The following is a 230,686-nucleotide window of genomic DNA, read 5'->3' as shown; positions in this document are numbered from 1 at the left end:
CTGGCATCGTGAATTTCCTGGGCCGCGCCGACGAGACCGGGCACGTCATCACCGGTCCGGTGTGGGAGTACTTCGCCGATCACGAGCGGATGTTCCGCCCGACCCTGCGCGCCACGCCGTTCGAGGAACACGACGAGGTGCGGTTCCGCCAGCAGCTGGTCAGCCGGGACCTGGACGGTCTGCTCCGGGAGATCGCCCTCGACCGCGCCAACGGCATCCAGGGCAAGACGGTCATCCACCCGACGCACGTCGCGGCCGTGCACGCGCTGTCCGCGGTGACGCACGAGGAGTACCACGACGCGCTCGACATTCTCGGCGCCGAGGGCGTCGGCGGCGTCCAGGCGTCGGGGTACCGCAACAAGATGAACGAAATGCGCCCGCACCGCAGCTGGGCCGAGAAGACACTCGTCCGGGCGAAGGTGTTCGGCGTGACCAACGAAGGAATCACGTTCGTGGATCTACTGACCGCACTGGCCGTCCGATGAGTTCACCCACCGCCGTCCGCGCGGTGCCCTGGGCCACGGAGCATCTGGGGTTGACGCTCGCCCACGTGGATTCGAGTTCGGGGCTGACAATCCCCGAACTCGTCGAGCCGGGTCTGCGGCGCAACCCTCGACGTGCCCACCTGCTCGTCTCGACGGTCCTCGGCAAGCACGTGCCCACCGACCCGACTGCGGTAATCGGCGCCGGCGACCGCCTCGGTGATCTGGTCGCCGATGTCCTCGGACCGGATGCGGACCCCGTCGTGCTCGGGTTCGCGGAGACCGCAACAGGTCTGGGCCATTGCGTCGCCGCGCGGCTGCGCGCCCGGTGCTACCTGCACTCCACGCGCCGGGACGTCCCCGAGATCGGGACGTCCGCCGGGTTCGAGGAGGGGCACTCGCACGCGACCAGCCATCAGCTGCAGCCGACGTCCGTCGAGTTGTTCGCGGGCGATCGTCCGCTCGTCCTCGTGGACGACGAGATCTCCACGGGCGCCACCGCGGTCGACGCGATCCGCGCGCTGCACCGGCAGAACCCGCGCAGCCGGTACGTCGTGGCGTCGCTCGTCGACATGCGCGACCAGGGCCACCGGGACGCCGTCGATGCCGCCGCCGCCGAACTCGGGGTGCAGATCGACAGCGTGAGTCTGGCGCTGGGGCGCACCGAGCTTCCCGACGGGCTGACCGACAGTGTTGGTGCGCTTCCGGATCCCGTGCTCAACCCTGTCGGCGCGCGGACCGGGACCGTGGAGCGGGCCGACATTCCCTGGCCCGCGGCAGTTCCGGAGGGCGGGCGTCACGGCTTCCTGCGGGAAGACACCGAGGGGTTCGATGCGGCCGTCGCGTCGGCGGCCGCCGCGCTCGGTGATCGGCTCGACCCGCAGCGTCCGGTGATCGTCGTCGGACACGAAGAGCTGATGTACCTTCCGCTGCGTCTCGCGGACACGCTCGCCGCATCCGGGTTCCGGGTTCGATTCCAGACGACGTCCCGGTCGCCCGCCTACGTGCTCGACCAGCCGGGATACCCGCTGCGCCGCGGATTCCGCTTCACCGCCCCCGAGGACGGGGAAGAACAGCCGCGGTTCGTCTACAACGCGCAGTGGCCGGACGAGGACGCCGTCGTGGTCGCGGTGATCGACGCCGCCGCCGACACCGACCGGCTCACCGCGCGCGGCGGACTCCTCGACGTCCTCACCGCGGCGGGAACCGATGTGCTGCTGGCCGTCGTGTCCGGCGCCGACCCGCGGTCGCTGCGGGCCGCACGCGCGGGAGCCTCGTCGTGACGGCACCGCTGACCGGCCCGGCGTTCGGTTCGTACGCCGCCGACGAGGTGGGCTGGCTGCTCACAGACCTGTCGCACGTCGACCTCGAGGCCGACGTCGCCGAGCGGGAGCGCCGCATCCAGTCGGGTGCAGCCCACTACGCGGAGACGCTGCCCATCGAATACCAGCCCGACGCGGAGTACCGCGAGCTGTTCGAGAAGGTGCTGCAGGACAGCTCCATCCGGCTGGCGCGGGCCGTGGGGACGGTCACCGACCTCGTGCTGGCCGAGCGCGGCCACGACGTCACCCTCGTGTCCCTGGCACGTGCGGGAACCCCGGTGGGTGTGCTCATGCGCCGCTGGGCGCGGGACGTCCACGGGTTGACGCTGCCGCACTACGCCGTCTCCATTGTCCGGGACCGGGGGATCGACGCCGTCGCGCTCGACTACCTTGCGCGTCATCACGACTCGAAAAACGTGGTGTTCGTCGACGGCTGGACGGGCAAGGGCGCCATCGCCCGCGAGTTGTCGCAGGCACTCGCCGACTACCGCGATGCCGGTGGCGCCGAGTTCGACGACGACCTCGCCGTCCTCGCGGATCCCGGGCACTGCGTCCGCACGTTCGGCACCCGCGACGACTTCCTGATCGCGTCGGCGTGCCTGAACTCCACCGTGTCGGGTCTGGTGTCGCGCACCGTCCTCAACGACACGCTGATCGGCCCCGGCGACTTCCACGGCGCCAAGTTCTACGCGCACCTCGCGGGCGAGGACGTGTCCAATCACCTCCTCGACTCCGTCAGCGCGTCCTTCGCGGACGTGCGCGAGCACGTACCCGGCGACGTCGAGGAACTGCTGCGGTCGGACCGGACACCCACCTGGGACGGCTGGAAGTCCGTCGAGGCGGTCCGGGAGCAGTACGGAATCTCGACTGTGAACTTCGTGAAGCCCGGCGTCGGCGAAACCACGCGGGTGCTGCTGCGCCGGGTGCCGTGGCGGGTGCTCGTCCGCGACCTCGACGCCCCCGAGCACGCACACATCCGGCTACTCGCCGCCGCGCGCTCTGTTCCCGTCGAAGAGGTTCCCGGCCTGGCGTATTCGTGCATGGGCCTGATCAAGGATGTGACATGACCGCGCTGATCGCGACCGACCTCGACCGCACCATGATCTACTCGCGCGCGGCGATGGAACTCGCCGTCACCGAGAGCGACGTGGCCGAGCGGCCCGGCGACGAGAACCTTCTGTGCGTCGAGGTGTACGACGGCAAACCGCTGTCCTACGTCACGTCGGCCGCCGAGGCCATGTTGCGCACGCTCACCGCGTCCGCGGTGGTCGTGCCCACCACCACGCGCACCGTCGCGCAGTTCGAGCGCATCGACCTGCCGGGGGCGCCGTGGCGGTACGCGATCACCACCAACGGCGGGAACATCCTCGTCGACGGCGTCCCCGATGCGGGCTGGCGGTCGGGCGTCGACATCGCGATCGCCGACGGTGGAGCCTCTCTCGTGGAGGTCGGCGCCGAGCTGAGTCGTCGCATCGACGACAGCTGGGTGCGGTCGTCCCGGGTGGCCGACGAGTTGTTCTCCTACCTGGTCGTGGACCTCGACGCGATGCCGGCCGGCTTCGTGGAGGAGTGGAACGACTGGTGCGTCGACCGGGGCTGGGGAGCGTCCCGCCAGGGCCGCAAGATCTACACGATGCCCGACGCGGTGTGCAAGAGCCGTGCGGTGGCGGAGGTCCGGTCGAGGCTCGTCGACGACGGAGTTCTCGAGCCGGAAGCGCCCGTGCTCGCGGCGGGGGACGGGGCGCTCGACGCCAACATGCTCAGTGCCGCCGACGCCGCCATCCGCCCCCGGCACGGCGAACTCGAAACGCTCGGCTGGCAGCATCCGACCCTGTCCGTGACCGGAAGCAGCGGGATCGCCGCCGGTGAGGAGATCCTGCGCTGGTTCGCGGACCGCGTCGGGCGGGGTGCGGGGACGACGGCCACCGGCGCTCTTTTGTAGGTTGTAGGCAAACAGGCCAAACGGGACAAACCCGACGCTCCCACAGTGAAGGAACCACCGCAGTGTCCACTCCGCTAGCCAAGGGCCAGAACGGCCCACTGAGCGTCGACGACGTCATCGTCTCCCTGGAGCTGACGGCCGCCGCCGACCTGTCCGCGCTGCTCGTCACGGACTCGGGGAAGGTCCGCTCGGACGCCGACTTCGTCTTCTTCAACCAGCCGTCCGGTCCCGGTGTGCAACTCGTGCCCGGGGCCCCCGGACAGGCGGCGTCGCTGAAGGTGTCCCTCGGCGCGGTGCCCGCCGACATCGCCCAGGTGCGCGCGGTCATCACCCTCGACGACGCCACCAGCAACTTCGGCCGCTCCGCGCCGCCGACGGCCCGGGTCGTCGACGGCGCCGGAAACGCGCTGTACGAGTACCGGATCGACGGACTGAACTCCGAGTCGATCGTCATCGCGCTCGAGCTGTACCGACGCCAGGGCGCCTGGAAGGTGCGGGCCGTCGGGCAGGGTTACGCCGGCGGGTTCGCCGCACTCGTCACCGATCACGGCGTGTCCGTCGACGACGCACCCGCACCCGCGGCCGCCCCGGTCCAGCAGCCGCCGGCACCGCAGGCCGCCCCCGCTGCTGCCTACCCGCCGCCGGCCGCCGCACCGGTGGCACCGCCTGCACCCCCGGCTCCTGCTGCCCCCGCCGCTCCGGCCGAGGTCAGTCTCACCAAGTCGCGGCCGGTCAGCCTGAGCAAGGGCCAGAAGGTCACGCTCCGCAAGGACGGTGGCGTCGCGCTGACGTACATCCAGATGGGACTCGGCTGGGATCCGATCGAGAAGCGCGGCATGTTCGGAAACCGTTCCGCCAACGTCGACCTCGACGCGTCGGCGGTCCTGTTCGCGGACAACAACATGGTCGACGTCGCCTACTACGGTCAGCTGACGTCGAAGGACGGGTCGATCCGGCACCAGGGCGACAACCTCACCGGCGAGGGCGCGGGCGACGACGAGGTGATCCTCGTGGATCTCACCCGCATTCCGCCGCACGTCTCGACCATCGTGTTCATCGTGACGTCGTACCGGGGGCACACGTTCGAGCAGGTGAAGAACGCGTTCTGCCGCCTGGTGGACACCACGTCGAACGCCGAACTCGCCCGGTTCACGCTGCAGGGCGGGATGCCGTTCACGGGAATGGTGATGGCCAAGGTGTACCGGGTGGGCGGCGAATGGAAGCTGCAGGCCATCGGTGAGGGCATCCAGGCCAAGCATGCCGGTGAGGCCGCGCCTCAACTCGCCCGGTTCCTCGGCGTCTAGGGGCGGTTGGTGACGGTCTACCTCGTTCCGGGGCAGAACGCCCCGCTGCCGTCGCGCGTACTGCGTTTCCGCGCGGTCGGCGCGACACCGGTCGATGTCTCGGCGTTGATCGTCGACGGCGATCTCCGCGCGCTGTCCTCGGACTATTTCGTGTTCTACAACCAGCGGCGCGCCGCCGGCGTGGAACTCGACGCGGATGGAACGGTCCGGCTGCACATGGACGAGGTGGACGCCGCCGCGGCGGGCGTGCTCTGCGTGGTCAGTGTCGATCCGGCATCCCCGACCGGTCCGGCGACGCTGGCCCGCGAGGGCCTGTCGGCCACGCTCACCGATGAAAGCGGCCTTACCGTGGTCGTTTTCGACGTCCCTCTGGTCGGCTCCGAGGCTGCCGCGATCTGCCTGGAGATCTACCGCCGCGGCACCGACTGGAAGGTCCGTGCCGTCGGGCAGGGATACGACGGCGGCCTCGCCGAACTCGTCACCAGGCACGGCGTCGACGTGGACGAACCCGCGAATGCTGTCGCCGAGGAGGTTCCGGCGACGGCCGGCCCGGCGGGCATCCCGCTCGACCCGGCCCACTCGTTCGAGAGAGCGTGGATGATCTTCGAGGACGCCGCCCGGTCGGCGGCCTCGTTCCGGTCCTCCCGCGACTACGCGCAGGCGCGGCTGGACGACGAACTGTCCGCGTCGGTGGCCGACCCGTCCACCCGCAACAGTCCGGCGGTCGCGCAGTCGCAGGCCAGGGCGCAGGAGCGGTCCGACGCCCTCGTCGCCGAGGCACAACGCAAATTCGACGGCGAGACTTCGCAACTGGCCGAGGAACTCCGCGTCATCGACCCGCTGCTGCCGCGGTCGCTGGCGACGTTCGAATCCGCCGCGTGGACGAACCCGGTCACGAGCAGCGCCGTGCCGGACGGCCTGAGGCTCGGTGAGTTGTCCGCACCCGACCTCGGCGAACTGCGGGTTCCGTTCTGCGTCCACTACCCGCTGGGGCGTCCTCTGTGGATCGTCGGCGAACCGGCCGAGGCCGCACCGGTGGTCGCGGCGCTGGCCGCGCGCATGCTGGTGGCATCGCCCGCGGCGGCGGGGCGGCTGGAGGTTGTCGACCTCAGCGGCTCGCTGCGCACGTTCACCGACCCCCTCGGGGCGCTCCTGGCCTCGCCCGTCGTGTCCGCGGCCTCCGACATCACCGCCCGGCTCACCGCGCTGTCCGAGAGTGTCGACCTCGCAGAGATGGCGGCCCGCAGCGGAATCCGGGGCACCCTGCCGGAACCGCGGCTGGTGATCCTCGGCGACTTCCCGCACGGGTACGGCGCCGAGGACGCCGCCCGCATCGTGCACCTCGCCGACCACGGTCCCGCGGTCGGAACGTCGCTGATCATCGTCGGTGACAGCGCCGGCGCCGCTTCGGATCCGGGAGTCGCGGTGCTCGAACGCATCGCCCAGCAGGTTCCGACGTCGGGGGTCCTCACCGTCTCCGACCCGTGGACCGGCAACGACTGGATCCTGACCCCCGACCGGCTCCCGGACCACCCCCTCCACCGGGCGTCGGTGCTGGATTCGCTGACCGGCCACGAAAGGTGAGTGCACCGTGACACGTCTTGCGCGCGGCGAGAACGTCGAGATCGTCTGTTCGCCGACGAGTGTCGCGGTCGCCGGTGCCCGCCGAGGCGAGGTCGCCCTGATGGTCTTCCAACTCGGCGCGAACGGACGGGTGCGGTCCGACGGGGATTTCGTCTTCTTCAACAACCCCAGTTCACCCGAGGGGGCCGTGCGGTTGGCAGCGGCAGACGGCGTCGACCTCGATCTCGCGGCGGTGCCCGCCGACATCGACAAGCTCAGTATCGCCGTCGCCCTCGACGACTCGGTGCCCGGCAGTCTCGCCGATCGCGTCGGGTTGGGCGTTGTGATCGAGAACTCCGGAGTGTCGCTGGGGGCGGACGCGTCCGGGCTGAGCACCGAGCGCGCCGCCGTACTCGTCGAGGTGTATCGGCGTGGTTCCGGATGGAAGGTGCGCAACGTCTCGGCCGGGTGGGACGGCGGGCTCGCTGTCCTCGTCACCGAGCACGGCGTCGACGTGACGGATTCCGACTCCGCCGACGATGTTGCCGTGCGAACGGTGCCGGACGAGCTGGGTCTGATGTTCGAGAAGCGGCAGAAGCTCGACATGCGCAAGCGTGAAGTCGCGAAGGTGTTGCTGCACAAGGGTGCAGGTGAGACGCGCGCCCGGGTCGTTCTGGTGATCGACAAGTCGGGCAGCATGCGGCGTCAGTATTCGACCCGGGCGATCAACCGGGTGGTCGAGCGGATGGTGCCGGTGGCCACGCAGATCGACGACGACGGTCGCCTCGAACCGTATCTCTACGCCAAGAACTTCGCGCGCCTGCCCGACATCGCCGTCCACGAGGTCGACAGTTGGTGCGACACGTTCCTGCATCTCGGCGGCGTCCACGGCGGAATCGACTACAAGGCGATCGGCGGCTACAACGACGAACTGCCGATCATGACCGACATCGTCTCCAGTCTGCCGCCGCGGGGCGGGACCCCCACCCTCGTGCTGTTCTTCACCGACGGCGGATTCCAGCAGCGCGCCAAGATCAGCGAACTCATGCGCCGGGCGTCGAGTCTGCCCGCGTTCTGGCAGTTCGTCGGAATCGGCCGCGCCGACTACGGACTGCTCGAGAAACTCGACACCCTCGACGGGCGGACCCTCGACAACGCCGGGTTTTTCGCCGTCGACGACCTCGACAGGATCGACGACGCCGAACTGTACCGCCGCCTGCTCAGCGAGTTCCCCGACTGGCTGCGCGCCGCGAAGTCGGCGGGTGTAGTCGGGTGACGCAACGACACGAGTCACTCGTCGGGTAGTTCCACTCCGAGTTCGCGGGCCTTCGCGGCGACGGCGTCCGGGAAGACGTTGCGGAACAGGAACAAGTCCTGTCCGATAACCCAGCCGGGCGCGAGTTCGGTGGCGTAGCGCTCGAAGTAGCCGAGTTGCTTCCCGAACAGGACGAGTTCCTCCGGGCTGGCGACGTCCCATTTCTTGCCGATGCCGATCAGCGCCATGATGAGTTCGCTGAGCCGCAGCTCGCCGAGGTCCCGGCCCAGCAGGGGGGCGAGGGCGGCGGCCACCTGGAGGCCGATCTCGTCGTCGGTGGCGTCGTTGTCCTGCGCGTAGCCGAGGCTGCGGATTCCGCGGGCCATCCGGGAGAAGTCGCCGTCGATCAGGGTCGCGTAGAACATGTCGCGCAGGATCTGCCGCCACGATTCGGGTAGCTCACCGACGATGCCGAAGTCGAGCATCGCGATGCGCCCGTCGTCGAGGACCCACAGGTTCCCGGCGTGCACGTCGCCGTGGAACGGGCCGTGCAGGATGACCGACTCGATCCACACCTTGACACCGCGGCGGATCAGCATGCGGGTGTCCATGTGGACGAGGTCGGGGAACCGGTCGAGCGGCAGCCCGTACATGCGTTCCATGCAGATGACGTGGGGACCGCAGTAGTCCCAGTACACCTCCGGGGTGGTGACGCCCTTGTTGTCGCCGAAGGCCCCGATGTTCGTCCTGAACCGGGCCTGCCGGTCGGCTTCCACCGCGCTGTTGAGTTCGGTCATCGTGGCCGCGTGGAGATCGCGGATGATGGCGGTGGCGTTGGCGATGCGGAAGAACTCGAAGAGTTTCTCGAGGATCCGCGCACCCCAGTACGCGGTGCGCAGGTCCACCACCATGCGACGGAAGATGTCGGGGCGCTGCACCTTGATGACGGCTTCCCGGCCGTCGGGGAGCACGCAGCCGTGCACCTGTGCGACGGAGGCGGCGGCGAGGGGGACGTCGTCGAACGACGCGAACAGCGCGTCGACGGGATGTCCCAGGTCTGCCTCGATCACCCGGCGGGCTTCCTGCGCGGACACCGGCGGCACGTCGTCGAGACATCGCAGGCAGGCGTTGGCCAGCGGGGCGGGGAACACGCCGGAGGACGACGCCATCAGCTGCCCGACCTTGACGAACGTCGGGCCGAGCACCTCGAATCCGTTGACCAGGCCTTCCGACGCCGCGTCCGCGAGGGTGCGGCCGCGACGCCGGACGGGCCAGGTGACGAGCGCGAGCAGTGTGTAGGCGACGACGACCACGCCGATGACCAGCGCCCGCCACAACTCCGCCGCGCGGAACCGGTCGAGAGTCGCCGAATGCACGGTCAGGGCTGCAGGTGGCGGCCCCGAAGCGTATGGGCCGACCGGACGTGGCGTTGGCTCGTGCACAGTTCCTACCTTGCGTTCAGTCCTGCCTGCCGTTCAGAAGGGGACCATACCCCGACCGTTTCGGCGAACGCTTTTCAGTATGCGGTACCCGCCATCACACTATTTCGTTAGCAGAACTCAGAGTCCCAGCGCGCCCGCGAGTTCCCGCAGCGCAGGGATGGGATCGTCACCGGCGGGCAGCACCTGGATCGCGACGTGATCGGCGCCCGCGTCCAGATGTTCGCGGAGGCGGCCGGCGATATAGGGGGCGTCGCCGTGGGCGGCGAGGGCGTCGATCAGCTCGTCGCTGCCGCCATTCGCGATCTGCTCGTCGGTGTACCCGAGCCGCTTCAGGTTGTTGACGTAATTGCGCAGGTGCAGGTACGGATTCTCGACCGCCGCACGTCCGACGGGGCGCGCCCGTTCCGAATCGGTGTCCAGCACGACCTTCTGCTCCGGTGCGATCACCGCACCGGGGCCGAGCAGCTCACGCGCTTCCCGGGTGTGCTGCGGAGTGGTCAGGTACGGGTGGGCGCCTGCGGCGCGGGCCGCCGACAGCTCGAGCACCTTCGGGCCGAGCGCGGCGAGCACGCGTCGCCCCGCCGGAACCCCGGCGGCGTCCAGGACGTCGAGATACTCCACGAGCGCGGCGTACGGCTTGCTGTAGTTCAGGCCGGGTTGTTCGGGATGGCCGACGCCGATGCCGAGGAGGAAGCGCCCCGGATGACGGGCCTCGAGCCGGTGGAAGGAGGTCGCGATCTCGTCGGCGGGTGCGGTCCAGATGTTCACGATGCCGGTCGCGACGGTGATGGTGGACGTCGCGTCGAGCAGGCGTTCGGCGACGTCGAGGTCGGCCGGCGGCGAGCCGCCGATCCAGATCGCGCCGTAACCTGCCGATTCGATCGCGACACCCACTTCGGGTGCCAATCCGCCGGCGTGACGCCAGACGCCGAACTGTCCGAGCTGCGGGGTTTCTCCTGAGGTATCCGTCATGTGGCGTGCAACCTTCGCTCGCGGACATTCATTCCGGCATCTCGGATCTGGTGGAGCCACGACCGGAACAGCAGCGCGCTCGGCGCGAACAGGACACGGCGAACGGAGTCGGTGGTGAACGGGTTCACCGTGGTCGAGTAGGTCTGGTCGGCAGACGTGGCTCGACGGTATCGGCCGACTCCGCGGCCGCACATCATCCTGCAGAACGATATTCGCCGCCGCAGGCGGTGAGGTCGATCAGCTGCCGGGCGCCCGGTATTGGGCGTCGCGGCGCACCGCGTCGTCCACCTGCTCCGGTGTCAACAGCACCACCGATTCCGACCGTGCCGCCCCGGAGGCGGTGGTGCGGATGCCGAGCGCGGCGGCGGCCACGTCGTCGGGCACGTCACCGATCACGAACAGATCCCGGCCACCCAGTGCGAAGTAGCAGGATTCGACTGTGCCCCCGACGCTTTCGACCATCTGGGTGATCGCGTCGCGTCGTGCAGTGCCGCCTTCGGTGAGCAGTCCTTTCGCGCCTTCGGGTGAGTACGTGACCTGCCAGAGGTATCTCGGCATCGGTGCCTCCTCGATTGTGGGGTCTTCTCATGGTTCTCCCGGGACGGGCCACATGCAATAGGTTCCGGCGCTAGGGTCGGGAGATGGCGCAGGCCCGCGTAGGTATTTCCGGCTGGACGTATCCCGGGTGGCGCGGCGACTTCTACCCGGAAGGCCTCGCGCATCGCAGGGAGTTGGCCTACGCCGCGGGGCGTTTGACGTCCATCGAGATCAACGGTTCCTTCTATGCGTTGCAACGGCCGACGAGTTATGCGAAATGGCGTGACGAGACGCCGGACGATTTCGTGTTCGCCGTCAAGGGCGGGCGCTACATCACGCACATGAAGCGGCTGGTCGGTGTCGAGGCGGCGCTGGCGAACTTCCTCGCCTCCGGGGTGCTCGCGCTGGGCCCCAAGCTCGGACCGCTGCTGTGGCAACTGCCCCCGACGCTCGCGTTCGACGCGGCGAGCCTCGCAGCGTTCCTGGACCAGTTGCCGCGGACGACCGCGGAGGCCGCGACAGTCGCCGCGCGGCACGACGACAAACTCGCCGAAGACCGGACGTGGACCGAAACCGACGCCGACCGCGCCGTCCGTCATGCGCTCGAGGTTCGCCACCACAGCTTCGAGGCGGAGGAGGCGAAGGAGTTGCTCCGCGCGCACGACGTCGCGTTCGTCGTCGCCGACACGGCGGGCCGGTACCCGTTCATGGAGGCGGTCACGAGTGATTTCGTCTACCTGCGGTTGCACGGTGACAAGGAACTGTATGCGAGCGGATACACCGACGAGGCCCTCGACGAGTGGGCGCGGAAGATCGAGCGGTGGCGCGGGCAGGGGCTCGACTGTTTCGCCTACTTCGACAACGACATGAAGGGGTACGCCCCGTTCGACGCGCTCCGGCTGATCGAGCGGCTGCGCTGACTGTCGGTGCCTCGTGGCACAGTGAGTGCCTGATCGACGGATACGAGAAGAGGATCTACCGGATGTGGCCCACTCACTGGCCCGCTGTCGCGCGTGACATCGCCGAAGCGCTGGATGCCGCCATCGTCGCGGCGCGTGCGTCGGATGCAGCGGCGCTGACCGAGGCGACGGAGGAATTGGCGGCCCTGCCTGCGGAGCAGGTCGGTGCGGTGCTGGCGGGGGTGGTCCGGGAACTCCTCGAGACGTTGCACCCGGACGGTCTGACGGGGGAGGACGTGCAGGACGTGCTCACCCGCTGCGCGCGGGCGGCGGCACTCTGGTTTCCGGCCGTCGACGTCGACTCGCTGGTCACCGTGCTGACCGGCGCCCTCGGTGTGGCCGATGTCGAGGAGAACCCGCGCAGACCGGAGCGTGCGGTGGAGGCCGCGATCCTGGTGATCGCCGATCTGCTGAGTGCGGCGGAGGTGCCCGCCGACGGTTACGTCCGCCGGGCGCTCGACGAGATCGCGCGCGCCGAGACCGTGGAGATGCCCTGAGGCGTCAGAGTTCGGTGCGGATGTGGTCGGCGAGCCGACTGATCCGGTCCTCGTTGCGGCGGTAGTGGGTCCACTGGCCGATCCGATGGCTGGTGACCAGTCCGGCGCTCTGTAGGGCGGCCATGTACTGCGAGGCCGTCGACTGGGAGACCTCGGCCCTCGCCTGAATGTGCTTCAGGCATACGCCCACCTCTTCCGCGGGTTCGAGTTGTGGGGGAAAGCTGTCGGGCTCCTTCAACCACTGCAGGATGCGCACGCGGGTCGGGTTCGACAGCGCTTTGAAGACCAGGGCCAGGTCGGTCGGGTCCGGAAGTTCGCTCACAGGCCCATCGTACCGTCATATCGCGATTTTTCGATATATGTGCTTGACTCGGTATATCGCAACTTCGCGATATACCGATAGGAGTCGAGTGATGTCGAAGCGCAGAGTGGCAGTGGTCGTCGGTGCGCGCGGGGTGATCGGCGGCAATCTGATCGAGCACCTCGAGGCGACCGGAGACTGGGAGATCGTCGGACTGTCGCGCCGAGGCGGACCCGACACCGACCGGGTGCGGCACATCGCGGTCGATCTGCTCGACGAGCGTGACGCCGCCGAGAAGCTGGCCGAACTCCGCGACGCGACCCACATCTTCTACGCCGCCTACCAGGACCGTTCGTCGTGGGCTGAGCTCGTCGCGCCCAACGTCGCGATGCTCGTCAACACGGTGAACGCGCTCGAACCCGTGGCCGCCGGGCTCGAGCACATCAGTCTGATGCAGGGCTACAAGGTCTACGGCGCCCATCTCGGGCCGTTCAAGACGCCGGCGCGCGAGAGCGATCCGCCGCACATGCCGCCCGAGTTCAACGTCGATCAGCAGCAGTTCCTCGAGGACCGTCAGCGCGGCAAGAGCTGGACGTGGTCCGCGATCCGACCCTCGGTCGTGTGCGGATTCGCGCTCGGGAACCCGATGAACCTCGCGCTCGTGATCGCCGTCTACGCCACGATGTCGAAGGAACTCGGAGTGCCGCTGCGCTTTCCGGGCAGGCCCGGCGCGTACACGAGTCTGATCGAGATGACCGATGCCGGACTGCTGGCAGAGGCGACCGTCTGGGCCGCGACCACGCCCGAGTGCGCGAATCAGGCTTTCAACATCAACAATGGCGATCTGTTCCGCTGGGACGAGATGCTGCCGAAGATCGCCGACTTCTTCGAACTGGACGTCGCGCCGCCGCTGCCGATGTCGATGGACGTCGTCATGGCCGACAAGGAACGGGTGTGGAACGACCTGGTCGCGAAGCACGGACTGGCGCCGACGCCGTACTCGGACGTGTCGTCGTGGGCGTTCGGCGACTTCGTCTTCGGCTGGGACTACGACGTCATCGCGGACGGGTCGAAGGCGCGCAGGTTCGGTTTCCACCGTCACGTCGAGACCGAGCAGATGTTCCTCGACATCTTCCGCGACCTGCGGGCGCGGAAGATCATTCCCTGACACGGACTACGGGCGCAGTCCGGATTCGACGTTGGCGGCGATCCGCCGGAGCAGACCCGCCAGCACCGCGCATTCGTCCTCGTCCAGTCCCTCGAGGAATTGCCGGTCGCGTTCGACGCGCTGCGGGAATTCGGTGTCGACGAGGGCGCGTCCGGCCTCGGTCAGATGGAGCAGCACGACCCGGCCGTCCCGTTCGAAGGGCAGCCGTTCCACCAACCCCAGCCTGCCCAGGCGGTCGACGTGCTTGGTGGTGGAGGCGCCGCTGAGCATGGTCACGGCGGTGACCTCGCTGGCCCGCAGGGGTCGATCGCTCCGGGCGAGCACGCACAGGACGTCGAACTCGGCCCTCGAGACCCCGCTCGCGTCGAGGGCACGGTCGAGTTGCTGCAGGGCCTGGGATCCGATCCGGGTGATGCGACCCATCACCTCGATCGGTGACGTGTCCACGTCGGGATGGGTCTCCGCCCATTCGCGTCGTACGCGATCGGTGAAATCCTCATCCGGACGTGGGGCAGGGCTCATGAAAACCATCGTAGCGATCAACTTCACACTATTTCACAACTATTTTACTAGTGAAGTATACGGTACGCTGAGGTCATGCAGGCTTCTCCTCGATACGCACCCGACCTCAGCCGGCTCCATCACTCCCGTGGGGCGCTGGCCCACTCGGTGGCGCCGTCGACGTGGCGCCGGGCGTTCGAGGTCCGGACCGCGGACGCCACCATCGCTCCCGCCCTGCGGGTGGGTGCGGCGACGGCTCTGGTGCTGGTGATCGGCGGCCTGCTTGGGCACGGCAACCTCGCCGGCTTCGCGGCGCTGGGTGCGCTGACCGCCGCATTCGGCCGATACGAGCCGTACCCGCGGCTCGCCCGCAAGACGGGTCTCGTCGGTGTCGCACTCGTCGTCTTCGTCGCCGGGGGAGCACTCCTCGGTGCGGCCGGACTGTCCCTCTGGCTGCAGATAGCGCTCATGGCCGTGGCGTCGGGGATCGCCGCATGGCTGCTGGCGGCGTTCCGGATCGCCGGCCCCGGTCCCGTCATCCTGATCTTCGCGGCCACCGCGGCGGCCGGGTACTCGACGCGGCTCGCCGATCTCGGGCCGGCAGTCGTGGCCGTGGCGACCGGTGTCGTCGTGGGCTGGATCGCCGCCATGACCCCCTGCCTGTTCGTTCCCCTCGGTCCCGCGCGACTGGCGGCGGCGCGGGCGCTCGCCGCCGTCGCAAAGCTGGAACGTGCGCACGACGTCTCCGCGATCGCGGCCGCCCGCAAGGCCATCGACAACGCGCGAGACGTGATCGCGCACAGCGGCCGGGGCCGGGACGGTCACTCCCACCAGTTGTTCGCGCTCCTCGCCGAGGCGGACACAGTGGTCGACCGGTGGGCGCACGAGCGTGACCACGACACCCTGCGTGTGCTCGTCGACCACGAGTCGGAGCTTCGTAAGGTGAAGCGCCGCAGCGACCTTCCGTCTTTCGCTGCGGAGGCCGCGGCGCTGCCGAAGCCGGTCGGCTTCCTCGCGGAAGGTGTCCGGGGGCTGCGGTCGCGTGAGGGGATCGTCAATGCCGCCCGCATCGCCGCCGCTGCCGCGCTGGCCGGATGGATCTGTGTGGCAGTGGGATTGGAACATCCGCTGTGGGCGTCGATGGGTGCGATGGCCGCGATGCAGGGGTTCAACTTCAGTCAGACGGTGCAGCGGGGAATTCAACGTCTCGTCGGCAACGTGGCGGGCGCCGTCCTCGCCGCCGGGCTGATCGCCGCGGCGATGGGGTACTGGCAGACCGTCGTGGTGATCGTGGTGCTGCAGACCGTGACCGAACTGGTGGTCATCAAGAACTACGCGTTCGCGTCCGTCGCCATCACTCCCATGGCGTTGCTGCTGACGGGTCTCGGCTCGGCGGTGGCGCCGGACATCGCGGTGAGCCGCGTCGTCGACACGCTCGTCGGTGTGGTGGTCGGTGTGATCGTCTCGGCCGTCGCGATCAGCCGGACGGACCACCATCACGTGGCCTGAGGGCGCTCAGATTCCGGTCGCGGAAACGTAACCGGCGAATCCGATCGCGCACGCGCCCGCGCAGAGGAGGAGGGTCCCGCACGCCACCGGCCACGCGAGCGTGCGGCGCGCGATGCGGGCGATCGTGACCGCGCCGCCCATCACGGTCACCAGTGCCGCGACCGCGAGTGCGACGCACACCGCGATCCACGCGTTCTCGGCGCTGCAGGATTCGGGCGGGCAGTAGTCCGGGAACAGCAGCCAGAAGAACGCCGCGACCGCGGAGATGCTGGCGACCGCGACCGCGACGACGATCGCTGCCGCCGACACCGCCACGTCCCAGCCGTTCAGTGACGGGCGCTGTTCGTCACCGGTGCGTGGATGATTCCATGGTTGTGGCAGAGGCCCCCCTTGCTGCATGTTCGTCACAGTACATCCGCGGCCGGGGGGATCGGCGGCGGCAGCGGTGACCCGTCCGGGCGCAACCCCGCGAGGAACACCGTGATCAGCCGCGGAACGAGATTGGCCGTCGTGTCCTCGAACATCAGCACGTGCGGCCGGGTGAGCATCGCGATCCCCATGATGATCTCGAGCGGCACGACGTCCTCGCGGATGAGCCCGAACTCCTGGAGCCGGTGAATGAGCTCGGTGACCGACGCCTTCGTCTGCTCCCGCGTGTCGCGCACGTCGGGCGGTAGTTCGTCGAGGCTGTTGACCAGCGCGGGCACCAACGCTCCCATCCGCAGATCGACCACCGCGTCGACGAATCGTCGCCATGCCGCCTCGGGTTCGTCGGCGCACTCGTCCAGCGCCCGGGCTGCGAGTTCGCGGACCTCGGTGAGCGTCGTGCGGGCGACGGCGTGGGCGAGGTCGTCCCGGCTCGGAAAATTCCGGTAGAGGGTGGCGATTCCGACGCCGGCGTGCGCGGCGATGGCGTCGAGCGGCGCGTCGTGCCCGCGGTCGGCGAACACCGCCCGGGCTGCCTTGATCAGGGTGTTGCGGCGTTCCATCGCGTCGGCTCGCATCGGGGGCACCTCTCTCGTTTGACAACCCAGCATAACCGGAGGAATATTCTCCACAAGTAATGGAGGAATTTCCTCCACTTAGTTGAAGGGGAGTCCGATGAGCGTTGCGGATACCGGGACACTCGACCCGCGCATCGAACCCGCCGGGCAGGCGAGCAACGGCCCGTCCGATCCGGTGAAAATGATCGCCGTCGTGCTGGGACTCACCGCCGTGATCGCCGTGATGCTGCTGGCGTTCGCGCTGCCCGCCGTCCACAGCGGCCCGCACGACCTGCGGCTGGGCGTCGCCGGGCCCGACGCGGCCGTCACCCGGATCGATGCCGCACTCGACGCGGGCCGCCCGGGGGTCTTCGCCACCGAGCGGTTCGCGGACGCCGAGGCGGTCCGGACGGCGATCGAGCACCGGGAGGTGGTCGGCGGAATCGTCGCGACACCGGAGGGCATGAAGGTCCTGTCCGCCGGCGCAGGCGGGGCGCCCATCGCGCAGACGATGAACGGTCTCGCGGCGGGCATGAGCGCGACTGCGGGACAGCCTGTTCCGGTCGAGGACGTCGTTCCGTTGACGGCTGACGACCCTGCCGGGGCCGGCCTCGGCGGCATGGCGCTTCCGCTGGTCTTCGGCGGCATGATCCCCGCGATCGTGCTGGTGCGACTGTTTCCGCACAGCGTCACGAGCAGGGTGGCGGGGGCGGTGCTCTTCGCCGTGAGCGCCGGACTGGCGCTGACCGCAATTCTGCAGTTCGGTCTCGGAAGCGTCGACGGCGACTACTGGACGACGTCCGGTGCCGTCATCGTCGGGATCGCCGCCATTTCCCTGACCGTCCTCGGACTCGATTCCGTTCTGGGCATCGCGGGGTTCGCGCTCGGAGCGGTGACGATGATGTTCCTCGCCAACCCGCTGTCGGGACTGGCGACCTCCCCGGCGTGGCTGCCCTCGGGGTGGGGCGCGTTCGGTCAGCTCCTGCCGCCCGGAGCGGCGGGAACCGTGGTGCGGTCGACGGCGTTCTTCGACGGACACGGAGCCGGCGCGGGCCTGCTCGTGCTGACCTGCTGGATCCTGTTCGGGCTCGGCCTGTGCCTGGTATCCGGACTGCGTGAGCGGCGCGCCCCGCAAGAGCCGGCCGTCGCCTGACCCTGTGGTTTGATGGCGGCATGGGGGAACGACGGATCGTCCGCCGACTGGTCGGCATCGGAGCGGGCCTCGGCGCGCTCGCGGTCCTCGTCGTCGCGGTCTCGACGGTGTGGATCTCGCGCGAGGCCGAGGGGCACGTCTACGATGTCGAGGGCGCACCCGAAGCCCCGGTGGTCATCGTTCTCGGTGCGCAGGTACGCGACGGCAAACCCCGGGAGTATCTGGCCGGGCGCCTCGACGTCGCCGTCCGCCTCGTGCAGGACGGGCGGGCGCGGGCGGTGCTCGTCTCGGGCGACGGCGCGGGCAGGTCCGGCGACGAGATCGCGGCGATGACGGAATACCTGGTCGAGAAGGGCATCGACCGCAGCCGGATCGTCGGCGACCGGTACGGGCTCGACACCTACGACACGTGCGCTCGGGCCGTCCAGACATACGGAGTGACCAAGGCGCTGATCGTCACTCAGGGTTTCCACGTCCCCCGCGCGGTCGCGCTGTGCCGCGGCGCCGGGATCGATGTCGCCGGCGTCAACGCCGGGTGCGAATGCCGCCCGATCACGATGGCCAGGAACACCGTGCGCGAATCGCTGGCCCGGCCCAAGGCCGTCCTCGACCTGCTGTCCCGGCGCGATCCGGTGGTGGTCTCCGAACCCGAGGACTCGCTCGGCAAGGCCCTCGCCGCCGGGGACTGACCTCGAACCGCCGCGGTGCGGTAGTCGCGTCGGTAGGCTTCGACGCGTCGACGATCGGGAGGCTCACGATGGTTGCGGGTGCACGACCGGATCCCGGTCCGCGCGAGGTCCGGAAGTGGCGTCGCTACCTCGCCGACGAACGTGCCGAGGCGGCCGTCTACCGCGATCTCGCGAAACGCCGCACCGGTGAGGAACGCGAGATTCTGCTGGCGCTCGCCGACGCCGAGGGACGGCACGAGGCGCACTGGCGTGCACTGCTCGGCGAGCACGTCGGCAAACCCGTTCGCGGTGACGTCCGCACGCGCATCCTCGGAGTGCTGGCCCGGCGGTTCGGATCGGTGTTCGTGCTCGCCCTCGCGCAACGCGCGGAGACCCGGTCGCCATACCTGACCGACGTCGACGCCACCGTCGCCATGGGCGCGGACGAGCGCATCCACGAAGAAGTGGTGCGGGCGCTGGCGGCCCGTGGGCGAAATCGTCTGTCCGGCACGTTTCGTGCTGCCGTGTTCGGTGCCAACGACGGCCTGGTCAGCAATCTCGCCCTGGTGCTCGGTATCAGCGGCAGCGGCGTCGACAATCACATCGTGCTGCTGACCGGGCTCGCCGGTCTGCTCGCGGGCGCGTTGTCGATGGGTGCGGGCGAGTACGTGTCCGTGCGGTCGCAGCGTGAACTGCTCGAGGCGTCGGCGCCGGGGGAGGGGGCTCGCGCGGCAGTGCCGCTCCTCGACGTCGACGCGAATGAACTCGCACTCGTGTACCGGGCGCGGGGCATGCCCGCCGAAGACGCCGAGAAACGCGCCGCCGACGTGTTGAAGAGAGCTGTTCAGCCCGAGGCTGTTTCGGGTTCGGAGGCCGTCGACCAGCACGAGGCCATCGGCACCGGACTCGGTGCGGCGGCGGCGAGTTTCTGCTTCTTCGCGTCCGGTGCGGTGATCCCCGTGCTGCCGTATCTCTTCGGGATGGAAGGGACTGCCGCGCTCGTGGTCGCCGCCGCGCTCGTCGGCGTCGCGCTGCTCGGAACCGGCCTGGTGGTGGGGTTGCTGTCGGGTGGACCCCCGGTCAAACGGGCGCTACGCCAGCTGGCAATCGGGTACGGCGCAGCCGCCGCCACCTACGTGCTGGGCATGCTGTTCGGAACCGGCGCCTGAGAACGTCATCATCACCACGGGTGTGGAATCCGCTCAGGCGGGTGCGGTCGCCACGGCGTCGAGGAGCCCCGGGAAGCGGGCGTCGATGTCGGATCTGCGCAGCTGTGCCATCCGGGAATTGCCGCGGTCGACCTGCTTGATCAGCCCCGCCTCGCGCAGGACCTTGAAGTGGTGGCTGCGGGTCGACTTGGACACGGGCAGCCCGAACGACGTGCAGTGACGTTCCGCGCCTTCGGCCTCGACCAGGAGCTTCTGCACGACCTCCAGTCGCAGGGGGTCGGCGAGTGCGGCGAGCACGGAGACCAGTTCGATCTCGTCGACTGCGGGATGTCCCTCGGCGTCGGGCACTGCGCACCTCCAGGTTCGGGTCTTCGACCACCAGAGTGAAGGTTCGCCTTGCGTCGAACCTCACTCTGGTGCATGGTTCGTATTGTATCGAACCTCTGGTGCACGGGGGGCAACGCACACTTCAGGAAGGATCGACATGACCTCGGAGCTGACCACGTCGGACGCCACGACGCCGACGTCACCACCCGACACGACACCGGCCGACCCGCGACGCGGAAATCTCACCCTCGCCGCGGTCCTCCTGGCTGTGCTCATCGTCCCGATGTCGATCTCCGGGACCGCGGTGGCGCTGCCCGCGATCTCCGCAGACATCGGCGGCGGCGCATCGGGCCAGCAGTGGGTGGTGAACGCGTTCAACCTGGCGTTCGCCTGCTTCACCCTGGTCTGGGGGTCGCTGTCGGACCGCTTCGGCCGGGGCCGCCTGTTCGCCGCCGGGGCCGCCACATTCGCGGCCGGGAGCATCGCCAGTGCGCTGGCCCCGAACATCGTGGTCCTCGACGTCGCCCGCGGCGTCGCCGGTCTCGGTGGCGCCGCCATCTTCTCGTGCGGCGCGGCGATCCTGTCGTCCGCGTTCGACGGGCCCGCCCGTTTGCGCGCGTTCGCCCTGTTCGGGACGACCGCCGGCATCGGTGTGGCGCTCGGACCGACACTGTCCGGGCTTCTCGTCGACACGGCGGGCTGGCGGCCCATCTTCGTGATCCAGGCCGCCGTGCTGCTCGTGGTGCTGACTGCGACCCCGGTGATCGGCCTGGACCGGCCGGCCGGCGACGCCCCCGCGACGTTCGATCTCCTCGGCACCGTCCTCCTGGTCCTGGGTCTGCTCGCCGCGATGGTGGGCATCGTCCAGGGCGGGCCCTGGGGCTGGGGCAGCCCGGAAGTCGTGGCGTCGTTCGTACTCGCCGTCGCGCTGCTTACCGGGTTCGCCCGCGTAGAATCGCGAGGCCCGGCCCCGCTGCTGGATCTCGAATTGCTCACCCACCCGCGGTTCATGGCACTGTGCCTCGTTCCGGTGGCAGCGTCGTTCGGCTTCGTCACGCTGCTCACCTACTTCCCGACCTTCCTCCAGTACGTGGCCGGACAGTCTTCGGCGAAGGCGGGCCTCGTGACCGTGCTCCTCACGATTCCGGTCGTGGTGGGCCCGCTCGCGGCGGGCCGCGCCGTCGGCGCCGGGGTGAACCCGCTCGTCGTGATCTGGATCAGCCTGGGAGCGTTGATCGCCGGCGACCTGGGGCTGCTGCTGGCGGGCCCCGACACGGTGGTCGCGGTCATCGCGGTGCCGCTGCTGCTCGCGGGATCCGGCATGGGACTGTCCGCCGGTCTCGTCGACGGTCAGGCACTCGCACTCGTCCCCGAGGAAAAGGCGGGTATGGCTGCGGGGGTGGTGAACACGATGCGGCTGGGCAGCGAGGCCCTCGCGGTGGCCGTGTACGCGGCGCTGCTCACCGGCCTCGCCACCCGCCGCGTCGACGAAGGGCTGACCGCGGTCGACGCCTACGACAGCGCGTTCCACACGACGCTCGTCGTGCTGGCCGTCGTCGTCGCCGGGTTGTCGGGTCTCATCGTGGTGCTGCTGCGACCCGGGGCGAGCGCGATCAGATCGCGGAGCCGCCGTTCGGGCTGATGGCCTGCCCGACGAGGTAGTGCTCGTCGCTCGCGAGATGCAGCACCGTGGAGGCGTATTCGTCGACCGACCCGAAGCGCCCCGCCGGGCAACTCTGCCAGAGCCGGTTGCGGCCGGTCTCGCCGATCTGCTCGAGGTAGCCGTTGAAGGCGGGCGTCGCGACGCCGCCGGGCGCCATCGCGTTGACGAAGATGTTCGCGCCTGCCACCTCCAACGCCACGGAGCGGGTGAACGCGACCACCGCGCCCTTGGTGGCGCTGTAGTGCGGACTGTGCGCACTGCGCGCCGAGATGCCTGCGATCGACGCGATGTTGACGATGCGCCCGTACCGCTGCGGTTCCATCAGTCGCAGCGCCTCACGGGTGCAGTAGAACACGCCGTGCACGTTGACGTCCCAGTACCGCAACCATTCTTCGTCGGTGATCTCGCTGGTGAACCGGAGCGAGTCGCGTTCCACCGGGGTCTGCAGGTAGGCGTAGAGCGTGTTGCGACGCTCGGTGTCGATCGGCCGGTTGGGCGTCAGCGCGGCATTGTTGACGAGCGCGTGCACGGTGCCGAACTGCTCGACCGCGGCCGCGAACAGGTCGTGGACCTCCGCACTCGACGACACGTCGCAGCGCACGGCGAGGCAGGTGCCACCGGCTTCCTCGATCTCGCGACGGGCCTCGTCCAACGATGCGTCGCTGACATCGCAGATGACGACCTTCGCGCCCTCGTGGGCCAGGGTGACGGCGATCGCCTTGCCCAGGCCCGGTCCGGCGCCGGTCACCACGGCCACTTTGTCCTTCATCCGCATGTTCTTCTCCTCGTGGGTCAGGAGCGCGAGAACGTCTCGCGCAGCTCTCGTTTCAGTACCTTGTGACTCGGTCCCGTCGGCAGCACGTCCACGACGTGCACCTGTCGCGGGTACTTGTGCATCGCGAGACGGGATCTGCTCCATTCGATCAACGTCGTCGGATCGATTCCGGCGGTCGGATCCGCCGGGACGACCACCGCGCAGACCTCTTCGCCGCGGGTGGCGTCGGGCAGGCCGATCACCGCGACCTGCGACACGGCGGGATGTGCCGAGAGAACATCCTCGACCTCGCGGGGGTAGACGTTGAATCCGCCGCGGATGATCACGTCCTTCTTGCGGTCGACGACGGTGACGAAGCCCTCGGCGTCCTTCGTCCCGAGATCGCCGGTGCGGAACCAGCCGTCGACGACGGCCTCGGCGGTCGCGTCCGGGCGGTTCAGGTATCCGGCGAAGATGTTGTGCCCGCGGATGACGATTTCCCCGACCTCGCCGTCGGGAAGCAGTTCGACGGTGAGTTCCCGTTCGGGGTCGGCGATCTCGACGTCCACACCCCACACCGGCCTGCCGACTGTTCCCGGCCGGGTGCCGAACGCGGCCTGGTTCGCGCACGCCACCGGCGCCGTCTCCGACAGACCGTACCCCTCGTACACGGTCGTCGCGAACGTGGCGGCGAACTCGTCGAGCACGTTCACGGGCAGCGACGCGCCACCCGAGATGCAGGTGCGCAGCGACGGGAGGGCGCAGTCCGCGGCCCGAGCGGCGTCGAGCAGTGCGATGTACATCGTCGGCACCCCGTGGAAGACGTCGACGCCTTTCCGGACCATCATCTCGATCGCGGTGTCGCCGGAGAAGCGGGGCAGCAGGACGATCGTCGCCCCCATCCGAAAGGCGGCGTTCATGGTGGCCGTCTGGCCGAACGCGTGGAACAGCGGAAGGCAGCCGAGCACGATGTCCGACTTGCGGACGTCGTTCGCGTCGAGTGCCGACACCGTGGCGTTCAGGACCATGTTGAGGTGGGTGAGGACCGCGCCCTTCGGCGCGCCCGTCGTGCCGCTGGTGTAGAAGACGACGGCGGCATCCTCGGGCGATCGAGACTCGTAACCGACTGTGGCCGTGCCTCCTTCGGAGAGCGCACCACCCGCCGCGACCGCCACGCCGGCCTCGTCGGCGGCGAGGATGGCCACCTCGGTGGTCGGGCCGTGGCAGACGATCAGCTTCGCTTCGCTGTCGCGCAGCACGTACGCCACCTCGGTGGCGGTGAGGAGGAGGTGGACGGGGACGACCACCGCTCCCGCAGCGAGGATTCCGAAGTACACGACCGGGAACTCGGCGACGTTGCCGATCATCAGCGCGACCCGGTCACCCGGCCGCACCCCCTGCTCGTGCAGGGCGGCGGCCACCCGGCGGGCACGGTCCCACAGGTCCCGGTACGTCAGCCGGGTATCGCCGTCGACGACGGCTACGTCGTGCGGGTACTTCCGGGCGGACTCGGCGACGATCGCCGCCAGCGAGAGAGTGGCATGGGGCGCCGAGACAGGCATGGAAATCGGACCTTTCACAGTTCGGAAGGGGCGGCGGAGCGGTGCTCCTGCAGGACGGTGACAGGGATTCCCTTCACCATGACGACGGCGGCGACCATCAGCAGGGCCGCGATGACGAGCAGGGCGTCGTAGAGGTTCCCCGTCGCCGTGGTGATCTGCCCGATGACGTTGGGGGTGACGAAAGCGGCCACACCGCCGATGCTGCTGATGAGCGCGATCCCGCCGGCCGCGGTGGCCGCGGACAGGTACGACGGCGGCACCGTCCAGAACACCGGCAGGGTGCCGAAGCACATCATGGCGGCCACCGTGAGGAGAGCCATCGACCACAGGACACTCGTCTGGGTCAGTGGCAGGGCCGCGAAGCAGAATCCGGCGACCACCAGGGGCACCGCGACGTGGAACCGGCGTTCCAGGCGGCGGTCGGAACTCCGGCCGTTGACGATCATTCCGATCACGGCACCCGCGGCGGGCAGCGTGCTCAGGGTGCCGATCGTCGTGAGGTCGGTGACACCGAGCCCCTCGAGGATGGTGGGAGTCCAGTACGAGAACACGCTGAACCCCGCGTACATGGCGAAGAACACGAAGCCCGCGATGTACACCCGTCGGTCCCTCAGGAGCCGGCGCAGAACGCTACCGGCTGGCTCGCCGGCGTGCCGGGCGGTGTTCTCGGTAACGAGTTCGCTTGCCGTGACGTCTCGTTCACGCGGGGTGAGCCATTTGGCGTCGGCGGGCCCGTCGGGCAGGAGGAACCAGGCGAGGACGCCGAGCAGGACAGCCGGGATGCCCTCGTAGACGAACAGCACCTGCCAGCCGTGCAGGCCGTGCGCACCGTCGAACGTGTTCATGATCCAGGTGGCGAGGGGTCCGCTGAGGATCCCGGCGGCGGGGACGGCGAGGACGAACATCGACGTGATCCGGCCCCGTCGCGCTGCCGGGAACCAATACGTCAGGTACAGGATGATGCAGGGGAAGAAGCCGGCCTCGGCCGCACCGAGCAGGAATCGGAGAATGTACAGCTGGGTGGGGGCGGTGACGAAACCGGTGGCCACCGTGATCAGGCCCCACAGGATCATGATGCGCATGACGGTCGCCCGGGCGCCGATGCGCTGCATGTAGAGGTTGCTCGGCACCTCGAACAGGACGTATCCGACGAAGAACAGCGACGCGCCCAGTCCGTAGGTGGCGGTGCTGAGCCCGAGGTCGTCCATCATGCGGAGTTTGGCGAACGAGATATTCACCCTGTCGATCGAATTGACGATGTAGGCGACGAAGAGGAAGGGCAGGAGGCGGAATGCGATCTTGCGGTACAGCCGGTCGAGTTCGGCCTTCGTCGCCGGTGGGCCGTCACCCCTGCCCGGGGCGCACGACTCCGTGCTCGCGGCGGCACCGCCGCGGGTTCGTGTGATTCTCATGGTGTCTCTTTCACTGGCACGGAATCGTGCGCGTCGGGAGGGGACGGCGGTGGGCGTGTCAGACGCCAACGGCCTGGTTGCGCAGTTCCTGCTCCAGGATCGGCAGGGCGAATTCGTAGGACTCCTGGCCCTGCTCGGCGACGATCCGCAGGACCTCGTCGATTTGTGCGCGGTCGGCGCCGAGCGCGAGCGCGGTCGCGATGTGCCTGCGTGTGCCCGGGGAGTACATGTGGGTCAGCGCGGCATCGCCGGCGATGCAGAGCAATTCGATCCACAGTGGGGGAAGGATGTTGTCGCGCCAGATGCCGGCGCCCATCGCGAGGAACTTCTCGAGCCAGACCCGGTCCCAGTTGTAGAGGGTTTCCCACAGCGGATTGAACTGGTTCTGTGCCCGCAGCCCGTCGCAGACGGGTGTCGGGTGCGTCGATTCCGGGGGAGCCGACTGGCGACCGGCGTGGACGAGTTCCTGGGCCAGGATCGGCACACCGGTTGCGCAGGAGTGGATCCCGATCACCGCCGACAGCTTGATCACCTCGAGCAGTTCCTCGCGGGTGGCGCCGAGTTCGATCGCGGTCTTGATGTGCCTGCGGACGCCGGGCGCGTACAGGTGCGTGGCCGACACGTCGATCTTCAGTCGGACGAAGGCGGCAAGCTTCGGGTCGAGCGTGGAATGATCCATTGCTGCCTACCGATTCAGGCGACGCCGGGGACGGTGAAGCCCCGCTGGCCGACGCGCCGGTTCGGGGCCATGCCCAGCTTCGCGATCGTCTCGTCGGTGCTGCCGTAGGTCTCGCCGATCTTGTAGATCCTGCGGGCCTCCGTGCCGTCGGCGATGTCACGACCGAGTTCGCGGGCGAGGCGCACGGTCTGCTCGATCTGCTCCACCGACGTGATGCGTTCGCCCTTGCGGCCCCACAGGTTGTCCTCGATGCCGACCCGGACGTGCAGCCCCATCGCGATGGCCATCGCGTTCATCGGCAGCACCGCACGCATCGCGCTCTCCACCGTGAGCACGGCTCCGTCGGGGGTGCGGCGGACGAACTCCATGAGGTCGGCCGGGTTGAACCCGGCCGCGCCGCCGCCGATCGCCACGTAGTTGAGGATCAGCGGGCCCTGGTACAGACCCTTCCGGATGAGCCGTTCCACCGACTCGAGCTGGTGGACGTGGCCGAGCATGAAGTGGGGCTGGATCCCCGACTTGGCCAGCCGTTCGAGGTGTTCGATGTAGAAGGAGGGGCGCGCGTCCGACACCATCTCGGTGTACGCCTGGACGTACTGAGGGTTCTCCAGGATCGTGCCCTGGACGTCGTCCTCGGTGAGCAGTTCGACGATGTTCATCTGGCTGGTGTTGACGGCGACGGTCACCTGGTCGGGCGCCGGGTCCAGCTCGGCCAGCATGTGGCGGGTGTCGTAGTCGAGCCACGTGGCGGCCTGGCCCTCGTTCTCGGGTGCGAAGGAGATTGATCCGCCCACCTGGAGGACCATCTCCGGGACCGCCTCGCGGAGCAGGCCCAGCATCTCGTTGAACTTGGACAGCTTCTTGGAGCCCTTGCCGTCTTCCTCGCGGACGTGGACGTGCAGCACGGAGGCGCCGGCATTGAAACAGTCGACGGCCTTCTGGATCTGGGCGTCCATGGTGACCGCGATGTCGTCGGAGTCGGTCGGCAGCCACTGCGGACCGTACGGCGCGACCTGGATGACCAGCTTCTCCTGGTTTTCGGGGTACAGGCTGTCGTCGAGAAAGTGCATGTTCATCCCTCGGGTTCAGGGGCAGATCTCCTGCTCGTCTGCCCTGTCGAGAACTCAAGGTAATGCGCATCACACCTGACTATTTATCTCTACGTAACTACTATTTACCTATGCGTTGCAGCTGGCGAACGGGCAGTCATGGCCGGTGAGAACACGGGCCTGCGGGCCCGGTCGATTCCCGTGGGCGCGCTCGCCAACCTGCCGAAGGTGATGGGCAGTTTCGGCGCGGACGCGTGGCCCCTGCTCGAGTCGTACGGCGTCACCGCGGAACTCCTGACCGGGCAACCCCTGCGGTCGCTGCCGATCGAGACACACGGCCGGATCCTGCACGCCGCGGCGATCGAGACGGGCTGTGACCACCTCGGGCTGCTGCTGGGGCAGTTCGCGTCGCTCGAGAACACCGGGCCGCTGCGATTCCTCGTCACGAATGCCGACACTGTCGGGCAGGCCCTCGACGCGGTGGCCCGGTTCAGCCCCATCTGGTACCGGGGGATCACCGTGGCGCTGACCGTCGAGCGCGGCTACGCCGGCCTGTCGCTCACTCTCGACGGCCTGTTCCCGGGGCGCGAGCAATTGCTGACGGCGTATCTCGCGGCCTACGTGAAGATCCTCGAAATCCTTCTCGCACGGCCGTGGCGGCCGACGTTGGTCCGCATCTCGTACCGTGAGCCGGCGTCGTCCGACGTCTACCGCCGATTCTTCGGTGCACCAATCCATTTCGACGAACCGCGGCACGAGGTGCTGTTTCCGGAAGAAGTGCTGCAGCAGCCGGTCTCGGGAACCGATCCCACCCTGCAGCGCTTCTTCCACGGGCATCTGCAGCAGTTGCAGACCGGGACGGGGAAGGACGTTGTGGGCCAGGTTCGCCGGGCCGTCGAGGAATCGCTGCACGCCGGAGACTGCAGCGTCGACCAGGTGGCGCAGCTGTTCTCCGTCCACCGCATCACCCTGTATCGGCACCTCGCCCGCGCGGGAACGACGTTCGAGGCGGTGGTCGATCAGACCCGCCGCGACCTCGCGGAACAGTTCCTGTCCCAGACGGACCTGCCGCTCGTCGAAGTGAGCCGGCTGCTCGGGTACCGGAACCAGAGTGCGTTCAGCCGCGCGTTCCGGCGTTGGCACGACATCCCGCCGCTGCAATGGCGCCGCGGTCGTCGGGACGACGGGTCACCCGCGGGCGGGCAGTGATGTCGGACACCGGAGGAGAACTCCCGAAGCCTCTGAACCGCAGTGGCTTCGGGCGGATCGCGGCGCGGTGAACGTGCGCCCGGGGATGGAGTCACAGCGGTTTTCCGGATCGGGACGCAAATGTTACCGCCAGGTATGGCGTGTGGTAACCGGCGAGCGTAGAAGGGCGATGTTATGTTCCCCTCGCCGGGTGTGGCCGGAGTTGACGGAGGGGTCGGGGAATGTCGAAGAGGTGGGTCGCGTCGGTCGCGGCTGTGGCGATCGGTTCAGGCATGATCGCCTACTCCAACCAGAACGCCGCCGTCGCGGAACCCGAGCGGGTATCCAACGGTCTTCCGGGCAGCGGACCCTGCGCGAGCGAGGTGTCGAACGAGACGCACTCGCTCATCCCGGACAAGCTCGAGATCCCGATCCCGTACCCGAAGATCACGACGGTGCCCTATCCCGCCCCGGTCACGGACCCCGTCCGCGTCTCGCAGGCGTTGCCCGCCGACACGTGCACCGATCCGTGCCCCGATCTCACCGACGAGACCGACCATGCCCCGGGAAACCTGTCGAGCGAGCTGAACATCCCGGACGTCAGCGTGAAGTTCACGCCCTTCCACTTCGGCATTCCCGTGCCGGGCGCCGACATCCAATTGCCCCCGCCGCCGCCCCTCGTCCACCCCGCGACCGAGGAGGCACCGCGCCGCGCGGCCCCGGCCACCCCGAAGATCGGCGACGTGACCCGCGTGGCGAAGGTGACCGGCGCCGGCTCGGTCAGCCGCACCGACAAGCGCTACCAGGTCAACGGCACCGACCTCGGCATCATCTGGGAGAGCGCCCCCGACCAGGTCGCCGTCGCGTTCGGTGACACCGTCGGCAAGGGATTCCAGCCGCCCGGCGGCCAGGGCGACGACTGGCGCAGCAACGTCCTCGGTTTCAGCTCCGACCGCAACCTGTCCGATGGCATGAGCCTCGACAGCATGGTCCAGGACAGCCGGTGCCACGCGGCGGAACTGCTCGACAGCCGCAAACTCGACAACATCGAGATCACCACCATCCCGACGTCCGGTTTCGCCGTCGGGAACCGGCAGTACATGAGCTACATGTCGATCCGCACCTGGAACAGCATCCCCGCCACGTGGTGGACGAACTACGGCGGCATCGCTTACTCCGACGACGGCGGATCGACGTGGACCAAGGACCCGTACGCGAAGTGGGACAACATCTTCGGGGTCACCAAGTTCCAGGTCGCGTCGATGGTCCCCGCCGGCGACTTCGTGTACATGTTCGGCACCCCCAACACGAGGCTCGGCGCCATCGGTCTGGCGCGCGTCCCGGCCGCCGACGTGCTCAACACGTCCGCGTACCAGTACTGGCAGAACGGTAATTGGACGCCGGTCGGTGGCTACACGGAGGCGACGCCGATCGTGGACGCCCCCGCCGCCGAACTGTCCGTGCGCTACGAGGAAGCCACCGGCAAGTGGCAGATGACCTACCTCGACACGTCCAAGGCGGCCATCGTGCTCCGTGAGTCCGACTCGCCGCAGGGCGCCTGGTCCGGCGGGGCGCCGATGGTCAGCGCCGCCGAATACCCGGAACTGTACGGCGGCTTCATCCACCCGTGGTCCAGCGGCGACGAACTGTACTTCACGATGTCGACGTGGTCGGACTACAACGTGTTCCTGATGAAGGCGGATCTAGGCGCGTAGCACCCGTGCGCCTTTTTGGTAGCTCCCGCAACCAGAAAGGCGCACGGGCGGCGGAGCCGCCTACAGCAGGCCGTGCCGGGGCGGGACGGTGCCCGACAGCGTCCACCGGCCGATGTGCTGGATCTTCCACCGCGTGGGGTCGTGCAGTGTGTGGGTGCGGGCGTCGCGCCAGTACCGCGACAGGTTGGACGTGTCCGACACACTGCGGGTGCCGCCCAGGTCGAACAGCACGCTCGACGCCTCGAGGGACGCGCGTGCGGCAGCGACCTTGGCCGCGGCGGCGTCGATCGACGCGACGGCGGCGGTCTGCTCGGTCAAATTGCGCCGCGCCGCGTCGATGCTGCGGGCACCCTCCCGGAGCAGTGCCGTCGCGGACCGGACGCCGACCGCGGCCTCTCCGGCCAGTTGGATCAGCAGGGGATCGTCGACGGCGTCGGTGACGCCCGCCTCGAAGTAGGGCCTCGCCCGGCGGGCGGCGCGCACGCCCTCGTTCAACGCGGCCGCGGCGATCCCGGCGTCGATGGCGGCGTGCAGGATCTGCGCCTGCGAGCCGTAGGTGGTCGGTGCGTCGAAGATGGGGGAGAACGGCACGACGTGGAACGCGGGCACCCGGACGGCGTCGAGGGTGACGGTTCCGCTCGCGGTGGTCTTCTGCCCCATGCCGTCCCAGTCGTCGACGATCGACAGTCCGGCGGCGGTCCGCGGCAGGTAGGCGACGGCCTTGGCGGGTTTCCCCGCCGGCGTCGTCTTCCCGGGGACCGTGGCCCGCACCGCGATCCAGTCGGCGAACAGCGCGCCCGTGCTGTAGTACTTGCGACCGTCGACGACGAAGTCCCCGTCCTGTTCGGTGAGGGTCGTGGCGTCGACGTCGATGGTCTTCGTTCCGCGCTCGCTCTGGGCGTTGGCGAACTGGCGCCCCGCAAGCACCTCGGAGTAGAAGAACTCCTGCTGCGCCGGTGTGCCCTGATGCCGCAGCACCTCGAGGAACGTGTAGTGGCTGTGCGGGATCTGGGCGATGCTCGGATCGCCCTCGGCGAGAAGCCGGAACACCTCGGCGAGGGTTTCGGTCCGCGCGTCGATGCCGCCGTGCTCGCGGGGAACGCCGAGCGCGAGCAGTCCGGACGCGGCGAGCGCCCGCACCTGTTCGTGCGGCAGCTGTCGCCCGGAATCGCGCGCTGCCGCCTCCTCGGCGAAGTGTGCGGCGAGATCGGCGGCGACGGTGAGGGCTTCGGCCTCGTCGCTGATGCGGTGGGCGTTCTGGACGGCGGTCATGGTTCTCCGTGGCTCGGTGGTGCGGACGCGCCGAATCCGGCCACCGTCGACGGGTGGCCGGACTCGGGGTTCGGAATCGTTATGTGTACCAGGTGGGTTCGGGAAGTTCGCCGGTCAGCAGGTGGCCGCCCACCTCGCGCCGCTTGTACGCGACGGGATCGTGCAGGGTGTGCGTCCGCACGTTCCGCCAGAAGATGTCGAGACCCACCGTGTTGGACGTGGCACGCGCACCGGTCAGTTCGAACACCTTGGTGCCGATCTCGAGGGCGACGTCGGCGGCGCGGATCTTGGCGGCGGCGATACGGACGGCGAGATCCCCGCGCGCCTGTTCGGTGAGGTTCTCCCGCGCGTCGTGCAGTACCGCGTTCGCCTCGCGGTTCACCTGATCGACGAACGCCTCCGCCGCCCACAGCTTCGACTGCAGGTCGCCGTAGCCCTCGCGCAGGTACCACTCGTCGGTCGCCAGTTCCTTGTCGTCGCCGCCGTACGGCCACGGACGGGTCCGGGTCCGGGTGTAGTCGGCCGCGGTGTCGAGTGCGCCGCGGGCGATGCCGACATAGAAGTTGGCGAACACAATCTCGAGCGCGGGGAAGTTCAGCGTGTTGTAGACGAGGGGCTGGAACTCCTTGTCCACGAACCCGGCCGCCCCGGACCAGTCCACCTCGACGTCGTTGATCTCGACCGTGCCGGAGTCGGTGAGGCGTTGCCCGAGATTGTCCCAGTCACCCCGGAACACGATGCCGTCCTGCGCCGTCGGCACGATCGCGAACACGTGTGTGGCCGTGCCCTCGATGATGCCCTCGAGCACGGTGAGGTCGGTGGCGCGGCCGCCCGTCGAGAACGACTTCTCCCCGTTGTAGACGAGCGTATCCCCGCGGTCGACGATCGTGAGGTCGGTGTCGCGCGGGTTGACCGCCCCACCGAACAGGAAGCGGTTGCTCGTGTACAACTCCTCGACGGCCCCGATCTGCGGTGCGGTGCCCACGAGTCGCACGGCCCACGCCCACAGGTAGTGGTAGCCGAGCAACTGTCCGAGGGAGCCGTCGCCGCGCGCGATCTCGCGGACCACCTGGTAGGCGGTCTCCCACGGCTGTCCGGCGCCACCGAATTCGGTGGGCCCGAGCAGGGTGACGAGCCCGCTGTCCTTGAGGAGCCGGACTTCGTCGAACGGTGCACCGCCGGCGCGGTCGCGTTCGACGGCGTCGCGCGCGAGGATCGCGCTCACCTCACGCGCACGCGCGATCCAGCCGTCGGCGGTGGCCGGGGCGTCCGACCAGATCTTCTGTTCGGTGATGACGGTCATGCCTTGTCTCCCTCTGCGCTCGGTGCGGTGCCGATGGCCCACACGTAGACGGGTTCGGTTCCGTTGATCTCGTAGTCGCCGACCACCTTGGCCTTGAACACCACGGGGTTGTGGCTGGCGACGGTGCGTGCATTCCGCCAGAAGCGGTCGAGGTCCCAGTCGCGGCTGACCCCGGACGCGCCGAGTGCGTCGAAGATCGTGGCGGTGGCGGGGACGACGAGCGCGGTGGCGGAGATCTGGCCCTGGGCCGACGCGATCTCGGCGGCGATGTTGGCTGACTTCTCCTCGTCCGGGCTGCCGGTGAACGCGGCCTCGTACGCCCACTGGGCGGGTTCCGCCGCGTGCAGTGCGATCGCCTCGGCGGCATGCGCCGCGGCCGACACCTCGCCCACCACCTGCTGGATCTGCGCGTCCTGCGCATAGGTGGGGGCGTTGCCGTGGCTGAACGTGCGGGTGCGGGCCGCCACCCGGCGGGCGATCACGTCCGTCGCCGCCCGCGCGATGCCCGCGAGCGTGGCGAGGTGGAACAACTGGTAGAACGCGGTCTGATACTTGAACCGGGTGGAGAAGTCGAAGATGTTCTCCGGCTGGACGATCGCGTTCTCGTACGTCGACGTGCCCGAACCGGTGGTCTGCTGGCCGAAACCGTTCCAGTCGTCGCTGTGCGTGACGGCAGGCTGACGCGCCTCGACCGCGGCGATCACGAACGCGCCGGTGTCGGTGCGCTGCGAGTACAGGTCGATCCAGTCGGCGAAGATCGAACCGGTGCTGTAGTACTTCGTCCCGTTCGCGAAGAAGTGGGCCTCACCGGGGACGGGGGACACCTTGGTGTTCGCCTCGCCGAGCGGAACGTCGCCGATCTCGGTCCACGCGTTGCCGACCAGCTGACCGTCCGCGAATCGCCGAAGCCACGTGTCGCGGTCGGGACCGTCGGCGGCGACGAGGCGGTCCTCGACGAACGCGAAATGTCCGCGCAGGGCCTGCGTGACGTTGGAATCCGCCGCGGACAGTTCGACGAGCAGCCGGAACAGCTGGGGGATGCTCGCGCCCGACCCGCCGTGGGATGTCGGCACGCGCACCGCCCCGAAACCGGCCTTCTTCAGGGCGTCGATCTGCTCGTAGGGGAGGACGTGGTCGCGTTCGCGTTCCACCACACCTTCGGCGATGTCGGCGAAGAGGGGGCGGAACCGGGCGGCGAGCGTGCCGTAGTCGGTCTCGCTCGCGATGGGCTGTGCAGCTCTTCGTTCCTGTACGGCTGTCATGCCGTCGAACCTCACACGGTCCCGCGAGCCCGGTGAAGGGTTGGACGCGCGCTGATTGGAAGGGTGGGCGTCTGCCGGGCCGGCGGGTTCCATGCTGGGTATGTCAACCGAACACATCGCTGAGCAGATCAAGTTCGCCTACTGGGTGCCCAACGTCAGTGGCGGGCTGGTCACGTCCGACATCGAACAGCGCACCAGCTGGGACTACGAGTACAACAAGAAACTCGCCCAGACCGCCGAGAACAACGGGTTCGAGTACGCGCTCAGCCAGGTCCGGTACGAGGCCAGCTACGGGGCCGAATTCCAGCACGAGTCGACGAGCTTCAGCCTCGCGCTCCTGCTCGCCACCGAGCGACTGAAGGTGATCGCCGCAGTCCACCCCGGTCTGTGGCAGCCCGCCGTGCTGGCGAAATTGGGAGCCACCGCCGACCACCTGTCGAACGGCCGGTTCGCCGTCAACGTCGTGAGCGGCTGGTTCAAGGACGAGTTCACCCACCTCGGGGAGCCGTGGCTCGAGCACGACGAGCGGTACCGGCGCAGCGCCGAGTTCCTGCAGGTGCTCCGCAAGATCTGGACCGAGGACGACGTCGACTTCCGCGGCGACTTCTACCGCATCCACGACTTCACCCTGAAGCCGAAACCGCTGAACACGCCCGACCGCCCGAACCCCGAACTGTTCCAGGGCGGAAACTCCGCCGCCGCGAGACAGAACGCGGGCCGGTACTCCGACTGGTACTTCAGCAACGGCAAGGACTACGACGGCATCACCGAACAGATCGACGACGTACGACGGGTGGCGCGCGAACACGACCGGGAAGTGAAGTTCGGGCTCAACGGGTTCATCATCGCCCGCGACACCGAGAAGGAAGCCCGCGACACCCTCCGCGAAATCATCGAGAAGGCCAACAAACCGGCGGTCGAGGGCTTCCGGTCCGCCGTCCAGCAGGCGGGCGCGTCCACCGCCGACAAGTCGGGAATGTGGGCCGACTCCACGTTCGAGGATCTCGTCCAGTACAACGACGGCTTCCGCACACAGCTGATCGGCACGCCGGAGCAGGTCGCCGAGCGCATCGTCGAATACCGCCGTCGCGGAGTCGACCTCATCCTGGGCGGTTTCCTGCACTTCCAGGAGGAGATCGAATACTTCGGGGCCAACGTCCTGCCGCTGGTCCGCGAACTGGAGGCGTCCGAGAGGCTTGCGCCCGTGAGTGGTTAAGGAGTTCAGGGACTCGTTACGCACGCACGGGCGGCGGAGCAGCCTACAGCCGGCGGGCCAGCGCGCGACCTGCGGCCCGGCCGGAGAAGATGCAGCCACCGAGGAAGGTGCCCTCGAGTGCGCTGTACCCGTGGACGCCGCCACCACCGAATCCGGCGACCTCACCAGCGGCGTAGAGACCCTCGAACGGGGTGCCGTCGGGCCGGATCACCTGCGAGTCGAGGTTGGTCTCGAGGCCGCCGAGGGTCTTGCGGGTGAGCAGGTGCAGCCGGACCGCGATGAGGGGACCGTTCTTGGGGTCGAGCAACTCGTGCGGGCTCACGACGCGGGTGATCTTGTCGGCCAGCAGGTTCCGGGCGTTGCGGATCGCCATGACCTGGAAGTCCTTGGTGTAGGAGTTCTTCACCTCCCGGTCGCGGGCCACGATTTCGCGTTCGAGGTCCTCGTACTTCAGCGGTGCGTCGGGGGTGAGGGCGTTCATGCCGTCGACGAGGTCGCGGAGGTTGTCGCGGACGACGAAGTCGGCGCCGTGCTGCTTGAACGCCTCGACGGGGCCGGGGGCGCCCTTCTTGAGTCGTTCGGCGAGGAGTTTGAAATCGCGGCCGGTGATGTCGGGGTTCTGCTCGGACCCCGACAGCGCGAATTCCTTCTCGATGATCTTCTGGTCGAGGACGAACCAGGTGTGGTGGTGGCCGCTGTTCATGATGTGCTCGAGGGTGCCCATGGTGTCGAAACCGGGGAAGTTGGGGCTGGGCAGGCGGTTGCCGTTGCCGTCGAACCACATCGACGACGGGCCGGGGATGATGCGGATGCCGTGGTTGGGCCAGATCGGGTCCCAGTTCTGGATGCCCTCGGTGTAGTGCCACATGCGGTCGCGGTTGACGATGTTGCCGCCGGCGTTCTCGGTGATCTCGAGCATGCGGCCGTCGACGTGCGCGGGGACACCGGCGAGCATGTTCTCGGGGGCCTTGCCGAGTCGTGCGGGCCAATTCTTCTTGACCAGTTCGGGGTTCCCGCCGATGCCGCCGGACGTGACGACCACGGCCTGCGCGGAGAATTCGAACTCCCCGACCGCGGTTCGCGAACTCTTCACACCGCGTGCCTCGGTGGACGGTTCGAGGACGGTGCCGCGCACACCGGTGGCGGCGCCGTCGGTGACGACGATCTCGTCGACCTGGTGACGGTGCTTGAACGTGACGAGTCCCCGCTTCGACGCGGCGACGACGCGGGTGAGGAAGACCTCGACGACACCCGGGCCGGTACCCCAGGTGATGTGGAAACGCGGAACGGAATTGCCCTGCCCGAGAGCGGATCCGCGTCCGCGTTCGGCCCACCCGACGTTCGGCATCAGGCGCAGTCCGAGGTCGTGGAGGTACTGCCGCTTCTCGCCGGCCGCGAATTCGACGTACGCCTGCGCCCACAGCCGCGGCCACTGGTCTTCGCGCTCGCGGTCGAAGGCGGCGGTGCCCATCCAGTCCTGGATCGCCAGTTCGTACGAGTCCTTGATGCCGAGGCGCCGCTGTTCGGGGCTGTCGACGAGGAACAGGCCGCCGAGCGACCAGAAGGCCTGGCCGCCGAGGTTCGCCGAACTCTCCTGGTCGACGACGAGGACTTTCCGGCCGGACTTGACCATCTCGTAGGTGGCGACGAGTCCGGCCAGTCCGGCGCCGACGACGATCACATCAGCCTGTTCGGTCACGAGGACCCCTCTTTCCGGTGTGTGTGGGTGTGGGTGGTGTCGGGTTCGGTGTAGGCGGTTACGACTCGGGTGAACAGTTCGAGGCGCAGTTCCCGGGCGGCGGCGTTCTCGTCCTCGATCAGGCACTGGACGCTGGTGCCGTCGTGCAGCGCCACGAGCGCGCGGCCGAGCACCCGGGGATCGCCGGCGATGCGGCGCCCGAGTCTGTGCAGAGCTTTCTCGAGGATGGGCACGATGGTGTCGAGAATCGTGTCTTCGCGGGCTGCGAGTGCCTTCTTCAGCGACGGGTTGCGCAGGGCGTGGGCGGTGAATTCCGCGTTGATCCGGTACCACTGGTCGTCGACGGGGACGACGCCGAGCACCAGTTCGGTGCCGGCGCGCAGTTTTTCGGCAGGCGTGAGCCCGGAGAGGTCGATGCTCGACGAGTCGGCGGCCAGCCGGATCTGCGCGAGCATCGCGCTGGAGCGCTGTTCCCACATGGCGAAGAACATCTCGTCCAGCGACGCGAAGTTGGAGTAGAAGGCGCCGCGGGTATAGCCGCCGCGTTCGCAGATCTGCTCGACCGTCGACCGTCCGAACCCGTTTTCGGCGAACACCTCGACGGCGGCGTCGAGCAGTCGCCGCCGAGTCTGGCCGCGCCGTTTCGTCACCTTCCGGGGTGTGCTGGTGGCAGGCTCGGAGGAGTGCGCCGGTGACGTCGGCATGGCCTCTCCTCCGATCGGGTCGACAGCAACCGTCGATACACTAGCGTATCGGATACACTGGTGTATCGAACATGGCCGTCAGAGCCCGTTCGGAAAGTTGGGCGGTCTCAGAGGTAGAGGTCCTGCTTTCGGATCAGGGCGGTCGCCACGACGCTGACGACCGAGGTGGCGGCGAGGTAGCCGCAGGCCAGCCAGGGGGTTCCGCCCCCGACCGCGATGAGGGCGGTGAGGATCATCGGCGTGACGCCCGACGCGTAGATCCCGGAGAACTGATACACGACGGACAGTCCGGTGTAGCGGATCTCGGTGGGGTAAAGGCTCGCGTACAGCGTGCCCTGCGCGCCGTAGAAGAGGGCATGGATGACGCCGAACACCAGCACCATCGCGACGCCGAACAGGACGAGGTTCTCCGTCCCGAACAGGGCGAACGCGGGGAAGACCGCGAGTCCGTAGGCCCCGATCCCGATGAGGTAGATCCGTTTGGCCCCGTACCGGTCGACCAGCAGGCCGGAGAAGGGCAGGAGCACCGCCATGACCGTCGCGGCGACGGTGACGACGAGGAGGACGGGAATCTTGGCGAATTCCAGGTTCTTGGTGGCGTAGGTGATCGCGAAGACGCCCCAGGTGTTGAACGCGGCGCCCTCGCCCCAACGCGAGAGCAGGCCGAGGACGGTGCCCCGGCGCACCCGGCCGCGGAACACATCCTTCAGCGGAGCGGAGGAGCGCTTCGAGAGGTCGTGAACCTCCTGGAACGCGGGAGTCTCCTCGACCTTCAGGCGGACCACGAATCCGACGAAGACGAGGATCAGGCTCAGCAGGAAGGCAATTCGCCATCCGTAGGTGAGGAACTGGCCGTCGTCGAAGATCACCTGCAGTGCGGCGAAGACGCCGGTGCCCAGGGCCAGGCCCAGCGCCAGGCCGATCTGGGGGATGCTGCCGAAGATGCCGCGCTTCTTCGCGGGGCTGTGTTCGACGGCGAGGAGCACGGCGCCCGCCCATTCGCCGCCCAGTGCGAATCCCTGCAGGATGCGCAGCAGGAGCAGCAGGATCGGCGCGATCACCCCGACCTGTGCGGCCGTCGGCAGCACACCCATCAGGGCGGTGGCGACGCCCATGATGAACATGGTGAGTGCGAGCGTCTTCTTCCGTCCGATGCGGTCGCCGATGTGGCCGAAGACGACTCCGCCGATCGGCCGGACCACGAAACCGACCGCGAACGTGGCGAACGCCAGCATGGTGCCGACGAACGAACTCTGATCGGGGAAGAACAGCTGGTTGAAGACCAGGCTGGCGGCCGTCGCGTAGAGGAAGAAGTCGTACCATTCGACAGTCGTCCCCAGCAGGCTGGCGGCGACGACGGTGCGGAGCCGCTTGCGCCGTTCGAGGTCGGATTCGTTCGAGGATGTGTACGGGGCGTCGGACAGCGTAGTCATAGCGCGGCGACCGTAACCTTGCCGGCTGCGGTCGAGCACTACTCTGAATCACGGTGATCGAAACCCTCGCGGCCCGGCTCCGTCGTTGATGAACTGGCCTGCGCTGCCCATCTGTCGTCGACAAGAGGATCGCGCGTGTCTCTGCATTTCCACTGGTTCCTTCCCACCTACGGTGATTCCCGCAACCTGATGGCGGGTGGTCACGGGAGTTCCATGGCAGGAGACCGTCCCGCGACGCTGCGATACCTCAATCAGATCGGCGCAGCGGCGGAGTCGAACGGTTTCGAATCGGTCCTGACGCCCACCGGTGCGTGGTGCGAGGACGCCTGGCTCACCACGGCCATGATGCTGGAGACCACCGAGACGCTGAAGTTCCTGGTCGCGCTGCGCCCCGGACTGCTCAGCCCCACCCTGGCAGCGCAGATGGCGGCGACGTTCCAGTGGCAGTCGCAGGGGCGGCTGTTGCTCAACGTCGTCACCGGCGGTGAGGACCACGAGCAGCGCACCTACGGGGACTACCTCGACAAGAACCAGCGCTACGCCCGCTGCGGCGAGTTCCTCGACGTCATCCGAAAGCTGTGGGAGGGAACCGGACCGGTCGACTACGCGGGCGAGTACATCCGGGTGGAGAACGCCCAGTTGCAGCGCATCCCCGACCCGGTGCCGCCGATCTTCTTCGGCGGGTCGTCGCCGGCGGCGGGCACCGTCGCGTCCCAGTTCGCCGACACCTACCTCACCTGGGGCGAGCCGCCGAGTGCCGTCGCCGGGAAGATCGCCTGGATCCGCGACCTCGCCGACGTCCAGGGCCGCACCCTCGACTACGGCATCCGGCTGCACGTGATCAGCCGCGACACGTCCGAGGAGGCGTGGGCCGAGGCCGACCGCCTGCTGTCCGCTCTCGACCCGGCAACCGTCGAGCAGGCGCAGCAGAGCCTGGCCCGCTCGGGTTCCGAGGGCCAGCGGCGCATGCGCGAACTGCACGGCGGCGGTGCCGCCTATTTGCGCAGCGGTGGGAGCGCCTACTCGAAGGACGCCGGCGCACGCGCCCTCGAGGTGGCCCCGAACCTGTGGTCCGGGGTCGGCCTGGTCCGCGGCGGCGCGGGCACCGCGCTGGTCGGCTCCCACGAGGAGGTCGCCGACCGCATCGCCGAGTACGCGGCGCTCGGACTCGACCACTTCGTCCTCTCCGGCTACCCGCACCTCGAAGAGGCCTTCAACTTCGGCGAAGGGGTGCGGCCGATCCTCGAACGCCGCGGGGTGGTGCAGTCCCGCACCCACCGTCCCGGCGATCTGTCGGGGTCGACGGCGTTCCTGTCCTCGAGTCGGTAGTCGAGAAGCGGGAGTACACGGGGAGGATTTCGCACACGAGTCAGCGCGCCCGGTGACGTCGTACGGCGTCCCGGTTCGCGCACTTGGGTGAGCAGTACCGTTGACGGCCGTTGCGCGAGGTGTCGGCGTAGATGGCGGTGCACTCCTCGAGCGCGCAGCGGCCGAGACGATGCATGCCGCGGCCGACGAGGTGCAGCGCGGTGCCGACGGAGAACAGTGCCTCGAGGACGCCGGCGAGGGACTGCTGGTCGTCGCGGTAGTGGAGGTGCCAGCCGTCGCCGGCGTGGTTGGTCAGCCGCGGGTAGGCGGACGCCTTCGTGAGCAGGAGGTTGACCTGTTCGGCCCGGGTTTCGTCGCTCGTGGCGTCGGCGATCGCCGACCACCGATCGAGCATGGCGAGCACGTCGGCGAGGTCGGCGTCGGTGACGGGGAAGTCGACGACGATGCCGGCGTCGACGCATCGGCCGACGAGTTCGCCGGTCGAGGCGGGCGGGTGATTCGCGAGGTCGGCGGCGAGCGTGACCGCATACTCCCCGTAAGGGTTGAGATGCACAATGCCATTACATCACGCTGGGTGCATGAGCGAACATCACGAACACGACTGGCAGGAAGTATCCCGGCATCGAACGAGCACGGGCGTGGTCACCTACCTCGGCTGCGCGTGCGGCCGGTGGCAGTTGTCGCTGGTCGAGGCATCGCTAGGGGAATCTAGCCGTATCTACGTTCGATCGCAGATCTGAATAGATTTGCATACGGTCCGCGGGTTTCCGGGTCGAGGGTCTGGCATTTTCGGCACGAGGCGCACATAATCACCCCGTGAGCCAAGTTACTGTTACTCCGAGTTCACTCATTCTCGCCCAGTCGGGCGGAGAGGGTGGCGGTGCGGCATTCGACCAGATCATCGGAATCACGGTGGCGACGGCGATCATCACCGTGGGTCTGCTGTGGATCGCGTACCTGCATCGCACACGCAAGATCACGTGGCTGCAGACGACCGCCGACGCGGCGTCGCGCGCACTCGACCGGCCCCCGTGGGTGGCCCTGCCCCTGGTGACGTTCGTCGGGACCATCCTGACGGCGTTCTTCGGTTTCATCTGGGACGTCAGCCTGCACATCGGGCGGGGCCGCGACGACGGGCCGCTCGCGAACCCCGCGCACTACTTCATCCTCGTCGGGCTGTTCCTGCTGTTCATCACCGGAATGCTGGCGATGATCCTGCCGCGCGACGAGAAACCCGGTCCGGCGGCGATCAAGATCACCCGCACCTGGTACGTCCCGGTCGGCGGCGTCCTCGTGGCCGGAGCGGGTCTGTATGCCCTCATAGGGTTCCCGCTCGACGACGTCTGGCACCGGATCTTCGGTCAGGACGTCACGCTGTGGGGACCGACGCACCTGATGCTGATCGGCGGTGCGGGACTGTCGCTGATCGGCGTCCTGCTCCTGGACTACGAGGGCCGGATGGCGACCCCCGGGGAGGTCAAGCCGGACAGCAGGCTCATCTGGTTCCTGCGGTGCGGCACGTTCGGCGGCCTGCTCATCGGCCTGTCCGTCTTCCAGATCGAATACGACTTCGGCGTCGAGCAGTTCCGGCTCGTCCTGCAACCGATGATGATCGCCGGAGCGGCCGCCTTCACCCTGGTGGCGGCGCGCATCGTTCTCGGACCGTTCGCGGCGATCGTGGCCGTGGCGGTGGCAGGCGTCGTGCGCGCCATCACGGCGCTGATCGTCGGACCGGTTCTCGGTGCCCCCACCAACGTGTTCGAACTGTGCCTCGGCGCCGCGGTGGTGATCGAATTGCTCGCGCTGACACCGCTGATCAAGAATCGGGTGGCGTTCGGTGCCATCGGCGGACTGCTCGTCGCGACGGTCGGGCTGTGGCTCGAGTCGCTGTGGATCGACGCCGTGTACATCTACCCCTGGCCCACCAGCATGTGGCCGGAGGCCCTGGCCATGGCCGTGCCCGTCGCCATCGCGGCCGGAGCCTGCGGCGCCCTGCTCGGGCGGGTGCTCCGATCCGAGGGGCTTCCGCGCCCGGCGATCAGCCGCACCATCGTCGTCGCCACCGTCGTGGTGATCGCCGGCGCCACGGCCAACGGCCTCGTCGCCACGGTCCCGGACAACGCCACCGCGGCGATCGCTCTCACGGAGGCCACCCCGGACGGCGGCCGCATGGTCGACGCGGAGGTGCGCATCGACCCACCCGATCTCGCGAGCGACGATCCGGCGTGGGTGTCCATCCTGTCCTGGCAGGGCGGCCCCGGACTGGGCAACGGTTTCACGGTCGACCGGCTCGAACGCACCGGTCCCGGCACCTACCGGACGCACGAGCCGGTCCCGGTTCACGGAACATGGAAGACGTTGCTGCGCGTGCAGGACGGGCGCACGATGACGGCCGTCCCGATCTACCTGCCCAGCGACCCGGGCATCGGCGCGGAGGAACTGCCCGCAGTCGCGTCCTCGACCCGCGACTTCGTCCCGGAGATCACCATCCTGCAGCGGGAGCGGAACTTCGACCACCCGTCCTGGCTGTTCGGCGCAGCATCGCTGGTGGTGCTCGTGTGCACCCTGGCGCTGATCACCGCGCTGGCGTGGGGAGCGGGCCGGATCAGCAAGTACACGCAGGGGCAGGCGGCCACCGGCACCCGCGAGGACGTGACGGTGACATGAACCCGGTGCACGATCCGGACGTCGTCTACCTCGCCGATCATTCGGTGCTGCTGGCGATTCCGGCGTTCGTCCCGGCGTTCCTGGTGGCCGGACTGGTCATCTACCTGGCGGTCCGGGACCGCAAGGCGGAAGCCGCCGAGAATGCCGAGAACGCGAAGCACGCACCGAGCGAGAACGAAGAGGAGAACTAGGTGATCAGGCGGTGGGCCGGAATTGTGGTGATACCCGCTGTCGTCGTCGCCCTGGTGTCGGGCTGCGGAGGCGACGACGACACACCGGCCACGGAGGACGGCGTCGTGATCGACGTCGTGATCGAGAACGGCACGGTCACACCGGGCAACGAACGTATCGAGGCCACGGTGGGGGAGAACATCACGGTGCGGATCGACAGCGACGCCGACGACGAGTTGCACGTGCACGCCGTTCCGGAGCACTCGTTCGAGATTCACCCCGGAACGCAGGAAACCCAGTTCTCCGTTGATGTTCCGGGTCAGGTGGCGATGGAATTGCACGACACGGGTAAGACGGTGGCCACCCTGCTCGTGCGTCCATGACCGCTGTTCTCGCGCACGGGCTCGGCGGATCCGCCGACCTTCCCATCCCGTTCACGTATGCGCTGGTCGGGGCGAGTTGGGCGCTCACCGTCTCCTTCGTTGTGCTGGCGTTCGCGTGGCGCACCCCGAAGCTGGATCCGGACAACCCGGGGCGCGAGCTGCCCCGCTGGGTGACCCGGTTCGCCGACGCGCCGGTCACGCGGAACGTGCTGGCCGCGGCCGGTGTGGTGTTCGCGGTGTGGGTGGCCCTCGCCGCCTTCTTCGGACCGTCGGCGTCGTCGGAGAACGCACTGCCGGGCGTGTTCTACGTGCTGCTCTGGGTGGGGCTGGTCGCGGCGTCGCTGGCGTTCGGGCCGGTCTGGCGGGTGCTGTCCCCGGTCCGCACCGTGCACCGGTCGGTGTGCGCGGCGATCGGCCGCTCACCGGCGGAAAATGATGCGCGGTACCGCAACTCGTGGGGTTACCGGCCCGCGGTCGCGGGACTGTTCGCCTTCGTCTGGCTCGAACTCGCCTCCGGCGACCCGGGTTCCGTGGCCGCGGTGCGCACGTGGCTGCTCGTGTACGTCGTGGTCACGACGGCCGGGGCGTTTCTGTGCGGCGAGCGCTGGTGCGAGCGGGGCGATCCGTTCGAGGTGTACAGCACGCTGGCGTCGCGGCTGTCTCCGCTGAGCCGGGACCGGCCGAGCGGACGGATCGTGCTGCGCAACCCGCTGGACCACCTGGGGTCGATGCCCGTCCGGGCCGGCTCGGTCGCATTGATGGCAACCCTGCTGGGGTCCACTGCCTTCGACAGTTTCTCCGCGTTCCTCTGGTGGTCGCGTCTGGTGGACGGGATCGGTTCCCCGATCGGCGCCACCCTCGTGCGCACGGCCGGGCTCCTGGTCTTCGTCGGCTTCGTCGGGGTGTCGTTCTGGGTGGCCTCGCGGGCCACCGGGGGACTGCGGCCCGAGCAGCGCGCCGCTCTCCCGGGGCAGCTGTCGCATTCGCTGATCCCGATCGTCATCGGCTACGTCTTCGCGCACTATCTGACGTATCTGGTGGAGAAGGGGCAGGCGACGGTGATCCTGCTGGCCGACCCGATGGGGCGGGGCTGGAACCTGCTGGGACTCGGCGACGCCGAGGTCTGGTACGTGCTGTCCGAGCACCCCGCCGCCTCGGCGTCGATCAAGGTGCTGTTCGTCCTCGCCGGGCACGTGCTGGGAGTGATTGCGGCGCACGACAAATCCATGAGGCTTCTGCCGCGGGGCCATCAGCTGACCGGGCAGCTGGCACTGCTGCTCACCATGGTCACCTACACGTTCGGTGGGCTGTACCTGCTGTTCGGTGGCTGACGGCCCCCAGTGTGCGTCAGCGTGCGAGGACGACTGCCGCCTCCGCGGTGAGCGAGGCGAACGTGAACGTCTCCTCGAGGTAGAGCGTGACTTCGTCGGCGGTGTGGCTGTCGTAGCCGATCGACAGGTCCGTGCCGAGGGTCAGCTGGTTGTCGCCACCACGCGTGGACAGCACGTATCCACCGCTGATCGCGGGTGCCCAGATGATGTCCCCGGTGACCAGGTCGCGCAGGTGGTGGAACACCGGATGTCCCTCGTCGCGGGTCTCGCTGACCGCGGTGTACGCGTCGGCGTCGAGCACCACCGAGTACGGTCCCTCGACTCCGGCGAGTCGCAGCGCCGACAGCGCGGAGGCGACGGCGTCGGGGATCAGCAGCGGATCCTCCGGCAGGCTGAGAACCGGGTTGTCGCTGGACGGTCCGAGTCCGCGGATGCCCGCCTCGTCGAATCCCTGGAAGATCGACTGGTCTTCCGCGAACGCGACCGCCTTCGCGGCGTCCTTGACGGGCTGCCAGTCGGAGTCGAGGGAACCGCGGGCGACGTCGTCGACCTCGGCGCGGCTCAGGGTGAACGGGAACCGGAGTTCGACGAGCGGGTCGACCTGCCGCTGCTGGGCGCGGATCCTGCTGTCGGAAGTGTTGATCGGGTTGACCCGGCCGAGGTTGTGGGCCGAATAGGAGTATCCGAACGGTCCCGCGACGTCGACCACGCGCCGGCCCGCGACGTGGCGCTTGAACGTGCGGGTGGCCTCTTCGCCGATCTGCTGCCAGGCCGCCTCGGTGACGGGTGCCAGGTTGCGGTGCAGATTGCTCGAATCACTCATTGCGATACTCCTTTGAGACCACCGATTTTCAGGGACAGGTCGTACGGGTCGGCCGCGGCGGGCTCGACCGGGTCTTCGGGCGCCGACTCCGCGACGGCCGGTGCGTCGCCGAGCGATTCGAGCACGTCCCGGCTCGGCACGAAGAACAACGTGCCGGTGGCCGCCGTCGAGAAGTCGAGGATGCGGTCGTAGTTTCCGGGCGGCTCACCGAGAAACATTCTTCGCAGCATCAACTCGGTGACGGCGGGGTCCTTCGCGTACCCGATGAAGTAGGTCCCGTACTCGGCCTCGCCGAGGCTGCCGAATGCCATGTTGTCCCGCAGGATCTCGTGCTCGACGCCGTCTTCGTCGACGATGCTGTTGAGGGTGACGTGCGAATTGCTCGGCTGGACGTCGTCGTCGAGTTCGATGTTGTCGAGCTTGGTGCGCCCGATGACCCGTTCCTGTTCCTCGGTGCTCAGCGTGCTCCACCCACCCATGTCGTGCAGGTACTTCTGCACGATCACGTAACTGCCGCCCCGGAAGTCGGGGTCCTCGTCGCCGATCAGCGCAGCGTCGGATGCGTCGTCTTCGGTGGGATTCTCGGTGCCGTCGACGAATCCGAGGAGATCGCGGGAATCGAAGTAGCGGAAGCCGTGCACCTCGTCGACGACGGTGGCGGCGGACCCCAGCGCGGAGACGATCTGGCGGCCCAGTTCGAAGCACAGGTCCTTGCGCGAGGCTTTGATGTGGAACAGCACGTCACCGGGTGTGGAGGGCGCGCTGTGGGCCGGTCCGGACAGTGTGACGAACGGGTGCAGGTGGGCAGGCTTCGACGACGCGCTCACGCGGTCCCAGAACTCCGCGCCGACACCGACCACGCAGGACAGGGAGCCGGCGAGTTCGCGGAATCCCACGGCCTTGAGCGGTCCGTCGATGCCGGAGATCACGTCGCACACCGTCGCGCGGTCTTCGTCGGAGGGGCCGGCGAGGAGCACCAGGAACAGGGCGGCAGGGCTGGGCGGAGTGAGGACTGCTTGGGGTGCCAATCTCGCGACTGGGCCTGGCATCTGTGTCTCCGTTCACTCCGACGTACGACGCTGCACTGTCCGGAACCTCAGGTCCCATCTAACCGTTTCGGACCGCCAGGTTCCATTCGATCGGCCCGCGCGCCGCCGCGGACCTCCGGAATCTGTCGGCGGTGACTCCGAGTGCTACCTCGCGCCGGAGAAGGTCGACGCCTCCCACCTGAACGCGAGGCCGGTTCCGGCCCGCGACCGGAAATGAAAGCGGTATCTACCCGCATGTAGCCGGGAAACATCGGTCATATTGCTGTGAACTGTGTGAACGGGAATTGCGCCGCCGGAGCTGAGAAAGCGTTTACAAACTCGGTGACGTGAGTCATAGTAGTCGGGTTCCGGCAGTTCCTTTCCACAGTCAGGAGTTCTCGATGGGCATGACCGAACTCGGCACCGAGCGGTCGACCGCGGTGCCGCACGGGTCGGCGGGACAGCAACGCCGCCGGGTGATCAAGGCGAGCGCGGCGGGAACCGTGATCGAGTGGTATGACTTCACGCTCTACGGTCTCGCGGCCGCCCTCGTCTTCGGGCCCCTCTACTTCCCCGGGGCGGGATCCCTCGCCGGCACGATGGCCGCCTTCGGGACGTTCGCCGTCGGCCTCGGCGCCCGCCCGATCGGTGGGCTGGTCTTCGCGCACTTCGGTGACCGGATCGGCCGCAAGCCGATGCTCCTCATGACCCTGCTCGTGATGGGCGCCTCGACGACGCTGATCGGGGCACTGCCCACCGCGGACGCGATCGGCATCTGGGCGCCGATTCTCCTGATCGTCCTCCGCCTGTTCCAGGGCGCAGGCGCGGGCGCCGAGTTCGCCGGGGCGATCACGATGGTCACCGAATCCACCGACAGTTCCCGGCGAGCCCTCTCCAGTGCGTATCCAGGCGCCGCGATCTACGTCGGAACCGGCGGCGCCACCGCGATCTTCGCGTTGCTCACGCTGATGCCCGACGACCTCTTCCTGTCCTGGGGCTGGCGTATTCCGTTCCTGGCCAGTGCCGTCATCGTTCTCGTCGCCGGCTACCTGCGACTGAAGGTGAACGAGACGGCGGTGTTCGAGGAGGCCGCCCAGCACGGTGAGGTCGACCGTGCACCGCTGGTCGAGGCGGTCCGCAACCACTGGCGGCAGATCCTGTGCGGACTCGCCCTGTTCAGCTTCGTGATTCCGTGGGCCTACGTCATGCAGGTCTTCGCGCTGTCGTTCGTGACCAAGACCCTGGGGGTCGATTCCACCCAGGCCCTGATCGGATTGATCGTCGCCGAGTTCTGTGCCATCCCCGTCATCCTCGGCTTCGGCCGCCTGGCCGACCGGATCGGCCGCAAGCCGGTCCTGTTGTCCGGCGCGGTCTTCGGCATCGTCTTCCCGTTCCCGATGTTCATGATGCTGGACACCCGGTCGCCGTGGATGGTCGGGCTGGCGCTGATCCTCGGTATCTGCCTCGTCCAGGGCACGACGTCGGGCCCGGGCGGCGCGCTGCTCTCCGAACTGTTCCCCACCAAGATCCGCTGGAGCGGTATCGCGATCTCCCGGGAGATCCCCGCCGCGGTGGTCGGCGGCACGATCCCGCTGGTCGCCACGGCCCTCGTCGCCGTCGCGGGCGGAACACCCTGGCTCGTCGCGAGCTACCTCATGGGCCTGAGCGTGGTGGGTCTGATCGGCATCGCCCTGCTCCCCGAGACTCTCGGCCGGAGCGTGGGTGCGCGCACCCACGTCGAGGCGGCATCGTGACCCGTCGTGTCGTGGTGGTCGGCGCCGGTCTCGCGAGCGCCGCGCACCTCACGGCCCTGCGGGCGGTCGGCGCCGACGTGGTCGGTGTGGTGACGCGCGACGAGACGAGGGCGGCCGCCGCCCACCGGCTGGCACCGGAGGCGCGGATCCTCCCGAGTCTCGACGCGGCAGCGGCCCTGGACGCCGACACGGCGGTGGTGGTCACGCCGCCCTCGAGTCACCTCGCGGTCGCGTCGGCGCTGGCCGAACGCGGTCTGGACCTGGTGATCGACAAACCGTTGGCGGCCTCGCTGCCTGATGCGCAGGCGATCGTGGACGTCGCGGAGCGGGCCGGTGTCCGGGCCGCGGTCACGCTGCAACACCGCTACAAGGAGGCGGCCGTCCGCGCACGGCAACTGCTCGCCGACGGCGCGATCGGCACGCTCCGCTCGGCGACCGTCACCGTCCCGCTGTGGCGGCCGGACTCCTACTATGCCGAGGCCGGGCGCGGCACCTGGGACCGCGACGGCGGCGGAGCGCTGATCACCCAGGCCATCCACACCCTCGACCTCTACCTGTCGCTGACCGGACCGGCGCGCAGTGTCGTGGCCGCGTCCTCGACCAGCCGTGGGCGGCTCGAGGCCGAGGACACGATCCACCTGCTGATCGACCAGGGCACACATGCGGCGTCGGTGACGGCGAGCACGGCGGCCTGGCCGGGCGGGGCCGAGACGATCCACCTCTTCGGCGACGCGGGACAGCTTCGGCTGGTGGGCGATTCGCTCGTCCGGATCGGCGACGGTGCCCGCACCCTCGTCGACGGGACCGTCGACGCGTCCGGACCCGACCCGCTGTCGATGTCGGCGTGGTTCCGGTCGTTGTACGAGGACGTCTTCACCAGTTGGGCGGCAGGGGCAGCGCCGCTGTCCGACGCCCGGTCCGGGTTGCGCGTGCAGTCGGTGATCGACGCCGCCTACCGGTCCGCCGCTGCCGGCACGACACCGGAAATCGTCTCCGAGGAAAGGGAAAGTGCATGTCAGTCTTGAGTATTCGGGTCGACGGTCCGAACTCCTATCGTCTCGACCGCGGTGACGTCGCGGAACCCGGTGAGGGGGAGGTGCTCGTCGCTCTCGACTCGGCCGGGATCTGCGGCGGCGACCTGTCGCATCTGCGTGGCCGGAACGCCGTCGCCGCGTACCCCACGGTGCTGGGCCACGAATGCGCCGGACGCGTGTCGCGGGTGGGCCCGGGAACGAGTCTCACGGTCGGGCAGCCGGTGATGGTCTACCCGACGACGGGATGCGGCCGATGCCGCGCCTGCCGCGACGGCAGGATCAACAACTGCCCGAGTATCCGGGTGTTCGGGCTGTCCGATCCGCGCGGGTGTTTCAGTGAGGAATTCGTCGTCCCCGAGACGCAGTGCGTGCCCGTCAGCGACGCGGTGCTGGTCCGTTTCGGGGCCCTCGTCGAACCGCTCGCGGTCGGCGTTCACGTCGTCCGCCGCGCCGCCGTGTCGGCGGGGGACACCGCGCTGGTCGTCGGGACCGGGGCGATCGGTCTCGCGACCACGCTGGTGGCCCGGAGCCGGGGCGTCCGGGTGCTCGGCGTCGATCGCTACGCCGAACGGGAGCGGCCCGCCCTGGCATGCGGGATGAGCGATTTCACGACGGAGTCGGGCGACGCGCTCGAGGGCTGGCTCCGAGACCGGACGGAATCGGTCGACCTCGTCTACGACACGGTGTGCTCCCAGGAATCCGCTCGGCTGGCGCTGCGGGTCCTCGCTCCGGGCGGCCGGTACGTGGCGATCGCGTCCGCGAAACCCGGGCACGAACTGACGCTCGACTACAGCGCGCTCTACGCCCGCGAACTGTCCGTCGTGGCCTGCCGGAACTATGTGCGGCAGGACTTCGTCGACGCGGCCGAACTGCTCGAGTCGGGGCAGGTGGACGCGTCGCCGCTGCACACCGCGACGTTCGCGCTGGACGAGTTCGGCCGCGCGGTCGAGGAGCTCGAATCGAACGGCAGCAGGCACGTCAAGGTGCTGCTGACGTCGCGGAAACTGCTCGGAACGCGCGCGTTGTTGCACGGGGAGTGAGCGTCCGCGTGATCCGGGGCCGCCTTCGCGCTACGCTGTAAGCGTTTCCACCCTTCACTGGGTGGACGAGGCAATGGCGACGAGAGATGCAGAGGCAACGATGGCGGATCAGACCCGAGTGCCCGCGAGCCGTCGCGTCACGATCAACACCGTAGCGAAGGCCGCCGGCGTCTCGATCGCGACCGTCTCCCGCGTCATGAGCGGCAGCTCGTCGGTGACCCCGGACCTCGCGGCCCGGGTGCACAAGGTCGCCGACGAGCTGTCCTACCGGCCCAGCAGCGCCGCCCGCGGACTCGTCCTCGGGTCGCTGAGAAACATGGGCGTGATCCTGCCCGACCTGGCCAACGCGTACTTCTTCGACGTCGTCAAACAGATGCACCACGGCGCCACCGCCGACGGATACCGCATGCTCGTCGCCGACTACTCCGGTGACGCGGCCGACGAACTCGCCACCGCGCTCGACCTGCTCGGCCAGGTCGACGGTCTCGTGCTGCTCTCGTCGAGGATTCCGACGAGCGGGCTGAAGGAACTCGCCAGGCAGTCGACGCCCGTCCTGCTCGTCAACCGGGTGGAGCTGGGGGTCGATCTCCCCATGGTCGCGGTCGACAACTTCACCCCGATGATGGAGCTGTGCGGGCACCTCGCGAAGCTCGGCCACCGCCGGATCGTCTACGTCAAGGGTTCGGACCTGGCCTGGCAGAACCGCGAGCGGTGGCGGGCCATCGAAATGGCGAAGGTGCTCGGGATCGAGGCGACGGCGGTGCCGTCGGACGGGACCATCGAGGGTGGCTACGACGTGGTGGAGGAAGCGCTCACGCACGAGCCGACCGCCCTCGTGTGCTTCAACGACCTGACGGCGCTCGGCGTCATCTCGAAACTGCGGGAGCGGGGACTCCGTGTCCCCGAGGACATTTCGGTCACCGGTTTCGATGACATCGACATGGCACGCCACCTGGCGCCGCGCCTGACCACGGTCGTGAGCCCCAAGATCGATCTGGGCGACCAGGCGTGGTCGCTGATGCGCGCCGCCCTGAACAACGAGACCACCACGTCTCCGCCGCTGATCTCCGCGGACGTCGTCATTCGCGAGTCGACGGGCCCCGTCCCGAGCTGACCCCGGCGTTTTCGCTCGGACGATAGAGGCGGGGTCGGCGACAGAGCCGTCGATCATCCAGGTCACCCCGGCGCACAGTGCTGCGCCGGTGCGGTGAAGCAGCCCGACGCGGCAGTCGTCGGCGAATCGTGTTCTTCCGATAGCCGGATCAGTCTCGGGAAAATTCTGTAACCGCTTTCTTGATGTTGTTCAGCTCACAATATAGTGTGTCAATAACCGAGGTACATGGCGTTCATGGACCGATTGGCCAAATGTAAGCATTTACAGGAGCGGATATGACACATCCCGGACCGGGTGCCGCGGCGAGGCGCTGGACACCGACCACCGCGACACGAGCCGTGAGCGGCATCGCACCAGGATCGACGATCGCCCTCACCGGTTCGGGCGGCGGAATCCTCGAACCGGACACTGTGCTGAAGGCGCTGGAGGAGTGCTTTCTCGCGACCGGATCGCCCAGGGACCTCACGATCGTGCACGCTCTGGGCATCGGTGACCGGGTGCGCCGCGGAACCAACCACCTCGCGCACAAGGGCATGATCAAGCGGGTCATCGGCGGGCACTGGACGTGGTCGCCGACGATGATCGAACTCGTCCGCAACGACGAGATCGAGGCGTACGCATGGCCCGGCGGCGCGATCAGTCAGCTGCTGCGGGAGATCGGCGCGCGCCGTCCCGGCCTCGTCACCGCCACCGGTCTCGACACGTTCGTCGACCCGCGGCACGGTGGCGGCAAGTTCACGCCGTCCGCCACCGAGGACCTCGTCGAACTCCTCGCGCTGGACGGTCGTGAGTATCTGCGCTACAAGCCGTTTCCCGTCGACGTGGCCATCGTCCGCGGCGATTCCATCGACCCGTCCGGCAACGTCACGTGCTCGGGGGAGGCCGCGCAGCTCGACGCGCTGGCCGTCGCTCAGGCGGCGAAGGCCTGCGGTGGCCGGGTCATCGTCCAGGTGAAGAATCTGCTGGACCGGCCGATCGATCCACGGCTCGTGCACATCCCGGCGGTCCTGGTCGACGACGTGGTCCACGCGCCAGCCCAATGGCAGACGTACGCAGGCGAATTCGACCCGGAACTGTCCGGCGACGCGGCGAACGCCGGCTTCGACGCGACGGACCACGACCCGATCCGCATGCTGATCGCCCGGCGGGCCGCCGCCGAGGTTCGGGACGGCGACGTCCTGAACGTCGGCTTCGGGGTGTCCGCGCTGGTCGTGGACGCGCTCGCCGAACAGGACCGCCTGGACGACGTCACCCTCGCCATCGAGCAGGGGCTGATCGACGGCATCCCCGTCTCCGGCGACCTGTTCGGGGCCGCACGAGGACCGAAGGTCGTGCACTCGTCGACCACCCAGTTCGACCTGTTCTCGGGCGGATTGCTCGACGTCAGCTGCCTGGGCATGGCCGAGGTCGACGTCACCGGCGCCGTCAACGTCAGCAAGATCGGCGGCGGCATCGTCGGACCGGGCGGGTTCATCGACATCTCCCAGAACTCGCCGCGCGCCGTGTTCTGCGGAACCTTCACCGCGCGCGGACTGGACATCGAGATCGTCGGGGGAGAACTGGTGATCCGGCGGGAAGGGTCGGTGCCGAAGTTCGTCGACCGCGTCGACCAGGTCACCTACTCCGGCGCTCTCGCCGTCCGTGAGGGACGCGAGGCGGTGTACGTCACCGAACGCGCCGTCTTCGTGCTCACCCGGGACGGCCTCGAACTCACCGAGGTCGCTCCCGGAATCGACATCGATCGGGACATTCTTCCGCACATGGGATTCCGTCCGATCATCAAGAACCCACGCCTGATGGACGCGGGGCTGTTCGCCCCCGTCGCCGTACACATCTGAGGAGAGAACCACATGCCAACCGGAAACAGTGTCATTCCGTCGTCCGTGCTCGGAACCGACGAACGCAAGCTCGTCGCGGAGTTCGTCGACGAACGGATCCGGCCGGTCGCCGGCGAACTGGACGAGACCGAACGATTCCCCGAAGAGATCTACGCCGAGATGGGCAAGATCGGGCTCTTCGGCATCACCGTGCCCGAGAAGTTCGGCGGATTCGGCGGCACCGCCCTCGACTACCTGTTCGTCATGGAGTCGCTGTCCTACGGTTATGCGTCGGTGGCCGACCAGTGCGGGCTCGTCGAGATCCTCGGCAGCCTGCTCGGCAACTACGGCACCCCCGAGCAGCAGGAGCAGTACCTGCGCCCGATGCTCTCCGCCGAGAAGCGCTGCGCCTACGCGCTCACCGAGCCGGGTTCCGGTTCCGACCTCGGGTCGATCACCACGCGGGCGGTGCGCAGCGGCGACGGCTGGGTGCTCAGCGGCGAGAAGATCTACATCCACAACGCCCCGGTCGCGGACTTCGCGGTCGTGCTCGCCGTCACCGACCCCGAACTGGGGAAGCGCGGTGGCATCTCGGTGTTCCTGGTGGATGTCGACCAGCCCGGCGTCAGCCGCGCCTACCACGAACACAAGATGGGGCAGCGGGCGTCCCAGGTCGGCGGTCTGGTGTTCGACTCCGTCCGGCTGTCGTCCGACGCGCTCCTCGGTGAGGAGGGCAAGGCGTTCGGTTACATGATGAAGGTGCTTGCCAAGGGCCGTCTCGGGATCTCGGGACTGAGCCTCGGCATCAGCCGCGCCGCACTGGACGCCGCCACCCGGCAGTCCCTCGACCGCAGCCAGTTCGGCAAGCCGATCTCCGCCAACCAGGGCATCTCGTTCTCCCTCGCCACCGTGGCCACCGAACTGCGGGCCGGCACCGCGCTGTCGGTCGAGGCGGCGCGGGCCCTCGACACCGGCGCGGCGGACGCCGAGACACTCTGCTCGATGGCCAAGCTGTACGCGTCCGAGGGATGCGTGCGCCACGCCGACGCCGCCGTGCAGGTGTTCGGCGGCAACGGCTTCATCCGCGGGTACGAGGTGGAGCGCCTCTACCGCGACGCCCGCATCACGAAGATCTACGAAGGCACCAGCGAAATGCAGCGGCTCATCATCAGCCGGGCCGTGCTGAAGGGTGCCGCGGGCACCGGCTCGGACGAACGATGACACCGGCGAACCGATCGGTCAGGGCGGCGGCCCGGGCCGTCGGCGTTGCCGCGGCCATCTCCGTCATGGCGAGTTCCGCCGTCGCCTGCTCGACGGGATCGGAACGGACCGAGCGGGAAGGCGCCACCGTCGACCGCGGCGACATGGTGATGGTCTCCGAGGTCCGGTCGCTGACCAACCCGTACGAGGCCGCGTGGGTCCAGGGCAGCCGCGCGTACGCCGAATCGCTGGGGATCGAACTGAAGGTGATCGTCTACGGCGGCGATTCGCAGAACGCGCTGTCGCAGTTGCAGTCTGTGCTCGCCGCGGGAAAGACCGTCCTGCTCAACATCAATCCGAACACGAGCGCCGACACCCCGGCGATCGTGCGTGCCGTGCAGAACAGCGGCGGGTGCGCGGTCACCCAGTGGAGCAAGCCCTCGGACCTGCACCCCTGGGACGTCGGCAACGGGTGGGCGTCCTACGTCGCCTACGACGGGGTCCAGCAGGGCGCCGACACCGGGAAGGCGCTCGTCGATTCGCTCGGCGGCACCGGCGGCGTGATCGCGCTGCAGGGGTTGCTCGCCAACGAGATCAGCCAGACCAGGTTCCAGGGCCTCCAGCAGGCCATGGACGGACAGTCCGGCGTCACCCTGCTCGACGACCAGCCCGCCGACTTCGACCGCAACAAGGCGTACACCACCACGCAGACCCTGCTCAACAAATACGGCGACCAGGTGAACGGCATTTGGGCCGCAACCGATTCCATGGCCCTGGGTGCGCTGCAGGCGGTGCGTGAAGCGGGCCGGGCGGGCGAGATCAAGATCGCCAGCGCCGCGGACGCCACCCCGGAAGGGCTGGGCGCCATCGCCGACGGCGAACTGCTCTCCACCTACACGACCGACCCCTATTTCAACGGAGCGATGGGCCTCGCCATCTGCTACCAGGCCATGACCGGGGAGATCGACGTCGCGTCGCTGCCCCGCGAGAACCGCGAATTCTACGTCGAGCAGTCGCTGATCACCGCGAGCAACGTCGACCGATTCCGCACCGTGCCGAGTGACGAGGAGATCGTGCGGTCCGTGCAGGATCCCTTCTCCCGCATCACCGGCCCGGTCGCCCGGTAACCCCTCACCATTCACGAACCACACAATCTTCCGAAGGAGTGACGATGTCGACGACCGAAATGACGGGGGAGGTGACGACTCCCGCCGAAACTCGCCCGCCCACGCGCACCACCAGACCCCGCGTGCGACGGTTACTGTCCACCGCAGGCCCGCTCACCGCCCTGCTCGGACTGTGCGCCGTGTTCGCCGCACTGGCTCCCGGGTTCGCGACGGCGAGCAACGCGATGGCGATCGTGGAGCAGGCCGCCATTCCCGTGGTCCTCGCGATGGGCGCCACGCTGGTGGTCCTGGTGGGCGGCGTGGACCTGTCGATCGAGGGCGTGATGGCGGCCAGCGGGCTGACGTTCGTCCTGCTCGCCGCGAACAGCGTCAACGGCAACGACCTCGGACTCCTCGCGGTCCTGATCGCGCTGGGCGTCGGTCTGCTCTTCGGGGTGGCCAACGGGGTGCTGCACGTCGTCGCGCGGGTGCCGTCCTTCCTCGTCACCCTGGGAACCTGGTTCGTCGGGCTCGGTGTCGCCACCGTGCTCTTCGGCACCGCCACCCCCCAACTCGCCGACCCGTCGCTCGCCGCCTGGGCGGGTGGCCACTGGCTCGGACTTCCCGTCGTCGTGGTGTTCGCGCTCGCCGCCGTGGCCGTGACAGTGGTGCTGTGCAAGGGAACCCGGCTGGGCATGCACACCTACGCGATCGGCGGCGACGAGTCGACAAGCCGCCTGGCGGGCGTCCCGGTCGGGCGCACCAAGGTCATCCTGTTCGCGGTGGCCGGACTGCTGTCCGCGCTCGGGGGAGTGCTGGCCACCATCCGGCTGGGTGTCGGCGACGTGAGCGTCGGATCGGGAAGCCTGTTCCTCACCCTGTCCGCGGTGGTCGTCGGCGGCACCCTGCTGTCCGGTGGTCGCGGTGGGCCCCTGCACTCCCTGGTGGGTGTGCTGCTCCTCGTGGTCCTCGGCAACGGGCTTCTCCTCTCGGGCGCCAGCCCGTACATCCAGCAGGGCGCGCAGGGACTCATCATCGTGGTCGCGGTGATCGCGACCGGGTGGCCCGCCCGCAGTCGATTGAGGGTCGTGAAATGACATCTCTCCTGGAACTCCGCAACGTCACGAAGAAGTTCGGGCCCAACACCGTCCTCGACGACGTGAGCCTGTCCATCGCTCCGAACGAGGTGGTGGGACTGATCGGCGAGAACGGCGCCGGCAAGTCGACACTGCTCAAGATCCTCGCGGGAGTGCACCGCCAGGACGGCGGCCGGATGGTGCTCGGGGGGCGCGAGGTGAGCTTTTCGAGCCCGGCCGACGCCGCCGGCCACGGGATCGGGGTCGTGCATCAGGAGCAGTCGCTGCTGCCGAACCTCACCGTCGGCCAGAACCTGATCCTCGGGCACGAGGGCGACACCGCCCGTGCCGGATTCCTCCGCCGGCGCCGGATCCGCGCCCGCGCCCAGGACATGTTGTCCGTGGTGGAGTCGACGGTCGACCCCGGTGCGCTCACCGAAACGCTCGGTTTCGCGCAGCGACAGATGGTGGAGGTGGCGCGCGCCGTCGCGTCCAGGCAGTCCGAACACCCGCCGCTCCTCATCCTCGACGAGCCGACATCGGTGCTCGAACCCGAGGATGTCGAGGTGCTCCACCGCCGGGTCACCGCTCTCAAGGAGCGTGGTTCCGTCATCTTCGTCTCGCACCGTCTCGACGAAGTCCTCCGCTTCTCCGACCGCGTGTACGTGCTGCGCGACGGCAAGGTCGTCGGCGAGCGGATCGCCGCGGCGGCAACCGAATCCGAGCTGTACCAGCTGATGATCGGCAAGGGTGCGGCCGAGGAGATCTACTCGTCGGAGCGCAAGCGCGCCGTCTCCCGGACCGGCACGCCTACGCTCTCGGTCCGCGACCTCACGTGTGGCGGCAAGGCGACGGGCGTCTCGCTCGACGTCCACGCCGGCGAGATCGTGTCGGTGGTGGGGGTGGTCGACTCCGGCCGCGAGGAGGTGGCCCGCGCCGTGTTCGGCGCCGTCCCCATTGATTCCGGAACCGTCGAGATCGACGGGCAGCGTTCGGCGCCCCGATCACCGGCGGACGCCGTGCTGTCCGGTGTCGCGTACGTTCCCGCCGAGCGTCGCGTCGAGGGCATGATCGCCGGGGCGACCGTCGCGCAGAACATCGCGACGGTGCATCCGGTGAAGGCGGGCGGCGGCCGCATCTCCTCCGGCGCCCGAGTGCAGGAGACGGCGCGCACCTGGATCGACACACTCGGCATCCGGCCCGCCGACCCCGACGCCGACATCGCGCGACTGTCGGGCGGCAACCAGCAGAAGGCCGTGGTCGCCAAGTGGATCCTGGGCGACGGCCTGAAGGTGCTGGTGCTCGACCACCCCACCCGCGGGCTCGACATCGGCGCGAAGGAAGACCTGTACGCACTGTTCCGCGATCTGTCCGAGCGGGGAGTGGCGATTCTGGTGCTCGCCGACACCCTGGACGAGGCGATCGGCCTCGGCCACCGCGTGATCGTGATGCGCGACGGTGAGATCACCGCCGAGTTCGACTCGCCGCCCGGAAACCCACCCAGCAAACTCCAACTCCTCGAGAAGATGATGTGATCGCCGTGGCAACAGAAACTTTCACCGAGAGGACTTCCGCCGAGACGCGCGCACCCGGGGGTGCGGCGGCCGCGGTGTCCCGGACGACGCGGGACCGGCTGCGCCTGGCGGGACCGTCGGTCGTGCTGGTCGCGCTCGTCCTCCTCGTCGCGCTCGCCGAACCGAACTTCCTGTCCGTGAACGCCCTCGCCGTGGTCTCGGCGCAGGCGGTCCCGATCCTGCTGCTGGGGCTGGGGCAGATGTTCGTCATCCTCACCGGCGGCATCGACCTGTCGGTAGCGGCGCTCGCGTCGCTCGCCACGGTGATCCTGGCGACGGCGATCGGGTCGCTCGGCCCGCTCGCGGTCGTCGTCACCCTCGTGGCGCTCACCCTGATCGGTGCGCTGACCGGTCTGCTGATCGTGTTCGGGCAGGTCCCGTCGTTCGTCGTCTCGCTCGGTGCGCTGGGATTCTGGGGTGCGGTCGCGCTCGTCGCCTCGGGATCGACCACCATCTACATCAGCGAAGGCTACGACGCGATCTTCTGGCTCAGTTCGTGGACGGTGCTCGGACTGCCGATGGCGGTGTGGGCGGGCGTGGCCGCGGTCGCCGCGGTGTTCTGCGCGATGCGGTTCTCGCCGCGGGGCAACGTCTTCCACCTCGTCGGGCTGGGGGAGATCGCGGCGATGATGAGCGGCGTCCGGACCCGGGTCGTCCGGGTCGGAGCCTTCGCCCTGTCCGGCTTCTTCGCGGGAGCCGCGGGTATCGTGTTGTCGGCCCAGCAGCAGAGCGCCGCACCGCAACTCGCGGATTCGCTGCTGCTTCCCGCGATCGCGGCCGTGCTGGTCGGCGGTTGCGCCATCACCGGTGGAATCGGTGGCGCGTGGCGGGTGCTCGTCGGCGCCCTGGTGGTCACCGTCCTCCGGGTGGGCGGTTCGGTGGCCGGCATCGATCCCAGCTTTCAGCAGATCGTGTACGGCGTGGTCGTCATCGTCGCGGTCGCCGTCACGCTCGACCGCAGCCGGCTCTCGATCATCAAATAGGACTCTGTGTGAGTGTGAGATTCGAAGGAGAACGATGAGTACGACGGCACGCGGTGCGGTGATTCACGAAGTGGGCGGCAAGTGGGAGGTCGACGATCTCGTCCTCGCCGAGCCCGGTCCCGGAGAGGTGCGGATCAAGGTGATGGCGTCCGGGCTGTGCCACTCCGACGATCACCTCGTCACCGGCGACATCCCCAACACGCTGCCGCTGGTCGGCGGTCACGAGGGTGCCGGGGTGATCGACGCGGTCGGTCCCGGGGTGACCCGGCTCGCCGTCGGTGATCACGTCGCCACCGCTTACCTCCCCGCCTGCGGAACTTGCGCCTGGTGCGCGCAGGGGATGCAATATATCTGCGATACGGGGGCCGGTATGGAGGCTGGTTTCATGCTCGACGGAACGGCGCGGTTCGCCACACAGTCGGGGCGGCCGATCGGCGCCATGCAGCGCCTCGGCACGTTCGCGAACTACCTCGTCACCTCCCAGGCCCAGGCCGTGAAGATCGACGCGGACATCCCGTTCGACGTGGCCTGTCTCGTCTCGTGCGGGGTTGCGACCGGCTGGGGCTCCACCGTGAACGGCGCGGGCGTCCGTCCCCGGGACACGACGCTGGTCGTCGGGGTCGGCGGTGTGGGGATCAACGCGGTGCAGGGTGCCCACCACGCGGGGGCCGCGCACGTCGTCGCCGTCGACCCGGTGGCGTTCAAACGCGAACGTGCCCTCGAACTCGGCGCCACCCACGCGTACGCGTCGATCGACGAGGCCATGCCGTTCGTCCGCTCGGTCACCAACGGCCAGGGCGCCGACAACGCCGTCGTCACCGTCGGCGTGGTGGACGGTCAGCTGATCGCCGACGCGTTCGGCGCCGTCCGCAAGGAGGGCACCGTCGCGGTCGTCTCGATCGGCCAGAACGCACCGGGGATCCCGATCAGCCCGCTCGAACTGGTGGTCTACGCCAAGCACCTGCGCGGGGTCCTGTTCGGCAACTGCAACCCCACCCGGGACATCCCGGCGCTCCTCGACTACTACAAGTCGGGACGATTGAAGCTCGACGAACTGATCACCAGGCGATACGCCCTGGACCAGGTGAACGACGCCTACGCGGACCTGCACGCAGGGCTCAACCTGCGCGGCGTCCTCATCCACGAACACTGACAAGGAACGGCTCCAGATGTCGACAGTCGAAGCAACACACCTCCGCACCTACGGGCACTTCATCGGTGGCCGGGCGGTGCCCCAGTCGGACACCACGTTCGAGCGGATCAGCCCGGCCGACGGCCGCGTACTCGCGACGTACACCGCGGGCACGCGCGCCGACGCGCTCGACGCCGTCGCCGTCGCCCGCACGGCGTTCGACGAGGGTGAATGGCCGCACTGGACCGCGATGGACCGCGGCCGCGCGCTCCTGCGCTGCGCTGGGCTGATGCGCGAACACGAGGAACACCTCGCCCGCATCGACGCCGAGGAGACCGGCAAGCCGATCACCCTCGCCCGCGGTGACGTCGCGGCGAGCATCGAGTTGTTCGAATACGCGGCGGCCCTGGCCATGACGATGCACGGTGAGGCACACACGGCGCTGGGCGACGACTGCACCGCCATGGTGGTCCGCGAGCCGGCCGGTGTGGTCGGCATGATCATTCCCTGGAACTTCCCACTGCTCCTGCTCGCGCAGAAGCTGCCGTTCGCGCTCGGCGCCGGCTGCACCGCGGTGATCAAGCCCGCGGAGTTCACGTCCGGCACCGCACTCGAACTGGCCCGGTTGCTCACCGAGGCCGGCGTCCCCGACGGCGTGGTGAACGTGGTCACCGGTGCCGGTTCGGTGGTCGGCGCACCCCTCGCGGAGAGCCCGTTCGTCGACATCCTGTCGTTCACCGGGAGCACCGAGACGGGCAAGCGCATCGTGGAGGCGTCCGCGGGCAGCGTCAAGAGGCTGTCGATGGAACTGGGCGGCAAGGCCGCCAGCGTCGTGTTCGCCGACGCAGACCTCGACGACGCCCTCGACGGGGTGCTGTTCGGGGTGTTCTTCAACCAGGGCGAATGCTGCGTGTCGGGCGCCCGGCTCCTGATCCAGGATTCGATCGCGGACGCTTTCCTGAGCCGCCTCGTCGAGGCCGCCGGCCGCATCACGGTGGGCGGTCCGCTCGACGAGGCGAGCGAACTGGGTCCGATGATCGACGCGGGCCACCTCGCGAACGTGCTCGGCCACATCGACGCGGCGCGGCGCGACGGTGCAACCGTCCTGACCGGTGGTGGACGGCTCGACGGCGAGAACTGGGGACGAGGGCATTTCGTCGCTCCCACGATCCTCGACGGCGTCGGCGAAGAATCCGCCGCCTTCCAGGAGGAGATCTTCGGCCCCGTCCTCACCGTCACCCGGTTCAGCGACGTCGACCACGCCATCCGGCTCGCGAACGCCACGGAGTACGGACTGGCCGGGTCGATCTGGACCAAGAACATCGACAAGGCACTGCGGGTGGCCCGCGAGATGCGCAGCGGCCGGGTGTGGGTGAACACCACCATCGACGGCGCCCCGCAACTGCCTGCCGGCGGCATGAAGCAGAGCGGGTTCGGCCGCGAGATGGGCCAGGCCGGCTTCGACGAGTTCACCGACGTCAAGACCATTCAGATCCGCACCGGACCACGCACCCGCGTGTTCCCGAACTGGACCGGAGGCAACCGATGAGTGCAGGCACCTACGACTACGTCATCGCGGGCGGTGGCACGGCGGGCTGTGTGCTCGCCGGGCGGCTGACCGAGGATCCGACGGTTCGGGTTCTCCTGCTCGAGGCCGGCGGCAACGACCGGCATCCGTTCATCCACGTGCCCGCGGGATTCGCGAAACTGACCGCGAGCAAATACGACTGGGGATTCTCGAGTGTCCCCCAGGAGCATTGCAACGGGCGCGTCATCCCGCTCGCTCAGGGCAAGGTCATCGGCGGGGGCGGCTCGATCAACGCCCAGGTGTTCACCCGCGGCGCGCACGAGGACTACGACGAGTGGGCGCTGAAATACGGTTGCGCCGGATGGTCGTTCGACGAGATCCAGAAGTACTTCCTCCGGTCCGAGGACAACGAACGACTGTCGGCGCCGTACCACGGGACCGACGGGCCGCTCGGAGTGTCCGACCCGATCAACCCGCACCCGCTGTCGAAGTCGTTCGTCCAGGCGGGGCAGGAATTCGGCCTGCCGTTCAACGGCGACTTCAACGGCGATCACCAGCACGGTGTCGGCCTCTACCAGACGACCACGAAGAACGCCCGCCGGTGCAGCGCCGCGGTCGGGTACCTCGCACCCGCCAGGAAGCGTCCCAACCTGACGGTGCGGGAGAACGTCGCCGTGTCGCGGGTTCTGCTCGACGGCGGACGCGCCACCGGGATCGAGGTGCTCACCCCGCACGGTGTGGAGACGTTCCGCGCGTCGCGCGAGGTGCTCGTCGCCGCCGGCGCGTTCGGATCGCCGAAGATCCTGCAGCTGTCCGGGATCGGGCACCCGGACGATCTGCGGGACGCGAATGTCGAGGTGGCCCATTCCCTTCCGGGGGTCGGCCGGAACCTGCACGATCACTGCGATCTCGACGTCATCTACGAACTCCGCGAGTACCAGAGTCTCGACCGCCTGAACCTGATCCGTCCGGCCACGGCCAAGGCGGGACTCGAGTACGCCGCCTTCCGGCGGGGCCCGCTGGCGTCGACGGTCGTCGAGGCCGGTGGGTTCAGCTTCGGGCACGCGCAGGAGTCGATCCCGGACCTGCAGTTCCACTTCCTGCCCGCCGCCGGCGTCGAGGCAGGCGTCGCGGCGGTCCGCCCGGGGTACGGCTGCACCCTGAACTCGTACGCGCTGCGGCCGGAGAGCCGCGGTACCGTGAAGATCAGGTCGAACGATCCCACCGCCCAGCCGCTGATCGACCCGAACTTCCTCGCCACCGACTTCGACCTCGAGTCGAGCATCGAGGGGCTGCGGCAGAGCCGGGAGATCATGGCGCAGTCGTCGATGGCCCGGCACATCAAGGCGGAGCACCTGGCAGGCGGCCTGTCGGTGAACACCAAGGACGACTACGTGAAGTTCGTTCGCGCGTACGGCCGCACCTCGTACCACCCGGTCGGCACGTGCGCGATGGGCGTCGGCGACGACGCCGTGGTCTCACCGGAACTGAAGGTGAGGGGCATCGAGGGTCTGCGGGTGGTCGACTCGTCCGTCATGCCGCGGATCGTCAGCTCCAACACGCAGGCTCCCACCGTGATGATCGCCGAGAAGGCCGTCGATCTGATCCGTGGGGAAGGATGACCGGATGACCACATTTTCCGGACTGACCGCAGACGTCGCCCGTGAGGCCGTCGAACTCGCCCTCCCGTCGATCGAGAACCTGTCCCACGGAAGCCCGGGGCACCTCGTCGTGCTCCGGCCGGGCGTCGCCCCGTCCGCCGATGCGGAGTTGCCCGTCATCTACCGCCGCAGCTGGGGTGAGAAGAAGGACTGGCGAGGGCCGTACGACGCGATCGCCGAGTCGAAGGCGCGGATCAGCTGGACCACCGGACTGCCCTCGCACGCCGTGCAGCAGCTGCACCCGTACCTCTACCAGCAGGGGTGGACCAAATGGGGTGGCAGCGCCGTGGGCGAGGGCGGGCTCGTCGTGGCGTACAGCGGCGACAAGTGGTTCCACGACCAGTTCTACTCGGAGCTCGTCGTTTCGGCGATCAAGGTGGTGTGCCTCCGCGAGATGGACGCCGTGCTGCGCGACCCGGGCACCCTGTTCCTCGGCAACGGAAGTGAGAATCCATGAAGGTGAACGACACTCGGAGATTCGGGCGCGCCGGCTTCGGCGTCACCCTCCTCGGCTACGGCGGTGCGCCCATCGGCAACATCTTCCGGCCGATCCCCGAGGTGGACGCCCAGGCGCAGATCGCCGAGACGTGGAACATGGGTGTGCGGTCGTTCGACACCGCACCCATGTACGGGCACGGACTGTCCGAGCACCGATTGGGCCACGCACTGCTGACGGAGGACCGCGAAGGCTACGTGTTGTCCACGAAGGTCGGGCGCACGCTGACACCCGCGGCGCGTGGGTCGTTCGACACCGGGATCTGGGTGGACACCCCGCCGTTCCGGGCCGACTTCGACTACTCGTACGACGCGGTCCTGCGGCAGGTGGAGGACAGTCTGCAGCGCATGTGCCAGGACCGGTTCGACATCCTCTACGTGCACGACGTCGACCGGTACACGCACGGCGACGCCCAGCCCGCGCGGTTCGCGGAGGCGCTCGCGGGTGCGTTTCCCGCACTGATCCGGTTGCGGGACGAGGGTGTGGTCCGGGCGATCGGTATCGGGGTCAACGAGGCCGACGTCTGCGTCGACGCCCTCGAACGCGTCGACCTCGACTGCGTCCTCCTCGCGGGAAGATACACACTGCTCGAGCAGGATCCGGTGAAGGGCCTGCTGCCCCTCGCCGCGGAACGCGACGTCGCGATCGTGCTCGGCGGTGTGTTCAACTCGGGTGTCCTGGCCACCGGCGCGGTGCCCGGCGCCAAGTTCAACTACCAGCCGGCGCCGGAAGAGGTGCTCGGCCGGGTACGCGACTTCGAGAAGTTCTGCGCGCGCCACGGGGTTCCGTTGGCGGCCGCGTCGATTCAGTTCGCGGCCGCGCATCCCGCGGTGCGGGAACTCCTGCTGGGCGCCAGGAGCTGCGACCAGTTGCGGCAGAACGCGGCCTGGCTCGAACACCCGATCCCGGCCGAATTCTGGCAAGACCTGCGCGCTGCGGGGCTGATCCGGGAGGAGGCGCCCACCCCGACCTGACCGCCGGTCACATCGTGTACGGAGACGTCGAGTTCTGCAGTTCCTCCAGGAAGTCGGAGGGGACCGTCGGCCGGTCCGGGGGCCAGTCGCCGGCCAGTTGATCGGCCCGCAGATCCGCGACCAGTGCGACGACGAAGGGCCCGCCGTCGGGAAGTACCCGGTGGAGTCCGCGCGCCGCGCAGATCGAGGCGATGGACGCGAGTGCCTGCTTCGCCTCGTCTTCGCGGCCCGCCGCGGCGAGGCACGCCACCCGGAGGCGTTCGGCCAGCAGGTGGCCGCGGTTGCGGCCGGTGCCTGCCAGCCGGTCGGTCCACTCCTGCGTCCACTCGCACGCCGTCTCGATGTTCTCGCGGGCCCCGGTGGCGAGCAGCATCCGGACCGCGGTGGCCTCCTCCACCTGCGCGACGATCTCGTCGATGCCCGCGACCGGGCGCCGCCGGTTCTCGTAGCGGACCGGGTCCGGTGCGCCGAGGGTCGGATGCGGGGCGATCCCGAGTCGCCGGCGTTCGTTCTCGACGCGGGCCCGCAGGCGGGCGAGGGAGAAGGTCCCGGCCACCTCGAGTCCGGCGTGGAGGCGTTTCGTCGCTTCCTCCCGGTCGCCGCGCAGCGCCTTGACGTGCGCTCCGGAGACGAAGCGGGCGACCTTGAAGTCCACCCCGCCGGTCTCGATAGCCAGGGTGTATCCGTCGTCGAGGAGACGCTCCGCCTCCTCGACGTCCCCGCGTTCGTAGAGCACCTCACCGAGCAGCGACCCCGCGAGCCGGGCGGACGGTGCGCGCGGCCCGCCCAGTTTCCGGCCTGCGCGGCGGGCGCGCCGGAAACGGTCGACGGCATCGTCGATGTCGAGTTGCTCGTACGATGCGACACCCAGATAGCTCTGGCCGTGAACGACGTTGTGCGGTCCCTTGTTCCGCTCGTAGAAGGGCCGCGCGACCTCCTGGATCCTGCGCACTTCCGCGAAGTCGAAGCGGTACACGGCGGCGAACGTGGTGACGTTGAACGCGGCGCACACCACCCACGGGTGCAGCGACTCCGGCCGGGCGAGGCAGTCGCCGACGAGTTCGTCGATCCGTTCGGTGCGGTCGTTGCGCAGTTCCGCCACGGCACGCACGACGCCCGCCTCCGCCCGCAGATCCGCCGTGTCGCCCGCGCTCGCGTCGCCGTGGGCGAGCGCCCGTTCGGCTCGTTCGAGTGCCCGTTCGGCGGCCGTGGTCCGGTTCGCCATCGCGTTCGCCCACGCCGTCGTGACCTGCAGCCGGGCGCTCGCGGCGACGAGACCCGGCGGCAGCATGTCGACCACCGCGGACAACGTCGCCGACTGCGACTGCTCGAGCAGCAACAACCCGTCGGCCTCGACGAGTTCCACGGCACGTTGCTCTTCGCCGCCGGCGAGGGCGTGCTCGACGGCTTCGCGGAGCAGGCTGTGGTCGCAGAACCAGCGGGACGCGGCGCGGTGCAGTTCCCGGATGCGGTCGGGCTGGTCGCGTTCGAGCCTGCGGCGCAGGAACTCGGCGAACAGGGTGTGGTAGCGGAACCACGTTCGCTCGTCGTCGATGTGGCGCAGGAACAGGTCCCGGTCCTCGGCCGCCTCGAGCAACGCCTGCCCACGGGCGGTGCCTGCGAGCGTGCCCGCGAGACTGCCGCACGTGCGTTCGGTGATCGAGGTGGCCAGCAGGAAGTCGAGCATCTCGGGTTCGAGGGTATCGAGGACGTTCTCGGCGAGGAATTCGCCGATCGCGTGGTGGCGCCCGGACAGTCCGGCGATCAGCTCCGACGGATCGGCCCGCCCGCGCAGCGACAGCGACGCCAGTTGCAGCGCCGCCACCCAGCCGTCCGTGGAGTCGCGGAGTTCGGTGACGTCCTCGCTGTCGAGGGGCAGGCCGCCGAGGTCGACGAGGAACGACTGTGCCTCGGAATCGTCGAAACGCAGTTCCGAATAATCGATTTCGACGAGTTCGTCCTTGACCCGCATCCGGCTCATCGGCAACCCGGCCCGGGTCCGGCTCGTCACCACGACCTGAAGGTGGTGGCATCCGTTGTCGAGGAGGAACTCCAGGGCGGCGATCGTCGCGGGTTCCGACACCCGCTGCCAGTCGTCGATGATCAGGGCGATCCGTTCGCCGCTCTCGTGGATCTGGTTGACGAGCGAGGTGAGCACGTACCGTTCGGCCTCGTCGTCGTGCTCCTCGAGGACTTGGCCGAGTTCCTTCGCCAGGTTGGGGCGCACGCGGCGGATCGCCTCGATGAGGTGCGCGACGAACCACACCACGTTGTCGTCGTCGCTGTCGACGGTCAGCCACGCGACCGCGACCCCCTCGTCGGCGAGGACGTTCCGCCACTGGGCGGCGAGGGTGCTCTTGCCGAATCCGGTGGGACCGTGGATCACGGTCAGCAGGCGACGGCGGCCGGCCCGCAGCAGGTCGATCAGCCGGCCGCGCTCCACGAGTTGCCGGGTCGCGGCGGGCGGCCGGAACCGGGTGGCAGGTGCGGGCGGCGGCGTCGACGTATATTTCGCCCTTCCGGTCGTGGAGGTCCGGAACGGACCGGAGACGGTCGAGACCGTGCCGTGCGAGGGGTCCTCGCCGTGATGGACACCGGGGTCGACGGGCATCGCCATCTCGTCCACGGCCAGACCGTGGTGGCGCTCGACCTCCCGCAGTTCGTCTCCGAAGGCGGCGGCGGACGCGGGGCGATCTTCCGGTTTCCCGGCCATCGCCCGCTGGATCACGGCGCTGAGGTCCTCGGGGAATCCCTCGCTGCGCAGGTCCGGGACGGGCTGGGTGGTGATGCGCAGGAACTGCGCGATCACCTCCTCGCCGTTGTGCCGTTCGAACGCGGCGTGCCCGGTGATCGCGCTGAACAGGGTCGCGCCGAGGCTGTACACGTCGGACGCGGCGGTCGGGGTCCGCCCCGACAGCACCTCCGGCGCGGTGAACGCGGGGGACCCGGTGACGGTGCCCGCCGTCGTCTCGAACGCCCCCGACATCCGGGCGATCCCGAAATCGGTGAGTTGGGGTTCGCCGTACTCCGTGAGCAGGATGTTTCCCGGTTTGACGTCCCGGTGGAGAATGCCGACCCGGTGCGCCGTTTCGAGGGCGCCGGCGAGTTTCACCCCGATGCGCACGGCGTCGCTCCAGGGGATGGGACCGCGCCGCCGGATCTGCGCGTCCAGCGAATCGTGGGGGTGGTACTGCATCACGATGTACGGCCTGCCGGTGTCGGTGGTCCCGACCTGCATGATGTTGACGATGTGCGGGTGGCCGCTCAGCCTGCCCATGGCGCGCTGCTCCCGCAGGAAGCGCTCGAGGTTCTCGGCGTCGAGCGCGGAGGTGAGAACCTTCACCGCCACCGTGCGGTCGAGTTCCGGTTGCGCGCACCGATATACCACCCCGAACCCACCGTGCCCGATCTCCTTGGCGTCCTCCAGCCCGACCGCGGACAGCTCGGCCGTGAAGGTCGCAGACACCGACTCACGCTGGGTGGCGAGCGGGTCGAAATCGGTCATGCCACCACCTCTTCGCTCGCCATCGAGCATATCGCGGCAGGGGTGACGCCGAGGCCGGACAATCGAGCGATGCCACACGTGCGGAAAGTCGTGGATCTGTCCCACACCATCGGGCCCGGGATGCAGGTGTATCCCGGCGACCCGGTGCCGACCCTGATCCGGCACTGCACCCTCGAGCGCGACGGCTACAACGTCCTGGACGTCCGGATCGGTTCGCAGTCCGGGACGCACGTCGACGCCCCGGCGCATCTGAAGGCGGGGGCGGCGACCATCGACCTGCTGGCGCCGGAGTTGTTCGTCGGCCGCGGCGTCGTGTTCGACGTGCGCGGGGTCGGTGCGCGGCAGCGGATCACCCCGGACCTGATCGGGTCCCGGACGGACGACGTGCGGCCGGGCGACATCGCCGTGTTCCATACCGGGTGGTCTCGCCTTTACGGCACGGATGCCTATTACACGCATCCGTTCCTGGACCCCGCGCTGTGCGCACTGCTGCTCGACCGGGGAGTGCGGACGTTCTGCCTCGACGCCCCGAGCGTCGACGAGACACCGGACGATGAGCACACCGATGCCGGATATCCGGTTCACCATCTGATCGCCGACGCAGGCGGCGTGATCGGCGAGAACCTGTGCCGGCTCGACCGGATCGACTTCCCCGACCCGCTCGTCAGCCTCCTACCGATCGCGCTGGAGGCCGGCGACGGAGCCCCCACCCGGGCCGTGGCGATGCACCTGGCCGACTAACGTGCTCAACCACCGGCGACGGACTGCAGAATCTGCAGTTCCTGCCCGGGGGTCACCGCGGTGCCGACGCCGCCGAGGAGCCGGACGTCCTCGCCGTCCACGTAGACGTTGACGTACCGCCGCAGGGCGCCGGTCTCGTCCCGAATCCGGCGGCCGAGAATCGGGAACTCTCCCGCCAGGACGTCGAGCACCTGGGAGACCGTCGAAGCGGAGTCGAGGGGCACGTGCACGGAGCGCTCCCCGCCGACGATCGACGCCAGCGCCCGCGGAACCCGAACGGTGACACCCTCGCTCATGATTCGATCACCGCGGCCCGCACGCACAGCACGTCGGGCAGGTGCGCCGCCACCGTGCGGAAGGTTGCGCCCTCGTCGGCGCTCCCGTAGACCTCGCCGCCGCGCGTGCCGAAATACACGCCGACCGGGTCGGCGGTGTCCACGGCGGCGGCGTCGCGGAGCACCACGTTGTAGTCGCGGTCCGGCAGCCCGCTGTCGAGGCGCGTCCAGCTGTTCCCGGCGTCGTCGCTCCGGTAGACGGCCGGCCGGCCGTCGGGCGGGATGCGTTCACCGTCCGCCTCGATCGGAACCACCCACACCGTTCCCTCGCGGCGGGGATGGGTGAGCATCACGAACCCGAAGTCCGTCGGCAGTCCGTCCGCGATCGACTTCCACGTGTCGCCGCTGTCGTCGGAGCGGTAGACCCCGTGATGGTTCTGGGCGTACAACCGGTCGGGGACGACGCCGTCGCGGGCGATCTTGTGGACGCACTGGCCGAACTCCGGGTTCGGGTCCGGGAGGAAGTAGGCGGTGATCCCGGTGTTGCGCGGCTCCCAGGACACACCCCCGTCCGTGGTGCGGTACACGCCTCCGGTGCTCATCGCGACGTGCACGGTGTTCTCGTCCTGCGGATGCGGGACGACGGAATGCGCTGCGGCGCCGCCGTATCCGGCCCCCCACTCGGGCCGGTGCGGATGGTCCCACAGTCCGCGTTCGAGGTCGAAATGCTCGCCGCCGTCGACCGACCGCCACACCGAGATGGGCTCACACCCCGCCCACACGACACCGGGACGGTTGTCCGTGTCGGGCCGGATCTGCCACACCCGCTCGAGTGCGGCGCCGTCGCCGTCGCCGAAGTGGATGGCGCCGTGGTCCGGTTCGGTCCAGGTGGCGCCCAGATCGTCGGAATGTGCGACGGTCGGACCCCAGTGTTCGGACCGGACCCCGACCAGGATGCGGGTGCGTCCACTCCGTGTGTCGATCCCGATGCTCGGAATCTCGTTCATCAGGAAATGCGGGCCTGACAGCGACCAGGTGTCGCGGTCGCAGCTGGTGGCGAGCCACAGGCCCTTCTTCGTTCCGATCGCGAGCAGGACGGTGTCGGCTGCGCTCATGAATCCATCGGACCACTCGGTCCGCCGGATGGCAACGACCGGGCGGGAACCTCTCAGCGCGAGGGTCCGTGCCCGATCCGCGCCCGCAGGTGGCTCAGTGCCCGGTGCTGCGCGACGCGGACGGCGCCCGGTGTGGTGTCCAGGACTCGCGCGGTCTGTTCGGCCGACATTCCCACGATGACGCGCATGAAGAGGATCTGCTGGTGCCGGACCGGGAGGGTCTCGACGAGCAGTCCCATCTCGCCGCGCAGTTCGTCGCGCAGGACGTGATGCTCGGGGCTGTCCTCGACGTCCACCACGTGATGCGCCGCGGCGGCGCGCGCGGTCGGCGGTACGGACATCCGGGTGGCGCGTCGCCGCGCGTCGGACACCTTGTGTGCGGCGATGCCGAAGATGAACGACAGCAACGACTTTCCCTGGTTCTGATACGTCCGCAGGGCGCTCATCAACGCGAGGCACACGTCCTGGGTGACGTCGTCGGCGGTCGTGTGCGGGTGATCCACCGATTCGAGCCGGGTGGTGCAGTAGCGGTGCACGAGCGGGTGCGCAATGCGGAGAACCTCTTCGACGGCGTCTTCGTCGCCCGTCGCTGCGTACGGCGCGAGTCGTTCCAACTCGGCTCTGGCGTCCAATTCGATCATGGTGTTCTCCCTGTTCCTGCGGCTGTATCCAGCCTCGGGGGAACACGCGATCGTCGATAGGCACCGCAGGGTGCGGAAGTCACCACCCCGGCTACGACTTCATAGCGGGATCTAGGACACGCGCTAGATGAGCGCAGATTCGGCAACAGAGGTTGTTACCTTCGTGGTCATGGACCCTGTCCGTAACCCCTATGCACCCGGCGCGGGGCAACGCCCGCCGGAGCTCGCGGGACGAACCAGGCAGCTCGACGCGTTCGACGTGGTGCTCGAGCGGATCGCGCGCGCTCGACCGGAACGCAGTGTGATGCTGACGGGTCTGCGCGGGGTCGGGAAGACGGTCCTGCTGAACCACCTGCGGTCGGCCGCCATCTCTCGGCGGTGGGGAACCGGGAAGATCGAGGCCCGCCCCGATCAGGATCTGCGGCGGCCGTTGTCTTCGGCGTTGCACATGGCGATTCGGGAGATCGCGGGCTCGCACCGCGACCCCGACCGGGTGGAGGAGTTCCTCGGCGTCCTGAAGTCGTTCGCCCTGCGTGCGACAGCCGACAAGGGCATGCGGGAGCGGTGGCAACCGGGGATCGACGCGCCCGCGGTGAAGGGTCGCGCCGATTCCGGGGACATCGAGATCGATCTGGTGGAATTGCTGCTCGACGCGTCGTCCCTGGCCCGCGACGTCGGGGTCGGGATCGCACTGTTCATCGACGAGATGCAGGACCTCGGCGCCGCGGACGTCTCCGCGGTGTGCGGGGCCTGCCACGAACTCAGCCAGGACGCGGCCCCGCTGATCGTGGTCGGCGCCGGACTGCCGCACCTGCCCGCGGTGCTGTCGGCGTCCAAGAGCTATTCGGAGCGGTTGTTCAGCTACCACCGCATCGACCGGCTGGACCGGGTGTCCGCGGACCGGGCGCTGATCGCGCCCGCCGAGCGCGAGGACGTGAAGTTCACCGACGAGGCGCTCGACGCGTTGTACGCGGCGGCCGACGGCTACCCCTACTTCGTCCAGGCGTATGGCAAGGCGACGTGGGACGTGGCCGCGGCGACGCCGATCACGGAGGAGGACGTGCGGGTGGCCGAGCCGACCGCGGAGGAAGAACTGGCGGTCGGGTTCTTCGGTTCGCGGTACGAGCGCGCGACGCCGGCCGAGCGGGAGTACATGCGTGCGATGGCCGATCTCTCCGGGGACGACGGCCCGGTCGCGACGGCGGCGATCGCGTCCGAACTAGGCCGCAAACCCGCGTCGCTGTCACCGGCGCGGGACGGGCTGATCAAGAAGGGCCTGATCTATTCGGCCGAGCGCGGGTCGATCGGATTCACCGTGCCGCACTTCGGCAGATATCTGCGTGCGCAGAACGACTAGCAGAATCTAGCTCTCTCTACGGATTTCAGTAGAGAATCGAAGATTGTCCTGTCGAGTCCCGGACGTGTGGTTCGGGCGCTGGCCCTCGCCGTGGCTCCGGCGCATGCTGGAGGTACGACGAAGGGATCAGCGATGTCGGACACTGTCGCCCGCAAGGTCATCGGTGCACACCTCCTCGACGGCCGGATGGAACCGGGAGAGGAGATCTCGATTCGGATCGATCAGACCCTCACCCAGGACGCCACCGGAACCCTGGTGATGCAGGAACTCGAGGCGCTCCACCTCGATCGCATCAAGACCGAGTTGAGCGCGCAGTACGTCGACCACAATCTGCTGCAGGCCGACGAGAAGAACGCCGAGGACCACGAGTTCCTCCGCACCGCCGCCCTGCGGTACGGGCTGTGGTTCTCGAAGCCGGGCAACGGGGTCTCTCATCCCACCCACATGCAGCGCTTCGGTGTTCCCGGCAAGACGATGATCGGTTCCGACTCGCACACCCCGGCAGCCGGATCGCTGGGCATGCTCGCGATCGGCGTCGGTGGGCTCGAGGTCGCCATGGCGATCGCGGGTCAGCCCCTGCACCTGCGGATGCCTCAGATCTGGGGTGTGGAGTTGACCGGCAGGCTCCCCGACTGGAGTTCGGCGAAAGACGTCATCCTCGAGATGCTCCGCCGCCATGGGGTGAAGGGTGGGCTGAACAGGATCATCGAATACCACGGGGAGGGGCTTGCGACGTTGACGGCGATGGATCGTCACGTCATCGCGAACATGGGCGCCGAACTGGGCGCCACGACGTCTATCTTTCCCGCAGACGACGCCGTCCGCGATTTCCTGCGCTCCGAGAGCAGGGAGGACGACTTCGTGGAACTGCTCGCCGATGCAGGCGCGGAGTACGACGTACACGAGTACCTCGACCTGTCGACGATCGTGCCGCTGATCGCGAAACCGTCTTCGCCGGGAAACGTGGTGCCCGTCCGGGAGGTCGCCGGTGAGGACGTCAGCCAGGTGGTGATCGGGTCGTCCGCCAATCCCGGACTGCGCGACTTCGCGATCGCTGCGGCCATGGTGTCGGGTAGGCAGACCGATCCGAGCGTGAGCTTCGACGTCAATCCGAGTTCGCGGGAGATCCTGGCCGATCTGACCAAGATGGGCGCCACGCTCGAACTCGTCGTAGCAGGCGCGCGAATTCACCAATCCGGGTGCATGGGCTGTATCGGCATGGGCCAGGCGCCGGCGACCGGGCGGAATTCTCTCCGGACGATGCCCCGCAATTTCCCGGGGCGTTCGGGCACCCGCGAGGATTCCGTGTGGCTGTGTTCACCGGAGACGGCGGCCGCGTCGGCTCTGACCGGGGTGATCACCGACCCGCGGGACTGGGCGGAGAAAGAGGGGATGCCGTACCCGGAGATCACACTTCCGGACCACGCGACGGTCAACACGGCCATGCTGGTGGCTCCGCTGCCGGAGGAAGAGGCTCGGCACGTCGAACTCGTGAAGGGACCCAACATCTCGTCCCTGCCCGAGTTTCCACCCCTGCCCGAGCGCATCGAGGCTCCGGTACTCCTGAAGGTCGGTGACAACATCTCCACCGACGAGATCTCTCCGGCCGGGGCACGGGCCCTGCCGTTCCGCTCCAACATTCCCAAGCTGTCCCGGTTCACGTTCACCCAGGTCGACGAGACCTATCCGGCGCGCGCGGAGGAGACGGCGAAGACCACCGGGCATTTCATCGTCGGCGGCGACAACTACGGGCAGGGGTCCTCGCGCGAGCACGCCGCGATCACCCCGCGCTACCTCGGATTGCATGCGGTGATCGCCACCTCGTTCGCCCGTATCCACTGGCAGAACCTCGCCAACTTCGGTGTGCTTGCGCTCGAATTCGAGAACCCGGACGATTACGACACGATCCGGCAGGACGACGTGCTGGTCCTCGACGGAGTGCGGGAGGCCATTCGTTCCGGCCCCCATCTGACCCTGTTCGACTCGACCCGTGACGTGGAGATCCCGGTGCGTCATCGGCTGTCCCCACGTCAGGTCGACGACGTGCTCGCGGGCGGATTAATTCCCCAGCTGGCACGCAGGGAGTGATCAGCCGGTCGCCGTACACTCGGCGCCGATGAATGGACTTCACTCGTTGTGGGAGCGCATGAGCGCCGTCAGCCCCGCGCCGGCTCCCTGGATCGTTCAGGTCACGGCGGTGGTGGCCGTGATACTCGTCCTCGAACCACACGCCTGGCGAATCACCCGCAATGTGGTGACCATCGTGCACGAGGGTGCGCACCTGGTGGTCGCCCTGCTGTTCGGTCGCACGTTGAAGGGGGTGCGGCTGCACTCGGACACGTCGGGTGTGGCCATCTCGTCCGGTAAACCGACCGGGATCGGCGTGGTCCTCATGACGTTCGCCGGCTACGTGGGTCCCGCCGTTCTGGGTCTCGGCGCGGCCTGGGTGCTGGGCACCCAGCACGCGGTCGCTGTGCTGTGGATCGGTGTCGTGGCTCTCGCGGCCATGCTGGTCCTCGTCCGGAACCTGTACGGATTGTTCTCCCTCACGGTGGTCGGGGCGCTGCTGTTCGGGCTCGTGTGGTTCGGCACGCAGGACCAGCAGGTGGCCGCGGCCTATCTGATCACGCTGTTCATGCTCGTCGCCGCCCCGAGACCGGTCCTGGAACTGCAGCGTCAACGGGCCCGCGGCGCGGCCCCGGAGTCGGACGCGGATCAACTGGCGCGGCTCACCCACGTTCCCGGCATCGTGTGGGTGGGATTGTCCCTACTCGTCACGCTGAGCTGTCTCGCGCTGGGTGGCTGGTGGATTCTCCGTCCCGTCGGCGGCTGAGATGCAGTCGAGGTAGCCGGCCAGGATCGGTCCGATGACGGCCAGCGCCTCCGGGTCGGTCATCTGCGCGTGCGGGCGGTCGACGGTGTGGGCGATCACGTCCCCGCCGATCCACGGGCGCCACGTCGCGCACGCGGCCGTGGGCCGGGAGCCGTCGCCGGCCGCGCCGAAGAACAGCAGGCTGCCGTCGAAGTGCCCGGGCACGAAGTCGGCGGCGGCGTCGATAACGTCGACGTAGTCCTCGTACAACCGGGCCAACTGTTCCGGACCCAGCTGTTCCGATGCGCCGCCCCCGAATTCCGCGAGCAGTTCCGGCAGTGTCGGTACCGGGACGTCCCGCTCCGCCGACGCGTAGCTGTCGATCATCGCGAGCACGCCGACGTCCTCGCCGCACGAGCGCAACTCGACCGCCATCGCGTGCGCGATCACGCCGCCCACGGAGTACCCGAGCAGGTGGTACGGCCCCCGCGGCTGCACGCGGCGGATCTCCCGCACGTAGCGGGCGGCGCGAGCCGTGATCGTCGTCAACCGGTCGCCGCCTTCGGTCACGGCGGGGGATTGCACACCCCAGACCGCGCGGTCGGGGCGCAGATGCGCGGTCAATCCCGAATAGCACCAGGCCAACCCGACGGCCGGATGGATGCAGAACAGCGGCTCCCGTTCGCCGTCCGCTCGCAGCGGCAGCAGCACCTCGAGCGCCGCGGAGGCGTCGGAGGCCGCGGCGAAACTCGACGAGATCCGCGCGGCGATGCTCTCCGCGGTCGCGTCGGTGAAGAACCAGTCGAGGCGGACCTCGACGTGCGTCGATGTGTGCAGCCGCGACGCCGCCCTGGTCGCGGACAACGAGTTGCCGCCCAGCTCGAAGAAATTGTCGTCCAGCCCCACCAGACCGGTGCCCAGCACGTCCGCGAACACCGCGGTGACCAGTTTCTCGGTGCGGGTCGTCGGGGGACGGAACCGCTGCGCCCGTGGCACACCCGGATCGGGGAGCGCCCGCCGATCCAGTTTGCCGTGGGGTGTCGACGGCAGTGCCTCCAGCACCACGATCTGGTTGGGCACCATGTACCGGGGCAGTCGCTGTGCCAGTTCCGCCGACACGGCACGGGTGTCCACGTCCGCGCCCGGACGCGGCACGACGTAGCCGACCAGCCGGGACCCCGTGGCCGGGGATTCGTAGACGGCCGCCGCGGACTGCGCGACGGCGGTGTTGCGGCGCAGCGCCGTCTCGATCTCCTCGAGTTCGACGCGCTGACCTCGGATCTTCACCTGGAGATCCCGCCGGCCGAGGTAGTCGATCGTGCCGTCGCGCCGGCGACTGACCACGTCGCCGGTCCGGTACATCCGCTGACCGGGCGGTCCCCACGGATTGGCCGGGAATCGGGAGGCCGTCGTCCCCGGCTGTCCGAGATACCCACGGGCCAACTGGGCGCCCGACAGGTAGAGCTCACCCGGGACGCCGGCAGGCACCGGATGCAGCCGCGAATCCAGCACGAGTGCACCGACACCGTTCTGCGGCACACCGATCGGGACGGTCGTATCGACAGGACCGACGACCGTGCGGGTCACGGCGACGGCCGTCTCGGTCGGGCCGTACTCGTTGTAGAGCACCGTGTCCGGGCACCGGGCGTGGAAACTGTGGGCGGTGTCCGGCGGCAGAACCTCGCCGCCGCAGGACACCTGCCGCAGTGACGTGAGATCCGCGTCGGGGATCGCGAGGATCTCGGCCAGCATCAGCGGAAGGAAGTATCCGGCGGTCACCCGGTGCCGACCGATCAGCTCGGCGAGATGCCGGGGGTCGCGGTGGCCGTCCGGGCGGGCGATCACCAGCCGCGCACCGGCGATCAGCGGCCACCAGAATTCGCGGACCGAGGCGTCGAACGTGTACTGCAACTTGAGCATCACCGTGTCGCCGGCGCCGAGCGGGTCGGTTTCCTGTCGCCAGGTCAGGAAGCTCACGACGGCCGCATGGGTCACGACGACCCCCTTGGGGGTGCCCGTCGATCCCGACGTGTGGATCACGTACGCGGGGTTCTGCGCCCTCAGGGGAGCGGTCCGGTCGACGTCGGAGACCGGCGACGGATCGACCCCGGACAGGTCCACCCGGTCGACGACGACGAGCCGTGTGTCCGCGGGCAGGACGTCGGCGAGGTCGAACCGATCGCGTTCGGTGGTGAGGACGACCCGCGCGTCCGAGGCGCGGATGATCTGGGCGTTGCGCTGCGCGGGCTGGTCGGGGTCGATCGGCACGTACGCCGCGCCCGTTTTCGCGACGGCATACATTGCGACGAGGAGGTCGGCGGAGCGGCGAATCGCCAATCCCACCAGAGACTCCGGGCCTGCACCTGCGTGGATCAGGTGGCGGGCGAGCCGATTGATCTGACGGTCGAGTTCACTGTAGGTGAGCACGCGGTCGCCGGCGACGACGGCGTCCGCGTCCGGCGACGTGGCGACGTGGCGTTCGAACAGATCGACGAGGGTATCACCGGGGGACGGCGCCGCGGCGGGGACATCCGGGTCCGGACCGACGAGGGCGAGGTCGCCGACAGCCCGATGCGGGTGCGCGACAGCCTCGCTCAACGTCCGGAGGAAACGTTCCCCCAGGTCCACGACCGTGTGATGGTCGAACAGATCGGTGGCGTAGGTGAACACGGCCGTGCGCCGGGTGCGTTCCGTCGACGGGCCGGGATCGGCGGTCACGGTGAGTTGCAGGTCGAATCGGGCCGACCGGGTGGGGGGAGTCGTCGCCGACACCCGTAGTCCGGGCAGGGTGAGCGGGGTGTGGTCGAGGTTCTGAAACGCGAGGGCCACCTGGAACAGGGGATTGCGGGCGCGTGACCGGGTGGGGTCGAGCGCCTCGACCACGGTTTCGAACGGGACGGTGGAGTGCGCGAACGCGTCGAGGTCGTCCTCCCGCACCCGGCCGAGCAGGTCCGCGAAGCTTTCCGCGGGACTCACCTCGGTGCGCAGAACCAGGTTGTTGACGAACATGCCGACCAGTTCGTCGAGCGCCTGATCTCCGCGTCCGGCGACGGGGGTACCGATCACGATGTCCGTGGACCCGCTCAGCTTCGCGAGCAGCACGGCGAACACGGCGTGCACCACCATGAACGGGGTGACGGCGCACGTCGACGCGGTGTGCTCGACGGCGCGGTAGAGCGCGTCGTCGAGCGCGAATTCGACGGTGCCGCCGCGGTGCGACGCGATGGCCGGATGCGGCCGGTCGGTGGGTAGCGACAACTGTTCCGGCGCACCGGACAACGTGTCCTTCCAGTACGACAGTTCCCGCGCCGCGACGGACCGCGGATCGTCGCTCTCGCCCAGCAGTTCGTGCTGCCACAGGGTGTAGTCCGTGTACTGGACGGGCAGTGGGGCCCACCGCGGCGCCTCGCCCGCGACCCGGGCCTTGTAGGCGGTCATCAGATCGTGGACGAGCAGCGCCACCGAGAACCCGTCCGCGCTGATGTGATGGACCATGACGGCGAGCACCCACTCGTCGGTGGCGAGAGCGAACAGCCGGGCGCGGATCGGCGGTTCGGCGCCCAGGGTGAAACCCTGCGACGCGAACGTCGCGACCCGCGCGGCGACGTCGCCCCTGGCCACGGATATCGGCCGGAGGGACGGGGTGGCCCGAGCAACCGGGACCACCTGCTGGTACGCGACGCCGTCACTGTCGGGATACAGGGTGCGCAGCGGTTCGTGCCTGCCGACCACATCCGCCACGGCCGCGGTGAGGGCGGCGACGTCGAGTGTTCCGTCGAGCCGCAGCGCCATCGGGATGTTGTATTCGGGGGAGCCGGGTGCGAGGCGGGCGAGGAACCACAGTCGTTGCTGCGCAGGCGACAGCGGCACGCGGGGCGGGCGCGGACGCACGGTCAGGGGCAGGTGCGCCGCGCCGTCGGTCTGCTCGGTGACGGCCGCCGCGAGTGCGGAGACGGTCGGGGTGTCGAAGACTGCGCGCACCGGCACCGACGTCTCCAGCGCGGCACCGATCCGGGAAACGGCGCGTGTCGCGGACAGCGATGTGCCACCGAGGGCGAAGAAGTTCTCGTCGCGTCCCACGAGGTCGAGCCCGAGGACCTCGGCGAACGCTGTCGCCACCACCCGCTCGGCGGGTGTGTGCGGGGCCTCGAAGTCGGTTGCGGCCGGAACGGGGTCGGGCAGCGCCGAGCGGTCCAGTTTCCCGTTGACGGTGAGCGGCACGGCGTCCACGACGACCACGATCGCGGGTACCAGTAGTGCGGGCAGGCGCGTCGACGCAAAGCGGATCAGCTGCTCCGGATCGACCGTCTCGCCCCGCTCCGGGAGCACGTACGAGACGAGTGCGTCGACACCGTCGCGCAGTTCGCGCACATCCGTCGCCGCGAACCGCACGCCCGGGTGGGTGAGGAGGGTCGCGTCGATCTCGCCGAGTTCGATTCGCACACCCCGCAGTTCGATCTGGGCGTCGTTGCGGTACAGGTACTCGATCGACCCGTCGCGGCGCCACCGGCCCACGTCGCCCGTCCGGTACATCCGGTCCCCGGCGCTGCCGAACGGGCAGGCGACGAACCGTGCGGCGGTGAGCGCGGGCCTGCGATGGTAGCCGCGCGCGACGCCGGGACCGCAGATGTAGAGTTCGCCGGCCACCCCCGTCGGAACCGGGTGCAGGCGCGCATCCAGCAGGACTATCGCGGCGCCGCGGACCGGGTGGCCGATGGTGACCGGCTGATCGGCCACCAACGGGTCGCTGATCGTCGTCATCACCGTCGTCTCGGTCGGGCCGTATCCGTTGAACAACGACATGTGTCTCAGCGGCGCCCACACTTTCACGAGGTCCGGCGGGCAGGGTTCGCCGCCCACCACGACCACCTGCAGGTCGTGCAGGCCGCGGGGGTCGACCGTCGCCAGCACCGTCGGCGTGGTGAACACGTGGCTGACCCGCTCCCCGGCCAGCACGTCCGTGAGCGGATCGTCGCCCTGCACCGTCGGAGGTGTGAGCACCATGCAGGCGCCCGCACCGAGAGCGAGCAGAATCTCCAGCACCGCGCCGTCGAAGCCGGGGGACGACGCATGCAGTGTCCGCGAGGCCGCCGTCACCGCATAGCGCTCCCGCTGTTCCACCGTGAAATCGGCGAGACCGGTGTGGGTCACCGCCACGCCCTTGGGTTTTCCCGTCGAACCGGACGTGTAGATCACGTACGCGGGGTGGCGCACCTCCAGCGGCCGCGAACGTTCGGAGTCCGCGATCGCGGCCGAAGAGTAACCGCGACATTCGGTTCGGAAGTCCGGGGAGTCGAGCAGCAGCCAGTCCGTCCCGTCCGGCGGGGCCGCGCGCTCCGCGACGGTGGTCAGCCCGAGTGCGGCGCCGGAGTCGCCCAGCAGGTACTCGATCCGCGCGGCGGGGTAGCGCGGGTCCACGGGCACGAACGCGGCCCCCGTCTTCGCGACGGCCCACACCGAGACGACGGACAGCGCCGAGCGCGGCAGCGCGAGAGCGACGATCGTCTCGGGTCCGGCCCCGCGCCGCATCAGCGCCCGGGCGAGACGATTCGACGCGGCATCCAGTTCGCGATACGTCATGGTCCGGCCGTCCGCCGTCAGCGCCGGACCCGCCGGATTCCGTTCGGCGGCCGCCGACATCAGGTCGGGCAGCGTCCGCGGCGGCAACGACGGCGCACCGGCGTGGCGTGTCGCCTTCTCCTCGCCGCCCCGGACGTCGATGTCACCGATCACCACGCGCGGATGGGCGAGTGCGGTGTGGAGCACCCGCCGGAAGCGGTCCGCGAACCCGGAAACGGTGGCCTCGTCGAACAGGTCGGTGGCGTAGGTGAAGACGCAGGAGAGGGGTCCGGGGCCGCCGTCGCCGTCGAGCGATTCGGAGACGGTGAGCTGGAGGTCGAATTTCGCCGTGTGCGTGTCGATCTCGACGACAGCGGCGGTGACCTCCGGCAGATCGACCACGACCGGTGCCGTGTTGTGATAGGCGAGCGCCAGCTGGAAGAGCGGATTGCGACCACGCGACCGCTCCGGCGCGACCGCCTCCACGATCTCCTCGAACGAGACGTCCGAGTGGGAGTAGGCGGCGAGGTCGACGTCCCGCACGCAGGCGAGGGTGCCGGCGAACGAGTCGTGGAGTGCGAGGTTCGTCCGCAACACCAGGGTGTTGACGAACATCCCGACGAGGTCGTCGAGTGCGCGCGGCCCGCGCCCCGCGATCGGAGTGCCGATCACGACGTCCGCGGTACCGCCGAGCCTGGCCGCGAGAACGGCCAGCGCCGCGTGCACGACCATGAACGGAGTGGCGTCGTGGGTGCGCGCGAGGGCACGAATCTGCCGGTGTGTCTCCGCGTCGAGGGTGAACGCGACGTCGGCGCCGCGGTGCGTCGCGACCGGCGGGCGGGGACGGTCGAACGGCAGGGTGAGCAGTTCGGGCATCCCGGACAGGGTCTGTCTCCAGTACGCCAGACCCGGTTGCCGGTCCCGCAGTTCACGCTGCCAGAGGGCGTAGTCGGCGTAACGGACCGGCAGTGGCGTCCACACCGGTGTGCCACCCTGCACCCGCGCGCGGTACGCCGTCATCACGTCCCGGGCGAGCGGTCCCAGCGAGAACCCGTCGGCACTGATGTGATGGACGACCAGGGCGAGCACCCACTCGCCGGCACCGACCGTGAGAAGTTCGGCGCGTACCGGGGGTTCGGCGGTGAGGTCGAATCCCGCCGACAGCAGTTCCCGCACCCGGCCGGCCGGGTTCGGCGTCTTCCACACCGTGCACGGCGGAACGGCGGTCGCGGGGAGAACGTGCTGGCACGGTATCCCGTCGTGCTCGGGATAGACGGTGCGCAGGGGTTCGTGGCGGTCGATCACGTCACGCACGGCCGCACACAACGCCGTTTCGTCCACGGTGCCGGTGAGGCGGAGCACGACGGGAATGCTGTCGGTGGCCGAGAGTCCGTCGAGCCGGTTCAGGAACCACAGACGTTGCTGGGCGAGGGACAGCGGCACGTGGGCGGCCGGGGCGCGGGCGACCAGCGGAGCCTGCGCGGTCTCGTGTGCGCGATCCGCGAGATACGCCGACAGTTCCGCGACCGTCGGGTGGTCGAACAGTGCACGGAGGTCGACGGTGGTTCCCAGCGCCGCTCCGACGCGGGCGGCGGCCTGCGCCGCGGTCAGCGAGTTTCCTCCGGCGGCGAAGAAGTTGTCGCACCGTCCCACGGACGCGGTGCCGGTCACCTCCGCGAACACGAACGCGATCACGTCCTCGGTGGGTGTGGCCGGCGGATCGGACGCAGGCCTCGCGGGCGAGGGTTCCGGCAGGGCGGCGCGATCCAGCTTTCCGCTGGACGTGACGGGCAGTTCGGGAAGCGGGACGAAGGCGGACGGAATCATGTAGGCCGGGAGCAGTCCGGCGAGACGGCCGGCGATCCGCCGCTCGTCCGGCGGTGCACCGTCCGCGGCCACGATGTACGCGATCAGCCGGTCTCCGGCGTCCCGGTCGCGGTGCACGGTGACCGCCGCTCGGGTCACCGCCGGGTCGGACGTCAACGCGGTTTCGATCTCGCCGGGTTCGATGCGCTGGCCGCGAAGTTTGACCTGGAAGTCGCTGCGCCCGAGGTACTCGAGCCTGCCCGCCCCGTTCCACCGCACCACGTCGCCGGTGCGATACATCCGCCCGCCCGTTCCGCCGAACGGTTCGGCGACGAAGCGTTCGGCCGTCAGGTCGGGGCGTCCGGCGTAACCGCGCGCCAGGTACGCACCGGCAAGATACAACTCGCCGCTCGTCCCGACCGGCACCGGTCGCAGCCGGCGGTCGAGCACATACGTACGTACGTTGTGGACGGGACCGCCGAGGGAGACCACCGCGCCGATCTCGTTGCCGTCGATCGACTCCGACGTCGCCACCGCGACCTCGCACGGGCCGTACCAGTTGTACAGCGCAGCCGCACTGCGTTCCGCGAATCGTGCTGCCGTCGCCGCGGACAGCGACTCGCCCGCCGAATACACGCGACGCACAGTCGAGGGCACCTGCGGCCCGCACTGCGCCAGGAAGGCGTCGAGCATCGACGGAACGACGTGGAGCGTCGTGATCGACTGCTGCGCGACGGTCCGCGCCAGATAGGCGGGGTCCTGGTGTCCGCCGGGTTCGGTGACCACCACCCGTGCGCCGGTGTGTAAGGGCCAGAGCAGTTCCCACGCGGAGATGTCGAACGTGAGCGGGGTCTTGTGCAGCACCGCATCGGTGCCGTCGAGCGGCGTCAGCGTCTGCGCCCACCGAAACTGGTTGACCATCATCTCGTGCGTCACCGTCACGCCCTTGGGCCGTCCCGTGGAACCGGACGTAAAGATGACGTACGCGGCGTTCGCCGGGCGCAACGGTGCACGTCTCTCGGAATCGGTGATCGGTCGTGGGTCGTACCCGGCGACGTCCAGCCGGTCGAGGTCCACGACAGCGACTCCGTCCGGGACCGTGCCGTTCCCGGCACCGGACGTGAGGACCAGTGCTGTCGAGTCGAGTACGAGGGCGGTCCGTCCGGGCGGGTGCCCGGGATCCACGGGTAGATAGGCGCCGCCGGCCTTCAGCACCGCGTGCAGCGCGACGAGAAGCCGAATCGAACGGGGAACCGCCACCCCGACGACGCTTTCCGGTCCGACGCCCCTCGCCACGAGATACCGGGCCAGCCGGTTCACCCGTGCGTCGAACTCCGCGTACGTCAACCGATCCGCGCCGAACTCCACCGCCACGGCACCGGGCGAACGCTGGACCTGCGCGTCGACCAGATCCACCAGGGTGGTCGAGGGCACCGGTGCGTCCGTCGCGTTCCAGGTGCGCAGCACCCGCTCCCGCTCCGCCGCACCGAGAAGGTCGAGGCTGCCGAGGGCGACGTGCGGATCCCTGCCCATGCAGTCGAGCACGCGGCCGACCCGTGCGAGCAGGGCCGCGCCGTCGTAGCGCGGTGACCGGCATTTCGCCGTCAGCCGCAGGGTCGGGGCCGCCGTCACCGCGAGCGTCACGGCGTAGTGCGAGGCGTCGTGTGCGTGAACGCCGTCCAAGGTCAGTCCGTCCGTGGGTTCCGGCAGCGCGGTGCGGTCCACAGGGTACGACTCGAACGCGACCAGTGTGTCGAACAGGGGCGCGACCCCGACCGCCCGCTGAATGTCTGCGAGGCCCAGCCAGTGGTGTTCGAGCAGGTGAACGTGCTCGGCCTGCAGGCGGGTGAGCAGCGCGGCGACGTCGATGCCGGGATCGAGGGGGATCCGCACGGGGACGGTGTTGACGAACAATCCCACCGCGCTCTCCACGCCGGCGAGTTCCGGGGGCCTGCCGGAGACGGCCTCGCCGATCACGACGTCGTCGCGTCCGGTCGCCCGCCCGAGGACGATTCCCCAGGCCGCCTGGACGATGGTGCTCAGCGTGACTCCGAGTTCGCTCGCGCGGGCCGTCAGCCTGCGGGTGTCCTGCTCACTCAGTTCCAGCACCGACTCGGACGTGGTGGGGGTGTCGTCCGCCGGCGCGGCCGGCTCGGTGATGCCGTCGAGCGCCGCGACCCACGCCCGCGCCGAGGCGTCGGTGTCCCGCGCCGCGAGCCACTCCAGGAAGTCGCGATAGGGGCTCGAATCCGGCCGCTCGGTGCGGGAGTCACCGCCTCGATAGGCGGTGAGGAGTTCACGCACCAACAGCGGCATGGACCAGCCGTCCAGCACGATGTGGTGGGCGGTGATCGCCAGTTCGGCACGGTCCGGACCCCGCGACAGCAGTGTGAACCGAATCAGCGGTGGGGCCGACAGGTCGAAGCGCGCGGCGCGGTCGTCGAGCAGGATCTGCTCGGCACCGGTATCGGTGACGTCGACGTGCCGCCACCGCGGCGGCACGTCGCCGAGTACGAGTTGCACCGGGACGCCGCGACCGTCGCGCACGAAGGCGGTGCGCAGATTCGCGTGCCCCGCGAGGACGGCGCCGCACGCGCTTCGGAGCCGGTCCCGGTCGAGGTGCCCGGACAGGGTCAGGACCACCTGCATCGCGTAGGGATCGCCCTCCGCGCCTGCGAGCGCCGCGTGGAACAGCAGCCCCGACTGCAACGGTGTCAGCGGCCACACGTCGAGCAGACCCGGACGGTCGCGTTCCCATTCCTCGATGTCCTCGCGGTCCACGGCGACCAGCGACAGGTCGGACGGCGTGAGCCCACTCGTGTGTGGGGAACGCGCCACCGCGGCGAGGGCTGTCAGCGCCTGCTCCCACAGATCGGCCAGAGCCCGTACGTCTTCTGCCGCAATCGCACCCGTCGGAAAGGCGAACGTGGCGTCGAGGGCGCCGTGGGTGGTGAACGCGGTGATGTCGATCAGCGCGGTGACCGGCATCGACGGTTCGGCGGAGGAGAACACGGCGGGGCCGTCCCGCACCGGCCGCCAATCACGCTCGGAATCAGTGTTGTCGAGCCGTCCGAGGTAATTGAACGCGATCTGGCCGGTCTCGTCCCCCGGACGACGCAGCAGGCCGTAACCGATGCCCTTGTCGGGCACCGCCCGTAACTGTTCCTTGACCACCGTGATGGCGGTGCCGGCGTCGTCCAGGTCGAGGTCCCCCAGGTCGAGGCGGATCGGAAAAATACTGGTGAACCACCCGACGGTGCGGGACAGATCGGCGCCGGGCAGCACCGCCTCCTCGCGGCCGTGGCCCTCGAGCCGGATCACCGGCACCGTGGCCGGTCGTCCGCGGCGGCGTTGCCACTGCGCGAGGGCGAGGGCGAGGGCGGTGAGCAGTGCGTCGTTGACCTCGCAGCGGAAGGCGGCCGGAACGTCGGTGAGCAGCGCGTGCGTTGCCGATGTTCTCGTGTGGATCCGGTCCACCGTCGAATTCATGTCACGTCGTGGGTCGAGTGGCCGGGTGCCGAGCGGCGGATCCTCGACCGACGTCGTGGCGCGCCAGAACGACAGTTCGGACCTGCGGCCGGGGCGCTGCGCCTCCTCGGCCAGTCCGTGTGACCACCGGCGCAGGGACGTGCCGACAGGAGAAAGGCTGGGCGACGCTCCGGCTTCGAGTTGCGCCCACGCCGCGGCGAGGTCGCCGATCAGGATCCGCCACGAGACCCCGTCGACCACCAGGTGATGCGCGACGAAGAGCAGCCGTCCACGACGCACGGTCTCTTCCGGTCCGGGATCGAGCCAGACGCACTGCATCATCACGCCCGCAACCGGATTCAACCGTCGAACCGCCGCCTCGTGCTGGTCCCGCGTCCGCTGCGCGGGGTCCGCGTCGGCGGGCAGCGTGACCCGCGTGATCGTGCCGTCCGGCAGCGGTGCGCCGGCCGGGCTCACCGTGAGGAACGCGGTCCCGTCGGAGTGGCGTCCGAGGCGCGCCCGCAGCGCGTCGTGCCGATCGACGACGGCGCCGATCACCGTGTGCAGTTTCTGCGCGTCCACACCCCGCGGCAATTCCACCACCACAGCCTGTGCGTACCGGTCGACGACCCCGACGCGGTCGAAGAGGAACCGGGCCGCCGGGGGGAGTGGCATCTCGCCGATCCCACCGCCGGGGAGTTCCTCGAGGGTCGGTCCACTCGGGTCGTCGCCGGCGACGACGCCGAGTCGGGACACTGTCCGCTGCTCGAACACGTCGCGCGGGGTGAACGACATTCCGGCGCTCCGCGCCCGGGCGGCCAGTTGAATCGCCATGATGCTGTCGCCGCCGAGCGCGAAGAACGACTCGTCCACACCGAAATCGGACGTCCCGAGGATGTCGGCGTAGAGGGCGTGGAGCGTCCGTTCCCGGGCGCCCTCGGGAGCGACCCTGATCGACGGCCGGGCGTGCGGCTCGGGAAGGGCAGCGCGATCCAGCTTGCCGGACGGGGTCAGCGGAAGGTGGGGGAGCACGACGACGTCGGCAGGCACGAGATGCGGGGGCAGTTCGGCGGTGAGGAACGACAGCAACTCCCGCTCCGCCACGGCGTCGGCGCCCACGTACGACACGAGCTGATCACCGGTGGCCTGCGAGCGAATCACGGTGACGGCGAACCGAACCGCCGGATGTCGGCGGAGCGTGGCGTCGATCTCTCCGGGTTCGACGCGCAGGCCCCGCAGGTTCACCTGCGCGTCACTGCGGCCGAGGTACTCGAGTTCGTGGTCGCGGGTCCAGCGGACCGTGTCGCCGGTGCGGTACATGCGGGTACCCGGTGGTCCGTACGGATCGGCGACGAACCGTTCCGACGTCTGCCGGGCCCTGCGGTGATACCCGCGGGCGAGGGCCGGTCCCGCGACGTACAGTTCGCCGGCCACGCCGACGGGAACCGGGCGCAGCCGGTGATCGAGGACCACTACCCTCGTGCCGTCGATCGGCCGGCCGACGGTGACCAGTGCGGAGCCGCGGAGGGGACCACTGACGGTCGCCATCACGGTGGTCTCCGCCGGGCCGTAGGCGTCGATCATCCGGCACCGGGACGCCCACCGCGACACCAGTTCCGGTGGGCACGCCTCCCCGGCGACGACCAGGGTGCGCAGACCTTCGACCTCGGCGGGCTCCATCGACGCCAGCACCGACGGGGTGAGGACCGCGTGGGTGACTGTTTCGGCGGTCATCAGCCGCGCCAGCGGGGATCCGCCGTATGCCGCGGGCGGGGCGACGACCAGTGCGGCACTGGAACCGAAGGCCATCAGCATCTCGAAGACCGAGGCGTCGAAACTCGGCGACGCGACGTGCAGAACTCTCGCCGACCGGTCGAGGTCCAGTCGGGTGCGCTGCGCGGAGACCAGATTCGCGATCCCACGGTGCGTGACCACCACCCCCTTGGGGGCGCCGGTCGACCCGGAGGTGTAGATGAGATACGCGGCGTCGTCGAGTCGTGTTGCCGGCGTGCCGAAACTGGGGCTTCCGGAGCGGGCGGCCTCGTCGAGCAGCAGCCATTCGGTGCCGTCCGGCAACGTGGAGACGAACTCCGCGGAGGTCAGCCCGATCGCCGCGCGGGAGTCGTCGAGCATGTGCCGAACACGCGGCGCCGGGTACGTCGGGTCCACCGGCAGGAATGCGGCACCCGTCTTCGCGACGGCCCAGACCGCGCAGAGATAGTCGAAGGACCGTGGGAACGCCAGCGCCACCACGTCGCCGGACCCGACGCCGAACCGTGCCAGCGTCGATCCGATCCGATCCGACCACTCGTCGAGTTCCCGGTAGGTGACCTCCCGGCCGGCGTCGACGACGGCCGTCGCGTCCGGGTCCCGGGCGGCAGCAGCGCGGAACACGTCGGCGAGAGTGACCGGCACACTGCCCGGCGGTCCGGGGCAGGGGACCAGCGCCGCGGTTTCGTTTTCCATGAGGACGGGGAGATCACCGATCGGGTGCGCGGTCTCGGCGTCTAGGAAGCGCTCGAAATACCGCAGGAATCTGGTGTGGTGACCGTCCAGCTCGTCCTGCGAATACAGTCGCGGATTCGCCTTGAAGTCGAGATGCACGCGTCCGTGGGGACCGGAGCGGTACAGGTTCACCAGCAGGTCCTCGATCGGACCCGAAGACAGCACGTGCAATTGACTCCGCAGGGAACCGAGTTCGAGTTCCTCCGGGAACAGCATGATGTTGACGGCGGGGCCGAACAGCCGCGGCCCGGACAGAGCGTCTCCCACATCGGCGCGGATGTCCTCGTGCCGGTACCGCTGATGCCGCAGGGCACCCGACATCACGAGACGCGTGCGGGCCACCAGATCACCGACGGTCGCCGTCCCCGCACCCGGGATCCGCAGCGGCACAATATTGGACACCATCCCGCCGGACCGGCGCAGCGCCGCCGTCGTGCGAGCCGACACCGGCAGGCTGAGCGTGACGTCGTCCTGGCCGGTCGTGCGCGCCAGAAAGCCGGCGACCGCGCAGACCGTGAGTGTCGCAGGATTGACCCCGTGCGCCGCCGCGCATTTCTCGAGCCGATCGACCAGTTCGGTGGACAATATTCCGCTGACGTCCCGGGAACCGGCGGCCGCAGGCGCGGGGCCGCGCGCGAGGGTGCTTGGGTGGGTGACGCCACGCATGGTGTCGGTCCAGTACTCCCGGTCGGCGTCGCGGCGCGCCGAGTCGCGGTAGTCGATCTCGAGGTCGTGAATGCGTCGCAGGCCGAGGGTCCTGCTCGCGGGCGGCGGCAGTCCGTGCACCGCGGCCGTGTAGAGCGCGGCGATCCGGTAGACCAGCGTGATGGACCCGAAACCGTCCATCGCGACGTGGTGGGCGCGCGAATACCAGAAGTAGTGATCGTGCCCGACGTGGAGAACGTACGAGACGGTCAGGCGGTCGCGCCGGACGTCGATCGGTTCGGCGGACTCGGCGCGCATCCACGCGTGCGCCGACGTCTCGGGGTCCGGGACGTCGCGGAAGTCGACGTAGCCGACGGTCGCGTCGAGGTTCGGGTCCACCCATTGCCGCGGCTGACCGCCGACCTCGGTGATCTGCAGGAAGAACGACTCGAACTCGGCGGCAGCGCGAGCACACGCCGACGCGAGAGCGCTACGGTTCAGCGCGCCGCGGATGTCGACGTACTGGGCGACCGACACGGGAACGGCAGGGTCGACGCGCTGCGCGAGCCACATCCCCATCTGTGCGGGCGACAGCGGATAGGCGCGCGCCGGCGAGTCTCCGGGACCAATCGGGGTCGGTGAACTCATCGCTGACTTCTCTCACGCATCCGTCCCCGCACGACGCTGCTCGCTGGGGTGCCTCCCTTCAGGAGTCTGCCCCAGTTTTCTAGGAGATTGCTTAGAAACGTCTAGATAGTGCTACTTCCGGTTGCAGTTGTGCGATCACGCCACCTCGTCCTCACTGCCGGCAGCGACTTTCCGCAGGCCACGGTAGGCGCCTTCCGGCGTCTGCCGTCCGGCGACGACCGCCTCGACCTCCGCGGCGATGGGCATGTCCACGTTGTAGTCGCGGGCCAACTCCATCACGGTGGGGGCGGTCTTGACGCCCTCGGCCACCTGCCCCAGCTTGGCGACAGCCTCCTCGACGGTCATGCCGCGGGCAATGAACTCGCCCACCCGCCGGTTGCGGGAACTCGGGCTCATACACGTGGCGATGAGGTCTCCGACCCCGGTGAGCCCGGCGAACGTCCGCGGGTTCGCGCCCATCGCCTCACCCAGCCGGGTCATCTCGGCCAGCCCGCGTGCGAGGACCATCGCGCGCGTGTTGTCGCCGACATCCAGCCCATCGGCCATCCCCGACGCGATGGCCACGATGTTCTTCAGCACACCGCCGAGTTCGCAGCCCAGCACATCGGTGTTCCGGTACACGCGGAACACCGCCGACGCGAACAACGGCTGCAACGCGGTCGCCACCCGCACGTCCTGGGTGGCGACGACCGACGCCGCCGCAAGTCCGTCGACGATCTCCCGCGCAATATTGGGACCGGCGAGAAGCCCGACCGGATGCCCCGGCAGGCACTCGGCGATCACCTCGGTGGGCCGCAACCGTGTTCCCGGCTCCAGCCCCTTCGCCAGCGACAAGACCGGCACCCACGCCCGCACCTCGTTGGCGATCTGAGTAAGCGTGCTGCGGACCGCGTGCGACGGCACCCCGACCACGAGAACGTCGGCTTCCTGCGCCGCTTCCACCAGGTCGGCCGTCGAGCGCATTGAGTCGGGGAGTGCCCGCTCGCCGAGGTAGCGGGAGTTGCGATGCGCGGTATTGATCTCGTCCGCGGTATCCGAATTCCGCGCCCACAGCAGGGTCGGTGTGTTGTGGGCGGCGAGACCGGCCACCGTCGTTCCCCACGAACCGGCGCCGAGCACGACGACGCGCACCGGCCGGGCCATTACCGATCACTCATCGACTTGATGCTGTCCATGGTCTCAAGCGTGGCACTTGTGAAGCGTTCACGAAGCTGATTCGGCAAGTCCCGGCGGTCGGTGTCGTCCAGGCGTGATCGCGCTGTCACGACGCACGCACGTGTGCGATGAGCACCGCCTCGACCTCGGATTGCCGCGCGGCGGCCGGGAGTGGTGGTGCCGCAGATCGGTAGTGGTGCCCGGTCGGGGTGCCCAGGTCGACGAGGTGGGTGCGGCCGGGTCTGTGGACGGGGCGGGCCGTCCAACCGTCGCCTTCCTTCGCGTAGTTGCACGCCTCGCAGAGGCCGGATCCGTTGTCCGCCGTCGTGGCACCCCGCCGCCGCCGTGAGCGGATGTGGTCGTGGTGTCGGATCGGCGCGTCACACCACGGGGTGCGGCACGTCTGATCCCGCAGATCGATCAGTTTTCGCAGACCTTTCGGGAACGTACGGGACTGCGATTCCATCGCCGTCAACGACCCCGACTGCGGGCACGAATACACGCGCTGCAACGACGTCTCGGTGTCATCATCGAGGGCGTCGGCCACCAGCTGTCGCGCGATCCCGGCCGGCACCGGCCCGAACCCCTGAAGCTGCGCCGCCTCGTGGCCGCCTGCCAGCAGCGTCTCGTCCGAGAGCACCAGGTTCACCGTCACCGGCACACCCGACGCCACCGACGCTCCGGTGCCGCGTTCGAACAACAAGTCCACCATCAGCTGATTTCGGCTGAGACCCCGCCCCTTTCCGGTCGCGATGAGACTGTCCGCATCCCGACCCAGCGTGGCCTGCAGGCACACCGCTTGCTCCACCGGCATCAGCGCACTCAGATAGGCCATCGAATCCGGGGCCGGACGGGTCGTGACCCGACGCTCGGACACGGCCTTGCGATGCCGCCGGACGACCGAGGCGGCGTCGAGTTCGACCGCCAGGGCCTTGGCCCGCGCGATCAGACCGCGGTCGCCGACGCCGTCGAGTGTTGCTGGGTCCGAACATAACTGACGATCGACGATAGCCCGATCGGTCGCGGACAGGCAGGCTGTCTCCCGGACCAACAGAGTGGCTCGCCATTCGTTCAGCCGACCGGTCTGCAGCATGGCCAACGTATGGGGCATTTCGTGCACCAGCGCCTGCGCGAACCCCAGATGCCGGCCGCCCCGGTTCGGGGATTCTCTGCGCGCCAGCGCAATCTGCGACGCGATACCCCGACCCCACTCGGATCGTGGACGTTTCCGAGCCCTGCGGTCCGCACGGATGCTCGTCGCGACATCGTCGGTGATCACCGCCTGTACCGCGCACCCGACCGATTTCAACGTCTCGATCGCATCGAGCAGGTCGATGCCCAACCCCGGATCCCCACTCGCCGCCTCGGCGCATTGCAGTCGCGCCGTGAATGTGCGCAATTCCTCGAGAAGCATTGCCCCCACAACCAACCTCCCCCAAGGTCATTCGAATATACGTTCGATTGTAGCTGGAGACGCGAGGCAGGGCAATACCCGAATCGCAGGCGCTGCCCCCGCGGAGGGGCAGGCGCTGACCGTCGGCCCACGCGGATGCCCTTGTCGGCGAGGAATTGGCGGGCTCTACCCGGAACACCGAAGAGGGCGGTCATCCGGGTCAAGAGCCGGGTCATGGTCCGCAACGGTGCCGACGAGGGATGCGAGAACAAGGGCTTCGACATGTACTGCAACCAATTTCGGATTCCACTTCGACCACATCGACTCCGTCCACATCGACTGGATCTGACTACTAGTCGATTCGGCCACCGGTCGCCGGCGCAGGCCGCCGCCCGGCCCTGTGTGTCGCGGCGTTGACGTCTTCGGTCAGGGGGTGTTCGGCCTGGGCAGGGCGTAGCCGAGTTTGTGTAGGGCCCTGCGGAACTTCGGTTCGTGTTCGACGGGGACCGCGAGGTGGCGGTCGCCGATCGGACGGCACAGTGTGCGGAGTGCGCGGTCGCGGGTGATGAGCGCAGCGAGTGCGGCATCGGTGCATTCGATCACCCGGGCGTGGCCGTGGTCGGTGAGCTGGGTGGCTCGGCGGGTGACGTCGTCGATGACGGTCCGCAGCGTGCCGGGCAGCTCATGGTCGGTGCGCGCGGCGAGGAAGGTAGTGAGGTCCTCGAGGTGGTGGCCACCGTCGATCGCGGCCAGCAGGCTCGCGGCGGAGAGGGTCCAGACCCGGTCCGCGGTGTGCTCGGCGTAGCCGGACAGCAGTAGCTGATCGCCGGGGGACAGGGTTCCAGTGGCGACGATGTCGAGGTTGGGCAGGACCTTCAGAACCCGGGGTGGAGGTAGTCGAGGTCGAGCAGGCCCAGCGTGCCGGCGTACTCGAACAGCACCGCCATCGTGTAGCGGCCCTCGAGGATCTCCCACCGGTGGTAACCGTCGTAGCCGAGACTGCCGTACTGCGGGTCGACGAGATAGAGCTTCCACAGTGCGCGCTCGCTGCGTGCGACGTTGGGGCTCATGCCTTTCCGTCGCATTGCCGTGAACAGTGAATCCATGCCGATCCACTCTCCGGGTGGGCAGCCGGCCAAAGCTGCAGCGACGGTCTGCCGGCGGGTCCGGGCCGAGGTGAGGACGTTGTGTGCGCGCTGACCCTTGATCTGTTCGATTCGGCTGAACTCGTCGATCACCGCGTGGGTGAGCCAGCGCCGCCACAGTTGGGAGATGGCCTCGGCCGCCGGCCGACGCAGGGCGGTACGGCCCTTCGGGGTCAGCCGCAGGCGCCCGCTCTCGATCGTGGCGAGCCCACCGGCCTGGATGATCAGCGGCCACGCGAACGACGCGATCGGGTCGTCGAGGTAGAAGTCGCCGTGCGCGAGCTGTGAGCCCACGGCAGCGACCGTCGCCGCGGAGGGGCGGTGGGTCTTCTCGCTGCACCGCAATTCACCGGCCGCGCAGAGGTGCAGCACCGTGTGCAGATTCGATATGGCCTCCTGTTCGGTCATTCGTATCCGGTGCTCCCCGGTCGCGCTCGGGGGTGCGGTGTCGCCGGTGTTCATGCTCGTGTCCTCACCTATCTCAGCCAGTGGCGGTATGCCTCGATCCACTCGGCACCGTCGGGTGGCGGTGCCGGCAACGGCAGGTCGAGAATTCGAAGGCGTTGTCGTGACCGGCCGCGGGTGCAGATCACAACGATGTGGTCGTCGATCAGGTCGATGCCGGACACGGTGACCTGGGCACCGAGCACACGGGTGTGGAACGGCAGGTCGAGGTTCTCGTGGAGCATGGTGTAAAAGCCGGTGACGCATTCGCTGTCGTTGTAGCAGTCGATCGTCGCCTCCGCGACCATGGCCTCCAGTGCGTCGCGGTTGGGTGATCTCACGGCGACGAGGATAGCCCGAAGCAACCCGGAGTCGGACTCGCGTTCCCGCTGCTGCCGGGTTCGCGGCGCGCGCTGGGGGTGTTCGCGTTGCCCGATGACCTGCGGATCCTCGACCTGGATGATCCGGTGGAGTTGGTGCCTCCAGCGCTTCGTGATGTAACCGGTCACGGGTGCGCGGTCCGGTGTTTCGCCAGCTGGTGGTCCAGGGCGCGGGACCGGCCAGTGCATCGTCGAGGTGTATGACATTCGGCAAGTCCCGGCGGCGGCTGCCACCGGGACTTGCCGAGTTGATGTGGTCCGGCGAGACCTAGACCTTCGCCGCGGCGGCGGCGCTCTGCGCCGCGAGCTTCGCGAGCCCGGCCGGGTACATCCGCTTGCCGAGGAACAGGGCCACGATCGCCAGCACGTACACCAGCGGTGCCAGCTGCAGTGCGCCGAGCAGGCCGAGGCGGTCGGCGAGGATGCCGATGACGAAGGGTCCGGTGGCCAGGCCGAGGACGTTGTTGGTCACGGTCAGGCTGCCGAGGGCCGAGGCCCGCACCGACTGGTGGGTCAAACCCGCGACCATGGCGGCGGTGGGGCCGGACGAGCCGGCAGCGAAGAAGGCGCCGATACCCAGCAGAATCAGCTGGGATGCACCGGTTTCCAGCTGGAGTGCGATTCCGAGCGAGACCAGCGAGATCGTGCAGTAGGTGATCGCGCTGGTCCACTTCGCGGCCGCGTTGTTGCGTCCGACCCGGTCTGTGATCATGCCGCAGACGATCATGCCGATGGCGATCAGCAACACGAACCCCGACGCGACGGCACCGGCCTTGTCCGGGGCCATGCCGTAGTAGCGGTTGAAGTAGCTCGGGGCCCAGGCGAGCAGCACGGCCGCGTTGAACATCTGCAGTCCGCCGCCGAGGTACGCGCACCACACGGTCGGGTTGGTGAACAGTGTCGACACCGGGACGCGGATCGCGGGTTCGTCGGGGCGGGCGGATTCGGAGGTGTCGTCGGTCGCGGCGTGCTCGGCCAGGCGGCGTTCGGTGACAATCGTGCGGAATGCCAGGACCAGGATGAGTCCGAGGACCGCCATTGCGGCGAACGACCAGCGCCAGCTCAGGTGTACGGCGATGACCGCGCCGAGCGAGACGCCGACGACCGAGCCGAAGGAACCGCCGGCCATGAACGCGCCGCTGAGTGTGGAGTGGACCCGTGGCGCGAAGACGCTGAGAACCACGGCGATTCCGACACTTCCGTACGCGGCCTCGCCGACACCGACGAGGAAGCGCGCGGCGAGCATCTGCTCGTAGCTGGAGGCGATCGCGCACAGCAGGGTCGCGACACTCCACAGCGTGGCCATAAGCACCAGGGACTTCACGCGCCCCCATCGGTCGGCCAGCAGGGACAGCGGGAGGGTGAGCAGCCCGACCATCAGCGCGACGATGCTGGTGAGGGATGCGAGCTGGGAATCCGTCAGTGCCCAGTCGGCCTTCAGGAACGGGAAGACCGCACTGAGAACCTGGCGGGACATGTAGTCGGAGAGCAGCAACGCGAACGCGAGGGCGAAAACGAGCCAGGGGTAGAACGAGGAGCGTCGGGTGCGGCGGTCGGCGGTCGGCACGGAACTCGACGGGGCGGCGACTGCGATCTCGAGTTCGGACGTGGTGGGATTCGGTCCCATGGATGCTCCTGAGGGTGCGGGTGGAGAGGGAGAGAGTGTGGGAGCGGCGTTCAGTGTGCCGGGCGCCGGGACTCGTACGCGTCGAGTTCCTCCGCGAGGATCGGCACGCCGAGGTTGCAGGCGTGGATCCCGAGGACGCTCACCATCTCGAGGACGGTGAGGATCTCCTCCTTGGACACACCGAGTTCGAGTGCGGCCCGGATGTGCCTGCGCACTCCCGGCGCGTACATGTGGGTGGCGGCGGCATCGATGGCAATGCTGAGCAGTTCGACGAACTCGGGCGTGAACACCCCACGCTGCACGGGAGTGGCGTTCATGGCCATGAACTGCTCGGTCCACTCCGGATCCCACTGGGACAAGGTGTCCCACAGAGGATTCCAGCTTCCCGCACTCTTCATTCGGTCGAGTGTCGGGGTGGGTATCGGCTCAGCGGTCATGGCGGCTCGTTTCACGGAGAACGAATCGGGTGTGATGCGGGCTACGGCCCGACCCGATAGTGGCCTGCATCACGCTACGTGGCCGGTGAGGTGATTAGTTGCCCCTACGGGACGGAATTCTTTGCATTTCGGGACATCGGTCGCACGGCCACCTATCCCGTGGTTTGTTTGCGCCACTCGCGAGGACTCATGCCGAACTGCTGATGGAACCACCGGGAGAAACTGCTCGGCGTCGAGAAGGCGAGCATCTCGGAGATTTCCGTCAACGAGTAGCGCCGCCCGGTGACCATGCGTTTCGCGAGTTCGGCGCGGGTGGAGTCGAGGACCGAGGTGAAGGTCTCTCCCGATTTCGCGAGGTGCCGATGCACCGTCCGGCGGTCGACGCCGAGGCTGCGGGCGACCTGCTCGATCGAGCAGCGCCCGCTCGGCAGCAGCAGTTCGACGAGTTCGCGCACGCGATTGGTGAGGGTGGGTTCCTCTGGCGTGGTGAGCGTGTCGAGGATCTGTTGCGCATAGGACCGCAGCAGCGGGTCGGACAATCTGTTCGGCTCGTCCAGATCGCCTGTGTAGACCAGGATTCCGGAGTACTCGCCGTCGAAGTGGAGTGGCGCGCCGAAAACCTGCCGGTGCGTCGAGTCGTCGGCCGGTCGTCCGTGTTCGAAGCTGACGGACACCGGATGCCACCGCTCGCCCAGCAGCTGCCGCAACAGCTGGTGGGTCACCGCGACCGCCAGTTCGACGGACTGCCGCACCGGCACGGGTTCGCCGGGGTCGAAGCGGATTCGTATCGTCGCGACGCCGTCGCGCTCGGAGAGCCGGATGTGCAGCGCTTCGTTGTACGTGTGCTGGAAGCGGATCAGCATCCGGAGTGCGCTTCGCGCGTCGGGCTCGTCCCGGATGCCGACGCTCAGTGGGCCGAGGGTGGACAGGCGCCGCCGCTCGGCCAGCTTCAGGGCGAAGTCCTGGCGACCCGACGTCGCCGCGGACAACTCCAGCAGACGGGCGACCGACGACGCGGGCACCCAGCGGTCCTGCAGGTCCAGCCCGGCCGGGTCGAGTCCGACGCTCGTCAGCAGCTTCACCGGGTCGAGTGAGAGTGTGCGGCCCAGTTCGACGAAGCCGGTCAGCGCGGCATACCGGGCGAGGGGCTTGGCCATTCGCGTCACCTTCCGTCGCAGGCGTCCCACTCGGCCGGGGTGTCCCGAACAGGAAACAAATATGTCCCGTCAGGGTAAGTCTGGATGGCATCCCGTGGCTACCGTTATGTCAGCTGAGTCACAGTCCCGCCGTCCGCAATCTTTTCGAACGGAGAACACCCATGCATTTCCACGACGACGCCCTCTTCCCCGAGAACCAGGAGAAGTTGGTCATCACGTGTGCCCCGTACGGTCCGGAGTGGGAGCCGGACGACTTCCGCGAGGACCTGCCGCTGACGATGGACGAGCACGTGCAGAAGGCGGTGGACTGCTACGAGGCCGGCGCCACCGTGCTGCACATCCACGTCCGTGAACTCGACGGCAAGGGCTCCAAGCGGCTGTCGAAGTTCAACGAACTGCTCGCCGGACTGCGGCAGGCGGTGCCGGAGATGATCCTGCAGGTCGGCGGTTCCATCTCGTTCGCCCCCGAGGGTGAGGGTGCGGACGCGAAGTGGCTCTCCGACGACACCCGGCACATGCTCGCCGACCTCGATCCGGCACCGGATCAGGTGACGATCGCGATCAACACCTCGCAGATGAACATCATGGAGTTGATGACCGCCGACGACATCGCGGGCACCTCGATGCAGCGGCCCGAGCTGGCCGAGGCGTACCGGGAGATGACGGTCCCGGCCGGTCCGGCGTGGGTGGAGGAGCATCTGCGTCGTCTGCAGGCGGCCGGGATCCAGCCGCATTTCCAGCTGTCGAGCATTCCGCAGCTCGAGACGGTGGAGCGGTTGATCCGGCGTGGGGTGTACACCGGTCCGCTGAATTTGACCTGGGTCGGTATCGGTGGCGGCTTCGACGGCCCGAATCCGTACAACATCATGAATTTCGTGCAGCGGGTGCCGGACGGTGCGTGCCTGACCCTCGAGACGTTGATGCGCAGTGTGCTGCCGGTCAACGCGATGGCGATCGCGATGGGTCTGCATCCGCGGTGCGGGAACGAGGACACGATCTGGGGTCGCAAGGGCGAGAAGATGACGTCGGTCGCGCAGGTCGAGCAGTTGGTCCGGGTGGCCGGGGAGCTGGGCCGGGAGGTGGCCACCGGTAAGGAGGCCCGCGACATCTACCGGATCGGTCAGACCTACGCCGATGCCGACGAGACCCTCGCCAAGCTCGGTTACGCCCCGAACCGCCGTCCCGGCCAGGTCGGCTTCACCCAGCACGCCTGACCGGCGCGTGGTTGCTCGCTACCACTTCCGCGCGGTGAGCAGGAGGTACTCCCAGTTCATCACGGTGCTGCCGGTGCCGTGGTCGAAACGCCGTGCAAGGTCGGCGAGTTCGTGGTCCAGCTCGGCCACCCGGGCGGGGTCGTCGGCGATGTACCGGTACACCGCGATGGTCGGACCGTAGCGGGTCTTGAAGTAGTCGCGGAAGTCTTCGGGTGTCCGGAACTGATCGATGCGGACGGTGTGCCGCGTTGCCACGACGTCGGTCACCCGATGGCCGAACAACGCCCGGACGTGGTCCTCGCGACCCCACAGCGGCGGCGGCTGCGCGCCGGGAGGGGGCGGGGGTGCGTACGGTTTCATCGTCGCGAACATCTGACCGATGAACCCCTCGGGGGTCCAGCTGAGCAGTCCGATCGTCCCGCCCGGCCGGCAGACACGGACGAGTTCGTCCGCGCTCTCCTGATGGTGCGGGGCGAACATGACGCCGACACAGGACATCACGGTGTCGAATTCGTTGTCGGCGAACGGCATGGCCTCGGCGTCCGCTTCGCGCCACTCGACCTCGGCGCCGAGTTCGGCGGCCCGGCGGCGTCCGGCGTCGAACAGTTCCGGGGTGAGGTCACCGGCGACGACGCTCGCACCGGACAGCGCCGCGGGGATGGCGGCGTTGCCGGAACCGGCCGCGACGTCGAGGACACGGTCGCCGGGCCTGACCCGGCTCGCCCGGACCAGGGCGGGGCCGAGGCCGGCGATGATGTCGGTGGCCAGGGCGGGGTAGTCGCCGAGGGCCCACATGGCGCGGTGTTTGGTCTTCAGGTCGCGGTCGGCTCGTACTGCGTCGATCGTGTCATCCATCTCGGTACTCCGGTGGGTCGGCTTCATCGGTCGAGATCCAGCCTGGCCGGTCGGCGGTGCCCGGGACAGGCACCCTCGGGGTGGGTTCCCGCCACCCGGGACGTCAGTCCTGGTCGCGGAACTGCGCCGCGAGTTCGCTGCGTGAGCGGATGCCGAGCTTCGCGTAGACGCGGGTCAGGTGGTACTGCACGGTCTTGACGGACAGGAACAGCTCGCCTGCGGCCTCCTTGTTGCTGGCTCCGCCGGCGACGAGTTCGGTCACCGCCCGTTCCTGCGGGGTCAGTTCCTCGAGCGTGAACCTGCTGCGCTTGACGTTGAGGCCGCCGGCCTTCAGTTCGCGGTCGCACCGCTGCACGTAGGAGGCGGCGCCGAGCGCGGAATACCCTTCCCGTGCGGCCTGCATGACGGCGTCGGCTTCGCGTCGTTTGCCTGCCCGGCGCAGGGTCTGGCCGTACGCGAAGTTCACCCGGGCGCGGTCGTAGGGGAGGGGCAGGGTGTCGAGTTGGGTCAGCGCGTTCTCGAACACGTCCCTGGCGGTGTCGATGTCGCCGCGCGCACCGGCGATGCGACCGCGGGCGTAGCCGAGACGCGCCATCGCGGACCGGTGCCCGCGTTCCGCGGCCCGCTCCTCGTGCGGGGTGAGGAAGGCGTCCGCGTCGTCGACGTGCCCGGCCATCACGAGCGCGTTCGCGTAGACGTCGGGCCACTGCCAGAACCCGGGCTCGTCGACGCCCTCGCGGGGTTCCAGGCGGGTGAGGGGCTCCAGCGCCCTGATGACGGCGGCGTAGTCGGCCTCCACTTCGGCGCACTGGGCGCGCGCCAGTGAGGACGGGATGAACATCATCGGGTAGTCGTGCGAACTCGCGGCGGCGAGCCGGAGATGCTCGTGCGCCGCGGGCCAGTTCCCGCGCAGCGCGTGCGTCTGCGCGCCGGTCCAATGGACGAGGGGCCGGAGGAGGTCGAGCGTGGCGTCCTCGAGTTGGTGCGCGGCACGGTCGACGGTGGCGATGGCGCCGTTCCAATCGCCGAGCGCGAATTGTGTTCGCGCCAGCCAGGCTTGCGCCCACAGCGAGATGCGGGTGGAGCCCATCCGGAAGGCCGTCGGCACGGCACTCTCGAGTTCCTGGCGTGCCGATTCGGGATCGTCCAGCGCCAGGTCGAGCCAGCCCCGGGCCATGTCGAAACGCTGGGACTGGGCGCCGAGGGCGATCTTCGCGGACAGTGTGTCGTAGTGTGCCCGCGCCTCCGCGATCCGGCCGGTGGCGGCGAGTCCGAGCCCCATGATCGCCGCTGATTCGACGGCCGACGGATCAGCCGAATCGACGAGAGCGACTGCCCGGGAACCCCATTCGACGAGGTCTGGTCCGTGCCAGCGGGCCAGCGAGTCGAGGACGCGCCGCTGGCAGATCAAGGCGGCGGTGGCCGGATCGGTCTCCGAGTCGCAAGCGGTCCAGGACTGGGTGAGCAGTGCATCGGCCTCCGCGCGACGGCCGCGTTGGATCGCGAGGTAGCCGAGCACGGCGTCGCGCAACGGGCTCTCCGGGAAACTCTCGATCTCCGGAGCGAAAGCCACTGCCTGGGACAGATTTCCGGTGCCGAGGAGGGCGTCGACGGCACGAATCAGCCGCTGCTCGCGTTCCCCCCGGTCCGCGGTGAGGCGGCTCGACTTGATCAGTGCGTCTGCGACCGCCGACCACGCCCCGACCGTCGCCCTGCTCGCGGAGTAGCGGTCGAGTTCGTCCGCGAGCGCCGGGTCGGCGAACGGGGCGGCCGCGGCGCGGTGGTCCAGGCGTCTGCCCTCGTCCTCGACGATCCGCGCGGCGTGATCGTGCAGGTCGCGCCGTCGGATCGGCCCGAGGCTGTGGTACACGGCGGCGCGGGTGAGTGGCGACGGGAAGGTCAGCACGGTCACGCCGCGGTGCTCACCGGCGGTGAGGAGGCCGGCCCGGTGAAGTTCGTCGAGCGCGTCCACCGGGTGTTCGATGCCGGCGAGTGCGGCGGCGTCGGCGAATCTCGGATCCCCGGCCAGGACTGCGGCCGCTTCGACGAGCGCCCGGGCCTGCGGGGAGGCCTCCGACAGCAGCGACCGTACTTTCGCCGCGAACGTGTGCGGCACCGGGAGGACCGCCTGCCAGCGTCCCCACAGAACAGGATCGACCTCCTGGAGGAGTTGCGTGAGGTGCCGCGGATTCCCGGCCGTGTGCTGCACCAGTTGGTGCGCGACCGGGGTGGGAAGGTCGACGTGCGCGAGGCTGCTCGCGAGGGCGCGAGTGTCGGACGCATCGAGTGGGCGGACGCGAACCCGATGCCTGCTGTGCCGGTCGAGAACATCGAGGACGTCCGCGGGAACACCGTCGGGCGGATCCGGGTTCGTGACGAGAACGATCACGGCCGGGCGGTCGAGCAGCTGCACGGCGGAGGTCAGCGACTGCAGCGACGCCAGATCTGCCCAGTGCGCGTCGTCGACCACGACGACGAACGGCGTGTCACCGGCGCGCGGAGCCGCCGCCGTGACGAATTCACGGGCGACGTCGAGAGGTTCCTGCGCCGTGACGGCCGCACCCAGTAGCTGTTCGGCGACTCCGAAGGGGCGGCTCGACGCCCACGGGGCACACACCGCGGAGAACGCGGGCACGTCGGAATGCGCGGCGAGGAAGTGTTCCACCAGAGTGGTCTTGCCGATGCCCGGCACACCTTCGACGACCACGACGACGGGCACACCCTGGGCGGTCTCGTGCAGGGCCGCCTCGAGTTCGGCGAGCTCGCGGGAACGTCCGACGAACTCGATATTCCCTGGGTCACTCACGTCACTCACCGTATCGCGACGCGCTATTTCGGCGTCTTCCTGGCGAAAATTGGGAACGCTTGTAACGTGAGGTGAGAAGCTGCTGGTCAGAGCGAACACGAGTCGAAGGATTCGGTGAATTCATGACGGAGGCGAACTCCACGAAGCTGGAGCGGGTGGCGATCCGCTTTGCCGGAGACTCGGGTGACGGTATGCAGTTGACCGGCGACCGGTTCACGTCGGAGGCGGCGGCGTTCGGCAACGACCTCGCCACCCAGCCCAACTTCCCCGCCGAGATCCGGGCGCCGCAGGGCACCCTGCCCGGGGTGTCGTCGTTTCAGATCCAGATCGCGGACTACGACATTCTCACGGCCGGAGACCGCCCGGACGTCCTGGTCGCCATGAATCCGGCGGCGTTGAAGGCGAACGTGGCCGATCTGCCGCGCGGCGGCATGATCATCGTGAACACCGACGAGTTCACCAAGCGCAATCTCGCGAAGGTCGGTTACGCCACGAGCCCGCTCGACGACGACTCCCTCGAGGACTACGTGGTGCATCCGGTGGCGATGTCGACGCTGACGTCGGGCGCGGTGGAACCGGCCGGGCTGAGCCGGAAGGACGGCGAGCGGGCGAAGAACATGTTCGCGCTCGGGCTGCTGTCCTGGATGTACAACCGCCCCACCCACGGCATCGGGCGGTTCCTGCAGACCAAGTTCGCGGAGAAGCCGCAGATCGCGGAGGGCAACCTGCTCGCGTTCAAGGCCGGGTGGAACTACGGGGAGACGACGGAGAGTTTCGCGACGACGTACGAGGTGTCGGCGGCGACGCTCCCACCGGCCACGTACCGCCAGGTCACCGGGAACACGGCCCTCGCCTACGGGGTGGTGACCGCGGGGCAGCTGGCGTCGCGGGACGTCTTCCTCGGCACCTACCCGATCACCCCGGCGTCGGACATCCTGCACGAGCTGAGCAAGCACCGGAATCTCGGCGTCACCACGTTCCAGGCGGAGGACGAGATCGCCGGGATCGGCGCGGCGCTGGGCGCGTCGATCGGCGGTGCGCTCGGGGTGACGAGCACGTCCGGGCCTGGGCTGGCGCTCAAGAGCGAAGCGATCGGGCTGGCGGTGATGACGGAGGTTCCGCTGCTCGTCATCGACGTCCAGCGTGGCGGCCCGTCCACCGGTCTTCCGACGAAGACGGAGCAGTCGGACCTGTTGCAGGCGATGTACGGGCGCAACGGCGAGTCGCCTGTGGCCGTGATCGCACCGTGCTCACCCGCGGACTGTTTCGATGCCGCGGTCGAGGCCGCCCGGATCGCGTTCACGTACCGCACCCCGGTGCTGTTGCTGTCGGACGGTGCGATCGCGAACGGAAGTGAACCGTGGGCCGTCCCGGACGTGTCCGCACTGGACCGGATCGATCCCGGTGTCGACACGGCACCGCCGGTGGACGGCGAGTTCGCACCGTACGTCCGCGACCGGGAGACGCTCGCGCGTGCCATGGCGCTGCCGGGAACTCCCGGGCTCGAACACCGCATCGGCGGTCTGGAGAAGGCCGACGGCAGCGGCGACATCTCCTACGATCCCGCCAACCACGACCTGATGGTCCGGTTGCGCCAGGCCAAGATCGACGGAATCACCGTTCCCGACGCCGTCGTCGACGACCCGTCGGGGGAGGCCGACCTGCTGCTCGTCGGGTGGGGAAGTTCGTACGGGCCCATCGGCGAGGCCTGCAGGCGTGCTCGCCGAGAGGGCAAGAAGGTGGCCCACGTGCACGTGCGCAACCTGAACCCACTGCCCGCGAACCTCGGTGCGGTGCTGCGCAGTTACGCGACCGTCGTCGCCCCGGAGATGAATCTGGGACAACTCGCGATGATCCTCCGCTCACGGTTCCTCGTCGACGTGCAGTCGGTGACCAAGGTGAAGGGCCTCGCGTTCCTCGGCGACGAACTGCACGAGGTGATCGACTCCGCGCTGGCCGGGACGTTGCGGGAGCACGAACTCGCGAAGACGTCCGACGCGCTCGCGTCGGCGACCTATCGATCGACCGGACCCCGGCAGGAGGAGTCGGCGTGACCGCGCAGCGTAGCGCGCATGCCCGGTCCTTCGGGGCCGTGTCAGCGCGTCGATTTCGGCCTGCCGGGAGCGCGGGGCGGTCGCCGCTGTTGCTCGATGTACTGCCGGATGATCGAGGTCGGTGCCCCGCCGCACGATGCGGCGAAGTAGCTCGGGGACCAGAGGTGTCCGTTGATGGAGTGCTGGTTCACCCATCCGGGGTGCTGGTCGCGCAGGCGGCGTGCGGAGACGCCTTTGAGGCTGTTCACCAGCTTCGAGACTTGGATGGTCGGAGGGTAGTCGATCAGCAGGTGCACGTGGTCGCCCTCCCCGTCGAACTCGACCAGCCGGGAACCGAAGTCGTCGCACACGCTGTGCATCACCTGTTCGCAGGTGGTCAGCATCTCGTCGGTGAGGGCTCCGTGCCGATATTTGGTAACAAAGACCAAGTGGACGTGCAGGGCGGAAACTACGGAGCGGCCGCGTCTGTATTCCGGTTCAGAAACCATAGACCAATGGTATTCTGTGGGTGTGCAGTTGCGATACCAGTACCGCGTCTATCCGACGCCCGGTCAGCAGGACATGCTGGCCCGGTCGTTCGGGTGTGCACGGGTGGTGTTCAACGACTGCCTGCGCATCCGCCAGGACGCGTATGCGGCCGGGGTGAGCCTGTCGGATACCGCCGTACAGAAGCAGGTGGTCACCGCGGCGAAAAAGACTCCGGAGCGGGCCTGGTTGGGCGAGGTCGCCTCGGTGGTGCTGGTGCAGGCGTGCCAGGACGCGCGGCGGGCGTACCGAAACTGGTTCGACTCGCTCTCCGGGAAACGGAAGGGCCGCATGGTCGGCGCGCCGCGGCTGCGGTCCCGCCGGGACAATCGGCAGACGATCCGTCTGACCCGCAACGGGTTTTCGATCCGACCGAACGGGAAGCTGTACGTGGCGAAGGTCGGCGAGGTGGAGGTCGCCTGGTCCCGCGATCTGCCGTCGGAACCGTCGTCGGTGACGATCGTCAAGGATGCGGCGGGCCGGTATTTCGCGTCGTTCGTGGTCGAGACGACCGACGAACCGCTGCCGCCGGTCGATGCGGAGGTCGGGATCGACCTCGGGTTGGCGACGTTCGCGGTGCTGTCGAACGGCGAGACGATCAGCTCGCCGAAGTTCCTGCGCCGTGCCGAACGCAAGCTCGGCAAGGCGCAGCTGGTTCTCTCGCGCAAGGAGAAGGGCAGCAACAACCGGGTCAAGGCACGTCTTCGCGTCGCGAAGGCCCACGCCAGAGTGTCCGACGCCCGCAGGGACTGGGCGCACAAGCATTCCACGGCGATCATCCGCGAGAACCAAGCGGTGTTCGTCGAGGATCTGTGCGTGCGGGGGCTGGCGCGGACACGGTTGGCGAAATCGGTACACGACGCCGGGTGGGGGATGTTCACCCGCATGCTGGAGGAGAAAGCCGCCCGCTACGGGCGCACCTTCGTCAAGGTGGACCGGTTCTATCCGTCGTCGCAGATCTGCTCCCGATGTGGGGTCCGGGGCGGCCCGAAACCGCTCTCGATCCGGGAGTGGACATGCACGGTGTGCGGCGCGGTTCACGACCGCGACGTCAACGCCGCGAAGAACATCCACGCCGCAGGACGTGCGGAGTGGTTAAACGCCTGTGGAGGGGTCGTCAGCCTTCCCTCCTAGTGGGAAGCGAGCCCCGGTGAAACAGGAACCCACCCCAGCGGCGCGCAGCGGCGCAGAAGGAATCCCGGCCGTTCACGACCGGGAGGACGTCAAACGGATGATCAGTCGGTTGGGCGCGGATCTGGGCCTGAGCGCCACCGCGCACGTGCCCCGGACCGACGAACCGCAGAAGGCCAAGGACTTCACGTCGGACCAGGAGGTCCGCTGGTGTCCGGGGTGCGGAGACTACGTCATTCTCGCGACGATCCGAAGCTTCCTTCCGGAGTTGGGACTTCGGCGTGAGAACCTGATGTTCGTCTCCGGCATCGGATGCTCGAGCCGGTTCCCGTACTACCTCGACACGTACGGTCTGCACTCGATCCACGGCCGCGCGCCCGCCATCGCGACGGGCCTCGCGGTGACGCGCCCGGACCTGTCGGTGTGGGTGGTGACCGGCGACGGCGACGCGCTGTCGATCGGCGGCAACCATCTCATCCACGCCCTGCGGAGGAACGTCAACCTGACGATCCTGCTGTTCAACAACAGGATCTACGGGCTGACGAAGGGCCAGTACTCCCCGACGTCGGAGGTCGGGAAGGTCACCAAGTCGACGCCGCTGGGGTCGGTGGACCACCCGTTCAACACGCTGTCCCTCGCGTTGGGCGCCGAGGCGACGTTCGCGGCCCGCGCGATGGACTCGGACCGCAAGGGGCTGACGGAGGTGCTGCGGCAGGCGGCGGCCCACCGCGGCACGTCCTTCGTGGAGATCTACCAGGACTGCCCGATCTTCAACGACGGCTCGTTCGACGTCCTGCGCAAGGACGGTTCGGAGCAGCGCCTGATCCCGCTGGTCCACGGCGAGCCGATCGTGTTCGGGGGTTCAGGCGAATACTGCGTCGTCCGATCGGGTTTCGGTCTGAAGGTGGTCGCGACCGACGACGTCGACCGGGACGAGATCGTGGTGCACGACGCCCACACCGACGACCCCGACTACGCCTACGCTCTGTCGAGGTTGTCCGATCAGGATCTGACGCACACCGTGACGGGTGTGTTCCGCAGCGTCGCGCGGGACACGTACGACGACATGGTGCGTCTGCAGAACGAGATCGCGCGGGAGACGGACCCGGTCGACGACGGTTCGCTGCAGCGGTTGCTGACCGGTCACGACACCTGGACGGTGGAGTAGGACTCCTCGCTCGTGGTCGCAACCGCATCCCGTTGGCGCGGGACGAAGAACGTCACGATCCCGCCCAGGACGGCGATGCCTGCGAAGACGTAGAACGCCACCTGGCTGCTGATGCCGGCGCTGATCAGGGCGCCGCCGATCAGCGGGCCGAAGATGCCGCCGAGCCGGCCGAACCCGGCGCACCAGGCCACCCCGGCGCCGCGCGCGGACGTCGAGTAGTAGTTGGAGACGAATCCGTAGATCAGGACCTGGGTGCCGATGGTGCCGACTCCGGCGACGGCGACGGACGCGAGGAGCACCGGAAGCGGGAAGCCGAGCGTCAGGAGGATCAGGGCCAGCGCGGCGAGACCGAACGTGGTGGCGACGACGCGTTGCGGTCCGATACCGTCGGCTACCTTCGAGGCGATCAGGCCGCCGAGGATGGCGCCGCCGTTGAGGACGAGCAGGAACGACAGCGACCCCTTCGCGTTGAACCCGGCGTCCTCCATGATCTTCGGAAGCCACGTGTTGAGGCCGTAGGTGAGCAGCAGGCCGGAGAAGCTCATCAGGCCGAGAAGTGCGGTTCCCCAGGCGTAACGGCGCGTCGCGAGTGCCGCGAAGCCGACCTTCTCGACCGACGCCCGGTCCGCGGCGATCTCCTCGGCGCCGGGCATCGGGATACCCGTCCGTTCGGAGACGCGACGGGCCTTGTCCTCCTGCCCGCGGGCGACGAGCCACTTCGGCGACTCCGGCAGTTTCGCGAGCGCCAGCGGAAGGAGGATCACGATGGGCAGTGCGCCGATCCAGAAGAGCCCGCGCCACCCGATCGTGTCGCGCAGGACGATCGCGAGGAGGGAGGCGAGCACTCCGCCTGCGGGGACGCCGCTGTAGACGATCGCGTTGTACAGGTTCCGCTTTCCGGGAGGGGCGAACTCCGCCACCATCGCGCCCGCGGTGGCGACGAGGCCCCCGACGCCGATGCCGGTGAAGAACCGCAGCAGGCCGAACATGGTGACGTTCGTGGCCAGCGCGGCGAGTCCCATGCCCACGGAGAACCATGCGATGTTGACGAGCATCATCCGGCGCCTGCCGAGGTAGTCGCCCACCGCGCCTGCGGTGAGTGCGCCCACCATGACGCCGATCAGCGCGTACGAGCCCAGTGCGCCGGCCTGCTGGGCGGAGATCTCGCCGAGTTGGCCGGGATCGTTCATCAACGTCGGGAGGATGGTGCCGTACACGACGAGGTCGTAGCCGTCGAAGATGATCGCGATCGTGGCGATCGCGACGATCCAGGTGACGGCGCTTCGGTGTCTCGGACTTGCCCAGGTGCCGGGGGTGGATTGGGTCATGGTGATCTCCGCTCGGTGGGTGTGACGGGGAACCGGGTCTTATATGAAAGTGCGTTGTGTCACAGTCGAATTCGGGTAGAGAAATGCCCCATCGGCGAGACGGTGCAATGCGCCCCGCCGATGAGGCGGTCGAGATCTGTGGGGGTTAGCCGAGGTCGCCACCGGCGACGGGCAGGACCGAGCCGGTGATGTACGAGGCCTCGTCCGAGGCGAGGAAGACGATCGCGGCGGCCTGCTCGTCGAGAGTGCCGTACCGCTTCATCAGGGACGAGTCGACCGTCTGGTCGACGATCTGCTGATACCAGGCCTTTTCCCGATCGGTCTCCGCGCCGGGACCGCGGGGGACACGACGAGCCGGCGCTTCGGTGCCGCCGGGAGCGGTGGCCACCACGCGGATACCGTACTGCGCCGCTTCGAGCGCGAGGGAGGCGGTGAGGGCGTTGACCCCGCCCTTCGACGCCGCGTAGGGCACGCGGTTGACACCCCGGGTGGCCACCGACGACACGTTGACGATGGTGCCCGACTGCTGCGCGATGAGGTGGGGGAGGACGGCACGGCACGTCCACAGGGTCGGGAACAGCGAGCGCTGCACCTCCGCCTGGATCTGCTCGGCGGTGTAGTGCTCGTACGGCTTGGCCCAGATGGTGCCGCCGACGTTGTTGATCAGCACGTCGAGCCGGCCGTGCTGCTGCCGCGCCTCGTCGATCGCCGCCTCGGCGTCGGCGAACTGCTCCAGGTCGGCGGTGATGCTGTGCGCCTCGGTGCCGTTCTCCCGCAAGCCCTTCGCGACGTCGTGTACGAGGTCGGCGCGGTCGATCAGGATCAGCGACGCACCCTCGGCCGCGAGTCGGGTCGCGACCGTCAGCCCGATGCCCTGCGCTGCGCCGGTGACCGCGACCACCTTGCCGTCGAATCGGTGCGGAGTGACGAATCCACTCATGCGACGGCACTCCTCTCGATGGCGCGGCACATGGTGGCCTTCGCGTGCGCGCTGTGGCTGACGATCAGGTCGTGGGCGGCGGCGCGGTCACCCCTCTCGAACGCGGCGACGATGTCAAGGTGGTCGTGCTGGATGTGCTCGTCCACCCAGTCCGCGGTGCGGAGCACCTTGGTCATCAGCTGGGTGACCTCGAGGCGGTTGTACGCCTCCAGGAGTACGTCGTTGGCGGTGCAGCGGAACAGGAACTCGTGGAACGAGGCATTGGTGTCGGTGAACGCGCCGGCGTCCGTGAAGTGGTCGTTCTCGATCGATTCGCAGGAGGTCTCGGCGAGGATCCGGTACTCGGACAGCTGTTCCCGCGTCATCCGGCCGATGGTCAGTTCCATCGCGCCGAGTTCGAGGGCCATGCGGGCGTCGAACTGCGCATCCGACTCGGACAGCGGCTGGTGCTCCTCGCCGATCTCGTACTCGGGTGCCGCCGGGGCCGCGTCCGCCGCCGGCGGTGCGGATGGCTCGGACCCGCTCGGTGTCGCCGCGTTATTGAACTTCTCGAAGTAGAAGTTCGCCGGCGTGACGCCCTCCGCCTTCAGGTGGTCGCGCACCGCTTCGACCATGGGCGGCGGGCCGCACAGGTACACGTCCACGTCGCCGTCGTTCAGGTGCGCGGGTTCGAACAGGCCGGTCACGTACCCCTTGTTCGGGGCACTGCTCGCCGGGTCGGACACGCAGTAGTCGAACGTGAACTGCGGCAGCGACTTCGTGTACTCCTCGAGCTTGTCCAGTTCCACCAGGTCCGCGTCGGACGACACACCGTAGATCAGGTGCACGGGGTGGTCGGCGGCGTCGGCGCGCATCTTGTCGAGGATCGACAGCAGCGGGGCCAGCCCGGTGCCGCCGGCGAGCAGCAGTGCGCGGCGCTTCTGCTCACGCAGGAAGAAGCTTCCCATCGGGCCGGTGAACTCGAGTGCGTCGCCGACCTGGGCGCGGTCGCGGAGGTACTCCGACATCAGGCCGCCGTCGGTGATCTTGACCAGGAACGACAGTTCCTTCGACGTGGGTCCGGTGCTGAACGAATAGGACCGCGTCGCTTCGGTTCCGGGAATGGTGATGTTGACGTACTGCCCCGGGAGGAAGACGAGGTCGTCCCGGTTCGCGATCTCGATGGTGAACCCGATGGTGGTGTCGGAGAACTTCCGGATCTCCGTGATCGTCGACGTGAACGTGCCCGCCGCCGTCTTGGCGACATCCGAGGTGGTCGGGATCTGCAGCACCAGATCGCTTTCCGGCATCATCTGGCACGGAAGGCAGTAACCCTGCTCCGCCTCGTCGTCGGTGAGCGCTTCTTCGATGTAGTCGCCGCCGTCGTAGGTGCCGGACTCGCAGAGCGACTTGCAGGTGCCGCACGCCCCGTCTCGGCAGTCGAGGGGAATGTTGATGCGTGCGCGGTAGGACGCGTCGGCGACCGTCTCGTCGCCGTCACACTTGATGAAGCGGGTGATCCCGTCCTCGAAACTCAGTGCAACTTGGAAAGTCATGGAAAACAGCTCGATTCGCGAAGAATGGAAGGAGATCAGATGTGATAGATGTCGACCACGTGGTGGATGTAGTCGTTCTTGAGCACGACCTTCTTCTTCATGATCAGAGGCTGCTCACCGGAAAAGTCGATCGTGTAGAAGGAGTTCCCGAAGTACGTGTCGACCATGTTGTACCGGAAGTACAGGGTGAACCAGTTGAACCGGATGTCCACGACGTCGCCGCGCCGCTCGATCACCTCGACGTTCGAGATGTTGTGCCCGGTGCGCGGTTCCGGGAGGCTCGTCGCGCTCGACCGGTCGGTCTTGATGCGGAACACCCGGTCCTCGATGCCGCCGCGATTGGCGTAGTAGATCAGGGAGATCTCGGTCATCGGGTCGGTGGTCAGTTCACCGTCGTCGGCCCACGCCGGCATCCAGAACTCGGAGTCGGGGTGATAGCACTCGATCCACTTCTCGAACTCGCGGTCGTCGAGGTAGCGGGCCTCACGGTAGAGGAACTGCTCGATGTCGTGCTGGGTGACGGTGCTTTCGGCTACTGCAGTCATGGTGATCGTCTCCCTCAGCGGTTGTTCGCGGCAACGTCGGCGTCGAGCGCCTTGGTGAGCGTCTGCACCCAGTAGCCGTGCTGGATCGGGTAGAGGCCCTCGTCCTCGGTCTTCACACCACTGGAGATGGGGTTGATGCCGATCTTCTTCGCGTCCTCGTCGGGGCCCCGGAGTTGATGGGTGACACCGCGGCTGAGGTCGTTGAACGGTGCGGCGCCGGCCTGGTACGTCTTCTGGCAGGAGCGGAACTCCTCGAGATCGTCCGGGGTGGCCATGCCGGTGGCGTTGAAGAAGTCCTCGTACTGGCGGATGCGGGCGGCGCGTGCCGTCCGGCTCTCACCCTTGGGGGCGATGCAGTAGATGGTGACCTCCGTCTTGTCGACGGAGATCGGACGGAAATGCCGGATCTGCGAACCGAACTGGTCCATCAGGTACACGTTCGGGTACAGGCACAGGTTGCGGGACACCCCGATCATCCAGTCGGCGCGGTCCTCGCCGTACTCGGCGACCAGTTCGTCGCGGCGCTCGTTGAGGGGGCGGTTGGCGGGGTCGGCCCACTTGGTCCACAGCAGCAGATGGCCGTTGTCGAACGAGTAGTAGCCGCCCTGCTGCTTCGACCACTTGCCGGCGTCCATCGCCTTCGTGGCGTTGGTGGACTCACCGGATTCGCGCCGCGATGTGGTCGCCGCGTAGTTCCAGTGGGTGGCGGACACGTGGTAGCCGTCGGCACCGTTCTCGGTCTGCAGCTTCCAGTTGCCGTCGTAGGTGTACGTGGACGCACCGCGCAGCACCTCGAGTCCGTCGGGGGACTGGTCGACGATCATGTCGATGATCTTCGTGGTGTCCCCGAGGTGTTCCTCGAGCGGCGGGACGTCGGCGTTGAGGCTGCCGAACAGGAATCCGCGGTAGTTCTCGAACCGCGCGACCTTGGTGAGGTCGTGGGAGCCATCCTTGTTGAACTGCTCCGGATAGCCGGCCTCGCGCGGGTCCTTGACCTTGAGCAGCTTGCCGGAGTTGTTGAACGTCCAGCCGTGGAACGGGCAGGTGAATGTGGTCCGGTTGTCCGTCTTGCGCCGGCAGAGCATCGCGCCGCGGTGGCTGCACGCATTCACCAGGGCGTTGAGTTCGTCCTCCTTGTTGCGGGAGATCACGATCGGCTGGCGGCCCATGTACGTGGTGAAGTAGTCGCCGACATTCGGGATCTGGCTCTCGTGGGCCAGGTAGATCCAGTTGCCCTCGAAGATGTGCTTCATCTCCAGTTCGAACAGGTCCTCGTCGGTGAAGACGCTTCGTCGCACCTGGTAGCGGCCGGTTTCCGAGTCTTCGATGAGTGCGTCGGCCAGCTTGGCGCGCACGTCCTCGGACGGCGCTGAGTACAGGGTTTCAGTCATGGGATCCTCCAAGATCTCCGGGGGCTTGCGCCCTGCGGGGGCGCCCGGGTCCGGCAATGGATTCCACTCTTGCAGCCTGTGCGCTGCATCACACTAGGCATTTACCGAGTACTGGCTAGGACGTGTTCGGCATGCGCACGCCGGGGTCTCGGGGGCCCCGGCGTGCATCGATCCCGTGATCAGCCGGCGGGGGTGAACTTCTCCCGGAAGATGCGCCGCGGAGCCATCCGCCTGCGTTTGAACGCTTTGATCCCGGCGTCGACCATCGCGGGCGGCCCGCACAGGTATCCGGAGTGGCCGCGACAGGTGTCGAAGTCCTCCACGAACGCATCGGTGACGTAACCGGACCGCCCGGACCACGCCTCGTCACTCAGGCACGGAACGTATCGGAACCCCGGGTGCGCCCGCTCCCATTCCCGCAGCAGGTCCACGTCGTACAGGTCGGCTTCCCCGCGCACGCCGTGATACAGGTGGACCGCCCGGTCCGGTTCTTTCGTGAGTGCCTGGCGAGTTATCGATTTCAGCGGGGCGAGACCGGTTCCGCCGCCGAGCAGGATCATGGGACCTTCGTCCTCCGGGTCGAGACGGAAGTCGCCGAGCGGGCCCACCATGTCCACGCGCTCACCGACGGACATCGAGCTGAACACCCAGCCGTCCGTCGCCGCTCCGCCTGGTTGCCTGCGGATGTGGAACTCGAGCTGTTTCGACTCGCCCGGCGTGTTCGCCATCGAGTACTGGCGACCGTGGCCGGTGCCGGGGACCCGCAGTTCGACATACTGCCCTGCGGAGAATTCGAGCGGGCTGTCGAGCGTGACGAGAACACGCCTCGTGTCGCGGGCGACGTCCTCGATCGCGCTCACGGTGCCGACGAAGTCCCGCAGTGCGTGGACGTCGCCCGCGGGCGACGCGTCCAGGCGTTCGACCACCGTGTCGCTGCACGGGGTCGCCTGGCAGGCCAGCGCGAACCCCTGCTCGCGCTCGGCCGGGGACAGGGTGTTCTCGGGCGAGCGCCCGTGGTCGACGGACCCCGACACCACCCGCAGCTTGCACGTCCCGCACGTGCCCTGATTACACGAGTTCGGCATCCACACGCTGCCCCGGAGGAAGGCGTCCAGGATCGGCTGGTCGGGGCGGCATTCCACGCTGTCGGTGCCGACCGAGACGGTGAAGGTCACGGCTACACCTCCCACGTGGTCCGCAGAGCGGTCGGACCGCGGAAACCCCAGCCCCAGAACTCGACGTCTGCGCCGGCGTCACGTTCGAGGTTCGGGATCGCCTCGAACAGCTCCTCCAGGCCGATCCGGCACACGTGGTTGGCGAAGTAGATGCCCGCACACGCATGGTTGCCGGAACCGAACGCCAGGTGGGGGAGCGGGGGACGCGTCATGTCGTAGTCGGTGGGGGCGTCGTAGACGGCGGTGTCGTGGTTGGCCGAACCGTAGGACAGCAGCACCACGGATCCCTCGGGAAGGAACACGTCCCCCAGCGTGACGTCCCGGGTGCTGATGCGGGCGGTGGCCGACCAGATCGGGGAGGTCCAGCGCATTCCCTCGGAGATCGCCCGCGGAATCAGCGCCGGCTCGTCGACGACGGCCTCCAGCTGCTCGGGGCGGGTGAACAGACCCACGAGCGTCGACGCCATGCCGTGGCCGGGCTCCTGCATCGCGCCCAGCAGGTAGACGAACAGGGTGGGGTAGATGTACTCGCGGTCGCGGACCTGCCCCTCGGGCATGCCGTCGTGCAACCAGTGCGAGATGGCGCTGTCGTCGGGGTCGACGGTCCACTTGTCGATGAGCGGATCGACGACGGCCCGGATCTCGGCCTTCGCCTCGTCGCCCTGCACGAAGCCCTCCGGGTTCGTGAATTCTCCGTTCGCGTCCACGCCCGCGTTGGTGAAGGAGTTCGACAACCGGTGGAACCAGTCGCGCAACGTGTCCGAGCTGACGTCGTTCAGACCCAGCAGATCACCGAGTGCGCGCACACTGACCGGCTCGCAGTACTGCGACACCAGATCGGCGGTGCCGTCGTTCTCGAACTGCTCCACGTAGCGCCGCGCGATGGGCCGGACGAGCCCGTCGACCCACCGATCCACCTCCGACGGTTGCAGCGCCGGGTCGACCATCGACCGCAGGTCACGGTGGATTTCACCGTTGACTCCGATCACCGCCGGGTGGCCGAACGTGCGTCCGCCGGCCTTCGTGATGATCCCCTCGAAGTCGGGGCTGTTGGCGATGGTGTGGCACAGGTCGGCGGTGGTCGCGACGAACGACCCGAGAACCGGAATGTACGCCAGGGGCGCCTCGGCGCGCAGCCGTTCGTAGACCGGGTACGGGTTGCGCTCGAGCTCCGTCATCGTGATCTCGTCGATCCAGGACAGCGTGGCGGTCATGTCAATTCTCCTCTTCGGAAACAACTTTCGCGGCCGTGGCGGCGTGGGGAGAACGTATTGCGCAGGTCGGCGGGTCGTCTAGCCACTCTGCGCGGGGTCTGGACGATGTGCGCGACAAGTTGTGATCGGCATCTCAGTTATCCTCGACCCGGAGTCCCGGCGCAGCTTCAATTGGTCGGAATCGATTCTTCAGCGAGGCAGGTGCATGACGATGGCATCGACGATCACCGAGACCCGGGACTGGGATGCGGCGTCGAGAGCGGTGGCCGGTGCGTACTTTCCCCATACGCTGACCGACCTGTCGTCGGGCGGTGCGATGACCTTGTCGATGCGGACCGTCGACTTCGGTCCCGTCACCCTCGGCAGGTTGGGCTGGGGCGCGGACGTGTCGATTGAATGTGACTACCCGGGTGCGTACGAGGTCAACATCCCGCTGTCCGGTTCGCTGGAGTCCCGTTCGCCGGGAGGCACGGTGGTGTCGCGGCCGGGGCAGGCCACCGTCTTCCGGGCGGACGAGCCGACCCTGATCACCCGGTGGAGCGGCGACTGCTCGGTGCTCGGCGTCAAATTCGACGGCGACTTCCTCGAACAGGAGGCCGACCGGATCCTCGGTTCCGAGCTGCGGACCGGGCTGCGCCTGCCCGCACAGCTGGATCTCACCGGTGCGGCCGAAAACAGCTGGTTCCGTCTGGTGCGCTCACTGACCGCGCAACTGCGGGAGCCGGCCGACCTTCTCGCGAACCCGGTGGTCGGCCCGCAACTCGCCGGCGCGATCACGTCGGCGTTCATCCTCGCCGTCACCCCCGACGAGGAGGCCCACCCCAGCGCCCCGCGACCGCGGATCGTCAAACGGGTCCTCGACGGACTTCACGACGATCCGGCAAGGGCGTGGACCGCGGCCGACATGGCCGAGTTGGCGGGCACCAGTGTCCGCCGCCTGCAGGAAGGGTTCCGCCAGTACGTCGGGCGCAGCCCCTCCGAATGCCTCCTCGACATCCGGCTGAGCCGCGCTCACGAAGACTTGAAGGCGCTGGGTTCGAGTGTCACCGTCTCCGAAGTCGCTGCCCGATGGGGTTTCACGCACGCGGGCCGGTTCTCCGCCGCGTACCGCCGTAGGTACGGCAAATCCCCGTCAGAGCTCGTTCGCTTCTGACGGGGAGTGCGCGTGTGTGGGGCTACTTGTTGCCGAAGTACGAGACGTCGTCGTTGCCGATGAGGTCGGGCACCGTCCAGCCGTCGAGGTCGTACTCGGCCAGGCACTGCTCGGCGAGTCCCTTCATGGAGGCGACGTCGCCGCGGTTCTCGGCGGCGAACAGCAGCTCGGCCTTGACGTTTTCGTGGTTGCCGGAGTAGTTGCGCTCGTAGAGTTCGTGGCGGCCACCGAATTCGCTGCCGATCGAATCCCACAGGGCCTTCATGATCTTGACGCGTTCGACGGCGGTCATGCCGTCGGAGCCGCGAACGTACTTGTCGAGGTACGGGCGGACGTCGGGGCTCTTGAAGTCGCGTGCGCTCGAGGGGAGGTAGATCAGGCCGGACGCGACGTCCTGCTCGATGATCTCCTTGATCCGCGGGTAGCCCTGGATCATGAACATGCGGTACGTGAGGCCGTACTCGAGCTTGGGGATGACGGTGTCGCCGATCCACGGCTCGGGGTTGCGTGCCATCGATTCGGTGAGTGACCAGAACAGGTTTCGCCAGCCGATGACTTCGCCGACGCGGGTCTGCACACCGCGGAATCCGCCGGCGCCGGTGGCATCGAGGGCCTTCATCAGCATGCCGGCGATGAAGTCGAGCTTCACCGCGAGACGCGTGCAGCCCTGGAACGTGAAGCGGGGCAGGAACCCGGACTGCGGGAAGAAGCCGTTGATCTTGTCGACGTCGCCGTACATGAAGACGTTCTCCCACGGCACGAGCACCTTGTCGAAGATGAAGATGGTGTCGTTCTCGTCCATCCGGCTCGACAGCGGGTAGTCGAACGGGGAGCCCATCACGGCCGCGTTCTGGGTGAACGAGGACCGGCAGATCAGCTTCACGCCCGGCGCGTCCATCGGGACGGTGCAGATGAGCGCGAATTCCTTCTTCTTGATCGGCAGCCCGTAGTGGGCGATGAAGTTGTAGTTGGTGATGGCGGACCCGGTGGCCACGACCTTCGCGCCGGAGACGATGAGGCCGGCGTCGGTCTCCTTCTCCACCTTCATGAACACGTCACCGACCTCGTCCGGCGGGAGCTGCCGGTCGACGGGCGGGTTGATAATGGCGTGGTTCCAGTACAGGACCTTTTCCTGCGATTCCTTGTACCAGCGCTCGGCGTTGTCCTGGAACGGCGAATACAGCTCCTTGTTCGCGTGCAGGGTACCGAGGAAGGAGGCCTTGTAGTCGGGGGAGCGACCCATCCAGCCGTACGTCATCCGCGCCCAGGTGGCGATGGCGTCGCGTTCCTTCAGCAGGTCGTCCGAGGAGGTGGGGGCCTTGAAGAACGGCATCGTGACGCCGCCGTTGCCGGTGTCGGTGGACGTGGTGACCTTGTCGACGTGCTCACCGGTGTGCATCGAGTCGTAGAGACGCGCGGTCATCCGGATCGGGTTCCGGAACGCCGGGTGCGTCGTGACGTCCTCGACGCGCTCGCCGTGCAACCAGATCTCGCGGTCGTCCTTGAGGGACTCGATGTACTCGTCACCGGTCATCGGGCGGGTCGCGAAGTTCGCGGTGCGGTTGGCTTCACAGTCCGCGGCAGGGTTGACCTTCGTCGGGTCGAGCGTGGTCTCGGGAGCGCTTTCGGTGGTGGTCATGGTGGGTCCTTTCGGATTCGGCGGTCAGTGGACGGGCTGAAGGTGGAAGGGGGCGAAGGAGGTGGTGGAGTCGAACCATCCGCTGTTCGGATCGTCCATCGATCCGTTCCACGCGGCCGACGCCGACGGGGAACCGAGGTCGTGGAACGTGCTCCGGTAGAACAGCAGTGGATCCTTGCCGCTCGATTCGGCGGCCACGATTTCACCGATGAAGATGATGTGGTCGCCGCCGTCGTACTCCGCCCACGGTTCGCAGGACAGCGTGGCGGCGGCGCCGCAGAGGACGGGGGCGGTCGGTCCGTCGGCCCACACGGGTTCGGGGTTCTGCGGGCGTCCGGCGAAATGCATCGCGGTGTCCACCTGGTCCGCGGCGAGGATGTTGACGGCGAACGGCGACTTGCTCAAGTAGTTGCAGGCCTTCGACTTTCGGGTCAGGGTGATCTGGCACAGCCTCGGCTCGATCGAGACGGCGGTGAAGGCGGTGACCGTCGCTCCGTGCGGCAGACCGTCGGAGTTGGCGCACGTGATGACCGTGACTCCGCTGGCAAACTGCCCGAAAATGTTCCGGAGTTCGCGCTGCTCCATGTTCGGAGCCTCCCTTCCTGTCCGGGGCGCTGTTGAGGTACGGAGAAACGTACGACTGCGGGAACGGGGCGTCGATCCGCTGAGCGCGGAGGTGATCCGCTTTGCGCGGCGAGTTGAGGCGGGGGCCTCGATTGCATTGCGAAGTGTGCGCGGTCACACTGGTGCCATGTCGGCCACGTCGAAGATTTCCCGCCCCGAGGACTGGGACGAGGCGTCGCACGTCGTGTCGGACGTGTACTTCCCGCACACCCTCACGCCGCTGAGCAGGTCGAAGGCCACCAATACGGTCGCGGAGGCAGTGGAGTTGGGCCCGGTGAAGATCACGCACATCGGCTGGGGTGCGGACGTGTCGATCCGGTCCGACCACCCCGGCGCGTACGCCGTCAACGTCCCGCTGTCGGGGCACCTCGAGTCGGTGACCGGCAGGAACGAGGTGCTGTCGGCGCCGGGTTCCGGGACGATCTGCCCGCCCGACACGTCGACGCTCATCACCAACTGGAGCGAGGAGTGTTCGATCATCGGGGTCCGCGTCGACCGGGACCACCTGCACCGGGAAATGTCGCGGATCCTGGCCCGGCCCGACATCCAGCTACCCCCGCAGATCGATGTGACCACCGAGAACGGCGCGAGTTGGCTCGCTCTGGTGCGGTCGTTGCTGAAGCAGATGCTGGAGTCGGATGGGGTGCTGAACAACGCGCTCGTCGCGGAGCAGTTGTCGGGGGCGGTCACCACCGCGCTGGTGCTCGCCGCGGTCCCGGACGACGGGGCCGGGGTGGGATGCGCGCGTCCGCGGATCGTGAAGCGGGTGGTCGACGAGATCCACGCCGACCCGTCCCGCGCCTGGACGGCGGCCGACATGGCCGAGGTTGCCGGGGTCAGCGTGCGCCGGTTGCAGGAAGGGTTCCGCGACTATGTCGGGGTGAGCCCCCGCGACTACCTGCTGGACGTGCGACTCGAACGCGTCCACGACGACCTGCTGCGCGCGAACGGTGCACAGACGGTCGCCGAAGTCGCGATGCGGTGGGGTTTCACCCACACCGGCCGGTTCGCGGCGGCGTACCGCCGCAAGTACGGTGTGGCGCCCTCGGAGGCGCTCCGGGGCTGACGGCCCGGGCTCAGTCGACGTAGGAGAAGATGGTCGCCATGCCCGCGGCGAGGTGATAGTCGTTGTGGCAGTGTGTGATCCACTGACCTGGATTGGTCGTGTCGATGTCGGCGGCGACGGTCTGGCCGGGGAGCACGATCACGGTGTCCTTCCGCGGTCCGGAGCCGTCCATCCGGGCCACCGCGAACGTGTGCCCGTGCAGGTGCATGGGATGCCACATCATCGTCTTGTTCGTGTAGACCAGCCGTACCCGCTGATCCGAGTGCACCGTCAGGGGTGTGTGGTCGGGATACGCCTGGCCGTTCACCGTCCACGAGTAGGCCTTCATGTCGCCGCCGAGCGACGCCTCCAGGGTGACGGCCGGGTCGAGAACCGGTAGCCGCGCGGCCTCGGTGGCCTGCAGGTCGGCCACGGTGAGTGGCGGTGCCGCGAGCTCGGCGGGCATCACGGAGGGCGCGGGTGCCGCGCCGCCCCCGGTGCGGATCACCGCGAATCCCTGCGCCCCCTTCCCCTCGGCAACGGCGACCAGCGGGAACACCCCGTCCTGCAGGGTGACGACGGCGTCGTACCGCTCGCCCATGCCGATCAGCACCGAATCGGTGTCGACCGGATCGACGGGGAAACCGTCCGTGTCCGTGACGGTCAGCCGGTGGCCACCCAGCGCGACCCGGAACGCCGTGTCGTCGCCGGCGTTGATCAGCCGGATGCGGGCGCGTTGCCCCGCTCGCGCCGTGAAGACCACCGGGTCGGCGGGAGTTCTGCCGTTCACGAGATACACCGGATACCGCACATCCCCGGCATCGCCGCCGAGCGCGGCCGACGTCATATCGGGCATGGACGCCATCCGCCCGCCGCGCAGCTCGTCGAAGACCTGCGTCGGCGTGCGATCGGTCAGCCAGTCGGACAGCACGACGACGAACTCGGCGTCGTAGTTCGCGGGTGCTGCAGGGTCGTCGACGATCAGCGCCCCGTACAGCCCGCGGCCGCGCTGGAGATCGCCGTGCGTGTGATACCAGTACGTTCCCGGGTCGGGCGGGATGAAGTCGTAGACGAACTCGTCCCCCGCCGGGATCGGGGCCTGCGTGACGTCCGGGACCCCGTCCATGTCGTTGCGGATGGCCAGCCCGTGCCAGTGCACGGTCGTGGGGTCCGGGAGCTGGTTGCGACACCGCACCTGGACCCGGTCGCCGACGTTCGCGCGCACGACCGGGCCCGGCAGTTGCGTGTTGTACAGCCACGCCGCGGTGCGCGTACCTGCGAGGTCGACGTCGGACTGCGCCGCGGTCAGTTCGTAGGCGACCGGACGGCCGCCGGGGAACCGCCGCGACTCGGCCTCGGCGAACGTCCGCACCTGCGGCGAATCCGGTCCGATCGCCGCCTCGGTGTTCTCGTTGCGGGCGCAGGCCGCGGTGAGTCCGAGCAGCGCGGCTCCCGCGCCCCATTGCAGCACGTGCCGCCGGGACAACTGCACGTCGAGTGGACGGTCGCCGGGCATCCCCCGCTCCTTCCGCGGGTAGACCATTTCCCGTGACGCTACCCGGGTGGGTTACGCGAGGGCGCCGATTCGCGCCCGGTCGCGGAGGGCGATGAGTTCGCGGGCGTGCGCCTCCAGCTTGCGATCCTCGTCGGACTGCGGAACCCACTGCCGCGCAGCCGTGGTCGCGCCGTCGTCGTCGACAGCGGCGACGACGGTGAGGCAGTGGGTGGTGAGGTTCATTTCCCGGGTGCGCGGGTCGCCCGATCGCACGTGCACCGAGATGTGCATGGTCTGCGCGCCCGTGTGCAGCAGGCGGGCGTCGACCTCGACGACGTGCCCGATCTGGATCGGGCGGTAGAACCGGACACCGCCGGCGTACACGGACACGCACGGGGTGCCGTTCCACGACGTGCCGCACAGGTAGGCGGCCTCGTCGATCCAGCGCATCACGGTCCCGCCGTGCGTCTTGCCGCCCCAGTTGACGTCGGTGGGCGCGGCCAGGAAGCGGGTCAGCGATTCCGGTGCGGTACCCGCGTCGGTGTAGCTCTGCTTGCTCATCGCCTCTTCGATGTCGGCCCGCAGGCCGATGCGCATGACGGCCTCCTCGGACTCGGCGTGGTCGGCGGCGGTGACGGGCTTCCACGGCGGCACGGTCGTCGGCTTTCCGGAGTCGTCGACGGCCACGAAGATGATCAGGCAGTTGCTGGCCTCGGTGAACTGGCCGGTCCGAGGGTCGGCGGACGAGACCGTGCACTGGATGTGCATGCTGGAGCGCCCGGTGTGGACGAGGCGCGCTTCGACCTCCACGAGATGTCCGGACTCGATGGACCGGGTGAATTTGATGTTTCCGACGTACGCGGTGACGCAGTAACTCCCGCTCCAGCCGACCGCGCAGGCGTACGCGGCCTTGTCGATCCATTCGAGGATGCGGCCGCCCTGGACTGCACCTCCGAGTGTCGCGACCTCGGTGGGTGCGGCGAGGAAGCGGAGGGTGATGCTGCGGGGAGGGGTGGTCATCGATGTGTTCCTCGGGTGTTCGACGTGGCCGGCGCGAGGGCGCGCACCGGGCGACGGCGAAACGTCGTTGTCCGCCGGTGGCCGGGAAATTATCCCACAGTTGCCCCGTACCGACCCGTTCGCGATGTGAACGGAGCGCAGTTGACGAACGCCTGTGACTGCGCGCACACTCGACCACGACCGCACAGCGTTCCCTGTGTACGCACAGCGTGCACGAGTGATCGGATCAGGTGATGACCTCAACGTCGACGACGACCGCACCCCGGGCCGACCGGGCCTGCCTCGACTACGTGGACCGGGAGTTCTACCTCCCCGCGCAGCGGGTGCTGCCGTGGACCGCGAACCTCGCGGCACTTCCCGGCGAACCCGGAACGCCGCTGCGGATGACGGGCGTCGTCCGGTCCCGCACCGGCGAACCGCTGTCGGGTGCGGAGATCGAGATCTGGCACGCGGACGCCGACGGATGCTATTCCGGGTATTCCGTGGAGATCCTCCGCAACAACCTGCGCGGCATCGTCGTCACCTGCGCGGGCGGTCGCTTCGACATCGCGACGGTGCAGCCCGCGCCGTGCGAATTCTCCAGCGCCCGAGGCGATGCCGACGTGGGGCACCTCAACGTGATCGTGCACGCGCGCGGGTTCCGCCCGCTCGCGACGAGGCTGGTCCCTACGCCCGGCGCGTCGAGAGAAGTGGGCAGTTCCGCCGTCGAGACGCTTGTCGACGTCGGTGCCGATGGAGTGGTCTCCTGCGACTTCGTGCTCGATCCGATCTGACCGGCGTGCCGCCGTCAGCCGGCGTAACCCATGTCCGCGCTCAGGGCGGCCGCGGCGGCGAGGACGCACGGAACGGCCTGTTCGCGGAACTGCGCCGGAGTGTTGCGCGCGGACGACGTGGAGCACGCGACCACGCCGACTACCGTGCCGCCGGCGTCGCGGACCGGTGCGGCGAGCGAGATGAGCCCCTTCTCCAGTTCCTCGGCCGTCAGGGCGAACCCCTGCTCGCGGACCTTGGTCAGTTCCCGCTCGAGTTCGGCCGCGGAGCCGATGGTTTCGGGCCCGAGTTTCTGGAACGTGGACTCGGCGACCACCTGCTCGACGACGTCGGCGGGGGCCCAGGCCAGGAGCGCACGGCCCATGGACGTGGCGTACGCGGGGACACGGGTGCCCACGGAGACGTTGATGCTCATGATCCGCCGGACGGGGACGCGCGCCGCGTAGACCACGTCGGCGCCGTCGAGCACACCGAGCGACGCGGACTCCTGGGTCTTCTCGGCCACCTCGAGCAGCCGGGGCATCGCGGCCTCGATGAGCGCGTGCGACTCCGAGTAGTGCTGTCCGATGCTGAGCACGCGGGGGGTGAGCGACCACCGGCCTCCCGCCCCCGCGACGTACCCCAGCTTCTGCAGGGTGAGCAGGATCCGGCGGACGGCGGGGCGCGACAGTCCCGCTTCCGTCGCGAGTTCGGCGAGCGTCGGGTTCGGGCGCTGGGCGTCGAAGGCCAGCAGCACGGCGAAACCGCGCTCGATGCTCTGGATGTAATCGCGATCGCTCTCGGTCATTGCGGCCTCCACCAGCGATTCGTGTGCGTCTTCGGACTCGGGGTTGACATTTCAATGTGACTGCGCGCACAGTAGTGGTGTACGCACAGCGTGATGTTAGTACGCACAGCGTACATATGCAAGACCCTCCGGCGTGTGAACACCCACCGCGTCGCCCAAAACTCGATACCAGCCCTGTCCGAATTCCTTCAGCCCGAGGAGAAACGATGACCACCACCGAGAGCCCCACCGCAGCCGGATCCGGCTCCGCCGCCACCGACAAGTTCAAGGCCGAGCGCGTCAGCGCCGACACCTCGCCCGAGCGGCTCGCGGCGATCGCCAAGGACGCCCTCGGCGCGCTCAACGACGTGATCCTCAAGCACGGCGTCACCTACCCCGAATACCGCGTGTTCAAGCAGTGGCTGATCGATGTCGGCGAGGGCGGCGAATGGCCGCTGTTCCTCGACGTGTTCATCGAGCACTCCGTCGAAGAGGTCCTCGCCCGCTCCCGCAAGGGCACCAAGGGCAGCATCGAGGGCCCGTACTACATCGAGAACTCGCCGGAACTGCCGTCCACGTGCACCCTGCCGATGCGTGCCGAGGACGAGAAGATCACCCCGCTCGTCTTCGCCGGCCAGGTCACCGACCTCGACGGCAACGGGCTCGCCGGGGCGAAGGTCGAACTGTGGCACGCCGACAACGACGGCTACTACTCGCAGTTCGCACCGCACCTGCCCGAGTGGAACCTGCGGGGCACGATCATCGCCGACGACGAGGGTCGCTACGAGATCACCACGATCCAGCCTGCGCCCTACCAGATCCCGACCGACGGCCCGACTGGCCAGTTCATCGAGGCGCAGAACGGCCACCCGTGGCGTCCCGCGCACCTGCACCTCATCGTGTCGGCGCCCGGCAAGGAGTCGGTCACCACGCAGCTGTACTTCAAGGGCGGCGAGTGGATCGACAGCGACGTCGCGTCGGCCACCAAGCCGGAACTGATCCTCGACCCGAAGACCGGCGACGACGGCAAGAACTACGTCACCTACAACTTCGTGCTCGACCCCGCGTGACCCGTTCCACCCGTACAGAAAGTGATCCGATGACCGACCTGTCGATCGTCTCCGTCGAAACGACGATCCTCGATGTGCCGCTGGTGCGTCCCCACAAGTTCGCGACCACGTCGATGACCGCGCAGCCGCTCCTGCTGGTCGCGGTCGAGACCGCCGGCGGCGTGACCGGCCACGGCGAGGGCGTCGTCCCCGGCGGCCCCTGGTGGGGCGGCGAGTCGGTGGAGACGATGCAGGCGATCATCGAGAAGTACATCGCCCCGGTCCTGCTGGGGCGGCGTGTCGACGAGATCACCGGCATCATGTCGGACATCGAAAGGGTGGTCGCCAATGCACGTTTCGCGAAGGCGGCCGTCGACGTCGCGTTGCACGACGCCTGGGCCCGCAGCCTGGGCGTACCCGTGCACACGCTGCTCGGCGGCGCCTTCCGGAAGAGCGTCGACGTCACCTGGGCCCTCGGCGCCGCACCCGCCGAGGAGATCATCGAGGAGGCCCTCGGCCTGGTCGAGTCGAAGCGGCACTTCAGTTTCAAGCTGAAGATGGGTGCGCTCGACCCTGCCGTCGACACGGCTCGGGTGGTCCGGATCGCCCAGGCGCTCGAGGGCAAGGCCGGCGTCCGGATCGACGTCAACGCCCGTTGGGATCGGCTGACCGCGCTGAAGTACGTGCCCCGCCTCGTCGACGGCGGCGTCGAACTGATCGAGCAGCCCACACCCGGTGAGCAACTCGAGGTCCTCGCCGAGCTGAACCGGCTCGTCCCCGTCCCGGTGATGGCCGACGAGAGTGTCCAGACTCCGCACGACGCCCTCGAGGTCGCCCGCCGCGGCGCCGCCGACGTCATCGCGCTCAAGACCACCAAATGCGGTGGCCTCGCCAAGAGCCGCGAAGTGGTCGCGATCGCCAAGGCCGCCGGAATCGCCTGCCACGGAGCCACGTCCATCGAAGGCCCGATCGGGACCGCGGCGTCCATTCAGTTCGCCTGCGCCGAGCCCGGCATCAACTTCGGCACCGAACTGTTCGGGCCCCTGCTGTTCAGTGAGGAATTGCTGCAGGAACCGCTTCGCTACGCCGACGGCCAGGTGTCCCTGCCCGAAGGCCCCGGACTCGGAGTCGAGCTCAACATGGACGCAGTCAAGACCTGGACCAGGAACTGAGGAGGACACCACCCGATGGCACTCTTTCACGTGCGCATGGACGTCGCCATTCCCCGCGACCTCGACCCGAAGGTCCGGGACGAGACGATCGCCAAGGAGAAGGCCTACTCGCAGGAGCTTCAGCGCTCCGGCAAGTGGCCCGAGATCTGGCGGATCGTCGGCCAGTACAGCAACATCAGCATCTTCGACGTCGAGTCGGCCGACGAACTGCACGAGATCCTGTGGAACCTTCCACTGTTCCCGTACATGAAGATCGAGATCATGCCGCTCACCCGGCACGGTTCCGACGTCAAGTAGGCCTCCGGCCTGTGCGTGGTTGACGAGTCTCTGGACTCGTCAACCACGCACAGGCGGCGGAGCCGCCTATTTCTGCCGCGCGAGCAGTTGGTCCACGGCGCGCACGCTGAGGACGTGGTCGAGTGCCATGGTGGCGCTGCCGACGACGCCGGACAGTTCCCCGTGCGTCCAGGGGAGGATCTGAAGCTGTTGGGTGGCAACGGCGATCGCGTTGCCGTACAGGGTTTCGCGTAGCCCGGCGACGAACGTGTCGTACGCCTGCGCCATGTCGCCGCCGACGATCACGACCTCCGGGTTGAGGAGGTTGATCGCCCCCGACAGGACCTCGCCGATCTGGCGCCCGCTCTCGCGGATCATCCGCCGGGCCTCGGCGTCGCCGGCGAGCGCGAGGGTGATCACGTCGCGGATGTGCGTCACTTCGCGTCCCTGCTCCTGCAGGTTGCGGACCAGCGCCCAGCCGCCGGCGACGGCCTCGATACATCCCACATCACCGCAGCGGCACACCACCCCTTGTGCCGCTGCGGTTTTCGTGTGTCCGATCTCGCCTGCCGCGCCCAGGGCGCCCCGCTGCAGCACGCCGCCGGACACGAGTCCGGCGCCGAGCCCGGTCGACGCCTTGATGAGCAGCATGTCGGCGAAGTCGCGGCGTTCCCCGCGTCGCTCGGCCAGGACCATGACGTTGGCGTCGTTGTCGACGAAGACGGGCGCGTCGGTGACATCGGCGAGGAACGGCTGCAGCGGAACGCCGTCCCAGCCCGACATCATGGGAGAGTTCAGGCTGCACCCGCGCTCGGTGTCGACGGTGCCGGGGAGACTGATCCCGATCCCGACCGTCCGCCCCGCGGTCTCGCCCAGGCCCTCGCGCAGCGCGATGAGACGCCTCGCGATGACGGGCATCAGCTCGGCCGGGCTCGTGCCGATTTCCTGCTCCACATCCTCGGCGACGATGACGTCGCCTGCGAGGTCGCAGATGGCCAGCTGGGTGCGGCTCCGGCCGATGGCGGCCGACAGCACCACTCCGGCCTGCACGTGAAACGAGAGTTTCACCGGCGGGCGTCCGCCGGTCGACACGCCCTCTTCGCGTTCGACGACGAGTCCCGACGCCTGCAGTGACGACACCCGGGCCGCGACGGCCGTGCGGGACAGCCCCGTGAGGTTGCCGATCTCGGTGCGCGTGGTGGCTAGCCCTGCGCGAATGAGGGCGAAAACGTCGCCACCCGTCGCCGGGGAGGTCGTCGAGCGAGGCGTCCGCATGCAGGCCATTCAACCAACCGGACACGCGTCTGACAACGTAAGGTTCAGATCTTTGTTCGTCGAAATACTTAAGTCTGTATTGATCAAAAGCCAAAGGTCGCCTACTCTCGTCTGTGATGGCCCACACATCCGGCTTTCAGAGGGAGATGACATGTCACCAGCGACCACCGTGGAACCGTGCGATTTCGTCGTGTTCGGCGGCACCGGCGACCTGGCGGTTCGTAAGCTGCTTCCCGCGCTCTACCTGCGCGACAGGGACGGTCAGCTGCCCGCCGAAACCCGCGTGATCGGTGCCTCGCGAGCCGGTCTCGACACCGACGGCTACCGCGACAAGGTGCGAGGAGAACTCGCGCGGTTCGTCTCCGGCGATCAGCTGGATTCGGACACCTGTGAGCGATTTCTCAATCGCCTCGAATACGTCACCGTCGACGTCGCGGACCCGGCGAACTGGGCGGGCCTGCAGGACTGTCTCGCCGACCGGGACGGCGCCATCCGGGTATTCTACCTGGCGTGCGCTCCCGGCCTGTTCGGGCCGATCTGCGAGAACCTCGCCCTGAACGGTCTCGCCGACGCGCAGTCCCGCGTCGTGCTGGAGAAGCCCATCGGCCACGACCTCGCCTCGGCACGCGCCGTCAACGACGCGGTCGGCGCAGTGTTCGAGGAATCGCAGATCTTCCGCATCGACCACTATCTCGGCAAGGAGAGCGTCCAGAACCTGCTGGTCACTCGATTCGCCAACACGTTCCTCGAGCCGCTGTGGAACTCCTCGTCGATCGACCACGTGCAGATCAACGTCGCCGAGTCGCTCGGAGTGGGCAGCCGCGGCGGCTACTACGAGTCGGCGGGCGCGCTGCGCGACATGCTGCAGAACCACCTCCTGCAGATGCTCTGCCTCGTCGCGATGGAGCCGCCCACCTACGTCGACCGCGAGACCGTGCGCGACGAGAAGCTGAAGGTGCTCCAGGCCCTCAAGCCGATGAGCCCGCAGGACGTCGAACGCTGCACGGTCGCAGGCCAGTACGGCCCCGGGCTCGCCGACGGGAAAGCCGTCCCCGGATACCAGGACGACGTCGAGAACCCGGACAGCACCACCGAGACGTTCATCGCCGTCAAGGCCGAGATCCAGAACTGGCGGTGGGCCGGCGTGCCGTTCTACCTGCGCACCGGCAAGCGCATGGACCGGCGCTGCTCGGAGATCGTCGTGCAGTTCAAGCCCGTCCCGCACCCCATGTTCCCGGGCAGCGAGGGCCACAGCGAACCCAACCGCCTGGTCATCCAGCTGCAGCCCCACGAGGGCATGCGTCTGCACATGACGGCGAAGGAACCCGGCCCCGGCGGTATCCGCCTCAAGCCGGTGTCGCTGGACCTCAACTACATCGAAACGTTCAAGCGTCCGTCGCCCGACGCCTACGAGCGGCTGCTGATGGACGTGGTCCGGGGCAACCCGACCCTGTTCATGCGCCGCGACGAGGTGGAGGCCGCCTGGGAGTGGGTCGAGCAGATCCTCGTCGGGTGGGAGAAGTCCGAGCGTGGACCGCGGCGGTACCCGGCGGGCACCAACGGACCCACCGACGCGACCATCCTGATCGAGCGCGACGGCCGCGCCTGGCACGAAGGAGTTACCGCATGACCGACGCGCCCACACCCACCGCCGACGTACACCCCGTCCTCGCCGCCGTCACCGAACGCATCATCGAGCGCAGCAGGCCCGAGCGCACGATCTACCTCGACCGCATCCGGCAGGCCGCCGACCGCGGTCCGGCGCGCGGCAAGCTGGCCTGCGCGAACCTGGCGCACGGCTTCGCCGCGTCCGGCCCGGCCGACAAGAAGGCGCTGCGCGCGTTCGTCAAGCCCAACATCGCGATCGTCTCGTCGTACAACGACATGCTGTCGGCGCACCAGCCGTTCGAACACTTTCCCCGGCAGCTCAAGGCCGCGGTCATGGAGGCCGGCGGCATCGCCCAGTTCGCAGGCGGCGTCCCCGCCATGTGCGACGGCATCACCCAGGGCCGCGACGGAATGCAGCTGTCCCTGTTCAGTCGCGACGTCATCGCGATGGCGACGGCGATCGGCCTGTCCCACGACATGTTCGACGGCGCCCTCATGCTCGGCGTGTGCGACAAGATCGTGCCCGGAATGCTCATCGGCGCACTCGGATTCGGCCACCTGCCGACGATCTTCGTGCCCGCCGGGCCGATGACGTCCGGTCTGCCCAACAACGAGAAGTCGCGCGTCCGCCAGCTGTACGCCGAGGGCAAGGCCGACCGCGAGCAACTGCTCGATGCCGAGGCTGCGTCCTACCACGGTGTCGGCACCTGCACGTTCTTCGGCACGGCCAACTCCAACCAGCTGCTCATGGAGGTCATGGGCCTGCACCTGCCCGGATCCAGCTTCGTGAACCCGGGCACCCCGCTGCGGGAGGCCCTCACGTGGGAGGCGGGAAAGCGCGTCACCGGTCTCACCTCGCTCGGCGACGACTACACACCGGTCGGTGAGGTCGTGGACGAGAAGGCCGTGGTCAACGGTTGCGTCGCACTGCTCGCGACCGGCGGTTCGACCAACCACACGATGCACCTCGTGGCGATCGCCCGCGCCGCAGGCATCACCCTCACGTGGGACGACCTGTCGGAACTGTCCGCGATCGTGCCGCTGCTCGCCCGGATCTACCCCAACGGCTCGGCGGACGTGAACCACTTCCACGCGGCGGGCGGCCTCGGCTACGTCGTGTCGTCGATGCTGGATGCGGGACTGCTGCACGAGGACGTGAAGACCGTCGTCGGCGCCGGACTCCGCCGGTACACCGAGGAGCCGAAGCTGTCCGGCGAGGGCGTCGAATGGCAGCCGGGCACCAGAATCAGCCTCGACACCAGCGTGTTGCGCGGACCGGAAGATCCGTTCGACGTCAACGGCGGCCTCAAGATGCTGACCGGAAACCTGGGTTCGTGCGTGATGAAGACGTCGGCCGTCCACCCGGACCACCGCGTGGTGACCGCCCCGGCCCGGGTGTTCGACGATCAGCTCGACTTCCTCGCCGCGTTCGAGGCGGGAACGCTGACCGGCGATTTCGTGGCCGTGCTCCGGTACCAGGGGCCGCGCGCCAACGGCATGCCCGAATTGCACAAGCTCACACCGGTGCTCGGCGTTCTGCAGGATCAGGGCCGCAAGGTCGCGCTGGTTACCGACGGCCGGATGTCCGGCGCGTCCGGGAAGGTGCCCGCGGCCATCCACCTCACCCCCGAGGCGGCGGCGGACGGACCGCTCGCGCGGGTGCGTGACGGCGACGTCCTCACCGTCGACGCCGTGACCGGATCCGTGAACGTGCACGTAGGCGACGAGGAACTGGCCGCCCGCCCGGCGACCGGTCGTGCGCTCAGTGCCGACGAATGGGTCGGCACGGGCCGCGAACTCTTCGCCGGCCTGCGTGCCGCCGTCGGACCGGCGACCCAGGGCGCCAGCGTTTTCCACCCCCAACCCGTCTAAGGAGTATTCAGTGACGAACAGCCCCTCCCTCCTCGACCGCGTCCCGGTCATCCCCGTCGTCGTCGTGGACGACCTCGGCGACGCGGTGCCGGTGGCCCGCGCGCTGGTGGCCGGCGGCATCCCGATGATCGAACTGACCCTGCGGACGCCGTGCGCCCTCGATGCCATCAAGGCGATCGCGACCGAGGTGCCGGAGATCTGCGTCGGCGCGGGCACGATCGTGGAACCGGTGCAGGCCGCGCATGCGGCCGACGCGGGAGCGCAGTTCCTCGTCTCGCCGGGCAGCACCGAAACCCTGCTGAAGGCGATGACGGACACCGGACTGCCGCACCTCCCGGGCGCGGCGACCGTCTCCGAGGTGCTCTTCCTGCTCGAGCACGGCTACCGCGAACTCAAGTTCTTCCCCGCCGAGGCGTCGGGCGGCGCGAAGTTCCTCGGCTCGATCCACTCACCCGTTCCGGCCGCGCGGTTCTGTCCCACCGGCGGCATCTCGACGTCGAACGTCGGCGATTACCTGTCGCTGCCCAACGTCGGCTGCGTCGGCGGATCCTGGCTCACGCCCGCCGACGCCGTGAAGCAGCAGGACTGGGACCGGATCAGCGGACTCGCACGTGAGGCGGCGGCACTCGCCCGATAGCGCGTGACGCGGCGCGGTACGGTGAATCGTGCGCGACAGTGACAACGGTGATTCCCAGCGGCCGGGTTCTCAGTCCTCGCTGAAATCCGCCAACCAGCACCGTGTGGTCCGCGCGCTCCAGACGTCGGGTGAGCTCACCCAGGCGGAGATCGCGCGTCGCACCGGATTGGCCCCCGCAACCGTCTCCAACATGGTCAAGGAATTGACCGCGGCCGGGATGGTCGCCGTGCCGGGCGGCGACCACCCCGGCCAGCGCGGCCGGGCGGTGCGGCTGACCCGCCGGATGGGCCTCGCGGTCGGGATCGACTTCGGGCACCGCCATCTCACCGTGGCCGTCGCCGACATGGCACACCAGGTGCTCGCCGAGGAACGCGTCGAACTCGGTGCGGGTCACCGCGCGGAGGACGGCGTGGTGCAGGCGGGCGCCCTTCTCGACGCGGCCCTCGACCGACTCGGCTGCGACCGCACGTCCGTCCTCGCGGTCGGCATGGGTCTGCCCGCACCGCTCGAGACCGACACCGGCGAGGTCGGCGGCCCGTCCATCCTCCCCGGCTGGGTCGGTGTCGACGCGGCCGCCATCGCGTCGGAGTATCTCGGCACCGCCGTGCACGTCGACAACGACGCGAACCTCGGTGTGCTCGCCGAACACATGTGGGGAGCCGGCCGCGGCACCACCGACCTCGCCTACATCAAACTGTCCGACGGCGTGGGTGCCGGCCTCGTCCTCGACGGCCGGCTGTACCGCGGAAGAGGCGGCACCGCAGGCGAAATCGGCCACCTGACCCTCGACGAGTTCGGGCAGGTGTGCCGCTGCGGCAACCGCGGCTGCCTCGAGACTCTCGTCGCCTCGCACGTCGTGATCGGGCTGCTCGCCCCGAGTCGCGGTCCCGATCTGAGCATCGCCGACATCGTCGCGATGGCCGAGCGCGGCGACGCCGCCTGCATCCGGGTGCTCGCCGACACCGGGCGCCACGTCGGCGTCGCGGCAGCGAGCCTGTGCAATCTCGTCAATCCCGAACGACTCGTCATCGGCGGCGAACTCGCACTGGCCGGCGAACTGCTCCTCGGGCCGATGCGTGAGGTCGTCGGCCGCTACGCGGTGCCCAGCGCGGTCCGCTCCCTGGACATCCGCGTCGCCGAACTCGGCCCCCGCGCTCAGGTGCTCGGCGCCGTCGCCCTGGGTCTGCGATCCGCGCTTCCCGCCTGACTGTTCGCCGCTGAATTCCCGCTCCGGTCAGGGCGCGAGCCCTGCGTTCTTCGCGTCCCTCGTGTTCATTGGTGAATATAAATCGGACAAACACGCCTTCCTATGTTCATGTCTTGACGATTCGTGGTTTCGTTGCCTACTGTGTTCCACACCACAACGACTGCGCACTCTGCGCAGGCCTCGGCCCGATCCGAGTCTCGATCACCCCTTGCTCACGAGGAGTCCCATGACTGAAAACGTCCTGTTGCCCGGCGCGGAATCGCCCGGCGACACCGCAGAGGGCACTTCGGTTCCCGTCCGGTTCGCGGTCGTCGCCGCACTCGGCGGCCTGCTGTTCGGCTACGACAGCGCAGTGATCAACGGCGCCGTGTCGGCGATCGAGGGCAAGTTCCAGGTCGAGTCCGCTCTCCTCGGCTTCGCGATCGCCTCGGCGCTGCTCGGTGCCGCGGCGGGAGCGATGCTGGCCGGGCGGATCGCCGACCGGTACGGACGCCTCGTCACGATGCGGGCCGCCGCGGTGATGTTCCTGCTGAGCGCCATCGGCACCGGATTCGCGGCCAACGTCGAGATGCTGGTGACGTTCAGGATCGTCGGCGGCATCGGTGTGGGTCTGGCCTCGGTCATCGCACCCGCCTACATCGCTGAGATCTCGCCCGCCCGGGTGCGTGGACGTCTCGGGTCGCTGCAGCAACTCGCGATCGTCACCGGCATCTTCGTCTCGCTCCTGGTCGACTACGCCCTCGCCGCGCTCGCCGGCGGGTCGCAGGAAGAACTGTGGTTCGGGCTCGAGGCGTGGCGGTGGATGTTCCTCGCGATGTGTGTGCCCGCGCTGGCCTACGGTCTGCTGTCACTGACGATTCCCGAATCCCCCCGCTACCTGATCGCTCAGGGGCGCATCGCCGAGGCCCGCGGCATCCTCGCGGTCCTGCTCGGCGAGAAGGGCCTCGACCTCAAGATCGAGAGCATCCGTTCGACGCTGGCCCGCGAGACGCAGCCGTCGATCCGCGACCTGAAGGGCTCCGCGTTCGGCCTGATGCCGATCGTGTGGATCGGTATCGGACTCTCCGTCTTCCAGCAGTTCGTCGGTATCAACGTGATCTTCTACTACTCGAGCGTCCTGTGGCAGGCCGTCGGCTTCGACGAGGGCAGTTCCCTGAAGATCACGGTCATCACGTCGGTGGTCAACATCGCCACCACACTCATCGCCATCGCCTACATCGACCGGGTGGGCCGCCGGCCGCTGCTCATCATCGGCTCCGCCGGCATGGCCGTCACGCTCGCGACCATGGCGTTCATCTTCGGAACCGCCTCCACCACGGTCGTGAACGGTGTCACGACGCCGCAGTTGACCGGGCTGCAGGGGCCGATCGCGCTCGTCGCCGCCAACCTGTTCGTGGTCGCGTTCGGAATGTCCTGGGGCCCGGTCGTGTGGGTCCTGCTCGGTGAGGCGTTCCCCAACCGCATCCGGGCCGCCGCGCTGTCGCTCGCCGCGGGTGCCCAGTGGGCGGCGAACTGGCTGATCACCGTGACGTTCCCGTCCATGAAGGACTTCTCGCTCGGAATCTCGTACGGCTTCTACGCCGTCTGCGCGGTGCTGTCGCTCGTTTTCGTGCTGCGCTGGGTCAAGGAGACGAAGGGCGTGGAACTCGAAGCCATGCACTCCGATTCGATCGTGTAGGCCTTTCCCGCCACGACGAAGACGCCCGCGAGGATCTCACTCGCGGGTGTCTTCGTCGTCCTTCATCTGCTCGACGGCCGTCGCGGATTCGCTCACGATCGCGCGCATGGCCGCCTCCGCCGCATCCGCGTCGCCCATCTGGATGGACGACGCCACCACGCCGTGCAGGCGGATCGCCTCGGTCTCCGCGACGTGCGGCATCAGCGAGTGCCGGGTGCGGCCCTCGAGCACCTCCACGACGATCTGCGACATCGCACGCAGCAGGGGATTGCCCGACGCGGTCAGCAGTGTGCGGTGAAAGTCGGAATCGTGGGCCAGGTACGCATCCGTGTCCGCCGCGCGGGACGTCGACGACATTCCGATGACGGCCGCCGTCAGCGCCCCGCACTGCTCCGGCGTCGCCCGGGTCGCCGCGAGACGCGCGGCGAGCGGTTCGATACCCGACCGCAGTTCGCTCAGGCTCGACAGCTGGTCGAACCGCTGCGGTCCGGCGAGTTTCCAGCGGATCACGCTCGGGTCCAGTGAATTCCAGTGCTCCTCGCTCAGCACGGTGATCCCGACGCGACGGCGGACCGCCAGAAGTCCGAGGGATTCGAGAACCCGAACCACCTCGCGGACGACGGTGCGGGAGACGGAGTACTGGGTGACCACGTCGTCGGCGGAAATGCGGGTGCCGGGTGCCAGGGCTCCGGCCACGATGTCGCCGCCGAGCCGATCGAGCACCGTTTCGTGCAATTGCCGGTACTCGGCGCCCTCTGCGTTGGTCATCCGCCGATGGTCCCACGGTTGCCCCCATTGAACACACGTTGGCGCGCTCTTCAGACTCTAAGTAGTACTTATTCGGATTTCACCTTGAAATCATATGGTTTATAAGGCAGAGTGACCTGAGTCACGAACAACGGCCATTCCAATACCGATCTCCCTGGAGCAACAGAATGAGTACCGCGTCACTACTCGCAGCGGCCGACAGCGCCGGCACCGACGCGCAGCTGATCACGGCCGCCGTCGTCGGCGTCGCCGCCATCATCGCGCTGATCACCTGGCTCAAACTCCACCCGTTCCTCGCACTGTCGATCGGCGCCGTCGGTGTCGGCATCGGCGCAGGTCTCGGCGCCACGGACTCGGTGAAATCGTTCGTCGAGGGCTTCGGCGCCACGATGGGGAGTGTCGGAATCCTGATCGGCTTCGGTGCCATGTTCGGCAAGCTGCTCGCCGATTCGGGTGGCGCCGACCGCGTCGTCGACACCCTCGTCGGGCGCGCCGGACCGCGGACGCTGCCCTGGATGATGGCACTGGTCGGCGCGGTGATCGGCCTGCCGATGTTCTTCGAGATCGGCCTCGTGCTGCTGATGCCGGTCATCATTCTCGTCGCGCGCCGTTCGGGGCTGTCGCTGATGCGCATCGCGATTCCCACCCTGGCAGGCCTGTCGGCGATGCACGGTCTCGTTCCGCCCCACCCCGGGCCGCTGGTCGCGGTGGCGGCGCTCAACGCGAACCTCGGACTCACCCTCGCGCTCGGCGTTGTCGTCGCGATTCCCACCGTCATCGTCGCCGGACCGCTGTTCAGCAAGCTGGCGGCCCGCTGGGTGGACGTCCCCGTCCCCGAGCTCTACGTGACCGTCGAAGACCGGGAAGGTGCCGAGGCCGCCGCCGAGCGTCGCCGCCCCAGCTTCGCGGCCACCCTCTCCGCCATCCTGCTCCCGGTCGTCCTGATGCTGGGCAAGGCCATTGCCGACGTCGTCGCCGCCGGCTCGGAGTCGCCCGCGAAGGCACTGCTCGACTTCCTCGGAACGCCGGTCGTGGCCCTCGGGCTCGCGGTGCTCGCCGGAATGCTGCTCCTCGGCCGGGGCGGTGGCATGGATCGCAACGCCATCGCGGCGTCGCTGGAGAGCTCGCTGCCGCCGATCGCCGGAATCCTCCTCATCGTCGGTGCGGGTGGCGGATTCAAGCAGGTCCTGATCGACACCGGCATCGCCGACGTGATCGCCGAAGCGATCAAGGGCAGCGCCCTCCCCGTCCTGTTCCTCGCCTGGCTCGTGGCCGTGCTGATCCGTGTCGCCACCGGATCGGCCACCGTCGCGACCGTCACCGCGTCCGGCATCCTCGCGCCCGTCGCTGCCGAGCTGACGTCCACGCACGTCTCGCTGATGGTGCTGGCGATCGGCTCCGGCTCGCTGTTCCTGTCGCACGTCAACGACGCGGGATTCTGGCTGGTGAAGGAATACCTCGGCGTCACGGTGGTACAGAACCTGAAGACGTGGACGGTGATGGAGTGCATCATCTCCGTCACCGGTCTGGCCGGTGTCCTCGCGCTGAGCGTGTTCATCTAAAGGGGGTCGAGAATGTCGAGTGAGGTTGGTGAGATGCACGTGAGTACGCGCGAACCGGTAGGACGCACGCCGCAGACCGCGGATCCCGTCCTGGTGCTGATGGGCGTGTCCGGGTCCGGGAAGTCGACGGTCGCGGGAATCATCGCCGGCGCGATGGGCTGGGACCTGCAGGAGGGCGACGCGCTGCATCCTCCGGCGAATGTCGCGAAGATGGCGTCGGGGCAGCCGCTGACCGACGAGGACCGCTGGCCGTGGCTCGATCTCGTCGCCGGGTGGATCCGGGACCACACCGACAACGGTCTTCCCGGGGTCATCACCTGCTCCGCGCTCAAGCGCAGCTACCGCGACGTCCTGCGCGGAGACAACGTCGTGTTCGTGCATCTCGCCGGGTCGCGGGCGCAGATCGGCGAACGGCTGACCGCCCGGCTCGACCACTTCATGCCCCCGTCGTTGCTGGACACGCAGATTTCGACGCTCGAGCCGATCGAGCCCGACGAGGACGCCATCGTGGTGGACGTGGGCGGATCGCCGACGCAGGTGGCGACCGAGATCATCGCTCGACTGGAGCAGCGGCTCGGCCGGTGAACTTCCGGTAATCGGACGGAAATTCAGTCGAAGTCGCTCGGTAACGGGCGGCTTCGACTTACCGTGGCGTGTGGTCTCGGGGGATATGGGTGTGTTTCTCCCCGGATCGCCCTAGGGTGTCCAGTTAGCTGGACAAGCGTCCGATACAACGGAGGGCAGTATGCGAACGCGTGAATCGATCGTGTGGCACTGGGATGTCAGTCGGCGGGCGCGCATGACGTTCTGGTTCGCCAGGGCTTTCGTCAAACCGCTGTTCACGATATGGCCGACGACGGACCGCGGCATCGAACTACTCGCGGCTCTCGACGAACTCATCGACCGGCTACCCAAGCCGAAGGGGCTCGACATCGAGGCGATCTCGCTCGGCGGGGTGCCGTGCGAGAAGATCACCCACCCGCGACCCACCGTCACCTCGATGGACGGCGCCACCATCCTCTACTTCCACGGCGGCGGATTCGTGTTCTGCGGGCTCGCCACCCACCGGGCGCTGTGCGGTCTGCTCGCCGCGCGTTCGGGTGCGCCCGTCGTCTCGGTCGAGTACCGGCAGCTTCCCAAGGGGGCGATCGGGGCGTCGCTGGTGGACGCCATGACCGCATACACCGAGATGCTGAAGGTCTGCGACGACCCCAGCAGGGTGATCGTCGCGGGGGACTCGGCGGGCGGGTACCTCGCGATGAAGGTCGCCGAAGTCGCCGCGTTGCGGGGCATCACCCGGCCGGCGGCCGTCATCGGATACTCGCCGCTGCTCAACCTCGACCTCGAGGATCACGACCCCGATTTCATGAAGCGCGACGCGTACCTGCCGATGTCGCAGGTGGCCAAGCTGAAGGACCGCTGGCTGGCCGGGCCCGACCAGATTCCCGGTGCCCAGTCGCCCGTGAACGCGGATCCCGCACTGTTCCCACCGGTCTTCCTCACCGCCGCCGAGTACGAGATCATGCGGCCCGACGTCGAAATCATCACCGACCGGTTCGATCGAGAGGGACGGCAGATCGAGACCCACATCTGGAGTGGACAGATCCACGCGTTCCCGGTGATCGGCAAGGTGCTGCGGGAAAGCCGCACGATCATCGGGCTCACCGTCGACTTCGCGTCCCGCGCACTCACGGAGCCGAAGCGGCACTCGGCCTGAACGGCAGAACGGGTGGGCCTGTGCCCACCCGTTCCGCCGTCCGCGGACTATGCGGGGTTGAGCACCCTGCGCAGCAGCGGTGACACCGTGATCAGCAGTCCCAGCAGGGCGACACCCGTGACGAGCACGAGGCCGGAGTGGAACTGGTGGAACCCGGCGCCGCTGATGCCGGTGGCGGTGTGCGAGCCTGCGGTGACGAGCGCGGTGGTCAGCGCCAGCACGAGCGCGGCACCGACCTGTGCGGACGTCTGCACGAGCCCCGACGCCAACCCCTGCTCGGAGTCGTCGACACCCGACGTGGCCTGGGCCATGATCGACGTGAAGCCCAGCGCGAAACCGACACCCAGCAGCACCACGCTCGGCAGGATCGCGATCGTGTAGTCGGGCTGATCGCTCCCGGCGAAGAGGAACCACAGGTAGCCGAGGCTCAGCGACGTGAGTGCCGCGATGATCATGCGGGCGGTGCCGAACGCGTCGATCAGACGGCCCACGAACGGCGACCCGAAGGCCACGATGATGCCCGCGGGGAGAAGACCCAGCGCCATCTCCAGCGGCGACCATCCGAGCACCGACTGCAGGAAGATCGTCATCATGAACTGGAAGCTCAGGTAGGAGCCGAACAGCGCGACGATGCTGAGGTTCGCCCGCACGATCGAACCGACCCGCAGAATGCTCAGCCGCACGAGCGGGTGCGCGACCCGGTTCTCCACGACGAAGAACGACGCCAACAGGGCAGCGGCCAGTGCGAACGAGCCCAGCGTGAGCGGATCGGCCCAGCCGCGAGCCGGCGCCGACACGACGGTGTAGACGGCGAGCAGCATGCCCGACACCAGCGTGGCGGCTCCGACGATGTCGTGTCCGCCGGTGTCGGCGGCTCGGTCGCGGGGGATCAGGGCGGCGCCTGCGACCAGGGCGAGCACCGCGAACGGCACCGGCATCAGGAACGTCCAGCGCCACCCGGCGCTGGTCAGCAGCCCGCCCAGGATCAGTCCGGACGAATAGCCGCTGGCTCCGAAGACGGAGAAGATCGACAGCGCCCGGTTACGGGCGGGACCCTCCTTGAACGTGGTGGTGAGGATCGACATCGCGGTCGGCGCGGTGAACGCGGCGGCGAGTCCCTTCACGAAGCGGCTCGTGATGAGCAGCGTGCCGTTGTCGACGAGTCCGCCGACCAGGGACGCGATCGCGAACACGGTCAGCGCGATCAGGAAGACGCGGCGGCGTCCGAGGAGATCGGCGGTGCGTCCGCCCAGCAGCAGCAGACCACCGAATCCGAGGACGTATCCGTTGATGATCCATTGCAGCGAGGTGGTCGACAGCCCGAGTTCGGTTCCGATGGAGGGCAGTGCAACACCCACCATCGAGACGTCGAGACCGTCGAGGAACATCACGAGGCACAGCACGGCCAGGACGCCCCAGAGGCGGGGAGTCCAGGCCTGGTCGGTCGACGGGGCGGTGGTGGCGCCCGGCGAGGTGGCGAGGTCCGGGGTGGCGTCGCTGATAGTCACAGGGAGAATGTAGATGCACGTGCAATCAATGCGCAAGCACTAATTTCGTTTGCATTTAATTCGCTTGCACGTTTTTCGTGCGCGCGCTAGGGTGCGGACCATGAGCTCAGAAGCGGACCTGCGCGGCACGTGGCGGCTGCTCGCGAGCCGATACAACTCGATCGCCTGCGAGTTGGATCGTGAGATGCAACACGCGCACGGCCTGAGCATGAGCGATTTCGAGACACTCGACCGACTGATGGACACCGCCTGCGACCGGCCACGGATGCAGGACCTGGCGGCCGAGATGTACCTCAGCCCCAGTGCGCTGTCCCGGAGCGTTGCCCGGCTGGAGAAGGCGGGCCTGGTCGCCAGAGCGCTGTGCGAGGCGGACCGGCGCGGCGTCTTCGTCGACGTCACCGACGCCGGCCGCGAGGTACACGCCGACGCCAAGAAGATTCAGCTGGGTGTACTCACCGAAAGGCTTTCGGAAGCAACCTGATTCGTCACGTCAACGAGGTGGGTGTCGCATAGTCGTCGGACGGGAACTCGCCGTCGACGACGGCGGTCACCACCGTGTTCTCGAGTGTGATCGCCCCGCCGTGATTGTCCAGGAACGCGGTGTCCGCGGCGTCGCGCCCCGTCGCGATCCGCAGCAGTGCCGAACGCGGGGCCAGCCGGGTGGCGTCGACCACCCGCCACTCGGAATCGACGAACGCCTCGACGACGGCGTGGAAGTCCATCGGATCGCAGCCCGGCGCATACACCGCCGCCAGCCGCGCCGGGATGGTGACGGCCCGCAAGAGCGCGACCGTGAGGTGGGCGAAGTCACGGCACACCCCGGCCCCGGACAGCATCGTGTCGACGGCACTGTCGGTGGATCTGCTCGACCCCGCCTGGTACAGCAGCCGCGACCCCACCCACGTGGTGATGTCCTGCAGCAGTTCCGGGTGCGGCTTCGACAGGTTGAACTCCCCGCCGGTGAAACCGAAGAACTTGTCCGCCTCGGCATATCGGCTCGGGCGCAGATACTTCGACAGGTCGTAGTCGGTGACGGGAGGCGAATCGGCCTTGCCCAGAACCGAAGCCGAGTACTCGACGTGCAGCGAGCCGCGTGGACTGTCCAGCAGGTGGACGCGAGTTCCGTGCTCCGCCACCATCTCTCGTGCCTCGACCGGGTTACCGTCGAGGGTGAACGTCAGCGACTCCGACAAATCCGAACCGGGGGTCCGGGCCACCGCGATCTTGAATTCGAGACTGGTGGGGTCGGTGACCTCGATGTCGAGAGTGGCGGTGACGTGACGTTTCATCAGCCCATCCTGGCATCCCGCGTCCGGGGGTGCAGAACCCCCCGGCGGAGTCAGGCCCGAACGCGTGGCCGCAACCACTCGACGAGATCGTCGAGTACCTCCTCGTTCTCCGGTTCGTTGAACACCTCGTGGAACAGGTTTTCGTAGATCTCCACCGTGAGATCCTCCGAACCGGCGTACTCCGCGATGAGTTCCGTGCCGTGCACGCTCGCGAGCCCGTCGTCCCGCCCGTGCTGGAGCAGCAGGGGAACCTTCAACGACGGCAGGCGCTCCGGCAAATGCTCGGCAGCCAGAATCATTCCGCGCGCAATCCCCGCAGGCACCTTCCCGTGGTGGACGAGGGGATCCTCCTCGTAGGCCGCCACGACCGCCGGATCGCGGGACACCAGCTTCGCGTCGAGTGATTCGACGGGCACGCCGGGGAGGAAGCGGCCCACCAGCTTGCCGATCTCGACCACCACGCGCGGTGTCCCGCTCGTCACGTCGACCGCGGGTCCGGACAGCATGAGTGCCTTCAGGTCCTGCTGGTGGTCGAGGGCGTACGTCAGTGCGATGGAACCGCCCATACTGTGCCCGAGGAGGAACCGGTCGGTGCCCGGCCAGTCCGTCGACGCGATGCCGAACAGCTGGTGCAGGTCGTCGGTGAATTCGCGCCAGTCCTTCAGATGGACCCGTTTGCCGCCCGACCGCCCGTGTCCGCGGTGGTCGGGCGCGTAGATCGCCAGATCGAGTTCGCCGAGTCGCTCGATCACGTGGTCGTAGCGCCGGGCGTGTTCGCCGAAGCCGTGGCACAGCACCAGCACGCCGCGCGGGCGCCGCTCGGGAAGCCACACGTCGTAGACGATGGGAATTCCGCCGACGCCGGCGAAGGACGATTCTCGATGCTGCATGATGCCCCTTCGTGGTCCGAATTCGACGACTCAGATCATTGCACGGTGAGGTACCCCGACAAGCGGAAAATTAGGGGATCGGTCCCTTCGACAACAGGTCGATCACGGCTCGGGAGGTGCGTCGCCGCAGCCATCCACGCGGCCCGTCCTCGCCGAGCGCGGCGCGGGCGGCGTTCAAGCCCGACACCCCGTGCACACCGCCGCCCGGGTGCGCCGAGGCGCTGCCCAGGTACAGGCGCTGAACCGGGGTTTCCGAGCGGGAGATGCCCGGCCCGGGCCGGAAGACCAGTTGCTGATGGAGTTGCGCCGTCCCCCCGTTGACGGCGCCGCCCACGAGATTCGCGTCGGCCGCCTCGAGATCCGACGGGCGCTGGACGACGCGCCCGACGACCCGATCCGCGAAACCGGGTGCGTGTGCCTCGAGGACGTCGTCGACCCGCGCCGCCAGCAGGTCGGCAGACGCGTTGTCGATGATGTCGCGCGGTAGATGCGTGTACGCCCAGGCGCTTTCGGTGCCCTCCGGTGACCTGCTGGGATCGGCGGTCGTCATCTGCCCGAACAGCAGGAACGGGCGGGCCGGGACGGTGCCGGTGGTCAGGTCGGCCATCCACCGGACGAGGCCGTTGTCGTCGGCGCCGAGGTGGACGGTCCCCGCACCGCTCAGGCTGGGCGAACGCCACGGAATCTTCTGTGACAAGGCGTAATTGACCTTCAGCACCGGCGTGTCCCACTCGAAATGGTCGAGATCGGCACGCACCCGGGCGGGGACGGCATGGTCCGGCAGCAGCGACCCGTACAGCGCGGGCGCCGAGACGTCGGCGATCACCGCCCGGCGTGCCGTGTAGCGGGCACCCGACGCCGTCCGCACGCCGACGGCGCGACCGGACCGAACCTCGATCCCAGTCACCGCGTCGCCGTAGTGGAAATGCGCGCCCGCGTGCTCGGCCCGGCGTACCATCGCGGCCGACAACTCGCCCGCGCCGCCCACCGGGACGGGGTACCCACCGTCCTGGGCGAGCATCGTCAGGATGTACCCCATGACGCCGCTGCCCGGTGCGTCCGGAGGGGTGTCGGCGTGCATCGCGTTGCCCAGCAACAGCAGTCGTGCCGCCTCGTCGCGGAACAGTTCGTGCGCCATCCGCCGCGCAGGAAGGAGGAGGAATCGCGCCACCCTCAGCGACTCGGCGGTGCCCAGCCGGCGCAGCAGGGCGCTCGGGCCCCGCACGGGAGGGAACGGGCTGAACAGGATGCTCAGCAGCGGTTCCTTGATGTGGTGCCACTGCTCGACCAGCGCCGTCCACGCGACGCCGTCGCCGGGTTGCCTGCGTTCGAGGTCGGCGGCCGTGTCGGCCGGGTCGGGATGAATCACCGGCGCGTCCTCGTCTGCAGCGGAGCGGGCGTGCCCGACCGCGCGGGGCGCGTGACTCCAGCGCAACCCGTGCGACTCGAGGTCCAGCCCGCGCAGCGCGGGGGACACGGTCGACAGGGGATAGAACGCGCTGAACAGGTCCGACGTGAAGCCTGGGACGAGTTCGGCCGACCTCACCGCGCCGCCGGGCGTCGGCTGCGCCTCCACGACCGCGACGTCCCAGCCTGCATCGGCGAGAGTCGCGGCCGCGACGAGCCCGTTGGGACCGGATCCGATGACCACTGCGTCGACGTTGCTCACCCGACCAGGCTGTCAGAAAAGTCAGCGCTCCGCTCGATGCTCAGAGGGACGACGGCGTGAACGTCACCGGCAGATGCTTCAGTCCGTTGATGAAGTTGGAGCGCAGCCGCTGGGCAGGCGCCGTCTGCTCCATGTCGGGCATCCGACGCAGAATCTCACTCAGCATCACCTTCATCTCGGCGCGAGCGAGGTTGGCGCCGAGACAGAAATGGTGACCGCCGCCGCCGAACGCGATGTGCTGCGAGTAGTGGCCGGTGGGACGGTCGATGTCGAACGTGTACGGATCGTCGAACACCGCCTCGTCACGGTTCCCCGACATGTGCCAGATGACCACCCGCTCGCCCTCGGAGATCTCGACGTCGTGCAGCACAGTGTCCCTGGTCGCGGTCCGGCGGAACTGCATGACCGGTGTGGCCCACCGCAACCCCTCCTCGATCAGGGCGTCGAGCTTCGACGGATCCTCGAGCACCTTCCGGCGCTCCTCGGGATGCTCCATCAGCGCCAGCTGGGTGTGCGAGATGGCGTTGCGGGTGGTCTCGTTTCCCGCGACCGCGAGCAGCATGAAGAACATGTTGAAATCGAGTTCGCCGAGCTTCTCGCCGTGGACGTCGGCCTGGATGAGAGCTGTCGCAATGTCGTCGCGCGGGTGCCGCTTGCGGTCCTCGAACATCTCGAGGCTGTAGGCGAACATCTGTCCGGCCGCCGCGCGTTCCTGACCTTCCGCGAGGTGGAATTCGGGATCGGACGAGCCGATCATCTGATTCGTCAGGTCGAAGATGAGCTTGCGGTCCTCCTGGGGCACGCCGAGGAAGTCGGCGATCGCCTGCAGCGGCAGTTCGGACGCGACGTCGACGACGAAGTCGCACTCGCCACGCTCGATCACCGCGTCGACGATGCTCGTGGCGCGCTGCGCGAGAATGTCGTGCAGCTGGCCGATGCGGCGGGGCGTGAAGCCCTTGCTGACAATCTTCCGCAGCGCCGTGTGGTCCGGTGGGTCCATGTTCAGCATCATCAACTGCTGGCCCGCCAGGTCGTCGGGGGCAAGGTCGTCGATGTAGGTGGCGCCCCGCCACGACGAATACGTCTCGGCGTCCCGGTTCACGGTCACGATGTCCGCATGCCGGGTGACGCACCAGAAGGGGTCGCCGCGCTCGTCGAGGTGCCGGTAGACCGGAGCCTCGCGCCGCAACGTGGCGAACATCTCGTGGGGCACGCCCTGCACGAAGGTGTCCGGGTTGTAGAGATCGACGTCGGCGAGCTTCACGGTCCCTCCTGAGGCCTCACGTACGAGAATACGTTCTAGTCCTGGAGGATGTGGGGACAACGAAAACGGCCCCGGAGAATTGAATCTCCGGAGCCGTTTCCACTTGGTAGCGGGGACAGGATTTGAACCTGCGACCTCTGGGTTATGAGCCCAGCGAGCTACCGAGCTGCTCCACCCCGCGTTGCATTGACAACACTACACCCTTCCCGGAGTGCTCTTGACCAACCCCGGGGAGGGCTAGGTCACATCAACCGGAACTGGACCATTTCGATGGCGTTCTCGATCGCCTCGGAAACCTCCCGCAAGCGCTCGTCCGCGCCGGCCGCAGCGAGAATCTGCAGGCGGTCGGCGTCGCCCATCGGAATGTACGTGGCGATCTCGTACAGCCTCGTGCCGAGGGACCCGCGGAACCCGCCGATGACCGGAACGTCGGGCGGGACGTTCCCGGTCTCCGTCGCGAGACGTCGGAGGAGGCCGTACAGGAATTCGAGTCTCTCGATCAGCGACGGGAATTCGTAATCCGCCGTCTGGGTGCCGGAGTTCTCGTCCGGCCACACATCCACCTCGGCGATCGGATACGGGTTGTCCGGCAACCACTTCGACACCTTGATGCGTTCCTCGGTGCGGCAGAACAACTCGTACCGGCCGTCGCCGATCGACGCGTGGGATTCGATCCGCGCGATCGTGCCCACGTCGTGGCGCACGTCGCCGCCACCCACCTCGTTGCCGCGAGCAATGAGCACGACCCCGAATCGCGGACCGTCCGGTGCGTCCAGGCAGTCGCGGACCAGTTCCTGATAGCGGGGTTCGAAGACGTGGAGGGGGAGCTGCTGACCGGGCAACATCGTCGAGCCCAGCGGGAACATGGGGAGCAGAGTCATCAGGGGATTCTCAATCGGGGTACGGGCGTCGCCGGCAACGGGTCGACGCGATCGATCTCGTCCGTCAGGTGTTCCGACCACGTCAGGAGGCCGGCGATGTCGAGGCCGTGTGGCGCCTCCACCTCGTAATGCCGGATCCGGTCGTGGCCCTGGCGCAGCAGCGACCGCGCACCGGTCTTGTTGCCCCGCATCAGGTGGGTGAGACCCACAGCGAGCTGCGCGAGCCCCTGCCACAGTTCCCGCTCGTCCTCGGGTGCGATCTTCCACGTGCCTTCGAGGATTTCGTGGGCGTGGAACGGCATGCCGTGGTCGAGTAGCCGCTGAGCCTCGGTGATCGCCTCGTCGGGCGGTAACCGCAGGTCGTCGGGGATGCGCGGCACACCCTCGGCGTCGTGAGGCAGGGGCCGGCCAAGCTCGTCGCGGGGGCGTGCGTTGAGCGGCTTCCCCGTCCCGTCCCTGTCCCGATCGGTCATGGGACAAGGGTAACGCTCAGCCGCGGGTCGGCGAAGGGTTGGCAAGGGCCGCAGACACGCGTTTCGACAACTCGTCGCGAACCACCCGGACCGTCGCCGACCGCAGGTGAACACGGTCGTCCTGGTGATAGAGGTACCGGCCGTCCTGTTCCACGTCGATCCAGGTCAGTTCACCCAGAACGGGCTCGTCGAGTCCGCTGCGCGCACCACGGATGCAGATGTAACCGATCCCGGTTCGCGGTCGGCCGACGATCCGTCGGAGCAGAGTGCCGTCGGAGGCCCGGGCGTTCTGCAGGACGGACGTCGTGGCGCTTCGGCTCTGGAGGTCGTCGGGGTGCGCGGTCAGCGACGGGGTTCGTCCGGGAGCGCAGTCGGGCAGGTCGTCCAGGAGTCGGGCGGTGAACTCGTCGACGCTCTCCACGCCCGCGTCGCTCTCCACGCCCGCGTCGATCCGGATGTCGCCGCGTCCCGGTTCGTCGCGGAGCTGTTCGGCGACGACGGCGACCCGGCCACGGATGCTGCCCCTCCGCCGGATCCCGGAGTCGAGTTCGGGGGAGGGGGCGAGCACCGTGACGGACACCTGCGGGTTCCGGAGCACCTGGATCGCGGCGACCAGTTTCGGTTCGTCGAGCGCGAACCGCCACTGCTCGAGTTCGCGTTGCTGGATCGCGTACTGGTCTTCCGTCGCCGCGGCGGACCGGTACTTCAGCGGGTACGGCATCCGGTCGAGATCGGTTGCCTCCCAAAGGCACATGAATTGAGCTGACGTCAGCCGCCAGTTCATGCGCCGATCACCGGCGGTGCGACGGGGTCGAGTTTACCGATCAGGTCGTTGCCGTTGTCGACGGTGATGAGGTAGCTCGGCGTCTGATGCTCCGTGTCGCCCTCGCCGTTTCCGCCTGCCCGGCCGGGCGCACCCATCATGCCGGGTGCCATACCCATCCCGGGGCGACTCATGCTCGGTTTCACCGGCGTCGCCGCCGCGGCAGCGGCCGCCGCCCCTGCACCCGCCGCCGCACCACCCGACGGGATCGGGCCACCCGGAACCACACCACCCGAGTTGGACTCGGACTCGCGTTTGTCGTTCTTCCGGCGCGTGCTCGACGCCGAACCCCCGACACCCGATCCGCCGGCGCCGGATGCACCGGACCCCGAACCACCGGCGATCCCGCCATAGCCCGTGCCGCCCGTGCCGTTGCCCGACTGCGAACCTGCACCAGCAGCGTTCTGCGCATTCGCAGCCGCAGTCTGTGCGGCCGAACCGGATCCGGCACCGGCACCGGCGCCCTGATTGGCGGCAGCCTCGGCATTCGCTGCAGACGTGGTCGCGGCATCATCCTCCGCGGAACCCTCGGCCCCAGGGGTCTCACCATTCACAGACGCATCGCCATCGCTCGGCGCGGAGAAGGTACTGCTGTCGGATGTGTTCCAAGAACTGGGGCCGCCCGAGGTAGGCGCAGTGAGATTCGGATCGGTCGAACCGGGCCCGCCGCTGAGTGAATGCGGTGCCGGGAGGACCGGAACGTTGGTACCCACGTCCCGGTAGTTCGGGACATAGATGTTCTGCAGCTTCCGAATGGCCTCTTCCCTCGCCGCATCCCGCGCTGCTTCCTGAGCTTCGGCGGCAGTGGGCGTCAGAGGGAGAAGGCTGAGGGGTTGTTCCGACGTCGGCGCGGGGATGCTGTTCTTCACATCCTGCGCAGCGCTACTGAGAATGTCGAGCTTCACGCCAATCGCCTGCACTCCCGAGGTCAACTGGTCACTCACGCCCGCAAGGGTTTCTGTTGCCGCGAGCGCCGCGTCGGCGGCGGCGCCCTCCCACTTTTCGGCAATCGTGTTCTTCAGAAGTGCGAACCCGAAGCCAATGGGCAGCGAGCCGACGATCGCGTGGCAAGCCTGAGCAAGATCCCCGATGACACTCGGATCCAAATCCTGCGTCTTCGCATAGATCTCCGAATGCTGCCAGCCTTCGAAGCTCTCCATCGTCGTGATGTACGGCGGATCGATGTCCTCTGACCCGAGTTGCTGCGCGGACCTCTGCAACCGTGTGCGGTGCTGATCGCCGGCGCCATTCGGCAGTACTGCATCGAAAAGGGGAGCGAGCGGGTCCTTCGGTGCCATCGGTCAGTCCCCCTTCGGGATGAACGGCTCAAAGGTGCGGGCTGTCTCTTCCAGTCCCGCACACCATTCGGCCTCCGGTGCATCAACCCCGTGACCCTGGAAAACGCTCCGGTCAAGAATAAGCACCCCATAAGGGGTTTCGATCGACAGTGCGCACGCGTTTGGTTTGTTGGTTTCCCATTTGAGAAGCGCAGGCCGTCCGTTGATTTCGGTCGGGGTTGAGTATCCCTTGGTTTTCTCCCTCTCCTCGGCGAATGCGATATTTCCCGACAGAATATTCAAGCCGTAGAGGCGCTGCTGTGTGTCGTAACTGCATCCAAGGAAGGTATAAGAATCGGGTGTGAAGTCAGCGTTTGTTTCGCTCGTAGGGTCGTATCCAGCCGCGACGAGAGTGTCATCAGGCAGATCGAGGCAGGGATCGAACGAGACTGGTGGGCGATCAGATTGATCGACGTGGCGCGGTGTACGTGCAGAAGTCGGGGTGGATGCACTGTCGGGACTCGATTGGCCATCCGCAGTCTGCGACCCGCACCCCGCTAGGAACGCGACGGCCAATACCGCCCCCGTACGCACGATGACACGGCTCATCGACTGACTTCCCCCTCCATTGCGCCTAGAGCTCGACTAATCGCGCTATCGGCATCTGCGAATTCTTCGCCACCCGTTATGAACGTGTCGCGCATTACTTCGATAACTTTCCGAAACTGGTCAAGTCGCTCAACTACTGAGCCGGACCCGTTGCCACCATTCAGTTTCTCCTCATAGCGAGATTGCAGCTGAATCGCAGAGTCGAAACTGCCGAAGCCAGTGACGTTGCTTAGTGCTCTGGACTTCTTGAGAGCGTCATCAAGCTGGTCGATCATCGTGTTGCAGATGCCCACGCATCGTTGGATGGCGTCATCTTCCAGACGCAGTGTTTTGCTCATTCCCATCCCCCCAGTGCTCGACAGGACCCCCTCGGCCGCGTGCGGAGATGCTACCGCACGGGTGTGTCATTCGGTCTGGTGCGCAGCGCTGCAATGTTCAGGCTGCGTTGAGGAATTCGATGAGGATGCGTTCGACGGGTGAGTCGGTCTGAAGCTCGTGGAATGGCAATGGTTTCGGTAGTGGTGGTGCTGTCGATCGGTACCGGTGTCCGGTGGGGGTGTAGACCTCGATGTGGTGCAGTCCTCCGGGCCGCTGATGAGGGGTGGCGTTCCATCCTGCGCCTTGTTTGGCGTAGTTGCAGGCTGCGCACAGACCGGCGCCGTTGTGCGCGGTCGTCGGGCCCTCGCTTTCGCGGGGTCGGATGTGGTCGTGGTGCCGGATCGGGGCATCGCACCAGGGTGTCCGGCAGGTTCGATCGCGTAGATCGATGAGCCTCGCCAACCCGGCGGGGAAGCAGCGGGCCCGGGATTCGGTCGCGGTCAGCGCTCCCGACTGTGGGTTGGCGTACAGACGGCGCAGGTTCACCCGCGTCGCATCTCCGGTGTCTGGATCGATCGCTGCCTGGACTGCCTCGGAAATCCAGTGCCCCGCCAGTTCGGCGGGGACAGGCCCGTATCCCTGCACGTGGGCTGGTTCGGATCCGTTGTCGAGGAGGGCGCGATCGGAGATCACCAAGTTCACGGTGATCGGCGGTGTCGTCGCCGTGTGGTGTGTGCCGGTGACTCTGGACACGAGGAGGTCGGCCATGATCTGCGACCGCGTGCGTTCGTCGCCCGCGGCGAGGATCGAGTCGGCGTCACGTGCGAGGGTGGCGTGCACCGCGACCCCCTGCGCGACGGGTAGCAGGGCGCTGACGTAGGCCATGGTGTCCGGTGCGGGACGGGAGGTGACCCGCCGATCCGACACGGCCTTGCGCGCCCGCCGCACCACGGCCTCGGCGTCGACTTCCGCGGCTGCCGCGCGAACTTTCGCGCACACCGCCTGGTCGCCGAGCCCGTCCAACGTTGCCGGGTCGCCGCACAGCAGGTAGTCGATCGCTGTGCGATCTTCTCGGGTCAGGCATGCCGTTTCGCGGACGAGGATTGTCGCTCGCCACTCGCTGAGCAGCCCTCGCTCGAGCAGCGCCAAGGTGCAGGGCATCTCGTGGACGAGAGCGGTCGCCATGCCGAGATGGCGACCGCCGCGAAATGGTGAGTCCCGTCGTGCCAGCGCAACCTGGTTTGCGATGCCGCGCCCGCGCTGCGGCAGCGGCACATTGCGGTCCGCTCGTTCGGCTCGGATGGAGGCGTCGAGGTCTGCGGTCACCCGGGCCTGTACGCCGGCGCATGCGGCCTTCACCTCTTCCAGTGCCCGGAGTACATCGATGCGCGTCGCATCGTCGATATCCCGATCGAGTTTCGGCACCTCGGCCAGAAACGCGATTACCGCCCCTGTATCCACCCCGACCCCCCGCGACTGCCGAATCCCCCGAATCGAACGTATGTTCTATCTTAACCCGACCACGGGACCCCGGCAATACCCAACGCAATACCTACGCTGCCCCGACCAGTCGCATGGCGAGGCCGGCGTAGAGGTCCGCGACGGTCTCCGGCTCGGTGTAGGCGCCTGCGGGAAACCAGCGGCAGATGTCGACGCACAGTGACATGAGGGCGAGGGTGACGCCTTCGCCGTCGGGGACGGTGAATTCGCCGGATGCTGCTCCGGCGTCGACGACGGAGCGGACGATGTGGGTGATGTCGCGGCGCAGTTTGACCACGTCGCGGTAGTGCTCCGGCGTGAGGGCGTTGAGTTCGTACTGGACGACGCGGGCCTGTGCGTGGTGGGTGGCCTGCCAGCTCGCGAACGCGCCGATCAGCGCTTGCAGTCTCGTCGAGGGTGCCTCGTCTGGGAGGTCTGCACTCACGACGACGTCGAGCGCGGCGGTGTGGCCTTCGTAACTGATCGCGAAGAGCAGTTCTTCCTTGGAGCGGTAGTGCGGGTACATCGCGGCCGGGCTCATGTCGAGGCGGGCGGCGATCTCGCGAGTGGTGGTGCCTCCGTATCCGCTGGTAGCGAACGCGTCGACGGCTGCAGCTCGGATGCGGGCGGCAGCCTTGGACGGGCTGATCACCTGACTGGGTGATTCGCTCATGTCTTTCTCCATCCTCGGCTGCGCGGCTGTTGACAATACCGCGTCACCCCATCAGTATAAGCAAGCGCTTAGAAAATAAGCAGACGCTTACATGCTCGAAGCGTGAACCAGTCAAAGCTCGACATCCAGAAGGAGCGGTCATGCGACGCACCCTGTACGGCCCCGATCACGAGGCATTCCGCGAATCGGTCCGGGAGTTCGTGAACCGCAACCTGCTGCCGGTGGCAGACAAGCTCATCGCGCAGCGCTTCATCGACCGCGAGATCTGGCTCGAGGCGGGCCGCAACGGTTTCCTCGGCCTCGAGGTCCCGGAGGCGTACGGCGGAAGCGAGGCCGGCGACTACCGGTTCAACGCAGTCCTCGGGGAGGAACTCGCACGCGCAAGCGCCGCAGTGTCGTCGAGCTTCGGCATTCACGCCGATGTCGTCGCGCCGTATCTCGTGCAGCTCACGACCGAGGAGCAGAAGCAGCGCTGGCTGCCCAAGTTCTGCACCGGTGAACTGCTCACCGCGATCGGCATGACCGAGCCTTCCGGCGGTTCCGACCTCGCCTCGCTCAAGACCACCGCGGTCAAGGACGGCGACGACTGGATCATCAACGGTTCCAAGACGTTCATCACCAACGGCTACAACGCCGACCTGGTGATCGTCGCCGCGCGCACCAGCCCCGAGAAGAAGTCCAAGGGCATCACGCTGTTCGCCGTCGAGACGGGCATGGAGGGCTTCGAGCGCGGACGCAAGCTCGACAAGGTCGGCCAGCACGAGTCCGACACCGCCGAACTGTTCTTCGAGAACGTGCGCGTGCCGTCGACGAACATCATCGGTGAGATCGACCGCGGTTTCATCCACATGATGGAGATGCTGCCGCAGGAGCGTGTCGGCGCCGCCGTCTCGAACATCGCGCACGCCGCGCCGATTCTCGAGGAGACGATCCAGTACGCCAAGGACCGCAAGGCATTCGGGCAGCCCATCGGGTCGCTGCAGTGGAACAAGTTCCTTCTCGCCGACCTCGTCACCCGTGTCGAGGTCACCCAGGCGTACGTCGACAACTGCGTCGCCGCACATGCCGACGGCGAGCTGACGGCAGTGGACGCCGCGAAGGCCAAGTGGTGGACTGCTCAGGTGCAGAACGAGGTCCTCGACCACTGCGTACAGCTGCACGGTGGCTACGGGTTCATGATCGAATACCGTGCCGCGCGTGCGTGGATGGATGCCCGTGTCACCAAGATCTGGGCCGGTTCCAACGAGATTATGAAGGAACTGATCGGCCGCGACCTCGGCCTCTGAGTCCGCACCCCCACAGCCCGACGACAAAGGAGTCGCTTCGTATGTCCGTTCTCGACAAGTTCAGCTTGACCGATCGGGTGGTCGTCGTGACCGGTGCGTCGTCGGGCCTCGGGGTGGCGTTCGCGCAGGCGGCGGCGGAGGCGGGCGCCGACGTGGTGCTGGCTGCGCGCCGTACCGACCGTCTGGAGAAGACCGCGGAACTGGTTCGGGCCGCGGGACGTCAGGCGTTGTGCGTCGCGACGGACATCGTCGACCCGGCGCAGGCGCAGAACATGATCGACGAGGCGATGGAGAAGTTCGGCCGCGTCGACGTTCTCGTCAACAACGCGGGCGTCGGTACTGCCGTCCCCGCGACGAGGGAGACGCCGGAACAGTTCCGGCAGGTCGTCGACATCAATCTGAACGGCTCCTACTGGGCGGCGCAGGCGGCGGGCAGGGTCATGAAGCCGGGCAGCGCGATCGTGAACATCGCGAGCGTGCTGGGCCTCACGACCGCGGGACTTCCGCAGGCCGCGTATGCCGCGAGCAAGGCCGGGGTCATCGGTCTGACCCGCGATCTGGCGCAGCAGTGGGGTGCCCGCAAGGGCATCCGCGTGAATGCGATCGCTCCCGGATTCTTCGAGACGGAGATGACGGACCAGTACCAGGACGGGTACCTCGAATCGATGAAATCGCGTCTGGTTCTCGGTCGCCTCGGTGACCCGGAGGAGCTGGCCGCGACCGTGGTCTGGCTCGCGTCGGACGCCGCGGCGTACGTCACCGGTCAGACGATCGCGGTGGACGGCGGCATCACCATCACCTGAGCGCCGGGTTGGGCGGGGCTGCGGTGCTGGCGTATAAGTAGGAAATGACCACGCGCACCGTCCATGAAGAGTGGGACGACCAGCCCGCCCCGTCGATGGCGGCCACCGATCTGCTGCGGGAGCCTCCGGCGACCCCTCGCGGTGCACGCACGCGCGCGGCGCTGGTGGCGGCCGCGCGGACGGTGTTCGAGCGGTCCGGGTACCTCGACGCCAGGCTCACCGACATCACGAAGGAAGCGAACTGCTCGACGGGGTCGTTCTACACCTACTTCGACAACAAGGAGCAGGTCTTCGCCGCCGTCCTCGAGGTGGCGCAGGAAGACATGATGCACCCGGGCATGAAGCGGGTGCAGGACACCGACGACCCCTACGCGGTGCTGGAGGCGAGCAACCGCGCCTACCTGGAGGCCTACCGGCGCAACGCCAAGCTGATGGGGCTGCTCGAGCAGGTGGCGCACATCGACCCGGCGTTCGCGGACCTGCGGCGTCAGCGGGCCGACGCGTTCATCGCGCGCAACGCGCGGGGGATCGCCGAGCTGCAGGCGCGGGGCATCGCAGACAAGGAACTGGACCCGATGCTGGCGTCGCGTGCGTTGTCGGGGATGGTCAGCAGGCTGGCGTACAACGTGTTCGTGGCCAGCGTGAACGGGACCGACGGCACTCCTGTCGACTTCGACGACGTCGTGTTCACGACGACGCGGATCTGGGCGAACGGACTGAGGTTCCCCGAGCGGAGCTGAGCTCTCGCTGGCGGCGTGAGCGTATGGGACACTTCGGTCCACAAAACTGAATCCGACACCGGGTTCAGGTGATTTCTGTGGAAGACTGGGGCCACGTCCGTGTCCCCTCGAGGGAGGAATCTCGTGCAGGTTGCGCAGAAGGTCGCCGTCGTCACCGGTGGCGGAGGTGGAATCGGCAGTGCACTCGCGGAGCGGCTCGCCGCCGAGGGTGCCAAGGTCGTCGTCACCGACCTCGACGGCACCGGGCTGGAAACGATCGTCCGGAGAATCGACGCCGAGCATCCCGGCGCTGCGCTGGCAGTGCAGGCCGACGCGTCCGACGACGCTCAGATCGCGTCGGTCATCGACGCCGCGGAGCAGGCCTTCGGGCCCGTCGACCTTTACTTCGCCAACGCGGGTGTCGCGGCAGGCGACCAACTCGAACCCGACGACGCCGTGTGGGACCTCGCCCTCGATGTGAACGTCCGAGCGCACATCCGGGCGGCCCGCCGCCTCGTTCCCGGCTGGATCGAGCGCGGGGAGGGGTACTTCGTCAGCACGGCGTCGGCCGCCGGGCTGCTCACTCAGATCGGGTCCGCCCCGTATTCGGTGACCAAGCACGCCGCCGTCGGATTCGCCGAATGGCTGTCGGTCACCTACGGCGACAAAGGCGTCCGCGTCAGCTGCCTGTGCCCGATGGGCGTCAACACCAAACTGCTCACCGACGACGCCGCCCTGTCGGCCACCGCCGCACGCGCCGTCACCACCGCGGGTTCGGTGCTCGAACCGGCCGAGGTGGCCGAATGCGTGCTCGCCGCAATGGAAGCCGAACAATTCCTGATCCTTCCGCACCCCGAGGTGCTGGAGATGTACCGGCACAAGGGCGCCGACTACGACCGATGGATCCGGGGCATGCGCCGCTACCAGGCGACGCTCCTGGCCCAGCCGTCCTGACCTGACCGAGAAGCGAACTGCGCAAATACCGTACGAAGACCGAGAACAACCAGCATGGAGGAAACAAGTGAGCCAGGAACGTAGAACCGCCATCGTCACCGGGTCCGCCAGGGGCATCGGCGCCGCCGTCGCGAAGCGGCTGGCGAGCGACGGGTACGCCGTCGCCGTGCTCGACCTCGACGAGGCAGCATGTGCCGGCACCGTCGACGCGATCAAGGCCGCGGGCGGCGAAGCCCTGGCCGTGGGCGCGAACGTCGCCGACGAGGCGTCCGTTGCCGCGGCAGTCGAACGGGTGGCGAATGAACTGGGCGCCCCGACGATCCTGATCAACAACGCCGGAATCACCCGCGACAACCTGCTGTTCAAGATGACCGTCGACGACTGGGATGCCGTGATGAACGTGCACCTGCGTGGCGCGTTCCTGATGTCGCGGGCCGTGCAGAAGCACATGGTGGACGCCAAGTTCGGCCGGATCGTGAACCTGTCGAGCACGTCCGCGCTCGGCAACCGCGGGCAGGTCAACTACTCCGCCGCGAAGGCGGGTATGCAGGGCTTCACCAAGACCCTGGCGTTCGAACTCGGCAAGTTCGGTGTCACCGCAAACGCGATCGCCCCCGGGTTCATCGAGACGGAGATGACTGCCGCGACCGCCGAGCGGGTGGGTGTCGGCTTCGAGGACTTCAAGAAGGCGGCGGCGTCGCAGATCCCCGTCAACCGTGTCGGGCAGCCCGAGGACATCGCGCACACCGCGTCGTTCTTCGTCAGCGAGGGCGCCGGATTCGTGTCGGGTCAGGTTGTCTACGTCGCCGGTGGACCGAAGGACTGATCGATGAAGGCGTGGCGTGTACACGAACTGGGTCAGCCGCGGGACGTCCTGACGTTCGAGGACATCCCCGACCTCGAGCCGAAGCCCGGAGAGTTGCTGGTCAAGGTGCTCTCCGCGGCCGCCAACTTCCCGGATGTGCTGTTGTGCCGCGGTGAGTACCAGATCAAGCCGCCGCTTCCGTTCACTCCCGGTGTGGAGCTGTGCGGCGAGGTGGTGGAGCTGGGGGAGGGCGTCACCGGGTTCGCCGTCGGCGAGCGGGTGATCGGCATGCCGAGCCTGCCGAACGGCGGATTCGCGGAGCTGGCCGTCATGTCGGCGGCCACCGCGTTCCCCGCCCCGGAGGCCCTCGACGACGCCGAAGCGTCGGCACTGTCGATCGGGTACCAGACGGGATGGTTTGCGCTGCACCGCAGAACGCAGATCCAGCCCGGCGAAACCCTGCTCGTCCAGGCCGCGGCAGGTGGTGTGGGCAGCGCGGCCGTGCAACTGGGCAAGGCGGCAGGCGCCAAGGTGATCGGCGTCGTCGGCGGGCCCGAGAAGGCGGCCTACACGCGGGAACTCGGTGCCGACCTCGTCATCGACCGGCACAGCGAGGACTTCGTCCAGGCCGTGAAGGACTTCACGGACGGCCGCGGTGCGGACGTCGTGTTCGATCCGGTGGGCGGCGACTCCTACACGAAGTCGACCAAATGCATCGCGTTCGAGGGGCGCATCATCGTGATCGGGTTCGCGAGTGGCACCATCCCGTCACCCGGGCTGAACCACGCGCTGATCAAGAACTACTCGATCATCGGGCTGCACTGGGGTCTGTACAACGCCTACGACCCCGCCGCCATCCGGGAGTGTCACGACGAGCTGACGAGGATGACGGCGGCCAGCGAGATCAAACCGATGATCAGCGAGCGACTCGGGCTCACCGACGTCGCGGACGGCATCGGACGCCTCGGCGAGGGGACGACGGTCGGACGGCTGGCGTTCCTGCCCGGACGCTAGCGGGCGCGCTTCGCGTACAGCTCCTCGAGGTTGTGCCGCAGGGTGGCCTCGGTGTTCTTCACGGCCGTTTCGACGAACGGTTCGACGATGAGACCGAGGGCCCTGCCGGTGAGACCGCCGGGGAGTTTGTACGCGAAGTCCACGCTGATCTCGGTCTTGTCCTCACCGTGCGCGGTGAACTCCCAGGTGGAGGAGTTGGCGGCGCCGTCGAGCGACGCCAGGGTGATGACCCGGTCCTGCACCCACTCGGTGACCTCGAGGCGGGAGCGCAGGGTGCTCGGGCCGATGTGTATCGCGGCGTCGAATGTCGACTCCAGCCCCTGGTCGAATTCGCCGATCGGACGGAATTCCGAGACTCCGAACATCCAGTCGGGGACCGTCCGGTAGTCGTCGATGTACGCGAATGCCACGTGGAGGGGCACGGCTGCGATCGCGGAGTGACGGACGTGGATCATCGGGTGGTCCCTGGCTCTCTGTCGGAGAAGGCTGTCGATCTGGGCGACCTCGTTCGACTCTAGTCAACTCCCGCGACCACGGCAGGGGAGCGGCGGGTTCCTGTTCTACCGTAGGACCCATGACGGTAGAGGGCACCCAGCGCGGCAGTTCGTGGCGTGAGTACACCGACCAGGGGTTGTCGAAGGTTCTGGCCGCGGCGCTGGCGGCGTTCGTCGAGAAGGGCTACGACGGCGCGTCGATCCGTGAGATCGCATCGCGGGCCGGCCTCTCGGTCCCCGGTCTCTATCACCATTACCCCTCCAAGCAGGCGTTGCTGGTGGGGCTGACGAATGTCGTGATGCGGGATCTCCTCGATCGCAGTCGCGCGGCGGTGTCCGAGGCGGGCCCGACGCCGGGGGAGCGGTTCGACGCGGTCATCGAGTCGTTGCTGCGGTTCCACATGTTCCGCCGGGAACAGGCCTTCGTCGCGTCCCGTGAGACGCGGAGCATGGAACCGGAGAGCAGGCGGGCGTACATCGCGCTGCGCGACGAGCAGCAGGAGATGCTCGACGACATCGTCCGGGACGGGGTTGCGGCCGGGCATTTCCGGACACCGTTCCCGCAGGACGCGAGCCGCGCCGTGGTCACCATGTGCGTCGCGGTGTCCACCTGGTACCGCGAGGACGGGCCGTTGTCGCCCGACGAACTGGTCGAGCGGTACCTGGCGATCGCGAGGAGTGCCGTCGGCACATCCGACTGAGGCTTGACCCCGTTCCGAACCTGTGGGATTCTCGGGAACGACTTCGACCGAGCGAGTGATCGGTCGGTACCGGAGTCGCCGTACTGACTGGAGGTAGTTGTGGCGATCGATCTGTCCTATGCACCCGAGGTGACCGCACTCGTCGAGAAGACCGAGGCGTTCATCCGCGAAGTCGTGCTGCCCATCGAGGACGAGCACGGCGGCGACATCACCGCCGCCGGTGGCGACACCCTGCGCGTGCAGATGCAGAAGGCGGCCAAGGACGCCGGAGTCTTCGCCCCGCACGCACCCGTCGAGTACGGCGGGCACGGCCTGAACATGACCGACCGCGCGCCCGTCTTCGAGGCCGCCGGCTACTCGCTGTTCGGCCCGACGGCACTGAACATCGGCGCACCCGACGAGGGCAACGTCCACATGCTCGCGCACATCGCGAGCCCCGAGCAGAAGGAGCGGTTCCTCGCCCCGCTCGCGAACGGCGACGTGCGGTCGGCGTTCGCCATGACCGAGCCGTCGCCCGGAGCCGGCTCCGACCCGTCCGCGCTGACCACGCGCGCCGAGAAGGTGCCGGGCGGGTGGAAGATCAACGGCCACAAGTACTTCATCACCGGAGCCGACGGCGCCGGATTCTTCATCATCTTCGCTCGCACGTCCGGCGTGCCCGGCGACCGCGGCGGCGCCACGATGTTCCTCACGCCGGCCGACGCGGAGGGGCTGACGGTGGGGCGTCACATCGACACCCTCGACCGGGCGATGATCGGCGGGCACTGCGAGGTGTTCTTCGAGGATCTGTTCGTCCCCGACAGCGGGGTTCTCGGCGAGGTGGACCAGGGATTCGCGTACGCGCAGGTCCGGCTCGGGCCCGCCCGGATGACGCACGTCATGCGCTGGCTGGGCGCCGCGCGCCGCGGCCACGACGTCGCCGTGGCGCACGTCGCGCAGCGTGACGGTTTCGGCGGCAAGCTGGGCGATCTCGGCATGGTCCAGAAGATGATCGCGGACAACGAGATCGACATCGCCGCCACCCGGGCGCTGCTGACGCGGGCCTGCTGGGAACTCGATCAGGGCGGCCACGCGAGCAACTCGACCTCGATCGCGAAGACCTACGCCGCGGAGGCGATCTTCCGGATCGTCGACAACTCCGTGCAGATGTGCGGCGGCCTCGGGGTGTCCGGCGACCTGCCACTCGCACGGCTGTCCCGTGAGGTGCGGCCGTTCCGCGTGTACGACGGCCCGTCCGAGGTGCATCGCTGGGCCATTGCCAAGCGCGTGGTGGGTGCCGCGAAGAAGGCCGCGCGGGAGGCAGGCGCATGAGTGAACATCGCGGCCTCGATCTCGTTGCTCTGCAGAAGTTCCTGTCCGACTCGAATGTCCCTCTGAATGGCGAGTTGCGGGCCGACCTGATCTCGGGCGGCAAGTCCAACCTCACGTACGCCATTCTCGACGACTCCTCGCGGTGGGTGCTGCGAAGGCCGCCCACCGCGGGGCTCACACCCTCCGCGCACGACGTGGCCCGCGAGTTCCGCATCACCTCGGCGCTGCAGGGCACCGACGTGCCGGTCGCCGCGACCGTCGCGCTGTGTGAGGACGACAGCGTGATGGGCGCGCCGTTCACCGTGGTGGAACACGTGACGGGCCAGGTGATCCGGACCAAATCGGACCTCGATGCTCTGTCCGACGCGGACATCGATTCGTGCACCGACGAACTTGTCCGCGTGCTCGGCGCGTTGCACAACGTCGACTACGACGCCGTCGGCCTGGGTCAGCTCGGCCGCGCGGACGGCTACGTGGCCCGGCAGGTGAAGCTGTGGGCGAGTCAGTGGGGGCGGGTGAAGACGACGGATTCCGCCGACGTCGACCGCCTGCATGCCGCACTGGCCGAGTCGATTCCGCAGCAGTCGGAGTCGTCGATCGTGCACGGCGACTACCGCATCGACAACACGATCCTGGCGCCCGGTGACGTGAGCACCGTGGCGGCGGTCGTGGATTGGGAACTCTCGACCCTCGGTGACCCGCTCACCGACGTCGCTCTGATGTGCGTCTACCGGCATCCGGCTCTCGACCTGGTGCTCGGCGAACCGGCGGCGTGGACGAGCCCGCGACTGCCGTCGGCCGACGATCTGGCGCAGCGCTACACCGTGGCGTCGGGGCGTGAACTGGTGCACTGGAACTTCTATCTGGCGCTCGCGAACTTCAAACTCGCCGTCATCGCCGAGGGCATCAACCACCGCTACCGGGCCGGCGCCACCGTCGGTGACGGTTTCGACAAGGCAGGCGACGCGGTGCCCGAATTCATCGCGGCGGGCCTGCGCGCCCTGAAAGGACAGACGGTATGAGCCGCAGCGCACTGATCACCGGTGCCTCGCGTGGCATCGGACTCGGCATCGCCACCCGCCTCGCGGAGCAGGGGTACGGGCTGACGATCACGGCTCGCGATCGTGAGCGGCTCGAAGCGGTGGGCGCCGACCTGCGGACCGCAGGCGCGAAGGACGTCGTCGTGGTCGCCGGGGATCTCGCCGACGAGGAATCGGCGGGACGGGTCGTCGAGGCGCACGCCGACGCCTTCGGTTCGCTGAACGCACTGGTACTCAACGCCGGGGTGGGTACCGCCGGCGCCATCGGCGAATTCCCGATGCGCCGATTCGACAAGAGCCTGGGCGTCAACCTGCGGGCGCCGTTCAGCCTGCTGCAGCAGTCGCTGCCTCTGCTCCGGACCGGTGCGGCGGAGAACCCGGGACGCGGATCCAAGGTCGTCGCCCTGGCATCGATCACCGGCGTGTACGCCGAGGCAGGGCTTGCCGTCTACGGGGCCACCAAGGCCGCGCTGATCTCGCTCACCGAGACGCTGAACGTGGAGGAGTCGTGCAACGGGATCTCCGCGACCGCCCTCGCCCCGGCGTACGTCGACACCGACATGGCCGCGTGGACGCACGACACGATTCCGCCCGAGACGATGATCGAGGTGAACGACATCGTCGAACTCGTCGACGCCCTGCTGCGGCTGTCCTCGCGCGCGGTGGTCCCGAAGATCGTCGTCGGACGGGCCGGAACGGACGGCTACCGCGCCTAGTCCTCGTCTTCCTGCGCCTCGCCGCGCTTGCGGAAGAACTTGAACCCGGGGACGCCCTGGATCGCCTGACGCACCCCCTGGACCTCCTCGAGGAGCTGGTGGATCTCCGGCGACACGGTGTCGAGGGTCGCCAGGATCGGCAGTAGCCCCTCCATGCGCATCGTCAGCTCGGGCAGGTGGTTCACCAACCCGATCGCGGCGTGAATCTCCTCCTCGGTGAGGTCGTCGACGAACCGCTGCGCGAGTGGGGCGGCCTTCGTCGCGAGCGGCTCGTACAGGCCGATCAGCGTCTGCGCCGACGCGGACGTGTTCCCCGCCGTGGCGACGACGGTGGCCGCCGCTTCCGCAACCCCGTTCGCCCGCGCCACCGCGATCTCGGCGCCGTCGCAGATCGCCTCGATGCGGGCGATCAGTGCCTCGACCTGGTCCAGGAGGACACCGATCCGGCCGGGAAGGGAGACGACGAGTTCAGCGGTGTCCACCGACCACCGGGCGACACCGGTGACGGTACGCACCAGGTCGCGGGTGCCGAGTTGTACGAGAGCCATCGGCCCATCCTGCCTGATGTATTCCGCACCTCACGTTTCGGTCGTGGCAGACGTCTACCTTCCAGAGGCCCGTACACCTGGAAGGATTGGCACCGTGAATGCCGACCGAGCAGCACACACTGTCATCGATTCGCCGATTGGCCCCCTGACGCTGGTGAGCGTCGACGGGGTGCTGAGCGGCATCTACATGGTCGAACACCGGCATCAGCCGAATCCCGCGACGTTCGGCGACCGCGACACCGCAGGGTTCGACGAGGCAACCACCCAGCTCGCCGAATACTTCGACGGCCGGCGGACCGACTTCACCGTCCCGCTCGCTGCGCGGGGCACCCCGTTCCAGAAACGAGTGTGGGACGCTCTGCGCACCATCCCGTACGGCGACACCTGGACGTACGGTCAGCTGGCCGATTCCCTCGGCACTCCGACCGCGGTTCGCGCGGTGGCGACGGCGAACGGCAGGAATCCGATCAGCATCATCATCCCGTGTCACCGGGTGATCGGGAGCAACGGCAGCCTGACGGGGTATGCGGGCGGTCTCGACCGCAAACGGTTCCTGCTCGAACGCGAAGCGGAACGGGCGGGGCTCCGGCTGAGCCGATGACGCTGAAGCCGTTCGAAGACGTCGTGGCCGAGCACGGCCGGACGGTCCTGCGGGTCTGCCGGGCCGTGGTCGGTCCGGTGGACGCCGAGGACGCCTGGTCGGAGACGTTCATCGCCGCGATGCGCGCGTACCCCGATCTGGGTCCGGAGAGCAACGTCGAGGCGTGGCTGGTGACGATCGCGCACCGGAAGGCGCTCGACCACATCCGTGCGCGCGACCGGCGGCCCGTCCCCACCGACGAACTGCCGGAGCAGACGACCGACCGCGGACTTCCCGGCGGCCAGGACCCGGAGTTGTGGAAGGCGGTCGGTGCCCTGCCGATGAAGCAGCGGGCGGCGGTGGCGTATCACTACCTGGCAGGGCTGCCGTATACCGAGATCGCGGTGATCCTGGGCAACTCCCCGGCCGCGTCGCGGCGGGCGGCCGCGGACGGCGTTGCGGCGCTACGCAAGACCCTCTCGATCTCTGTGAGTGGAGACATCACATGAACATGCCCGACATCGTCTACGCCCTGTACCCGTTGGACTCCCCGGTCGAGCAGAAACTGCGTGAGCGTCTCGCCGCCGCCGCCGCCGAAGCCGGGCTCCTCGACGTCGCGTACCGGACACTCGACACCCCGGTCGGTTCGCTGCTGCTCGCCGCCACCGATCGCGGGCTGGTGCGGGTCGCCTTCCCCAGCCAGGATCACGACGCCGTGCTGCAGACCCTCGCCGAGCAGATCAGTCCCCGGATCCTGCGCGCACCGGCCCGGCTCGACCGGGTCGCCCACGAGATCGACGAATACTTCCTCGGCAGGCGCACGAGCTTCGACGTCCCGCTGGACTTCCGGCTGTCCAAGGGATTCCGGCTCGAGGTGCTGCGCCATCTCCCCGATATCGACTACGGGCACACCGCCAGTTACGCGGCGGTCGCAGTCGCCGCGGGCAGTCCGAAAGCGGTGCGCGCGGTCGGCACCGCGTGTGCGCTGAATCCGCTGCCCGTCGTGGTGCCCTGCCACCGGGTGGTCCGCAGCGACGGCAGCATGGGCCAGTACGCCGGTGGGCCGGAGGCCAAGTCGATTCTGCTGACCTTGGAGGCGGCGGCATGACCACCGTGACGCAGCGCGTGAACGCTCTGAATTGGCCGACGCTGCACGCCGAGACCGACGCCGCGGGGTGCGCGCAATCGGAGCAGATCCTGACCGCCGAGGAATGCGGGCAGATCGCGGACATGTACGAGGAGGTCGACCGTTTCCGGTCCACCGTGGACATGGCCCGGCACCGCTTCGGCTCGGGACAGTACCGGTACTTCGACTATCCGTTACCGGAGGTCGTGGCCGAACTCCGCGCCGCCTTCTACCCGAAACTGCTTCCCGTGGCACGGGACTGGGCGGTCAAGCTGAGGCAGCCGTCGCCGTGGCCGGACACCCTGGACGAATGGCTGGACATGTGCCACGACGCCGGTCAGAAGCGGGCGACGCCGATCCTGCTCAGCTACCGGGCGAACGACTGGAACGCGCTGCACCGCGACCTCTACGGCGACCTGGTGTTCCCGTTGCAGGTGGTGATCGGGCTCGACCGACCGGGGGTGGATCACGAGGGCGGCGAGTTCATGCTCGTCGAGCAGCGACCCCGCGCCCAGTCGCGAGGAACGGTGACGACGCTGCGGCAGGGTCACGCGCTGATCTTCACCACCCGGGACCGTCCCGTGCGCTCGACCCGCGGTTGGTCGACGGGGCCGGTACGGCACGGCGTCAGCACCATCAGACGCGGCACCCGCCGGACCCTCGGCCTGGTCCTGCACGACGCGGAGTGACCGTGATGTCCGCCTTGATACCCCGACCCCGGACCGTGGTGGCGCCCGGCGCCGTCCGCGTCCCCGACTGGCTCACGCCGGAGGAGCAACGCCACCTGGTGGCCGAATGCCGGCGCTGGGCCACCGCGCCGGTCCCGATGCGGGCCGCGCAACTGCCGACGGGACACCGCATGTCGGTGCAGACGGTGTGCCTCGGCTGGCACTGGAAGCCGTACTCCTATTCGCGCACCGCCGACGACGCGGGCGGTGGGCGCGTCGCGCCGCTACCCGACTGGCTGGTCGAACTCGGCCGGCGGGCGGTCGGCGACGCCTACGGGGAGCCCGCCGCCGGGTACACGCCCGATGCCGCGCTGATCAACTTCTACGACGACGCCGCGAAGATGGGCATGCACCAGGACAAGGAGGAACGATCCGATGCGCCCGTGGTGTCGTTGAGCATCGGCGACACGTGCACGTTCCGGTTCGGGAACACCGCCACCCGCACCAAGCCGTACACCGACGTCGAACTGCTGTCCGGCGACCTGTTCGTGTTCGGCGGCGAGTCGCGCTTCGCGTATCACGGTGTGCCGAAAGTGCTTCCCGGCACGAGTGATCCGGGCTGCGGGTTGACCACGGGGCGACTGAACATCACGCTGCGGGTGACGGGACTCGTGGACACATGAGAGTGCGACTGCCGTATCGGGGTCCGTTCACCCACGCACCGCTGTGGGGTGCGCTCCGCGCGCACACCGTGGCCGGGCTCGAGTGGCACGACCCCGACGGAACCCACACCCGGGTGCTGGACGGGCCGCACGGGCCCGCGCTGGTGTCCGTTCACGTGCGACCCGCCGGCGGGTATGTCGAGGCGCACCTGACACCGGCGCACCGCGACGACGTTGAGGCACTGACCGCCACGGTCCGGCGCTGGCTCGACCTCGACGCGGATCCGCTGCCGATCGACGCCGCGTTGAGCCGCCACCCGCAGCTTGCTCCGCTCGTGGCGCAACGGCCGGGACTGCGGCGCCTGGGGAGCGTGGACGGGTTCGAGACGGCGGTCCTGACCGTTCTCGGACAACAGGTTTCGCTGGCCGCTGCCCGGACGTTCGGCAGCCGGCTCGTGGCCGCGTACGGCCTTCCGGTCCACGACGGGTTCTTCGCGTTCCCCGAACCGGAGACGCTGGCGGCGCTCGCACCCGAACAGTTCCGCTCGACCCTCGGTCTCACCGGGGCCCGGGCCCGGACGGTGCTCTCACTCGCCGAGGCCGCGTCGAACGGACTGCGCCTCGGCGCGGACACCGACCCGGCCGAGTTCCGGGCCGGTCTGCTCGCGCTGCCCGGCATCGGTCCGTGGACGGCGGACTATCTGACGGTGCGGGTACTGGGCGACCCGGACGCGTTCACACCCGACGACCTCGTCCTCAAACGGGCGCTGGGGGTCAAGACCGGCAGACAGGCTGCGGAACTCGCCGAGGCGTGGCGGCCCTGGCGGGCGTACGCCCTGTTCCACCTGTGGACGGCTGAGGCGTATTAGTCCTTGGCCTTCGCCAGCGCCGACGGCCACCAGATCTTCTTGCCGATGTCGTGGGAGAGCGCTGGGACGAGAATGCTGCGCACGACGATCGTGTCGAGCAGCACGCCGAACGCGACCGCGAACCCGACCTCGGCGAGGAACACCAGCGGTAGCACACCGAGGACCGCGAACGTCGCGGCGAGCACGACACCGGCCGACGTGATGACCCCACCGGTCACCGCCAGACCGCGCAGCACACCGGATTTGGTGCCGTGTTCCTCGGTTTCCTCGCGGACCCGCGTCATCAGGAAGATGTTGTAGTCGATGCCGAGGGCCACCAGGAACACGAACGCGAACAGCGGGAACGCGGGATCCGCGTTCGCGAAATGGAAGACATGGGTGAAGAAGAGCCCGCACACCCCGAGCGTGGCCGCGAACGACAGGACCACGGTGGCGATGAGGATGATCGGCGTGAGCAGCGCGCGGAGTAGGAGGGACAGCACGACGAAGATGACGACGAGAACGATCGGGATGATCAGGTTCCGGTCGTGCACCGACGCCGTCTGCACGTCGAGAGTGGTTGCCGTGCTGCCACCGACGAGCGCGTCGGCGCCGGGCACGGCGTGTGCCGCGTCCCGCAGTCGTTTCACCGTCTCGAGAGCTTCCGGCGAATCGTACGAGTCGGCGAGGGTCACGTTGACGACCATTCGCCCGTCGATCGGTGCGGCGGTGAGGAAGTCGGGTGCGCACCCCTGTCCGGCCGCCGAAGCCACCGCCGCCGGGTTCGACTTGACGAGGGCGGACAGCTTCTCGACATCGACCTGCGGGCACACCGCGCCGGGATCCGTCGACACACCTTCCACGCCGCTCACGGCTGCGATGACCGCGTTCGTCTGATCGGCGTTGGTGACGATGACGGCGGGTGCGCCGGCGCCCGGATCGAATTTGGAGTCGTACAACTCCTGGCCGACGACGGCGTCCGGCCGGTTGGTGAAGTTCTCCGAAGAGGACAGCCCGTCCGTCTTCAGGCTGCCGATGCCGACCAGGAACAGCACGGCCAGCAGCACCGTCGTCCCGATCCAGAGGGAGCGGTCCTTGCTTCCGACCTGGGCGGCGATCTTGCCCCACAGACCGTGCGTGGTGAGGTCGGCGGCCTCGTCCACCTTCGGTTTCCGCGGCCAGAACACCCACCGTCCCGCCGCGGACAGCGCCACCGGCAGGAACGTCATCATCACGAGGTACGTGCACGCGATGCCGATCGCGGCGACCGGACCGAGGCTCTTGTTGGAGTTCAGTTCGGAAAACGTCAGGCACAGCAGACCGAGGATGACGGTGACCGCCGACGCCGTGATGGCAGGGGCGGATTCCTTCCAGGCCTTGATCATGGCGTCGAACCGGCTGGGATAGAAGTGCAGTTCTTCCCGATAGCGGGAGATCAGGAGCAGCGCATAGTCGGTGCCCGCCCCGATCACGAGGACGAACAGGATGCCCTGACTCTGCCCGGTGAGCGTGAGCACCTCGGCCTTGGCCAGGAAGTAGATGACCATCGACGCCAGACCGAGCGCGAGCAGGGCCGAGAAGAGCGGGAAGAACCACAGCACCGGGGAGCGGTACACCACCAGCAGGATGAGGACCACCACGAGCAGGGCCGCGCCCAGCAGGGCGCCGTCGAGACCGGCGAACGCGTCGATGAACGCCACCAGCAGACCGCCGGGACCGGCGGGGAGCACCTCGAGCCCGGTGGCCGCGCTCTTCGCGGCGGTGAGGACGTTCTCCTCGGTGGCGGCGAGCACGTCACCGGCGACCGCCGTGCCGTCCTCCTTCGCGACGAGGGGAACGAAGATCGACGCCGTGGTGCCGTCCTCCGAGAACTGCGGCTGCGACATGCCTTCGGCGTCGACGCCGTCGACGGCCGCGATGGCGTCGTGCGCCTGAGCGACGGCCGCCTTGTCCTGGTCGGTGAGCGGTGCGTCGCTGTGGAACAGCACGAAACCGGGGATGGTTTCGACGGTGAGGAACTTGGACGATTCGTTGGTGACGATCGTCGATTCGGCGGAACTCGACAGGTAGGCGGCGTTGTCGTTCTTCTGGACCTCGGTGAGCTTCCCCTGGAAGGTCCCCCCGAATCCGCCCGCGAAGAACGCGACGATCGCGATGGCCACGATGGTGAACGCGGGCCAGCGAAATCTGCGCGACTTCTCGCCGCTCGTGCTCGAGTCCGTCGAATCCAACTTCGTCATGGGTTCTCCTTCGCCGCCCCCGCCAGCAGTGCGTCCCAGTACACCATGCCGAGCGCACCCACGACACCGGAAACTTGCGCGGGTCAGGCCTCGTCGGAGGTTTCGGCGTAGCAGTCCCGCACCGCCACATCCATCGGAAACCGCACCCGCGTCTCGCCGAACAGCAACCGGGTGGCTACGTCGACGGCGCCCAGAACATGCCGCGTCGCGGACTCCGGATTCCGGGTGTGCACCATCACCTCGTCGTGCTGGAAGAAGACCAGTTCGCTGTCCGGTTCGTCGGCCAGGCGGCGTCGCAGATCGGCGAGCACGCACAGCGCCCACTCGGATGCCGTGGCCTGCACCACGAAGTTTCGGGTGAACCGGCCGCGGGACCGTGCGTCGCCGTGGGACCAGAAGTCGGGTGACGGCGGCGGGCAGGCGCGGCCGAGCCACGAGTGCACGACCTCGCCGCGTTCACCGGCGCGGGCCGCCCTCTCCACGTATTCGACGGCGACGGGAAAGCGGGTGCGCAGCAGGGTGAGCAGGGAACGGGCCTCGCCGGCGGTGGCGCCGTACAGCACACCGAGGATCGCGACCTTGGCCTTGCCGCGGTCGCCGTCGAACGTCTCCGCCGCGACCGGTGCGTACAGGTCGTCGGCGCCCGCAGCGGCGACCATGCGGGTGTCACCCGACATGGCGGCCAGTATGCGGGGTTCGAGTTGGCCGGCGTCGGCGATGACGAACGTGTGACCCGGGTCGGCGATCACGCTCGACCGCAGCGGTTTCGGAATCTGCAGTGCGCCGCCGCCGCGGCTCGCCCAGCGGCCGGACACCACGCCGCCGGGGACATAGACCGGGCGGAACCGGTCGTCGCGGACCCAGCTCTCCAGCCACTGCCAACCGTTCGTGCTGAACAGCTTGGACAGATCCCGATGGTGCAGGAGGAGCGGGACGGCGGGGTGATCGACGTCGCGCAGCAGGTGTTTGCGGGTCGACGCGAGTTCGATGCCCTCGCGGCGAAAGGCGTCGACGACCTCGACGTGGGACGCCGGGTTGATGCGACGACCGAACGCCGCCCCGATCTCGACGGTGACGTCCTGGATGCGCTGCGGCAGGTCGTACCCGGCGGGACGGGGCCCGAGCGTCGTTTCGAGGAAGGCGCGGTGGGCGGCGGTGGAGAACGGCAGCCCGTCGAAACTCATCTCCGCGGCGGCCAGCGCTCCCGCGGACTCGGCGGCCACCAGCAGGTCGAGTTTCGCATCGTCACCGATCGTCTTCCGCTGTTCCGCGAAATCGGTGACCACCTGCGCCGGATCCGTGGCGGGTGCGGTGTCGAACAGACCGGGGCGTTCGTCGACGGGTTCGTCGGCCGGCGGCGCCGGAACGCCGTCGCGCATGCTGAGGACGGCACGGGTGAGTGCGAGGTCGTGGCAGCGCCGCACCCGCACCCCGGCCCGCAGCAGCGCCGGATAGACGGCGGCGGTACTCGTCCAGACCCAGCGGGGGTGCTCGGCTGCTTCGATGTCGCGGACCGCGGCCACGCCGTCGGAGTGCCGACGCGGCGACTCGACCGGGACTCCCTCTGCATCGGTGCGAACGGTCGTCGCGCCGCCCTCGGCGCCGGGAACCATGACCACTCTCACGGGCCCAGTCTGCTCTGCGCCACCGACAGGCGATAATCCGCCGCAGAACGGGGGTGAATCCGCAGGTCGGCACTACACTGAACGCAGACGCTTCTCGCCGGAAGGAGGGGCATCCGATGGCAACCATCGAAGAGTTCGAGCAGACGGTGACCGACAAGGTGATCGCCGGACTGCACGACAGATTCGCCGACTACGAGCGCCGCGGAGTCGGACTCACCGAACTCGGCGACCCCGATCGGTTCGTCGAGCGGATCCTGGCGGCGGTGCCCGCCCCGCATCCCTGGTACGAACAGTTCGGTACGGCCTGGTCGTCCGCGCCCGCGTGACTCACGCCCCGGCCGCGTCCACGTCGGGTTCGGTCTGTGCCTTGTGGCGGCGGTGCAGACCCTTGCGGTCGTAGAACCGGGTGATGACGGCACCGAAGACGAGGCCGATGAGCAGGCCTGCGAGGGTCATCCACACGGCGTGGATGAGGCCGGCGTCGCCCGATGCGCCGAAGAACATGATGGCGCGCACCCCGATGTAGATCTGGTGCATCGGCTCGAACTCACCGAGCCAGCTGTAAAGCCGCGGCGCCGCCTCGAGCGGGATCGTGCCCCCGGACGAGGGGAGTGCCAGGACGACGAAGACCATCAGGTTGATGAGCAGGCCCAGGTTCCCGAACGCGGCCATCACGGACATCGCCGTGATCCCGACGGCGGCGATCGCGAACGCGCCGTACTCCCACAGCGCGAGCGGGTCGGTGATCGGCAGCCCGAGGGCGGAGCTGATCCACAGGTACAGCCCGGACACGATCATCGCCAGCAGTACCATCACCGCCCACTTGATCAGCAGGGTGTTGAAACGGGAGATCGGGACCGCCTCGTTGTGCAGGTACAGCGGCCCGACCTCGGTCGGGGTGAATCCCAGCATGCCGTCGATCAGGGTGCTCGCGATGGTCGCACCGGTGAATCCCGCCAGGACGATCAGCAGCGCGTAGTAGAACGCCGCCAGGCCGAAACCGGTGCCGTCCGGTAGTGGGTTGTGGGCCACGACCCGCACGTCGATGGGGTCGTCGAGCACCAGCCGGCTGGCCCCCGACAGCTGGAGGTCGGGGGCCGTCGCCTGGAGTTGCTGCGTCACCTGGGTGGTGAGTTGCTCGCCCATCGTCTGGTTGGCCTTGTCCATCGCCATCTCACCGATGTTCTGGACGAGGTTCGCACTGATCGTGCCGGCGCGGGGGTTCGTGTAGATGGTGATCACGGGTCGTTCGACGTCCCCGGGGATCACGCTCGCCTGGGCGAGGATGAGTGTGCGTTTCGTGAAGTCGCTAGGGATGACGATCGCGCCGTAGATCTCCCCGTTGTCCAGTGCGGACTGGGCCTGGGCGATCCCGATCTGCCGCAGTTCGATCTTGTTCGGATCGACGCCCTCGAGGAGGCCTGCGGCGATCTGGTTGCCGAAGTTCTGCTGCTGCGGCGGATCGGAGTTGGGCACGGTGTCGCCCTCGTCCTGATTGACGAGGGCGATGGGGAAGTGGTGGAGGTGCTCGGGGGGATTGAGCATGCCGCCCATGTACAACGCGGCGAGCAGGGACATGACGACGGAGACCAGGAGCACGGGAGCTATCCAGAACCGCGGTGTCCGCAGCACGCTCATCTTGCCGGTATCGCTGGTTTCGTGTGCCATGGCCCCTCGCGTCCTCCCGTGTCCGTGTCGCTCCCCGGATCGACCAGCCGGATCAAGAGTAGGCGGTGGGATCGCTCACTGCGCCGAAGTGACCTCGAACCAGGCGTCGAGCGTCGGCTCACCGACGAGGTCGACGAGATCGACCTGGACTCCGTCCGCGCGCCACCGTTCGACCAGCGCCATCACGCGCACGGAGTCCATTCCCTCGTCGAGGAGGTTCGCGTCGTCGTCGATGTCGGTGACCGGGACGTCGAGGACGTCGGCCACATCGGCGCGGATTCGGTCGCGGGTCGGAACTGTGCTGGGAGCGGAACTCACTGTCATCCTCCGGTGCGTCGGCCGGACCCCGGCGCGTTGAGCCGGTCCGACCACATGGGGTAGGTTGCTGGGTTAGTGAAGCCTAAGCATAGTTGCTCTCCGCGCGAACGGCGAAACGGAGAGCTGTTGCAACCGAATGTGAATGGATGACAATGGCTGGATTATCGCGATACGCAATCGACTTGACGCCTCTCCGGACGAGTCGCGAGTTCCGATACATCTTCATCGCCCGCACGATCTCCATCTTCGGTCTGGGCCTGCTGCTGGTGGCGGTGCCGCTGCAGGTGTACGACATGACGAATTCCACACTGGCAGTGGGCGCGGCGAGCATCGTCGTGGGCTCCTCGGTGTTCATCGGCACCCTGTTCGGCGGCGTGATCGCCGACCGGTACGACCGCAGGCCGGTCATCTCGCTTGCACGGGCCACAGCAGGGGTTGCCTTCGCTATTCTCGCGGTCAACGCGTTCCTGCCCACGCCCCAGTTGTGGATCATCTACCTGTGCGGCGTGATCGAGGGCCTCGCAGGCGGCATCTCCGCGACCGCGTTGATGGCGGTGATCCCGTCGCTGCTGCCCAAGGACAAGATGGCCGCCGCAGGTGCTCTGATGACCGTGATGGCCGATCTCGGGACGGTCGCGTCACCCGCCATCGGCGGTGTGATCATCGCGGCGACGTCCGTGGGCACCAACTACGTTCTCGCCGCAGTGTCCTCGGGGATCACCGCGTACTGCATCGCCAGGCTGCCGTCGCTGCCGCCGCCGGTCAAGAACACCGAGAGTCCGCTGCGGTCGATCGCCAGCGGTTTCACCTACGCCGCCAAGGACTCCGTGGTCGGCGGGACGCTGCTGGTCGGCTTCTGCGCGATGATGCTGACCGGCTGGAACGTGCTGCTGCCCGCCTACGCGAGCCAGGTGCTGCACGCCGGGCCGGCCGCCACCGGACTGCTCTACAGTGCTCCCGCCGTCGGCGCCCTCACCGGATCACTCACGAGCGGCTGGACGGGAACCGCGCGGCGCGGGGGCCTGATCGTGTTCCTCGCGGCCATGATCGCGTCGGCCGGGCTGATCGGCGTCGGCGCCGTCCCGATGATCGCAGTCACGTTCCTCGGTCTCGCCGCGCACGGTTTCGGGCGCGTGCTCGGCGACATCCTCCGGTACGCGGTCATCCAGACCGAGACGCCCGAGGAGTACCGCGGACGCGTCGCCGGTGTGTGGGGCGCCCAGATCTCCACCGGCTCGGCTGCCGGAGCGCTCGTCGCGGGCGCCGTCGGCGCCGCGGTGGGCCCGCGGGAGGCGTTCCTCCTCTACGGAACCGGCGGCATCGTGGTGCTGGCGGTTCTCGCGGTGGCGTTGAAGGGACTGCGCACCTACAGCAGTGCCGCTGCCGAAGAGGACGACCTCTCGGCAGCGGCACAGTGACGCGCTCAGGTGGGAACTAGCTGGCCTGAGCGTTGTTCGCGGCCTGCGACAGCTGCGGGAGCAGCTTGTCGAGCAGCCACGGCACGCTGAGCACGTTCGGCGAGCTCGACGCGAACACCAGCGGCGGATCGGTCAGACCCACATAGGCGTTGTCGCGCACGGCCTTTACCCCGGCGAACAGCGGATTCGACTGGACCTCGCTCTGCAGTTCGGGCGAGAGGTACCAGGCGAGCAGCACATCCGGGTTGTACGTCGGCAGCAGTTCCATGCTGACCGGAGCGGCGAACTTGGTCTGGTCACTGCTCTCACGCAACTTCTGGGCAAGCGGGTCGACCGTGAATCCGAGGCTTGCCAGCATCTTCAGGCGAGGATCGGTGTCGAAGTAGAAGTTGTACGATCCCGGCTCGGTGCCGCTGCCGAAGGCCACCGTCTTGCCTGTGAACTCGGGGTGCTGCGACTTCGCCTGCGCCAGGGTGTCCTGCGTCTGCGTCACCAGCGCCTCGGCCTGCGCCGACCGGCCGAGGGCCTTGCCGACCGTGGTGATCTGGTCTTCCCAGCTGGTCGCCCAGCGACGCTCCGGGTACGCCACGGTGGGGGCGATCGCCGACAGCTTGTCGAACTGCTCCTGGTTCACACCGGAGTGCACGGCCAGGATCACGTCGGGGTCGAGTGCCGCGATCTGCTCGTACGGCATCTCCTTGCTCGACGCCGTCAGCAACGCGGGTTCCGCGTTCGGGTCGAGCTCTTCGAGCTTCGCACGCGACCACGGCAGCAGGCCGTCGTCGGTTCCGGTGTCCGACTTCATGTTCTGCACGGCGACGGGCACGACGCCGAGCGACAGTGCCGCGTCCTCGCTGCCCCAGCCGAGCGTGACGACGCGTTCCGGTGCCTCCGGGATCTCGGCGGTGCCGAGCGCCGACGGAATCGACACGGGAAAGGCCGACGCGTCGGCCTGTCCGGTGGCGGATCCCGCCGCGTCGGTCGAGTCGGACGTCGACTCGCTGCAGGCACCCGCGAACAGCGCGGTTGCCGCCATCATCACGATTCCGGCTCTACGCCAGTATCTTCCGGACGTTTTCATCGATCTCCCTGTTCTTTGTTGATGGGGTTCATGGGCGAGCCGAACGAGGCGAGCGCCTCGTTCACGACGGAACCGACTTCGCCGATCCACCGCGGCTGAGTCATGTCCTTGTGCTCGCAGTCGAGGTCGTGGTTGACGATGGTCCCGGTCAGGTAGGGCCGCCACAAGTCGTACGTCGCCGCGGTCGCAGGATTCCTGGCCGCGGTGAAGAAGAGCATGTCGGAGTCCACGACGATCTGTGAGGGTTCGGATTCGAGGCGCACGGCGTTCGCGAAGTTGTCGATCATCGCGGCCGGTGTGTGCTCGTTGATCCCGGCGAGGGCACTGCCCTCGCCGCGCAGGATGTCGATCACCTGTTGCCGGTCGAGTCCACCGCCGCGGTGCGGCTCGGTGTCGGAGGCGAGGAGCGGTTCGGGGTCGTAGCCGACCATGTAGAGCAGCGCGGCGAGCGCGTCCTGCTCCGTCGGCATCGACGCCCACGCGTCCGACGGGAAGGAGTCGAGCATGACGAGCATGCCGAGTTTCTCGCCCTGATCCTGCAGTGCGCCCGCGATGGCGTGCGCGACGACGCCGCCCAGCGACCATCCGAGGAGGTGGTACGGGCCCGTCGGCTGCACGGTCCGCATGTGCTCGATGTATTCGGCGGCCATGTCCTCGAGCGTTTCCGGCGGCCGCTTGGACGTCGACAGGTTGGAGGCCTGCACGCCGTACAGCGGGTAGTCGTCGTCGATGTGCCGCAGCAGGCCTGAATAGCCCCAGCTGATTCCGCCGGCGGGGTGGAAGCAGAACACCGGCGCCTTGGATCCCTCGGTGCGGAACGGAAGCAGGACGGCGAGTGCGTCGGCGTCGTGATCGTCGTCGAGACGGCCCGCCAGCTGGGCCACGCTCGGCGCCGCGAACAGCGATGCCACCGTCGCGGTGACGGACAGCCGCTTCGAGATCGCGCTCATCAACCCGGCCGCCATCAGCGAGTGGCCACCGAGGTCGAAGAAGCTGTCGTCGATGCCGACCCGCTCGATGCCGAGGGCCTCCGCGAACAATTGGCACAGCACCTCTTCGCGGGCCGTGCGCGGCCCCCGCTCGGACACCTGCAGGGACAGGTGCGGAACGGGGAGCGAAGACTGGTCCAGCTTGCCGTTCGGCAGGGTGGGGAACTCGTCGACGGCGATGAACGCCGCCGGGATCATGTAGTCCGGCAACCGGCTGGCGGCGCGGCGGTGCAACTGGTCGGGGTCGATCCGGCCACCCGGCACCGACGTGGCGTACGCGACCAGCCGCTGATCACCGGGCCGGTCCTCGCGGACCACGACGACGATGTGCTCGACGTCCGGGTCACCGGCCAGCACGGCCTCGATCTCGTTGAGTTCGATGCGGAATCCGCGCACCTTGACCTGCGAGTCGGCCCGGCCGGTGAAGTAGATCTGACCGTCCCGGCCCCACCACACCACATCCGACGTCCGGTACATGCGGCTGCCCGGCTCCGCGAACGGGTCGGCGATGAACCGTTCCGCCGTCTTGGGGCTCTGGTTGCGGTATCCGCGGGTGACGCTGTCGCCCGCGAGATACAGCTCGCCGGACACGCCCGGGGGTACCGGCCGGAGCGCGTGGTCCAGGACGTAGGCGTGCTTGCCCGGATCGACGACGCCGATGGGGACGGGACCTTCGTGTCCCGGTTCGACGAGGGCGAGGGTGGCGTTGACCGTGCACTCGGTGGGTCCGTACGCGTTGAACAGCCGGCGGCCGGGTGCGTACCGCTCGATCAGCTGCGGGGTGAGCTTCTCGGCGCCGAGCATCAGGTCGACGCCCTCCGGGATGGGATGCTCCGGCGGGAACGCGGCGGCGAAAGACGGTGGCACACCGACGAAGTTCACGTCGTATTCGTTGATGACCCGGGCGAGGGGCTCGCCGGGGATGCGGTCGGCGTCCGTCGCGACCACCAGCGTCCCGCCCGAGAGCACCCCCCACATGATCTGCCAGAACGCGAGGTCGAAGCTGATGGACGAGAAGTGCAGCGCACGCGTGGTGTGGTCCATGCCGATCACGTCCGACTGCAGCGACAGCAGGTCCGCGATGCCGAGGTGGGGGACGACCACGCCCTTGGGAACTCCCGTGGACCCGGACGTGTAGATGAGATACGCGGCGTCGTCGAGTTGCAGCGGCCTGGTGCGGTCGGCGTCCGTGGGGGTGCCGACCGGCTGGGTGTCGAGCAGCGCCTGCAGGTCCGGATCGTCCAGGTCGAGAACGGGCACGGCGGTGCCCAGCGGCGTGCGGTCGGGCACACCGACGGACGAGGTGAGAATCGCGATCGGGGCGCCGTCGGCGAGCATGTGCGCGATCCGGTCGGCCGGGTACCTGGGGTCGACGGGAAGATATGCGGCACCGCTCTTCAGCACGGCGAGGACACTGATGATCAGCTCGGCGGATCGGTCGAGGGCGAGCGCGACCACGTCGCCGGGGCCTGCGCCCCGCGAGATCAGCAGGTGGGCAAAGCGGTTCGCGCGTTCGTCCAGCTGCCGGTAGGTGAGCGAGACGGCGGGCCGCACGCTCGATCCGACGACGAGGGCCTCGGCGTCGGGGGTGCGGGCCACCTGCTCCGAGAAGTACTCGTCGAACGTGCGGGCGGGAATGGAGTGCTCCGAGTGCGACCATTCGCCGAGCACCCGCTCCCGCTCCTGCGGGGTCAGGACGTCGAGCAAACCGATCCGCTGCTCGTGATTCGCGACGAGGCGCTCGATCACCACGGCGAGTCGGTCGGCGAGGGATTCGACCGTTGCGACGTCGAAGAGTTCGGTGGAGTACTCGAACGTGACGTCGACGCCGCCGCTCTCCGGACGTTCCTGGAAGCGGAGCGCCAGATCGAATTTCGCGGACGTCGCGTCGAGCATCCGCACGGCCGCGGTCGTTCCGTCGAATTGCTCCGCCGCGGCGTCCTGCTTCCAGTGCGAGAGCATCACCTGGAACAGGGGGTGGCGGGCCGACGACCGTGGGGGATTGACCAGTTCCACGATGCGGTTGAACGGTACGTCGGCGTGGTCGACGGCGTCGAGGTCGACAGCCCGGACCCGGTCCAGCAACTGGTCGAACGTCGGGTCGCCCGAGACGTCGGTCCGCAGCACCACTGTGTTGATGAAGCAGCCCACCATCGCGTCGAGGTCGGGGTGACTACGACCCGCGACGGGCACCCCGAGGGCGATGTCCTCCCCGGCGCCGAGCCTTTCGAGGAGTACGGCCACCGCGGCATGGACGATCATGAAGAAGCTCGCGCGCCGCTCGGCGGCCAGCGCATCGACGGCCGCGTGCAGCGACGGCGGCAGCGTGCGGTGCACGCTCGCGCCGCGATTGGTGGGCAGGGCAGGTCTCGGGCGGTCGGTGCGCCAGCCCAGTTCGAGCGGCAGCCCGGCGAGTTGCTCACGCCAGTAGTCGAGCTGGCCGGTCAGCAGCGGGGTCGCGTCGTCGCCGGCGCCGATGCGTCCGCGCTGCCACACGGCGACGTCCGGGTACTGCAGCGGCAGCGGCGTGAACTCCGGTGCCCGTCCGGCGCGGCGGGCGTTGTACGCGAACGCGAGATCGTCCAGCAGCTTCGACTGCGACCATTCGTCGCCGATGATGTGGTGCATCAACAGGACCAGCGTGTGCTGCGGTTCGTACAGCACCGCGCGCAGCGGCGGCTGGTCGGTGAGTCCGAGCCCCACCGTCGTCATCGCCGCGATGTGCCCCTCGATGTTGCCGACGTTGTCGACGCGTTCGAGCCGGACCTTCGCGTGTGCCGCGGGAAGCACGACCTGGTGGGGCATGGAGTCGACGAGGGGGAACACCGTCCGCAACGACTGATGCCGGGTCACGACGTCCGCGAGCGCCGCGGACAGCGCATCCGGTTCGAGGCCGTCCCCGAAATCGACCGCCAGTGCAAGCAGGTACGTTCCGCCACCGGCCGCGCTGTCGAGGAACCACAGGCGTTCCTGCGCGGGTGACAACGGCACCGGCGTGCCCTCGGGGAGGTCCCGCGGGGACGGCCTGCTCGCCTGCACCTGCTCGCCGGCGTCCTCCAGCTGCGCGGCCACCGTGGCCACGGTCGGGTTCTCGAAGACCGCCGCGACCCGCAGCGGCACACCGAGTTCCGCGGTGATCGCGGATACGAGGGCGGCGGCGAGGAGGGAGTTTCCGCCGAGCGCGAAGAAGTCGTCGTGGACGCCGACCTGCTCGGCGCCGAGGATCGACGTGAACAGCGGGAGAATCCGGGCTTCGGTGTCGGTCCGCGGTGTGTCGCCGGACTGTCCGAGCCAACGAGGGGCGGGCAGCGCGTCCTTGTCGACCTTGCCGTTGTGGGTCAACGGCAACCGGTCGAGCAGCACCAGCGCGGACGGCGTCATGTACCCGGGCAGCGTGCGGACGAGGTGTGCCCGCACGTCCTCCTCGACCGTGTCGGGCGTGCTGCCCGGCCGGGGAACGACGTATCCGACGATCCGCTGGTCGCCGCCGGCCTGCTCGTGCACCGTCGCGACCGCCGCCTGCACGTCGGGAACCGCGGTCATCGCGGCGGTGATCTCGCCGAGTTCGACACGGTAGCCGCGTAATTGGATCTGGTCGTCGATCCGGCCGTGGTAGTGGAGGGCACCGGTCGCGTCGTACCGGGCGAGATCGCCGGTCCGGTACATGCGCGTCCCACTGGAGGCGAACGGGTCGGCGACGAACCGCGCCGACGTCAGGTCGGGACGCCCGAGGTAGCCGGGGGACAGTCCGGGCCCGGAGACGTAGATTTCGCCGGTGATGCCGGGCGGCACCGGGCGCAGTCCCGGCCCGAGAACGTAGGTGCACAGGTCGCCGAGCGGCGCCCCGATGTCCACGACGTCGGCGCCGGTGACCTTCGTGGCGGTGACGTGGACGGTGGTCTCGGTGATGCCGTACATGTTGATCAGGGTCGTTTCCGCACCCGGACCCGAGGCGGTGAACCAGGCGCGCAGGACGGCCGGATCGAGGGCCTCACCGCCGAACACGACGTACCGAAGCCGCAGCCGGTCGAACGAGTCCGCGCGGACGAGAGCGTCGACGAGATGCCCGAACGCGGACGGCGTCTGGTTCAGGACGGTGACACCCTCGTCGACGAGAAGGGCGGCGAGGTCGGCCGGTGACGTGAGGGTGGTCTCGTCGACCGTGACGATGCGGCCGCCGTGCAGCAGTGCACCCCAGATCTCCCACACGGAGAAATCGAACGCATACGAATGCAGCAGCGGCCAGCAGTCGTCCTCGGTGAACGTGAACCATTCCCGGGACACCTCGAACAGGCGCATCACGTTGCGGTGCGGAATCGGAACGCCCTTGGGCACACCGGTGGATCCGGATGTATAGATGATGTACGCGATGTCGTCGGCGCGCACCGGGTTTTCGAGTTCCCCGACGCCGGATTGCGGCGCGCCCTCCTCGACGCGGGGGAGGTCGCCGAGCAGATCGGCGGATCCGATTCCCAGCGTCGGCTGCGCGTCCCGCAGGATGAACCGGGCCCGTTCGGCCGGGGAGGACGGATCGATCGGCAGGTAGGTCGCGCCGCTGCGGAGAATCGCGAGGACGGCGACGATCAGATCGGTGCCGCGGGGGAGGCTGACGGCCACGACCGTGCCGCGTCCGGCACCGGCCGACCTCAGCCGGCGCGCCAGGGCGGCGCTGCGCTCCGAGAGTTCCCGGTATGTCAGGTCGTTCACCGCGACCCGGTCCGGGTGGGTGCGCACCTGCGCGAGGACGGCGGAGACGATGCTGTCGGGAAGTGCCGCTGCCGTGCCGGTCCGGTCGAGTCCGGCCGCCGACCGCCACAAGTGCAGTTCGTCCGGGGCGCAGACGTCCACGACCGCGACGGGTTCCGTTGCCACGGAGATGCTTCGGAGGTAGTGCGCGAAGCGGTGTGCGTGGTTCCGGATCTCGACGTCCGTGTAGACCTCGGGGTTTCCGGCCCATTCGAGCGTGAGTTCGTCGCCGGCGCCGGAGACGGAGATCACCACGTCCTCCACCGGACCGGTGGCCAGTTGGTGCACCGACCCGGAGGTGGGGCCGAAAGCGATTCTGGCGGCGAACGGTTTGACGTTCACCACCGCTCCGCCGGTGACGCGGCTCCCGGCGTCCCGGACGCGCTGGAACGGCCGGGTGTCGGACAGTGCCGCGGCCACCCGGCCGGTCACGTCGGCGAACGTCGGTCGTGCGTGGAGGGGAATGCGGAGCGGCACGATGTTCGTGGCCGTCACGGGCGACGCCAGCTCGATTCCGTTGCGGGCCAGCACCGGAATGTGGAGCGTCACCTCCTCGGCGCCGGTGTGGGAGCCCAGGTACGCGGCGGCGGCCGCGTACACCGCCTCCGCCCACGTGGTCGCCTGCGTGGCGGCCGCGGCGCGCAGGCTCTGAGCGACGTCGGGGTCGATCGCGATCGTGTGCCGATGCGGATCGGGCACGGGTCTGCGTACCGTGTCACTGAATCCGACCGGACGCGAGGCGGCAGGCGGCGCGCCCTCGGGGGTCGCGGCGTCGAACTCGTGTGCCGCCCGGACGTGCTCGCGCAGCGGCGGGAACTTCGCCGGTCGGGGTTCGGTGCCCGCGAGCCGGGCCGTGTACAGCGCCGCGACACGGCGGGTGAGCAGTGAATACCCGTACGCGTCCAGCAATGCGTGCGGGGCGCGAAGGTACCAGATTGCACCGGATTCGGCTGTGATCAGTGCCGTGCGCACGAGGGGAGCGGTGTCGAAGTCGAGTGGTCGGCGCACGTCCTCGCGCATCCACTCCACCGCCGCGGCCCGGTCGAGATCGACGCACTCGAGTTCGGGCGCGTGATGTCGATCGTGCACCTGGATCACGTCGGCCGAATCGGCGTCGGGCTCGGCAACGAAGCGGGTCGAGAGCACCTCGGCCTCCGCGATCACCGTGCGTATCGCCGCGGCGAGAGCGTCGAGGTCGACAGGGGCCGCGACCTCCACGTATTCGGCCGTCATGAACGCCGACCGGGTCGGGTCCAGTTGGTGCCCGGCCCACAGTTCGCGCTGGGCGGCGGTCAAGCTGACGTCGGTGTCCGCCCCGGTCTGCAGGGTGGACGGCGACGATATCGAAAGGGACATCTAACAGGCGCTCCTGATGCTTTCGGCTTTCGGGCTTGGGGCTTTCGGGCTTTCAGCTGCTCGGCGTGTCAGGTTAGCCTAACCACATAAGCTGTGGTGATCCGACTGCCGAGCCTCAGCCGACTTCGAGCGGGGAGAGTGCGGTTACCAGCGCATCCGTGGTGGTCACCGAACCGCAGCGCTTCGCGGCATACGTGAGCGCCATGAGGTGCTCGTCACGGCTGAAATCCGCAGTCGCGTCGGACACCAGGAACGGCTGGACGTCCGCCATGAACGCCTCGGCGGCACTCAGCATGCAGCCCATGTGCGCGTAGACGCCCGTCACGATCAGCTGGTCGCGGCCGTGATGGCCGAGCAGCTGCCGGAGGTCGGTGCGCTGGAAGGCCGAATACCGCCATTTGGTCACCTGGATGTCACCGTCGCGGGGGGCGAGCGGCTCGACCACCTCGGTGTCACGACCCGACGTCAATCCCGGGCCCCAGAAGTCGGCGAGGATTCCGCGACGCGACGGGTGCTGGTCACCGGGCTGCATCGTGTAGATCACGGGAATCCCGGCTTCCGAGCAGAGTTCGCGGATCCGGACCATGTTGGCCATCGCGGTCGACATGGGCTCGGCACGTACGTCGTACGCGTCGATGAAGTAGTTCTGCATGTCGTGGACCAGCAGTGCGGAGCGCCGGGGGTCGAGGCGCCAGGTCACCTTCGATTCGGGGACCTCGTGGATCTCCGGGATCGTGTAGGTCGAAATGGGTGGGATGGCCATATGGTTCCTCACTGTCGGTTCTGTCGATTTCTGGGCGTATGCCGCGCGAATCTCGGTGAACGACAGCGCTCCGCCCCACCACTCGCGCATTCGGTTAGGTTAGCCTTTGCAACCTGGCTTCTGCAATCGCCAGGTGTGCGGGTGTCCGGCGCACAGTAAGGTGACTGACCGGTGGGGGCCGGGCACTGGCCTCCCGCGCCGGATCCGCCGACCAGGAGAGATCGTTGACCAAGCTGCTGTTACTGCTGCTGATCGTTGTCGTGATCGTGGGCATCGTGCTGATCCTGCGGAATCGGTCCGGAAAGAACACGGCGCCTGCTGCCAGGGTCGATCCGCTCGCCGACTACCCGGAGGTCTACGACCCGTACAAGATCGGAGTCGGCGACATCATCACGTACGCCGGAATCGATCACGTCGTGCGCGGGACCATCACCCTCGACGAAGAGGGATACATCTGGCACGAACACCTCCTCGACGGGTCGACCGGCCAGCGATGGCTCACCGTCGAGAACGACGAGGGCAACCTCGACATGACGCTGTGGATGCGCCGCGAGGGCACGGGCCTCGAACCGGGCGGTGACGTGATCCTCGACGACGTCGTGCACCGGCAGATCGAGCGCGGCACCGCCTCGTTCACGGCGGAAGGCACCACCGGGACCGCACCCCAGGGCATCGTCGACTACGCCGACTACGCGACCGCTGACAAGACCGGCCTGCTGTCCTTCGAGCGCTGGGCGCGGACGCAGTCGTGGGAGGTCTCCACGGGCCGCGCCGTCACCCGGGGTGAGCTCACCGTGATCCATTCCGGTCCGCCGCAGTGACACTGCACGTCCTCGACATCGAATCCCGGGATGTGACGGCCGAGGCGCTCGGTCTCGTCGTGAACGCCGAAACGCCGCTTCCGCTGGCCGAACTCACCATCACCTACGGTGACGAGCGGGTGACCCTCGGCGTGCTCGGGGCGTCGCACGCGGTGACGGCGTCCGCGGCGGGCAGCCGGATCACCGAGCAGGTGTCGTGCGACGCGATCCGGGCAGGCGGCAGACCGCTCCCGGTGTCCGACAGCGCGGGCGGGTACCGATTCGACTCGACCACCGACATCGTCGACCGCGCCCGCCTCGAGCAGACCGCCGACTGGCTGCGGCGGCAGGCCACCGAGGTGGAGGGGTGGATCTGCGGGGCGTTTCCCGGAGATCACACCGCGCTGACCGCGCTCACGGCGACGCGTGAGCATTCCGGCGGATGGGCCTGGCAGACCTGGCATCTGTATCCGGTAGACAAGGGTGGGGTGATCGTGAAAACGCGAAGCAGGTGGCTGCCGTGAGCAGGTTCGGGACACGCGTGCGGCTCGCCCCGATGCTGCTCCTGGTGCTGGCCGCGACCGCGTGCGGCGGCGGGGTGCGCGACTACATCGCCGACACGTACGCCCTGCAGAACACCGCGGGCGACGCGAAGACGTACACGTCGAAAGACCCGGTGGGTACCACCGTCTCGTCGATCGTCGCGGAGGAGCCCCCGGCGGCTCGGAAGGCGGACGGCGGCAGCGAATACCTGCGCTACGACGACGACATCGTCACGGTCAGCGCCGCGCCGGGCGGCGGCAGCCTCGTGCGCGTCGAAGACATCGACGGACGCTACCGAAGCGGCGGGTTCGCCTATCTGGGGCCCGGTTTCAACCCCGGCTCACCGGCGGGCGGCGCCGGCGGCAGCGGCGGATCCGGCAGCGCGAAATGACAGAGACCACTCGACTCGGGAGAAGCGCGTGAATACCACCTACACGGCGGCAGCAACGGAAATCGGCAGCGTCGACGTCGGACTGCTCGCCGTCGGCATGCTCGGCACCCTGGCGTACTTCGTCATCGGCATCGCCGTCCTCGGCGTCGGCTTCGCCGTCCTCGACCTCGCCACCCCCGGCAATCTCCGGCACCAGGTGTACGTCGACAAGAACCCCAACGCGGCAATCCTCCTGGCGTCGAACCACCTTGCCCTCGCCGTCGTCGTGGTCACCGCGATCCTCACCAGTTCCGACGGATTCGCACAGGGACTCGCCGACTCCGCGGTCTACGGCCTCTTCGGGGTACTGCTGCAGGTCATCGCGCTGCGACTGATGAATGTGCTGCTGCCCGGCCAGTTGGTCGGACTGGTCGGGAACCCGCAGATGTGCGGTGCCGCCTGGGCGGTCGGTGCGAGCCTCTTCGCCATCGGCCTCGTGAACGCCGCCGCACTCACCTGATCTCGTGACGACCACAGCGGCAGAGCCGAATTCCTCCACCACCCGCGCTCTCAGTGGACGGTCCAGGGCGTTCCTGCTCGCCGCTGTGGCCGCGTGCGCCGCGTGCGGGTTGATCTACGAACTGGCCCTGCTGACGCTGTCGGTCAGCCTGACCGGCGGCGGGATCACCCAGACGTCGCTGATCGTCGCGGGTTTCGTGGCCGCACTCGGGGTCGGTGCCCTCGCCGCCAAACCGCTGCTGTCCACCGCGGCCGCGTCGTTCGTGGTCGTCGAGATCGTTCTCGGACTCGTCGGCGGGTTCAGCGCGGTGACCCTGTACGTGACGTTCACGTTCTTCGGTTCCAGCGCAATCATTCTGGTGCTCGCCACCGCGCTGATCGGTGTGCTCGTGGGCGCCGAGGTGCCGTTGCTGATGACGCTGCTGCAGTCGGGCCGCAGCGACACCGGCGCCGAGAGCACCGGAAAGGTGCTGGCAAACCTGAACGCCGCCGACTATGCGGGCGCCCTGGTCGGCGGCCTGCTGTGGCCGTTCGTCCTGCTGCCCGTCGCCGGGATGATCCGCGGCGCCGCGATCACCGGCATCATCAATCTCGTCGCCGCCGCGGTCGTGGCGCTGATCCTGCTGCGCTGGCAGCTGAGCCTGCGCACCCGGCTCCTCGCCGTCGTGGCGCTGCTCGTTGCCGCCGCGTGCATCGCCGTGCTGCTGGTGCGCGCCGACGGCATCGAGACCACGTCCCGGCAACGCCTCTACACCGATCCCGTCGTCGCCGCGGAAAGGTCGCAGTACCAGGAGATCGTCGTCACCGAACGCGGCGGAGACGTGCGGCTCTTCCTCGACGGCGACCTCCAGTTCTCCAGCGTCGACGAACACCGGTACACCGAATCGCTCGTGTACCCCGCGATGGCGGACGACCCCAAACGGGTACTGATCCTCGGCGGTGGCGACGGCCTCGCAGCCCGAGAGGTCCTGCGACTGCCGGGGGTCGAGGAGATCGTGCAGGTGGAACTCGACCCGGCGGTCATCGAACTCGCGAACACGCGACTGTCCGGGCTGAACCAGGGTGCTCTGCGGGATCCGCGCGTGCACGTGGTCCTGGACGACGCGTTCCGGTGGCTGCGGGACGCACCCGACTCGGGATTCGACGCCGTCATCGTGGACCTCCCCGACCCCGACACCCCGGCGCTCGGCCGCCTGTACTCCACCGAGTTCTACGGTCTCGCCGCCGCGGCCCTGAACCCCGGCGGACTGATGGCCGTGCAGTCGGGCAGTCCCTACTCGACGCCCGACGCGTTCTGGCGCACCACGTCGACCGTCGCGTCGGCGGGCCTGGCCGTCACGCCGTACCACGTGCTGGTGCCGAGCTTCGGGGACTGGGGGTACGTCCTCGCCCGGCGCGGCCCCGAACCGCCAGCGCTGCGCCTGCCCCGCGACGTCCCCGAACTCCGCTTCCTCGACGAACCGACCCTCGCCGCGTCCGCGATCTTTCCGCGCGACCGTCCCCGCCGCGAACTCGAGCCCTCGACCCTCGACCGCCCGCGCATCGTCGACGACATGCGGAAGGGTTATGAGCGCTGACGCACCCGTGAGTACTTATTAACGTCGGGGGGGATGTTGCGGAATTGAGTGACGGTGGTGTGGCTGTGTTCGGCGCGTTGGGCGGGTGCCGGTGCGGGCGGGGGTGGCCCCGCCTGGTCAGGTGGTGGCCGGGAGGGTGTTTCCTGCGGTCAGGTGGGTGAGGATCTTGCCGATGTTGTGGACCGCGGCGTGGAAGGCCCATTCGCTGCGGGCCCGGTCGAGGCCGCGGCTGGTGAACCGGCGGAATCCGAGGTTGTGTTTGGCGTGCCCGAACACGGTTTCGGCGATGGGTGAGCGTTGGCGGTAGGTGGCGATGCCGGCCTCGGTGCGCAGTCGGTGGGTCATCGCTGCGATCGGATCGGCGTGTGGTGGTGGGGATCCGGTGACCGGGTTCTCGGCCGCCGCGGTTTCGAGGTCACGGGCTTTGCCGGTGGCGATCAACCGGTCCGGGCCCGGGGCGGTCAGATTCTCGCGGGAGCAGTAGCCGGCGTCGAAGAGCATCACCCCGATCAACTCCTCCGGAGCCGGAGCCGGAGCCGGGGCCGGAGCCGGAGCCGGAGCCGGGGCGGGGGCGGGGTTCGGGTTGGTGTGGCGGCGGGTGGTGTCGATCAGCTGCGCGGCCTTACCGGCCTTGTCGACCATCTCGGGGAAGTAGTCGTAGTCGGCGGGGCCGGTCCCGACCCCGGTGGCCAGGATCACCCCGTCCACGCTGGTGAAGGCCTGGCAGTTGTAGCCCTGCAGCCAGCCGCCGCCGCGTAGCGGCTGCAGCCGCGAGTCGGGGTCGGTGGTGTTGCGGCGACGCTGCCCGGCGGTGGCATCGCGTGCGGCCTGCTTGCGCAGGGCGGTGTCGAGTTCGGTGCGCCGCCGCCGGACCAGGTGGTGCTCGTCGACCGGTTTCGGGACGAACCCGCCCCGGGCCCCGGACGCGGTGCGCTCCTCGAATCGGTCGAGCACCGCCTGCTGGGCGGTGACCGCCGCGTCCAGCCGCCGGCGTGCGGCGGCGACCTCGGCCCCGACCGGGACCCGGCCCATCACCGTCTGGCCGGCGTCGAGCCGGGCCAGGTAGTGCCGCGACTTCCCGTCCCGCTCGGACTGCTCGGCCTGCTTGTCCGCGTCGAGCTGCGCCAACGCCTCCGCGATCCGCGCCGACCGGGTGCCCGGATCGGCCAACTCCGCCGGCACCTGGCCCGGGCCCGGATCGTCCTCGCCGTAGAGGTCGTCCTCGGCGTCATCGGTGGCCGCGTGCGCCGCCGCGGCGGCCGCGGCGATCCGCGCGGCCTCGGCGGCGGCGGCCTTGCGGAGCCCGGCCTCGGTGCGGTTGGCGTCCTTCGAGGCGTTCGAGGCGATCTTCACCCCGTCCAACGCGATCGTTTCGAGCCGCCCCAACCCCAGCGACGCCGCCAGGATCAGGACCTGCGTGAACAGGTCCTGACAGGCGGTGTGGTTGTCCTTGCGGAACCGGGAGATCGTCACGTGGTCGGGGGTGTCGCCGGCGCAGATCACCCGGTAGGACACCACCTCGGTGCAGGCCCGCTCGATCTGCCGGGAGGACCGCATCCCCCGCGACCACGCCCAGATCAGCAGGGTCACCAGCATGTCCGGGTCGTACCCGGCCCGGCCGGCGCCCCCGGTGCGACGAGAAGCGTGGAACGCCGAGGTGTCGAGATGGGAGTCGACGATCTCGATCACCGTCCACACCGGATGCGTGGGCGGCACCCACTCCCGCATGTCCGGCGGCAACAGGAACTGCTGATCACGATTCACCGGTCGATATCCCTTGGCCACCAACACATTATCCAGGAAACCCCAGGTCAGACCATGGTGACACGCGGACACCCCGACCCGGAATTTGCAACAGCCCCCGGGCGGTTAATAAGTACTCACGGGTGCGTCAGCGCAACTAGTTCATAGATATACTAAAAGCGGAGGTGGCGGGCGCTGGGCCTGCCACCGGCTCGCGATAGGGTTCCCCCATGACCGATGACGTAGCGCCGGTGCCTGTCGAGGTGCCCGAGAGCCTCGACTTCTGGTCGTTCATCGAACTGGCGAACAGGCGTCTGAGCACCGAATACGGTTCGACGCACGAACTCGCCACCCAGGTGCTCCTGACGTTGAACCGCGCGTCGAACGTGGTGACGTACGACCTGGAGTCGTCGATCCACCGACCGCGCGGGCTGTCGTGGTCGGCGTTCCGGTTGATGTTCGTGACGTGGCTGGCCGGGCCGGTCGAGTCGAAGACCGCCGCCAAGCTCACCGGCATGAGTCGAGCCGCCGTGTCGAATCTGACGAAAACGCTGGTCAGTGGGGGTCTGATGGAGCGGTCCCCGGACGAGCGGGACGGCCGGTCGGTCCAGTTGTCGCTCACGGAGAAGGGGCGCAGCGAGATCGGCGAGATCTACCGTGAGCAGAACGAGCGCGAGCATGCGTGGGCGAGCGTCCTCACCGAGCCGGAGCAGCGCATTCTCGTCATGCTGCTCGACAAGCTGATCACCAACCGCAGTCAGTTCGACGTCCGCGGCCGCAACTGACCCTGCTGCGCCTCCCGGAAAATCTGTGCTTGCCATCACGCCCCCAATTTAGTTAATGTGTTTACTACTACGGACACGCACTTCTAGGGAGGCCGGTCATGGCGTTCTATCGGCACGTGGGCAACATTCCGCCCAAGCGGCACACGCAGCACCGTGACGACAACGGTCAGCTCTACTTCGAGGAGTTGATGGGAGAAGAGGGCTTCTCCTCCGACTCCTCGCTGCTCTACCACCGCCACATCCCGTCGGCGATCGTCGACGCCACCGTGTGGGACCTGCCCGACCAGAGCACCACCCCCAATCACCCGCTCAAGCCGCGCCACCTGAAGTTGCACGACCTCTTCCCGGAGACGGTCTGGGCCGACACGGACGTGGTCACCGGACGCCGGCTGATCCTCGGCAACGCCGACGTCCGCATCTCCTACGTGGTCGCCGCCAAGGAATCGCCGCTGTACCGCAACGCGATCGGCGACGAGATGGTGTACGTCGAATCCGGGGCCGCCACCGTCGAAACCGTGTTCGGTGCGCTCGAGGCGAAGCAGGGCGACTACGTCCTGATTCCGATGTCGACCACGCACCGCTGGATCCCGCAGGGCCCGGAACCGTTGCGCGCCTACGCAATGGAGGCCAACAGCCACATCGTCCCGCCGAAGCGGTACCTGTCGCGGTTCGGTCAGCTGCTCGAGAACGCGCCCTACTGCGAGCGCGATCTGCACGGACCGTCCGACACGCTGCAGGCCGAGGGCACCGACGTCGAGGTGCTCGTCAAGCACCGGACGTCGCACGGGATCGTCGGCACGCGAATGGTGTACCCGCAGCATCCCTTCGACGTCGTGGGCTGGGACGGGTGCCTGTACCCGTACACGTTCAACATTTCCGACTACGAACCGATCACCGGGCGCGTGCACCAGCCGCCGCCGGCGCATCAGGCGTTCGAGGGCAACAACTTCGTCATCTGCAACTTCGTGCCCCGCAAGGTCGACTACCACCCGCTGTCGATTCCGGTGCCGTACTACCACTCGAACGTCGACTCCGACGAGATCATGTTCTACGTCGGCGGCGACTACGAGGCGCGCAAGGGTTCCGGCATCGGGCAGGGGTCCATCTCGATCCACCCCGGCGGCCACGCGCACGGACCGCAGCCGGGCGCGTACGAACGCAGCATCGGGGCCGAGTTCTTCGACGAACTCGCCGTCATGGTCGACACGTTCCGTCCGCTCGAACTCGGCGAGGGCGCACTGGCCTGCGAGGACTCGGGCTACGCGTGGACCTGGGCAGGACGGGGGCCGAAGCAGTGATCCCCGCTCTCTTCTCCGGTCTCTGCGACGACGCCGCCCTGTTTCCGCCCGGAAACGCGCCGCTACCCGACGCTCTGCCCGCGCACACCAGGCATCTGTCGGCGCCGTACGGGGATCTCGTCGGCCCCTTCGTGTTCCCCGTCGCCCGGCTGGACGAACTGACAGCCGGCGCGATCGAGTTGAGCCTGACACTGCCCGGTGGCCCGGCCACTCTCGAACCCGCACTCGACCGCCTCGCGCAGATCGACGGTGCCACCGCCGTCGCGCTCGAGATCGCGCCGCCCGCCGAACAGACGGCCGCGGAGTTCTTCGCCGCATTGGACGCCGCGGCAGACCTGACCTCCGGCTGTGAGGTGTTCGTCGAGGTTCCGCGCGGCGAGCGCCGGGCCGACTTCCTCGCCGCACTCGTCGGAGGCCCGTTCGCGGCGAAATTCCGCACGGGAGGCGTTGTCGCCGAGGCCTACCCGGACGAGAGCGAACTCGCGTCCGCTGTGCGCGCCGCCGTCACGACAGGTGTCCCGTTCAAGGCCACGGCCGGACTGCACCACGCCGTCCGCAACACCGATCCGCGCACCGGTTTCGAGCAGCACGGTTTCCTCAACGTGCTTCTCGCCACCCGGCACGCACTCGACGGCGCCGACACCGACCGGGTGGCCGCGACCCTCGCCGAACGTGACGGCACCCGGATCGCCCGCGAACTGAGCGACCTCCCCGCCGACGTCGTCGGCGCCGTCCGCACCGCCTTCCGATCCTTCGGCACGTGCAGCATCCTCGAGCCCCTCGAGGATCTCGTCGCACTGCACCTCGTGCCGTCGTCCGCCCTCTCCGATGAGCACGCTTCCGCCGATGAAGGAGCCCACGCATGACCGTCCTCGACATTCCCGCCGATTCGCTGTTCGGGTTGGAGAACCTGCCGTACGGTATGTTCTCGACCGCGGACTCGGCCCCCCGGGTCGGTGTGCGGGTGGGAGATTCCGTGGTGGATCTCGCCGTCACCCTGGGTGACGACGTCTTCGCGCAGCCCACCCTCAACGCGTTCATGGCGCAGGGCCCGGCCCGCTGGAGCGAGGTTCGCCGGCAGGTCACCGAACTCGTCCAGGGCGACGTCGCCGACACCGCGGTGTTCGCGGTTGAGGACGTGACGATGCACCTGCCGGTGGCCATCGCGGACTACGTCGACTTCTACGCGTCCGAGAATCACGCCACCAACCTCGGACGACTGTTCCGCCCTGACTCCGAGCCGCTGATGCCCAACTGGAAGCACCTGCCGGTCGGATACCACGGGCGGTCGAGCACCGTCATCGTGTCGGGCACCGATGTGGTCCGGCCGTGCGGGCAGCGCAAGGCCCCGAATCAGGACGCGCCCGACTTCGGGCCGTCCCGCCGCCTCGACATCGAGGCCGAGATGGGCTTCCTCGTCGGCGTCCCGACGAAGCTGGGGGAGACCATCACGCCGGATCGATTCGCGGACCACGTGTTCGGCGCGGTCGTCGTGAACGACTGGTCCGCCCGCGACATCCAGGCCTGGGAGTACGTTCCGCTCGGCCCGTTCCTCGGGAAGAGTTTCGCGACGTCCATCTCCCCGTGGGTGGTGCCGCTGGCGGCCCTCGAGGCGGCCCGCATCGACACCCCGACGCAGGATCCGCAGCCGCTGCCGTACCTGCGCGGCGAGGAGAAGTGGGGTCTGGACATCGACCTGGCCGTCGAGTGGAACGGGCACGTCGTGTCGCGGCCGCCGTACGCACAGATGTACTGGTCGCCGGCGCAGATGCTCGCGCACACCACCGTCAACGGCGCCGCCGCCAGCACGGGCGACCTGTTCGCATCGGGCACCATCTCCGGACCCGAGAAGGACCAGCGCGGAGCGTTCATCGAACTGACGTGGGGTGGTCAGGATCCGGTCGTCGTGGGGGACGAGAAGCGCACGTTCCTCGAGGACGGCGACGAGATCGCCATCTCCGCCACCGCACCGGGCCCCAACGGCACCCGCATCGGCTTCGGTGAGGTGCGGGCCCGCATTGCTCCACCCGTGAGTACTTCTTAACCGCGGGCGGTTAAGAAGTACTCACGGGTGGTAGGCAGTAGTCATGACCGAGAACTTCGTCGAGACCACTGCCTTGCCGGACACCGGCGTCGCGTTCCTCACCCTGAACCGCCCCGAACAGCGCAATCCGCTGTCGTCCGAAGCCATGCGGGACGTCACCGCAGCGCTTCGGAAGCTGGGCGACGACGACACCACCCGCGTCGTCGTCATCAGGGCTGCAGGACCGGTGTTCTCCGCGGGTCACGACCTGAAGGAGATGATCGGCCGCACCCTCGAGGACGAGCAGGCCATCTTCGACACCTGCGTCGAGATGATGCAGGCCGTGCAGGAGATTCCGCAGCCGGTCATCGCGTCCGTGCAGGGTGCGGCGGTCGCGGCGGGCTGTCAGCTCGCCGCGTCGTGCGACCTCGTGGTGGCGTCGTCGAACGCCGTGTTCGGGACACCCGGAGTGAAGATCGGCCTGTTCTGCTCCACCCCGATGGTGGCGCTCAGCCGCGCGATCGGACGCAAGCGCGCCCTGCAGATGCTGCTCACCGGCGAAACGATCGATGCCGAGACCGCGGCGGACTGGGGCCTGGTGAACCTGGTGGTCGCACCGGAGGACCTCGACGCGCAGACCCGGGCGCTCGCCGCGAAGATCACGAAGGCCAGCCCGCTCACCGTGAAGATCGGCAAGCAGGCGTTCTACCGCCAGATCGACCTTCCCCAGGGCGAGGCGTACCAGGCGATGGCCGAGACGATGGCGACCAACGCCGTCACCTGCGACGCCCAGGAGGGCATGCAGGCGTTCGTCGAGAAGCGCACCCCGCAGTGGCAGGGCAAATAGCCCTCCGCGACAGGCCCTGCCTGCATTGCGTGGTGTAGCGAACCGGCGAAAGATCAGGGGTGCAGTGGCTGCGGCCGCGGGCCGTCGGCGCCCGCCGACGGTGGACCGCGACAGGCCGGCCACCGAGAATGTTCTCACTGCGGGGCGACTGTCCCGCGGGAGGTGACATCGATGTTCATCCAAATCATTCAAGGAAAGGTGTCGGACGAGGCCGGCCTCGTCCGATGCATGGACCGCTGGACCGAGGACGTGCGTCCGGGGGCGACGGGCTTCCTCGGATGCACCCAGGGATTGTGCGACGACGGAACGTTCATCGCGCTGGCGCGATTCGAATCGGCAGAGGCTGCCCGGCTCAACAGTGAGCGCCCCGAGCAGGGCGCCTGGTGGGCGGAGACCGAGCGGTGCTTCGACGGACCGGTGTCCTTCATGGACTGCCCCGAGGTGGCCGAGTGGATGGGTGGCGGTTCGGACGACGCGACGTTCGTGCAGGTCATGGAGGGCCACACGACGGACGCGCACCGGATGCGGGAGTTGCTGGACGAGTCCGCCGACCGGGTGCACGAGCTGCGACCGGAGATCCTCGGTGGAACGCTGTGCACCTACGGCGACGGCGGGTACGTCGAGGCGGTGTACTTCACGTCCGAAGCGGAGGCCCGTTCCCACGAGAAGTTGGAGATACCGGACGACCTGAGGTCGTTGTTCGAGGAGGAGGGCCGGCTGACCGACGACGTGACGTACTACGACATGCATTCGCCGATGCTGGTGTCGGCTGGGAGGTAGCCCGAAACCTCTGGCAAGGTAGTTGGACGTCCTATAACCTTCGTGCATGAGTCTGGATGCGCGCACCGATACCGTCGACGGAGTGCTGCGGCGCTCGGCCGCCAAGTTCCCCGACCGCAGGGCGCTGACGTTCGAGGACCGCACGTGGACGTACCGGGAACTCGACGACGCGGTCAGCCGCGCCGCCGCCTACCTGCAGTCGCTGGGACTGTCGGCCGGTGAGCGCGTCGCCGCGTACGGCACCAACTCGGACGCGTACACGATCGGGTTCCTGGCCTGCGCGCGTGCGGGTCTCGTGCACGTCCCCGTCAACTATGCGCTCAAGGGCGAAGAGCTGACCTACCTGGTGTCGCAGTCCGGGAGCACCGCGGTGCTGGTCGATCCGGCGCTGCGGGGCACCCTCGACTCGATCCGGGACGGGCTGGACCTGCGTCACGTGGTGCCGTTGCGTGACGCCGAGGATTCCCTGCTCGCCCACAGCGGCTCCGGCGACGTGCCCGCCGTGGCCGTGCCGGTCGCGTCCACCGACCTGGCGCAACTGCTGTACACGTCGGGGACGACGTCGAAGCCGAAGGGCGCCATGATGACTCACGGCGGACTCGTGCACGAGTACGTGTCCTCCGTGATCGCCCTCGCGCTGGACGAGCGTGACAATCCGCTGATCTGCATGCCGCTGTACCACTCGGCGGGCATGCACGTGTTCATGATGCCGTACCTGTCGGTGGGCGCCTCGGTGAATCTGATGCAGACCCCCGACATTCCGGAGATCCTGCGGCGCATCGAGGCCGATCACATCGGCTCGCTGTTCCTGGCCCCGACCGTGTGGGTGCCGCTCGCCGGACATCCCGATCTCGAGACCCGCGACCTGTCGTCGCTGAAGAAGGCGCAGTACGGTGCGTCGATCATGCCGGTGACGGTGCTGAAGCGGCTGCGCGAACGCTACCCCGACCTCGGCTTCTACAACTGCTTCGGACAATCCGAGATCGGGCCGCTCGCCACCGTGCTGCAGCCCGCCGAGCACGAGGAGAGGCCGTCGTCGTGCGGCAAGGCCGTGTTCTTCGTCGAGACCCGGGTGGTGGATCCGGACGGCAACGACGTTCCCGACGGCACGCCGGGCGAGGTGCTCTACCGTTCGCCCCAGCTGTGCCTGGGGTACTGGGACAACCCCGACGCCACCGCGGAGGCGTTCCGCGACGGCTGGTTCCACTCGGGTGATCTGGTGACGCGAGACGCCGAGGGGTACATCACCGTCGTCGACCGCATCAAGGACGTCATCAACACCGGCGGCATCCTGGTGGCGTCGCGCGAGGTCGAGGACGCCATCTACACGCACCCGGACGTGGCCGAGGTCGCCGTCATCGGGACGCCGGACGACAAGTGGATCGAGGCGATCACCGCGGTCGTGGTGCTGCGGGAGGACGCGTCCGACATCACGCGGGACGGGTTGATCGCCCACGTCAAGGAGCGCATCGCGCCGTTCAAGGTGCCCAAGCAGGTGGTGTTCGTGGACGAGTTGCCCCGCAACCAGAGCGGAAAGCTGCTCAAGCGGGAACTGCGGGCGAAACTCTGACCACTACTTCTTGGTGGACGCCCGCTCGATCAACTCGACCGGAAGCTTCACCGATTCGACGTCGTTGCCGGCGATGAGCGACAGCAGATGACGCACCCCCGTCGCGCCGATCAGGCGGGCGGGTGACCGGACGGTCGTCAGCGGCACCGGCAGCTGGGCGACCACCGGAATGTCGTTGTACCCGACCAGTGCGAGGTCGTCGGGGATCCGCAGCCCGAGGTCGCGGGCGACGCCGAGGACGCCGATCGCGATGGTGTCGCTGACGGTGAAGATCGCCTCGGGGCGCGAATCCGACTCGAGGAGAACGGTGGCGGCGGCGACACCGCCGGACACGTCGAAGTCGGAGCGGACGACGCGCTCCGGTCCCAGTTCGATGCCGTTCTCGGCCAGCGCGTCCCGGAATCCGGCGAGCCGATCGCGGGAGGTGCTCGCGTGGTCGGGGCCTGCGATGGCGGCGATCTCGGTGAAACCGCGGTCGAGGAGATGGCGTCCGGCGAGGTAGCCGCCCCGGTGGTCGTCGCCGGACACGAACGGCAGACCGACATCGGCGTGCCGATTGAGCTGCAGCATCGGCAGCGCCCCCACCGACAGTGAGTCGACGAACTCGCGGCCGGGGCTGTGCAGGCTGCTGAGCAGCAGGCCGTCGACCTGCCTGCTGACGAGGAACTCGATGGCGCGGCGCTGGGCGTCGAGGTCGTCGGGTGGGCTCGACAGCAGCACGGAGTAGCCGGCCTGCGTGGCCGTCTCCTCGATGCCCTGGAACATGGTCGCGACCACTCCGTCGGTGAGTCGTGGCATGACGACGCCGAGGGTGGTGGTCTTGCGGGTGCGCAGGCTCGCGGCCCACAGGTTGGGCTGGTAGCCGAGTTCCACCGCCACCTCGCGCACCCGCAACGCGGCGTCGGACCAGCCGTCGGCGGGTTCGGGTTGCCGGAGCACCCGCGACGCCGTCGACACGTGGACGCCGGCACGTTCGGCGATCTCGCGGAGGGTCGGCGGACGCCCGGACGTGCGGGTCGGGCGATCCGGCAGGTTCACGGGCAATCCTCGCGCTCGGGGTCGGGGACCCGGCGGCCTCGTGGTTGACGTCCGCCGGAACGCGACTTAGTCTACGTGACGAAATCGTTCGTGCAATCGTTCTCGCGAACGTTTGCACACCAGCCCCACCGGCCCCGTGGAGGAACACATGTCCGACTCGCAGACCCTGTCCCAGCTGTTCGCCCTCGACTCGCTGCTCGACACCGAGGAGATCGCGATCCGCGACACCGTGCGCCGATTCGCGGACGAGAAGATCCGGCCCCACATCGGCGAATGGTTCGAAGCGGCGGCGCTGCCCGTGCGTGAACTGGCGGAAGGGCTGGGCGAACTCGGCGTGCTCGGTATGCACCTCGAGGGATACGGCTGCGCCGGAATGAGCGCCACCGCCTACGGCCTGGCCTGCCTGGAACTCGAGGCCGTAGACTCCGGAATCCGCAGCCTCGTGTCCGTGCAGGGCTCGCTGGCCATGTACGCGATCCACCACTACGGCAGCGAGGACCAGAAGCAGGAATGGCTGCCGCGCATGGCCGCGGGCAAGGCGATCGGCTGCTTCGGGCTGACCGAACCCGACTTCGGCTCCAACCCCGCAGGCATGCGCACCAACGCCAAGCGGGACGGTGACGACTGGATCCTCAACGGCACCAAGATGTGGATCACCAACGGGTCCGTCGCCGACGTCGCCGTCGTGTGGGCGCGCACCGACGACGGCATCCGCGGATTCGTCGTGCCCACCGACACCCCCGGCTTCTCCGCGCCCGAGATCAAGCACAAGATGTCGCTGCGCGCGTCCGTCACCTCGGAACTCGTGCTCGAGGACGTCCGGCTGCCCGAATCCGCGATGCTGCCCGAGGCCAAGGGGCTGTCCGGCCCGCTGGGCTGCCTCAACGAGGCCCGGTTCGGCATCATCTTCGGTGCGATGGGCGCGGCCCGCGACTGCCTCGAGTCCGCGATCTCCTACGCTCAGGACCGTCAGGTGTTCGACAAGTCGCTCGCCGCCTACCAGATCACTCAGGTGAAGATCGCCGACATGGCCCTCGAGGTCGGCAAGGGACACCTGCTGGCCTACCACCTCGGACGTCTGAAGGATCGCGGCGAGGCCCGCCCCGAGCAGGTCAGCACGGGCAAGCTGAACAACGTCCGCGAGGCCATCGCCATCGCCCGCGAGTGCCGGACCATTCTCGGAGCCAACGGAATCACGTTGGAGTACCCCGTGATCCGTCACGCCAACAACCTCGAGTCGGTGCTGACCTACGAGGGAACGTCCGAGGTGCACCAGCTGGTGATCGGCCGTGCGCTGACGGGCGAGGCAGCGTTCCGGTGAGAAGTGCATCCCTGGACGGCCTGCTGATCGCCGACTTCGGTCGGGTGCTCGCCGGGCCGTACGCCACGATGCTGCTCGCCGATCTCGGCGCCGAGGTCGTGAAGATCGAGCGCGCCGGCGTCGGCGACGACACCCGGCAATGGGGTCCGCCGTGGGTGGGCGACGAGTCCACCTACTTCCAGTCCGTCAACCGCAACAAGCGGTCCTTCGCGTGGGACCTGCGCGACCCCGTCGACCTGGAACAGGCGAGGGAACTGGCCGCGCGGGCCGACGTGGTGGTGGAGAACTTCCTGCCCGGCACGATGGACCGGCTCGGGCTCGGCTACGACGCCGTGCGGGAGATCAATCCCGACGTCGTCTACTGCTCCGTGACCGGGTTCGGCGGCCAGAACAACCTCCCCGGATACGACCTGCTCATCCAGGCCGTCGGCGGGTTGATGAGCATCACCGGACCCGAACCCGGCGTTCCGACGAAGGTCGGGGTGGCCGTCGTCGACATCATCACCGGACTGCACGCCGCGGTCGGGATCCTGGCGGCCCTGCGTCACCGCGACCGCACCGGGGAGGGGCAGCGGGTCGAGGTGAACCTGCTGTCGTCGCTGCTGTCCGCCCTCGCGAACCAGACGTCGGGGTACGTGGGCGCCGGTGTCGTTCCGCAGGCGATGGGAAACCGGCATCCCAGCATCGCGCCGTACGAGGTGTTCCGGACCGGCGACCGTCCGCTGGTACTCGCGGTGGGGAACAACCGTCAGTTCGCCTCTCTCGTCGAGGTTCTCGGTGTTCCTGAACTCGCCGACGACGAGCGGTACGCGACCAACACGCAACGGGTGGCGCACCGCGAGCAACTGGTCCGGGACATCACCGCGGCGCTGTCCGCGGGCTCGGCGGACGAGTGGTTCGAGAAGCTGACCGACGAGGGCGTCCCGTGCGGGCCGCTCAACGACATCGCCGACGCGGTGGCGCTCGCCGAGCGGCTCGGGCTGAACCCGGTGGTCGAGATCGACGACCCGCGCAGGGACCGGCCGGTGCGGCAGGTGGCGAACCCGATCCGGCTCAGCGCCACCCCGGCGAGCTATCGCAGCGCGCCGCCGCGGCTGGGCGAGGACACCCCAGCCGTGAGTACTTGTTAACCGCCCGCGGTTAACAAGTACTCACGGGGGCTCTTTCCTAAGGGAGTGTTAGGAAGGCTCCGCGGCTCTTCCGTATCGATGTGACGTGACCCACTGTGGTGTGAACGCAGAGATCCAGGGCATCGAGAGGAGTCCCGCGTGAGCACCACATCGACGGGTGAGCGCCGAGTCATCGGCAATGTTTTGAAGGGTTCGGTCGGCAACCTGATCGAATGGTACGACTGGTACGTCTACGCGGCGTTCAGCGTGTACTTCGCGAAGGAGTTCTTCCCCGAGGGCGACACCACCGCGCAGTTGCTGTCCACGGCAGCCGTTTTCGCGGTCGGGTTCCTCATGCGGCCGATCGGCGGCTGGATCATGGGACGGTACGCGGACCGCCGCGGTCGCCGATCGGCGCTCACTTTGTCGGTGACGGTGATGGCGGCGGGTTCGCTCGTCATCGCCGTCACGCCGTCCTATGCGAGCATCGGGATCGTGGCGCCGGTGCTGCTGGTGATCGCCCGGATGCTGCAGGGACTGTCGGTCGGCGGCGAGTACGCCACCAGCGCCACGTACCTGGCCGAGGTCGCTTCGCCGGGCAGGCGCGGGTTCTACTCGAGCTTCCAGTACGTCACGCTCGTCGCCGGGCAGCTGATCGCACTGGGTGTGCAGATCATTCTGCAGCTGACACTGCCGGCGGAGGCCATGCAGTCGTGGGGCTGGCGGATCCCGTTCCTGATCGGCGCCGCCGGTGCCGTCGCGGTGATGTGGCTCCGTCGCACGATGGACGAGTCGGAGGCGTTCACCGAAGAGGTGGAGGCCAAGCGCGAAGACGACGCGACGGCGAGTGGGCCGAAGGAGGGTTCGCTGCGGATGCTGCTGCAGTACCCCCGCGAGTGCCTGCTGGTCTGCGCCCTGACGCTCGGTGGTTGCGTGGCATTCTACACGTACACCACGTACATGCAGAAGTACATGATCAACACGTCCGGCATCTCCAAGGACACGGTGGCGTGGATCAACTTCGCGGCCCTGCTGGTGTTCATCGTGTTGCAGCCGATCGGCGGCACACTGTCCGACCGCATCGGCCGCCGGAAGCTGCTCATCTTCTTCGGGGTGGGCGGAACCATCCTCACCGTGCCGCTGATGACGGTGCTCGGGAAGACGACGAATCCGCTGGTCGCGTTCGCGCTGATGATGCTGGGACTGATCGTCGTCACCGGATACACGTCGGTGAACGCGATCGTGAAGACGGAGCTGTTCCCGACCAAGGTCCGTGCGCTCGGTGTCGGGTTGCCGTACGCCCTCACGTTGGCGATCTTCGGTGGAACCGTCGAGACCGTCGCCCTCGCCCTGAAGCGGGCAGGCCACGAATCGCTATTCTTCTACTACGTGACGGGGTGCATCGCCATCTCGCTCGTCGTCTACGTCTTCATGCGTGAGACTTCGAACGGTTCGCCCCTCGACCGGACGTCCAGCCGGGCGGACACCCCGGACGACGACGTCGAGCTGGTCGACTCGCGGAGCTGATCGAAGGGAAGTGACGTGCAGATCGCGGTGGTCGAGGACGACGACGGAGTCGGCGACGCACTCGTGGAGGCGCTGGGAACCCACGGCCACGAGGCGGTGCGCATGCGCCGCGGTTCCGATCTCCTTCTCGGCCATCGCGGTATGGACGCGGTGATCCTCGACCTCGGTCTCCCCGACGCGGACGGCCTGCAGGTGCTCCGGCAGCTGCGGGCCGTCAGCGACGTTCCGGTGGTGATCCTCACGGCCCGAGACGACGAACGGTCGGTGGTGCGGGGGCTACGCGGCGGGGCGGACGACTACCTCGTCAAGCCGGCGCGGCTCGCGGAATTGCTTGCGCGGCTCGACGTCGTGACCCAGCGCAGGCCCGCGACCGGACGTTCGGCAGAGCAGACGGTCACCGAGGGCGACGTGGTGGTCGATCTGGCGGCACGCGAGGTGGAGGTCGGCGGCGCTCCGGTGGCGTTGACAGCCAAGGAGTTCGAGCTTCTCGAGGTACTGGTCACCCGTCCCGGCGCCGCGGTGAGCCGTCAGCAGTTGATGGACGCGGTGTGGGGCGACGCGTACGTGGCCATCTCCCGCACCCTCGACGTGCACATGACGGGGCTGCGCGCGAAACTGGGCCGCCCCGGCCTCATCTCGACCATCCGCGGGTACGGCTACCGCTGGGGCACGTGACGTGCGCCGCCGTGTGCTCGCCGTCCTGCTGGTGTTCGCGGCCGTCGCGGTGGTGGCCTTCGCGGTCCCGCTGGCGCTGGCCACCAGTGCCGGACGGACCCAGGCCCTGCGGCTGAGCCGGGAGGCGGACGCGACGCATTTCGCGAGCCTCGCCGGGCAGACCCAGGCCCCCGGAAGTACCACGCTGCTGCGCGAGGAGGTGGCCCGCTACCACGAGTTGTACGGCGAGGGCGTCCTCATCGTCGACGCCAGGGGAAACGTCCGCGCCGGGGCGGGACTGTCGCCGGACGACTCCGACGTCGCCGCGGCGATCACGGCGGGACTGCGCAACCAGAAGCAGGGGATCAGCGGTTCGCTGACCCCGTGGTCGGCGAACCGGGTGCTGTCGGCCGTGCCCGTCGGCACCGGGGCGCAGGTGGACGGCGCCGTCGTCTTGGACGTGTCCACCCGCGCCGCACGGGAATCCATCCGGACGTCGTGGCTGGTGATCGTCGCGGGGGCGCTCGGCGCGCTGGCGGCGGTCACGGCCGTCGCGATCGCGCTGTCCCGGTGGACCGTTCGCCCGCTCGGGGCGCTCACCGCCAGGGTCGGCGCCCTCACCGAGGCGGTCCCGTCCCCGCGCCCGCGGACGGGTCGCAACTCCGGGCGGCCGCCCGGTCGATACAGCGGACCGCCGGAGGTGCAGGAACTCGCAAAGGCGTTCGACACCATGTCGGGCGCCGTCCAGGCGTCCGGGCAGGCGCAGCGCCAGCTGATCGCCGACACCGCCCATCAACTCCGAAACCCCCTCGCGGCCCTGCACATCCGGCTCGACTCTCTCGGCCCGCACGTCGCCGAGGCCGGCGCCGAAACCTACCGCCGGACGGGGATGGAGGTCGATCGGCTCGGCGGAATCCTGGACGGGCTGCTCGCGCTCGCCGTCGCCGAATCACCCGCCGACGCCGGTGAGGACGAGTCTGCGCGCGGCGGGTGCGACGTCGGTGCCGTCCTCGCGGACCGTGCCGACGCCTGGACGGAGGCTCTCGGGGAATCGGGGATGGCCCTCGTGTTCCGGCCGCTGGCCGAACCGCTGGTCGCGGACTTCCAGGACAGTCACCTGTCCCAGGTCCTGGACGTCCTGCTCAGCAATGCGCACGCGTACGCCGGTCGCGGGGCGACGGTCCGGATCGACACGGGACGGTCCGCCGCGGGAATCGAGATCCGGGTCAGCGACGACGGGGTCGGGGTGAGCGAGGACGAGATCGGCAAACTGTCTGCGCGGTTCTTCCGCGGGTCCGCGGCGGCGCAGCAGGGCACCGGGCTCGGACTGTCCATCGCGACCGCACTGGTCGAGGGCGCCGGTGGAACGCTGTCGGTCGTCGCGGAACGGCCACACGGGCTCCGGGTGACGCTGGCACTCCCGGCGGTGGCGCCGTGATCACGCGACGAACACTGCTGCGCGGCGTCCTCGCGGCGGGTGCGACCGCGGCCACGGGTTCGGTACTCGCCGCGTGCTCGGACAGCGGTACCGATCCGCTGCGACTCGCCGCGGGTGAGGAGGGCGGATTCTTCTGGGAGTTCGCCCAGTTGACGGCCGCGGCCGCGGAACGTGCCGCACTGCCGGTGCGGATCGTCCCGGTCCGGACCGCGGGGTCGATGGAGAATCTGGCGGCGCTCGCGTCCGGGGACGCGGAACTGGCGTTGAGCCTCGCCGATGCCGCCGTGTCGGCGATGGAGGCCGGCGCCGCGTTCACCGCCCTCGGCAAGGTGTACGAGAACTACATGCAGCTTGCGGTGCGCGCCGATTCCGGGATCGCGGACACCTCGCAGCTGCGAGGAACCCGAATCAGTCTGGGCGCCACAGGCTCCGGAGCGGAACTGACGGGCGAACGCATCCTCGACGTCCTGGGCCTGGCGGGCCCGGGAGACGTGACGCGACTGCACCTGTCGATGACCGATGCGGGGCAGGCCCTGCGGGACGGCACCGTCGATGCGGTGCTGTGGGCGGGCGGGGTGCCGACGCCGTCGTTCGCGGATCTCGGGATCCCGCTGCGACTGCTCGACCTGTCCGCCGAACTGGAACTACTGCGGGTGCGGTTCGGCCCACGCTACGAGCCGGTGCTGATTCCGCCCGGCACGTACGGACAGCAGACGTCGGTCGCGACGATCGGTCTCGCGAACCTGCTGCTCGCCGATCCGGCCGTGTCCGACGGCGCCGCGGGCGCGATCGTCGAGGTGCTCATCGACCACGCCGCGGAACTGGTGCCGGATCAGGCGACCGGCAGCCAGTTCCTGGACCGGCAGTCGTTGATCGTCACCGCAGGCGTGCCGCTGCACCCCGGAGCGGCCGCCGCGTACCGGAGACACCACGGCTGAGCCGGTCCCTACTGCACCCGGGCGACGACGAAGATGCGCCGGAACGGGAAGAACGTGCTCCCGTCCGGTCGCCGGGGATACGCCTCGTCGAGGAGCGGGACGAGTTCCTCCCGGAAGCGGTCCCAGTCCGGCGCCGAGAGGGCATCCTTGACCGGCCGGAGCGCCGTTCCGGTGATCCACTCCAGCACCGGGTTCTCCCCGGTCAACTGCTGGACGTACGTGGTCTCCCAGGCGTCGACGGCGCACCCGGCGTCCGCGAGCAGGCCCGCGTACCCGACGGGATCGTCGACGACGTTGTCCGCCCGGAACGGCACGTCCGTCAACCACCGGGACCACCGCTCGGTCCCGGCGAGGTCCCGGACGATCGCGTGCGAGGGCGCGTCGAAGTTGCCGGGGACCTGCACCGCGATCCACGCCCCCGACGGCAGCTGTGCCGGCCAGCGGCGCAGCAACTCCCGGTGTTCGGGCACCCACTGCAGGGCGGCGTTGGAGACGACGACGTCGGTGTCGGGCTGTGGCGTCCAGTCGCGGACGTCCAGCCGGGCGGCGTCGAGGCCGCGGTCACGCGCGGCCCGGACCATCTCGGGTGAGCTGTCGGACGCCTCCAGGACGGCGTCCGGCCACCGCTGGGCGAGGCTGACGGTCAGGTTCCCCGGGCCGCAGCCGAGGTCGACCACGCGGCGGGGTGACCGCGCGTCGACACGCGACAGCAACTCGTAGAACGGGCGCCCCCGATGGTCCGCGAAGGCGAGGTACTTGTCCGGATCCCATATGTCGTCCACGCCTTCAAACAGTACGCCCATACTGTTGGTGTGTGGGGTCAGAGGCCGAGATCCTTCGCGATGATCGTCTTCATGACCTCGCTCGTCCCGCCGTAGATGCGGGACACGCGGGTGTCCGCGTACAGGCGCGCGATGGGGTATTCGAGGACGTAGCCGTAACCGCCGTGCAGTTGCAGGCACTTGTCGATGACCCGGCCCGCGGCCTCCGTGCAGAACAGTTTCGCCTTCGCGGCGTCGGCGACCGTGAGTTCGCCCGCGTCGTGCAGTTCGAGCGCCCGGTCGGCCATCAGCTGGATCGCCTCGACCTCGGTGGCGCACTCGGCGAGCACGAACTTGGTGTTCTGAAACGCCGCGACGGGCTTGCCGAACACCTTGCGTTCCTTGACGTACGCGATCGCGTGCTGCAACGCCGCGGCCGCGGTCGCCGACCCGCCGAGCGCGATGGACAGACGTTCCTGCGCGAGGTTGTGGGTGAGGTAGCTGAAACCGGCCCCCTCGTCGCCGAGTCGGTCCGCCACCGGCACCTGCACGTCGGTGAAGGACAGTTCGGCGGTGTCCGACGCCTTCAGGCCGATCTTCTCGATCTTGCGGCCCACCGCGAAACCCTCGGACGTGGTGTCGACGACGAGAATGGTGAGACCGGACCGGCGGTCCTCGGGGGTGCTGGGCGCGGTGCGGCACACCACGAGGATCCGGTCGGCGAGCGCGCCACCGGTGATGAACGTCTTCGCGCCGTTGAGAACGTAGTGCGACCCGTCCGCCGACAGTTTCGCCGACGTCGCGATGTTCGCGAGGTCGGAACCGGTGCCCGGCTCGGTCATCGCGATCGCGAACATGATGTCGCCGGACGCGAATCCGGGGAGCCACCGCTGCTTCTGCTCGTCGCTGGCGTACTCGAGCAGGTACGGCAGGATCAGATTGGTGTGCACGGAGTAACTGCCGAACGTGACGCCGGCGGCCGCCGTCTCCTCGCCGACCACCGCGGCGAACTTGAAACTCTTCTCACCGCCTCCGCCGAACTCCTCCGGCACCTGGATGCCCAGCACGCCGAGTTCACCGAGGCGGCGGTAGAAGTCGCGCGGCGGATGTCCCTCGCCCTCCCAGTCGTGGTGGACGGGCGCGACTTCCTTGGCGATGAAGTCGCGGATGGTCTTCCGGAACGCGTCGTGATCTTCGTTGAACACCGTACGCTGCACGGGTTTTCTCCTTCGGATTACAGTGCGTAACTGCGCAGTACGCCCTTGCTGATGATCATTTTCTGAATCTCGCTGGTGCCCTCGCCGATGAGGAGGAACGGTGCCTCGCGCATCAGGCGCTCGATCTCGTATTCCTTCGAGTAGCCGTAGCCGCCGTGGATGCGGAAGCTGGCCTGGGTCACCTCGGAGCAGTACTCGCTGGTGAGGTACTTGGCCATGCCCGCGGCGACGTCGTTGCGTTCCCCGGAGTCCTTCAGGCGGGCCGCGTTCACCATCATCAGATGCGCGGCTTCCACTTTCGTCGCCATCTCGGCGAGGCTGAAGGCGACTGCCTGATGCTCCGCGATCGGTTTGCCGAACGTGCTGCGTTGCTGTGCGTATCGGGCGGCGAGCTCGAACGCCCGGATCGCGACCCCGCACGCGCGGGCGGAGACGTTGACCCGGCCGACCTCGACGCCGTCCATCATCTGCGAGAACCCGCGGCCCGGGGTTCCGCCGAGGACGTCGCCGGCGGCCGCGCGATAGTTGTCGAACAGCAACTCGGTGGTGTCGATGCCCTTGTAGCCCATCTTGTCGATCTTCCCCGGGACGGTGAGTCCGGGGAGGACCTCACCGAAACCGGCGGGCTTCTCGATCAGGAAGGTGGTCAGGTTGGCGTGCGGCTTCGCGGCGCCCTCCTCGGTGCGCACCAGCGCGGCGACGAGCGTCGAGCTGCCGCCGTTGGTGAGCCACATCTTCTGGCCGTTGATCACGTAGTCGCCGTCGGCGTTGCGCTCGGCCTTGGTGCGGATCGCGGCGACGTCGGAACCCAGCTCGGGCTCGGACATGGAGAACGCGCCGCGCACCTCACCGGTCGCCATCCGCGGCAGGTAATGGTTCTTCTGGGCGTCGGTGCCGTGCTGACGGATCATGTACGCGACGATGAAGTGGGTGTTGATCACACCGGACACGCTCATCCAGCCGCGGGCGAGCTCCTCGACGCACAACGCGTACGTGAGCAGGGATTCGCCCAGCCCGCCGTACTCCTCGGGGATCATCAGCCCGAACAGGCCCATGTCGCGCATCTTGTCGACGATGGCCTGGGGGTAGGTGTCGGAGTGTTCGAGTTCCTGTGCGGCCGGGATGATGTCGCGATCGACGAAAGTGCGCACGGTGTCGACGATCTCGGTCTGGAACTCGGTCAGATCGAGAGTGTGGGCGAGGCGGCTCATGGAATTCAGAATGCCCGATCCGCGGGGGCCCGGCTAGGGGCGTTCGGGCTATCTGTCGGATAGCGCAGTCCAATGCACCCGCACCTCGGCGACTCATAGGCAGACGTAGCCGGTGCCTTCGCCGAGTACGTATTGATCGACGGCTTCCCGGTCCGTTCAATGAATCGAGATACTGTGACCCACGCCACCACATTCTTCGAAGGGATCACCACGTGACCCGCTCCACTGCCACCCTCGACCGGACCGTCGCCATCGGTTCCGAGTCCCGCAGCCGCGCTTGGGGCCTGACCGCGCTCCTCGTGCTGCTCTACGTCGTCAACTACGCCGACAAGGCCGTCCTCGGCATCATCGCCCAGCCCCTCGCCCACGAACTGGGGCTGAGCGCCTCGCAGATCGGGCTGGTGGGCAGCCTCTTCTTCCTGACCTTCACCGTCGGCGGCTTCTTCGCCGGCGCGCTGAACCGCTGGATGTCGCTGCGATGGGCGCTGCTGCTGCTCGCGATCGCCTGGTCCGTCGCAATTCTTCCGCTCGTGGTCGTCGCGAGTTTCGGGGTGCTGCTGGTCAGTCGCCTGCTGCTCGGGCTCGCGGAAGGTCCGAGCTCCGCGCTGCTCCACACGGGTGCGTACTCGTGGCACGCACCCGCCAAGCGCGGACTGCCGAGCGCGCTGCTCGCCGGTGCCGCATCGATCGCGAAGATCGCCGTCGCGCCTGCTCTCGCGTTCGTGACCGTCACGTTCGGGTGGCGCTACGCGCTGGTCGCACTGGCCGCCATCGGAGTTCTGTGGTGCGTCGTCTGGCTGACCGTCTGGAGCGAAGGCCCGTACATCCGCAGCGGCAAGGGCGCCGATTCCGCGGCCGCCGGTGACGCGGGCGAACCGGCGGTGCCGTGGGGCCGCATCTTCCGGACCCGCACGTTCATCTTCGGCGCGCTTCTCGTCATGAGCGTGTACGCACTGGTCGCCGTGGTTCTGACGTGGCTGCCGTCGTACTTCGAGGTGGGCCTCGGGTACAGCCGCCTCCAGGCCGGCTCCATGTTCGCGTTCCCGAGCATCGCCGGGCTGATCCTGATGCTGTTGTCGTCCGTGATCGGCGACCGCCTGCTCGCGCGCGGCTCGACGTCCCGCGTGGTCCGTGTCGTCGTCCCCGCCGTCGGGGTGCTGATCTGCGGTGCGATCCTGTTGGCCCTCCCGTCGATCACCGCACCCGCGGTAGCCGTCCTCGTCGTTTCCGTCGGCTACGGCTTCGCGGCGTCGGTGTTTCCGCTGCTCAACGCGGCGATCTCGGAGATCTGCCCGCCCCGCCAGACCGCCGGCACGCTGGGCGTCTTCCTCGCCGTCATGGCGATCGGCGGTCTCGTCGCCCCCTACGCGACGGGTCTGATCGTCGACGCGGCCGCCTCGCCCGCCGAAGGGTACGCCACCGCGTTCCAGGCCCTCGGACTCGTCGCCGCCGTGTGCGCCGTCGGGGCGCTGCTCTTCGCGAACCCCGAGCGCGACAAGAAACTGGTCCGGGGCGACGCTGCGGGCATAGGCACGAACTAACGCTGCGATCGGCCGAAAGTCGTTGTGCTGACGACTTCGCCCGTGATTGATTCGAGTCACCCCCTCAGATCGAAGGAACACACCATGCGCGATGCAGTGATCGTCGACGCCGTCCGCACGCCCATCGGGCGGCGTGGCGGTTCCCTGTCCGGAATCCACCCCGCAAATCTGTCGGCGCACGTCCTCGAGGCCCTCGCGGCGCGCACCGGACTCTCCCCGGATCAGGTCGGCGACGTCGTCTGGGGCTGCGTCAGCCAGGTGGGGGAGCAGGCGGGCAACGTCGCCCGCACCGCCGTGCTCGCCGCCGGCTGGCCCGAATCGGTGCCGGGCACCACCCTCACCCGGGCGTGCGGATCGAGCCAGCAGGCCGTGAGCTTCGCCGCCGCCACGGTCATCGCAGGCCACGAGGACATCGTCGTCGCCGGTGGTGTGGAGTCGATGAGCCGGGTTCCCATGGGCAGCGCCAGCACGAACGGCGAACACTTCCCGGCGGCCGTCCTCGACCGGTACGGCGTCGGCGGGTTCAGCCAGGGCACCGGCGCCGAGATGATGGCCGAGAAGTGGGGGCTGTCCCGTCAGGCGCTCGACGAGTACGCGCTGCGATCGCACGCACTCGCGGCCGACGCCGCGGACCGGGGCGCATTCGACGGGCAACTCGCACCGCTCTCCGACGTCCTCGCAGGCGACGAGGGGATCCGCCGCGGCGGATCCCTCGAATCGCTCGGCAAGCTGAAGACCGTCTTCAAGGAGGACGGCGTGATCCACGCCGGCAACTCCTCGCAGATCTCCGACGGCGCCGGTGCGCTGCTCGTCACGACGAGCGAGAAGGCCGCCCAACTGGGCCTGACCCCGATGGCCCGCATCCACACGTGCGCCGTCGCGGGCGACGACCCGGTGATCATGCTGACCGGACCCATCGCCGCGACGGAGAAGGCACTGTCCCGCTCGGGACTGAAGATCGACGACATCGGCGCATTCGAGGTGAACGAGGCGTTCGCTCCCGTCCCGATGGCGTGGCAGGCGGAGACCGGCGCCGCAACCGACCGGCTGAACCCGCTCGGCGGCGCCATCGCGGTCGGGCACCCGCTCGGCGGTTCCGGGGCGATCCTCATGACCCGGCTCGTCCACCACATGCGGGACAACGGCATTCGGTACGGACTGCAGACGATGTGTGAGGCGGGTGGCCTCGCCAACGCCACCATTCTCGAACTTCTCTGATCCGGCAACATCTTTCGAAGGGAACACACGCACGATGGAACTCAAGGGAATTTCGACCGCGGTCACCGGCGGCGCGTCCGGTCTCGGTCTGGCGACGGCCCGCCGGCTCGTCGACGCGGGCGCTCAGGTCACGCTCATCGACCTGCCGAACTCCGATGGCGAGGCGGCCGCGAAGGAATTGGGTAGCGCCGCCCAGTTCGCCCCCGCCGACGTGACCGATTCCGAGCAGTTCGCGGCCGCACTCGACGTCGCCGACGACCGCGGCGGACTGCGCGGCCTCGTGCACTGCGCAGGCGCCGGACGCCGGATGCGCATCCTCGACTCCGACGGCAAGGCAGGCTCCGTCGAGGACTTCGAGTTCGTGATCCGGCTCAACCTCGTGGGCTCGTTCAACGCCCTGCGGCTCGGGGCGGAGCGGATGGCGCGCCAGGAGGAGATCGACGGCGAGCGCGGTGCGGTCGTGCTGACGGCGTCCGTCGCCGCATTCGAAGGCCAGATCGGCCAGATCAACTACACCGCATCGAAGGCAGGCATCGTGGGCATGACGGTCACCGCGGCCCGGGACCTCGCCAGCCGTAACATCCGGGTGTGCACCATCGCCCCGGGGATCATGGACACCCCACTCCTCGCCCGGCTGCGCGACGACGTGCGGGCGTCGCTGGAGAAGTCGGTGCCGAACCCGTCGCGTCTGGGCAAGCCGAGCGAGTTCGGACAGCTCGCCTGCCAGATCCTCGAGAACGGCTACCTCAACGGCGAGACCATCCGCCTGGACGGCGCCATCCGCATGGCACCTCGCTGACTAACTAAGGACCCAACGTGAATTCTGCTGCACCGGTATTGCATTACCCCGAACTGACGTTGGCGGCGTTCCCGTCCGGCATGGCGAACCTGTACGGCGACAAGGCCGCAGTGGTCGACGGCGACACGGTGTGCACCTACCGCGAGCTGGACCAGCGGTCGGGAGCGTTCGCCGCCGCGCTGCGGGACGCGGGAGTGACCGAACGCGACGTGGTGCTCCTGCACCTCGGCAACTGCATCGAATTCGTGGTGGCCTACTACGGCGCGCTTCGGGCCGGCGCGACCGTCACCCTGGTCAACCCGTTGCAGCCGGGCCCCGGCCTGCGCTCGCAGATCATCGACACGGGGGCGGTCGCCGCCGTCACCCAGCCCGGGCAACTGGACACCCTCACCGCGGCGGCGAGCGGCACCACCGTGCGCACCATCGTGGTGGCCGGCCTCCCCGCGGGCGTCGGTCGCGGCCAGTTCGGGTTCGACGAGTTCGTCCGCGGGTACGCCGCCGCACCGTTCACCCCGGCAGTGTCCGGGGACGACGTGGCCCACCTCGCGTACACCGGCGGCACCACCGGCTTGTCGAAGGGGGTGCGGGTGCTGCACCGCAACGTCCTCGCCAACGTCACCCAGATGATCGCCTGGCGGGCGGGCCACGAGGTCTGCGCCACCGACGACGGCGGCATCGAACTGCGTCCCATCGAGAGTCTCGGCGACCGCGGGGTGGTGCCCGGCGACGGCGCGACCGTCGTCGTGTCGCCGCTGTTCCACGCGCATGCGCTGATCAACATGTCGTTCCTGTTGCTGTGCGGGGCGACGCAGGTGTTCGCCGGACGCTTCGAGCCCGGGCGGATGCTGGAGTTGATCGAGACGCACCGCGCCACGTACATCACCGGGAGCCCGGCGATGTGGCACGCGGTCGCCACGCATCCCGACGCCGCGACCCGGGACACCGATTCGGTGCGGGTGGTCTCCTCGGGGGCCGCACCGATCGACCACGTGACCCTCGAGGCGCTGAGCCGGGCGTTCCCGTCGGCGAGCGTGGTCGAGGGGTACGGGCTGACGGAGGGAACCTGCCTGGTCGCCTCCGCACCGCTGACCGGCTCCGTCGCCTACAAACTCGGCAGCGTGGGGTTGCCGGTCTTCGACACCGAGGTGCAGATCCGCGCCCAGGACGATTCCGGTGCCGTACTGGAGGCCGGCGACCGCGGCAAGCTGTGGGTCCGCGGACCGCAGGTCACGGACGGCTACCTGAACCACCCGGAGATCACGGCGCAGCAGTTCGTCGACGGCTGGCTCGACACCGGCGACATCGCTTACCTCGACGAGGACGGGTACCTGTTCATCTGCGACCGCACCAAGGACATGCTGATCTACAAGGGCTACAACGTGTATCCGCGTGAGCTCGAGGAGATCCTCGTCTCGCACCCGGACGTGTCCTCCGCCGCCGTCGTCGGCAGGGAGGCAGGCAGCGTCGGCCAGGAGCCGGTGGCGTTCGTGGTGCCGATGCCCGGTGTGAGGATCGACGGGGACGCGGTGTCCGCGTTCGTCGCCGAGCGGGTGCTGCCGTACAAGAAGGTACGCGACGTCGTGGTGGTCGAGCAGTTGCCGACCTCCGCGGCCGGGAAGATCCTCAAGACGAAGCTGCGCGAGCAACTCGCGACCGCGGCGACGTAGCTCCCGCTGGGTGGACGCAACCCTGTGACGCGCTCCCTTCGTCCCCTACCGTCCTGGTAGCGGGAAGGAGGGAGCGCTGATGGTTTCGGCCGAGCCGATCGTGTACGTCGTCGACGAGATGGTGGTGTCGCCCGGTCGGGCGCGCGCGTTTCTCGACGCTTACCTGGAACGCTATGCGCCCGGCGCGATTGCGCGCGGCCTGACCCTCGATCGCGTGCTCGTCTCCCCGCCGGTGTGGCTCGAGGACCAGTCCAACACCGTCAGTGTCAGCTGGACCGTGCGCGGCGCTCGCGCCTGGTGGCATCAGAGCCTCCTCGCGCGCCACGACGCGGAGGTGCTCCGCTGGTGGGAGGACGCCGACGAGCTTCTCACCACCCGGCGACGCACGGTGTCCTGCTCGCCCGCGGACGTGGAGGTCGCGACCGATGTTTAAGGTGACCAAGCTGATTCACCTCGGCGCGGACTCGGACGGCAGCGCCGCTGCGTCGGTGGCAGGCAGGCTGCAGGACGTAGCGGCCTCCCGGGCCCGGCGTGTCCTCGTGGCACCGACCCTGCCCGGCGGCATCAACGGCGGCGACGTGATCGCGCACCTTCACTTCGACGACGAATCCGACTGGCGCGCCGTCGAACCCGATATCGCCGCACAGCTGTCCGTCCCCGAGATCGGGCACGTCGACAGCGTCGGCTACACGGGCGTTCCCACTCCCGCCCCACGCGCTTTCGAGCCGGCCGTGTACCGGACGCTCCTCGTCTCGGTCGAAAATTCCGCCGACCCGGCGGTGGTGCAGCAGTTCGAATCCGAGACGCGGGCGATGCCGGACTACATCCGCACCATCGGGACCTCGCAGCTGAGCCGGGTGCACGAGTCGGCCGGCGCCGCGCGGTGGACCCACGTCTGGGAGCAGGAGTACGCCGACCTCGACGGACTGTCCGGGCCGTACATGACGCACCCCTACCACTGGGCGCACATCGATCGGTGGTTCGATCCCGAACGCGGGCCGCGGATCGTCACCCGGCTGTGCCACAGCTTCTGCACGATCGACGGTGCGATCATCTAGCGGTTCCTACGACGGTTGCGGCACCTGCCATTCCCCGCTGAAGGAGGGGGGACGCTTTTCCACGAAGGCGCGCAATGCGGCCGGTGCGTCGGTCGCGAAGTTGACCGCCTGCGAACGGGACTCGTTCTCGAGTGCGTCCCGCAGCGACGACGTCGTGCCGTCCTCGATCAGTCGCGCCGACTGCATGACGGCCACGGTCGGCGACGCCGCGAGGCCGGCGGCGAACCGGGCGACCGTGGCATCCAGTTTTTCCGGTTCGACGAGTTCGCTGACCAGTCCCAGCGCGTCCGCCTGCTCGGCGTCGAGCATCTCGGCGAGCATGACCAAGCGCTTCGCGCGGTGCAGTCCCACCATGCGCGGCAGGAGCCAGGAGCCTCCGAAATCCACCGACAGGCCGCGTTTGGCGAAGATCTGGCTGAACTGTGCGTCGCGCGAGGCGATGAGCAGATCGCACAGCAGCGCCAGGTTCCAGCCGGCTCCGACGGCGTAGCCGCGCACCTTCGCGATCAGCGGTTTGGGGAACTCCGCGACCGCGAGCGCCGTCGCGTTGATCTGCCGCATCCGGGTCAGCGGGTGCATCGGGGCGCGCTTGTCGAGGTCTGCGCCGGTGCAGAAGTCGCTGCCCGCACCGGTGAGGATCACGACGCGGGTGGCGTCGTCGAGGGCGAGTTCGGCGAGCGTCTCGCGCAAGGCGATCCACGAGTCGAGGGTCATCGCATTACGCCGCGTGGGCCGGTTCAGCGTGATCGTCGCGACCGCGCCGTCCCGGCCGACCAGGACGTCGGATTCTGCGGATGCGGCCCCTGCGGTGGAGGGGAGGGATTCGATGCTCATGCGCGGCTCCAGACGTGGGCGCGGTTCTCGGCGACGCCCGGGTTGGCCGGCGCCGTGCCGCTCCCGGTCAGTCGATCACCGGAAACGTTCCATCGCAATGTCGTTCTGGGACACACAGGATGAGGCGAAACCTATGAGCTGTGTTCAGGTCTTCGAGGTGTGCGCCCGCACCAGTTCGACGAACGCGTGCCCGACGGGGGAGAGCATGTCGGGGTCGAACGCGATCCCGAAGGTGCGGGCAAACGTCGGCTCCGCCCGGCGGACCACGGCGCGGTCCCGGGCCGCCTCCGCGATCGACCGTTCCAGCAGGGTCCCGCCGATCCCGGCGAGTACCAGGGGAAGCCGCGCCTCGCGGTGATCGGACAGCGCCGCGAGGTGCGGTCGTGCCCCGGCGTGGCGGATCGATTCCTCGATCTCGTCCGCGACGGAGTGGCCGCGGGGAACGAACACCATCGGGACGTCGGGGAGGTCGGCGAGCGGAACCGGGCCCTCCGGCAGGTCGGTGCCCGGCGGGTATACGAGCCAGTACTCCTGTTCGCCGAGTTCGAGGACGTCCAGCCGGGCGTCGTCGAGCGGGAGGTGGGCCACCACGAATTCGCAGTGCCCGTCCTCGATCAGCGAGGCTGCCTGGGCCTCGTCTTTCAATTCACCCAAGCGCACCAGCACATTTGGGTGGGTTCGCCGGAATTCGGTGACGAGGTCGACGAGGGGACCGATCGCCAGCGCCGGAAACGCCATGACATCGAGCCGGCCGGCCAGTGCCCCGTCGGAGGTGGCGAGGAGGTCTTCGACGGCGGTGACGTCGCGCAGGATCTGCCTGCTCGGCCCGACCAAACTGCGGCCTGCGGCGCTGAGCACCATGCCGCGGCCGATGCGGTGGAACAATTGCACGCCCAGTTCCCGCTCGAGCCCGCGCAGTGCCTGCGAGATGGTGGGTTGTGCGACGCCGAGCGACGCGGCGGCCCCGTTGATGCCTTCGTGTTCCACGACGGCGAGGAAGTACTCGACCTGACGCAACTCCATGCGGTCAGTTCCCCTCTCGGGTGCCCGTGGCCTGGGTGGCCTGCGCGATCGAGACGAACGCCGAGGCTGCCGGTGATCCCGGGCCGGACCGCTGGACGAGTCCGACGGGCCGGGTCAGTTTCGGCGTCATCGACCGGATCGCGACCCCGCGCAATTGTTCCTCGGCGACCAGGCGGGGCAGGACCGTGGCCCCCGCGCCGCGCATCACCAGTTCCCACGTGGCGCCCGGGTGGGTGCAGTCGACGACCACGTTCGCGGGATCACCCACCAGATCCGTGATCAGGGCCGCGTCGCTCTTGTCCCCGAGATCCTGAATCAGGGGAATGTCCCGGACCGCCGAGCGGGGCACCGGATCGGGGAGAGTGTCGGCGAGGGCGTTCGGCAGGGCCAGTACCAGTTCCTGATCGCCGATGGGGACCGAGTGCAGTGCACTGTGGTCGACGGACAAATCGATCACCCCGAGTTCGGCCTCGCCGCGGCGCAGGGCACCGAGGACGCCGGTGGGGCCGTCGGCGTCGATGACGCGGACCGTCACCCGGGGGTACTGCTCACGGAACCGGCGCACCAGGTCGACGATCGGATCGATCGAGAACGCCGCGTACGTGACGACGTCGACGCGGCCGGATACGAGTTCGCGCACCGCAGCGACCTTGGCCTTGGCCCGCTCGACGTCGGCGAGGATGCGCCGGGCGGCGACGTCGAGCGTGCGGCCGTCCTCGGTCAGCTCGAGACGTCGCCCGGTGCGGTCGAACAGGGTGACACCGAGGCGGCGTTCGAGTGTGCGGATCGCCTGCGAAAGGGACGGTTGCGAGATGTAGAGGGACTGCGCGGCCCTGGTGATCCCGCCGTGATCGACTACCGCGACGAAGTAGGTGACGAGATGCAGGTCCACGCCGTCATCGTACGGAAGCTGTGACGCGGGCCGTGCCGGTCATGCGGCTATCGGCCACGCCACACCGGCGGGCGCTTCTCCGCGAACGCACGCGCACCCTCCTGGGCGTCCTCGGAGGTGAACACCGGATCGAGGAAGCGGCGTTGCCCGGCGAACGCGTCGGGGTCGGTGTAGGCGGCCGACATCGCGAGTACCTGCTTGGTGGCCCGGACGGCGAGGGGACCGTTGGCGGCGACCCGGGCCGCCAGGTCGCGGGCGGTGTCGAGCGCCTGCCCGGGCTCGGTGAGCCGGTTGACGAGTCCGTGCGCGTGCGCGACCTCGGCGGTGAGGGGATCGCCGGTGATCGCCATCTCCATCGCGATCGGATAGGGCAGCACCTTCGGCAGTCGCAGCAGACCGCCGGCGGCCGCGGCGAGCCCCCGCTTGACCTCGGGGATGCCGAACTTGGCGTCGCGGGCCGCGACGATCAGGTCGGCCGACAGGGCCAACTCGCAGCCGCCGGCGAGCGCCCATCCTTCGACGGCGGCGATCAGCGGTTTCGTCGGCGGGGCCTCGGTGAGTCCGCCGAATCCGCGGCCGGGCAGCGACGGCCGTTCGCCGCGGCTGAACGCCTTCAGATCCATGCCCGCGCAGAACGTTCCCCCGGCGCCGGTGAGGATCGCGATGGTCAGGTCGGGCCGCGCCTCGAATTCGTCGATCGCGGCGGCGAGCGCCTTCGCGACCTCGAGGTCGACGGCGTTCTTCGCCTCCGGGCGGTTCAGGGTGATGACGGCGACGCCGTCGGCGAATTCGGTGAGAACCACACTCATGGGGTGTCTTCCTTACGGGAGGTAGGGGTCCAGCGTTCGGGGCGGCCGCCGAGCGAGCGGATGCTTCCGCGGTCGGCGAGAACGAGCAGGTGGGCGTGGGTTTCGCGGACCGCGAGGCGGAGCAGGCGGTCGGACATGGAGTCGAACGGCCGCGACCACGAAATGTGTTGCGAGATCTCCCACGCCGTCGATTCGGGCCACACGGCCAGAGCGGCGACGATCTCGGTGAAGCGTTCCTCGTGATGACCCATCAGCTGCCTGGCACGCTCGGCGATCCCCCGGAACCGGTACTCGTGCGCGGGCAGCACCTCACTGTCGGGCATCGAGGTGGTGGCGTGCAGCGACAGCAGGTACCGGTGCAGCGGATTCTCCAGTTCGCCGGGGACGGTGGAGATGTTGGGACTGATGCGGGGCAGCATGTGGTCGCCGCTGAACATGAGCCCGTGGGTGTCGTCGACGAACGTCAGATGACCGGGCGTGTGCCCGGGTGTCCAGACTGCCCGCAGATCCCAGCCGGGCAGGCCCAGGGGAGTGCCGTCGCCGAGTACGACGTCCATGGACTCGCCCGGCCCCAGCCGGACGAGGTCGACGCGGGCGGCGGCGAGGATGCCGGTGGGTGCCCCGAGCTGGTTGAGCTGGGTGTTCCACGTGTGTTCGTCGGCGGTGGTGTCCGCCGCCGAACGGTGGCCGAGCAGTGCGGCATCCGCGCCGTGCATCGCGAGTGCCGCCCCGCTGACCTCCCGCAGCCGGGGTGCGAGGCCGAAATGGTCGGGATGCAGGTGGGTGACGGCGGCGTACCGGACGTCGGTGACGTGGTGCCCGGTCTGCGCGATCCCGTCGACGAGCGCCCGCCACGACTCCTCGGAATCCCAGCCGACGTCGATCAGCGCGAGACCGTCGGGGATCGTGAGCGCGTAGATCAGGACGTACCGCAACGGGTTTCGTGGCATCGGCACCGGGATCGACCACAATCCGGGGCGCACCTGCTCGACGGGTGGGAGCACGCCGCGGGCCCAGGCCTCACGCTGGACGGTACCGACGTCCTCGGTGACGATCACGACGGCACCTCCGTGTCGCGGAGTCCTTCGCGTAGGGCGCGTTTGAGGACCTTGCCGCTCGCGCCCCGCGGAAGTTCGGCGACGTAGACGATCTCGCGCGGCTTCTTGTACGACGCGAGCCGGGTGGCGGTGAACGCGATCAGGTCCTGCTCGTCCGGTGCGTCCGACGGGTCGGCGAGCCGGACGACCGCCGTCACGGACTCACCCCAGGTCCGGTGCGGCACACCGACCACCGCGACTTCGGCCACCGCCGGGTGCTCGGCGAGCACCGTTTCGACCTCGATCGGGTACACGTTCTCGCCTCCGGTGATGATCATGTCCTTCACCCGGTCGGTGACGAACAGATAGCCCTCCGCGTCGATGTGCCCGGCGTCGCCGGTGCGCAGGAAACCGTCGTGGGTGAGAAGGTTCGCTGTCTCGTCCGGCCGTTTCCAGTAGCCCTCGACGTTGTTGCGTGAGCGGCACACGATTTCCCCGGATTCGCCCGCCGGGAGCCGGGCGCCGGTCACCACGTCCCGGATCTCGACCTCGACACCGGGCATGGGCCTGCCTGCCGACCGCAGCAGGTGCGCGCGGTCCCCGGACGGGTTGTGGTCCCGGGCGGCGAGTGCGGTGACCGAGCCCGTCGTCTCCGTCATGCCGTAACGCTGCACGAATCCGCAGCCGAGGCGATCGATCGCCCGCCGGAGCAGCGTGGTGGTGATCGGCGCCGAACCGTACGCGACCAGCTCGAGGCTCGACACGTCGTAGCGTTCGAGGTCGGGCACGTCGAGGAGCATCTGAATGGTCGAGGGAACCAGGAAGGCGTGGGTGATCCGGTGCCGTTCGATCAGTTCGGCGACCTGCCGGGCGTCGAATGTGCCGAGCAGCACCACGTGGACGCCTGCGGACAGGCAGGTGCTCAGCCATCCGGCGCCCGCGATGTGGAACAGCGGCAAGGCGTCGAGTGCCACCGAACCGGGTTTCCATTGGTAGATGAGCAGGCCGTCGGGCTCGTTGTGCAGGTTGCGATGCGTCGCGACCACACCCTTCGGAAGCCCGGTCGTGCCCGACGTGTAGAGCTGCAGCACCTCGGCGGCGGGGTCGTCCCCGAGCCCCGGGTCGGTGGCGGTGCCCGACGTGACCAGCCGATCCCACGACCAGGCGCCGGGCGGAAGGGTGTCGCCGTCGGCCGCGTCGACGACCACCACGACCACCCGCGGGAGCGCGTCGCGGACTGCGTCGGCGGTGGCGGCGAATTCCGATTCGACGATCAGCACCTCGAGCCCGGCATCGGCCGCGACCGCGGCGGCCTCGGCTGCCGGGAGCCGCCAGTTCAGCGGGACGAACACGAGCCCCGACTTGGCGGCGGCCACGAACGTCTCGACGCCTTCGGTGCGCATCCGGAGCAGTGCCCCGACCCGGCCGCCCCGGGATGTCAACGCCGACAGCGCTGTTGCGATCCGGTTGGTCCGCCAGTCGAGCTCCGCGTACGTCAGCGTGGTGTCACCGCACGTCACCGCGGGTGCTCCCGGCCGTTCCGCGGCATGGTGCCGCACGCGCTGGGGAAGATGCAGACCGCTCACATCAGGCTCCTCGATGAGTCGTCGACGCCGCCGGGGGACCGGGTGACGTGTCGTGCCAGTCGACCACCGGTGTGCGTGCCGAAACAAAGTCACAGAGCCGAACGGACAGTGAGGAATCGCCTATGGATGCCGGGCCGGGCGGGCTCGCGGCGTTTGTAGACTGGCGTGATGGCCGCCACCCCCGCCCTGAACCCCGAGGACGTTCGGCGTGCGGCGGCGGCACTGCACACCCCCGACATCGACGGCTGGGCGAACCGGTTCGAACTGCTCTCGGACGGCAACCGCCTCCGGCTGCTGCTGTGCCTGCACCACGCCCCCGACATCTGCGTCGGCGACTTGGCGGCGGCCCTCGACATGACCGGGACCGCCGTCTCGCACGCGCTGCGACTGCTCCGTAACCAGGGATGGGTGTCGGCGACTCGGGACGGCCGTTCGATGCGGTACCGGCTCACCGACGACACCGTGCACGAACTGCTGCACACCATCGGTGCCACGCACTATCACAATCACACGGGAGCCGAAGAGGAAAGGTGAATCCCGACATGGAGAACGACCCCGGACTGCTGCCGCTCGACGGCATCACCGTCGTGGCACTCGAGCAGGCCGTGGCCGCTCCGCTCGCCACCCGCCATCTCGCGGACATGGGCGCGCGGGTCATCAAGATCGAACGCGTGGGGGAGGGCGATTTCGCCCGCAACTACGACGACGCGGTGTTCGGGCAGGCCTCGCACTTCGTGTGGCTGAACCGGTCGAAGGAGTCGATCGGCGTCGACCTGAAGTCCGAGGTCGGGCGGGACACCGTCGCGAAGCTGATCGAGAAGGCCGACGTCTTCATCCAGAATCTCGCCCCCGACGCCGCCGACCGTCTCGGGTTCGGCGCCGACGCACTGCGCGCCGAGCATCCGGAACTGATCGTCGTGAACATGTCGGGCTACGGGTCGGCAGGACCCCGGCGCGAACGCAAGGCGTACGACATGCTGGTCCAGGCGGAAACGGGGATGATCTCGGTGACAGGCACTCCGGACACCGCCACCAAGACGGGTGTCCCGGTCTCCGACATCGCCGCGGGAATGTATGCGGTGACGTCGGTGCTCGGTGCCCTGTTCCGGCGGCAGCGCACCGGTGTGGGAGCGCGGATCGACGTGTCGATGTTCGACGCGACCGCGGAGTGGCTGGGCCATCCGATGTACATGAAGATGTACGCCGACAAGCAGATCCCGCGCGTCGGGCTCGGTCATGCGGCGATCGTCCCGTACGACTCGTATCCCACCCTGGACGGACAGATCCTCATCGGTGTCCAGAACGACCGCGGCTGGCGGCAACTGGTGACGGACGTGTTCAAACGCCCTGACCTCGCCGACCATCCCCGGTTCGCGACCAACATGCTGCGGGTGCAGCACCGGGCGGAGGTGGACGCCCTGGTGGCCGAGGAGACGCAACGTTTCACGAGCGCCGCTCTCGACCAGGCGCTCGCGGACTCCGGGATCCCGGCGGCGGAACTCAACGACCTGGGCGGGCTGATCGAGCATCCGCAACTCGACCAGCGCGACCGCTGGCGTGACGTCGGCACCGAGGCCGGGCCGATCCGGGCGATGCTGCCGCCGATGACGTTCTCCGACGTGGAGATGCGGATGGGGGACGTGCCCGCGCTCGGCGCGCACACCGATCTGATCCTCGGCGAGTTGGGCTGGTCGGCGGAGGACATCGCGAACCGGCGTGCAGAGGGTGTCGTCGGCTGACCGAGCAGATCAGTTAGCGCACTAATTGGTCATGTATCAACTAGTCGTGGGCGGACACGCCGCAGCCCCGGCCCGAGTGAGGCCGGGGCTGCAGCCCGCTCTTCGCTCAGGGTGTAGCGAAGAACTGCTCTACGGCAGGCTGGGCATTGGGGTTACCCACGCCGATGCCGATGACGGCGCCGGCGATGGTGCCGACCACTGCGCCGACGATGCAGCCTGCGATGAAGTTGGGGAAGATCGACACGCACCCGATGGCCATGCCCACGTTGGAACCGATCGCCATGCCCTGCAGGCCCGCGTTGTTCCAGCCGGTATTGATCTCGTTGGTCATCTTGTCGAAGGCGTCCTGCTTGGTCTCGTTCTCCGGGAAGAACTGCTCGGCCACCTGGCTGCTACCGCCATCGGCGGCCGGGGTCATGAGCGGCTGCGACCAGTCGATTCCCTGCGGTGCCGGATCGGCGTACGCCGTTCCCGCCCCGACGGCCATCGCGGACACGACGAATATGGACAATGCCAGAGTTCTCAAGAGTTTCATGGAAATTCCCACCATGTCGTAGGACGAACACGGTCCCCACCTGAGAGCACCGAACATCGTTGTGCGTGGACCATATTCGCTGGAAAACCGGAACGGCTACATGCATATGTGGGTGCGCGGTGATGCTCCCCGTGTGCGAACTTACCCATAGTCCTCCCGGAATCGTCGCTCGAGGTCGGAACGGAAGCCCCGCTACAGGGTTCCGAGGAATTCGTAAACCGCCGGTGTCGCAGCGGGGTTCGCGTTGCTGATACCGGTGACGGCGCCGATCGCTGCGCCTACCGCGGCACCGGGGAGACATCCGCCGAGGATGAGGAAGATGCACCCGGCGACGAATCCGATGCCCGCGCCGATCGCGGTCGCGGTCCCGCCGCCGTTCACCCAGCCGATCTCGAGCTGCGTCATCATGTTGGCGTACGCGGAATCCCTGTCGACCGGGGTGAGGGCGAGTGTTCCCGCGACCGGGGTCGTCGTGGGCGTCAGGCTCAGGAACCGGCCGCCGTCGGTGACGAGCGGATCGATCGCGAACTGCACGCCGGCGATCGAGTAACGCAGTGGGATCGTGGCCACCGTGGTTCCGGAATCGTTGGAGATGTCGACCGCGGCGGCCGTCCTCGACAGGGTGAAATATCCCGCGTCGAGTGCGGTGCCGACCGATCGGCCGTCGGCACTGAGGCTGGTGTGCGAGATGACGGCCTGGTCGGCGGGAGTGGGGGCGGCGTACGCGGTACCCATTCCGACACACAGGGTGGCGATCAGCAGCGCTGCCGGCGCTGTCACTCTATGCAGTTTCATGGTGTTTCCCATGCGTAGTAGCGGATGACAAACGACAAATCTGGTTCGACCTGGCGCTTCACAGTTGCCCCGACCGGCGAAAGCGTCCGTAACCTGCCTACTGCAGACATCTTCCCCCTTCGGACGCCCCAGTTTTCGGCCTTTCCGCAAAATACGTACGTATCGGGTGTCGGTGCGACGATTACACCGTCAGCCGGTAGAACCGGAAGAACCCGAAATCCTCGATCGGCAGGACGTCCATGGTGCCGAAACCGGCGGACTCGGCGTAGCCGCGCAATGTGCTCGGGCGCATGACCGTTCCGGTGCCCGCGCTCGGAGTGTGGTTCATGCCGTCGGGCAGGCACACGGTGAGACTGAAGCCGTACATCAGTCGCTCGACGTCGCTTCCCGGCGCGGAGAATTCGTCGTCGACCGCCTCGTCCATCACGATCATCGCACCGCCGGGGGCCAGCGCCCTGCGGACCGCGGACAGCACCTCGACCGGAGCGGGCATGTCGTGGATGCACTCGAACGCGAAGGCCGCGGTGCAACTGCCCTCGGGGATTCCCGCGGCGTCCGATTCGGTGATCGTGATCCGGTCGGCGACATCCGGCCGCTCGCGCACGTTGGACCTCGCGAGTTCGACGGTCGCGGTGTCGATGTCGTAGCCGTGGAGCGTGGCGTCCGGGTAGGCGCGCGCGAGTGCGATCGTGGACCAGGCGCCGCCGCATCCGACGTCGGCGATGGTGGCACCGGGCGCCCGCAGCAACGCGTCCACCTCGGGAACCGACGCCAGCGCGCCGGGAAGAACCTGCTCGTACCACGGCCGATTCATATCGGCCTGCGACTCGCGAGCATCCGCACCGTACTGGGACCACCCCACGCCGCCGCCGGTGCGATACGCCTCCAGCAGTGCGGGCATCTGCGTGGTCGCGGCGACGAAGATCCGCGCGAGCGGTGCCAGATAGTTGAGACTCTGCTCGTCCGTGAGCACTTCGGCGGCACCGGCCGGAAGCGTGAACTTCGGTGGATCCGCGGCGTCCACCGTGAGAAGTCCCGACACGGCCTGCTGCTCGAGCCACTCGCGCGCGTACCGCGGATGAGTGGAGGTGCGTTCCGCCAGTTCGTCCGCCGTCGCCGGGCCTTCCGACGCGAGACTGCGGTACCAGCCGAGGCGGTCTCCCAGGTGGACGGCGAGAAGGTCGATGGCCCCGAGCGACGCGTCGAAAATGCGCTGGGACACCGTCGCGGCATCGGCTTCGGGTGTGGACATCGCTGACCTCCGGTCGGAGTGCGGGCGAAGCTTCGTCACCCCATCGTGGGCTACCCGGTCGGCGGTGTCACGGATCGTTCGCCGGGCGAATGAGGCTCGGCGGTGGGAAGCCGGAAACCCCACGGCAACTCGAGGCGATGCCGCGCGAGCAACGCGGGGTCGCCGAGCAAGTCCAGGATCGGACCGTCGGCCACCAGGCAACCCTCGTCGAGGATCACGGCGCGTGTGCACAACTGGGCGGCGTACGGGAGGTCGTGCGTGACGAGCAGGTGCGTGGTGTCGATACCCAGCAGAACCTCGGCCAGTTCGCGCCGGGCGACGGGGTCGAGATTGCTCGAGGGCTCGTCCAGCACGAGGACGTTCGGGGCGCACGCGAGGACGGTCGCCAGCGCGACCCGGCGTCGCTGGCCCACCGACAGGTGCGCGGGGTTGCGATCGGAATGCGCCGTCATGTCCACGGCCGCCAGCGCGTCGCGCACCCGCTCGTCGAGCGCCGACCCGGTGACGCCGAAATTGACCGGACCGAACGCGACGTCCTGCGCGACGGTGGGCATGAACAACTGGTCGTCGGGATCCTGGAAGACGATGCCGACCCGCCGCCGGACCTCGCGCAACGTGTCCCGCGGCGCACCCCGCGACAGCGCCAGCCCGCCCACCGTGACGCTGCCTTCGGTGGCCGTCAGAATGCCGTTGAGGTGCAACATCAGTGTGGTCTTGCCCGCCCCGTTCGGGCCGAGGACGGCCACCCGCTCGCCGGGTTCCACCGTGAGGTCGATCCGGTGCAGCGCGGCCCGGCCGTCCGGATACGCGAACGAGACGCCCTCGAGGTGCACGGCCGCGGTCATCGGAGCACCCACGCCGTGAGACAGATCCCCACCGCGCACACCGCGGGCACGAGCCCCGCCCGCCATGCCGCAGCGGTCGCCGGGGGCGCCCCGATCGTGGGAACCGAACCCGCGAACCCCCGCGACAGCATCGCCAGGTGGACGCGCTCGCCGCGCTCGTAGGAACGCACGAACACACCGCCGACGCCCCGGGCGGTGGCGCCGATCTGCCGGAACGTCCGGGGGTCGTCGCCGCGGGACAGCCGGGCGGTGCGCATCCGCTCGATCTCGGCCGTGAGCAGGTCGAGGTAGCGCAGCATCAGAACCACGATCGTCGTGAGCATCGCGGGCACGCGCAGTCGCGCCAGACCCAAGGGCAGGTCCCGGGCCGGTGTCGTCGCAGCGAGCGTCAGCGAGACGAGGACGCCCAGAGTGCCCTTCACGAGAATGCCCCAGGCCGCATAGAGGCCCGCGACGGACAGCGACAGTCCCGCGACCGTGACGCGGGCGCCGCCCTCGGCGAACGGCAGCAGCACCGCGAGTGTCACGAACGGCAACTCGATCAGCATCCTCGGCCCGATCCACCTGAGCGCGATGCCGGCGATCCGCCAGATCACGATCAGGACGGCGAGGTAGCCGGCGAACGCCCAGAACGCCTCGCGTGGTGTCGCGACCACCGCGAAGACGAAGACGACGGCGCAGACGATCTCGACCTCGGCGGGCAGTCGGTGCAGGGGGGAGGCGCCGTCGAGGTAGAGCGGATGGGCGTGACCGGCTCCCACGGTCAGGGGCTCGTTCGGTTGCGCCGCGCGCGGGCGAGCAGCCAGAACAGGCCACCCGCGACGGCGAACGTCGCGGTCGCGCCGATGACGCCCGCGACCCCGGTGAGATGCGCCCGGCCGCCCACCGTGTAGTCGGCGAGCGGCGAGTCCGACAGGTGATGCGCGGACGCGTTCCGGGCGATGCAGTCACCCACGAGCGCCTCCCCGTTGTCGGTCTCCACCGTCTCGCATCCGCGCGTCGTCGCGGCATCGAGACCATCCGGACTGGAGCTGGCGAGGTAGGAGACCGCGCCGGCGACGAGCAGCGCCACCAGCGCGAAGCCGATCAGGAAGCGGCGGAGGGAGATCACGCCCGCACCTCCACCCGCCGGGGTGCCGTCCGCAGCAGATACACAAGGTCGGGGCGCGCCTTCGCGACGGCCGTGACCGTGACGGCCGTGATGAGGCCCTCGCCGATGCCGATCAGCACGTGCGCCCCGAGCATGTAGGCGGCCACCGCGCCCAGCGAGGTCGACTCCCCGGACGTGGCGTGTCCGCCGATCGCGTACTCGAGCACGAAGCCCATCGCCGCCGCCACCGTTCCACACAGGGCCGCGGCGAACGACATCCCGCCGAGGACGCGGAAGCGCAGTCGCTCCTGCCGCACGACGAGCGGACGCAACGTCACCGCGACGCCGCAGCCGACCACCACCCCGATGATCGCCATGTTGGTGATGTTCGCCCCCAGCGCTGTCAGCCCGCCGTCGGCGAACAGCAGGGCCTGCACGATCAGCACGATCGAGATACAGAGCATGCCGGTGTACGGGCCGACCAGGACGGCGGCGAGTGCGCCGCCGAGGAGGTGGCCGCTCACACCGGGAAGGATCGGGAAGTTGACCATCTGGACCGCGAAGATGAAGGCCGCCACGAGACCGGCCATCGGTGCGGTGCGTTCGTCGAGTTCCGAGCGCGCGCGCCAGGCGGCGATCGACAGTCCCGCCACGGCGACGACGACGAACAGCAGGGAGGTCGGTGCGTTGATCAGGCCGTCGCTCATGTGCATTGCCACGGATTCCACGGCGTCTCCTCCGGCCGGCAGCTGATCCTTCGAAGTCTAGTTGTTCGTATGAACACTTGAACAGGTGTTCACAGGTGGTGGAATGCGGCCACGTGGAGTGCGTGAATGACGTTCAGTGCCAGCTGTGGTCGACGACCGTCGTGCGGGGGCCGAACTTGGGTTTGACGGCATGCCCGCTCACCTCCAGCAGTCGCACGGCGCGTTGGCGGTGCGGCTGCAGCGGCGCCAGATACTCCACCATCCCGGCGTCGTCGAGGGGCCTTCCGAGCAGCGACCACCCGACCATCGCGGCCAGGTGATAGTCGCCGACCGACAGGGCATCGGGATCGCCCAGCGCGCGCTGCGACACCTCGGCCGCGGTCCAGACCCCGACGCCGGGAATGGACATCAGCCGGCGGTTCGCCTCCTCGCGGGGGAGGTCGACGATCTTCTCGAGCCGGTCGGCGACCTGCGCGCAGCGCACGATCGTCCTCGACCGGCCGGGGTCGACGTTGGCCCGGTGGAACTCCCACGACGGCACCCGCCGCCACACGTCCGCGGTCGGGGGAAGTCGCATCCCGTCCGGAGCCGGACCGGGAGCAGGCGCGCCGAACTTCCACACAAGGTGCCGCCACGCCGCGAACGCCGCGATGCCGTGCACCCGCTGCTCGAGGATCGCGGGCACGAGGGCTTCCAGCACCCGGTCCGTGCGGCCGAGGCGCAGGTGCGGGAAACGCCGGTGCGCCTCGACGAGGATCGGATGGTCGGGGGCGAAGTCCGCGCACTCGTCGTGCTCTCCGACGAGGCGGCCCAGCCCCGCAGCCAGCTCGGGAGCACCCGCACCCCACGCCTGGCAGCGCACCGAATGACGGTCGATCTGGGTGAGGCGATAGGTGACCGGGCCCGACTTCTGCACCGACGTCCGCCAGATCGCGCCGTCGGCCGTCCGGCGGTGGCAGGGGTCACCCTTCCCGCGCTGCAGCGGCTGCAACGACATGGCGACGTCCAGGGGACGCCGCGCGGTCACGGTGGTCTCGACCACCTCGAGCGAAGCCGTCATCGAATGCAGCGTATCCACTGTGAAGGCGACCGCTACCGGCGGCTGTCGGAGCGCGCACGTAAAGTCCCAGCCATGATCATCGTGAGTACCGACGGATCCTGCCTCCGCAACCCCGGTGGGGCGATCGGCTGGGCATGGGTCAATCACGAGGGTCCCAGCCAATCGGGTGGCGAACCCTCCGGGACCAACCAGATCGCCGAGCTGCGGGCGCTGCTCGAAGCGATCACCGCGCATCCCGGCGCCGATCCGCTGCTGATCGAATCCGACTCCCAGTACGCCATCAAGTGCGCGTCGGAATGGCTGCCCGGGTGGAAACGCAAGGGCTGGAAGACGGCGGGCGGTGCTCCCGTCAAGAACCTCGGGCTGGTGCAGTCCATCGACCGGGCCATCGCCGAACGCCCCGGGCCGGTCCGGTTCCGCTGGGTCCGCGGCCACGTGGGCAACCACTACAACGAGATGGCCGACGTCCTCGCCGGCGAGGCGGCTCGTGCCGTCGCATCCGGCGCGGTCGCTCCGGCGCCGGTCGCAGCCCCTGCCGCTGCACCCGCCCCTGCCGCTGCACCGGCGCCTGTCGCGCCGGCACCCGAGCCCGAGGACGCGTTCACGCTGTTCTGAGTCGGCCCCCGTTCCGATCCGCCGGGGTTCCGTGGTCCGGCACTGCGTCGAGGAGAAGAGTGTTGTCCGAGGATCTACGGGTGCAGGAGTTCTGGCGCGCGCTGGGGCTGCCCGGCATCATCGACGTCCACACCCACTTCATGCCCGCGAATGTGATGGAGAAGGTGTGGGGCTACTTCGACGCCGTCGGTCCCCTCACCGGACGTGAGTGGCCCATCCACTACCGGCACGAAGAGGACGTCCGCGTCGAGCACCTCCGCGGGTTCGGTGTCCGCCGGTTCACGTCGATGATCTACCCGCACAAGCCGGAGATGGCGGCGTGGCTCAACCAGTGGTCGGCCGAATTCGCCGCGCAGACCCCCGACTGCCTGCGGACGTCCACGTTCTACCCGGAGGAGTCCGCGGCCACGTATGTCGCGGAGGCGATCGAGTCGGGGACGCGCGTGTTCAAGTCCCACATCCAGGTGGGCGACTACTCGCCGAACGATCCGCTCCTCGACCCCGTGTGGGGTGTGCTGCAGGAGGCGCGTGTCCCCGTGGTCATCCACTGCGGGTCGGGGCCCGCGCCCGGCACCCACACGGGCCCGGGCCCGATCGCTGAACTGCTGTCGCGGTACCCGCGGCTGCACCTGATCATCGCCCACATGGGGCTGCCGGAGTACCGGGAATTCCTGGACTTGGCCGACCAGTACTCCAATGTGTATCTCGACACCACGATGACGTTCACGGACTACACCGAAGCGGCCACACCGTTTCCGCGCGACCAGGTGCACCGCCTGTCGGAACTGCAGGAACGAATCGTGTTCGGCAGCGACTTCCCCAACATCCCGTACCCGTACCTCGACGCGCTCGAGGGTCTCACCCGATTCGACCTCGGCGAGCCGTGGCTGCGGGCGGTGTGCCACGACAACGCGGCGCGGCTCTTCGCGATCGACTGACACCGTCATTCGCCGCCCTCGTCGACCTCGCCGTCGCTGCCGACGCTGAGAGAGGTGCCGTGACCGACGGTCTCGTCCCGGAGCGTCGGCCGGTCGTAGTCGCCGTCGTCGCTGAAAGACCATGATGGCGGCGTCGCCCTTACGCAAAGATTATGGCTGTCCACGACATGTCGGTGGGCACGCCTACGCTGCGATTCCCACGCGACGAAGGCGGCCCGATGGATGACTATCTCAATGACGGCGAGACGTTCGACGACTACATCATTCGGACCCAGCGGGAGATCGAGATCCACAGGCTGAACATGGACTATCACCTGTCGGGGATGGAACATGCCAGGCGGCAGGGCGGGAAGTTCCTGTATCTCCAGTTCGCCTTGGGTGCTGTCGCCCTGATCTGTGTGACGCTCGGCCACGCGTACGGCGGGAACTGGTTGCTGGTGTCGATTCCCTTCTCTCTCGGCTCGCTCGGCCCTGGATTCGTGTGCTGCACGTACCTGAAGGAGTTCAGAACCGAATCCCGGGCGTTCAGCGCGCTCGAGGCCCCGGCAGTCCTGAAGCAGATGCGGCACGAGATGGAGGAGGCAGAGAAGGCGGAGCGGAAGGCCAGGTGGTGGCGGCGCGTACGCGGGACCCGCTGACCGGGCTACTGTGCGCTAGAAAGGATTCCACCAGTTGATGAACGCGATGTACAGATTGGTCGGGAAGAAGAACTCCCAGTCCAACCCCATGTACGGCAGGTCGGGCAGCATGCCGATCATGATCCCGCCCCGTTGCTCGTCGGCGCGGCCAACAGGCGCAGCAGGTCGGCGATCGGCGGTGGGAAAATGTCGATGTCCACCCAGTTCATGAGACTCTCCTCGGTCGTCCCGACCTACCCGTCGTATCGCCCGCGGCGTGACCTGCGTTACCGCAGCAGAGGCGCGTGGACGACCGTATGCAGGAGAGTGCCCTCGGCAGGATTCGAACCTGCGACCTACCCTTTAGGAGAGGGTTGCTCTATCCCCTGAGCTACGAAGGCGCGGTGCACGCGCGGGGCGCACACCGAGGTGAGTGTAGCGGGAATGGTGGTGCGCTCGCGATGGGGAGGGCATGGTTGTCGCAGATGTTCTGGAAGTGACGACGGAACGGGAGACGCACATGTCCGAGATCGACTTGACCGACCTCGCTGCGCGGCACGACGGTTCGCTGAACTTGCACGGCTATCTGGCGAGGCCGTCGGGTGAGGGTCCGTGGCCGGGTGTGGTGATGGTGCACGAGGCGTTCGGCTTGGACGACGTGATGCGGCGTCAGGCGGACAGGCTGGCGTCGGCGGGGTTTCTGACTCTGGCGCCGGATCTGTTCAGTGCGGGCGGTGCGCGACGTTGCCTGGTGTCGACGATGCGGGCGATGCTCTCGGGGAAGGGCCGGGCGTACGGGGACATCGAGGCTGCGCGTCAGTGGCTGTCCGGGTCTTCGGACTGCACGGGGAAGATCGGGGTCATCGGGTTCTGCATGGGCGGCGGGTTCGCTCTGATGACCCTGCGCACCGGGTTCGACGCGGCAGCCCCGAACTACGGGGTCTTGCCGCGTCACCTGGACGCGGCGGTGGCGGGGGCGTGTCCGGTGGTGGCCAGTTACGGCGGGAAGGACTTCGCCCTGCGGAACGCGGCGGCCAAGTTGGAGTCGGCGCTGACCCGGGCCGGTGTGGTCCACGACGTCAAGGAGTATCCGACGGCCGGCCATACGTTCC

At 68.5% G+C, this 230,686-nt stretch carries 203 protein-coding genes and 2 tRNA genes (2 of these 205 running past the window's edge); 109 read left to right on the top strand and 96 right to left on the bottom strand.

What is annotated here, in order from left to right:
• The 7 genes from JWS14_RS12840 to JWS14_RS12810 all read left to right on the top strand — a co-directional run.
• A protein-coding gene (locus tag JWS14_RS12840; RefSeq protein WP_072946369.1) for an HpcH/HpaI aldolase/citrate lyase family protein crosses the window boundary here: on the top strand, positions 1–485 show its final stretch. 715 nt of this gene lie to the left of the window's left edge; the window shows 485 of its 1,200 coding nt (coding positions 716–1,200); its start codon lies beyond the left edge, outside the window; its stop codon occupies positions 483–485.
• The gene (locus JWS14_RS12835) at positions 482–1,765 is read left to right on the top strand and encodes a phosphoribosyltransferase family protein (RefSeq protein WP_206013406.1); all 1,284 of its coding nucleotides are present in this window, start codon (positions 482–484) and stop codon (positions 1,763–1,765) included. The genes JWS14_RS12840 and JWS14_RS12835 overlap by 4 nt, the downstream gene beginning before the upstream one ends.
• Positions 1,762–2,871, top strand: a complete 1,110-nt coding sequence (locus JWS14_RS12830) for a cysteine protease StiP family protein (RefSeq protein WP_206013404.1) — start codon at positions 1,762–1,764, stop codon at positions 2,869–2,871. Before JWS14_RS12835 ends, JWS14_RS12830 begins: the two co-directional genes overlap by 4 nt.
• On the top strand, positions 2,868–3,746 hold the full coding sequence (locus tag JWS14_RS12825; protein WP_095862332.1) for an HAD family hydrolase: 879 nt from the start codon (positions 2,868–2,870) through the stop codon (positions 3,744–3,746). The genes JWS14_RS12830 and JWS14_RS12825 overlap by 4 nt, the downstream gene beginning before the upstream one ends.
• A gap of 62 nt (positions 3,747–3,808) precedes the next feature.
• Complete coding sequence (locus tag JWS14_RS12820; protein WP_206013402.1) at positions 3,809–5,050, top strand: TerD family protein; 1,242 nt, start codon at positions 3,809–3,811, stop codon at positions 5,048–5,050.
• Positions 5,051–5,059: 9 nt separating this feature from the next.
• A complete protein-coding gene (locus JWS14_RS12815) occupies positions 5,060–6,634 on the top strand; it encodes a TerD family protein (RefSeq protein ID WP_072946364.1) in 1,575 nt (524 codons plus the stop codon).
• A gap of 7 nt (positions 6,635–6,641) precedes the next feature.
• A complete protein-coding gene (locus JWS14_RS12810; protein ID WP_206013400.1) occupies positions 6,642–7,889 on the top strand; it encodes a vWA domain-containing protein in 1,248 nt (415 codons plus the stop codon).
• A gap of 14 nt (positions 7,890–7,903) precedes the next feature.
• Here the strand turns inward: JWS14_RS12810 and JWS14_RS12805 are convergent, their stop codons facing one another.
• The 3 genes from JWS14_RS12805 to JWS14_RS12795 all read right to left on the bottom strand — a co-directional run bounded on the left by JWS14_RS12805 (position 7,904) and on the right by JWS14_RS12795 (position 10,840).
• Positions 7,904–9,310, bottom strand: coding sequence for an ABC1 kinase family protein (locus JWS14_RS12805; RefSeq protein ID WP_095862334.1), 1,407 nt, complete (start codon positions 9,308–9,310; stop codon positions 7,904–7,906).
• A 117-nt stretch (positions 9,311–9,427) separates the two neighbouring features.
• Positions 9,428–10,282 (bottom strand): LLM class F420-dependent oxidoreductase, encoded by an 855-nt coding sequence (locus JWS14_RS12800; RefSeq protein ID WP_095862335.1) that lies wholly within the window; start codon positions 10,280–10,282, stop codon positions 9,428–9,430.
• A 237-nt stretch (positions 10,283–10,519) separates the two neighbouring features.
• Positions 10,520–10,840, bottom strand: a complete 321-nt coding sequence (locus JWS14_RS12795; RefSeq protein WP_072946360.1) for a GYD domain-containing protein — start codon at positions 10,838–10,840, stop codon at positions 10,520–10,522.
• Between the two features lie 83 nt (positions 10,841–10,923).
• Here JWS14_RS12795 and JWS14_RS12790 point away from each other — a divergent pair, with 83 nt between their 5' ends.
• Both JWS14_RS12790 and JWS14_RS12785 read left to right on the top strand, forming a co-directional pair.
• On the top strand, positions 10,924–11,739 hold the full coding sequence (locus JWS14_RS12790; protein WP_206013398.1) for a DUF72 domain-containing protein: 816 nt from the start codon (positions 10,924–10,926) through the stop codon (positions 11,737–11,739).
• Positions 11,740–11,801: 62 nt separating this feature from the next.
• On the top strand, positions 11,802–12,275 hold the full coding sequence (locus JWS14_RS12785; protein ID WP_011595172.1) for a hypothetical protein: 474 nt from the start codon (positions 11,802–11,804) through the stop codon (positions 12,273–12,275).
• 4 nt (positions 12,276–12,279) lie between these two features.
• On the opposite strand, the gene JWS14_RS12780 is transcribed toward JWS14_RS12785, so the two are convergent.
• On the bottom strand, positions 12,280–12,597 hold the full coding sequence (locus JWS14_RS12780) for an ArsR/SmtB family transcription factor (protein ID WP_206013396.1): 318 nt from the start codon (positions 12,595–12,597) through the stop codon (positions 12,280–12,282).
• A gap of 91 nt (positions 12,598–12,688) precedes the next feature.
• Here JWS14_RS12780 and JWS14_RS12775 point away from each other — a divergent pair, with 91 nt between their 5' ends.
• Positions 12,689–13,744, top strand: coding sequence for an SDR family oxidoreductase (locus JWS14_RS12775; protein ID WP_373560144.1), 1,056 nt, complete (start codon positions 12,689–12,691; stop codon positions 13,742–13,744).
• Positions 13,745–13,750: 6 nt separating this feature from the next.
• Here JWS14_RS12775 and JWS14_RS12770 read toward each other — a convergent pair whose 3' ends face one another.
• The gene (locus JWS14_RS12770) at positions 13,751–14,275 is read right to left on the bottom strand and encodes a MarR family winged helix-turn-helix transcriptional regulator (protein ID WP_072946355.1); all 525 of its coding nucleotides are present in this window, start codon (positions 14,273–14,275) and stop codon (positions 13,751–13,753) included.
• Between the two features lie 66 nt (positions 14,276–14,341).
• Here JWS14_RS12770 and JWS14_RS12765 point away from each other — a divergent pair, with 66 nt between their 5' ends.
• Positions 14,342–15,754, top strand: a complete 1,413-nt coding sequence (locus tag JWS14_RS12765) for an FUSC family protein (protein ID WP_206013395.1) — start codon at positions 14,342–14,344, stop codon at positions 15,752–15,754.
• 6 nt (positions 15,755–15,760) lie between these two features.
• On the opposite strand, the gene JWS14_RS12760 is transcribed toward JWS14_RS12765, so the two are convergent.
• Entirely contained in the window at positions 15,761–16,153 is a 393-nt protein-coding gene (locus JWS14_RS12760; protein ID WP_241031331.1) for a hypothetical protein, read from the bottom strand.
• A gap of 5 nt (positions 16,154–16,158) precedes the next feature.
• Positions 16,159–16,758, bottom strand: coding sequence for a TetR/AcrR family transcriptional regulator (locus JWS14_RS12755; RefSeq protein WP_206013393.1), 600 nt, complete (start codon positions 16,756–16,758; stop codon positions 16,159–16,161).
• Positions 16,759–16,855: 97 nt separating this feature from the next.
• On the opposite strand from JWS14_RS12755, the gene JWS14_RS12750 reads away from it, so the two are divergent.
• The 3 genes from JWS14_RS12750 (at position 16,856) to JWS14_RS12740 (ending at position 19,727) form a co-directional block, all read left to right on the top strand.
• Positions 16,856–17,890, top strand: a complete 1,035-nt coding sequence (locus JWS14_RS12750; protein WP_206013391.1) for a GumC domain-containing protein — start codon at positions 16,856–16,858, stop codon at positions 17,888–17,890.
• 20 nt (positions 17,891–17,910) lie between these two features.
• Positions 17,911–18,579, top strand: coding sequence for a SanA/YdcF family protein (locus JWS14_RS12745; RefSeq protein WP_206013389.1), 669 nt, complete (start codon positions 17,911–17,913; stop codon positions 18,577–18,579).
• A 68-nt stretch (positions 18,580–18,647) separates the two neighbouring features.
• The gene (locus tag JWS14_RS12740) at positions 18,648–19,727 is read left to right on the top strand and encodes a VIT1/CCC1 transporter family protein (RefSeq protein ID WP_095862345.1); all 1,080 of its coding nucleotides are present in this window, start codon (positions 18,648–18,650) and stop codon (positions 19,725–19,727) included.
• A 33-nt stretch (positions 19,728–19,760) separates the two neighbouring features.
• Here JWS14_RS12740 and JWS14_RS12735 read toward each other — a convergent pair whose 3' ends face one another.
• Complete coding sequence (locus tag JWS14_RS12735; protein ID WP_072946420.1) at positions 19,761–20,075, bottom strand: ArsR/SmtB family transcription factor; 315 nt, start codon at positions 20,073–20,075, stop codon at positions 19,761–19,763.
• Between the two features lie 136 nt (positions 20,076–20,211).
• On the opposite strand from JWS14_RS12735, the gene JWS14_RS12730 reads away from it, so the two are divergent.
• Positions 20,212–21,696 carry an MFS transporter gene (locus tag JWS14_RS12730; protein WP_206013388.1) on the top strand — a complete coding sequence of 495 codons (1,485 nt, stop codon included), beginning with the start codon at positions 20,212–20,214 and terminating at the stop codon, positions 21,694–21,696.
• On the opposite strand, the gene JWS14_RS12725 is transcribed toward JWS14_RS12730, so the two are convergent.
• The 5 genes from JWS14_RS12725 to JWS14_RS12705 are packed head-to-tail and all read right to left on the bottom strand — an operon-like array spanning position 21,668 to position 27,194.
• Entirely contained in the window at positions 21,668–22,492 is an 825-nt protein-coding gene (locus JWS14_RS12725) for an SDR family NAD(P)-dependent oxidoreductase (protein WP_072946349.1), read from the bottom strand. The two genes, JWS14_RS12730 and JWS14_RS12725, sit on opposite strands and share 29 nt — an antisense overlap.
• Before the next feature lie 17 nt (positions 22,493–22,509).
• Positions 22,510–24,033: a long-chain-fatty-acid--CoA ligase gene (locus JWS14_RS12720; RefSeq protein WP_206013386.1), complete on the bottom strand. Its 1,524-nt coding sequence runs from the start codon at positions 24,031–24,033 to the stop codon at positions 22,510–22,512.
• 14 nt (positions 24,034–24,047) lie between these two features.
• Entirely contained in the window at positions 24,048–25,445 is a 1,398-nt protein-coding gene (locus JWS14_RS12715) for an MFS transporter (RefSeq protein ID WP_206013384.1), read from the bottom strand.
• Positions 25,446–25,503: 58 nt separating this feature from the next.
• Positions 25,504–26,124, bottom strand: coding sequence for a carboxymuconolactone decarboxylase family protein (locus JWS14_RS50035; RefSeq protein WP_072946348.1), 621 nt, complete (start codon positions 26,122–26,124; stop codon positions 25,504–25,506).
• A 14-nt stretch (positions 26,125–26,138) separates the two neighbouring features.
• Positions 26,139–27,194, bottom strand: a complete 1,056-nt coding sequence (locus JWS14_RS12705; protein WP_072946417.1) for a beta-keto acid cleavage family enzyme — start codon at positions 27,192–27,194, stop codon at positions 26,139–26,141.
• A 138-nt stretch (positions 27,195–27,332) separates the two neighbouring features.
• Between JWS14_RS12705 and JWS14_RS12700 the strand changes: the two genes are divergently transcribed.
• Positions 27,333–28,382 carry an AraC family transcriptional regulator gene (locus JWS14_RS12700; RefSeq protein ID WP_072946347.1) on the top strand — a complete coding sequence of 350 codons (1,050 nt, stop codon included), beginning with the start codon at positions 27,333–27,335 and terminating at the stop codon, positions 28,380–28,382.
• A 221-nt stretch (positions 28,383–28,603) separates the two neighbouring features.
• A complete protein-coding gene (locus JWS14_RS12695) occupies positions 28,604–30,076 on the top strand; it encodes a DUF4185 domain-containing protein (RefSeq protein ID WP_072946346.1) in 1,473 nt (490 codons plus the stop codon).
• Positions 30,077–30,136: 60 nt separating this feature from the next.
• Here the strand turns inward: JWS14_RS12695 and JWS14_RS12690 are convergent, their stop codons facing one another.
• From JWS14_RS12690 to JWS14_RS12680, 3 genes are all read right to left on the bottom strand, one after another.
• Positions 30,137–31,348, bottom strand: a complete 1,212-nt coding sequence (locus JWS14_RS12690; RefSeq protein ID WP_206013383.1) for an SfnB family sulfur acquisition oxidoreductase — start codon at positions 31,346–31,348, stop codon at positions 30,137–30,139.
• A 79-nt stretch (positions 31,349–31,427) separates the two neighbouring features.
• Positions 31,428–32,651, bottom strand: a complete 1,224-nt coding sequence (locus JWS14_RS12685) for an acyl-CoA dehydrogenase family protein (RefSeq protein ID WP_072946344.1) — start codon at positions 32,649–32,651, stop codon at positions 31,428–31,430.
• Positions 32,648–33,913: an acyl-CoA dehydrogenase family protein gene (locus tag JWS14_RS12680; RefSeq protein ID WP_072946343.1), complete on the bottom strand. Its 1,266-nt coding sequence runs from the start codon at positions 33,911–33,913 to the stop codon at positions 32,648–32,650. Before JWS14_RS12680 ends, JWS14_RS12685 begins: the two co-directional genes overlap by 4 nt.
• A gap of 100 nt (positions 33,914–34,013) precedes the next feature.
• Here JWS14_RS12680 and sfnG point away from each other — a divergent pair, with 100 nt between their 5' ends.
• The gene (gene sfnG / locus JWS14_RS12675; RefSeq protein ID WP_072946416.1) at positions 34,014–35,129 is read left to right on the top strand and encodes a dimethylsulfone monooxygenase SfnG; all 1,116 of its coding nucleotides are present in this window, start codon (positions 34,014–34,016) and stop codon (positions 35,127–35,129) included.
• Between the two features lie 43 nt (positions 35,130–35,172).
• Here the strand turns inward: sfnG and JWS14_RS12670 are convergent, their stop codons facing one another.
• From JWS14_RS12670 to JWS14_RS12660, 3 genes are all read right to left on the bottom strand, one after another.
• On the bottom strand, positions 35,173–36,828 hold the full coding sequence (locus tag JWS14_RS12670; RefSeq protein WP_206013381.1) for an FAD-binding dehydrogenase: 1,656 nt from the start codon (positions 36,826–36,828) through the stop codon (positions 35,173–35,175).
• Positions 36,825–37,532, bottom strand: coding sequence for a TetR/AcrR family transcriptional regulator (locus JWS14_RS12665; protein ID WP_095862353.1), 708 nt, complete (start codon positions 37,530–37,532; stop codon positions 36,825–36,827). Before JWS14_RS12665 ends, JWS14_RS12670 begins: the two co-directional genes overlap by 4 nt.
• Positions 37,533–37,639: 107 nt before the next feature.
• Positions 37,640–38,965: an MFS transporter gene (locus tag JWS14_RS12660; protein WP_072946340.1), complete on the bottom strand. Its 1,326-nt coding sequence runs from the start codon at positions 38,963–38,965 to the stop codon at positions 37,640–37,642.
• 135 nt (positions 38,966–39,100) lie between these two features.
• Between JWS14_RS12660 and JWS14_RS12655 the strand changes: the two genes are divergently transcribed.
• Positions 39,101–40,294: an LLM class flavin-dependent oxidoreductase gene (locus tag JWS14_RS12655; RefSeq protein WP_206013380.1), complete on the top strand. Its 1,194-nt coding sequence runs from the start codon at positions 39,101–39,103 to the stop codon at positions 40,292–40,294.
• Between the two features lie 40 nt (positions 40,295–40,334).
• Here JWS14_RS12655 and JWS14_RS12650 read toward each other — a convergent pair whose 3' ends face one another.
• On the bottom strand, positions 40,335–40,847 hold the full coding sequence (locus JWS14_RS12650; protein WP_095862355.1) for a CGNR zinc finger domain-containing protein: 513 nt from the start codon (positions 40,845–40,847) through the stop codon (positions 40,335–40,337).
• A 263-nt stretch (positions 40,848–41,110) separates the two neighbouring features.
• Between JWS14_RS12650 and JWS14_RS12645 the strand changes: the two genes are divergently transcribed.
• The 4 genes from JWS14_RS12645 to JWS14_RS12630 are packed head-to-tail and all read left to right on the top strand — an operon-like array spanning position 41,111 to position 44,846.
• Positions 41,111–42,961 carry a hypothetical protein gene (locus JWS14_RS12645; protein WP_206013378.1) on the top strand — a complete coding sequence of 617 codons (1,851 nt, stop codon included), beginning with the start codon at positions 41,111–41,113 and terminating at the stop codon, positions 42,959–42,961.
• A complete protein-coding gene (locus JWS14_RS12640; protein ID WP_206013376.1) occupies positions 42,958–43,152 on the top strand; it encodes a hypothetical protein in 195 nt (64 codons plus the stop codon). Before JWS14_RS12645 ends, JWS14_RS12640 begins: the two co-directional genes overlap by 4 nt.
• A complete protein-coding gene (locus JWS14_RS12635) occupies positions 43,153–43,515 on the top strand; it encodes a hypothetical protein (RefSeq protein WP_206013375.1) in 363 nt (120 codons plus the stop codon).
• Positions 43,512–44,846, top strand: a complete 1,335-nt coding sequence (locus JWS14_RS12630) for a hypothetical protein (protein ID WP_206013373.1) — start codon at positions 43,512–43,514, stop codon at positions 44,844–44,846. The genes JWS14_RS12635 and JWS14_RS12630 overlap by 4 nt, the downstream gene beginning before the upstream one ends.
• A 16-nt stretch (positions 44,847–44,862) precedes the next feature.
• Here JWS14_RS12630 and JWS14_RS12625 read toward each other — a convergent pair whose 3' ends face one another.
• Both JWS14_RS12625 and JWS14_RS12620 read right to left on the bottom strand, forming a co-directional pair.
• On the bottom strand, positions 44,863–45,669 hold the full coding sequence (locus JWS14_RS12625; protein ID WP_206013371.1) for a family 1 encapsulin nanocompartment shell protein: 807 nt from the start codon (positions 45,667–45,669) through the stop codon (positions 44,863–44,865).
• Positions 45,666–46,718 (bottom strand): Dyp-type peroxidase, encoded by a 1,053-nt coding sequence (locus JWS14_RS12620; protein ID WP_072946332.1) that lies wholly within the window; start codon positions 46,716–46,718, stop codon positions 45,666–45,668. Before JWS14_RS12620 ends, JWS14_RS12625 begins: the two co-directional genes overlap by 4 nt.
• A 380-nt stretch (positions 46,719–47,098) precedes the next feature.
• Here JWS14_RS12620 and JWS14_RS12615 point away from each other — a divergent pair, with 380 nt between their 5' ends.
• The 15 genes from JWS14_RS12615 (at position 47,099) to JWS14_RS12545 (ending at position 65,186) form a co-directional block, all read left to right on the top strand.
• A complete protein-coding gene (locus JWS14_RS12615) occupies positions 47,099–48,451 on the top strand; it encodes an MFS transporter (RefSeq protein WP_072946331.1) in 1,353 nt (450 codons plus the stop codon).
• Positions 48,448–49,476, top strand: coding sequence for a Gfo/Idh/MocA family protein (locus JWS14_RS12610; RefSeq protein WP_072946330.1), 1,029 nt, complete (start codon positions 48,448–48,450; stop codon positions 49,474–49,476). Before JWS14_RS12615 ends, JWS14_RS12610 begins: the two co-directional genes overlap by 4 nt.
• On the top strand, positions 49,473–50,525 hold the full coding sequence (locus JWS14_RS12605) for an alcohol dehydrogenase catalytic domain-containing protein (RefSeq protein WP_206015994.1): 1,053 nt from the start codon (positions 49,473–49,475) through the stop codon (positions 50,523–50,525). The genes JWS14_RS12610 and JWS14_RS12605 overlap by 4 nt, the downstream gene beginning before the upstream one ends.
• A 100-nt stretch (positions 50,526–50,625) precedes the next feature.
• Entirely contained in the window at positions 50,626–51,639 is a 1,014-nt protein-coding gene (locus tag JWS14_RS12600) for a LacI family DNA-binding transcriptional regulator (protein WP_072946328.1), read from the top strand.
• A gap of 275 nt (positions 51,640–51,914) precedes the next feature.
• Positions 51,915–53,477, top strand: coding sequence for a CoA-transferase (locus JWS14_RS12595; RefSeq protein ID WP_095862360.1), 1,563 nt, complete (start codon positions 51,915–51,917; stop codon positions 53,475–53,477).
• Between the two features lie 12 nt (positions 53,478–53,489).
• Positions 53,490–54,677, top strand: a complete 1,188-nt coding sequence (locus JWS14_RS12590; protein ID WP_072946326.1) for an acyl-CoA dehydrogenase family protein — start codon at positions 53,490–53,492, stop codon at positions 54,675–54,677.
• Positions 54,678–54,742: 65 nt separating this feature from the next.
• The gene (locus JWS14_RS12585; protein ID WP_206015992.1) at positions 54,743–55,783 is read left to right on the top strand and encodes a sugar ABC transporter substrate-binding protein; all 1,041 of its coding nucleotides are present in this window, start codon (positions 54,743–54,745) and stop codon (positions 55,781–55,783) included.
• 44 nt (positions 55,784–55,827) lie between these two features.
• Positions 55,828–56,859: an ABC transporter permease gene (locus tag JWS14_RS12580; protein WP_206013368.1), complete on the top strand. Its 1,032-nt coding sequence runs from the start codon at positions 55,828–55,830 to the stop codon at positions 56,857–56,859.
• Entirely contained in the window at positions 56,856–58,373 is a 1,518-nt protein-coding gene (locus tag JWS14_RS12575) for a sugar ABC transporter ATP-binding protein (protein WP_072946325.1), read from the top strand. Before JWS14_RS12580 ends, JWS14_RS12575 begins: the two co-directional genes overlap by 4 nt.
• Positions 58,374–58,378: 5 nt before the next feature.
• Positions 58,379–59,395 carry an ABC transporter permease gene (locus JWS14_RS12570; protein WP_072946414.1) on the top strand — a complete coding sequence of 339 codons (1,017 nt, stop codon included), beginning with the start codon at positions 58,379–58,381 and terminating at the stop codon, positions 59,393–59,395.
• 34 nt (positions 59,396–59,429) lie between these two features.
• Positions 59,430–60,548 (top strand): Zn-dependent alcohol dehydrogenase, encoded by a 1,119-nt coding sequence (locus tag JWS14_RS12565; RefSeq protein ID WP_095862361.1) that lies wholly within the window; start codon positions 59,430–59,432, stop codon positions 60,546–60,548.
• Positions 60,549–60,564: 16 nt separating this feature from the next.
• Entirely contained in the window at positions 60,565–62,076 is a 1,512-nt protein-coding gene (locus tag JWS14_RS12560; protein WP_072946323.1) for an aldehyde dehydrogenase family protein, read from the top strand.
• Positions 62,073–63,677 (top strand): GMC family oxidoreductase, encoded by a 1,605-nt coding sequence (locus JWS14_RS12555; protein ID WP_206013366.1) that lies wholly within the window; start codon positions 62,073–62,075, stop codon positions 63,675–63,677. The genes JWS14_RS12560 and JWS14_RS12555 overlap by 4 nt, the downstream gene beginning before the upstream one ends.
• Before the next feature lie 4 nt (positions 63,678–63,681).
• Positions 63,682–64,173 (top strand): hypothetical protein, encoded by a 492-nt coding sequence (locus tag JWS14_RS12550; RefSeq protein WP_206013364.1) that lies wholly within the window; start codon positions 63,682–63,684, stop codon positions 64,171–64,173.
• On the top strand, positions 64,170–65,186 hold the full coding sequence (locus tag JWS14_RS12545) for an aldo/keto reductase (protein WP_206013362.1): 1,017 nt from the start codon (positions 64,170–64,172) through the stop codon (positions 65,184–65,186). Before JWS14_RS12550 ends, JWS14_RS12545 begins: the two co-directional genes overlap by 4 nt.
• Before the next feature lie 7 nt (positions 65,187–65,193).
• Here JWS14_RS12545 and JWS14_RS12540 read toward each other — a convergent pair whose 3' ends face one another.
• Positions 65,194–68,691 (bottom strand): serine/threonine-protein kinase, encoded by a 3,498-nt coding sequence (locus JWS14_RS12540; protein WP_206013358.1) that lies wholly within the window; start codon positions 68,689–68,691, stop codon positions 65,194–65,196.
• Positions 68,692–68,760: 69 nt separating this feature from the next.
• Here JWS14_RS12540 and JWS14_RS12535 point away from each other — a divergent pair, with 69 nt between their 5' ends.
• On the top strand, positions 68,761–69,432 hold the full coding sequence (locus JWS14_RS12535) for a cyclase family protein (RefSeq protein WP_206013356.1): 672 nt from the start codon (positions 68,761–68,763) through the stop codon (positions 69,430–69,432).
• Between the two features lie 5 nt (positions 69,433–69,437).
• On the opposite strand, the gene JWS14_RS12530 is transcribed toward JWS14_RS12535, so the two are convergent.
• Genes JWS14_RS12530 through JWS14_RS12520 form a run of 3 tightly spaced genes read right to left on the bottom strand, consistent with a single transcriptional unit; the run spans position 69,438 to position 71,463 of the window.
• Positions 69,438–69,728, bottom strand: coding sequence for a MoaD/ThiS family protein (locus JWS14_RS12530; protein WP_072946317.1), 291 nt, complete (start codon positions 69,726–69,728; stop codon positions 69,438–69,440).
• Positions 69,725–70,822 (bottom strand): WD40/YVTN/BNR-like repeat-containing protein, encoded by a 1,098-nt coding sequence (locus JWS14_RS12525; protein ID WP_206013355.1) that lies wholly within the window; start codon positions 70,820–70,822, stop codon positions 69,725–69,727. The genes JWS14_RS12530 and JWS14_RS12525 overlap by 4 nt, the downstream gene beginning before the upstream one ends.
• Before the next feature lie 53 nt (positions 70,823–70,875).
• Positions 70,876–71,463, bottom strand: coding sequence for a sigma-70 family RNA polymerase sigma factor (locus JWS14_RS12520; RefSeq protein WP_206013353.1), 588 nt, complete (start codon positions 71,461–71,463; stop codon positions 70,876–70,878).
• Positions 71,464–71,632: 169 nt separating this feature from the next.
• Here JWS14_RS12520 and JWS14_RS12515 point away from each other — a divergent pair, with 169 nt between their 5' ends.
• The 3 genes from JWS14_RS12515 (at position 71,633) to JWS14_RS12505 (ending at position 75,653) form a co-directional block, all read left to right on the top strand.
• The gene (locus JWS14_RS12515) at positions 71,633–72,820 is read left to right on the top strand and encodes an AAA family ATPase (protein ID WP_206013351.1); all 1,188 of its coding nucleotides are present in this window, start codon (positions 71,633–71,635) and stop codon (positions 72,818–72,820) included.
• Positions 72,821–72,952: 132 nt separating this feature from the next.
• Entirely contained in the window at positions 72,953–74,908 is a 1,956-nt protein-coding gene (locus JWS14_RS12510; protein WP_072946313.1) for an aconitate hydratase, read from the top strand.
• A gap of 28 nt (positions 74,909–74,936) precedes the next feature.
• Positions 74,937–75,653 (top strand): M50 family metallopeptidase, encoded by a 717-nt coding sequence (locus tag JWS14_RS12505; RefSeq protein ID WP_206013349.1) that lies wholly within the window; start codon positions 74,937–74,939, stop codon positions 75,651–75,653.
• On the opposite strand, the gene JWS14_RS12500 is transcribed toward JWS14_RS12505, so the two are convergent.
• From JWS14_RS12500 to JWS14_RS12465, 9 genes are all read right to left on the bottom strand, one after another.
• A complete protein-coding gene (locus JWS14_RS12500; protein ID WP_206013347.1) occupies positions 75,588–90,263 on the bottom strand; it encodes a non-ribosomal peptide synthetase in 14,676 nt (4,891 codons plus the stop codon). The genes JWS14_RS12505 and JWS14_RS12500 overlap by 66 nt on opposite strands.
• Positions 90,264–90,398: 135 nt before the next feature.
• A complete protein-coding gene (locus tag JWS14_RS12495; protein WP_206013346.1) occupies positions 90,399–91,406 on the bottom strand; it encodes an NAD(P)H-dependent glycerol-3-phosphate dehydrogenase in 1,008 nt (335 codons plus the stop codon).
• A 118-nt stretch (positions 91,407–91,524) separates the two neighbouring features.
• Positions 91,525–92,841 carry an HNH endonuclease gene (locus tag JWS14_RS12490; protein ID WP_420855113.1) on the bottom strand — a complete coding sequence of 439 codons (1,317 nt, stop codon included), beginning with the start codon at positions 92,839–92,841 and terminating at the stop codon, positions 91,525–91,527.
• Between the two features lie 396 nt (positions 92,842–93,237).
• Positions 93,238–93,786, bottom strand: a complete 549-nt coding sequence (locus JWS14_RS50030) for a helicase-associated domain-containing protein (protein ID WP_241031329.1) — start codon at positions 93,784–93,786, stop codon at positions 93,238–93,240.
• Complete coding sequence (locus JWS14_RS50025) at positions 93,687–94,418, bottom strand: hypothetical protein (RefSeq protein WP_241031328.1); 732 nt, start codon at positions 94,416–94,418, stop codon at positions 93,687–93,689. The genes JWS14_RS50030 and JWS14_RS50025 overlap by 100 nt, the downstream gene beginning before the upstream one ends.
• A 14-nt stretch (positions 94,419–94,432) precedes the next feature.
• Positions 94,433–94,909, bottom strand: a complete 477-nt coding sequence (locus JWS14_RS50020) for a calcium-binding protein (RefSeq protein ID WP_241031327.1) — start codon at positions 94,907–94,909, stop codon at positions 94,433–94,435.
• A 139-nt stretch (positions 94,910–95,048) separates the two neighbouring features.
• On the bottom strand, positions 95,049–96,407 hold the full coding sequence (locus JWS14_RS12475; RefSeq protein WP_206013344.1) for an MFS transporter: 1,359 nt from the start codon (positions 96,405–96,407) through the stop codon (positions 95,049–95,051).
• Positions 96,408–96,457: 50 nt separating this feature from the next.
• A complete protein-coding gene (locus JWS14_RS12470; protein WP_072946305.1) occupies positions 96,458–96,844 on the bottom strand; it encodes a carboxymuconolactone decarboxylase family protein in 387 nt (128 codons plus the stop codon).
• A 152-nt stretch (positions 96,845–96,996) separates the two neighbouring features.
• Positions 96,997–98,001 (bottom strand): AraC family transcriptional regulator, encoded by a 1,005-nt coding sequence (locus tag JWS14_RS12465; RefSeq protein WP_206013342.1) that lies wholly within the window; start codon positions 97,999–98,001, stop codon positions 96,997–96,999.
• A gap of 161 nt (positions 98,002–98,162) precedes the next feature.
• On the opposite strand from JWS14_RS12465, the gene JWS14_RS12460 reads away from it, so the two are divergent.
• Positions 98,163–99,215: a beta-keto acid cleavage family enzyme gene (locus JWS14_RS12460; protein WP_072943797.1), complete on the top strand. Its 1,053-nt coding sequence runs from the start codon at positions 98,163–98,165 to the stop codon at positions 99,213–99,215.
• A gap of 18 nt (positions 99,216–99,233) precedes the next feature.
• On the opposite strand, the gene JWS14_RS12455 is transcribed toward JWS14_RS12460, so the two are convergent.
• Both JWS14_RS12455 and JWS14_RS12450 read right to left on the bottom strand, forming a co-directional pair.
• Positions 99,234–100,070 (bottom strand): class I SAM-dependent methyltransferase, encoded by an 837-nt coding sequence (locus JWS14_RS12455; RefSeq protein WP_206013340.1) that lies wholly within the window; start codon positions 100,068–100,070, stop codon positions 99,234–99,236.
• A 103-nt stretch (positions 100,071–100,173) separates the two neighbouring features.
• Positions 100,174–102,876 carry a helix-turn-helix transcriptional regulator gene (locus tag JWS14_RS12450; RefSeq protein WP_206013338.1) on the bottom strand — a complete coding sequence of 901 codons (2,703 nt, stop codon included), beginning with the start codon at positions 102,874–102,876 and terminating at the stop codon, positions 100,174–100,176.
• Between the two features lie 122 nt (positions 102,877–102,998).
• On the opposite strand from JWS14_RS12450, the gene JWS14_RS12445 reads away from it, so the two are divergent.
• A complete protein-coding gene (locus JWS14_RS12445) occupies positions 102,999–104,930 on the top strand; it encodes a 2-oxoacid:acceptor oxidoreductase subunit alpha (RefSeq protein WP_206013336.1) in 1,932 nt (643 codons plus the stop codon).
• Positions 104,931–104,971: 41 nt separating this feature from the next.
• Here the strand turns inward: JWS14_RS12445 and tnpA are convergent, their stop codons facing one another.
• The gene (tnpA, locus tag JWS14_RS12440; RefSeq protein ID WP_206013333.1) at positions 104,972–105,418 is read right to left on the bottom strand and encodes an IS200/IS605 family transposase; all 447 of its coding nucleotides are present in this window, start codon (positions 105,416–105,418) and stop codon (positions 104,972–104,974) included.
• 22 nt (positions 105,419–105,440) lie between these two features.
• Here tnpA and JWS14_RS12435 point away from each other — a divergent pair, with 22 nt between their 5' ends.
• Both JWS14_RS12435 and JWS14_RS12430 read left to right on the top strand, forming a co-directional pair.
• Positions 105,441–106,589, top strand: coding sequence for an RNA-guided endonuclease InsQ/TnpB family protein (locus JWS14_RS12435; RefSeq protein WP_206013331.1), 1,149 nt, complete (start codon positions 105,441–105,443; stop codon positions 106,587–106,589).
• 97 nt (positions 106,590–106,686) lie between these two features.
• Complete coding sequence (locus JWS14_RS12430; RefSeq protein WP_206015988.1) at positions 106,687–107,754, top strand: 2-oxoacid:ferredoxin oxidoreductase subunit beta; 1,068 nt, start codon at positions 106,687–106,689, stop codon at positions 107,752–107,754.
• Here the strand turns inward: JWS14_RS12430 and JWS14_RS12425 are convergent.
• The 7 genes from JWS14_RS12425 to JWS14_RS12395 all read right to left on the bottom strand — a co-directional run bounded on the left by JWS14_RS12425 (position 107,730) and on the right by JWS14_RS12395 (position 115,882).
• The gene (locus tag JWS14_RS12425) at positions 107,730–109,082 is read right to left on the bottom strand and encodes an MFS transporter (protein ID WP_206013330.1); all 1,353 of its coding nucleotides are present in this window, start codon (positions 109,080–109,082) and stop codon (positions 107,730–107,732) included. The genes JWS14_RS12430 and JWS14_RS12425 overlap by 25 nt on opposite strands.
• Positions 109,083–109,227: 145 nt before the next feature.
• Entirely contained in the window at positions 109,228–110,022 is a 795-nt protein-coding gene (locus JWS14_RS12420) for a 1,6-dihydroxycyclohexa-2,4-diene-1-carboxylate dehydrogenase (RefSeq protein WP_206013328.1), read from the bottom strand.
• Positions 110,019–111,557, bottom strand: coding sequence for a benzoate 1,2-dioxygenase electron transfer component BenC (gene benC / locus JWS14_RS12415; RefSeq protein WP_206013326.1), 1,539 nt, complete (start codon positions 111,555–111,557; stop codon positions 110,019–110,021). The genes JWS14_RS12420 and benC overlap by 4 nt, the downstream gene beginning before the upstream one ends.
• 35 nt (positions 111,558–111,592) lie before the next feature.
• A complete protein-coding gene (benB, locus tag JWS14_RS12410; RefSeq protein WP_206013324.1) occupies positions 111,593–112,102 on the bottom strand; it encodes a benzoate 1,2-dioxygenase small subunit in 510 nt (169 codons plus the stop codon).
• Between the two features lie 14 nt (positions 112,103–112,116).
• Positions 112,117–113,493, bottom strand: coding sequence for a benzoate 1,2-dioxygenase large subunit (benA, locus tag JWS14_RS12405; RefSeq protein WP_206013322.1), 1,377 nt, complete (start codon positions 113,491–113,493; stop codon positions 112,117–112,119).
• A 179-nt stretch (positions 113,494–113,672) separates the two neighbouring features.
• The gene (locus tag JWS14_RS12400) at positions 113,673–114,668 is read right to left on the bottom strand and encodes a 2Fe-2S iron-sulfur cluster-binding protein (protein WP_206013320.1); all 996 of its coding nucleotides are present in this window, start codon (positions 114,666–114,668) and stop codon (positions 113,673–113,675) included.
• A gap of 2 nt (positions 114,669–114,670) precedes the next feature.
• Entirely contained in the window at positions 114,671–115,882 is a 1,212-nt protein-coding gene (locus JWS14_RS12395; protein WP_206013318.1) for a cytochrome P450, read from the bottom strand.
• A 205-nt stretch (positions 115,883–116,087) separates the two neighbouring features.
• Between JWS14_RS12395 and JWS14_RS12390 the strand changes: the two genes are divergently transcribed.
• Positions 116,088–117,035: an AraC family transcriptional regulator gene (locus JWS14_RS12390; RefSeq protein WP_072947612.1), complete on the top strand. Its 948-nt coding sequence runs from the start codon at positions 116,088–116,090 to the stop codon at positions 117,033–117,035.
• A gap of 22 nt (positions 117,036–117,057) precedes the next feature.
• Here JWS14_RS12390 and JWS14_RS12385 read toward each other — a convergent pair whose 3' ends face one another.
• On the bottom strand, positions 117,058–118,674 hold the full coding sequence (locus JWS14_RS12385) for a 4-hydroxyphenylacetate 3-hydroxylase family protein (RefSeq protein ID WP_072947615.1): 1,617 nt from the start codon (positions 118,672–118,674) through the stop codon (positions 117,058–117,060).
• Between the two features lie 24 nt (positions 118,675–118,698).
• Positions 118,699–119,259 carry a flavin reductase family protein gene (locus tag JWS14_RS12380; protein ID WP_072947617.1) on the bottom strand — a complete coding sequence of 187 codons (561 nt, stop codon included), beginning with the start codon at positions 119,257–119,259 and terminating at the stop codon, positions 118,699–118,701.
• 166 nt (positions 119,260–119,425) lie between these two features.
• Between JWS14_RS12380 and JWS14_RS12375 the strand changes: the two genes are divergently transcribed.
• Positions 119,426–120,364, top strand: coding sequence for an AraC family transcriptional regulator (locus JWS14_RS12375; RefSeq protein ID WP_072947619.1), 939 nt, complete (start codon positions 119,426–119,428; stop codon positions 120,362–120,364).
• Between the two features lie 10 nt (positions 120,365–120,374).
• On the opposite strand, the gene JWS14_RS12370 is transcribed toward JWS14_RS12375, so the two are convergent.
• Positions 120,375–121,859, bottom strand: a complete 1,485-nt coding sequence (locus tag JWS14_RS12370) for a multicopper oxidase family protein (RefSeq protein WP_206013316.1) — start codon at positions 121,857–121,859, stop codon at positions 120,375–120,377.
• Between the two features lie 51 nt (positions 121,860–121,910).
• The gene (locus JWS14_RS12365) at positions 121,911–122,858 is read right to left on the bottom strand and encodes an acyl-CoA thioesterase (protein ID WP_072947625.1); all 948 of its coding nucleotides are present in this window, start codon (positions 122,856–122,858) and stop codon (positions 121,911–121,913) included.
• A gap of 233 nt (positions 122,859–123,091) precedes the next feature.
• Here JWS14_RS12365 and JWS14_RS12360 point away from each other — a divergent pair, with 233 nt between their 5' ends.
• Positions 123,092–123,631 (top strand): dioxygenase family protein, encoded by a 540-nt coding sequence (locus JWS14_RS12360; RefSeq protein WP_072947628.1) that lies wholly within the window; start codon positions 123,092–123,094, stop codon positions 123,629–123,631.
• A gap of 14 nt (positions 123,632–123,645) precedes the next feature.
• Here the strand turns inward: JWS14_RS12360 and JWS14_RS12355 are convergent, their stop codons facing one another.
• Positions 123,646–124,416, bottom strand: a complete 771-nt coding sequence (locus JWS14_RS12355) for an IclR family transcriptional regulator domain-containing protein (RefSeq protein WP_072947631.1) — start codon at positions 124,414–124,416, stop codon at positions 123,646–123,648.
• A gap of 206 nt (positions 124,417–124,622) precedes the next feature.
• On the opposite strand from JWS14_RS12355, the gene catA reads away from it, so the two are divergent.
• Genes catA through catC form a run of 3 tightly spaced genes read left to right on the top strand, consistent with a single transcriptional unit; the run spans position 124,623 to position 126,913 of the window.
• The gene (catA, locus tag JWS14_RS12350) at positions 124,623–125,465 is read left to right on the top strand and encodes a catechol 1,2-dioxygenase (protein ID WP_206013314.1); all 843 of its coding nucleotides are present in this window, start codon (positions 124,623–124,625) and stop codon (positions 125,463–125,465) included.
• A 29-nt stretch (positions 125,466–125,494) separates the two neighbouring features.
• Positions 125,495–126,616, top strand: a complete 1,122-nt coding sequence (locus tag JWS14_RS12345) for a muconate/chloromuconate family cycloisomerase (protein ID WP_072947635.1) — start codon at positions 125,495–125,497, stop codon at positions 126,614–126,616.
• A gap of 15 nt (positions 126,617–126,631) precedes the next feature.
• Entirely contained in the window at positions 126,632–126,913 is a 282-nt protein-coding gene (catC, locus tag JWS14_RS12340) for a muconolactone Delta-isomerase (RefSeq protein ID WP_072947638.1), read from the top strand.
• A 66-nt stretch (positions 126,914–126,979) separates the two neighbouring features.
• Here catC and JWS14_RS12335 read toward each other — a convergent pair whose 3' ends face one another.
• A complete protein-coding gene (locus tag JWS14_RS12335; RefSeq protein WP_072947641.1) occupies positions 126,980–128,167 on the bottom strand; it encodes an ROK family protein in 1,188 nt (395 codons plus the stop codon).
• 151 nt (positions 128,168–128,318) lie between these two features.
• On the opposite strand from JWS14_RS12335, the gene zwf reads away from it, so the two are divergent.
• The 5 genes from zwf to JWS14_RS12310 all read left to right on the top strand — a co-directional run bounded on the left by zwf (position 128,319) and on the right by JWS14_RS12310 (position 135,169).
• Positions 128,319–129,797 (top strand): glucose-6-phosphate dehydrogenase, encoded by a 1,479-nt coding sequence (gene zwf, locus JWS14_RS12330; RefSeq protein ID WP_206013313.1) that lies wholly within the window; start codon positions 128,319–128,321, stop codon positions 129,795–129,797.
• Positions 129,794–131,647: a phosphogluconate dehydratase gene (gene edd / locus JWS14_RS12325; protein ID WP_206013311.1), complete on the top strand. Its 1,854-nt coding sequence runs from the start codon at positions 129,794–129,796 to the stop codon at positions 131,645–131,647. The genes zwf and edd overlap by 4 nt, the downstream gene beginning before the upstream one ends.
• Positions 131,648–131,657: 10 nt before the next feature.
• On the top strand, positions 131,658–132,284 hold the full coding sequence (gene eda / locus JWS14_RS12320; RefSeq protein WP_206013310.1) for a bifunctional 4-hydroxy-2-oxoglutarate aldolase/2-dehydro-3-deoxy-phosphogluconate aldolase: 627 nt from the start codon (positions 131,658–131,660) through the stop codon (positions 132,282–132,284).
• A gap of 28 nt (positions 132,285–132,312) precedes the next feature.
• Entirely contained in the window at positions 132,313–133,491 is a 1,179-nt protein-coding gene (locus JWS14_RS12315; protein WP_074933891.1) for an ROK family transcriptional regulator, read from the top strand.
• Positions 133,492–133,717: 226 nt separating this feature from the next.
• On the top strand, positions 133,718–135,169 hold the full coding sequence (locus JWS14_RS12310; protein ID WP_072947662.1) for a sugar porter family MFS transporter: 1,452 nt from the start codon (positions 133,718–133,720) through the stop codon (positions 135,167–135,169).
• 36 nt (positions 135,170–135,205) lie between these two features.
• Here JWS14_RS12310 and JWS14_RS12305 read toward each other — a convergent pair whose 3' ends face one another.
• Entirely contained in the window at positions 135,206–135,937 is a 732-nt protein-coding gene (locus tag JWS14_RS12305; RefSeq protein WP_072947664.1) for a FadR/GntR family transcriptional regulator, read from the bottom strand.
• 167 nt (positions 135,938–136,104) lie between these two features.
• Between JWS14_RS12305 and JWS14_RS12300 the strand changes: the two genes are divergently transcribed.
• From JWS14_RS12300 to JWS14_RS12290, 3 genes are all read left to right on the top strand, one after another.
• Positions 136,105–137,499, top strand: coding sequence for a GntP family permease (locus JWS14_RS12300; protein ID WP_072947666.1), 1,395 nt, complete (start codon positions 136,105–136,107; stop codon positions 137,497–137,499).
• 33 nt (positions 137,500–137,532) lie between these two features.
• On the top strand, positions 137,533–138,084 hold the full coding sequence (locus JWS14_RS12295) for a gluconokinase (RefSeq protein WP_072947669.1): 552 nt from the start codon (positions 137,533–137,535) through the stop codon (positions 138,082–138,084).
• A gap of 160 nt (positions 138,085–138,244) precedes the next feature.
• Positions 138,245–139,216 (top strand): alpha/beta hydrolase, encoded by a 972-nt coding sequence (locus JWS14_RS12290; RefSeq protein WP_206013308.1) that lies wholly within the window; start codon positions 138,245–138,247, stop codon positions 139,214–139,216.
• 47 nt (positions 139,217–139,263) lie between these two features.
• Here the strand turns inward: JWS14_RS12290 and JWS14_RS12285 are convergent, their stop codons facing one another.
• Positions 139,264–140,760 (bottom strand): MFS transporter, encoded by a 1,497-nt coding sequence (locus JWS14_RS12285; RefSeq protein ID WP_206013306.1) that lies wholly within the window; start codon positions 140,758–140,760, stop codon positions 139,264–139,266.
• Positions 140,761–140,824: 64 nt separating this feature from the next.
• On the opposite strand from JWS14_RS12285, the gene JWS14_RS12280 reads away from it, so the two are divergent.
• Complete coding sequence (locus JWS14_RS12280; RefSeq protein ID WP_206013304.1) at positions 140,825–141,205, top strand: MarR family winged helix-turn-helix transcriptional regulator; 381 nt, start codon at positions 140,825–140,827, stop codon at positions 141,203–141,205.
• 4 nt (positions 141,206–141,209) lie between these two features.
• On the opposite strand, the gene JWS14_RS12275 is transcribed toward JWS14_RS12280, so the two are convergent.
• From JWS14_RS12275 to JWS14_RS12215, 13 genes are all read right to left on the bottom strand, one after another.
• Positions 141,210–142,013 carry a transglutaminase-like domain-containing protein gene (locus tag JWS14_RS12275; protein ID WP_095862386.1) on the bottom strand — a complete coding sequence of 268 codons (804 nt, stop codon included), beginning with the start codon at positions 142,011–142,013 and terminating at the stop codon, positions 141,210–141,212.
• 50 nt (positions 142,014–142,063) lie between these two features.
• Positions 142,064–142,903: an alpha/beta hydrolase gene (locus JWS14_RS12270; protein WP_072947680.1), complete on the bottom strand. Its 840-nt coding sequence runs from the start codon at positions 142,901–142,903 to the stop codon at positions 142,064–142,066.
• A gap of 70 nt (positions 142,904–142,973) precedes the next feature.
• On the bottom strand, positions 142,974–144,572 hold the full coding sequence (locus JWS14_RS12265) for a phytoene desaturase family protein (RefSeq protein ID WP_072947683.1): 1,599 nt from the start codon (positions 144,570–144,572) through the stop codon (positions 142,974–142,976).
• Positions 144,573–144,612: 40 nt separating this feature from the next.
• Entirely contained in the window at positions 144,613–145,836 is a 1,224-nt protein-coding gene (locus JWS14_RS12260) for a cytochrome P450 (protein ID WP_206013302.1), read from the bottom strand.
• 104 nt (positions 145,837–145,940) lie between these two features.
• Positions 145,941–146,017 (bottom strand) — tRNA-Met (locus JWS14_RS12255).
• 61 nt (positions 146,018–146,078) lie between these two features.
• Positions 146,079–146,717, bottom strand: a complete 639-nt coding sequence (locus JWS14_RS12250; RefSeq protein WP_072947689.1) for an LON peptidase substrate-binding domain-containing protein — start codon at positions 146,715–146,717, stop codon at positions 146,079–146,081.
• Complete coding sequence (locus JWS14_RS12245) at positions 146,717–147,190, bottom strand: DUF309 domain-containing protein (protein WP_007297214.1); 474 nt, start codon at positions 147,188–147,190, stop codon at positions 146,717–146,719. The genes JWS14_RS12250 and JWS14_RS12245 overlap by 1 nt, the downstream gene beginning before the upstream one ends.
• A 16-nt stretch (positions 147,191–147,206) precedes the next feature.
• Positions 147,207–147,974, bottom strand: coding sequence for an ESX secretion-associated protein EspG (locus JWS14_RS12240; RefSeq protein WP_206013301.1), 768 nt, complete (start codon positions 147,972–147,974; stop codon positions 147,207–147,209).
• Positions 147,971–149,173, bottom strand: coding sequence for a hypothetical protein (locus JWS14_RS12235; protein ID WP_241031325.1), 1,203 nt, complete (start codon positions 149,171–149,173; stop codon positions 147,971–147,973). The genes JWS14_RS12240 and JWS14_RS12235 overlap by 4 nt, the downstream gene beginning before the upstream one ends.
• Before the next feature lie 141 nt (positions 149,174–149,314).
• Complete coding sequence (locus JWS14_RS12230; protein ID WP_206013297.1) at positions 149,315–149,899, bottom strand: DUF3558 domain-containing protein; 585 nt, start codon at positions 149,897–149,899, stop codon at positions 149,315–149,317.
• Positions 149,896–150,237: a hypothetical protein gene (locus tag JWS14_RS12225; RefSeq protein WP_338051154.1), complete on the bottom strand. Its 342-nt coding sequence runs from the start codon at positions 150,235–150,237 to the stop codon at positions 149,896–149,898. The genes JWS14_RS12230 and JWS14_RS12225 overlap by 4 nt, the downstream gene beginning before the upstream one ends.
• 97 nt (positions 150,238–150,334) lie before the next feature.
• The gene (locus JWS14_RS12220) at positions 150,335–151,678 is read right to left on the bottom strand and encodes an HNH endonuclease signature motif containing protein (protein WP_206013293.1); all 1,344 of its coding nucleotides are present in this window, start codon (positions 151,676–151,678) and stop codon (positions 150,335–150,337) included.
• 91 nt (positions 151,679–151,769) lie between these two features.
• Complete coding sequence (locus JWS14_RS12215) at positions 151,770–152,369, bottom strand: TetR/AcrR family transcriptional regulator (protein WP_206013292.1); 600 nt, start codon at positions 152,367–152,369, stop codon at positions 151,770–151,772.
• A 140-nt stretch (positions 152,370–152,509) separates the two neighbouring features.
• Between JWS14_RS12215 and JWS14_RS12210 the strand changes: the two genes are divergently transcribed.
• The 6 genes from JWS14_RS12210 to JWS14_RS12185 all read left to right on the top strand — a co-directional run bounded on the left by JWS14_RS12210 (position 152,510) and on the right by JWS14_RS12185 (position 157,950).
• A complete protein-coding gene (locus JWS14_RS12210; protein WP_206013290.1) occupies positions 152,510–153,655 on the top strand; it encodes an acyl-CoA dehydrogenase family protein in 1,146 nt (381 codons plus the stop codon).
• Positions 153,656–153,696: 41 nt separating this feature from the next.
• Positions 153,697–154,458, top strand: coding sequence for an SDR family NAD(P)-dependent oxidoreductase (locus JWS14_RS12205; RefSeq protein ID WP_095862391.1), 762 nt, complete (start codon positions 153,697–153,699; stop codon positions 154,456–154,458).
• Positions 154,459–154,502: 44 nt separating this feature from the next.
• Positions 154,503–155,198 (top strand): TetR/AcrR family transcriptional regulator, encoded by a 696-nt coding sequence (locus JWS14_RS12200; protein ID WP_005569496.1) that lies wholly within the window; start codon positions 154,503–154,505, stop codon positions 155,196–155,198.
• A 123-nt stretch (positions 155,199–155,321) separates the two neighbouring features.
• Positions 155,322–156,131 carry an SDR family oxidoreductase gene (locus JWS14_RS12195; protein WP_095862392.1) on the top strand — a complete coding sequence of 270 codons (810 nt, stop codon included), beginning with the start codon at positions 155,322–155,324 and terminating at the stop codon, positions 156,129–156,131.
• Between the two features lie 67 nt (positions 156,132–156,198).
• A complete protein-coding gene (fabG, locus tag JWS14_RS12190; RefSeq protein WP_206013288.1) occupies positions 156,199–156,957 on the top strand; it encodes a 3-oxoacyl-ACP reductase FabG in 759 nt (252 codons plus the stop codon).
• Between the two features lie 3 nt (positions 156,958–156,960).
• Positions 156,961–157,950, top strand: a complete 990-nt coding sequence (locus JWS14_RS12185; RefSeq protein ID WP_206013286.1) for an NADPH:quinone oxidoreductase family protein — start codon at positions 156,961–156,963, stop codon at positions 157,948–157,950.
• Here JWS14_RS12185 and JWS14_RS12180 read toward each other — a convergent pair.
• The gene (locus tag JWS14_RS12180; protein WP_072947722.1) at positions 157,947–158,405 is read right to left on the bottom strand and encodes an SRPBCC family protein; all 459 of its coding nucleotides are present in this window, start codon (positions 158,403–158,405) and stop codon (positions 157,947–157,949) included. The two genes, JWS14_RS12185 and JWS14_RS12180, sit on opposite strands and share 4 nt — an antisense overlap.
• Before the next feature lie 119 nt (positions 158,406–158,524).
• Here JWS14_RS12180 and JWS14_RS12175 point away from each other — a divergent pair, with 119 nt between their 5' ends.
• From JWS14_RS12175 to JWS14_RS12160, 4 genes are all read left to right on the top strand, one after another.
• The gene (locus JWS14_RS12175) at positions 158,525–159,145 is read left to right on the top strand and encodes a TetR/AcrR family transcriptional regulator (protein WP_072947725.1); all 621 of its coding nucleotides are present in this window, start codon (positions 158,525–158,527) and stop codon (positions 159,143–159,145) included.
• Positions 159,146–159,244: 99 nt separating this feature from the next.
• Positions 159,245–160,456, top strand: coding sequence for an acyl-CoA dehydrogenase family protein (locus JWS14_RS12170; protein WP_206013284.1), 1,212 nt, complete (start codon positions 159,245–159,247; stop codon positions 160,454–160,456).
• Positions 160,453–161,478, top strand: coding sequence for a phosphotransferase family protein (locus tag JWS14_RS12165; protein WP_095862396.1), 1,026 nt, complete (start codon positions 160,453–160,455; stop codon positions 161,476–161,478). Before JWS14_RS12170 ends, JWS14_RS12165 begins: the two co-directional genes overlap by 4 nt.
• Complete coding sequence (locus tag JWS14_RS12160; protein WP_206013283.1) at positions 161,475–162,212, top strand: SDR family NAD(P)-dependent oxidoreductase; 738 nt, start codon at positions 161,475–161,477, stop codon at positions 162,210–162,212. The genes JWS14_RS12165 and JWS14_RS12160 overlap by 4 nt, the downstream gene beginning before the upstream one ends.
• On the opposite strand, the gene JWS14_RS12155 is transcribed toward JWS14_RS12160, so the two are convergent.
• Positions 162,209–162,760, bottom strand: a complete 552-nt coding sequence (locus JWS14_RS12155) for a ribulose-1,5-bisphosphate carboxylase/oxygenase large subunit (protein WP_072947736.1) — start codon at positions 162,758–162,760, stop codon at positions 162,209–162,211. The two genes, JWS14_RS12160 and JWS14_RS12155, sit on opposite strands and share 4 nt — an antisense overlap.
• A 94-nt stretch (positions 162,761–162,854) precedes the next feature.
• Here JWS14_RS12155 and JWS14_RS12150 point away from each other — a divergent pair, with 94 nt between their 5' ends.
• Genes JWS14_RS12150 through JWS14_RS12125 form a run of 6 tightly spaced genes read left to right on the top strand, consistent with a single transcriptional unit; the run spans position 162,855 to position 166,665 of the window.
• Positions 162,855–163,361: a methylated-DNA--[protein]-cysteine S-methyltransferase gene (locus JWS14_RS12150; RefSeq protein ID WP_206013281.1), complete on the top strand. Its 507-nt coding sequence runs from the start codon at positions 162,855–162,857 to the stop codon at positions 163,359–163,361.
• Positions 163,358–163,849 (top strand): RNA polymerase sigma factor, encoded by a 492-nt coding sequence (locus JWS14_RS12145; protein ID WP_206013279.1) that lies wholly within the window; start codon positions 163,358–163,360, stop codon positions 163,847–163,849. Before JWS14_RS12150 ends, JWS14_RS12145 begins: the two co-directional genes overlap by 4 nt.
• Positions 163,846–164,448 (top strand): methylated-DNA--[protein]-cysteine S-methyltransferase, encoded by a 603-nt coding sequence (locus JWS14_RS12140; RefSeq protein WP_206013277.1) that lies wholly within the window; start codon positions 163,846–163,848, stop codon positions 164,446–164,448. The genes JWS14_RS12145 and JWS14_RS12140 overlap by 4 nt, the downstream gene beginning before the upstream one ends.
• Entirely contained in the window at positions 164,445–165,155 is a 711-nt protein-coding gene (locus JWS14_RS12135; protein ID WP_095862401.1) for a 2OG-Fe(II) oxygenase, read from the top strand. Before JWS14_RS12140 ends, JWS14_RS12135 begins: the two co-directional genes overlap by 4 nt.
• Before the next feature lie 5 nt (positions 165,156–165,160).
• Complete coding sequence (locus tag JWS14_RS12130) at positions 165,161–165,817, top strand: alpha-ketoglutarate-dependent dioxygenase AlkB family protein (RefSeq protein ID WP_095862729.1); 657 nt, start codon at positions 165,161–165,163, stop codon at positions 165,815–165,817.
• Positions 165,814–166,665 (top strand): DNA-3-methyladenine glycosylase family protein, encoded by an 852-nt coding sequence (locus JWS14_RS12125; protein WP_206013275.1) that lies wholly within the window; start codon positions 165,814–165,816, stop codon positions 166,663–166,665. The genes JWS14_RS12130 and JWS14_RS12125 overlap by 4 nt, the downstream gene beginning before the upstream one ends.
• Here the strand turns inward: JWS14_RS12125 and JWS14_RS12120 are convergent.
• Both JWS14_RS12120 and JWS14_RS12115 read right to left on the bottom strand, forming a co-directional pair.
• The gene (locus tag JWS14_RS12120) at positions 166,662–168,884 is read right to left on the bottom strand and encodes an MMPL family transporter (RefSeq protein ID WP_206013274.1); all 2,223 of its coding nucleotides are present in this window, start codon (positions 168,882–168,884) and stop codon (positions 166,662–166,664) included. The two genes, JWS14_RS12125 and JWS14_RS12120, sit on opposite strands and share 4 nt — an antisense overlap.
• Before the next feature lie 83 nt (positions 168,885–168,967).
• A complete protein-coding gene (locus JWS14_RS12115; RefSeq protein WP_206013272.1) occupies positions 168,968–170,509 on the bottom strand; it encodes a bifunctional 3'-5' exonuclease/DNA polymerase in 1,542 nt (513 codons plus the stop codon).
• Between the two features lie 116 nt (positions 170,510–170,625).
• On the opposite strand from JWS14_RS12115, the gene JWS14_RS12110 reads away from it, so the two are divergent.
• A complete protein-coding gene (locus JWS14_RS12110; RefSeq protein ID WP_072947758.1) occupies positions 170,626–170,835 on the top strand; it encodes a hypothetical protein in 210 nt (69 codons plus the stop codon).
• A 1-nt stretch (position 170,836) separates the two neighbouring features.
• Here the strand turns inward: JWS14_RS12110 and JWS14_RS12105 are convergent, their stop codons facing one another.
• Entirely contained in the window at positions 170,837–172,177 is a 1,341-nt protein-coding gene (locus tag JWS14_RS12105; protein ID WP_206013270.1) for a YhgE/Pip domain-containing protein, read from the bottom strand.
• Between the two features lie 75 nt (positions 172,178–172,252).
• Positions 172,253–172,501: a phosphopantetheine-binding protein gene (locus tag JWS14_RS12100; RefSeq protein ID WP_072947763.1), complete on the bottom strand. Its 249-nt coding sequence runs from the start codon at positions 172,499–172,501 to the stop codon at positions 172,253–172,255.
• Between the two features lie 146 nt (positions 172,502–172,647).
• Here JWS14_RS12100 and entS point away from each other — a divergent pair, with 146 nt between their 5' ends.
• Complete coding sequence (entS, locus tag JWS14_RS12095; protein WP_095862405.1) at positions 172,648–173,913, top strand: enterobactin transporter EntS; 1,266 nt, start codon at positions 172,648–172,650, stop codon at positions 173,911–173,913.
• Between the two features lie 16 nt (positions 173,914–173,929).
• On the opposite strand, the gene JWS14_RS12090 is transcribed toward entS, so the two are convergent.
• The 3 genes from JWS14_RS12090 to JWS14_RS12080 form a co-directional block, all read right to left on the bottom strand.
• Positions 173,930–174,994, bottom strand: coding sequence for an iron-siderophore ABC transporter substrate-binding protein (locus JWS14_RS12090; RefSeq protein ID WP_206013269.1), 1,065 nt, complete (start codon positions 174,992–174,994; stop codon positions 173,930–173,932).
• On the bottom strand, positions 174,991–182,085 hold the full coding sequence (locus JWS14_RS12085) for an amino acid adenylation domain-containing protein (RefSeq protein ID WP_206013267.1): 7,095 nt from the start codon (positions 182,083–182,085) through the stop codon (positions 174,991–174,993). The genes JWS14_RS12090 and JWS14_RS12085 overlap by 4 nt, the downstream gene beginning before the upstream one ends.
• A gap of 115 nt (positions 182,086–182,200) precedes the next feature.
• On the bottom strand, positions 182,201–182,848 hold the full coding sequence (locus JWS14_RS12080; RefSeq protein WP_206013265.1) for an isochorismatase family protein: 648 nt from the start codon (positions 182,846–182,848) through the stop codon (positions 182,201–182,203).
• Between the two features lie 224 nt (positions 182,849–183,072).
• Between JWS14_RS12080 and JWS14_RS12075 the strand changes: the two genes are divergently transcribed.
• The 5 genes from JWS14_RS12075 to JWS14_RS12055 are packed head-to-tail and all read left to right on the top strand — an operon-like array spanning position 183,073 to position 186,657.
• A complete protein-coding gene (locus JWS14_RS12075) occupies positions 183,073–183,669 on the top strand; it encodes a DUF4178 domain-containing protein (protein ID WP_072947777.1) in 597 nt (198 codons plus the stop codon).
• Positions 183,666–184,172, top strand: coding sequence for a DUF2617 family protein (locus tag JWS14_RS12070; RefSeq protein ID WP_072947780.1), 507 nt, complete (start codon positions 183,666–183,668; stop codon positions 184,170–184,172). Before JWS14_RS12075 ends, JWS14_RS12070 begins: the two co-directional genes overlap by 4 nt.
• Positions 184,160–184,582, top strand: coding sequence for a DUF4247 domain-containing protein (locus tag JWS14_RS12065; protein ID WP_206013264.1), 423 nt, complete (start codon positions 184,160–184,162; stop codon positions 184,580–184,582). The genes JWS14_RS12070 and JWS14_RS12065 overlap by 13 nt, the downstream gene beginning before the upstream one ends.
• 28 nt (positions 184,583–184,610) lie before the next feature.
• Positions 184,611–185,081, top strand: a complete 471-nt coding sequence (locus JWS14_RS12060) for a DUF350 domain-containing protein (RefSeq protein WP_072947786.1) — start codon at positions 184,611–184,613, stop codon at positions 185,079–185,081.
• 4 nt (positions 185,082–185,085) lie between these two features.
• The gene (locus JWS14_RS12055; protein WP_206013262.1) at positions 185,086–186,657 is read left to right on the top strand and encodes a polyamine aminopropyltransferase; all 1,572 of its coding nucleotides are present in this window, start codon (positions 185,086–185,088) and stop codon (positions 186,655–186,657) included.
• A 117-nt stretch (positions 186,658–186,774) separates the two neighbouring features.
• Here JWS14_RS12055 and JWS14_RS12050 read toward each other — a convergent pair whose 3' ends face one another.
• Positions 186,775–188,448: a transposase gene (locus JWS14_RS12050; protein WP_420855112.1), complete on the bottom strand. Its 1,674-nt coding sequence runs from the start codon at positions 188,446–188,448 to the stop codon at positions 186,775–186,777.
• A gap of 182 nt (positions 188,449–188,630) precedes the next feature.
• Between JWS14_RS12050 and JWS14_RS12045 the strand changes: the two genes are divergently transcribed.
• The 7 genes from JWS14_RS12045 to JWS14_RS12015 all read left to right on the top strand — a co-directional run bounded on the left by JWS14_RS12045 (position 188,631) and on the right by JWS14_RS12015 (position 195,703).
• Positions 188,631–189,185: a MarR family winged helix-turn-helix transcriptional regulator gene (locus JWS14_RS12045; protein WP_072947791.1), complete on the top strand. Its 555-nt coding sequence runs from the start codon at positions 188,631–188,633 to the stop codon at positions 189,183–189,185.
• A gap of 98 nt (positions 189,186–189,283) precedes the next feature.
• On the top strand, positions 189,284–190,483 hold the full coding sequence (locus JWS14_RS12040) for a homogentisate 1,2-dioxygenase (RefSeq protein WP_206013258.1): 1,200 nt from the start codon (positions 189,284–189,286) through the stop codon (positions 190,481–190,483).
• Positions 190,480–191,349 (top strand): hypothetical protein, encoded by an 870-nt coding sequence (locus tag JWS14_RS12035; RefSeq protein WP_206015987.1) that lies wholly within the window; start codon positions 190,480–190,482, stop codon positions 191,347–191,349. The genes JWS14_RS12040 and JWS14_RS12035 overlap by 4 nt, the downstream gene beginning before the upstream one ends.
• Positions 191,346–192,527 carry a fumarylacetoacetase gene (gene fahA / locus JWS14_RS12030; RefSeq protein WP_206013256.1) on the top strand — a complete coding sequence of 394 codons (1,182 nt, stop codon included), beginning with the start codon at positions 191,346–191,348 and terminating at the stop codon, positions 192,525–192,527. Before JWS14_RS12035 ends, fahA begins: the two co-directional genes overlap by 4 nt.
• A gap of 43 nt (positions 192,528–192,570) precedes the next feature.
• On the top strand, positions 192,571–193,353 hold the full coding sequence (locus tag JWS14_RS12025) for an enoyl-CoA hydratase (protein ID WP_095862411.1): 783 nt from the start codon (positions 192,571–192,573) through the stop codon (positions 193,351–193,353).
• A gap of 171 nt (positions 193,354–193,524) precedes the next feature.
• Positions 193,525–194,133, top strand: a complete 609-nt coding sequence (locus JWS14_RS12020) for a hypothetical protein (protein ID WP_072947808.1) — start codon at positions 193,525–193,527, stop codon at positions 194,131–194,133.
• 46 nt (positions 194,134–194,179) lie between these two features.
• The gene (locus JWS14_RS12015; RefSeq protein ID WP_206013254.1) at positions 194,180–195,703 is read left to right on the top strand and encodes an acyl-CoA synthetase; all 1,524 of its coding nucleotides are present in this window, start codon (positions 194,180–194,182) and stop codon (positions 195,701–195,703) included.
• Between the two features lie 3 nt (positions 195,704–195,706).
• Here the strand turns inward: JWS14_RS12015 and JWS14_RS12010 are convergent, their stop codons facing one another.
• Positions 195,707–196,741 carry a LacI family DNA-binding transcriptional regulator gene (locus JWS14_RS12010; RefSeq protein ID WP_072947214.1) on the bottom strand — a complete coding sequence of 345 codons (1,035 nt, stop codon included), beginning with the start codon at positions 196,739–196,741 and terminating at the stop codon, positions 195,707–195,709.
• A gap of 148 nt (positions 196,742–196,889) precedes the next feature.
• On the opposite strand from JWS14_RS12010, the gene JWS14_RS12005 reads away from it, so the two are divergent.
• The 6 genes from JWS14_RS12005 to JWS14_RS11980 all read left to right on the top strand — a co-directional run bounded on the left by JWS14_RS12005 (position 196,890) and on the right by JWS14_RS11980 (position 203,728).
• On the top strand, positions 196,890–198,062 hold the full coding sequence (locus tag JWS14_RS12005; RefSeq protein ID WP_095862414.1) for an acyl-CoA dehydrogenase family protein: 1,173 nt from the start codon (positions 196,890–196,892) through the stop codon (positions 198,060–198,062).
• Positions 198,059–199,192 (top strand): CaiB/BaiF CoA transferase family protein, encoded by a 1,134-nt coding sequence (locus JWS14_RS12000; RefSeq protein ID WP_206013252.1) that lies wholly within the window; start codon positions 198,059–198,061, stop codon positions 199,190–199,192. The genes JWS14_RS12005 and JWS14_RS12000 overlap by 4 nt, the downstream gene beginning before the upstream one ends.
• A 138-nt stretch (positions 199,193–199,330) precedes the next feature.
• The gene (locus JWS14_RS11995; RefSeq protein ID WP_206013250.1) at positions 199,331–200,698 is read left to right on the top strand and encodes an MFS transporter; all 1,368 of its coding nucleotides are present in this window, start codon (positions 199,331–199,333) and stop codon (positions 200,696–200,698) included.
• Between the two features lie 15 nt (positions 200,699–200,713).
• The gene (locus JWS14_RS11990; protein WP_206013248.1) at positions 200,714–201,373 is read left to right on the top strand and encodes a response regulator transcription factor; all 660 of its coding nucleotides are present in this window, start codon (positions 200,714–200,716) and stop codon (positions 201,371–201,373) included.
• Position 201,374: 1 nt separating this feature from the next.
• A complete protein-coding gene (locus JWS14_RS11985; protein ID WP_206013247.1) occupies positions 201,375–202,790 on the top strand; it encodes a sensor histidine kinase in 1,416 nt (471 codons plus the stop codon).
• Positions 202,787–203,728, top strand: a complete 942-nt coding sequence (locus tag JWS14_RS11980) for a TAXI family TRAP transporter solute-binding subunit (RefSeq protein WP_206013245.1) — start codon at positions 202,787–202,789, stop codon at positions 203,726–203,728. Before JWS14_RS11985 ends, JWS14_RS11980 begins: the two co-directional genes overlap by 4 nt.
• Before the next feature lie 8 nt (positions 203,729–203,736).
• On the opposite strand, the gene JWS14_RS11975 is transcribed toward JWS14_RS11980, so the two are convergent.
• Genes JWS14_RS11975 through JWS14_RS11965 form a run of 3 tightly spaced genes read right to left on the bottom strand, consistent with a single transcriptional unit; the run spans position 203,737 to position 206,917 of the window.
• Positions 203,737–204,501, bottom strand: a complete 765-nt coding sequence (locus JWS14_RS11975) for a trans-aconitate 2-methyltransferase (RefSeq protein ID WP_206015985.1) — start codon at positions 204,499–204,501, stop codon at positions 203,737–203,739.
• Positions 204,502–204,548: 47 nt separating this feature from the next.
• On the bottom strand, positions 204,549–205,706 hold the full coding sequence (locus tag JWS14_RS11970) for an acyl-CoA dehydrogenase family protein (RefSeq protein ID WP_206013243.1): 1,158 nt from the start codon (positions 205,704–205,706) through the stop codon (positions 204,549–204,551).
• A gap of 17 nt (positions 205,707–205,723) precedes the next feature.
• Entirely contained in the window at positions 205,724–206,917 is a 1,194-nt protein-coding gene (locus tag JWS14_RS11965) for an acyl-CoA dehydrogenase family protein (protein WP_206013241.1), read from the bottom strand.
• A gap of 212 nt (positions 206,918–207,129) precedes the next feature.
• On the opposite strand from JWS14_RS11965, the gene JWS14_RS11960 reads away from it, so the two are divergent.
• The 6 genes from JWS14_RS11960 to JWS14_RS11935 all read left to right on the top strand — a co-directional run bounded on the left by JWS14_RS11960 (position 207,130) and on the right by JWS14_RS11935 (position 213,200).
• On the top strand, positions 207,130–208,458 hold the full coding sequence (locus tag JWS14_RS11960; protein ID WP_072947205.1) for an MFS transporter: 1,329 nt from the start codon (positions 207,130–207,132) through the stop codon (positions 208,456–208,458).
• Positions 208,459–208,542: 84 nt separating this feature from the next.
• Positions 208,543–209,676 (top strand): thiolase family protein, encoded by a 1,134-nt coding sequence (locus JWS14_RS11955; RefSeq protein ID WP_095862420.1) that lies wholly within the window; start codon positions 208,543–208,545, stop codon positions 209,674–209,676.
• A 34-nt stretch (positions 209,677–209,710) separates the two neighbouring features.
• Entirely contained in the window at positions 209,711–210,475 is a 765-nt protein-coding gene (locus JWS14_RS11950; RefSeq protein WP_206013239.1) for an SDR family NAD(P)-dependent oxidoreductase, read from the top strand.
• A 17-nt stretch (positions 210,476–210,492) separates the two neighbouring features.
• Positions 210,493–212,142 carry a class I adenylate-forming enzyme family protein gene (locus JWS14_RS11945; protein WP_206013237.1) on the top strand — a complete coding sequence of 550 codons (1,650 nt, stop codon included), beginning with the start codon at positions 210,493–210,495 and terminating at the stop codon, positions 212,140–212,142.
• Between the two features lie 79 nt (positions 212,143–212,221).
• Positions 212,222–212,575, top strand: coding sequence for a hypothetical protein (locus JWS14_RS11940; RefSeq protein WP_206013235.1), 354 nt, complete (start codon positions 212,222–212,224; stop codon positions 212,573–212,575).
• Positions 212,568–213,200 carry a Dabb family protein gene (locus tag JWS14_RS11935; RefSeq protein ID WP_206013234.1) on the top strand — a complete coding sequence of 211 codons (633 nt, stop codon included), beginning with the start codon at positions 212,568–212,570 and terminating at the stop codon, positions 213,198–213,200. Before JWS14_RS11940 ends, JWS14_RS11935 begins: the two co-directional genes overlap by 8 nt.
• A gap of 6 nt (positions 213,201–213,206) precedes the next feature.
• Here the strand turns inward: JWS14_RS11935 and JWS14_RS11930 are convergent, their stop codons facing one another.
• From JWS14_RS11930 to JWS14_RS11905, 6 genes are all read right to left on the bottom strand, one after another.
• Positions 213,207–214,034, bottom strand: a complete 828-nt coding sequence (locus JWS14_RS11930) for an enoyl-CoA hydratase/isomerase family protein (protein ID WP_095862424.1) — start codon at positions 214,032–214,034, stop codon at positions 213,207–213,209.
• 144 nt (positions 214,035–214,178) lie between these two features.
• A complete protein-coding gene (locus JWS14_RS11925) occupies positions 214,179–215,057 on the bottom strand; it encodes a LysR family transcriptional regulator (RefSeq protein ID WP_072947198.1) in 879 nt (292 codons plus the stop codon).
• A 4-nt stretch (positions 215,058–215,061) separates the two neighbouring features.
• A complete protein-coding gene (locus JWS14_RS11920; protein WP_072947197.1) occupies positions 215,062–215,949 on the bottom strand; it encodes a LysR family transcriptional regulator in 888 nt (295 codons plus the stop codon).
• Between the two features lie 47 nt (positions 215,950–215,996).
• Complete coding sequence (locus tag JWS14_RS11915; protein ID WP_072947196.1) at positions 215,997–216,758, bottom strand: crotonase/enoyl-CoA hydratase family protein; 762 nt, start codon at positions 216,756–216,758, stop codon at positions 215,997–215,999.
• Positions 216,755–217,816, bottom strand: a complete 1,062-nt coding sequence (locus JWS14_RS11910; RefSeq protein WP_206013232.1) for an MBL fold metallo-hydrolase — start codon at positions 217,814–217,816, stop codon at positions 216,755–216,757. The genes JWS14_RS11915 and JWS14_RS11910 overlap by 4 nt, the downstream gene beginning before the upstream one ends.
• Positions 217,813–219,381: a long-chain-fatty-acid--CoA ligase gene (locus JWS14_RS11905; protein ID WP_206013230.1), complete on the bottom strand. Its 1,569-nt coding sequence runs from the start codon at positions 219,379–219,381 to the stop codon at positions 217,813–217,815. The genes JWS14_RS11910 and JWS14_RS11905 overlap by 4 nt, the downstream gene beginning before the upstream one ends.
• A 168-nt stretch (positions 219,382–219,549) precedes the next feature.
• On the opposite strand from JWS14_RS11905, the gene JWS14_RS11900 reads away from it, so the two are divergent.
• Positions 219,550–219,915, top strand: coding sequence for an ArsR/SmtB family transcription factor (locus JWS14_RS11900; protein ID WP_072947193.1), 366 nt, complete (start codon positions 219,550–219,552; stop codon positions 219,913–219,915).
• Between the two features lie 8 nt (positions 219,916–219,923).
• The gene (locus JWS14_RS11895) at positions 219,924–221,120 is read left to right on the top strand and encodes a CaiB/BaiF CoA transferase family protein (protein ID WP_072947220.1); all 1,197 of its coding nucleotides are present in this window, start codon (positions 219,924–219,926) and stop codon (positions 221,118–221,120) included.
• 106 nt (positions 221,121–221,226) lie between these two features.
• On the opposite strand, the gene JWS14_RS11890 is transcribed toward JWS14_RS11895, so the two are convergent.
• From JWS14_RS11890 to JWS14_RS11855, 8 genes are all read right to left on the bottom strand, one after another.
• Positions 221,227–221,655 (bottom strand): hypothetical protein, encoded by a 429-nt coding sequence (locus JWS14_RS11890; RefSeq protein WP_072947192.1) that lies wholly within the window; start codon positions 221,653–221,655, stop codon positions 221,227–221,229.
• Between the two features lie 192 nt (positions 221,656–221,847).
• The gene (locus JWS14_RS11885; protein WP_072947219.1) at positions 221,848–222,450 is read right to left on the bottom strand and encodes a DUF8020 domain-containing protein; all 603 of its coding nucleotides are present in this window, start codon (positions 222,448–222,450) and stop codon (positions 221,848–221,850) included.
• A gap of 181 nt (positions 222,451–222,631) precedes the next feature.
• Positions 222,632–223,702 carry a class I SAM-dependent methyltransferase gene (locus JWS14_RS11880; protein WP_206013229.1) on the bottom strand — a complete coding sequence of 357 codons (1,071 nt, stop codon included), beginning with the start codon at positions 223,700–223,702 and terminating at the stop codon, positions 222,632–222,634.
• Positions 223,703–223,752: 50 nt separating this feature from the next.
• On the bottom strand, positions 223,753–224,547 hold the full coding sequence (locus JWS14_RS11875) for an energy-coupling factor ABC transporter ATP-binding protein (RefSeq protein WP_072947190.1): 795 nt from the start codon (positions 224,545–224,547) through the stop codon (positions 223,753–223,755).
• A complete protein-coding gene (cbiQ, locus tag JWS14_RS11870) occupies positions 224,544–225,308 on the bottom strand; it encodes a cobalt ECF transporter T component CbiQ (RefSeq protein WP_072947189.1) in 765 nt (254 codons plus the stop codon). The genes JWS14_RS11875 and cbiQ overlap by 4 nt, the downstream gene beginning before the upstream one ends.
• 2 nt (positions 225,309–225,310) lie before the next feature.
• Positions 225,311–225,658 carry a PDGLE domain-containing protein gene (locus JWS14_RS11865; protein WP_179377609.1) on the bottom strand — a complete coding sequence of 116 codons (348 nt, stop codon included), beginning with the start codon at positions 225,656–225,658 and terminating at the stop codon, positions 225,311–225,313.
• Entirely contained in the window at positions 225,655–226,350 is a 696-nt protein-coding gene (locus JWS14_RS11860) for an energy-coupling factor ABC transporter permease (RefSeq protein WP_206015983.1), read from the bottom strand. Before JWS14_RS11860 ends, JWS14_RS11865 begins: the two co-directional genes overlap by 4 nt.
• Positions 226,351–226,477: 127 nt before the next feature.
• The gene (locus JWS14_RS11855; protein ID WP_206013227.1) at positions 226,478–227,404 is read right to left on the bottom strand and encodes a DNA-3-methyladenine glycosylase family protein; all 927 of its coding nucleotides are present in this window, start codon (positions 227,402–227,404) and stop codon (positions 226,478–226,480) included.
• A gap of 72 nt (positions 227,405–227,476) precedes the next feature.
• On the opposite strand from JWS14_RS11855, the gene JWS14_RS11850 reads away from it, so the two are divergent.
• Complete coding sequence (locus tag JWS14_RS11850; protein WP_206013225.1) at positions 227,477–228,019, top strand: ribonuclease H family protein; 543 nt, start codon at positions 227,477–227,479, stop codon at positions 228,017–228,019.
• Positions 228,020–228,081: 62 nt separating this feature from the next.
• Positions 228,082–228,957 carry an amidohydrolase family protein gene (locus tag JWS14_RS11845; RefSeq protein ID WP_206013223.1) on the top strand — a complete coding sequence of 292 codons (876 nt, stop codon included), beginning with the start codon at positions 228,082–228,084 and terminating at the stop codon, positions 228,955–228,957.
• A gap of 5 nt (positions 228,958–228,962) precedes the next feature.
• Here the strand turns inward: JWS14_RS11845 and JWS14_RS11840 are convergent, their stop codons facing one another.
• Positions 228,963–229,121 (bottom strand): hypothetical protein, encoded by a 159-nt coding sequence (locus tag JWS14_RS11840; protein ID WP_241031324.1) that lies wholly within the window; start codon positions 229,119–229,121, stop codon positions 228,963–228,965.
• A 54-nt stretch (positions 229,122–229,175) separates the two neighbouring features.
• On the opposite strand from JWS14_RS11840, the gene JWS14_RS11835 reads away from it, so the two are divergent.
• Positions 229,176–229,595, top strand: a complete 420-nt coding sequence (locus JWS14_RS11835) for a hypothetical protein (RefSeq protein ID WP_206013222.1) — start codon at positions 229,176–229,178, stop codon at positions 229,593–229,595.
• A gap of 307 nt (positions 229,596–229,902) precedes the next feature.
• Here JWS14_RS11835 and JWS14_RS11830 read toward each other — a convergent pair.
• Positions 229,903–229,975, bottom strand: a tRNA-Arg gene (locus tag JWS14_RS11830).
• 71 nt (positions 229,976–230,046) lie between these two features.
• On the opposite strand from JWS14_RS11830, the gene JWS14_RS11825 reads away from it, so the two are divergent.
• Positions 230,047–230,686, top strand: the 5' portion of a protein-coding gene (locus JWS14_RS11825; RefSeq protein WP_206013220.1) for a dienelactone hydrolase family protein. It continues 131 nt past the right edge of the window; 640 of the gene's 771 nt are visible here — the first part of the coding sequence; it begins with the start codon at positions 230,047–230,049; the stop codon falls past the right edge of the window.

Source organism: Rhodococcus koreensis (assembly GCF_017068375.1).
In the GTDB taxonomy this organism is placed as follows: Bacteria; Actinomycetota; Actinomycetes; order Mycobacteriales; family Mycobacteriaceae; genus Rhodococcus_F; species Rhodococcus_F koreensis.
The sequence above is the reverse complement of the archived record's forward strand: the minus strand, read 5'-3'. Positions and strand labels throughout refer to the sequence as shown.

Coding starts and splice junctions, on each gene's coding strand:
- JWS14_RS12165 (WP_095862396.1), top strand. CDS start 160,453: ATGAGTGAACATCGCGGCCTCGATCTCGTTGCTCTGCAGAAGTTCCTG.
- JWS14_RS12290 (WP_206013308.1), top strand. CDS start 138,245: ATGCGAACGCGTGAATCGATCGTGTGGCACTGGGATGTCAGTCGGCGG.
- JWS14_RS12135 (WP_095862401.1), top strand. CDS start 164,445: ATGACCACCGTGACGCAGCGCGTGAACGCTCTGAATTGGCCGACGCTG.
- JWS14_RS11860 (WP_206015983.1), bottom strand. CDS start 226,350: ATGCACATGAGCGACGGCCTGATCAACGCACCGACCTCCCTGCTGTTC.
- JWS14_RS12245 (WP_007297214.1), bottom strand. CDS start 147,190: ATGACCGATCGGGACAGGGACGGGACGGGGAAGCCGCTCAACGCACGC.
- JWS14_RS12530 (WP_072946317.1), bottom strand. CDS start 69,728: ATGAGCGAGGGTGTCACCGTTCGGGTTCCGCGGGCGCTGGCGTCGATC.
- JWS14_RS12205 (WP_095862391.1), top strand. CDS start 153,697: ATGTCCGTTCTCGACAAGTTCAGCTTGACCGATCGGGTGGTCGTCGTG.
- JWS14_RS12565 (WP_095862361.1), top strand. CDS start 59,430: ATGAGTACGACGGCACGCGGTGCGGTGATTCACGAAGTGGGCGGCAAG.
- JWS14_RS12685 (WP_072946344.1), bottom strand. CDS start 32,651: ATGACCGTCATCACCGAACAGAAGATCTGGTCGGACGCCCCGGCCACC.
- JWS14_RS12795 (WP_072946360.1), bottom strand. CDS start 10,840: ATGCCGAGATACCTCTGGCAGGTCACGTACTCACCCGAAGGCGCGAAA.
- JWS14_RS12585 (WP_206015992.1), top strand. CDS start 54,743: ATGGCGAGTTCCGCCGTCGCCTGCTCGACGGGATCGGAACGGACCGAG.
- JWS14_RS12595 (WP_095862360.1), top strand. CDS start 51,915: ATGACACATCCCGGACCGGGTGCCGCGGCGAGGCGCTGGACACCGACC.
- JWS14_RS12375 (WP_072947619.1), top strand. CDS start 119,426: ATGTCGGCCACGTCGAAGATTTCCCGCCCCGAGGACTGGGACGAGGCG.
- JWS14_RS12005 (WP_095862414.1), top strand. CDS start 196,890: ATGTCCGACTCGCAGACCCTGTCCCAGCTGTTCGCCCTCGACTCGCTG.
- JWS14_RS12620 (WP_072946332.1), bottom strand. CDS start 46,718: ATGCCAGGCCCAGTCGCGAGATTGGCACCCCAAGCAGTCCTCACTCCG.
- JWS14_RS11895 (WP_072947220.1), top strand. CDS start 219,924: ATGGAGAACGACCCCGGACTGCTGCCGCTCGACGGCATCACCGTCGTG.
- JWS14_RS12545 (WP_206013362.1), top strand. CDS start 64,170: ATGAAGGTGAACGACACTCGGAGATTCGGGCGCGCCGGCTTCGGCGTC.
- JWS14_RS12500 (WP_206013347.1), bottom strand. CDS start 90,263: ATGAGTTCACCGACCCCGATTGGTCCCGGAGACTCGCCGGCGCGCGCC.
- JWS14_RS12250 (WP_072947689.1), bottom strand. CDS start 146,717: ATGACTCTGCTCCCCATGTTCCCGCTGGGCTCGACGATGTTGCCCGGT.
- JWS14_RS12475 (WP_206013344.1), bottom strand. CDS start 96,407: ATGGGACCGAATCCCACCACGTCCGAACTCGAGATCGCAGTCGCCGCC.
- JWS14_RS12080 (WP_206013265.1), bottom strand. CDS start 182,848: ATGGCCATCCCACCCATTTCGACCTACACGATCCCGGAGATCCACGAG.
- JWS14_RS12695 (WP_072946346.1), top strand. CDS start 28,604: ATGTCGAAGAGGTGGGTCGCGTCGGTCGCGGCTGTGGCGATCGGTTCA.
- JWS14_RS12225 (WP_338051154.1), bottom strand. CDS start 150,237: ATGAGCAAAACACTGCGTCTGGAAGATGACGCCATCCAACGATGCGTG.
- JWS14_RS12495 (WP_206013346.1), bottom strand. CDS start 91,406: ATGGCCCGGCCGGTGCGCGTCGTCGTGCTCGGCGCCGGTTCGTGGGGA.
- JWS14_RS12305 (WP_072947664.1), bottom strand. CDS start 135,937: ATGACCAACGCAGAGGGCGCCGAGTACCGGCAATTGCACGAAACGGTG.
- JWS14_RS12355 (WP_072947631.1), bottom strand. CDS start 124,416: ATGACCGAGAGCGATCGCGATTACATCCAGAGCATCGAGCGCGGTTTC.
- tnpA (WP_206013333.1), bottom strand. CDS start 105,418: ATGGTTTCTGAACCGGAATACAGACGCGGCCGCTCCGTAGTTTCCGCC.
- JWS14_RS12040 (WP_206013258.1), top strand. CDS start 189,284: ATGGCGTTCTATCGGCACGTGGGCAACATTCCGCCCAAGCGGCACACG.
- JWS14_RS12015 (WP_206013254.1), top strand. CDS start 194,180: ATGAGTCTGGATGCGCGCACCGATACCGTCGACGGAGTGCTGCGGCGC.
- JWS14_RS12100 (WP_072947763.1), bottom strand. CDS start 172,501: ATGACAGTGAGTTCCGCTCCCAGCACAGTTCCGACCCGCGACCGAATC.
- JWS14_RS11900 (WP_072947193.1), top strand. CDS start 219,550: ATGGCCGCCACCCCCGCCCTGAACCCCGAGGACGTTCGGCGTGCGGCG.
- JWS14_RS12425 (WP_206013330.1), bottom strand. CDS start 109,082: ATGACCCAATCCACCCCCGGCACCTGGGCAAGTCCGAGACACCGAAGC.
- JWS14_RS12230 (WP_206013297.1), bottom strand. CDS start 149,899: ATGAGCCGTGTCATCGTGCGTACGGGGGCGGTATTGGCCGTCGCGTTC.
- JWS14_RS12210 (WP_206013290.1), top strand. CDS start 152,510: ATGCGACGCACCCTGTACGGCCCCGATCACGAGGCATTCCGCGAATCG.
- JWS14_RS12360 (WP_072947628.1), top strand. CDS start 123,092: ATGACCTCAACGTCGACGACGACCGCACCCCGGGCCGACCGGGCCTGC.
- fahA (WP_206013256.1), top strand. CDS start 191,346: ATGACCGTCCTCGACATTCCCGCCGATTCGCTGTTCGGGTTGGAGAAC.
- JWS14_RS12615 (WP_072946331.1), top strand. CDS start 47,099: ATGGGCATGACCGAACTCGGCACCGAGCGGTCGACCGCGGTGCCGCAC.
- JWS14_RS12665 (WP_095862353.1), bottom strand. CDS start 37,532: ATGCCGACGTCACCGGCGCACTCCTCCGAGCCTGCCACCAGCACACCC.
- JWS14_RS12090 (WP_206013269.1), bottom strand. CDS start 174,994: ATGAAAACGTCCGGAAGATACTGGCGTAGAGCCGGAATCGTGATGATG.
- JWS14_RS12800 (WP_095862335.1), bottom strand. CDS start 10,282: ATGACGGATACCTCAGGAGAAACCCCGCAGCTCGGACAGTTCGGCGTC.
- JWS14_RS50025 (WP_241031328.1), bottom strand. CDS start 94,418: ATGAACACCGGCGACACCGCACCCCCGAGCGCGACCGGGGAGCACCGG.
- sfnG (WP_072946416.1), top strand. CDS start 34,014: ATGTCAACCGAACACATCGCTGAGCAGATCAAGTTCGCCTACTGGGTG.
- JWS14_RS12420 (WP_206013328.1), bottom strand. CDS start 110,022: ATGAGTGGATTCGTCACTCCGCACCGATTCGACGGCAAGGTGGTCGCG.
- JWS14_RS12460 (WP_072943797.1), top strand. CDS start 98,163: ATGCATTTCCACGACGACGCCCTCTTCCCCGAGAACCAGGAGAAGTTG.
- JWS14_RS12835 (WP_206013406.1), top strand. CDS start 482: ATGAGTTCACCCACCGCCGTCCGCGCGGTGCCCTGGGCCACGGAGCAT.
- JWS14_RS11875 (WP_072947190.1), bottom strand. CDS start 224,547: ATGACCGCGGCCGTGCACCTCGAGGGCGTCTCGTTCGCGTATCCGGAC.
- JWS14_RS12525 (WP_206013355.1), bottom strand. CDS start 70,822: ATGAGCGCAGCCGACACCGTCCTGCTCGCGATCGGAACGAAGAAGGGC.
- JWS14_RS11880 (WP_206013229.1), bottom strand. CDS start 223,702: ATGTCCACACCCGAAGCCGATGCCGCGACGGTGTCCCAGCGCATTTTC.
- JWS14_RS11940 (WP_206013235.1), top strand. CDS start 212,222: ATGGTTTCGGCCGAGCCGATCGTGTACGTCGTCGACGAGATGGTGGTG.
- benC (WP_206013326.1), bottom strand. CDS start 111,557: ATGACTTTCCAAGTTGCACTGAGTTTCGAGGACGGGATCACCCGCTTC.
- JWS14_RS11885 (WP_072947219.1), bottom strand. CDS start 222,450: ATGAAACTGCATAGAGTGACAGCGCCGGCAGCGCTGCTGATCGCCACC.
- JWS14_RS12155 (WP_072947736.1), bottom strand. CDS start 162,760: ATGGCTCTCGTACAACTCGGCACCCGCGACCTGGTGCGTACCGTCACC.
- JWS14_RS12580 (WP_206013368.1), top strand. CDS start 55,828: ATGTCGACGACCGAAATGACGGGGGAGGTGACGACTCCCGCCGAAACT.
- JWS14_RS12085 (WP_206013267.1), bottom strand. CDS start 182,085: ATGTCCCTTTCGATATCGTCGCCGTCCACCCTGCAGACCGGGGCGGAC.
- JWS14_RS12380 (WP_072947617.1), bottom strand. CDS start 119,259: ATGGAGCAGCGCGAACTCCGGAACATTTTCGGGCAGTTTGCCAGCGGA.
- JWS14_RS12215 (WP_206013292.1), bottom strand. CDS start 152,369: ATGAGCGAATCACCCAGTCAGGTGATCAGCCCGTCCAAGGCTGCCGCC.
- JWS14_RS11955 (WP_095862420.1), top strand. CDS start 208,543: ATGCGCGATGCAGTGATCGTCGACGCCGTCCGCACGCCCATCGGGCGG.
- JWS14_RS12365 (WP_072947625.1), bottom strand. CDS start 122,858: ATGACCACCCCTCCCCGCAGCATCACCCTCCGCTTCCTCGCCGCACCC.
- JWS14_RS12750 (WP_206013391.1), top strand. CDS start 16,856: ATGAGCGTTGCGGATACCGGGACACTCGACCCGCGCATCGAACCCGCC.
- JWS14_RS11915 (WP_072947196.1), bottom strand. CDS start 216,758: ATGAGTGTGGTTCTCACCGAATTCGCCGACGGCGTCGCCGTCATCACC.
- JWS14_RS12510 (WP_072946313.1), top strand. CDS start 72,953: ATGTCGGACACTGTCGCCCGCAAGGTCATCGGTGCACACCTCCTCGAC.
- JWS14_RS12270 (WP_072947680.1), bottom strand. CDS start 142,903: ATGCAGCATCGAGAATCGTCCTTCGCCGGCGTCGGCGGAATTCCCATC.
- JWS14_RS12160 (WP_206013283.1), top strand. CDS start 161,475: ATGAGCCGCAGCGCACTGATCACCGGTGCCTCGCGTGGCATCGGACTC.
- JWS14_RS12185 (WP_206013286.1), top strand. CDS start 156,961: ATGAAGGCGTGGCGTGTACACGAACTGGGTCAGCCGCGGGACGTCCTG.
- JWS14_RS12720 (WP_206013386.1), bottom strand. CDS start 24,033: ATGCCTGTCTCGGCGCCCCATGCCACTCTCTCGCTGGCGGCGATCGTC.
- zwf (WP_206013313.1), top strand. CDS start 128,319: ATGTCACCAGCGACCACCGTGGAACCGTGCGATTTCGTCGTGTTCGGC.
- benA (WP_206013322.1), bottom strand. CDS start 113,493: ATGACTGAAACCCTGTACTCAGCGCCGTCCGAGGACGTGCGCGCCAAG.
- JWS14_RS12385 (WP_072947615.1), bottom strand. CDS start 118,674: ATGACCACCACCGAAAGCGCTCCCGAGACCACGCTCGACCCGACGAAG.
- JWS14_RS12790 (WP_206013398.1), top strand. CDS start 10,924: ATGGCGCAGGCCCGCGTAGGTATTTCCGGCTGGACGTATCCCGGGTGG.
- JWS14_RS12770 (WP_072946355.1), bottom strand. CDS start 14,275: ATGGTTTTCATGAGCCCTGCCCCACGTCCGGATGAGGATTTCACCGAT.
- JWS14_RS50035 (WP_072946348.1), bottom strand. CDS start 26,124: ATGGATCATTCCACGCTCGACCCGAAGCTTGCCGCCTTCGTCCGACTG.
- JWS14_RS11930 (WP_095862424.1), bottom strand. CDS start 214,034: ATGAGCATCGAATCCCTCCCCTCCACCGCAGGGGCCGCATCCGCAGAA.
- JWS14_RS12765 (WP_206013395.1), top strand. CDS start 14,342: ATGCAGGCTTCTCCTCGATACGCACCCGACCTCAGCCGGCTCCATCAC.
- JWS14_RS12730 (WP_206013388.1), top strand. CDS start 20,212: ATGACCTCGGAGCTGACCACGTCGGACGCCACGACGCCGACGTCACCA.
- JWS14_RS12110 (WP_072947758.1), top strand. CDS start 170,626: ATGGCAACCATCGAAGAGTTCGAGCAGACGGTGACCGACAAGGTGATC.
- JWS14_RS12295 (WP_072947669.1), top strand. CDS start 137,533: ATGCACGTGAGTACGCGCGAACCGGTAGGACGCACGCCGCAGACCGCG.
- JWS14_RS12560 (WP_072946323.1), top strand. CDS start 60,565: ATGTCGACAGTCGAAGCAACACACCTCCGCACCTACGGGCACTTCATC.
- JWS14_RS12130 (WP_095862729.1), top strand. CDS start 165,161: ATGTCCGCCTTGATACCCCGACCCCGGACCGTGGTGGCGCCCGGCGCC.
- JWS14_RS11855 (WP_206013227.1), bottom strand. CDS start 227,404: ATGACGGCTTCGCTCGAGGTGGTCGAGACCACCGTGACCGCGCGGCGT.
- JWS14_RS12445 (WP_206013336.1), top strand. CDS start 102,999: ATGACGGAGGCGAACTCCACGAAGCTGGAGCGGGTGGCGATCCGCTTT.
- JWS14_RS11835 (WP_206013222.1), top strand. CDS start 229,176: ATGGATGACTATCTCAATGACGGCGAGACGTTCGACGACTACATCATT.
- JWS14_RS12630 (WP_206013373.1), top strand. CDS start 43,512: ATGACCGCTGTTCTCGCGCACGGGCTCGGCGGATCCGCCGACCTTCCC.
- JWS14_RS12660 (WP_072946340.1), bottom strand. CDS start 38,965: ATGACTACGCTGTCCGACGCCCCGTACACATCCTCGAACGAATCCGAC.
- JWS14_RS12335 (WP_072947641.1), bottom strand. CDS start 128,167: ATGCGGACGCCTCGCTCGACGACCTCCCCGGCGACGGGTGGCGACGTT.
- catA (WP_206013314.1), top strand. CDS start 124,623: ATGACCACCACCGAGAGCCCCACCGCAGCCGGATCCGGCTCCGCCGCC.
- entS (WP_095862405.1), top strand. CDS start 172,648: ATGGCTGGATTATCGCGATACGCAATCGACTTGACGCCTCTCCGGACG.
- JWS14_RS12535 (WP_206013356.1), top strand. CDS start 68,761: ATGCCACACGTGCGGAAAGTCGTGGATCTGTCCCACACCATCGGGCCC.
- JWS14_RS12540 (WP_206013358.1), bottom strand. CDS start 68,691: ATGACCGATTTCGACCCGCTCGCCACCCAGCGTGAGTCGGTGTCTGCG.
- JWS14_RS12045 (WP_072947791.1), top strand. CDS start 188,631: ATGACCGATGACGTAGCGCCGGTGCCTGTCGAGGTGCCCGAGAGCCTC.
- JWS14_RS12575 (WP_072946325.1), top strand. CDS start 56,856: ATGACATCTCTCCTGGAACTCCGCAACGTCACGAAGAAGTTCGGGCCC.
- JWS14_RS12200 (WP_005569496.1), top strand. CDS start 154,503: ATGACCACGCGCACCGTCCATGAAGAGTGGGACGACCAGCCCGCCCCG.
- JWS14_RS11925 (WP_072947198.1), bottom strand. CDS start 215,057: ATGGAGTTGCGTCAGGTCGAGTACTTCCTCGCCGTCGTGGAACACGAA.
- JWS14_RS12550 (WP_206013364.1), top strand. CDS start 63,682: ATGACCACATTTTCCGGACTGACCGCAGACGTCGCCCGTGAGGCCGTC.
- JWS14_RS12745 (WP_206013389.1), top strand. CDS start 17,911: ATGGGGGAACGACGGATCGTCCGCCGACTGGTCGGCATCGGAGCGGGC.
- JWS14_RS11890 (WP_072947192.1), bottom strand. CDS start 221,655: ATGAAACTCTTGAGAACTCTGGCATTGTCCATATTCGTCGTGTCCGCG.
- JWS14_RS12235 (WP_241031325.1), bottom strand. CDS start 149,173: ATGGAGAGCTTCGAAGGCTGGCAGCATTCGGAGATCTATGCGAAGACG.
- JWS14_RS12775 (WP_373560144.1), top strand. CDS start 12,689: ATGTCGAAGCGCAGAGTGGCAGTGGTCGTCGGTGCGCGCGGGGTGATC.
- JWS14_RS12515 (WP_206013351.1), top strand. CDS start 71,633: ATGGACCCTGTCCGTAACCCCTATGCACCCGGCGCGGGGCAACGCCCG.
- JWS14_RS12725 (WP_072946349.1), bottom strand. CDS start 22,492: ATGCGGATGAAGGACAAAGTGGCCGTGGTGACCGGCGCCGGACCGGGC.
- JWS14_RS12025 (WP_095862411.1), top strand. CDS start 192,571: ATGACCGAGAACTTCGTCGAGACCACTGCCTTGCCGGACACCGGCGTC.
- JWS14_RS12125 (WP_206013275.1), top strand. CDS start 165,814: ATGAGAGTGCGACTGCCGTATCGGGGTCCGTTCACCCACGCACCGCTG.
- JWS14_RS12555 (WP_206013366.1), top strand. CDS start 62,073: ATGAGTGCAGGCACCTACGACTACGTCATCGCGGGCGGTGGCACGGCG.
- JWS14_RS12640 (WP_206013376.1), top strand. CDS start 42,958: ATGAACCCGGTGCACGATCCGGACGTCGTCTACCTCGCCGATCATTCG.
- JWS14_RS12700 (WP_072946347.1), top strand. CDS start 27,333: ATGGCCGGTGAGAACACGGGCCTGCGGGCCCGGTCGATTCCCGTGGGC.
- JWS14_RS12760 (WP_241031331.1), bottom strand. CDS start 16,153: ATGCAGCAAGGGGGGCCTCTGCCACAACCATGGAATCATCCACGCACC.
- JWS14_RS12180 (WP_072947722.1), bottom strand. CDS start 158,405: ATGATCCACGTCCGTCACTCCGCGATCGCAGCCGTGCCCCTCCACGTG.
- JWS14_RS12300 (WP_072947666.1), top strand. CDS start 136,105: ATGAGTACCGCGTCACTACTCGCAGCGGCCGACAGCGCCGGCACCGAC.
- JWS14_RS12465 (WP_206013342.1), bottom strand. CDS start 98,001: ATGGCCAAGCCCCTCGCCCGGTATGCCGCGCTGACCGGCTTCGTCGAA.
- JWS14_RS12625 (WP_206013371.1), bottom strand. CDS start 45,669: ATGAGTGATTCGAGCAATCTGCACCGCAACCTGGCACCCGTCACCGAG.
- JWS14_RS12105 (WP_206013270.1), bottom strand. CDS start 172,177: ATGGCACACGAAACCAGCGATACCGGCAAGATGAGCGTGCTGCGGACA.
- JWS14_RS12345 (WP_072947635.1), top strand. CDS start 125,495: ATGACCGACCTGTCGATCGTCTCCGTCGAAACGACGATCCTCGATGTG.
- JWS14_RS12430 (WP_206015988.1), top strand. CDS start 106,687: ATGATCAGTCGGTTGGGCGCGGATCTGGGCCTGAGCGCCACCGCGCAC.
- JWS14_RS11935 (WP_206013234.1), top strand. CDS start 212,568: ATGTTTAAGGTGACCAAGCTGATTCACCTCGGCGCGGACTCGGACGGC.
- JWS14_RS12600 (WP_072946328.1), top strand. CDS start 50,626: ATGGCGGATCAGACCCGAGTGCCCGCGAGCCGTCGCGTCACGATCAAC.
- JWS14_RS12755 (WP_206013393.1), bottom strand. CDS start 16,758: ATGCGAGCCGACGCGATGGAACGCCGCAACACCCTGATCAAGGCAGCC.
- JWS14_RS12370 (WP_206013316.1), bottom strand. CDS start 121,859: ATGCCCGGCGACCGTCCACTCGACGTGCAGTTGTCCCGGCGGCACGTG.
- JWS14_RS12505 (WP_206013349.1), top strand. CDS start 74,937: ATGAATGGACTTCACTCGTTGTGGGAGCGCATGAGCGCCGTCAGCCCC.
- JWS14_RS12825 (WP_095862332.1), top strand. CDS start 2,868: ATGACCGCGCTGATCGCGACCGACCTCGACCGCACCATGATCTACTCG.
- JWS14_RS12280 (WP_206013304.1), top strand. CDS start 140,825: ATGAGCTCAGAAGCGGACCTGCGCGGCACGTGGCGGCTGCTCGCGAGC.
- JWS14_RS12390 (WP_072947612.1), top strand. CDS start 116,088: ATGACGATGGCATCGACGATCACCGAGACCCGGGACTGGGATGCGGCG.
- JWS14_RS12240 (WP_206013301.1), bottom strand. CDS start 147,974: ATGAACTGGCGGCTGACGTCAGCTCAATTCATGTGCCTTTGGGAGGCA.
- JWS14_RS12455 (WP_206013340.1), bottom strand. CDS start 100,070: ATGGATGACACGATCGACGCAGTACGAGCCGACCGCGACCTGAAGACC.
- edd (WP_206013311.1), top strand. CDS start 129,794: ATGACCGACGCGCCCACACCCACCGCCGACGTACACCCCGTCCTCGCC.
- JWS14_RS11950 (WP_206013239.1), top strand. CDS start 209,711: ATGGAACTCAAGGGAATTTCGACCGCGGTCACCGGCGGCGCGTCCGGT.
- JWS14_RS12715 (WP_206013384.1), bottom strand. CDS start 25,445: ATGAGAATCACACGAACCCGCGGCGGTGCCGCCGCGAGCACGGAGTCG.
- JWS14_RS12275 (WP_095862386.1), bottom strand. CDS start 142,013: ATGAAACGTCACGTCACCGCCACTCTCGACATCGAGGTCACCGACCCC.
- JWS14_RS11850 (WP_206013225.1), top strand. CDS start 227,477: ATGATCATCGTGAGTACCGACGGATCCTGCCTCCGCAACCCCGGTGGG.
- JWS14_RS12705 (WP_072946417.1), bottom strand. CDS start 27,194: ATGCACTTTCTCGACGACAGCCTGTACCCCGAAAACCAGGAGAAGCTG.
- JWS14_RS11965 (WP_206013241.1), bottom strand. CDS start 206,917: ATGAGCCGCCTCGCCCACACTCTCGATCTGACCGAGTTCCAGACCGAG.
- JWS14_RS12470 (WP_072946305.1), bottom strand. CDS start 96,844: ATGACCGCTGAGCCGATACCCACCCCGACACTCGACCGAATGAAGAGT.
- JWS14_RS12395 (WP_206013318.1), bottom strand. CDS start 115,882: ATGACCGCCACGCTGTCCTGGATCGACGAGATCACGATGACGGAGCTC.
- JWS14_RS12120 (WP_206013274.1), bottom strand. CDS start 168,884: ATGACGAAGTTGGATTCGACGGACTCGAGCACGAGCGGCGAGAAGTCG.
- JWS14_RS12310 (WP_072947662.1), top strand. CDS start 133,718: ATGACTGAAAACGTCCTGTTGCCCGGCGCGGAATCGCCCGGCGACACC.
- JWS14_RS12785 (WP_011595172.1), top strand. CDS start 11,802: ATGTGGCCCACTCACTGGCCCGCTGTCGCGCGTGACATCGCCGAAGCG.
- JWS14_RS12175 (WP_072947725.1), top strand. CDS start 158,525: ATGACGGTAGAGGGCACCCAGCGCGGCAGTTCGTGGCGTGAGTACACC.
- catC (WP_072947638.1), top strand. CDS start 126,632: ATGGCACTCTTTCACGTGCGCATGGACGTCGCCATTCCCCGCGACCTC.
- JWS14_RS12680 (WP_072946343.1), bottom strand. CDS start 33,913: ATGACAGCCGTACAGGAACGAAGAGCTGCACAGCCCATCGCGAGCGAG.
- JWS14_RS12145 (WP_206013279.1), top strand. CDS start 163,358: ATGACGCTGAAGCCGTTCGAAGACGTCGTGGCCGAGCACGGCCGGACG.
- JWS14_RS12140 (WP_206013277.1), top strand. CDS start 163,846: ATGAACATGCCCGACATCGTCTACGCCCTGTACCCGTTGGACTCCCCG.
- JWS14_RS12690 (WP_206013383.1), bottom strand. CDS start 31,348: ATGACCGCCGTCCAGAACGCCCACCGCATCAGCGACGAGGCCGAAGCC.
- benB (WP_206013324.1), bottom strand. CDS start 112,102: ATGACTGCAGTAGCCGAAAGCACCGTCACCCAGCACGACATCGAGCAG.
- JWS14_RS12020 (WP_072947808.1), top strand. CDS start 193,525: ATGTTCATCCAAATCATTCAAGGAAAGGTGTCGGACGAGGCCGGCCTC.
- JWS14_RS12740 (WP_095862345.1), top strand. CDS start 18,648: ATGGTTGCGGGTGCACGACCGGATCCCGGTCCGCGCGAGGTCCGGAAG.
- JWS14_RS12520 (WP_206013353.1), bottom strand. CDS start 71,463: ATGATCGAATTGGACGCCAGAGCCGAGTTGGAACGACTCGCGCCGTAC.
- JWS14_RS12590 (WP_072946326.1), top strand. CDS start 53,490: ATGCCAACCGGAAACAGTGTCATTCCGTCGTCCGTGCTCGGAACCGAC.